The 226,641-nt window shown below is 71.9% G+C and carries 212 protein-coding genes and 2 tRNA genes (2 of these 214 only partly in view); 109 read left to right on the top strand and 105 right to left on the bottom strand.

The window, feature by feature from the left end:
- Window positions 1-769, bottom strand: partial view of an ABC transporter permease gene (locus tag J2X46_RS06795; RefSeq protein WP_310248426.1) — the 5' portion only. 107 nt of this gene lie to the left of the window's left edge; 769 of the gene's 876 nt are visible here — the first part of the coding sequence; it begins with the start codon at window positions 767-769; its stop codon lies beyond the left edge, outside the window.
- Entirely contained in the window at window positions 762-1,733 is a 972-nt protein-coding gene (locus J2X46_RS06800; protein WP_310248428.1) for an ABC transporter ATP-binding protein, read from the bottom strand. The genes J2X46_RS06795 and J2X46_RS06800 overlap by 8 nt, the downstream gene beginning before the upstream one ends.
- A gap of 103 nt (window positions 1,734-1,836) precedes the next feature.
- Between J2X46_RS06800 and J2X46_RS06805 the strand changes: the two genes are divergently transcribed.
- A tRNA-Gln gene (locus J2X46_RS06805) sits at window positions 1,837-1,915 on the top strand.
- On the opposite strand, the gene J2X46_RS06810 is transcribed toward J2X46_RS06805, so the two are convergent.
- From J2X46_RS06810 to J2X46_RS06825, 4 genes are all read right to left on the bottom strand, one after another.
- Window positions 1,904-2,704 (bottom strand): hypothetical protein, encoded by an 801-nt coding sequence (locus J2X46_RS06810; RefSeq protein WP_310248431.1) that lies wholly within the window; start codon window positions 2,702-2,704, stop codon window positions 1,904-1,906. The genes J2X46_RS06805 and J2X46_RS06810 overlap by 12 nt on opposite strands.
- Before the next feature lie 45 nt (window positions 2,705-2,749).
- On the bottom strand, window positions 2,750-3,757 hold the full coding sequence (locus tag J2X46_RS06815; RefSeq protein WP_310248433.1) for a zinc-dependent alcohol dehydrogenase: 1,008 nt from the start codon (window positions 3,755-3,757) through the stop codon (window positions 2,750-2,752).
- Window positions 3,754-5,157: a DUF4389 domain-containing protein gene (locus J2X46_RS06820; RefSeq protein WP_310248434.1), complete on the bottom strand. Its 1,404-nt coding sequence runs from the start codon at window positions 5,155-5,157 to the stop codon at window positions 3,754-3,756. Before J2X46_RS06820 ends, J2X46_RS06815 begins: the two co-directional genes overlap by 4 nt.
- Before the next feature lie 92 nt (window positions 5,158-5,249).
- Window positions 5,250-6,935, bottom strand: coding sequence for a SulP family inorganic anion transporter (locus tag J2X46_RS06825; RefSeq protein ID WP_310248435.1), 1,686 nt, complete (start codon window positions 6,933-6,935; stop codon window positions 5,250-5,252).
- Between the two features lie 91 nt (window positions 6,936-7,026).
- On the opposite strand from J2X46_RS06825, the gene glmU reads away from it, so the two are divergent.
- The 3 genes from glmU (at window position 7,027) to J2X46_RS06845 (ending at window position 10,552) form a co-directional block, all read left to right on the top strand.
- On the top strand, window positions 7,027-8,463 hold the full coding sequence (gene glmU / locus J2X46_RS06830; RefSeq protein ID WP_310248437.1) for a bifunctional UDP-N-acetylglucosamine diphosphorylase/glucosamine-1-phosphate N-acetyltransferase GlmU: 1,437 nt from the start codon (window positions 7,027-7,029) through the stop codon (window positions 8,461-8,463).
- Window positions 8,464-8,567: 104 nt separating this feature from the next.
- The gene (locus tag J2X46_RS06835) at window positions 8,568-9,539 is read left to right on the top strand and encodes a ribose-phosphate diphosphokinase (RefSeq protein WP_310249177.1); all 972 of its coding nucleotides are present in this window, start codon (window positions 8,568-8,570) and stop codon (window positions 9,537-9,539) included.
- 218 nt (window positions 9,540-9,757) lie between these two features.
- Entirely contained in the window at window positions 9,758-10,552 is a 795-nt protein-coding gene (locus J2X46_RS06845) for an SDR family oxidoreductase (RefSeq protein WP_310248440.1), read from the top strand.
- An 81-nt stretch (window positions 10,553-10,633) separates the two neighbouring features.
- Here J2X46_RS06845 and J2X46_RS06850 read toward each other — a convergent pair whose 3' ends face one another.
- Window positions 10,634-11,908, bottom strand: coding sequence for a helix-turn-helix domain-containing protein (locus J2X46_RS06850; RefSeq protein ID WP_310248443.1), 1,275 nt, complete (start codon window positions 11,906-11,908; stop codon window positions 10,634-10,636).
- Between the two features lie 227 nt (window positions 11,909-12,135).
- Between J2X46_RS06850 and J2X46_RS06855 the strand changes: the two genes are divergently transcribed.
- From J2X46_RS06855 to J2X46_RS06865, 3 genes are read left to right on the top strand one after another with little or no spacing between them, the layout of a single operon-like run.
- A complete protein-coding gene (locus J2X46_RS06855) occupies window positions 12,136-13,638 on the top strand; it encodes an AMP-binding protein (RefSeq protein WP_310248445.1) in 1,503 nt (500 codons plus the stop codon).
- Between the two features lie 2 nt (window positions 13,639-13,640).
- Complete coding sequence (locus J2X46_RS06860; protein ID WP_310248448.1) at window positions 13,641-15,572, top strand: DUF3556 domain-containing protein; 1,932 nt, start codon at window positions 13,641-13,643, stop codon at window positions 15,570-15,572.
- Window positions 15,569-16,996 (top strand): NAD(P)/FAD-dependent oxidoreductase, encoded by a 1,428-nt coding sequence (locus tag J2X46_RS06865; RefSeq protein WP_310248451.1) that lies wholly within the window; start codon window positions 15,569-15,571, stop codon window positions 16,994-16,996. Before J2X46_RS06860 ends, J2X46_RS06865 begins: the two co-directional genes overlap by 4 nt.
- A gap of 36 nt (window positions 16,997-17,032) precedes the next feature.
- Here J2X46_RS06865 and J2X46_RS06870 read toward each other — a convergent pair whose 3' ends face one another.
- Window positions 17,033-17,860, bottom strand: a complete 828-nt coding sequence (locus J2X46_RS06870; protein ID WP_310248455.1) for an alpha/beta fold hydrolase — start codon at window positions 17,858-17,860, stop codon at window positions 17,033-17,035.
- Window positions 17,857-19,542, bottom strand: coding sequence for an alpha/beta fold hydrolase (locus J2X46_RS06875; RefSeq protein WP_310248458.1), 1,686 nt, complete (start codon window positions 19,540-19,542; stop codon window positions 17,857-17,859). The genes J2X46_RS06870 and J2X46_RS06875 overlap by 4 nt, the downstream gene beginning before the upstream one ends.
- Before the next feature lie 241 nt (window positions 19,543-19,783).
- Here J2X46_RS06875 and J2X46_RS06880 point away from each other — a divergent pair, with 241 nt between their 5' ends.
- Window positions 19,784-20,980 (top strand): lipid-transfer protein, encoded by a 1,197-nt coding sequence (locus J2X46_RS06880; RefSeq protein ID WP_310248461.1) that lies wholly within the window; start codon window positions 19,784-19,786, stop codon window positions 20,978-20,980.
- Window positions 20,981-21,116: 136 nt separating this feature from the next.
- On the opposite strand, the gene pepN is transcribed toward J2X46_RS06880, so the two are convergent.
- On the bottom strand, window positions 21,117-23,528 hold the full coding sequence (gene pepN, locus J2X46_RS06885; protein WP_310248463.1) for an aminopeptidase N: 2,412 nt from the start codon (window positions 23,526-23,528) through the stop codon (window positions 21,117-21,119).
- Between the two features lie 224 nt (window positions 23,529-23,752).
- On the opposite strand from pepN, the gene J2X46_RS06890 reads away from it, so the two are divergent.
- From J2X46_RS06890 to J2X46_RS06960, 15 genes are all read left to right on the top strand, one after another.
- Complete coding sequence (locus J2X46_RS06890; protein WP_310248465.1) at window positions 23,753-24,442, top strand: 50S ribosomal protein L25/general stress protein Ctc; 690 nt, start codon at window positions 23,753-23,755, stop codon at window positions 24,440-24,442.
- Between the two features lie 120 nt (window positions 24,443-24,562).
- Window positions 24,563-25,180, top strand: a complete 618-nt coding sequence (pth, locus tag J2X46_RS06895) for an aminoacyl-tRNA hydrolase (protein ID WP_310248467.1) — start codon at window positions 24,563-24,565, stop codon at window positions 25,178-25,180.
- A gap of 105 nt (window positions 25,181-25,285) precedes the next feature.
- Window positions 25,286-26,101: a hypothetical protein gene (locus J2X46_RS06900; RefSeq protein WP_310248469.1), complete on the top strand. Its 816-nt coding sequence runs from the start codon at window positions 25,286-25,288 to the stop codon at window positions 26,099-26,101.
- A gap of 124 nt (window positions 26,102-26,225) precedes the next feature.
- Complete coding sequence (locus J2X46_RS06905) at window positions 26,226-27,068, top strand: glycosyltransferase family 2 protein (protein WP_310248471.1); 843 nt, start codon at window positions 26,226-26,228, stop codon at window positions 27,066-27,068.
- Window positions 27,065-27,781: a DapH/DapD/GlmU-related protein gene (locus J2X46_RS06910; protein ID WP_310248474.1), complete on the top strand. Its 717-nt coding sequence runs from the start codon at window positions 27,065-27,067 to the stop codon at window positions 27,779-27,781. Before J2X46_RS06905 ends, J2X46_RS06910 begins: the two co-directional genes overlap by 4 nt.
- Complete coding sequence (locus J2X46_RS06915; RefSeq protein WP_310248477.1) at window positions 27,781-28,854, top strand: Gfo/Idh/MocA family oxidoreductase; 1,074 nt, start codon at window positions 27,781-27,783, stop codon at window positions 28,852-28,854. The genes J2X46_RS06910 and J2X46_RS06915 overlap by 1 nt, the downstream gene beginning before the upstream one ends.
- Complete coding sequence (locus tag J2X46_RS06920) at window positions 28,851-29,852, top strand: NAD-dependent epimerase/dehydratase family protein (RefSeq protein ID WP_310248480.1); 1,002 nt, start codon at window positions 28,851-28,853, stop codon at window positions 29,850-29,852. Before J2X46_RS06915 ends, J2X46_RS06920 begins: the two co-directional genes overlap by 4 nt.
- Window positions 29,849-31,024, top strand: a complete 1,176-nt coding sequence (locus J2X46_RS06925) for a DegT/DnrJ/EryC1/StrS family aminotransferase (RefSeq protein WP_310248483.1) — start codon at window positions 29,849-29,851, stop codon at window positions 31,022-31,024. The genes J2X46_RS06920 and J2X46_RS06925 overlap by 4 nt, the downstream gene beginning before the upstream one ends.
- 18 nt (window positions 31,025-31,042) lie before the next feature.
- On the top strand, window positions 31,043-32,455 hold the full coding sequence (locus J2X46_RS06930; RefSeq protein WP_310248485.1) for a flavin reductase: 1,413 nt from the start codon (window positions 31,043-31,045) through the stop codon (window positions 32,453-32,455).
- A gap of 2 nt (window positions 32,456-32,457) precedes the next feature.
- Window positions 32,458-33,102 (top strand): NeuD/PglB/VioB family sugar acetyltransferase, encoded by a 645-nt coding sequence (locus J2X46_RS06935; RefSeq protein WP_310248488.1) that lies wholly within the window; start codon window positions 32,458-32,460, stop codon window positions 33,100-33,102.
- The gene (locus J2X46_RS06940) at window positions 33,099-34,256 is read left to right on the top strand and encodes a DegT/DnrJ/EryC1/StrS family aminotransferase (RefSeq protein ID WP_310248490.1); all 1,158 of its coding nucleotides are present in this window, start codon (window positions 33,099-33,101) and stop codon (window positions 34,254-34,256) included. Before J2X46_RS06935 ends, J2X46_RS06940 begins: the two co-directional genes overlap by 4 nt.
- Entirely contained in the window at window positions 34,253-35,284 is a 1,032-nt protein-coding gene (locus J2X46_RS06945; protein WP_310248493.1) for a glycosyltransferase, read from the top strand. Before J2X46_RS06940 ends, J2X46_RS06945 begins: the two co-directional genes overlap by 4 nt.
- Window positions 35,285-35,394: 110 nt before the next feature.
- Window positions 35,395-40,152, top strand: coding sequence for a DUF4082 domain-containing protein (locus J2X46_RS06950; RefSeq protein WP_310248495.1), 4,758 nt, complete (start codon window positions 35,395-35,397; stop codon window positions 40,150-40,152).
- Between the two features lie 27 nt (window positions 40,153-40,179).
- A complete protein-coding gene (locus J2X46_RS06955; protein ID WP_310248498.1) occupies window positions 40,180-41,694 on the top strand; it encodes an oligosaccharide flippase family protein in 1,515 nt (504 codons plus the stop codon).
- Window positions 41,691-43,262: a glycosyltransferase gene (locus J2X46_RS06960; protein WP_310248500.1), complete on the top strand. Its 1,572-nt coding sequence runs from the start codon at window positions 41,691-41,693 to the stop codon at window positions 43,260-43,262. The genes J2X46_RS06955 and J2X46_RS06960 overlap by 4 nt, the downstream gene beginning before the upstream one ends.
- Window positions 43,263-43,303: 41 nt before the next feature.
- Here the strand turns inward: J2X46_RS06960 and J2X46_RS06965 are convergent, their stop codons facing one another.
- The 11 genes from J2X46_RS06965 to J2X46_RS07015 all read right to left on the bottom strand — a co-directional run bounded on the left by J2X46_RS06965 (window position 43,304) and on the right by J2X46_RS07015 (window position 54,592).
- Window positions 43,304-44,644: an O-antigen ligase family protein gene (locus J2X46_RS06965; RefSeq protein WP_310248503.1), complete on the bottom strand. Its 1,341-nt coding sequence runs from the start codon at window positions 44,642-44,644 to the stop codon at window positions 43,304-43,306.
- Entirely contained in the window at window positions 44,641-45,489 is an 849-nt protein-coding gene (locus tag J2X46_RS06970) for a hypothetical protein (RefSeq protein ID WP_310248506.1), read from the bottom strand. The genes J2X46_RS06965 and J2X46_RS06970 overlap by 4 nt, the downstream gene beginning before the upstream one ends.
- Window positions 45,490-45,504: 15 nt before the next feature.
- Window positions 45,505-45,792 carry a phosphopantetheine-binding protein gene (locus J2X46_RS06975; RefSeq protein WP_310248509.1) on the bottom strand — a complete coding sequence of 96 codons (288 nt, stop codon included), beginning with the start codon at window positions 45,790-45,792 and terminating at the stop codon, window positions 45,505-45,507.
- A 59-nt stretch (window positions 45,793-45,851) separates the two neighbouring features.
- Entirely contained in the window at window positions 45,852-47,078 is a 1,227-nt protein-coding gene (locus J2X46_RS06980; protein WP_310248512.1) for a pyridoxal-dependent decarboxylase, exosortase A system-associated, read from the bottom strand.
- The gene (locus tag J2X46_RS06985) at window positions 47,075-48,646 is read right to left on the bottom strand and encodes an acyl-CoA ligase (AMP-forming), exosortase A system-associated (protein WP_310248516.1); all 1,572 of its coding nucleotides are present in this window, start codon (window positions 48,644-48,646) and stop codon (window positions 47,075-47,077) included. Before J2X46_RS06985 ends, J2X46_RS06980 begins: the two co-directional genes overlap by 4 nt.
- A 91-nt stretch (window positions 48,647-48,737) precedes the next feature.
- Entirely contained in the window at window positions 48,738-49,730 is a 993-nt protein-coding gene (locus tag J2X46_RS06990) for a glycosyltransferase family 2 protein (protein ID WP_310248519.1), read from the bottom strand.
- Window positions 49,727-50,431 carry a hypothetical protein gene (locus J2X46_RS06995; protein ID WP_310248521.1) on the bottom strand — a complete coding sequence of 235 codons (705 nt, stop codon included), beginning with the start codon at window positions 50,429-50,431 and terminating at the stop codon, window positions 49,727-49,729. The genes J2X46_RS06990 and J2X46_RS06995 overlap by 4 nt, the downstream gene beginning before the upstream one ends.
- The gene (gene nadE, locus J2X46_RS07000; protein WP_310248524.1) at window positions 50,428-51,429 is read right to left on the bottom strand and encodes an NAD(+) synthase; all 1,002 of its coding nucleotides are present in this window, start codon (window positions 51,427-51,429) and stop codon (window positions 50,428-50,430) included. The genes J2X46_RS06995 and nadE overlap by 4 nt, the downstream gene beginning before the upstream one ends.
- Window positions 51,426-53,423 (bottom strand): asparagine synthase (glutamine-hydrolyzing), encoded by a 1,998-nt coding sequence (asnB, locus tag J2X46_RS07005; protein WP_310248526.1) that lies wholly within the window; start codon window positions 53,421-53,423, stop codon window positions 51,426-51,428. The genes nadE and asnB overlap by 4 nt, the downstream gene beginning before the upstream one ends.
- A complete protein-coding gene (locus J2X46_RS07010) occupies window positions 53,423-54,283 on the bottom strand; it encodes a serine acetyltransferase (RefSeq protein WP_310248528.1) in 861 nt (286 codons plus the stop codon). The genes asnB and J2X46_RS07010 overlap by 1 nt, the downstream gene beginning before the upstream one ends.
- Window positions 54,284-54,307: 24 nt before the next feature.
- Window positions 54,308-54,592, bottom strand: a complete 285-nt coding sequence (locus J2X46_RS07015; RefSeq protein WP_310248529.1) for an acyl carrier protein — start codon at window positions 54,590-54,592, stop codon at window positions 54,308-54,310.
- Between the two features lie 186 nt (window positions 54,593-54,778).
- On the opposite strand from J2X46_RS07015, the gene acpS reads away from it, so the two are divergent.
- A complete protein-coding gene (gene acpS / locus J2X46_RS07020; protein ID WP_310248531.1) occupies window positions 54,779-55,183 on the top strand; it encodes a holo-ACP synthase in 405 nt (134 codons plus the stop codon).
- A gap of 6 nt (window positions 55,184-55,189) precedes the next feature.
- Here acpS and J2X46_RS07025 read toward each other — a convergent pair whose 3' ends face one another.
- Window positions 55,190-56,350 carry a hypothetical protein gene (locus J2X46_RS07025; RefSeq protein WP_310248533.1) on the bottom strand — a complete coding sequence of 387 codons (1,161 nt, stop codon included), beginning with the start codon at window positions 56,348-56,350 and terminating at the stop codon, window positions 55,190-55,192.
- A gap of 116 nt (window positions 56,351-56,466) precedes the next feature.
- Here J2X46_RS07025 and J2X46_RS07030 point away from each other — a divergent pair, with 116 nt between their 5' ends.
- Entirely contained in the window at window positions 56,467-57,426 is a 960-nt protein-coding gene (locus tag J2X46_RS07030) for a hypothetical protein (RefSeq protein ID WP_310248535.1), read from the top strand.
- Window positions 57,427-57,683: 257 nt separating this feature from the next.
- Window positions 57,684-59,129 (top strand): HNH endonuclease signature motif containing protein, encoded by a 1,446-nt coding sequence (locus J2X46_RS07035; RefSeq protein WP_310248537.1) that lies wholly within the window; start codon window positions 57,684-57,686, stop codon window positions 59,127-59,129.
- 93 nt (window positions 59,130-59,222) lie between these two features.
- Here J2X46_RS07035 and J2X46_RS07040 read toward each other — a convergent pair whose 3' ends face one another.
- Both J2X46_RS07040 and J2X46_RS07045 read right to left on the bottom strand, forming a co-directional pair.
- Window positions 59,223-59,579 (bottom strand): hypothetical protein, encoded by a 357-nt coding sequence (locus J2X46_RS07040; protein WP_310248539.1) that lies wholly within the window; start codon window positions 59,577-59,579, stop codon window positions 59,223-59,225.
- Between the two features lie 94 nt (window positions 59,580-59,673).
- On the bottom strand, window positions 59,674-60,024 hold the full coding sequence (locus J2X46_RS07045; RefSeq protein ID WP_310248541.1) for a VOC family protein: 351 nt from the start codon (window positions 60,022-60,024) through the stop codon (window positions 59,674-59,676).
- A 252-nt stretch (window positions 60,025-60,276) separates the two neighbouring features.
- Between J2X46_RS07045 and J2X46_RS07050 the strand changes: the two genes are divergently transcribed.
- Window positions 60,277-61,350 (top strand): PP2C family protein-serine/threonine phosphatase, encoded by a 1,074-nt coding sequence (locus J2X46_RS07050; RefSeq protein ID WP_310248544.1) that lies wholly within the window; start codon window positions 60,277-60,279, stop codon window positions 61,348-61,350.
- A gap of 86 nt (window positions 61,351-61,436) precedes the next feature.
- Here J2X46_RS07050 and J2X46_RS07055 read toward each other — a convergent pair whose 3' ends face one another.
- Entirely contained in the window at window positions 61,437-61,712 is a 276-nt protein-coding gene (locus tag J2X46_RS07055; RefSeq protein ID WP_310248547.1) for an HU family DNA-binding protein, read from the bottom strand.
- Between the two features lie 154 nt (window positions 61,713-61,866).
- Here J2X46_RS07055 and J2X46_RS07060 point away from each other — a divergent pair, with 154 nt between their 5' ends.
- A complete protein-coding gene (locus J2X46_RS07060) occupies window positions 61,867-62,337 on the top strand; it encodes a GNAT family N-acetyltransferase (protein WP_310248550.1) in 471 nt (156 codons plus the stop codon).
- 9 nt (window positions 62,338-62,346) lie between these two features.
- Here J2X46_RS07060 and J2X46_RS07065 read toward each other — a convergent pair whose 3' ends face one another.
- Entirely contained in the window at window positions 62,347-63,006 is a 660-nt protein-coding gene (locus J2X46_RS07065; RefSeq protein ID WP_310248553.1) for a polysaccharide deacetylase family protein, read from the bottom strand.
- A 121-nt stretch (window positions 63,007-63,127) separates the two neighbouring features.
- Here J2X46_RS07065 and J2X46_RS07070 point away from each other — a divergent pair, with 121 nt between their 5' ends.
- A complete protein-coding gene (locus J2X46_RS07070) occupies window positions 63,128-64,006 on the top strand; it encodes a hypothetical protein (protein WP_310248556.1) in 879 nt (292 codons plus the stop codon).
- Window positions 64,007-64,046: 40 nt separating this feature from the next.
- Window positions 64,047-64,736 carry a hypothetical protein gene (locus tag J2X46_RS07075; RefSeq protein ID WP_310248559.1) on the top strand — a complete coding sequence of 230 codons (690 nt, stop codon included), beginning with the start codon at window positions 64,047-64,049 and terminating at the stop codon, window positions 64,734-64,736.
- Between the two features lie 17 nt (window positions 64,737-64,753).
- Here J2X46_RS07075 and J2X46_RS07080 read toward each other — a convergent pair whose 3' ends face one another.
- The 7 genes from J2X46_RS07080 to J2X46_RS07110 form a co-directional block, all read right to left on the bottom strand.
- Window positions 64,754-66,217, bottom strand: coding sequence for a DUF4082 domain-containing protein (locus tag J2X46_RS07080; protein ID WP_310248562.1), 1,464 nt, complete (start codon window positions 66,215-66,217; stop codon window positions 64,754-64,756).
- Between the two features lie 150 nt (window positions 66,218-66,367).
- Window positions 66,368-67,390: a hypothetical protein gene (locus J2X46_RS07085; protein ID WP_310248564.1), complete on the bottom strand. Its 1,023-nt coding sequence runs from the start codon at window positions 67,388-67,390 to the stop codon at window positions 66,368-66,370.
- Between the two features lie 3 nt (window positions 67,391-67,393).
- Entirely contained in the window at window positions 67,394-68,656 is a 1,263-nt protein-coding gene (locus J2X46_RS07090) for an MFS transporter (RefSeq protein WP_310248567.1), read from the bottom strand.
- Window positions 68,657-68,661: 5 nt separating this feature from the next.
- On the bottom strand, window positions 68,662-69,384 hold the full coding sequence (locus J2X46_RS07095; protein ID WP_310248570.1) for a hypothetical protein: 723 nt from the start codon (window positions 69,382-69,384) through the stop codon (window positions 68,662-68,664).
- Between the two features lie 13 nt (window positions 69,385-69,397).
- Entirely contained in the window at window positions 69,398-70,861 is a 1,464-nt protein-coding gene (locus tag J2X46_RS07100) for an exopolysaccharide biosynthesis polyprenyl glycosylphosphotransferase (protein ID WP_310248573.1), read from the bottom strand.
- A gap of 136 nt (window positions 70,862-70,997) precedes the next feature.
- Window positions 70,998-71,681, bottom strand: coding sequence for a response regulator transcription factor (locus J2X46_RS07105; RefSeq protein WP_310248576.1), 684 nt, complete (start codon window positions 71,679-71,681; stop codon window positions 70,998-71,000).
- Window positions 71,659-72,666 carry a HAMP domain-containing sensor histidine kinase gene (locus tag J2X46_RS07110; RefSeq protein WP_310248579.1) on the bottom strand — a complete coding sequence of 336 codons (1,008 nt, stop codon included), beginning with the start codon at window positions 72,664-72,666 and terminating at the stop codon, window positions 71,659-71,661. The genes J2X46_RS07105 and J2X46_RS07110 overlap by 23 nt, the downstream gene beginning before the upstream one ends.
- 377 nt (window positions 72,667-73,043) lie before the next feature.
- Here J2X46_RS07110 and J2X46_RS07115 point away from each other — a divergent pair, with 377 nt between their 5' ends.
- The 3 genes from J2X46_RS07115 to J2X46_RS07125 are packed head-to-tail and all read left to right on the top strand — an operon-like array spanning window position 73,044 to window position 75,015.
- Window positions 73,044-73,814, top strand: a complete 771-nt coding sequence (locus tag J2X46_RS07115) for a LuxR C-terminal-related transcriptional regulator (RefSeq protein ID WP_310248581.1) — start codon at window positions 73,044-73,046, stop codon at window positions 73,812-73,814.
- A gap of 9 nt (window positions 73,815-73,823) precedes the next feature.
- A complete protein-coding gene (locus tag J2X46_RS07120) occupies window positions 73,824-74,594 on the top strand; it encodes a 3'(2'),5'-bisphosphate nucleotidase CysQ (protein WP_310248582.1) in 771 nt (256 codons plus the stop codon).
- A gap of 4 nt (window positions 74,595-74,598) precedes the next feature.
- Window positions 74,599-75,015: a VOC family protein gene (locus J2X46_RS07125; protein WP_310248584.1), complete on the top strand. Its 417-nt coding sequence runs from the start codon at window positions 74,599-74,601 to the stop codon at window positions 75,013-75,015.
- 4 nt (window positions 75,016-75,019) lie between these two features.
- Here the strand turns inward: J2X46_RS07125 and J2X46_RS07130 are convergent, their stop codons facing one another.
- Entirely contained in the window at window positions 75,020-75,994 is a 975-nt protein-coding gene (locus J2X46_RS07130; RefSeq protein ID WP_310248586.1) for a hypothetical protein, read from the bottom strand.
- 76 nt (window positions 75,995-76,070) lie between these two features.
- Window positions 76,071-76,757: a hypothetical protein gene (locus J2X46_RS07135; RefSeq protein WP_310248588.1), complete on the bottom strand. Its 687-nt coding sequence runs from the start codon at window positions 76,755-76,757 to the stop codon at window positions 76,071-76,073.
- Window positions 76,758-76,982: 225 nt separating this feature from the next.
- On the opposite strand from J2X46_RS07135, the gene mfd reads away from it, so the two are divergent.
- The 3 genes from mfd to J2X46_RS07150 are packed head-to-tail and all read left to right on the top strand — an operon-like array spanning window position 76,983 to window position 81,663.
- A complete protein-coding gene (mfd, locus tag J2X46_RS07140) occupies window positions 76,983-80,588 on the top strand; it encodes a transcription-repair coupling factor (protein ID WP_397213265.1) in 3,606 nt (1,201 codons plus the stop codon).
- Between the two features lie 3 nt (window positions 80,589-80,591).
- Window positions 80,592-81,272, top strand: coding sequence for a hypothetical protein (locus J2X46_RS07145; RefSeq protein ID WP_310248590.1), 681 nt, complete (start codon window positions 80,592-80,594; stop codon window positions 81,270-81,272).
- 4 nt (window positions 81,273-81,276) lie between these two features.
- Entirely contained in the window at window positions 81,277-81,663 is a 387-nt protein-coding gene (locus J2X46_RS07150) for a MazG nucleotide pyrophosphohydrolase domain-containing protein (protein ID WP_310248592.1), read from the top strand.
- A 94-nt stretch (window positions 81,664-81,757) separates the two neighbouring features.
- On the opposite strand, the gene J2X46_RS07155 is transcribed toward J2X46_RS07150, so the two are convergent.
- The 4 genes from J2X46_RS07155 to J2X46_RS07170 all read right to left on the bottom strand — a co-directional run bounded on the left by J2X46_RS07155 (window position 81,758) and on the right by J2X46_RS07170 (window position 86,739).
- The gene (locus J2X46_RS07155; RefSeq protein ID WP_310248595.1) at window positions 81,758-84,427 is read right to left on the bottom strand and encodes an esterase-like activity of phytase family protein; all 2,670 of its coding nucleotides are present in this window, start codon (window positions 84,425-84,427) and stop codon (window positions 81,758-81,760) included.
- A gap of 94 nt (window positions 84,428-84,521) precedes the next feature.
- Window positions 84,522-85,766: an APC family permease gene (locus J2X46_RS07160; RefSeq protein WP_310248597.1), complete on the bottom strand. Its 1,245-nt coding sequence runs from the start codon at window positions 85,764-85,766 to the stop codon at window positions 84,522-84,524.
- Between the two features lies 1 nt (window position 85,767).
- Window positions 85,768-86,271: a hypothetical protein gene (locus tag J2X46_RS07165; RefSeq protein ID WP_310248599.1), complete on the bottom strand. Its 504-nt coding sequence runs from the start codon at window positions 86,269-86,271 to the stop codon at window positions 85,768-85,770.
- Window positions 86,272-86,352: 81 nt separating this feature from the next.
- Window positions 86,353-86,739, bottom strand: a complete 387-nt coding sequence (locus J2X46_RS07170; protein ID WP_310248601.1) for a helix-turn-helix domain-containing protein — start codon at window positions 86,737-86,739, stop codon at window positions 86,353-86,355.
- 190 nt (window positions 86,740-86,929) lie between these two features.
- Here J2X46_RS07170 and eno point away from each other — a divergent pair, with 190 nt between their 5' ends.
- From eno to J2X46_RS07215, 9 genes are all read left to right on the top strand, one after another.
- On the top strand, window positions 86,930-88,207 hold the full coding sequence (gene eno, locus J2X46_RS07175) for a phosphopyruvate hydratase (RefSeq protein ID WP_310248604.1): 1,278 nt from the start codon (window positions 86,930-86,932) through the stop codon (window positions 88,205-88,207).
- 253 nt (window positions 88,208-88,460) lie between these two features.
- Entirely contained in the window at window positions 88,461-88,883 is a 423-nt protein-coding gene (locus J2X46_RS07180) for a septum formation initiator family protein (protein WP_310248607.1), read from the top strand.
- Window positions 88,880-89,407, top strand: a complete 528-nt coding sequence (locus tag J2X46_RS07185) for a DUF501 domain-containing protein (protein WP_310248609.1) — start codon at window positions 88,880-88,882, stop codon at window positions 89,405-89,407. Before J2X46_RS07180 ends, J2X46_RS07185 begins: the two co-directional genes overlap by 4 nt.
- Before the next feature lie 4 nt (window positions 89,408-89,411).
- The gene (locus J2X46_RS07190; RefSeq protein WP_310248610.1) at window positions 89,412-90,341 is read left to right on the top strand and encodes a Ppx/GppA phosphatase family protein; all 930 of its coding nucleotides are present in this window, start codon (window positions 89,412-89,414) and stop codon (window positions 90,339-90,341) included.
- Window positions 90,338-91,153, top strand: coding sequence for a uracil-DNA glycosylase (locus tag J2X46_RS07195; RefSeq protein WP_310248613.1), 816 nt, complete (start codon window positions 90,338-90,340; stop codon window positions 91,151-91,153). The genes J2X46_RS07190 and J2X46_RS07195 overlap by 4 nt, the downstream gene beginning before the upstream one ends.
- A gap of 10 nt (window positions 91,154-91,163) precedes the next feature.
- Window positions 91,164-91,237: transfer RNA gene (locus J2X46_RS07200), tRNA-Leu, on the top strand.
- A gap of 71 nt (window positions 91,238-91,308) precedes the next feature.
- Entirely contained in the window at window positions 91,309-91,434 is a 126-nt protein-coding gene (locus tag J2X46_RS07205) for a hypothetical protein (protein ID WP_310248615.1), read from the top strand.
- A gap of 226 nt (window positions 91,435-91,660) precedes the next feature.
- Window positions 91,661-92,188, top strand: coding sequence for a hypothetical protein (locus J2X46_RS07210; protein WP_310248618.1), 528 nt, complete (start codon window positions 91,661-91,663; stop codon window positions 92,186-92,188).
- Window positions 92,166-92,936, top strand: a complete 771-nt coding sequence (locus tag J2X46_RS07215) for a hypothetical protein (protein WP_310248623.1) — start codon at window positions 92,166-92,168, stop codon at window positions 92,934-92,936. Before J2X46_RS07210 ends, J2X46_RS07215 begins: the two co-directional genes overlap by 23 nt.
- Here J2X46_RS07215 and J2X46_RS07220 read toward each other — a convergent pair.
- Window positions 92,933-94,882, bottom strand: coding sequence for a TetM/TetW/TetO/TetS family tetracycline resistance ribosomal protection protein (locus tag J2X46_RS07220; RefSeq protein ID WP_310248626.1), 1,950 nt, complete (start codon window positions 94,880-94,882; stop codon window positions 92,933-92,935). The genes J2X46_RS07215 and J2X46_RS07220 overlap by 4 nt on opposite strands.
- Before the next feature lie 133 nt (window positions 94,883-95,015).
- Window positions 95,016-95,483: a GNAT family protein gene (locus J2X46_RS07225; protein ID WP_310248627.1), complete on the bottom strand. Its 468-nt coding sequence runs from the start codon at window positions 95,481-95,483 to the stop codon at window positions 95,016-95,018.
- Window positions 95,484-95,537: 54 nt separating this feature from the next.
- On the opposite strand from J2X46_RS07225, the gene J2X46_RS07230 reads away from it, so the two are divergent.
- Window positions 95,538-96,803: a calcium-binding protein gene (locus J2X46_RS07230; protein ID WP_310248629.1), complete on the top strand. Its 1,266-nt coding sequence runs from the start codon at window positions 95,538-95,540 to the stop codon at window positions 96,801-96,803.
- A 146-nt stretch (window positions 96,804-96,949) separates the two neighbouring features.
- Window positions 96,950-97,831: a Bax inhibitor-1/YccA family protein gene (locus tag J2X46_RS07235; RefSeq protein ID WP_310248631.1), complete on the top strand. Its 882-nt coding sequence runs from the start codon at window positions 96,950-96,952 to the stop codon at window positions 97,829-97,831.
- A 264-nt stretch (window positions 97,832-98,095) separates the two neighbouring features.
- Here the strand turns inward: J2X46_RS07235 and J2X46_RS07240 are convergent, their stop codons facing one another.
- Window positions 98,096-99,121, bottom strand: coding sequence for an SGNH/GDSL hydrolase family protein (locus J2X46_RS07240; protein WP_310248632.1), 1,026 nt, complete (start codon window positions 99,119-99,121; stop codon window positions 98,096-98,098).
- A gap of 40 nt (window positions 99,122-99,161) precedes the next feature.
- Here J2X46_RS07240 and J2X46_RS07245 point away from each other — a divergent pair, with 40 nt between their 5' ends.
- The 6 genes from J2X46_RS07245 to J2X46_RS07270 are packed head-to-tail and all read left to right on the top strand — an operon-like array spanning window position 99,162 to window position 104,480.
- Window positions 99,162-100,556, top strand: a complete 1,395-nt coding sequence (locus J2X46_RS07245; RefSeq protein WP_310248634.1) for a cystathionine beta-synthase — start codon at window positions 99,162-99,164, stop codon at window positions 100,554-100,556.
- A complete protein-coding gene (locus J2X46_RS07250; RefSeq protein ID WP_310248635.1) occupies window positions 100,553-100,993 on the top strand; it encodes a hypothetical protein in 441 nt (146 codons plus the stop codon). The genes J2X46_RS07245 and J2X46_RS07250 overlap by 4 nt, the downstream gene beginning before the upstream one ends.
- Window position 100,994: 1 nt before the next feature.
- Window positions 100,995-101,774, top strand: a complete 780-nt coding sequence (locus tag J2X46_RS07255) for a TSUP family transporter (protein WP_310248636.1) — start codon at window positions 100,995-100,997, stop codon at window positions 101,772-101,774.
- Window positions 101,775-101,811: 37 nt separating this feature from the next.
- A complete protein-coding gene (locus tag J2X46_RS07260; RefSeq protein ID WP_310248639.1) occupies window positions 101,812-102,885 on the top strand; it encodes a YihY/virulence factor BrkB family protein in 1,074 nt (357 codons plus the stop codon).
- Entirely contained in the window at window positions 102,882-103,511 is a 630-nt protein-coding gene (locus tag J2X46_RS07265; RefSeq protein WP_310248642.1) for a YigZ family protein, read from the top strand. The genes J2X46_RS07260 and J2X46_RS07265 overlap by 4 nt, the downstream gene beginning before the upstream one ends.
- Window positions 103,512-103,559: 48 nt before the next feature.
- Window positions 103,560-104,480: a methylenetetrahydrofolate reductase gene (locus J2X46_RS07270; protein ID WP_310248645.1), complete on the top strand. Its 921-nt coding sequence runs from the start codon at window positions 103,560-103,562 to the stop codon at window positions 104,478-104,480.
- Between the two features lie 3 nt (window positions 104,481-104,483).
- Here J2X46_RS07270 and J2X46_RS07275 read toward each other — a convergent pair whose 3' ends face one another.
- Entirely contained in the window at window positions 104,484-104,834 is a 351-nt protein-coding gene (locus J2X46_RS07275; RefSeq protein WP_310249183.1) for a YchJ family metal-binding protein, read from the bottom strand.
- A 98-nt stretch (window positions 104,835-104,932) separates the two neighbouring features.
- Between J2X46_RS07275 and J2X46_RS07280 the strand changes: the two genes are divergently transcribed.
- Both J2X46_RS07280 and J2X46_RS07285 read left to right on the top strand, forming a co-directional pair.
- Window positions 104,933-105,541 (top strand): hypothetical protein, encoded by a 609-nt coding sequence (locus J2X46_RS07280; protein ID WP_310248647.1) that lies wholly within the window; start codon window positions 104,933-104,935, stop codon window positions 105,539-105,541.
- A gap of 172 nt (window positions 105,542-105,713) precedes the next feature.
- Window positions 105,714-106,250, top strand: a complete 537-nt coding sequence (locus J2X46_RS07285; protein ID WP_310248649.1) for a DinB family protein — start codon at window positions 105,714-105,716, stop codon at window positions 106,248-106,250.
- An 11-nt stretch (window positions 106,251-106,261) separates the two neighbouring features.
- On the opposite strand, the gene J2X46_RS07290 is transcribed toward J2X46_RS07285, so the two are convergent.
- Entirely contained in the window at window positions 106,262-106,645 is a 384-nt protein-coding gene (locus J2X46_RS07290) for a VOC family protein (protein WP_310248650.1), read from the bottom strand.
- Between the two features lie 83 nt (window positions 106,646-106,728).
- Between J2X46_RS07290 and J2X46_RS07295 the strand changes: the two genes are divergently transcribed.
- The 3 genes from J2X46_RS07295 (at window position 106,729) to J2X46_RS07305 (ending at window position 108,625) form a co-directional block, all read left to right on the top strand.
- On the top strand, window positions 106,729-107,214 hold the full coding sequence (locus tag J2X46_RS07295) for a GNAT family N-acetyltransferase (protein WP_310248653.1): 486 nt from the start codon (window positions 106,729-106,731) through the stop codon (window positions 107,212-107,214).
- Between the two features lie 38 nt (window positions 107,215-107,252).
- Window positions 107,253-107,900, top strand: coding sequence for a response regulator transcription factor (locus J2X46_RS07300; protein ID WP_310248656.1), 648 nt, complete (start codon window positions 107,253-107,255; stop codon window positions 107,898-107,900).
- A gap of 119 nt (window positions 107,901-108,019) precedes the next feature.
- A complete protein-coding gene (locus tag J2X46_RS07305; protein WP_310248658.1) occupies window positions 108,020-108,625 on the top strand; it encodes a hypothetical protein in 606 nt (201 codons plus the stop codon).
- Between the two features lie 69 nt (window positions 108,626-108,694).
- Here the strand turns inward: J2X46_RS07305 and J2X46_RS07310 are convergent, their stop codons facing one another.
- The 4 genes from J2X46_RS07310 to J2X46_RS07325 form a co-directional block, all read right to left on the bottom strand.
- Complete coding sequence (locus J2X46_RS07310) at window positions 108,695-110,263, bottom strand: GAF domain-containing protein (RefSeq protein ID WP_310248660.1); 1,569 nt, start codon at window positions 110,261-110,263, stop codon at window positions 108,695-108,697.
- A 15-nt stretch (window positions 110,264-110,278) separates the two neighbouring features.
- A complete protein-coding gene (locus J2X46_RS07315) occupies window positions 110,279-110,719 on the bottom strand; it encodes a pyridoxamine 5'-phosphate oxidase family protein (RefSeq protein ID WP_310248662.1) in 441 nt (146 codons plus the stop codon).
- Window positions 110,720-110,800: 81 nt separating this feature from the next.
- Entirely contained in the window at window positions 110,801-111,724 is a 924-nt protein-coding gene (locus tag J2X46_RS07320) for an SPFH domain-containing protein (protein WP_310248664.1), read from the bottom strand.
- An 8-nt stretch (window positions 111,725-111,732) separates the two neighbouring features.
- Entirely contained in the window at window positions 111,733-111,984 is a 252-nt protein-coding gene (locus J2X46_RS07325; protein ID WP_310248666.1) for a hypothetical protein, read from the bottom strand.
- A gap of 106 nt (window positions 111,985-112,090) precedes the next feature.
- Between J2X46_RS07325 and J2X46_RS07330 the strand changes: the two genes are divergently transcribed.
- The 4 genes from J2X46_RS07330 (at window position 112,091) to J2X46_RS07345 (ending at window position 116,541) form a co-directional block, all read left to right on the top strand.
- Window positions 112,091-113,491 (top strand): sigma 54-interacting transcriptional regulator, encoded by a 1,401-nt coding sequence (locus J2X46_RS07330; protein WP_310248668.1) that lies wholly within the window; start codon window positions 112,091-112,093, stop codon window positions 113,489-113,491.
- 9 nt (window positions 113,492-113,500) lie between these two features.
- The gene (locus J2X46_RS07335) at window positions 113,501-115,543 is read left to right on the top strand and encodes a VWA domain-containing protein (RefSeq protein WP_310248671.1); all 2,043 of its coding nucleotides are present in this window, start codon (window positions 113,501-113,503) and stop codon (window positions 115,541-115,543) included.
- Window positions 115,544-115,669: 126 nt separating this feature from the next.
- Window positions 115,670-116,041, top strand: a complete 372-nt coding sequence (locus tag J2X46_RS07340; RefSeq protein WP_310248673.1) for a VOC family protein — start codon at window positions 115,670-115,672, stop codon at window positions 116,039-116,041.
- A gap of 17 nt (window positions 116,042-116,058) precedes the next feature.
- Complete coding sequence (locus J2X46_RS07345; RefSeq protein WP_310248675.1) at window positions 116,059-116,541, top strand: polyketide cyclase; 483 nt, start codon at window positions 116,059-116,061, stop codon at window positions 116,539-116,541.
- On the opposite strand, the gene J2X46_RS07350 is transcribed toward J2X46_RS07345, so the two are convergent.
- Window positions 116,530-116,949, bottom strand: a complete 420-nt coding sequence (locus tag J2X46_RS07350; protein ID WP_310248678.1) for a nuclear transport factor 2 family protein — start codon at window positions 116,947-116,949, stop codon at window positions 116,530-116,532. The two genes, J2X46_RS07345 and J2X46_RS07350, sit on opposite strands and share 12 nt — an antisense overlap.
- 112 nt (window positions 116,950-117,061) lie before the next feature.
- Window positions 117,062-118,405: an AarF/UbiB family protein gene (locus tag J2X46_RS07355; RefSeq protein WP_310248680.1), complete on the bottom strand. Its 1,344-nt coding sequence runs from the start codon at window positions 118,403-118,405 to the stop codon at window positions 117,062-117,064.
- A 154-nt stretch (window positions 118,406-118,559) separates the two neighbouring features.
- Between J2X46_RS07355 and J2X46_RS07360 the strand changes: the two genes are divergently transcribed.
- The 9 genes from J2X46_RS07360 to J2X46_RS07400 all read left to right on the top strand — a co-directional run bounded on the left by J2X46_RS07360 (window position 118,560) and on the right by J2X46_RS07400 (window position 129,145).
- Window positions 118,560-120,026: a S8 family serine peptidase gene (locus J2X46_RS07360; RefSeq protein WP_310248681.1), complete on the top strand. Its 1,467-nt coding sequence runs from the start codon at window positions 118,560-118,562 to the stop codon at window positions 120,024-120,026.
- Window positions 120,027-120,155: 129 nt separating this feature from the next.
- Window positions 120,156-120,443, top strand: coding sequence for a DUF1905 domain-containing protein (locus J2X46_RS07365; protein ID WP_310248682.1), 288 nt, complete (start codon window positions 120,156-120,158; stop codon window positions 120,441-120,443).
- A gap of 107 nt (window positions 120,444-120,550) precedes the next feature.
- Window positions 120,551-120,976 (top strand): DUF6916 family protein, encoded by a 426-nt coding sequence (locus J2X46_RS07370; protein ID WP_310248685.1) that lies wholly within the window; start codon window positions 120,551-120,553, stop codon window positions 120,974-120,976.
- A complete protein-coding gene (locus J2X46_RS07375; RefSeq protein WP_310248688.1) occupies window positions 120,964-121,473 on the top strand; it encodes a tail fiber protein in 510 nt (169 codons plus the stop codon). The genes J2X46_RS07370 and J2X46_RS07375 overlap by 13 nt, the downstream gene beginning before the upstream one ends.
- Window positions 121,474-121,487: 14 nt before the next feature.
- Window positions 121,488-121,994 (top strand): tail fiber protein, encoded by a 507-nt coding sequence (locus J2X46_RS07380; RefSeq protein ID WP_310248691.1) that lies wholly within the window; start codon window positions 121,488-121,490, stop codon window positions 121,992-121,994.
- Between the two features lie 9 nt (window positions 121,995-122,003).
- Window positions 122,004-122,516 carry a tail fiber protein gene (locus tag J2X46_RS07385; protein WP_310248693.1) on the top strand — a complete coding sequence of 171 codons (513 nt, stop codon included), beginning with the start codon at window positions 122,004-122,006 and terminating at the stop codon, window positions 122,514-122,516.
- A gap of 51 nt (window positions 122,517-122,567) precedes the next feature.
- Window positions 122,568-128,108 carry an Ig-like domain-containing protein gene (locus J2X46_RS07390; RefSeq protein WP_310248696.1) on the top strand — a complete coding sequence of 1,847 codons (5,541 nt, stop codon included), beginning with the start codon at window positions 122,568-122,570 and terminating at the stop codon, window positions 128,106-128,108.
- A gap of 111 nt (window positions 128,109-128,219) precedes the next feature.
- A complete protein-coding gene (locus tag J2X46_RS07395) occupies window positions 128,220-128,765 on the top strand; it encodes a hypothetical protein (RefSeq protein ID WP_310248699.1) in 546 nt (181 codons plus the stop codon).
- Between the two features lie 41 nt (window positions 128,766-128,806).
- Entirely contained in the window at window positions 128,807-129,145 is a 339-nt protein-coding gene (locus tag J2X46_RS07400) for a VOC family protein (RefSeq protein ID WP_310248702.1), read from the top strand.
- Between the two features lie 3 nt (window positions 129,146-129,148).
- On the opposite strand, the gene J2X46_RS07405 is transcribed toward J2X46_RS07400, so the two are convergent.
- Window positions 129,149-129,490 carry a YciI family protein gene (locus tag J2X46_RS07405; protein WP_310248704.1) on the bottom strand — a complete coding sequence of 114 codons (342 nt, stop codon included), beginning with the start codon at window positions 129,488-129,490 and terminating at the stop codon, window positions 129,149-129,151.
- 97 nt (window positions 129,491-129,587) lie between these two features.
- On the opposite strand from J2X46_RS07405, the gene J2X46_RS07410 reads away from it, so the two are divergent.
- Window positions 129,588-129,995 (top strand): pilus assembly protein CpaE, encoded by a 408-nt coding sequence (locus J2X46_RS07410; RefSeq protein WP_310248707.1) that lies wholly within the window; start codon window positions 129,588-129,590, stop codon window positions 129,993-129,995.
- Window positions 129,996-130,278: 283 nt separating this feature from the next.
- On the opposite strand, the gene msrA is transcribed toward J2X46_RS07410, so the two are convergent.
- Entirely contained in the window at window positions 130,279-130,929 is a 651-nt protein-coding gene (msrA, locus tag J2X46_RS07415; protein WP_310248710.1) for a peptide-methionine (S)-S-oxide reductase MsrA, read from the bottom strand.
- A gap of 155 nt (window positions 130,930-131,084) precedes the next feature.
- Between msrA and J2X46_RS07420 the strand changes: the two genes are divergently transcribed.
- The 5 genes from J2X46_RS07420 (at window position 131,085) to ilvA (ending at window position 137,145) form a co-directional block, all read left to right on the top strand.
- Window positions 131,085-131,819 (top strand): hypothetical protein, encoded by a 735-nt coding sequence (locus J2X46_RS07420; RefSeq protein WP_310248713.1) that lies wholly within the window; start codon window positions 131,085-131,087, stop codon window positions 131,817-131,819.
- Window positions 131,820-131,921: 102 nt separating this feature from the next.
- Complete coding sequence (locus J2X46_RS07425; protein ID WP_310248715.1) at window positions 131,922-133,091, top strand: cystathionine gamma-synthase; 1,170 nt, start codon at window positions 131,922-131,924, stop codon at window positions 133,089-133,091.
- Window positions 133,084-134,556: a glutamate mutase L gene (locus J2X46_RS07430; protein ID WP_310248717.1), complete on the top strand. Its 1,473-nt coding sequence runs from the start codon at window positions 133,084-133,086 to the stop codon at window positions 134,554-134,556. Before J2X46_RS07425 ends, J2X46_RS07430 begins: the two co-directional genes overlap by 8 nt.
- 10 nt (window positions 134,557-134,566) lie before the next feature.
- Window positions 134,567-135,940 carry an AI-2E family transporter gene (locus J2X46_RS07435; RefSeq protein WP_310248719.1) on the top strand — a complete coding sequence of 458 codons (1,374 nt, stop codon included), beginning with the start codon at window positions 134,567-134,569 and terminating at the stop codon, window positions 135,938-135,940.
- Complete coding sequence (gene ilvA / locus J2X46_RS07440) at window positions 135,937-137,145, top strand: threonine ammonia-lyase (protein WP_310248722.1); 1,209 nt, start codon at window positions 135,937-135,939, stop codon at window positions 137,143-137,145. The genes J2X46_RS07435 and ilvA overlap by 4 nt, the downstream gene beginning before the upstream one ends.
- A gap of 166 nt (window positions 137,146-137,311) precedes the next feature.
- Here ilvA and greA read toward each other — a convergent pair whose 3' ends face one another.
- Window positions 137,312-137,803, bottom strand: a complete 492-nt coding sequence (greA, locus tag J2X46_RS07445; protein WP_310248723.1) for a transcription elongation factor GreA — start codon at window positions 137,801-137,803, stop codon at window positions 137,312-137,314.
- Window positions 137,804-137,986: 183 nt separating this feature from the next.
- Window positions 137,987-138,376: a DUF4307 domain-containing protein gene (locus J2X46_RS07450; RefSeq protein ID WP_310248725.1), complete on the bottom strand. Its 390-nt coding sequence runs from the start codon at window positions 138,374-138,376 to the stop codon at window positions 137,987-137,989.
- Window positions 138,377-138,414: 38 nt separating this feature from the next.
- Here J2X46_RS07450 and mca point away from each other — a divergent pair, with 38 nt between their 5' ends.
- Together mca and J2X46_RS07460 are read left to right on the top strand one after the other, a co-directional pair.
- Window positions 138,415-139,314, top strand: a complete 900-nt coding sequence (gene mca / locus J2X46_RS07455) for a mycothiol conjugate amidase Mca (protein ID WP_310248728.1) — start codon at window positions 138,415-138,417, stop codon at window positions 139,312-139,314.
- A gap of 23 nt (window positions 139,315-139,337) precedes the next feature.
- Window positions 139,338-139,562 (top strand): hypothetical protein, encoded by a 225-nt coding sequence (locus J2X46_RS07460; protein WP_310248729.1) that lies wholly within the window; start codon window positions 139,338-139,340, stop codon window positions 139,560-139,562.
- Here J2X46_RS07460 and J2X46_RS07465 read toward each other — a convergent pair whose 3' ends face one another.
- Both J2X46_RS07465 and J2X46_RS07470 read right to left on the bottom strand, forming a co-directional pair.
- Window positions 139,563-140,183, bottom strand: coding sequence for a class I SAM-dependent methyltransferase (locus tag J2X46_RS07465; protein WP_310248731.1), 621 nt, complete (start codon window positions 140,181-140,183; stop codon window positions 139,563-139,565). It abuts the gene before it with no gap.
- Window positions 140,183-140,896 (bottom strand): TetR/AcrR family transcriptional regulator, encoded by a 714-nt coding sequence (locus tag J2X46_RS07470; protein ID WP_310248733.1) that lies wholly within the window; start codon window positions 140,894-140,896, stop codon window positions 140,183-140,185. The genes J2X46_RS07465 and J2X46_RS07470 overlap by 1 nt, the downstream gene beginning before the upstream one ends.
- 97 nt (window positions 140,897-140,993) lie before the next feature.
- On the opposite strand from J2X46_RS07470, the gene J2X46_RS07475 reads away from it, so the two are divergent.
- A complete protein-coding gene (locus J2X46_RS07475; RefSeq protein ID WP_310248737.1) occupies window positions 140,994-142,451 on the top strand; it encodes an MFS transporter in 1,458 nt (485 codons plus the stop codon).
- A 6-nt stretch (window positions 142,452-142,457) separates the two neighbouring features.
- Here J2X46_RS07475 and nagA read toward each other — a convergent pair whose 3' ends face one another.
- The 3 genes from nagA to J2X46_RS07490 are packed head-to-tail and all read right to left on the bottom strand — an operon-like array spanning window position 142,458 to window position 145,647.
- On the bottom strand, window positions 142,458-143,594 hold the full coding sequence (nagA, locus tag J2X46_RS07480) for an N-acetylglucosamine-6-phosphate deacetylase (protein WP_310248740.1): 1,137 nt from the start codon (window positions 143,592-143,594) through the stop codon (window positions 142,458-142,460).
- Window positions 143,591-144,859 (bottom strand): PTS transporter subunit EIIC, encoded by a 1,269-nt coding sequence (locus J2X46_RS07485; protein WP_310248743.1) that lies wholly within the window; start codon window positions 144,857-144,859, stop codon window positions 143,591-143,593. The genes nagA and J2X46_RS07485 overlap by 4 nt, the downstream gene beginning before the upstream one ends.
- The gene (locus J2X46_RS07490) at window positions 144,856-145,647 is read right to left on the bottom strand and encodes a GntR family transcriptional regulator (protein ID WP_310248745.1); all 792 of its coding nucleotides are present in this window, start codon (window positions 145,645-145,647) and stop codon (window positions 144,856-144,858) included. Before J2X46_RS07490 ends, J2X46_RS07485 begins: the two co-directional genes overlap by 4 nt.
- 97 nt (window positions 145,648-145,744) lie before the next feature.
- Between J2X46_RS07490 and J2X46_RS07495 the strand changes: the two genes are divergently transcribed.
- From J2X46_RS07495 to J2X46_RS07510, 4 genes are read left to right on the top strand one after another with little or no spacing between them, the layout of a single operon-like run.
- A complete protein-coding gene (locus tag J2X46_RS07495; RefSeq protein ID WP_310248748.1) occupies window positions 145,745-146,815 on the top strand; it encodes an SIS domain-containing protein in 1,071 nt (356 codons plus the stop codon).
- A gap of 35 nt (window positions 146,816-146,850) precedes the next feature.
- Complete coding sequence (locus J2X46_RS07500; protein ID WP_056908300.1) at window positions 146,851-147,084, top strand: glucose PTS transporter subunit EIIB; 234 nt, start codon at window positions 146,851-146,853, stop codon at window positions 147,082-147,084.
- Window positions 147,081-147,539: a PTS glucose transporter subunit IIA gene (locus J2X46_RS07505; protein ID WP_310248752.1), complete on the top strand. Its 459-nt coding sequence runs from the start codon at window positions 147,081-147,083 to the stop codon at window positions 147,537-147,539. Before J2X46_RS07500 ends, J2X46_RS07505 begins: the two co-directional genes overlap by 4 nt.
- Window positions 147,536-148,171 (top strand): HAD family phosphatase, encoded by a 636-nt coding sequence (locus tag J2X46_RS07510; RefSeq protein WP_310248754.1) that lies wholly within the window; start codon window positions 147,536-147,538, stop codon window positions 148,169-148,171. The genes J2X46_RS07505 and J2X46_RS07510 overlap by 4 nt, the downstream gene beginning before the upstream one ends.
- On the opposite strand, the gene J2X46_RS07515 is transcribed toward J2X46_RS07510, so the two are convergent.
- From J2X46_RS07515 to J2X46_RS07525, 3 genes are all read right to left on the bottom strand, one after another.
- Window positions 148,168-149,328: a phospholipase D-like domain-containing protein gene (locus tag J2X46_RS07515; RefSeq protein WP_310248757.1), complete on the bottom strand. Its 1,161-nt coding sequence runs from the start codon at window positions 149,326-149,328 to the stop codon at window positions 148,168-148,170. The genes J2X46_RS07510 and J2X46_RS07515 overlap by 4 nt on opposite strands.
- Window positions 149,325-150,329, bottom strand: a complete 1,005-nt coding sequence (locus J2X46_RS07520) for a YihY/virulence factor BrkB family protein (protein ID WP_310248759.1) — start codon at window positions 150,327-150,329, stop codon at window positions 149,325-149,327. Before J2X46_RS07520 ends, J2X46_RS07515 begins: the two co-directional genes overlap by 4 nt.
- 225 nt (window positions 150,330-150,554) lie before the next feature.
- Window positions 150,555-151,484 (bottom strand): glycosyltransferase, encoded by a 930-nt coding sequence (locus J2X46_RS07525; protein WP_310248761.1) that lies wholly within the window; start codon window positions 151,482-151,484, stop codon window positions 150,555-150,557.
- Window positions 151,485-151,651: 167 nt separating this feature from the next.
- On the opposite strand from J2X46_RS07525, the gene J2X46_RS07530 reads away from it, so the two are divergent.
- Complete coding sequence (locus J2X46_RS07530) at window positions 151,652-152,077, top strand: hypothetical protein (protein WP_310248764.1); 426 nt, start codon at window positions 151,652-151,654, stop codon at window positions 152,075-152,077.
- A 48-nt stretch (window positions 152,078-152,125) separates the two neighbouring features.
- Here the strand turns inward: J2X46_RS07530 and J2X46_RS07535 are convergent, their stop codons facing one another.
- Together J2X46_RS07535 and J2X46_RS07540 are read right to left on the bottom strand one after the other, a co-directional pair.
- Window positions 152,126-152,503, bottom strand: a complete 378-nt coding sequence (locus J2X46_RS07535) for a hypothetical protein (protein WP_310248766.1) — start codon at window positions 152,501-152,503, stop codon at window positions 152,126-152,128.
- Between the two features lie 177 nt (window positions 152,504-152,680).
- Window positions 152,681-153,406: a hemolysin III family protein gene (locus J2X46_RS07540; protein WP_310248767.1), complete on the bottom strand. Its 726-nt coding sequence runs from the start codon at window positions 153,404-153,406 to the stop codon at window positions 152,681-152,683.
- Between the two features lie 106 nt (window positions 153,407-153,512).
- Here J2X46_RS07540 and J2X46_RS07545 point away from each other — a divergent pair, with 106 nt between their 5' ends.
- From J2X46_RS07545 to J2X46_RS07555, 3 genes are all read left to right on the top strand, one after another.
- Window positions 153,513-154,292 (top strand): isoprenyl transferase, encoded by a 780-nt coding sequence (locus tag J2X46_RS07545; protein ID WP_310248770.1) that lies wholly within the window; start codon window positions 153,513-153,515, stop codon window positions 154,290-154,292.
- A 207-nt stretch (window positions 154,293-154,499) separates the two neighbouring features.
- Entirely contained in the window at window positions 154,500-155,843 is a 1,344-nt protein-coding gene (locus tag J2X46_RS07550; protein ID WP_310248773.1) for a PhoH family protein, read from the top strand.
- A gap of 346 nt (window positions 155,844-156,189) precedes the next feature.
- A complete protein-coding gene (locus J2X46_RS07555; protein ID WP_310248776.1) occupies window positions 156,190-156,855 on the top strand; it encodes a lytic transglycosylase domain-containing protein in 666 nt (221 codons plus the stop codon).
- A 201-nt stretch (window positions 156,856-157,056) separates the two neighbouring features.
- Here J2X46_RS07555 and J2X46_RS07560 read toward each other — a convergent pair whose 3' ends face one another.
- Genes J2X46_RS07560 through J2X46_RS07605 form a run of 10 tightly spaced genes read right to left on the bottom strand, consistent with a single transcriptional unit; the run spans window position 157,057 to window position 166,991 of the window.
- Window positions 157,057-157,647 carry a DUF4396 domain-containing protein gene (locus J2X46_RS07560; protein ID WP_310248779.1) on the bottom strand — a complete coding sequence of 197 codons (591 nt, stop codon included), beginning with the start codon at window positions 157,645-157,647 and terminating at the stop codon, window positions 157,057-157,059.
- Window positions 157,648-157,689: 42 nt separating this feature from the next.
- Window positions 157,690-159,093, bottom strand: a complete 1,404-nt coding sequence (locus J2X46_RS07565) for a class II fumarate hydratase (RefSeq protein WP_310248782.1) — start codon at window positions 159,091-159,093, stop codon at window positions 157,690-157,692.
- Between the two features lie 22 nt (window positions 159,094-159,115).
- Window positions 159,116-159,901, bottom strand: coding sequence for a carnitinyl-CoA dehydratase (locus tag J2X46_RS07570; protein WP_310248785.1), 786 nt, complete (start codon window positions 159,899-159,901; stop codon window positions 159,116-159,118).
- A 13-nt stretch (window positions 159,902-159,914) separates the two neighbouring features.
- Window positions 159,915-161,069 (bottom strand): acyl-CoA dehydrogenase family protein, encoded by a 1,155-nt coding sequence (locus tag J2X46_RS07575; protein WP_310248786.1) that lies wholly within the window; start codon window positions 161,067-161,069, stop codon window positions 159,915-159,917.
- Window positions 161,054-162,400 carry an NAD(P)/FAD-dependent oxidoreductase gene (locus J2X46_RS07580; protein WP_310248789.1) on the bottom strand — a complete coding sequence of 449 codons (1,347 nt, stop codon included), beginning with the start codon at window positions 162,398-162,400 and terminating at the stop codon, window positions 161,054-161,056. The genes J2X46_RS07575 and J2X46_RS07580 overlap by 16 nt, the downstream gene beginning before the upstream one ends.
- Complete coding sequence (locus tag J2X46_RS07585; protein ID WP_310248791.1) at window positions 162,397-163,476, bottom strand: ABC transporter ATP-binding protein; 1,080 nt, start codon at window positions 163,474-163,476, stop codon at window positions 162,397-162,399. Before J2X46_RS07585 ends, J2X46_RS07580 begins: the two co-directional genes overlap by 4 nt.
- A complete protein-coding gene (locus J2X46_RS07590) occupies window positions 163,473-164,306 on the bottom strand; it encodes an ABC transporter permease (RefSeq protein ID WP_310248793.1) in 834 nt (277 codons plus the stop codon). Before J2X46_RS07590 ends, J2X46_RS07585 begins: the two co-directional genes overlap by 4 nt.
- On the bottom strand, window positions 164,306-165,184 hold the full coding sequence (locus tag J2X46_RS07595) for an ABC transporter permease (protein WP_310248796.1): 879 nt from the start codon (window positions 165,182-165,184) through the stop codon (window positions 164,306-164,308). The genes J2X46_RS07590 and J2X46_RS07595 overlap by 1 nt, the downstream gene beginning before the upstream one ends.
- Before the next feature lie 2 nt (window positions 165,185-165,186).
- Complete coding sequence (locus tag J2X46_RS07600) at window positions 165,187-166,299, bottom strand: spermidine/putrescine ABC transporter substrate-binding protein (protein WP_310248798.1); 1,113 nt, start codon at window positions 166,297-166,299, stop codon at window positions 165,187-165,189.
- Window positions 166,299-166,991: a TetR/AcrR family transcriptional regulator gene (locus tag J2X46_RS07605; protein ID WP_310248801.1), complete on the bottom strand. Its 693-nt coding sequence runs from the start codon at window positions 166,989-166,991 to the stop codon at window positions 166,299-166,301. The genes J2X46_RS07600 and J2X46_RS07605 overlap by 1 nt, the downstream gene beginning before the upstream one ends.
- Window positions 166,992-167,059: 68 nt before the next feature.
- On the opposite strand from J2X46_RS07605, the gene J2X46_RS07610 reads away from it, so the two are divergent.
- The gene (locus J2X46_RS07610; RefSeq protein ID WP_310248803.1) at window positions 167,060-169,156 is read left to right on the top strand and encodes an acetate--CoA ligase family protein; all 2,097 of its coding nucleotides are present in this window, start codon (window positions 167,060-167,062) and stop codon (window positions 169,154-169,156) included.
- Here the strand turns inward: J2X46_RS07610 and J2X46_RS07615 are convergent.
- Window positions 169,129-170,235, bottom strand: a complete 1,107-nt coding sequence (locus J2X46_RS07615) for an aromatic ring-hydroxylating dioxygenase subunit alpha (RefSeq protein WP_310248805.1) — start codon at window positions 170,233-170,235, stop codon at window positions 169,129-169,131. The genes J2X46_RS07610 and J2X46_RS07615 overlap by 28 nt on opposite strands.
- Before the next feature lie 64 nt (window positions 170,236-170,299).
- On the opposite strand from J2X46_RS07615, the gene J2X46_RS07620 reads away from it, so the two are divergent.
- Entirely contained in the window at window positions 170,300-172,192 is a 1,893-nt protein-coding gene (locus J2X46_RS07620) for a penicillin-binding transpeptidase domain-containing protein (RefSeq protein ID WP_310248807.1), read from the top strand.
- Between the two features lie 7 nt (window positions 172,193-172,199).
- Here the strand turns inward: J2X46_RS07620 and J2X46_RS07625 are convergent, their stop codons facing one another.
- Entirely contained in the window at window positions 172,200-172,877 is a 678-nt protein-coding gene (locus tag J2X46_RS07625; protein ID WP_310248810.1) for a hypothetical protein, read from the bottom strand.
- A 36-nt stretch (window positions 172,878-172,913) separates the two neighbouring features.
- Here J2X46_RS07625 and J2X46_RS07630 point away from each other — a divergent pair, with 36 nt between their 5' ends.
- Entirely contained in the window at window positions 172,914-173,717 is an 804-nt protein-coding gene (locus tag J2X46_RS07630; protein ID WP_310248812.1) for an alpha/beta hydrolase, read from the top strand.
- Here the strand turns inward: J2X46_RS07630 and J2X46_RS07635 are convergent.
- Window positions 173,714-174,379 carry an HNH endonuclease family protein gene (locus J2X46_RS07635; RefSeq protein ID WP_310248815.1) on the bottom strand — a complete coding sequence of 222 codons (666 nt, stop codon included), beginning with the start codon at window positions 174,377-174,379 and terminating at the stop codon, window positions 173,714-173,716. The two genes, J2X46_RS07630 and J2X46_RS07635, sit on opposite strands and share 4 nt — an antisense overlap.
- 83 nt (window positions 174,380-174,462) lie before the next feature.
- Here J2X46_RS07635 and J2X46_RS07640 point away from each other — a divergent pair, with 83 nt between their 5' ends.
- Entirely contained in the window at window positions 174,463-175,332 is an 870-nt protein-coding gene (locus tag J2X46_RS07640) for a MerR family transcriptional regulator (protein WP_310248818.1), read from the top strand.
- A 126-nt stretch (window positions 175,333-175,458) separates the two neighbouring features.
- Window positions 175,459-176,442: a hypothetical protein gene (locus tag J2X46_RS07645; RefSeq protein ID WP_310248820.1), complete on the top strand. Its 984-nt coding sequence runs from the start codon at window positions 175,459-175,461 to the stop codon at window positions 176,440-176,442.
- A gap of 16 nt (window positions 176,443-176,458) precedes the next feature.
- Here the strand turns inward: J2X46_RS07645 and J2X46_RS07650 are convergent, their stop codons facing one another.
- Complete coding sequence (locus tag J2X46_RS07650; RefSeq protein ID WP_310248823.1) at window positions 176,459-178,168, bottom strand: fumarate hydratase; 1,710 nt, start codon at window positions 178,166-178,168, stop codon at window positions 176,459-176,461.
- Window positions 178,169-178,179: 11 nt separating this feature from the next.
- The gene (locus J2X46_RS07655) at window positions 178,180-178,575 is read right to left on the bottom strand and encodes a PLD nuclease N-terminal domain-containing protein (RefSeq protein WP_310248826.1); all 396 of its coding nucleotides are present in this window, start codon (window positions 178,573-178,575) and stop codon (window positions 178,180-178,182) included.
- Window positions 178,576-178,715: 140 nt separating this feature from the next.
- Here J2X46_RS07655 and J2X46_RS07660 point away from each other — a divergent pair, with 140 nt between their 5' ends.
- Entirely contained in the window at window positions 178,716-179,303 is a 588-nt protein-coding gene (locus tag J2X46_RS07660) for a helix-turn-helix domain-containing protein (RefSeq protein WP_310248829.1), read from the top strand.
- 53 nt (window positions 179,304-179,356) lie between these two features.
- Window positions 179,357-181,663: an MMPL family transporter gene (locus tag J2X46_RS07665; RefSeq protein WP_310248832.1), complete on the top strand. Its 2,307-nt coding sequence runs from the start codon at window positions 179,357-179,359 to the stop codon at window positions 181,661-181,663.
- Between the two features lie 101 nt (window positions 181,664-181,764).
- Here J2X46_RS07665 and J2X46_RS07670 read toward each other — a convergent pair whose 3' ends face one another.
- A complete protein-coding gene (locus J2X46_RS07670) occupies window positions 181,765-182,529 on the bottom strand; it encodes an isocitrate lyase/phosphoenolpyruvate mutase family protein (protein WP_310248835.1) in 765 nt (254 codons plus the stop codon).
- A gap of 63 nt (window positions 182,530-182,592) precedes the next feature.
- On the opposite strand from J2X46_RS07670, the gene J2X46_RS07675 reads away from it, so the two are divergent.
- Together J2X46_RS07675 and J2X46_RS07680 are read left to right on the top strand one after the other, a co-directional pair.
- Window positions 182,593-183,663, top strand: a complete 1,071-nt coding sequence (locus tag J2X46_RS07675) for an NAD(P)/FAD-dependent oxidoreductase (protein WP_310248837.1) — start codon at window positions 182,593-182,595, stop codon at window positions 183,661-183,663.
- Between the two features lie 103 nt (window positions 183,664-183,766).
- Entirely contained in the window at window positions 183,767-184,042 is a 276-nt protein-coding gene (locus tag J2X46_RS07680; protein ID WP_310248839.1) for a hypothetical protein, read from the top strand.
- 191 nt (window positions 184,043-184,233) lie between these two features.
- Here J2X46_RS07680 and J2X46_RS07685 read toward each other — a convergent pair whose 3' ends face one another.
- Both J2X46_RS07685 and J2X46_RS07690 read right to left on the bottom strand, forming a co-directional pair.
- A complete protein-coding gene (locus J2X46_RS07685; protein ID WP_310248841.1) occupies window positions 184,234-187,146 on the bottom strand; it encodes an ATP-binding protein in 2,913 nt (970 codons plus the stop codon).
- Window positions 187,143-190,043 (bottom strand): AAA family ATPase, encoded by a 2,901-nt coding sequence (locus J2X46_RS07690; RefSeq protein ID WP_310248842.1) that lies wholly within the window; start codon window positions 190,041-190,043, stop codon window positions 187,143-187,145. Before J2X46_RS07690 ends, J2X46_RS07685 begins: the two co-directional genes overlap by 4 nt.
- A gap of 174 nt (window positions 190,044-190,217) precedes the next feature.
- On the opposite strand from J2X46_RS07690, the gene J2X46_RS07695 reads away from it, so the two are divergent.
- Entirely contained in the window at window positions 190,218-190,508 is a 291-nt protein-coding gene (locus tag J2X46_RS07695) for a hypothetical protein (protein ID WP_310248843.1), read from the top strand.
- A gap of 102 nt (window positions 190,509-190,610) precedes the next feature.
- Window positions 190,611-191,255, top strand: coding sequence for a DUF1707 domain-containing protein (locus tag J2X46_RS07700; RefSeq protein WP_310248845.1), 645 nt, complete (start codon window positions 190,611-190,613; stop codon window positions 191,253-191,255).
- Window positions 191,256-191,259: 4 nt separating this feature from the next.
- On the opposite strand, the gene J2X46_RS07705 is transcribed toward J2X46_RS07700, so the two are convergent.
- The 6 genes from J2X46_RS07705 to J2X46_RS07730 all read right to left on the bottom strand — a co-directional run bounded on the left by J2X46_RS07705 (window position 191,260) and on the right by J2X46_RS07730 (window position 200,149).
- Complete coding sequence (locus J2X46_RS07705; RefSeq protein WP_310248847.1) at window positions 191,260-192,969, bottom strand: alpha-glucosidase; 1,710 nt, start codon at window positions 192,967-192,969, stop codon at window positions 191,260-191,262.
- Window positions 192,966-195,098, bottom strand: a complete 2,133-nt coding sequence (locus J2X46_RS07710; RefSeq protein WP_310248848.1) for an alpha-galactosidase — start codon at window positions 195,096-195,098, stop codon at window positions 192,966-192,968. The genes J2X46_RS07705 and J2X46_RS07710 overlap by 4 nt, the downstream gene beginning before the upstream one ends.
- Before the next feature lie 14 nt (window positions 195,099-195,112).
- The gene (locus J2X46_RS07715) at window positions 195,113-196,768 is read right to left on the bottom strand and encodes a glycoside hydrolase family 13 protein (RefSeq protein WP_310248850.1); all 1,656 of its coding nucleotides are present in this window, start codon (window positions 196,766-196,768) and stop codon (window positions 195,113-195,115) included.
- Window positions 196,769-196,852: 84 nt separating this feature from the next.
- Window positions 196,853-197,782 carry a carbohydrate ABC transporter permease gene (locus J2X46_RS07720; protein ID WP_310248852.1) on the bottom strand — a complete coding sequence of 310 codons (930 nt, stop codon included), beginning with the start codon at window positions 197,780-197,782 and terminating at the stop codon, window positions 196,853-196,855.
- Window positions 197,779-198,750, bottom strand: coding sequence for a sugar ABC transporter permease (locus J2X46_RS07725; RefSeq protein WP_310248854.1), 972 nt, complete (start codon window positions 198,748-198,750; stop codon window positions 197,779-197,781). The genes J2X46_RS07720 and J2X46_RS07725 overlap by 4 nt, the downstream gene beginning before the upstream one ends.
- Before the next feature lie 94 nt (window positions 198,751-198,844).
- Window positions 198,845-200,149 carry an ABC transporter substrate-binding protein gene (locus tag J2X46_RS07730; protein WP_310248855.1) on the bottom strand — a complete coding sequence of 435 codons (1,305 nt, stop codon included), beginning with the start codon at window positions 200,147-200,149 and terminating at the stop codon, window positions 198,845-198,847.
- 201 nt (window positions 200,150-200,350) lie between these two features.
- Between J2X46_RS07730 and J2X46_RS07735 the strand changes: the two genes are divergently transcribed.
- A complete protein-coding gene (locus J2X46_RS07735; RefSeq protein WP_310248856.1) occupies window positions 200,351-201,361 on the top strand; it encodes a LacI family DNA-binding transcriptional regulator in 1,011 nt (336 codons plus the stop codon).
- Between the two features lie 107 nt (window positions 201,362-201,468).
- The gene (locus J2X46_RS07740) at window positions 201,469-202,554 is read left to right on the top strand and encodes a sn-glycerol-3-phosphate ABC transporter ATP-binding protein UgpC (protein WP_310248858.1); all 1,086 of its coding nucleotides are present in this window, start codon (window positions 201,469-201,471) and stop codon (window positions 202,552-202,554) included.
- A 64-nt stretch (window positions 202,555-202,618) separates the two neighbouring features.
- Here the strand turns inward: J2X46_RS07740 and J2X46_RS07745 are convergent, their stop codons facing one another.
- On the bottom strand, window positions 202,619-203,575 hold the full coding sequence (locus J2X46_RS07745; RefSeq protein WP_310248860.1) for a hypothetical protein: 957 nt from the start codon (window positions 203,573-203,575) through the stop codon (window positions 202,619-202,621).
- A 55-nt stretch (window positions 203,576-203,630) separates the two neighbouring features.
- Window positions 203,631-205,028, bottom strand: coding sequence for a glycoside hydrolase family 32 protein (locus J2X46_RS07750; RefSeq protein ID WP_310248862.1), 1,398 nt, complete (start codon window positions 205,026-205,028; stop codon window positions 203,631-203,633).
- A gap of 290 nt (window positions 205,029-205,318) precedes the next feature.
- Between J2X46_RS07750 and J2X46_RS07755 the strand changes: the two genes are divergently transcribed.
- Entirely contained in the window at window positions 205,319-206,950 is a 1,632-nt protein-coding gene (locus J2X46_RS07755; protein WP_397213506.1) for an alpha-amylase family protein, read from the top strand.
- Window positions 206,951-206,957: 7 nt separating this feature from the next.
- Here the strand turns inward: J2X46_RS07755 and J2X46_RS07760 are convergent, their stop codons facing one another.
- From J2X46_RS07760 to J2X46_RS07775, 4 genes are read right to left on the bottom strand one after another with little or no spacing between them, the layout of a single operon-like run.
- The gene (locus tag J2X46_RS07760; RefSeq protein WP_310248865.1) at window positions 206,958-208,223 is read right to left on the bottom strand and encodes a sn-glycerol-3-phosphate ABC transporter ATP-binding protein UgpC; all 1,266 of its coding nucleotides are present in this window, start codon (window positions 208,221-208,223) and stop codon (window positions 206,958-206,960) included.
- A 7-nt stretch (window positions 208,224-208,230) separates the two neighbouring features.
- Window positions 208,231-209,061, bottom strand: a complete 831-nt coding sequence (locus tag J2X46_RS07765) for a carbohydrate ABC transporter permease (protein ID WP_310248867.1) — start codon at window positions 209,059-209,061, stop codon at window positions 208,231-208,233.
- Window positions 209,061-210,011, bottom strand: coding sequence for a sugar ABC transporter permease (locus tag J2X46_RS07770; RefSeq protein WP_310248869.1), 951 nt, complete (start codon window positions 210,009-210,011; stop codon window positions 209,061-209,063). Before J2X46_RS07770 ends, J2X46_RS07765 begins: the two co-directional genes overlap by 1 nt.
- Window positions 210,008-211,255, bottom strand: a complete 1,248-nt coding sequence (locus J2X46_RS07775; protein WP_310248871.1) for an extracellular solute-binding protein — start codon at window positions 211,253-211,255, stop codon at window positions 210,008-210,010. The genes J2X46_RS07770 and J2X46_RS07775 overlap by 4 nt, the downstream gene beginning before the upstream one ends.
- A gap of 160 nt (window positions 211,256-211,415) precedes the next feature.
- Between J2X46_RS07775 and galK the strand changes: the two genes are divergently transcribed.
- Window positions 211,416-212,501, top strand: a complete 1,086-nt coding sequence (gene galK, locus J2X46_RS07780) for a galactokinase (protein WP_310248874.1) — start codon at window positions 211,416-211,418, stop codon at window positions 212,499-212,501.
- Here the strand turns inward: galK and J2X46_RS07785 are convergent.
- Window positions 212,498-213,427, bottom strand: coding sequence for an alpha/beta fold hydrolase (locus J2X46_RS07785; RefSeq protein ID WP_310248875.1), 930 nt, complete (start codon window positions 213,425-213,427; stop codon window positions 212,498-212,500). The two genes, galK and J2X46_RS07785, sit on opposite strands and share 4 nt — an antisense overlap.
- A gap of 106 nt (window positions 213,428-213,533) precedes the next feature.
- Between J2X46_RS07785 and J2X46_RS07790 the strand changes: the two genes are divergently transcribed.
- Window positions 213,534-214,352 (top strand): alpha/beta fold hydrolase, encoded by an 819-nt coding sequence (locus tag J2X46_RS07790; protein WP_310248877.1) that lies wholly within the window; start codon window positions 213,534-213,536, stop codon window positions 214,350-214,352.
- Here the strand turns inward: J2X46_RS07790 and glpX are convergent.
- The 5 genes from glpX to J2X46_RS07815 are packed head-to-tail and all read right to left on the bottom strand — an operon-like array spanning window position 214,317 to window position 218,240.
- Entirely contained in the window at window positions 214,317-215,315 is a 999-nt protein-coding gene (glpX, locus tag J2X46_RS07795; RefSeq protein WP_310248879.1) for a class II fructose-bisphosphatase, read from the bottom strand. The two genes, J2X46_RS07790 and glpX, sit on opposite strands and share 36 nt — an antisense overlap.
- Window positions 215,316-215,324: 9 nt before the next feature.
- A complete protein-coding gene (locus J2X46_RS07800; RefSeq protein WP_310248881.1) occupies window positions 215,325-216,302 on the bottom strand; it encodes an ABC transporter ATP-binding protein in 978 nt (325 codons plus the stop codon).
- Complete coding sequence (gene modB / locus J2X46_RS07805; protein WP_310248883.1) at window positions 216,299-217,090, bottom strand: molybdate ABC transporter permease subunit; 792 nt, start codon at window positions 217,088-217,090, stop codon at window positions 216,299-216,301. Before modB ends, J2X46_RS07800 begins: the two co-directional genes overlap by 4 nt.
- On the bottom strand, window positions 217,087-217,839 hold the full coding sequence (gene modA / locus J2X46_RS07810; RefSeq protein WP_310248885.1) for a molybdate ABC transporter substrate-binding protein: 753 nt from the start codon (window positions 217,837-217,839) through the stop codon (window positions 217,087-217,089). The genes modB and modA overlap by 4 nt, the downstream gene beginning before the upstream one ends.
- Window positions 217,836-218,240, bottom strand: coding sequence for a molybdopterin-binding protein (locus tag J2X46_RS07815; RefSeq protein ID WP_397213509.1), 405 nt, complete (start codon window positions 218,238-218,240; stop codon window positions 217,836-217,838). Before J2X46_RS07815 ends, modA begins: the two co-directional genes overlap by 4 nt.
- A 110-nt stretch (window positions 218,241-218,350) precedes the next feature.
- Between J2X46_RS07815 and J2X46_RS07820 the strand changes: the two genes are divergently transcribed.
- The gene (locus J2X46_RS07820) at window positions 218,351-218,887 is read left to right on the top strand and encodes a DUF4245 domain-containing protein (RefSeq protein WP_310248890.1); all 537 of its coding nucleotides are present in this window, start codon (window positions 218,351-218,353) and stop codon (window positions 218,885-218,887) included.
- Between the two features lie 207 nt (window positions 218,888-219,094).
- On the opposite strand, the gene J2X46_RS07825 is transcribed toward J2X46_RS07820, so the two are convergent.
- Window positions 219,095-219,304 carry an exodeoxyribonuclease VII small subunit gene (locus tag J2X46_RS07825; RefSeq protein ID WP_310248891.1) on the bottom strand — a complete coding sequence of 70 codons (210 nt, stop codon included), beginning with the start codon at window positions 219,302-219,304 and terminating at the stop codon, window positions 219,095-219,097.
- Window positions 219,297-220,550 (bottom strand): exodeoxyribonuclease VII large subunit, encoded by a 1,254-nt coding sequence (gene xseA / locus J2X46_RS07830; RefSeq protein WP_310248893.1) that lies wholly within the window; start codon window positions 220,548-220,550, stop codon window positions 219,297-219,299. The genes J2X46_RS07825 and xseA overlap by 8 nt, the downstream gene beginning before the upstream one ends.
- A gap of 47 nt (window positions 220,551-220,597) precedes the next feature.
- Here xseA and J2X46_RS07835 point away from each other — a divergent pair, with 47 nt between their 5' ends.
- Complete coding sequence (locus tag J2X46_RS07835; RefSeq protein WP_310248894.1) at window positions 220,598-221,596, top strand: 4-hydroxy-3-methylbut-2-enyl diphosphate reductase; 999 nt, start codon at window positions 220,598-220,600, stop codon at window positions 221,594-221,596.
- Between the two features lie 3 nt (window positions 221,597-221,599).
- A complete protein-coding gene (locus J2X46_RS07840; protein WP_310248895.1) occupies window positions 221,600-222,223 on the top strand; it encodes an L-threonylcarbamoyladenylate synthase in 624 nt (207 codons plus the stop codon).
- Window positions 222,224-222,265: 42 nt separating this feature from the next.
- Here J2X46_RS07840 and J2X46_RS07845 read toward each other — a convergent pair whose 3' ends face one another.
- From J2X46_RS07845 to J2X46_RS07855, 3 genes are all read right to left on the bottom strand, one after another.
- A complete protein-coding gene (locus tag J2X46_RS07845) occupies window positions 222,266-222,712 on the bottom strand; it encodes a DUF6542 domain-containing protein (protein ID WP_310248897.1) in 447 nt (148 codons plus the stop codon).
- A 21-nt stretch (window positions 222,713-222,733) separates the two neighbouring features.
- Window positions 222,734-223,888, bottom strand: coding sequence for a DNA recombination protein RmuC (locus J2X46_RS07850; protein ID WP_310248899.1), 1,155 nt, complete (start codon window positions 223,886-223,888; stop codon window positions 222,734-222,736).
- Between the two features lie 89 nt (window positions 223,889-223,977).
- Window positions 223,978-224,955 carry a helix-turn-helix domain-containing protein gene (locus J2X46_RS07855; protein ID WP_310248900.1) on the bottom strand — a complete coding sequence of 326 codons (978 nt, stop codon included), beginning with the start codon at window positions 224,953-224,955 and terminating at the stop codon, window positions 223,978-223,980.
- Between the two features lie 71 nt (window positions 224,956-225,026).
- Between J2X46_RS07855 and J2X46_RS07860 the strand changes: the two genes are divergently transcribed.
- Both J2X46_RS07860 and J2X46_RS07865 read left to right on the top strand, forming a co-directional pair.
- Window positions 225,027-226,334 (top strand): MFS transporter, encoded by a 1,308-nt coding sequence (locus J2X46_RS07860; RefSeq protein WP_310248902.1) that lies wholly within the window; start codon window positions 225,027-225,029, stop codon window positions 226,332-226,334.
- Between the two features lie 53 nt (window positions 226,335-226,387).
- On the top strand, window positions 226,388-226,641 hold the 5' portion of the coding sequence (locus tag J2X46_RS07865) for a cupin domain-containing protein (protein WP_310248904.1). 121 nt of this gene lie beyond the right edge of the window; only the first 254 of its 375 coding nucleotides appear in the window; it begins with the start codon at window positions 226,388-226,390; its stop codon lies off the right edge, out of view.

Below are 226,641 nucleotides of genomic sequence, written 5' to 3' on the forward strand. Positions count from 1 at the left end.
GTGTGAACGTGACGACCCCGGCGTGCCAGGCGTCGCCCAGACCGCCGTAGATCGACCACGGCGAGAGGAGCCCGGCGGCGACCCCGATGGAGTCGGCGTCCTGCGAGTCCGAGATCGCCTGGACCGAGGTGACCACGCCGGAGAGCACGATGAGGGCCACGACCGAGCCGACGACCGCGAAGCCGCGGCGCAGCGAGACCGAGGAGATGAGCCCGGTGAGGCCGGCGACGAGGGCGGCCAGCAGCAGCTGGAGGGCGGCGGCCTTGAGCAGCCCCTCGAGCTGGTCGCTCTTGTCGAGGCCGGCCAGCATCGCGCCGGCGAAGAGCAGCAGCGTCGGCACCCACATGAAGATCAGCAGCGAGGTGGTCAGCGAGAGCCACCTCGTGACCGCGAAGACCGAGGACGACAGCGGCCGGGCCAGGTAGAGCACGATGGACCGGTGCCGCAGGTCGCGGGAGAAGAGCACGGGCGCCTGCGCAGCGGCGTACAGGCTGGTGAGCAGCTGCACCTGGTGGGTGTAGTCGGCGTACGACACCGGGAGCCGGTCGAGGCCGGTGAGCACCACGACTCCGACGATGATCGCGGCCGGCAGCGTGGCCATCGCCAGCAGGATGAAGGGCAGGATCTTCGACTTGCCCGAGCGGCCGAGGCCGTAGGTGTGGCGCAGCCCGGTGACGAAGAGGGTGCGCGCGATCGTGGCGGTGCCGTCGCGCATCCCGTCGTAGTGGCGGTAGCCGAGGTCGTGGATGACCCCTGAACGCTCAGACATGGGCACTTCCCTCGAGGAAGACGTCCTCCAGGTGGCCGCGGTCGGGTTCGAGCCGCATCAGGCCGAGGCCCAGGTCGGCGGCGACGTCGCGGATCAGGTCGTGGGTGGCGCCGCCCTCGGCCAGCTCGGGCGGCGGCGGGTCGATGGCGACCATCGTGCCGCGGGGGCGGCAGGTGAGGCCGCGCTTGGCGAGCGCCTCGCCGAGCAGGTCGCGCTCGGCCTCGGTGCCGACGACCTCGACGAGCAGGTTGCCGGTCTGGCGCGTGAAGTCGGTCGTCGCGCTGGAGCGGAGCAGGTGGCCGCCGTCGAGCACGATGACGTGGTCGCTGACCTGCTCGAGCTCGCCGAGGAGGTGAGACGTGACCAGCACGGCGATGCCGAACTCGCTGCCGATGCGCTGCACGAGCCGGAGCATGTCGGTGCGGGCGGCCGGGTCGAGGCCGTTGGTCGGCTCGTCGAGGAACACCAGGCGGGGGTCGTGCACGAGGGCCTGCGCCAGCTTGGCCCGCTGCTTCATGCCGGTGGAGTAGCCGCCCATCGGCCGGTAGCGCTCCTCGTCGAGGCCCACGTGGCGCAGCACGTCGGCCGCGCGCTCACGGGCCGGCGAGGCGCCGAGCCCCGACATCCGCGCCATGTGTACGACGAAGTCACTGGCGCTCACGTCGGGCGGCAGGCAGTCGTGCTCGGGCATGTAGCCCACCAGCCGGCGGATCTCCTGGCTGGCGTGCTCGATGTCGTGGCCGAGCACGCTCGCCCGCCCGCTCGTCGGCTCGAGCAGGCCGAGCAGGATCTTGATGAGCGTCGACTTGCCGGCACCGTTGGCGCCGACCAGTCCCGTCACGCCCGGGCCGACGTCGACGGTCAGGTCGGTGAGAGCGTGGACCGTGCCGTAGTGCTTGGTGAGGCCCGCGGTCGAGACGACCGACTGGTTGGTGGGCGGCCGCCCGGTGAGTTCCCCCGTCACGCCCGCCACGCTAGCGGCCCCCACCGTCACGGTGCATCAGGGATCGCCCGGATCGGTGTGAAGGTGTCGTGAAGATCGGCGCACCCTAGGCTTGGCCGCACATTCCCCGGTTGGTCTGCCGGTAGGGCCCGCCTGACTTTGAATCAGGACTAGCGACGTAGGTTCGACTCCTACCCGGGGAGCTCGTCATCCGTGCGGGGTGTGAAGGCGAACCATCCGTACGGCCTGCCGCTCGCCTCCGCCTCGGCGATGCGCCGCCTGATCTCCCGCAAGGGCGGACGCGGGCTCGCGACCGGAGGCAGCTCCTCGCGCACGGAGCGTGCGAAGTCGCCCTCCCAGACGACGAGGAACCGTTCGTCGTCAGCCCCGGTCTCGACGAGCGCCTCCTCGTAGTAATCGAAGGTGTGGTCACGTGGCGGACCGTGGCGGCGGAGCACCTGCTCCCACTGGTCGGGCGTGATGAGGACCGTGACCTCGAAGCCCTCCTCGAGGCGTACGACGTAGCGGTCGTCCGCTGGCTGCTCGACCTCGCCCCAGCGTCGCAGGACGTGCATCAGCAGGGCCCGCTGCGCGTCCGCGTCAGGGGCCTCGTAGTCCGGGCGCGGGCCTTCGGTGTGGAGCACGACGTGGTCGCGAGCGCCTCGCTGCACCTGCCCGGCGACGACCGGCGCGTAGTCCTCGGGCTCGGCGTACCCGCCCAGCTCGCGCCACTCGCGCTCGACCAGGAGCCGGATCGATCCGCTGTCCGGGATGTCGAGTCCCGGCGGCAGGTCGAGCACGAAGCCGACCTCGAGCTGGGCGCCGTACGGTCCCGGCACCACGTCGATCGAGGTGACCCGCACCTCCGTGCCGAAGCCGCCGTAGCGGTCGATCCGGTCCGAGCCGGTGCCGTAGCTGTCCACCGGCTCGTCCGGGTCGAGCGGGCGCGTCAGGATCTCGAACAGCTCCCGGGCGTACTCCTCGTCGTCCACCTCCACATCGTCGCCGGGCGCGGACCCCGGTCGCCAGCCAATTGCCTACATCTCGAACACCAGGCGGGCCGGGACCTCGCCGGCGAGCACCTCGTCGAAGCAGGCGTTGACGTCCTCGAGGCGACGGCCCTCGGTCACGACGCGGGTCAGGCCGCGGGCGTGGAGGTCGAAGCACTCGGCGAGGTCGTTGCGGGTGCCGACGAGCGAGCCGATCACGGAGATGCCCTTGAGCACGGTCTCGAAGACCGGGATCTCGAGCCGGTTGTCCGCCGGGAGGCCGACGAGGACGAGGCGTCCGTTGGGGTTGAGCGCGGCGTGCGCGGCGCGCATCGCGGCCGGCGAGGGCACGGTCACCAGCGCCACGTCGACGCCGCCGATCGCCTCGAGCTCGGCCTGCTGGTCACCGCGGGCGTCGACGACGTGGTCCGCGCCGAGCTCCTTGGCGAGCTGGAGCTTCTCGTCGTGCACGTCGACGGCGACGGTGCGCGAGCCGAAGACGCGGGCGTACTGCAGCCCGAGGTGCCCCAGACCGCCGATGCCGACGACCATCGCGGTCTCGCCGGGCTGCGGCTTCGCCACCTTGAGCCCCTTGTACGTCGTCACGCCGGCGCACGTGAGGGGCGAGGCGTCGCGCGAGGTCACCGCGTCGGGCACGGGCACGACGTGGCTCGCGTACGCGACGGCGTACTCCGCGTAGCCGCCATCCATCGTGTAGCCCATGTAGGACGGGCTGGTGCAGTAGGTCTCCCAGCCGGCCACGCAGTAGCGGCAGTGGCCGCAGGCGTGCCCGAGCCAGGGCAGCGCGACGCGCTGGCCGACCGCGACCGGGAGGTCACCCTCGCCGACCGCCTCGACCACGCCGACGCCCTCGTGACCGGGGATGAGCAGGTCCTTGGGCTTGACCGGCCACTCGCCGCGAGCGGCGTGGATGTCGGTGTGGCACAACCCGCAGGTCTCGATGCGCACCAGCACCTGGCCGGGGCCGGGCTCGGGGACCGGGACGTCGCGGATCTCCAGCGGCGCTCCGAGCGTGGGGACGACTGCTGCCTTCATTGTTCTCTCCTTGCAACTGTGCGGATGGGTACGGCGATGAGCAGGGCGCCGGCGAGCAGGGTCAGGCCGGCGAGGACGAGCAGGGCGGCGACGACCGCGTCGAGGACGGGGACCTCGGCACCTGTGGCCACGTCGGCTGTCACGCCCTCGGTGCCGTCGGCGCGCATCAGGACGAAGGTCCAGCTGCCGTCCTCCGGCGCCCAGTCGAGCGTCGCGTCGGAGCCGGTCGCGCTGGCCACCCAGAACGACTGGTCGGCGGGCGGCGCGCTCGGCGCACCGCCGGTCACCGGGTCGAGCACGGCCGCGCCGTCGCGGACCTCGCGGAAGGTGTCGCGGGCGACGCCGACGAGGTACGTCTCGACGTCGGCCGTCGGGGCGAGGCCGATGAAGACGTCTCCCGAGCCGGACGAGGCGGTCACCCGGACGTCGCCGAGCACCTTCTCGGGCAGCCAGTCGGGGGCGCCCTCGGTGTTGATCCGTGCGTCCTCGGACGTGATCGCGTAGGCGCTGCTGTCCATGCTGATGCTCGGGCTCATCAGGAACCCGTCGTCGCGGTCGGTGGCACCGACGAGCGCCAGGGTGGCGCCGGCGCCCGCGAACCCGAGGCCGGTCAGGACGAGGACCGAGCCGGCCACGACCGAGACGATGCGACCGGTGGTCCAGCCGCGCGGGCGCGCGGGCGGAGCGGTGAGAGGAGCGGGCGGCGGGGCGTCGGGTTCACGGGTGGCCGTGGGGGTCTCGTGACCGCCCATGTCCAGGCGGAACGGCGGGTACTGGTCCGTCATCAGCGCGACGTAGCCGGCGACGCGCAGCACCCACCGGTTCAGGCCGAGCACGAGGTCGAAGATCTGCTGGGGGTAGCGGCCGGTGAAGAGCAGCATGACCGCCGCGACCAGGACGAGGACGCCGATCACGCTGATGCTGATCCAGGTCTCGTCGTCCGCGCCCTGCACGCCGTACGCCACTCCGCCGGCGAAGAGGGCCACGATCAGGTAGTGGGGGATGGCCAGCAGCCACCACTTCACCAGCACCAGCCCGCGGGAGAGGTGGTCGGGGCGGTCGACCTCGAGGTGCGCGGGGTAGTCGGGCACGTCGGCCAGGGTGAAGGGCGGGTACCGGTCGGTGCCGAGCGCGGCGTAGGCGTAGTAGGCGACGCGCCAGCTCCAGCGCATCACGCCGACGTTGAAGTCGAAGATCGCCCGTGGGTAGCGGCCGGTGAAGAGGATGGCGAAGAAGGCCACCACGCTGAGCACCGCGAAGGCGGTCCACAGGAACGCCAGCACCACGTAGTGGGGGATGGCCAGGATCCACTTGACCAGCCAGAGGCCCCGGCTCAGGCCGGGGTCGAGGTCGGCGTCGACGTGCACGGGATAGCTGCGGGGAGCGGTCGAGGTGGCCATGGGGAACGTCCTTCCGTTCCCTTCGATCGTGGCGCCACCACGCGGAGCCCGGCAGGGCCGAACGACACGCGTTCGGGCCCCGATCGCGGGACCTAGGACCCTGTCGCCCCGTCGGCGCGGCCGGTGGCCGCCCGGAAGCCCTCGAGGGCCGTCGGCAGGGTCGGGAAGACGTGCTCCGCGCCGATCCGCTCGAGCACGCCGCTGGGCTGGAGCACCTCGCGCGGCTCCTGCTTGAGCCGCGCCAGCGCCAGCACGATTCCCTGCTCCTCGAGCTCGGCGCGCAACGTCTCGAGCGCGTCGGCGCCTGTCAGGTCGACCTCCCCGATCGCCTCGGCGTTGAGCAGCACCCACTCGGGGTCGTACGCCACCACCGACTCGCGCACGCGGGCGAGGAAGTTCTCCGCGTTGGCGAAGAACAACGGGGCGTCGTAGCGGTAGACCAGCAGGCCGGGAACCGGCAGCGCGTCGGGATAGTCGTCGACGTCGTGCATGCCGGCGAGGTCCGGGACGAGGCCCTCGACCGCGTCGTGGGGTCGCGCCACCCGGCGGATCACGTCGACCAGGGAGAGGCTGACCGCCACCAGCACGCCCTGGAGCACGCCCAGCACGAGCACGCCGAACGTCGTGGCGAGGGCGATGAGCAGCTCGGTGCGTCGGTAGCGGGCGATGCGGACGAACTCCCGGACGTCGACCAGCCGCAGGCCGGCGTAGACCACGACCGCCGCGAGGGCGGCCTCGGGGAAGCGGGCGAGCAGGGGCCGCAGCGCGACGACGAGGACCAGTGCCGCGCCGAGGGTGGAGAGCCCGGCCCACCGGGACCGCCCGCCGACGGCGTCGACGATCGCCGTACGGCTGCCGGAGCTGCTCACCGGGAAGCCGTGCACCACGCCCGCCGCGACGTTGGCGGCGCCCAGCGCCAGCAGCTCGCGGCGGGCGTCGACCCGGTCGCCGTGGCGGGCCGCGAAGGCGCGCGCGGTGAGCACGTTGTCGGTGAAGCCGACCACCGCGATCGCAAGCGCCGTCGTCAGCAGCGCCCACGAGCCCAGCGACGCCACCGACGGCAGGCCGACCTCGGGCAGCGCGAAGGGCAGCGGACCGACGACCGCGACGCCGTCGCGCGACAGCCCCGCGAGCGAGACGACCAGGGTCGCGACGAGCATGCCCGCCAGCGGCACCGGCCCGGTCGGCCACGCCCGGGCGCCGAGCAGCAGCACCACGAGCGTGGCGAGGCAGACCGCGAGCGTCGGTCCGTGGACCGCCGACGGGTGCTGCACCAGCCACCAGGCCTCGGCCAGCGGGTCGCCCTCCGGGATGGTCGCGGCGGTGGCGCGCCCGGCCTGCGAGAGCACCATGAGACCGGCGATGCCGGCCATGTAGCCCACCAGCACCGGCTTGGAGAGCAGGTCGGAGAGGAACGCGAGGCCGCCTGCCCAAGCCACCAGGCACACCGCGCCGACCGCGAGGGCCAGCAGCGCAGCGGTGTCGCGCGCGGACTCGCCGGGCACGGTGATCGCGGCCAGCGCGGCGCCGGTCATCAGCGCCGTCGTCGACTCCGGACCGACCGAGAGCTGGGGCGACGAGCCCAGCAGGAAGTACGCCGCCAGCGCGACGAAGGCCGCCCACAGCCCCGCGGCCGGGGGCACCCGCGCAAGTCCGGCGTACGCCAGGACCTGCGGCACGAGGTAGGCCGCGACGGTGACGCCCGCGAGGACGTCGGTGCGCAGGGCCGGGTCGACGCTTCCGCGGGCGGCGACCCTCGGGGGCGGGGCATCCTTCATCGGGCCAGTCGACCGCCGGTGCGGGCGGCGGGGGTAGGGCCCAACGTCCCGCGCTTTCCGGGGCCTGCGCGACCGATGTAAGACTGCGGCCATGGACAACCTCACCGTCATCGTCCTCGCCGCAGGCGGCGGCACCCGCATGAAGTCGAAGACCATGAAGGTGCTGCACCCCATTGCCGGGCGCTCCATGATCGGCCACGTGCTCCGCGCCGTGCAGGCCGTCGAGCCCACCCGGGTCGTCGCGGTCGTCGGCCACCAGCGCGAGCAGGTCGGCCCGCACATCACCGACCTGCTGCCGGGCGCCGTCCTCGCCGTCCAGGAGACGCAGGAGGGCACGGGGCACGCCGTACGCATCGCGATGGAGGCGGCGGGCACGACCACCGGCACCGTGATCGTCGCGGCCGGCGACACCCCGCTGCTGGAGGGGGAGTCGCTGCGCGCCTTCGCCGCCGAGCACGAGGCCGCGCAGCGGGCGGTGAGCATCCTCAGCGGCCGGGTGCCGGACCCGTTCGGCTACGGACGGATCCTGCGCAACCACGAGGGCGACGTCGAGGCCATCGTGGAGGAGAAGGACGCCACGCCCGAGCAGCGCGAGATCGACGAGATCAGCTCCGGGATCCTGGCCTTCGACGCCGAGTTCCTCGTCTCGGCGCTGCCGCGGATCAGCAACGACAACGCCAAGGGCGAGTACTACCTCACCGACACCGTCCACCTCGCCCGCGAGGACGGTCTCACCGTCGGCGCGCACCTCATCGATGACGTCGACCAGACCGAGGGCGCCAACGACCGCGCCCAGCTCGCCGAGCTCGGCCGCCGGCTCAACAGCCGCATCGTGACCCGCTGGATGAAGGAGGGCGTCACGGTCATGGACCCGGCGACCACCTGGATCGAGGCCGACGTGGTCATCGAGCCCGACGCCACGATCCTGCCCGGCACCCAGCTCCTCGGCGCGACCGTCGTGCGCGAGGACGCCGTCGTCGGGCCCGACACCACGCTGAAGGACTGCGAGATCGGCGCCGGCGCGCGCGTCGTACGGACGCACGGGGAGCTCGCGGTCGTCGGCGACCGCGCGACCGTGGGCCCGTTCGCCTACCTCCGCCCCGGCACCCAGCTCGGCATCGACGGCAAGATCGGTGCCTTCGTGGAGACCAAGAACGCGCAGATCGGCGACGGCGCGAAGGTGCCGCACCTGTCCTACGTCGGCGACGCCGAGATCGGCGAGGGCACCAACATCGGCGCCGGCACGATCTTTGCGAACTACGACGGGGTCGACAAACACCGCACGGTCATCGGCAAGCAGGCCCGCACGGGGTCGAACAACACGTTCGTCGCCCCGGTGTCGGTCGGGGACGGCGCGGGCACCGCCGGCGGCACCGTCGTACGCCGCAACGTGCCCGCGGGCGCGCTCGCGGTCAGCTCCTCGCCGCAGCGCAACCTCGAGGGCTGGACCGAGTCGAAGCGGGCCGGTACGGCGCAGGCCGAGGCCGCGCGAACGGCTCGTGAACAGCAGGAGACCACCACCCCCTGACTCACAGGGTGACCCGGGGTTGGGGATCGCCCGGTCGGTGGGTGAGAATCAGCGCAGACCTCCGAACGAGCCCCCCGAGCGAGGAGTCGCGTGGCGTGACCGGAATGAAGCGGACCACCGAGAAGAACCTGATGGTCTTCAGCGGACGGGCCTATCCAGAGCTCGCCGGGGAGGTCGCCGACCTCCTGGAGTGCGGACTCGTCCCCCAGGACGCGCGGGCCTTCGCCAACGGCGAGCTCTACGTCCGCTACGAGGAGTCCGTGCGCGGGTGCGACGCCTTCGTGATCCAGAGCCACACCGCTCCGATCAACGAGTGGGTGATGGAGCACCTGATCATGGTCGACGCCCTCAAGCGCGCCTCGGCCAAGCGGATCACCGTGGTCATGCCGTTCTACGGCTACGCCCGCCAGGACAAGAAGCACCGCGGCCGCGAGCCGATCTCGGCGCGCCTGATGGCCGACCTGTTCAAGACCGCCGGCGCCGACCGGCTGATCACCGTCGACCTCCACGCCGACCAGATCCAGGGCTTCTTCGACGGCCCCGTCGACCACCTGATGGCGCTGCCGATCCTCACCGACTACGTCAAGCAGAAGTACGGCGACCAGCAGCTCGCCGTCGTCTCGCCCGACGCCGGCCGGATCAAGGTCGCCGAGCGCTGGTCGGCCCGCCTCGGCGGCGTGCCGCTGGCCTTCATCCACAAGACCCGCCGCATCGACGTCGCCAACGAGGTCGTCGCCAACCGGGTGGTCGGTGACGTGCGCGGCAAGATCTGCATCCTGACCGACGACATGATCGACACCGGTGGCACGATCGTGAAGGCCGCGGAGGCCTGCATGGCCGACGGCGCCGCGGGCGTGATCATCGCCGCGACCCACCCGATCCTGTCCGACCCCGCGGTCGACCGGCTCAAGAACTCCTCCGCCATGGAGGTCGTGGTCACCAACACGCTGCCCGTCCCCCAGGACAAGCAGTTCGACAAGCTGACCACGCTCTCCATCGCCCCTCTCATCGCCCGCGCCATCCGCGAGGTCTTCGAGGACGGGTCGGTCACGTCGATGTTCGACGGGCACGCCTGAGCCGCACCACTTCCCGTGGGTCGCGCTCCAGCAGGTCGGGGTGCTTCCGCCCCGACGGGCTCGGGGTCGTGGTCCGCACGCGACGCTTCACACCGCATCACCCTGGCCACGCGCTTGCGGCTCACGGCGTGTGGGGTGTGATCGGAGGACGACGTCGGCGCCCGGGACTGGTCCCACCGCACGAGCGCGAGGTCACACCGGTTCCCTAGCGTCGAGGCATGACCCAGACCATCGCCGTCGTCACCGGTGCCGCCCAGGGCATCGGGCTGGCCATCGCCCACCGTCTCGCCGACCAGGGCCACCGTGTGGTCCTCACCGATGTCGACGGCGAGGGCGCCGAGCGCTCGGCCGCCGCGGTCGGCCGCGGGGCCGTCGGCCTCGCGCACGACGTGCGCGACGTCGCCTCGCACCGCGAGGTGGCCGCCGAGGCCGAGAAGCTGGGCCCGGTCAAGGTGTGGGTGAACAACGCCGGCATCCTGCACACCGGGTCGTGCTGGGAGCACACCGACGAGCAGCTCACCGCCATCCTCGACATCAACGTCCGCGGGGTGATGGCCGGTTCGGCCGCCGCGGTCGAGGTGATGAAGCTCAGCGGCGGCGGCATCCTCAACCTCGCGTCGATCTCCGCGCTGACCCCCGTTCCGGGACTGGCGCTCTACGCCGCAACCAAGGCCGCGGTGCTCTCCTACACGACCTCGCTGCAGGGCGACCTGAGCGCGGCCAGGGTCCCGGTCCGGGCCCGCGCCCTGTGCCCAGATGTCGTGGCCACGAAGATGGTCACCGAGCAGGAGAAGCAGTCCGGCGCGGCGGTGCTGTTCTCCGGACCCAAGCCGCTGGACGCCGACGGCGTCGCAAGGGCCGGCCTCGTGCTGCTGGAGAGCCGACAGATCTTCCGGGTCGTCCCGCGCTGGCGCGGCACGCTCGTGCGCACCCTCGACGCCGCACCCTCGGTCGGCGTCCCCACGCTCAACCTGATGGCGAAGTACGGCGCCTGGCGCCAGAAGCGGCTCTGACCTGTCCGCCCTGATCCGCCCCGGTGGGGCGTCTCGTGCCGGGCGGGCCCACGGAGCGTTCGTCTGCGCTCGCCGGATGGATCAGCTGGTGAGGACCCCCGGGCCGAGGTAGCGACAGGCCAGCAGCGCGAGCTCGAGGTCGAGGCGGTCCTCGTCCAGGCTCCGGCCGCGGGCCTCGACGGCCTTGTCGACGCGGTACTTCACGGTGTTCTTGTGCAGGTGCACCTTCTCGGCGGTCGCGAGGTAGGAGCGCCGCTCGTCGAGGAAGATCCGCAACGTCTCACGGAGCCGCTCCATGCCATCGTCATCGGCGCCCAGCGGCCCGAGCGCGGCAGCAACGAGCTCGCGGGTCATGCCGAGGTCCTTGGCCAGCACCGCCGCCGAGCGGACGCCGGGGTCGCTCCACGCCGTGACGACCTCGGCGCTGGCCGCCGCTGTGGTGGCGACCAGGTGCGCGCGCATCGCCTCGCGGTGCGTCGCCACGAACCCAGGGACGGCGGCGCCGGTCGAGCCCAGCGCCAGGCGGACCTGCGGACTGTGCTCGCGCACCACCGCAGCGACCCGGTCGGCGTCGACCCTGTCGCTCTGGCGCCCGAGCGGGATCCAGGCCCACGCGACCGACCCGTCCTGGGGCATGAACAGCGGCGTGCCTGCTCCGAGTGCCTGGGCGACCGCACCCACCAGGCTCTCGAGGTCTCGGACCTGCGCGACCCCGGAGGCCTTCTCCAGTGACCAGGCGACGACGCCGAGGTGGTGCTGACGCAGCCGGTATCCCAGCGCCTGCTCCGCCCCGGCGAGGTCCGGCTCCTCCCCCGTCAGCAGGGTGCGCAGGGCGGTGGCCCGCACGGTGGTGCGGTTGGTGAGCCAGCGCTCGCGCTCCTCCTCGTACTCGGTGACGACCTTCTCCGAGATCAGGTCGACGTAGGCGAAGGCCCGCTCGAGCAGCGCGACACCGGCGGCGAGCGCCACCTCGCGGTCGGGCTCGGTGCGCGCGATCTCGGCCTGCGCCATGCGCATCACGTGACGCTGCCCGAGCCGGTAGGCCCGCTGGAGGGCGTTGGAGGAGATGCCTCGCTGGGCCAGCCGGCGGCCGTACTCCAGCGCCGCCGGCGGGGCCGCGATCTCCTCCAGGGGGATGTCGTAGCGCGCGTAGTGGAGGAAGGTCTCGACGTTGCTCTCACTGCTGGCCCGCAGCAGGTCGAGCATCAGGTGGTCGCCGTCGAGCTCGGTGATCTCCGATGCGAGCTCCTCGTGCATGGCCCTTGACAGGGAGGGGAGGTCGTCGCCCAGGGCTTCGGTGACCTCGGCCAGGCGGGCCTGGACCCGGGTGGCGAGCTCCTGGGTGTCCATCGGCATCGTCGTCCTCCTCTTGTGCTGGGCGCCCAACGTCACGCGAGCACTCCGTGAGCATGGTCACAGGGGTCCCACCGGTCAAGCGTCGTGTCCGGACACCGAGGCGACGCCAAGGCCCCCCGGTTCTTCGTGCCCGCAGCACAGTGTCCCGCGTCACGTTCCTTCCTAGGTTCGGTCCACCGGCCCTGAGAGCCAGGACCCGACGGACCCACCCGAGGACGACGATGACCGTGACCGACCCCGCCCCCGCGGAGCTCGCTTCGCTGACCTACCTGCCGTGGTGCCGGCCCTCGGAGTGGGACGAGCGCCCCTGCGTGGCCGACGAGCGCCTCCAGCTCACCTACGCCGAGTTCGGCGAGCGCGTCGACGCCGCCGCCGAGCAGTTCGCCGATCACGGCGTCGGCGCCGGCGACGTCGTGGCCGTCATGCTCCCCAACCGGGTCGAGCTGCTGATCAGCCTGGTCGCGGCCTGGCGCCTGGGCGCGGGCGCGACCCCCGTGAACCCGGCCTTCACCGCCGACGAGGCCGACCACCAGATCCTCGACGCGGGGTCGGTGCTGGTCGTCAACGCAGGCGACGGTGCGCCTGACGGTGGCCGCCCCTCGATCGGTGTCGAGGAGCTGCGCTCCGTGAGCCGTGGCCGCGAGCTGCCCGAGCCGCCCACCGACGTGAACGCGCTCGCCCTGCTCATCTACACCAGCGGCTCGACCGGCCGCCCCAAGGGCGTGATGCTCGACCACGCGCACATCAGCTCGATGGCCGAGATGATCGCCGATGCGGGTGCCCTCACCGGCGACGACCACTGCCTGCTGGTGCTGCCGCTGTTCCACTCCAACGCGATCAACGCCAGCTTCCTGGCGATGGCGCGGGCCGGCGGCCGGCTCACGATCCTGGCGAAGTTCCACCCGGTCTCGTTCCTCGAGGCGATCGCCCAGTTCCGCCCGTCGTACTTCTCGGCGGTCCCGACGATCTACTCCCACATGGTCTCGCTGCCCGAGGAGATGCAGTTCGACACCTCCTCGGTCCGCTTCGCGTTCTGCGGGGCGGCCCCGGCCTCCGTGCAGCTGCTCGAGGGCGCAGAGAAGCGATTCGGCTTCCCGCTGGTGGAGGGCTACGGCCTCACCGAGGGCACCTGCGTCTCCACGCTCAACCCCGTCGACGGACCCCGCAAGATCGGCACCGTCGGCGTACCTCTCCCCGGCCAGCGGGTCGAGATCATGGCGCCCGACGGGACGATCATGCCCCGGGGCGAGCGCGGCGAGGTCGTCATCCAGGGCCCCAACGTGATGCGCGGCTACCTCAACCGCCCCGACGCCACGGCCGAGAGCCTCGGCGACGGCTGGCTCCACACCGGCGACGTGGGCATCCTCGACGAGGACGGCTACCTCCGGCTGGTCGACCGGATCAAGGACATGATCATCCGGGGCGGCGAGAACCTGTACCCCAAGGAGATCGAGGCCGAGCTGCACGCGCACCCGGCTGTGCTCGAGGCCGCCGTCGTCGGCGCGCCCCACGACGTGCTCGGTGAGGTGCCGGTGGCCTACGTGTCCACGCGGCCCGGCACGAGCGTCACCGAGGAGGAGCTCAAGGAGCTCTGCGCCGCGCACCTCACCCGGGTGAAGGTCCCGGTGGCCATCACCGTGCTCGACGCCCTGCCGAAGAACCCCGTCGGCAAGATCGACAAGCCCACCCTGCGCCAGCGCACGGCGCCCATCTCCGTGAAGGGATCCTGACCATGGGTTTCCTGACCCCCTCGCGGCAGCCGGTCCCGCCCGCTGAGTTCGTCCAGCTCCCGTTCCGTGACCGGATCAAGATCCTGACCACCAACTGGGTCGACGACGGCTTCGGGACGCCCCGAGCGCTGACGCTGATCTACGTCCTCAAGATGCTCGGCCTCTACTTCGCGCTCGGCCTGTTCATCACCTCCCAGACCACCGAGTTCGTGGAGCTCACCTCCCCGAGCACCTGGTTCGACAACATCGTCGTCTACCAGAAGCTCGCGATCTGGCTGATGCTCCTCGAGGTGATCGGCCTCGGCGGCGCCTTCGGGCCGTTGTGCGGTCACTTCATGCCGTTCCTCGGCAACATCCGCTACTGGCTGCGGCCCGGCACCATCCGGATGGCGCCGTGGGCCGACAAGGTGCCCGGCACCGGCGGGGACGAGCGCACCCCGCTCGACGTGCTGTTGTACGTCGGCGTGCTCGCCGCCCTGGTGTACCCGCTCCTGTCCTCGGCGGAGCTGGTCCACAACCTCCCGGCGGGCACCGGTCCGCAGGAGCTGGTCCCGGCCGCGGCCTTCCTCCCGATCCTCGTCCTCATGCCGCTGATGGGCCTGCGCGACAAGGTGATCTTCCTGGCCGCCCGGTCCGAGCAGTACCTCCCGATCATGCTGTTCTCCGCGATCTTCGGCGGTCTCGTGCTCGCCCGAGGCGCCACCAGCGCGGACTTCGTCAACATGGTCGTCGTCTTCAAGATCGTCATCTGCATCGTGTGGATCGGCGCGGGCGTCTCCAAGCTGGGCCTGCACTTCGAGAGCGTCGTGCCGCCGATGGTCTCCAACAGCCCCGGCGTGCCCAACATCGTCAAGCGGGCCCACTACCGCGACGTGGCCAACGACGACGTGCGGCCGAGCAAGCTGGCCTGGTTCATGGCCCACGTCAACGGCACCACCGTCGAGGTCGGCATCCCGCTGGTCCTGCTGTTCACCGCCAACGACACCGTCGCGACGGTCGCGGCCGTGGCGATGCTGATCTTCCACATCTACATCACCTCCACCTTCCCGATGGCGGTCCCCCTGGAGTGGAACGTCTACTTCGGCTACATCGCGATCGTGCTGTGGGCCGGGTTCGGTGACGGCTTCGACGCCTCGGTCTACAACATCTTCGAGTTCTCCGAGCCGCTCGTCCTCATCCCGGTCTTCGCGATGCTCCTGATCTGGCCGATCTGGGGCACCCTGCGACCCGACCAGGTGTCCTTCCTGCCCGGCATGCGGCAGTACGCCGGCAACTGGGCGTCCGGTGTCTGGGCGATGAGGCCCGGGGTCGAGGAACGGCTCAACGAGATCAAGTGCTGCGAGACCCAGCTCTCCCAGCTGAAGCGGATGATCGGCATGCCCTACGAGGCCGACGACGCCGAGATGACCCTGCAGAAGGTCAACGGCTGGCGGGCCATGCACAGCCAGGGTCGTGGCCTGCACTCGGTGCTCTACAACCACCTCGACGACATCGAGTCCCGCGACATCCGCGACGGCGAGTTCGTCGCCAACACGGTGGTCGGGTGGAACTTCGGCGAGGGCCACATCCATGATGAGCGCATGGTCGCGGCGATCCAGAAGAGGCTGGACCTGCAGCCCGGCGACCTCGTGGTGGCTTACTGCGAGTCGCAGCCCACCCCCTTCATCAGGTCGACGCCACAGGAGTACCGCGTCATCGACGCCGCCCTCGGCATCGTGGAGCGCGGCACGTGGGACGTCCGCGACTGCGTCAAGGAGCAGCCGTGGCTGCCCAACGGGCCGGTGCCGCTCGACGTGACGTGGACCGCCCCGGGCTTCGTGCGCCAGGAGACGCTGACCGGCGCCGTCGGCAAGCGTCGCGCGGACGTCGCGGTCGACGCGCCCGCGGACGTCGAGGTCCCGCAGCCCGCCTCCGACCAGGGGTGGCCGGCGTGACCAGCGCCGTGGTGGTCGGCAGCGGGCCCAACGGGCTCGCTGCCGCCATCCGGCTCGCCCAGGCGGGGCTCGAGGTCACGGTCCTGGAGGCCCACTCGCGAGCCGGTGGCGGAACCCGCACCGACGACCAGCTGACCGTGCCCGGGGTGGTGCACGACGTGTGCGCTGCCTTCCACCCGACCGGGGTCGCGTCGCCGTACTTCGCCTCGCTCGACCTCGAGCGCCACGGCCTGCGCTGGAAGTGGCCCGACGTCGACCTGGCCCACCCGCTCGACGACGGCCGGGTCGCCCTGGCCGCGCGGGACATGGACGTCACCGTCGCGAGCCTGGGCCGGGACGGCGCCCGCTGGCGCCGGATATTCGACCCGATCGTGCGGAACTTCGACGACCTGATCGGCGAGGTCTTCCAGCCACTCGCGCACGTGCCGAGGCACCCGCTCACCCTCGGCCGTTTCGGGGCCAAGGCGATCACGCCGGCCACCTGGCAGGCCGCCCGGTTCCGCGACGAGCCGGCCAAGGCGCTGCTCACCGGCGTGGCGGCCCACAAGTTCGGGACGCTGACCGGCCCCTTGGGCTCGTCGGTGGGGCTGATGCTCACCGGTGCGGCGCACGCGGTGGGCTGGCCGGTCGCCGAGGGCGGCACCGAGGAGATCACCCGGGCGCTGCTGGCCGAGCTGGCCGCGCACGGTGGGACGGTGCGGACCGGTGTCCGCGTCCGGTCGCTGTCCTCGCTGGTCGAGCTCGTCGGCTCGGCACCGGACGTCGTGCTCCTCGACACGGCACCTGCCGGCGTGCTCGAGATCGTCGGGGACCGACTGCCCACGCGGGTGCGGAGGGCACTCACGGAGTACTCCTACGGCCCGGCCGCCTACAAGGTCGACTTCGCCATCGAGGGCGACATCCCGTGGACCAACGCCGACTGCCTGCGCGCCGGCACCCTGCACCTCGGCGGGTCGGCGAAGGAGATGGTCGCCACCGAGGCCGCGACGGCACGCGGCGAGATGCCCGAGCGGCCGTTCGTGCTGATGGGCCAGCAGTACGTCATCGACTCCCAGCGCTCGCAGGGCACGGTCAACCCGATCTATGCCTACGCCCACGTCCCGCAGGGGTACGCCGGCGACGCCACCGAGGCGGTGATCGGTCAGGTCGAGCGCTTCGCCCCCGGCTTCCGTGACCGGATCGTCGCGATGAACACCAGGTCGCCGAAGGACTGGGAGGAGTACAACCCCAACTACGTCGGCGGCGACATCTCCGCCGGGGCGAACACCTGGCAGCAGATCGCGATGCGACCGCGCCTTGCGCTCAACCCCTACGCCCTCGGCGTGAAGGGCGTCTACCTCTGCTCCTCGGCCACCCCTCCCGGCGCCGGCGTGCACGGCATGGGCGGGTTCCACGCGGCCGAGACCGCGCTCGCCCGCCTCTGACCGACAGCCCTGACCGGATCGGCGCGTGCCGCCAGCTCAGTCGCGGGCGAGCAGGAAGTCCGAGACCAGCGGACCCAGGACCTCGGGGCGCAGCACTCCCTCGACGTGGCCGCCGCGGAAGACGTGCAGCCGCCCCCGGGGCAGCAGCCGCGCGATCACGTGCCCGTTGACCTCGGGGATGATCGGGTCGTCGTCGCCGGTCATCACCAGCACCGGCTGCCGGACCAACGGCAGGAACGGCAGGCTCGTCCAGACCGACCCTGCCAGCAGCTGGTAGACGTAGCCGCGACGGGAACCGCCCAGGTGCGAGCCGCGGAACAGCTCGAGCACGTCGTCGGCGCGGGTCCGGGCGGTGCCGCCGTAGAGCAGGGCGGACACCGACGCGGCGTACTCCGGGTCGCGGAAGCGGCGGGGAGACAGCATCCGCGACAGCGCTGAGGGGTGACCGGGCACCATCAGGGCTCCGGTGCCGGTGCTGAGCAGCACGACGCGGCGTACGCGCCGGGGCGCCTGGAAAGCCAGCTGTTGCGCCAGCGCGCCACCCCACGAGAACCCGAGCACGTCGACCCGGTCGTGGCCCAGCCGGCGGACCAGCCGCAGCACGAGGGTGGCGAGCTGGGGGAAGGCGTAGGGCAGCAGCGGGGCGGGCGAGTCGCCGACCCCGGGCACGTCGAAGCGGATCACCGTGAGGGTCGGGTCGAGCTCGGCGACCAGCGGGTCGAGCACGTCGAGCCCGGCACCGATGCCACAGCACATGAGCAGCGGCGGGCCGCTCCCGGTCCCGGCACGGACCGAGACCCGGATCCGGTGGCCCCAGACCTGGAGGTCGCGGGGGTGCTCAGGGCCGCCGGGACCGTGACTCATGCGTCGAACACGTAGGTGCCCGGGGCGGGCTCCATCGGCCGCAGGCCGGCACCGCCCAGCTCGGCGGGTGCCTCGACCAGCTCGCCACTGCGTTCGGCGAGCCAGGCGATGAGGTCGGGCCACCACGAGCCCTGGCGGGTGTCGGCGCCGCGGAGCCACGCCTCGGGATCGGCGCCGTGGTCGTCGTTGACCTGGAAGGTCGCCTTCGGGTTGCCCGGCGGGTTGACGATCGAGGCGATGTGGCCGCTGGTCGACAGGACGAATCGGCTCTCACCGCCGAGCAGCTGAGTGCTCTGGTAGCACGCCTGCCAGGGGCAGATGTGGTCGGCGATGCCTGCGACGACGTACGACGGCAGGTCGACCTTCGCGAGGTCGATCGGCGAGCCCAGCACGCTCGCCCCACCCGGCGTGGTCAGCGCGTTGGACATCGCCAGGTTGAGGAAGTCGCGGTGCATCGCCGCCGCCATTCGCGTGGTGTCGGCGTTCCACGACAGCACGTCGAAGGGGGGCGGGGTGCGGCCGAGCAGGTAGTTGTTGACCCAGTAGGACCAGATCAGGTCACCGGGCCGCAGCCACGCGAACACCTCGGCGAGTGCCCGACCGTCGAGGTAGCCCTTCTCTCCCGAGCGCGCGATGGCCGTCGCAGCCGTCCGCTCGCTCACCATCGCCGAGACCAGGCCGGCGTCGCTGTTGTCGAGCACGGTGACGGCCAGGCTGAGGCCGGCGAGCCGGTGCAGCCGGCCGGTGTCGGCGAGGTGGGCTGCCGTCATCGAGGCGAGCATGCCGCCCGAGCAGGTGCCCAGGACGTGGGCGCGCTCGGTGCCGGTGATCCGCTCGACGGCGTCCATCGCGTCGAGGATGGCCTGGCAGTAGGTGTCGGCGCCCCACGCCCGATGCCGGGTGTCGGGGTTGCGCCAGGAGATCATGAAGACCTGCTGGCCGTGGTCGACCAGGTGCTCGACGAGGCTGCGGCCGGGGGCGAGGTCGGTGACGTAGTACTTGTTGATCACCGGCGGGACCACGAGCAGCGGGACGTCGCGGACCTGCTCGGTGCGCGGGCGGTACTGGATGAGCTCGAGCACCTCGCTGCGGAACACCACCGCGCCCTCGGTGCAGGCGAGGTCCTCGCCGACCGTGAACGCGTCGGGGTCGACCATGCTGGGGATCCGGGGCGCCTGCGCGAGGTCGGCGGCCAGAGCCCTGGCGCCGCGCACGAGGTTGCCGCCGCCGCTGTCGATGGCGGCCTTCCAGGTCTCGGGGCTGAGCAGCGGGCTGTTGCTGGGCGAGAGCGCCTCGATCAGGTTGTCGACGACGAAGATCATCCGCTCGCGGTCCCGGCGCCCGAGGTCGGCGTCGTGCACCAGCCCACGGGCGGTGTCGGCCGAGGCGAGGTAGGCCTGGAGGAGCCGGCGCAGCAGCGGGTTGCCGGTCCACGCCGGGTCGGCGAACCTCTTGTCCCGGTTGGCGGGGGCCCGGGTCGAGACCCCGCCGGCGATCGCGGCCAGCTCGCTCCCGAGGCTGCCGAGCCGGCGGGCGCTCGGACCGGGGTGACGGACCACGCCCTTCGCCAGCTCCCACCAGGAGCTCGAGGGAGCGAGTCGGCGCCACGGGCCGATCGCGCCCGAGGTGAGCAGCAGGTCGAGCGGAGCGGCCATCTGGTCGCTCTCGCGCGTGGTGGTCATGGCCATGGGAGTCCTTCGGTCGGCGGCGTCCACATCGTCGCGGGCGGGTCGGTCGTCGCTCTGCGGGTCGGACGATGAAATGACCCGAGCCGGTTGTGGCCCGGCCACAACAGGCGCCCACGCGGCACACGCGGTCCACGGTGAGCAGGCTCGGATCTTGGTTCCCCAGGACGACGTGAGCCCGCGGTGTCGTGCTCTGGGCAGGTCGCCAGGAGCGCGGCGCGGGGTGACGATGGGCGGCATGACCCAGCGCACGTACGTCATCGGTGTCGGCATGACCAAGTTCGAGAAGCCCGGCAGCAGGGAGTGGGACTACCCCGACATGGCTCGTGAGTCGGGCACGCTCGCGCTCGAGGACGCCGGGGTCGGCTACGAGCAGGTCGAGCAGGCCCACGTCGGCTTCGTGTACGGCGACTCGACGGCGGGCCAGCGGGCGGTCTACGAGCTCGGCCACACCGGGATCCCGATCACCAACGTCAACAACAACTGCTCGACAGGGTCGACCGCGCTCTACCTCGCGGCGCAGGCCGTGCGCTTCGGCCAGGCCGACTGTGCGCTGGCACTGGGCTTCGAGAAGATGCTGGCCGGGTCACTGGCGGCCGGGTTCGCCGACCGGGAGCAGCCGCTGATGAAGCACATGGTCGCGCTCGGTGAGCTCTACCCGATGGCGATGCCGCCCGCGCCGTACATGTTCGGCGCCGCCGGCCTGGAGCACCAGGAGAAGTACGGCACGACCGACGAGCAGTTCGCCCGGATCGCGGAGAAGAACCACCGGCACTCCGCCAACAACCCCTACGCGCAGTTCCAGGACGTGCACACGCTGGAGGAGATCCTCGCCTCGCGCCCGATCTACGGCCCGCTCACCAAGCTCCAGTGCTCCCCGACCTCGGAGGGCTCGGCCGCGGCCGTCATCGCCAGCGAGCGGTTCGTCGACGAGCACGGCCTGGGTGACCGCGCGGTCGAGATCCTCGGTCAGGCGATGGTCACCGACACCCCGGCGACCTTCACCGACCCGACGGCGGCCAACCTGGTCGGCTACGACATGACCGCCACCGCCGCGCGGAAGGTCTACGAGCAGGCCGACCTCGGACCCGACGACTTCTCGGTGATCGAGCTGCACGACTGCTTCTCCACCAACGAGCTGCTCACCTACGAGGCGCTCGGGCTGTGCGCACCGGGCGAGGGCGGGAAGCTGATCGACAGCGGTGAGACGACGTACGGCGGACGCTGGGTGGTGAACCCGGCCGGCGGTCTGATCTCGAAGGGCCACCCGCTCGGCGCCACTGGCCTCGCGCAGTGCGCCGAGCTCACCTGGCAGCTGCGAGGCACCGCGGACGCCCGCCAGGTCGACCGGGCCGCCGCCCCCGGCGGGGCGGCACTGCAGCACAACATCGGGCTGGGCGGCGCGGCCGTCGTGACGGCGTACCGGAAGGCCTGAGCGGGCCTCGTAGGAGGACGGGACAGCCAGCCGCACGAGGTGTGACGGCGGCGGTCTCGAGCCGGGCGAACCACGTGAGGACCTGCCGGCGGCGGGTCGGCTCGTCCTGGGGTGAAATCGCCACCCGCGGCCCGGATCAGAGGGTCCGGTCGAGGTCGTCCATCGCGTCGTTCCAGGCGCGGGCGAGGACCGTCGGCACGTCGCCCGAGTCCAGGGCGGCGGCGACCGTTGCGCGGAGCTCACGGCGTACGTCGAGGGGGAGCGGCAGGCGCGGGAAGGCGTCGCCGATGACGTCGCCCATGGCCTGGCCGGAGCGGCGGGCGAGGTCGAGGCCCTCGGTGACGTAGCGGTCGAGGTAGGGGCGGACCAGGTCGGCCTGCTCCCAGCCCCAGAAGCCGACGGCGACCGCGTCGAACTCGTGGCTGCCCAGCTCGCCGCTCATCAGCCGCGCCCAGGCCGCGTCCTTGGCCTCGGCGGTGGGCACCGCGGCGCGCGCGGTCAGCGAGGCGTGGTGGCCGGAGACCGACGTGTCGCGCGCCTCCTCCGGCTCGATGTGGGACGGGTCGCCGAGCTCGGCGAGGCGGTGCACGGCGTTCCAGCGCACGGTCGGGTCGACGTCGTCCTGCCCGAGCCAGTCGACGAGGAAGGCGGTGTCCGCACTGAGCCGCGCCAGCACCCGCGAGGCGCCTGGGGCCAGGGCCGGGTCACCACCCTCGACCGCGCCGCGCGCGATGTCGGCGATCGCGGCGAGGTGGCCGGCGACGTCGCCGGGCTCGGCGTAGCGCCGGGTCACCAGCTGGAGCGCGCGCATCACCCCCTCGAACACGAGCGGGTGGGTCTCGGGGCGCAGGTGGGTGTCGGCCAGCGCGATGAGGTCGGCGACCGGGATCACCCGCGACTCGGTCAGGTCGACCGCGGTCCACCACAGCATCGCGCGGGTCAGGTGCGACTCCACCGACGACAGCCCGGCGGTGATCGCCGCCCACGACTGCTCGTCGGGGCGGACCACGGCGAAGGTCTCGTCGCCGGAGTTGGGCACCACGACCCTGCCGGCGAACTCCTCCAGCCGCACGGGCTCGTCGCCGAGCAGCACGTCACGGGAGTCCAGCAGCGTCATCGCGTCGTCGTACGCAGACACGGTGAGGCGGTGCGACCGGGTGCCCTCGCGGGTCAGGACCGGCACGCCGGAGGAGTCCCGGGTGACGACCAGGGTGTCGAAGCCGGTGGACCGCAGCCACGCCTCCGCCCAGGCCCGCACGTCGAGGTCGGTGGCCGCGTCGAGGGAGTCGAGGAAGTCGGCGAGGTCGGCGTTGCCGAACGCGTGGGCGTTGAGGTGCTTGTTCACCCCGGCGAGGAAGGCCTCCTCGCCCAGCCAGTGGCCGAGCTGCGCGAGCGCGGCGTTGCCCTTGGCGTAGGTGATCATGTCGAAGTTCGCGAACGCGGTGTCGACGTCGACGATCTTCTCGGTGTCCTCGGCGATGGGGTGCGTCGAGCGGCGGCGGTCGGCGCGGTAGCCCGTCGGCTTGCGGGTGATGGCGGCCGAGGTCCAGGCATCGGTGTAGCCGGCCGCGATGCCGGCGACGTCGTACCCCATGAAGTCGGCGAAGGACTCGTTGAGCCAGGAGTCCTCCCACCACTTCATCGTGACCAGGTCGCCGAACCACATGTGCGCCATCTCGTGCGCGATGGTCGAGGCGACCCACTCCTTCTCGAGCTCGGTCGGCGCGCCCTGGGTGAGGTAGGAGTCGCGGAAGACGACGCAGCCGGGGAACTCCATCGCGCCCCAGTTGAGGCCGGGCGCGAAGACCTGCTGGTAGTCGGCGTAGGGGTAGTCCGGCTCGAAGACGGTCGTGTAGTGCTGGAAGCACGCGCTGGTGATGCGCCGGAGCTCGTCGGCGTCGCGCTGCAGCTCACGCTCCTGCGAGGCGCGCGCGTGCCAGCCGAAGGGCAGCGTGCCGCCGGGCGCGGGGGCGTAGGGCTCGTCCCACGTCACCGACACCCACGGCCCGCCGACCAGCGTGAAGAGGTACGACGAGAAGGGCGGCGTCGACTCGAAGGTCCAGGTGTCGCCGTCACGGTCCCGCAGTGCGCCGTTGGCCAGCACGGTCCAGTGCGAGGGCGCCGTCACGCTGACGTCGAAGGTGGACTTGATGTCGGGCTGGTCGAAGCAGGGGATCACCTTCTGGGTGATGTCCATCGAGGTGTGCGCGCAGACGTAGCGCTCGCCGTCGGCCGGGTCGATCGTCACGGTCATGCCGTCGCCGTCGGTGACGTAGGGCATCCGGGCGGTGACCCGCACCTGGTTGGTCTCGCCGAGGTCGGTCAGCGCGATCCGCCCGTCGGCGTACGACGCCGGCTGCCCGTCGAGCGTCACGTCCGTGCCGCCGTTGAGCTCGAGGAACGTCGAGGCCCCCGGTTGCGTGCACCGGAACGAGATCGTCGCCTCCACGCCGAAGGACTCGGTCGAGGTGAGGTCGAGGTGGAGCTCGGTGTGGACGTCGGTCAGCAGGACGGCGCGCTCACGCGCCTCGGGGAGCTTCAAGGGCACCCGGCCCACCCTAGTGACGGCGTCCACCAGGATTCGACCGGGCCGGGGGACCGGGTCTAGAGTTCTCGGGTTGCCTCGGCGAGGGAGCTCGAACGACTGGGACTCCGTGATCGACTGGGCCGGACCGCATCACTGCGCCGCGCTCACGATCCGGAGCGCGGCGTTCGTCGTCTCCGGCCCGCCGGGCCCCACGAACCCGACACACCCGACGTATGGAGAACACCATGTCTGCCCCCGAGAAGATCGCCGCCGAGGCCCGCACCGAGTTCGGCAAGGGTGCCGCCCGCCGCATCCGTCGCGACGACAAGATCCCCGCCGTCATCTACGGCCACGGCAACGAGCCGGTTCACGTGATCCTGCCGGGTCACCAGACGATGATGGCCCTCAAGCACGGTGGCGCCAACGCCCTCCTCGCCCTCGACATCGACGGCAAGGAGCAGCTCGCGCTCACCAAGGACATCCAGATCGACCCGATCCGCCGCCTCATCGAGCACCTCGACTTCGTCGCGGTCAAGCGCGGCGAGAAGGTCACCGTCGACGTCCCGATCCACGTCACGGGCGACGCCGCTCCCGAGACGCTGGTCGTCACCGAGAACGCGGTCGTCTCCGTCGAGGCTGAGGCCACCCACATCCCCGAGTTCTTCGAGGTCTCCGTGGAGGGCGCCGAGATCGGCACCCAGATCCACGCCAAGGACCTGACCCTCCCGTCGGGCACCACGCTGCTCGCCGACGAGGAGCTGCTCATCATCAACGTGACGCAGCAGATCTCCGCCGAGGCCCTCGAGGCCGAGCTGGAGGAGGCCGAGGCCGAGGCCGGCATCGAGCACGACGCGCCGGAGGCCGAGACCGAGGCCGCGGCCGAGGGCGACGAGGCCCCCGCCGAGGACGCTGCCGAGGCCACCGACTCCGAGTGACCCACCGGGCACTTCGTGCCCGTCAGCACCGCCGACCGGGCGGTTCGTGCCCGACACGGGCACGAACCGCCCGGTCGCTGCTTGTGACGGGCACGAAGTGCCCGGTCACCTGATGGAAGGATGTACGCCGTGAGTGACGCCCCCGCCGCCGACGTGTGGCTCGTGGTGGGCCTCGGCAACCCCGGGCCGGCCTACGCCGGGCACCGGCACAACATCGGCTACATGGTCGCCGACGAGCTGGCCTCGCGGATGGGATCTGCCCCCGGAAATGTGCACTGGCGGAGCCACAAGTCCGGTCGCGCCGACGTCGTCGAGGGCCGGCTCGCGATCGGCGGCCCGCGCGTGGTGCTGGCTCGGCCCCGGTCGTACATGAACGAGCTCGGCGGCCCGGTGAAGGCGCTCGCGACGTTCTACAAGGTCGCGCCCGACCACGTCATCGCGATCCACGACGAGCTCGACATCGCCTTCGGCACGCTGCGGACCAAGCTCGGCGGCGGCGACAACGGCCACAACGGCCTGAAGTCGATGCGCTCCTCCCTGGGCACGGGCGACTTCTACCGGGTGCGGGCCGGCATCGGTCGGCCGCCCGGGCGCCAGGACGTCGCGGACTTCGTGCTGACCAACTACTCCACGGTCGAGCGCAAGGAGCTCCCGTTCCAGGTCTCCGACGCCGCCGACGCGGTCGAGTCGCTGATCACCGACGGCCTCGAGAAGACCCAGCAGCGCTTCAACTCCTGATCCCCTCCCTGGGGGTGGGACCGGCCACGCGTCTTCCCCTGTTTGGGCCATGAGGACCGCGCGGTTCCCGCCTAGCGTCGACAGCCCGACGGCGAGGAGGAGCCGATGGCGAGAGCGCAGGCGTCCGGGTCGACGACGCGCGCGTCGAGCGGCGTACGCGTCCCGGCGCCGCGCCACAGCTGGGACCCGCCGGCGGCGCCGCCGCCCCTCGTGCCGACGAAGCGCAGGCGCATCCGTGAGGTGCTCGGGACGCTGATGGTGCTCTCGCTCGTCCCGCTCGTGGCGCTCGTGGGCACCAACCTCTACCTCGTCAACCGGCTCGACCGCATCGACGGCGCCTTCGACGGCCTCCGCGACCGGCCGGCCGCGGCACCGGGCGAGACCATCCTCATGGTCGGCACCCGCCCCGGTGGGCGGGCCGACGTGGGGTGGCTCGACGGCGTGCAGTCGATCGAGTCGGTGATGCTCGTGGAGGTCGACGCGGACGGCACCAGCGTCGACGTACGCTCCCTCCCGGTGCTCGACGGCATCGCGGGCTCGGCCCGCACCGGCCGGCCCAGCCAGGCGGTCGCCGCCACCGAGGCGTGGTCGGGGCGCCGGGTCGACCACGTGCTCGCGCTGGACTGGCGCACCTTCGCCCAGCTCGCCGCGGACAACGGGATCCCGGACACCTATCGCTACGGCTCGCCGCTGGCCGCCCAGCACGACTACCTGCGCGCGGTGCTCGAGGGCACCCTCCACGCCGAGCTGCGCAAGCAGCCGCTGAACCTCTACCGCGCGCTCAGCACCGTGGCCGGCGGAGCGGCCGTCGACGACGAGTGGTCGCTGCTCGAGCTGGACCGCTTCGTGGTGCACCTGCGCGACCTCCGCTCGGCCCAGATCGCGTTCTCGACGGCCGACTCGGCGGCCCGCTCCAGGTAGCCCGAACGGGCCACTCCCCAAAATGGGCGAAAGCCCCCGTGCGAGGCCCGCGACAGGCGTGCGGATCCACAAGATCTGACAGTGCCAGCCGAATGGCCGGCACTCGAACTTGGGGGAGTTGGAGATGGCCGTTGCCAGCGTCATCATTCCGGCGCACAACGAAGCGGCCACGATCGGTCGCAACCTGCTCGCCCTCCGCGAGGGCACGCAGGGCGGCGACCTGGACGTCGTGGTGGTGTGCAACGGGTGCACCGACCAGACCGCCGAGGTCGCGCGCCGCGCCGACCCGCTGGCCCGGGTGATCGAGATCCAGCAGCCGTCCAAGGCCGAGGCCGTCCGGGTCGGCAACACCGCCACCGACGTCTTCCCGCGGGTGCACCTCGACGCCGACATCGAGCTCTCCGGCGTCGCGGTGATGCAGCTCCTCGAGCCGATCACCCGCGGCAGCGCCCTGGCAACGGCGCCGCGGCGCGACGTCCCCAAGGCCTCCTGCTCACGCTGGGTCCGCTGGTACTACGACGTCTGGGAGTCGCTGCCCCAGGTCGAGTCCGGCCTCTTCGGCCGTGGCGTGGTCGTCCTCTCCGAGCAGGCGCAGGCGCGGGTCACCGCACTGCCCCGGATGATGAGCGACGACCTCGGCATGTCCGACTCGTTCAGCGGCGACGAGCGTCGGGTCGTGCCCGACGCCGTCGCCGTGATCCACCCTCCGCGGACCGTGCGCGACCTGGTCCGCCGCCGGATCCGCATCGCGACCGGCAACACCCAGGCCGCCCAGCTCGGCGTACGCCGACCGGCCTCGCGCACCAGCCCGCGCACGCTCCTGGGGCTCGCCGTCAGCCGTCCGGGGCTCGCCCTCCGGCTGCCGGTCTTCCTCGGCGTGCACGTCGCCGCCCAGCTGGGCGCCCGGCGTGCGGTGCGCTCCGGCGACTTCACCACCTGGCAACGAGACGAAAGCTCACGCTCATGACGACGCTGTCCGACTCCCAGATCCAGCAGGCCCAGGCGACCGTGCCGGGGCCGCGCACCGAGGCGCTGCCCGACGTGCCGGAGGCCGAGGCGCACGTCGCGCCGAGCGCCACCGTCGAGGACGGGGCCCGCGTGGGCGCCGGCGCCCAGGTGTGGGACCAGTCCGTGGTCCGCTCCGGTGCCGACGTCGGTGCCGGCACGATCCTGGGGCGCGGGGTCTACATCGGCCCCGGCGCCCGGCTCGGTGAGCGCTGCAAGGTGCAGAACCAGGCGCTGGTCTACGAGCCGGCGGTCCTCGGAGACGGCGTCTTCATCGGCCCGGCCGTGGTGCTCACCAACGACACCTTCCCGCGGGCCGTGACGCCTGACGGGCGCCTCAAGAACGCCGACGACTGGGTGGCCGTGGGCGTCACCATCGACGAGGGCGCCGCCGTCGGGGCGCGCGCCGTCTGCGTCGCACCGGTGCACATCGGCAAGTGGGCCTCCGTGGCCGCCGGCGCCGTGGTGACCCGCGACGTCCCCGACCACGCGCTCGTGGTCGGCGTACCGGCCCGCCAGGTCGGCTGGGTCGGCCGGGCAGGCGTGCCGCTGGTCGAGACCGCACCCGACACCTACAGCTGCCCGCGCACCGGGACGACGTACGTCGTCACCGACGGTGCGCTGGTCGAGATCACCGAACACGACAACCAGAACGACAACGAGGGGAAGAACTGATGACCGAGCGCCTGGGGGTCGCCGTCATCGGCGCGGGCTACTGGGGACCGAACCTGGTCCGCAACTTCGGCTCGTCGCCGCACTGGGACGTGAAGGTCGTCTGCGACCTCGACCTGGACCGGGCCCGTGCCGTGGCCGGGCCGCACATCGAGGTCACCGACCAGCTGCAGCGCGTGCTCGACGACCCGTCCATCGACGCGGTCGCGATCGCGACGCCCGCCCGCACGCACCAGGGCCTGGCCCTCGACGCGCTGCTGGCCGGCAAGCACGTCTTGGTCGAGAAGCCGCTCGCCGACAGCGTGGCCGGCGGCCGCGCGATGGTCGAGCTGGCCGAGCAGCGCGGCCTGGTCCTGATGACCGACCACACCTACTGCTACACGCCGGCCGTGCAGAAGATGCGCGAGCTGGTGGTCAGCGGCGAGCTCGGCGACATCCACTTCGTCGACTCGGTCCGGATCAACCTCGGCCTCGTGCAGCCCGACATCGACGTGCTCTGGGACCTCGCGCCCCACGACCTGTCGATCCTCGACTTCATCCTGCCGGGCGGCCTGCCGACCTCCGGCGTCAGCGCCACCGGCGCCGACCCGATCGGCGCGGGTCGGGCGTGCGTGGGCCACCTGACCCTGCCGCTGGCCGGCGACGGGCTCGCCCACGTGCACGTCAACTGGCTCAGCCCGACGAAGATCCGCCAGATGGTCATCGGCGGCTCGCGCCGCACGCTGGTCTGGGACGACCTCAACCCGCAGCAGCGCCTCAGCGTGTACGACCGGGGTGTCGACCTCGCTCGTACGTCCGTAGCCGGGGCGGACCGGGCCGCCTCGTCGATCTCCTACCGGCTCGGCGACACCTGGTCGCCGGCCCTGCCCGAGCGCGAGGCGCTGGGCCAGATGGTCGGCGAGTTCGCGACCGCGATCCGCGAGGACCGTCCGGCCCTCACCGACGGCCACGCCGGCCTGCGGGTGCTGACCGTCCTCGAGGCGGCCTCCGCCACGCTCTACGGCGAGCCCTCCGTGCCGGTCCCGCCGGGACCGCGTCCCGCGTCGACCGAGCCGGCCCTGGAGGCGGTCCGATGACGGCGCTCGCCGGAGCCCGCGCGCTCGTCACCGGCGGCGCCGGCACCATAGGCTCGACGCTCGTCGACCAGTTGCTCGACGCCGGCGCCTCGCAGGTGCGCGTGCTCGACAACCTGGTCCGCGGCCGCGAGGCCAACCTCGAGGCCGCACTGGCCCGCGGTGGCGTCGAGCTGGTCCGCGGCGACATCCGCGACCGCGACCTCGTCAACGACCTGACGCGCGGCTGCGACGTGGTCTTCCACCAGGCCGCCATCCGGATCACCCAGTGCGCCGAGGAGCCCCGGCTCGCGCTCGAGGTGCTGGTCGACGGCACGTTCAACGTCATCGAGGCGGCCGCCGCCGCCAAGGTGGACAAGGTCGTCGCGGCCTCCTCGGCGTCGGTCTACGGCCTCGCCGAGCAGTTCCCGACCACCGAGTCGCAGCACCCCTACGACAACGACACGTTCTACGGCGCGGCCAAGACCTTCAACGAGGGCATGCTGCGCAGCTTCCGGGCGATGAGCGGCATCGACTACGTCGCGCTGCGCTACTTCAACGTGTACGGCCCGCGGATGGACGTCCACGGCCTCTACACCGAGGTGCTGGTGCGGTGGATGGAGCGGATCGACGATGGGATGCCCCCGCTGATCTTCGGTGACGGCAGCCAGACCATGGACTTCGTCTTCACCACCGACATCGCCCGCGCCAACGTGCTGGCCGCCGAGTCGTCGATCGTGGAGGGCGTGTACAACGTGGCCCGCGGCGAGGAGACCAGCCTCCTCGGCCTGGCCGAGGCCCTGCTGCGGGTGATGGGCTCGGATCTGCCGGTCGAGCACGGTCCAGAGCGCGGCGTCAATGGTGTCGTACGACGTCTCGCCGACACGTCGGCCGCGGAGCGCGACCTCGGGTTCGTCGCCCACACGGCGCTGGAGGAGGGCCTGCGCCAGCTCGTCGAGTGGTGGCGCCCGCAGCGCGAGGAGATCGCCGCCGGCCGACTCGTGCAGGCGGTGGCACGATGACCGGAACCATCGAGGAGCCGGCCACTCGACTGGCAGACGTCCCCATGGCTCGCCCTTGGTTCGGGCCGGAGGAGGTGCAGGCCGTCAGCGACGTGGTCGCCTCGGGATGGGTCTCCCAAGGTGCGCGGGTGGTCGAGTTCGAGGCCGAGATCGCCGCCGCCGTCGATGCCCGGCATGCCGTCGCCGTGTCGAACTGCACGACGGCGCTGCACCTGGGCATGGTGGTTGCCAGCCTCGGAGTCGGCGACGAGGTCATCGTGCCCTCGCTGTCGTTCGTCGCCTCGGCCAACGTGATCCGATATGTGGGCGCCACCCCGGTGTTCGCCGACGTCAGTCCGCTGACGCACAACATCACTCCAGAATCCGTCCTCGCGGCCATCACACCTCGCACCCGGGCGGTCATGGTCGTCCACCAGTGTGGGGTGCCGGCAGATCTCGGAACCCTGCGTGCGCTGTGCGACGAGCACGGGCTCGAACTGCTCGAGGACGCCGCATGTGCGATCGGCTCGACCTATCTCGGCCGCCCGATCGGCTCGGATTCGAGGTTCGCCGCGTTCTCCTTCCACCCTCGGAAGGTGCTCGTCACTGGTGAGGGAGGGATGATCACCACCGACGACGCCGAGCTCGCGGCGCGCCTGGGACGGTTGCGCCAGCATGCGATGAGCGTCAGTTCGTTCGACCGCGACCGCGCAGGAGAGGTGGTGGTCGAGCAGTACCTGGAGACTGGCTTCAACTTCAGGATGACAGACATGCAGGCGGCGCTGGGGATCGTCCAGTGTCGACGCTTGGCGGAGATGATCGCGACACGCCGGCGGCTCGGTCAGCGCTATCGGGCAGTGCTGGGCGACGTCCCCGGTCTCGAGATCGTTGGGGACCCTGACTATGGGCAGACCAACTACCAGTCCTTCTGGGTCGTCCTGCCCGACGACGCCGCGGTGTCGAGGGACGAGCTCCTGCGCCGCCTCCTCGAGGCCGGTGTCCACGCCCGTCACGGAGTGACGGCCTCCCATCTGGAGCCGGCCTTCGCAGACGTGCGACACCCGCCCCTGCCGGTCACCGAGCGGGTGGCACGGCAGTCGGTGCTTCTTCCGATCTACCACGAAATGCCCGACTCCGCGCAGGACCGGGTCGCCGCTGTTTTCGCCGAGGCCCTCTCCGGGCGACACCACTGACACGAAGGATCTGTCGAGATGCTGACCACTGCCCAGCGGGTCTCCGCCTACACCTGGCCCACGGAGCCCCTGACATCGTCGTCCGGCTGGACGCGGGACGACCAGCACGCGCTGTGGCGCCCGATGCCGGAGGACCCGGCCGACGTGGCGCTCGACAGCCGATGGCCGGCGTTCTTCCCTTCGCCCATCTGCCTGGTGACCACCGGCGACGGGTCGCTGTCGGCGATGGAGAAAGTGGTGGGTGCCTCGATCGTCAACAGGTTCCCCTACCTGGTGGCGCTCAGCTTCTGCCGCGAGACGCTGTCGGACCGTCATTACGCCCGGTCAGGGTTCTGCAAGATCCTTGAGTCGTCGGGCAAGGCTGCGGTCCAATTTATTGCCCCCGGGGCTGAGCTCGATGCCGCGATGGCGACGATCGCCAACACGCCCGACTCCGCCACGGCTGAGCGGGTCGAGCGGACTGGACTGCGCGTGCGTGACGCCATCGACTCCGACACGCCAGTCTTCGATGACTCCTATCTCGTCTACGAGGCCGAACTCGTCTCTCCGACTGTGGACAACGAGGGCCGTCCGCTATTCCAACAGCCTTGGGTCGACGTCGGCAGCCACCGGATCTACTTCCTGCGTATCGGCACGATACAGATGCGCGAGAGCATTGCCCGCGGAGAGGAGCAAGTGAAGTGGCGCAGCCTGCCGGAGTTCCAGACCGAGCTCGCGCTCACCGGCCCGAAGCCGGACGCGATGGCCAACCACACCGGCTACACCAAGGGCTACGAGCCCAACTATCGATTCCCCGCAGCCGGCACGATCGGGTTCCGCGGGGACTACGTGCGGGACGGGATGTCGGTCCTGCACGTGCCTGACGACCTGATCACGGACAACGACGACGCGCGGTGGCCGTGTTTCTTCCCGCAGTCCGCCGGGATCATCACCAGCCGCGGCGCCGACGGCACCGCCAACGTGATGCCGTGTGGCTCCACAACGGTGGTGAGCAGGCAGCCACTCGTGATCGCGCCGTGCGTGTCGTACGCCGCCGTAAACGAGCGGTACGCCCCGCGCGCCTCACTCGACATGATCGTGCAGAGTGGCTGGTTCGGCTGTGGCGTGCCTTTCATCAACGACGCCGTCCTCGACTCGTTGCGCTATGCCGGGAACACCTCGCTGCGAGCCGACGTCGACAAGCTTGTCAACTCGGGATTCCTCCACCAGGAGGGGGAGCGGGTTCCCACCCTGACAGGGCTCCCGCTGTTCTACGAGTGCGAGGTCATCGGCACCGAGCACCTTGGCACCCACGTCATGATCTTCGGAAAGGTCACTCGGATCCGCGTCGGCGCCGACGTCTCACCCGAGAATCCGCTCGAGTGGTGCCCGTGGCCCGACGTCATCCCTGCCGGCCTCGAGCTCGGGCCCGCCGTGACCGAGGCATCGTGACGATGAGCGGCTTGCTCATGGTCGGAGCGGGCGGCCTCACTCGCGAGGCCACTGCGGTGGCCGTCATGCTCCAGCACGACGGCCCGATCACCATCGTCGACGACAACCCTGCCCTGTGGGGCACCCTTCACGGGCTGACGCCGGTGCTTGGCTCGGTAGACCTCGTCGCGGAGGTGGTCGAACCCCAGGTCGTCCTCGCGCTCGGCCATGGCCGGCACCGCCGCCGCGTCGCCGTACGCCTCGACATGCTCGGTGTCGACCCGGCCCGCTACACCTCGCTCATCCACCCGCGGGTCGTGCTCCCCGGCAGCTGCCACATCGGCACCGGCTCGATCGTGCTCGACGGCGTGGTGCTCACCGCCGACGTCGAGGTCGGGGACCACGTGGTGCTGATGCCGCACGTCACGCTGACCCACGGCTGCACGGTCAGCGACTTCGCCACCATCTGCGCCGGGGTGTCGCTGGGCGGCGACGTCCAGGTCGGCGAGGCCGCCTACATCGGCATGAACGCCTCGGTCCGCCAGGGCGTGCACATCGGCCCCGGGGCCACCGTCGGCATGGGCGCCGCGGTCCTCGACGACGTACCAGCAGGAGAGACGTGGGTGGGAGTCCCCGCCCGACCGATCCGGACAGGAGTCCCCGCATGACCGCCAGCACGACCACCCAGGTCCCCTTCGTCGACCTCGCGTCGCAGCACGCCGAGGTCGCCGCGGAGGTGGAGGCGGGCATCGCGTCCGTCTTCGCCAGGACCGCCTTCGTGGACGGGCCCGCCGTGGCCGACTTCGAGCAGCAGTACGCCGAGTTCGTCGGCGTCGACCACTGCATCGGCGTCGGCAACGGCACCGACGCCCTGGAGCTGGCCCTGCGGGCGGCGGGCGTCACCGCCGGCGGTGAGGTCGTCATTCCGGCCAACACCTTCGTCGCGACCGCCGAGGCGGCCTCGCGCATCGGCGCCGTGCCGGTGCCGGTGGACGTCGACGACCGGCGGCTGCTGGTCGACCCCGACGCCGTCGAGAGGGCGATCACGCCGCGCACCCAGGCCGTGGCCGCGGTCCACCTCTTCGGTCAGCTCGCCCCGATGGCCCGCCTCGCCGAGATCTGCGACGCGCACGGCATCGCGCTCGTCGAGGACGCCGCCCAGTCGCAGGGCGCCCGGCTCGACGGCCGCGGGTCCGGCGGCCTCGCCCGGGTCGGCGCGACCAGCTTCTACCCCGGCAAGAACCTCGGTGCCGCCGGCGACGCCGGTGCGGTGACCACCGACGACACCACGATCGCCGCGGAGGTCCGGCGGCTGCGCAACCACGGCTCCTCGACCCGCTACGTCCACGACGTGATCGGGATGAACTCCCGACTCGACACGATCCAGGCGGTCTACCTGCGGGCCAAGCTCGACCGGCTCGAGAAGTGGAACGAGCTGCGCGTGCGGGCCGCCGCCCGCTACGACGCGCTGCTCGCCGACGTCGACAACGTGCGCCGCCCGATGCTGGGTGCCGAGGGCACCCACGTCTGGCACCTGTACGTCGTCCGCGTCTCCGACCGCGACGCCGTGCTGGCCGAGCTCAACCGGGCCGGCGTCGGTGCCGGCATCCACTACCCCTACCCCGTGCACCTGACGGGGGCCTACCGGCATCTGGGCCTCGGCCCGGGCACCGCCCCGGTGGCAGAGAAGGCTGCGCAGGAGATCCTCTCCCTGCCGATGCACCCGCACCTGACCGAGGCCATGCAGGACCGTGTCGTGGAGGTGCTCGCGGCGGCCGTCGAGGGCCATGTCGACGAGCACCTCGAGAGGGGCGACTCGTGACCACCCTGCTCGTGGCCAACGACGGCGGCCACCTGATGCAGCTGCACACCCTGCGCCCGCGACTCGGCGTCGGGGACGACGTGGTGTGGGTGACGCCCCGCACACCGCAGACCGAGTCGCTGCTCGCGGGGGAGCGGGTCCACTGGGCCTTCCCCTGCCCACCGCGCGACACCAGGGCGCTGGCGCGCAACACGATCGCCTGCCGGCGGCTGTTCCGCGAGCACGACGTCTCTCTGGTCGTCAGCACGGGCGCCGCGCTCGCCCTCGCGGTGCTGCCGCAGGCCCGCGTGCGCGGCATCGAGACCGTCTACATCGAGAGCGCCACCCGCCTCGACGCGCCGTCCCTGTCGGGCCGTGCGCTGGCGATGGTCCCCGGCATCACGACCTACAGCCAGTCGAGCGCGCTGACCCGCGGCCACTGGCAGTACCTCGCCTCGCCCTGGGAGCTGTACGACACCACGCCGACCGCGCCGCGCCCGGTGCGGCGGATGGTGGTGAGCCTCGGCACGCAGGAGGGCTACGGCTTCCGGCGCCTGCTCGAGCGGCTGGTGCCGCTGGTGCCGGCCGGCACCGAGGTGCTCTGGCAGACCGGGTGCACCGACACGACCGGCCTCGGCATCGAGGGACGGGAGCGGGTGCCGTCGGAGGAGATGTCCACGGCTGTCCGCGCGTCAGACGTCGTCGTCGCCCACGCCGGCACCGGCATCGCGCTGATGGCACTGGAGAACGGCAAGTGCCCGATCCTGGTGCCGCGCCGCTCGATGCACGGCGAGCACGTCGACGACCACCAGCTCACCATCGCCCTCGAGCTCGCGCTGCGCGACCTGTGCATCTCGCGCGACGCCGACAGCCTCAAGGAGCGCGACCTCGTCGCCGCGGCGAGCCGCACGGTCACCAAGGTGACCGACCCGCCGCAGCTGCGGATCACGTCCGTGCCGCTGCCGCGACAGCGCACCGCGGGCTCGATGGCGGCCACCACGACGGCCGCTGCGACGGCCGCCGCAGCGGCCACCGCCGCCCGCGTCTGAGCACGCACCGAAATGTGGGGATATCCGCCGGCGAGCGGTCGACGGACCCCGTGACGACAGCAGGATCGGGGACGGTGGCGCACAGGCGCGCCGTGAAGGGTGGGGTAGGCATGGCCAGCACGACGAAGTCACAGGTGGGGTCCGGGCGCTCGTGGGGGATCAAGGCGTCAGCCCTGGTGCTCGTCGCGGCCCTCAACGCGCTCGTGGGGCCTGCGCTCCTCGGCGGACCCTCCTCGGCCAACGCGGCGGACCCGTGCGGCCCGACCGGCAACAAGATCGCCTGCGAGAACTCCAAGCCCGGCACCGATCCGGACATCTGGGACATCTGGGGAGCGGGTGATGCCTCGATCCAGGGCTTCGCCACTGAGATCTCAGTCAACGTGGGCGAGCGGATCGACTTCAAGATCGACACCAACGCATCGTCCTACACCATCGACATCTACCGGACCGGCTGGTACCAGGGCCTCGGCGCCCGCAAGATCACCTCGGTCACGCCGAGCGCATCGCTGCCGCAGACCCAGCCCAACTGCATCACCGACGTCACCACAGAGCTCTACGACTGCGGCAACTGGGCTGTCTCCGCCTCCTGGAACGTGCCGTCCACTGCAGTCTCGGGCGTCTACCTCGCCAAGCTCACTCGTAGCAACGGCGAATCGAGCCACATCACCTTCATCGTCCGGGACGACTCCAGCCACTCCGACGTGGTCTTCCAGACCTCGGACACCACCTGGCACGCCTACAACACCTACGGCGGATCGAGCTTCTATGCGGGCGGCGCCAACGGTCGCGCCTACAAGCTGAGCTACAACCGGCCGTTCCTCACTCGCGGCACGGCCTCAGGGCGTGACTTCTACTTCAGCCACGAGTACGCGCTCGTGCGCTTCCTCGAGCGCAACGGCTACGACGTCTCCTACATCGCCGGCGTGGACACCGATCGCCGAGGCCACCTGCTGACCAACCACAAGGTCTTCCTGTCCGTCGGTCACGACGAGTACTGGAGCGGCGCCCAGCGCGCCAACATCACTGCCGCACGGGACGCAGGCGTGAACCTCCAGTTCCTGGCCGGCAACGAGGGTTACTGGCGCACCAGGTACGAGCAGTCGGCGGACGCTTCGCACACGGCCTACCGGACACTGGTGACCTACAAGGAGACCTGGGCCAACGCCAAGATCGACCCCAACGCGCAGTGGACCGGCACCTGGCGCGACCCCCGTCTCGCGTCGCGGGCCAATGGCGGTGGACTGCCGGAGAACGCCTTGATCGGCACGGCCTACATGGTGAACTTCGATGACATGCCGCTGACCGTGCGACAGGAGGAGGGCAGGCTACGGCTGTGGCGCAACACCTCACTCGCGACCACCAGTGCCACCCAGACAGCCTTGGCACCGCACACCGTGGGCTACGAGTCCAACGAGGTGCTGGACAACGGCTTCAGCCCGCCCGGGCTGATCAAGCTGTCGACCACCACGGGGCCAGTGCCTGAGTACCTCCGCGACTTCGGAAACACCGTGAGTGCGGGCACCACTAAGCACAACATGACGCTCTACAAGGCAGCGAGCGGTGCCCTGGTCTTCAGCGCCGGCACGATCCAGTGGACATGGGGCCTCGACGCGGAGCACGATTCCCCGTTCTCCGACGACGTGGCGGACGTGCGCATGCAGCAGGCGCAGGTCAACCTCCTCGCCGACATGGGCGCGCAGCCCACCACCCTGATGACCGGCCTTGTCGCGGCCACCAAGTCGACTGACACCGCCGGTCCCACGGTCACGATCAACACCCCGGCCGCAGGCCAGGCGCAGAAGAACGGCGACCTTGTCACCCTCACTGGCACAGCAGTTGACGCCGCGGGTCGCGTCGCTGCGGTGGAGGTCTCCAACGACAACGGCGCGACGTGGCAGTCCGCCACCGGCACCACGTCGTGGACGGCTACGGTCATCCAGAAGGGGCGTGGCACCACGCCCATCCTGGTCCGCGGCGTCGACGACAGCGCCAACATCGGAACCGCCGCCAGCCGGAGCTTCTCCGTCAGTTGCCCCTGCAGCATCTTCGGAAGTACGACACCTTCGACACCGGACACCGACGACGGAGTGGGAGTGGAGCTCGGCCTGCGCTTCACCCCCGTGGTCGACAGCTTCGTCACCGGGGTCAGGTTCTACAAGGGCGCCGGCAACACCGGCACGCACGTCGGTTCGCTGTGGAGCCCGACCGGTCAGCGACTGGGACAGGTCACCTTCGCCAACGAGACCGCGACCGGCTGGCAGGCAGCCAACTTCGGAGAGGCGGTACCGGTGGTCGCCGGTCAGACCTACACGGTGTCGTACACGGCACCGCGCGGTCACTACGCGTCCCAGCAGTGGGCCTTCGCCTACCGCGGCATCGATGGAGGCGCGATGGAGGTGGCCGGTGGCTTCGGGGCGCAGCCGCCCGGGGTGTACGGGGTCGCCGGCACCCTGCCGTCCTCGAGCTACCAGAACAACAACTACTTCGTGGACGTGATCTACTCCGCCACTGACGACTCGCCGCTCATCGCGATGAGCCAGGCACCGGCTCCCGGTTCCTCGGCGATTCCGGCGACGACCACGGTCTCGGCCCGCTTCTCCAAGCCGATGAGCGGCACGCCAGGCCTGGTGCTGCGCGACGCGAACAACCAAGCTGTCGCAGGCACGACGATGTACGACGCCGCGAACCGGACGATCACGTTCACGCCGACCGCTCAGCTGGCGTCGTTCGTCCGCTACACCGCCACGTTGAGCGGCACCGACGCCCAGGGCAATCCCATCACCTCCGGCGCCACATGGTCCTTCACGACCGCGAAGCCGCCGAACGCGCCAGGTGTCTGTCCCTGCTCGCTCTTCAGCGACGAGGTGACGCCAACAGTCATGGAGTTCGTCGACGCGCCGGTGAGCCTGGGCACGCGGTTCACGTCCGATGTCAAGGGCGTGGTCACCGGCGTCCGGTTCTACAAGTCTTCCGGCAACACCGGGGCACACGTCGGCTCGCTGTGGAACGCCAACGGCGTGGAGCTGGCCTCGGGCACGTTCACCAACGAGTCGGCGAGCGGCTGGCAGCAGCTGAACTTCGCGACGCCGGTGGCGATCGCGAAGAACACCCAGTACGTCGTCTCCTACCGCTCGACCTCTGGCCGCTACTCTGCGACGCTCAACGCGTTCTCCGAGCGTGACCTCTCCTGGGCGCCGCTCCGGGTGTCCTCCACCGCGGGCGCCTACAGCTACCCGGCCGGCTTCCCGGGTGGCACGTCGAGCACGAGCTATCTCGTCGACGTGGTCTTTGAGAAGACCCCGCCGAGCATCGCGATGACCTCGCAGTCGCCCGCGCCGGGCGCGCTCGACGTCGCCCGCAGCAGCAAGGTCGTGGTCGACTTCTCCGACCTCGTCGAGCCCGGGTGGGCGATCTCGGTCAACGGTGGTGGGGCGATCGCGGGCAATGCGGTGCTCTCGACCGACCGGACGCGGATCACCTGGACGCCGTCCGCGCCGATGCCTGCCGGCACCGATGTCACGGTCACCCTGACCGGGGTCACGACCGCAGACGGCGCGAGCCTCGGCACGAGGACCTGGACGTTCCGCACGAGGGACGCCGAGACGCTGTCGAATCAGACGCTGCTCGGTGACGTCGTGCCCGACACGGCGGCCGCCGACGACGGTGCGCCGATCGAACTCGGCATGGCCTTCACCCCGTCGCGCAACGGCACGGTCAAGCAGATCCGGTTCTTCAAGGGCGCCGGCAACAACGGCACCCACACCGGGTCGATCTGGTCCGCGGCCGGCAGCCGGCTGGCCCAGGTGACCTTCACCAACGAGACCGCCAGTGGCTGGCAGACCGCGACCCTGGCGACCCCGCTGCAGGTCACGGCCGGCACGACGTATGTCGTCTCGTACTTCGCGCCGCAGGGCCACTACTCCGTGACGTCCGGCTTCTTCAGCAGTGCGCTCACCAAGGGCGACCTGTCGGCCCCGGCGTCCAACAACGGCCGCTACCTCTACGCCTCGGCCGGTGGCTATCCCGGCTACACCTACGGCGCCGCGAACTACTTCGTGGACGTGGTCTTCGAGCGGGCAGCCGCGTCGCTGACCGTCGACAGCCGCACACCGGCGTCGGGTGCCACCGAGGTGTCGCTGGCCGCCAAGCCGTCGATCACGGTGTCCGCGCCGCTCGCCTCGGGCTGGGCGATATCGGTGACCCGCAGCGGCGTGCCTGTGGCGGGCACCTCCGCGCTCTCGAGCGACGGCCGGACGATCACGTTCACGCCGTCGGGGACGCTGGTGGCCACGAGCGCCTACTCGGTGAGCGTGACCGGCCTGGTCTCGACCGAGGGCGCCACCCTCGGCACGCAGACGTGGTCCTTCACCACGGGCATCGACGACGTCGGCACCACATCCCTCTTCGCCGACCAAACGCCCGCGGCGCCCGCCGAGAACGATCCGTCGGCGATCGAGGTCGGCACGAGGTTCACCGCCTCGCAGGCTGGGTCGGTGACGGCGGTGAAGTTCTACAAGGGCACCGGCAACACCGGCACCCACGTGGGCTCGCTGTGGGACGCCGCCGGCAACCGGCTGGCCCAGGTGACCTTCACCAACGAGACCGCGACCGGCTGGCAGACCGCGGCGCTCGCCACCCCGGTGGCGCTCACGCCGGGGGCGACGTACACCGTCTCCTACTACGCGCCGGTCGGTCGCTACGCCTCCTCGCCGGGCTACTTCGCCACGGCCGCGCGGACAGTGGGACCGCTGACGGCACCGTCCGGCAGCAACGGCGTCTATCGCTACGGCGCCGGCGGCGGCTTCCCTGCCGGGTCCTACAACTCGACCAACTACTTCGTCGACGTGGTCTTCAAGGCCTCGCCGTGAGTCGGGCCTAGGGGACTGTGGGGGCAGATGGACGACGCAGGGGGCAGCGTGGGAACCGGCACTACTGGAGCAGACGGAGGACAGGGCGCCGGCTTGGCGCGCGCGGCCGCAGGTGCATTCGGGTGGAGCTTCCTCAACACGGCACTGTCGAGGTTCGGCACGCTGCTGGTGGGGGTGCTGCTCGCCCGCATACTCGGGCCCAGCGAGTTCGGGACCTTCGCGGTTGCCCTGGTCGCGCTGCTCGCCGTGCTGAGCTTCAACGAGCTCGGCGTGAGCCTCGCCGTGGTGCGGTGGGAGCGCGATCCCCGAACGATGCTCGGTAGCGTCAACGTCATCTCCACGGCTGGCAGCGTGATGCTCTTCGCCGGGCTGTGCGCCACCGCCGGGCCGATCGCGCGGGTGCTCGGCGCGCCCGATGCCGCCGGGATCATCCGGCTGATGTCGGTCTCCGTGGTCTTCAGCGGCATGGTGGCCGGGCCGGCCGCCCTGCTGCAGCGCCAGTTCCGCCAGCGCCGCCGCTTCGTGATCGACCAGTTCGTGACCTGGTCGGGCACCGCCCTCTCGCTCGGCCTCGCGCTCGGCGGCTTCGGCGCGTGGAGCCTCGCGTGGGGGCGCGTCCTCGCGACGCTGGTTGGGGTCGTGCTCTTCGTCCACGCCACCCGGCCCTACCGCTGGCAGGTCGACCGCACGCTCGTGCGACCGCTGCTGCGCTTCGGCCTCCCGCTCGCCGGCGCGAGCATCGTCGTCTTCGCGGTCGGCTACGTCGAGCAGGTCGCCGTCGCGGCCACGCTCGGGGCCACCTCGCTGGGCTTCTTCGTGCTGGCCTTCAACCTCGCGTCGTGGCCGCTCAACATGTTCTCCCAGCCGCTGCGCAGCGTCGCACCCGCGGTCTTCTCCCGGATGCAGGACGACCCGCGCCGGGTGGCCGACGCGTTCACCCTGCTGCTGCGGGTTCTGGCCGCGGTCACCCTGCCGGTGTGCCTCGTCGGCGCGGCCGTCTCTGACGACGTGGTCCGCTTCGTGTACGGCGACGAGTGGGCGCGCGCGGCCGACGTGTTCGCCATCCTCGTCCTGGCCACCTCCGTGCGGATCTTCCTCGAGCTCTCCTACGACCTGCTCGTCGTGATGCGTCGCACCGGCGGACTGCTCACCGTGCAGCTGCTGTGGCTGGCCGTGCTGGGACCGGCGGTCTGGTTCGCGGCCCGCCAGCAGGGCCTGGTCGGCGTCGCCGTCGCCGAGCTGGCCGTCGTGCTCGTGGTCGTGCTGCCCTGCTACCTCGCGATGCTGCGCGGCACGGGCATCCCGCTCGCGCCGCTCGGCGCCGCGGTCGTGCTGCCCCTGCTGGTGGCGGCTGCCGCTGCCGGCCTGACGTGGCTCGTGACTGCCGAGCTGGCCTCGCCGTTCATGACGTCGCTCGCGGCCGGGATCATCTGCCTGGCGGCGATCGCGTGCGTGCTGCTCCTCCGCCCCGACCTGCTGCGGCAGGCGAAGGCGCTGAGGTCCGGCCCGGCACCGGCCCCGTTGGAAGAGGTCGACGCATGAGGGCCGTCGAGCGGCTCGACCGCAACTGGCACGTCTTCCAGGGTCTGGTGCACCGCGCCGAGCGACTGGCCCGACGCGGCCGCGACGAGCGCGCCGCGGTCGCGGCGATGACCGCGGCGACGTACGCCTGGTGCAACCCGACCGGCACCTTCGCCAGCGGATCCCTCGAGCAGGTGCTCGCCGACCTCGGCGCGCGGTTGACGGCGCCCGCGCCCGTGGCGGAGCGGCCCGCCGGGAGTCGGCCGCGGGTCCTGCACGTGGTCTCGCAGGTCTACGGCACCGGCGGCCACACCCAGATGCTGGCCAACTGGATCCGCCTCGACACCGCCCGCGACCACAGCGTGGCCCTCACCGGGCAGGGCGACCGCGAGGTCCCCGACAAGCTCACCGCGGTGCTGTCGGGCGACGCCCTCGTCCGGCTCGACGCCCAGCACCGACGTCTCGTCGATCGCGCGGCCGCGCTGCGCGACCTGGCCAGCGCCCACGACTACGTGGTGCTGCACGTCCACCCCAACGACGCCGTCGCGACCATCGCGCTCTCGCAGCACACCGAGGGCCGCCCCGAGGTGCTGCTGGTCAACCACGCCGACCATGTTTTCTGGATCGGCGTCACGGCGGCCGACCGGGTCGTCAACCTCCGCCAGAGCGGGGCCCGGCTCAACGTGGAGCGCCGCGGTGTGCCCGAGGCGCGCAACGCGTTCGTCGTACGACCCCTGCAGCTGCGCGAGCGCGAGCGCGCACGCGCCGAGGCGCGAGCCACGCTCGGGATCCCCGCGGACGCGCGGGTCGTGGCCAGCGCGGCCGACACCTACAAGTACGCCGCGGCGGGCGGCGAGACCCTCCTCGACATCCTCCTGCCCGTGCTGCGTGACGTCCCCGGCACCCAGCTGCACGTCGCCGGGCCGACGCCCGACAGCGAGTGGTCAGTGCTCGCCGACCAGGGACTCGGCCGGGCGTGGGGGTTGCTGCCCGACGTCCACACGCTTCTGGAAGCGGCCGACGTCTACGTCGACTCCTACCCGTTCTCCTCGCTGACGTCGGTGCTGGAGGCGGGCGCGATGGGCACTCCGGTGCTGACGCTGCGCCCCGGTGGTGACGCCCTCGGCGTCCTCGGGGCCGACACCCCGGAGCTCGACGACGACCTCGTCGTCGCCGGATCGGGCCAGGAGCTGGCAGCCGAGGTCACCCGGCTGCTCCAGGACGACGCGGCCCGCGACGAGCTCGGCGCGAGCACCGGGGCCGCCGTCCACCGCAGCCACGGCGACGGTGCCTGGGCCGAAGCCGTGGGCAAGGTCCTCGACGCACCCCCGGCCGCCGGGCCCGCGTCGGCTCCCGGCCGCGCCGTACGCCACACCGACGAGCTCGACCGCAAGCTGCTGCTGATGATGGCCAACGGCGTCGGGCAAGGCCTTGCCGGAACGCTCGAGACGATGGCGCCCCAGCTGCCCTGGGGCCGCCGTCTGGAGACGGCCGCGCGCCTCGCCCGCACCGGGACGCTTCGCCCAGCCCTGTTGCTCCCCGCCAGCGCGGCCAGCCGGATCCGGCGGCTGCGCTCCCGATCCGCCTGAGCCGGCGCGTCGTACGACCAGAAGTGGTCCGCGTCGCGGAACTACCCGCGTGACGCAGCGGTGGCGACCGACTTCTGGTCGTCCGACGCTCCGGGCGGGGTGTCCGTCCCGCGGGTGAGCCGGCGGCTGGCGCCGGCGAGGCCGATCAGCAGCAGGAAGCACCCGGCGGTCTGGGGGAAGGCGAAGGCGTCGAAGAAGGCCAGGCCGCAGGCGCCGGCCGCGACCGAGGCGAGAAGTGCGTGGGCGTAGAGGGCGCCCTCGGCGGCGGGGTCGTCGGTGCGCTTCTCGAGGGTCACCCGGGCCTGACGTGCGCTGACCAGCCCGGAGACGATGAGGGTGAGCAGGGCCAGGAGCCCCACGGCGCCTGCCTCGATCATCAGGCCGAGGTAGGCGTTGTCGAGGATCCAGTACTTCGGCAGGAAGGTGCCGAAGCCGCGGCCGATGATCGGCGAGCTGGAGATGAACTGGCCGGCGATGTCGTAGCTGCCGGTGCGCGAGGCGATGCTCGGGTCCTCGCCGGCGTTGGAGAACAAGCCCTGGATCGAGCCCAGCAGGCCCGGCACCGAGACGTACATGACCGCGGTGACCGTCACGACGAAGGCGAGCGCCGTGAGCCGGCGCCGGTTGTCCCACTTGAGGGCGAGGACGGCCACGCCCGCGATCGCGCAGAGGTACGCCGACCGCGACAGGGAGAAGTAGATCGAGGCCATCATCGCCACGAGCATCGCCCGGTAGAGCCAGCGGTAGCGCGAGCGCACCGAGGCGCACACGATGAGGATCGGCAGGGTCATGCCCAGCACGACGCCGTACTCGATCGGGCTCGTGGACGTGCCGCTCGGCCGGGTGAACCCGGAGCGGGAGCCCAGCGTCCAGTCCGAGGTGCCGGCCACCAGGCCGGGGATCCGGATGCGATCGATGTAGAGCTCGCTCGTGGCGTACTGGAGCAGGCCGAGCAGGGCGACGACGCCGGCGGCGAAGGCCAACCGGCGCAGCAGCACGACATGGCGGTCGAAGGTGGTGATGCCGTCGACGGCCATCAGGGCGACGCCGGCCATGCCGATCAGCCGCAGCAGGCCGGAGTCGGCGACGCTGATCTCGTCGCCGGGAAGCGGGCCGGCCATGGCGTGGGCGTAGACGATGAGCATCACGACGAGCAGCCCGAGCAGCGCGGCCCGCACCGGCTGGAAGCCGACGCTCGTCGGCTCGTTGCGTCGCACGGTGAACCAGGCCCAGCCCATGAAGATCACCACGCCGAGCATGTTGGCCGGACTGCCGGCGCTGCCCAGCGCCTGCACGACCATCGGCGAGGGGATGAACCAGAGGAGTGCGAGGTAGGCCGTCAGGATCGCGGTCGCGTCCAGGCCACCTCGCCGCTCGGTCACGACGCCTCGTCGCGCTCGGTGCCCCGTCGGCGCCTCTTGACCATCCGCGTCGTGACCGACCGCTCGGCCGGGCGGCCCGCGCCCGCGACCGGGCGCAGCGGCACGAACACCGGCGCCTCGTCGTCCTCGTCGTCACCGGCCAGGTGGCCGTCGTCACCGTCATCGTCGTCGGGGTCCGGGCCACTGGCCGTGGGCTCGTCCCCGTCGGCCCCGGCGGCCGGGTCGGGGCTGCGGCGGCTCAGGACCAGGCCGTCGATCAGCGCGATCAGCATGAGGCCGGCGCCGCCGACGCCCGCGCCGGCCAGGATGGCCGAGCGGATCATCGCCTTGCTGGTCGCCTGCGGCTTCTCGTCCTGGGTGAGGACCGTGGAGGCCACGCGCTCGGCCTCGGGCAGGTCGAGGTTGGCCTGGAGGTTGCTCAGCTCGACCGGCACCAGGCTCACCAGCGACTCCAGCGCGGCGGTGGCGACCTTCGGGCTGCTCGCCTCCACGGTGAAGAGGATGATCGGCGCGCTGTTGGTGTAGTCGGGGACGATCTCGAAGGACGTGCCGACCGGGTAGGTCTCGCCGAACTCGTCGCTGACCTTCTTCGAAGTCAGGGCGCGCACCACGACGTCACGCGCCTGGTTGACGCCGCCCAGTGAGAGGTACGGGTTCTCCTGCGAGCTCGAGCCGTCGGGCGCCGAGCTCTGCGAGGGCGGGTAGACCAGCACGGTGCCGGTCGCCTCGTAGGTCGCGCCGACCTTCTGCGTGACGGCGTACATCGCACCGAGCGTCAGCACCGCCAGCGCCAGCACGAGGTACCAGCGGCGTCGCAGCGAGCCCCACAGGACGCTCATCTCCATGGTCGGTCCTCCTGCTCAGCTCGCGCGACGGTCGTCGATGAAGTCGGTCAGCGTGCCGACCGACTCGAACACCTCACCGGTGAAGTCGTCGTCGTCGATCACGATGTCGAAGCGGTCCTCCAGCGCGGCGGCGAGCTCGACCACGCCGAGCGAGTCGAGCTCCGGGAGCTCGCCGAAGAGGCCGGTGTCGCGGGTGATCGACCCGGCCCGGTCCTCGATGCCGAGCGTGCGGGTCAGGACCTCCACGACTCCCTCGAGGCTGCCCACGAGGCTGTCGGAGCGCTGACTGGTGACGGTGTCCATGGTGCTGGTTCCCCCTGCGATGTCTGACGGATCGGATGCCACGGTTGGGTCGGGCGTGCTCACACCAGCACCTCCGCGGGTGCCGGGTGCCCGAGGAAGGCGGTGGGGCTGGCGGTCAGCCCGTAGGCGCCGGCCTGGAAGACCGCGACGAGGTCGCCGACCTCGACCTGCGGGAGGTCGACCTCCTCGCCCAGCACGTCGAGCGGCGTGCACAGGCAGCCGACGACCGTGACCGGGCCGGTGGGCTCGTCGCTCGCCCGGGTGGCCACGGCCACCGGGTAGTTGCGTCGGATGACCTGACCGAAGTTGCCCGAGGCGGCGAGCTGGTGGTGCATCCCGCCGTCGACGACGGCGTAGCTGCGGCCGCGCGACTCCTTCACGTCGACGACCCGGGTGACGTACACCCCGGCCTCGCCGACGAGGTGGCGGCCGAGCTCGATGACGACGGTCGCGTCGGGCAGGGCCGGACGCAGCCGGCCGTCGACGAGCTCGGTGAGCCGGGCGCCGACCGCAGCCACGTCGAGCCGCTCGTCCTTCTCGAAGTAGGGGATGCCCCAGCCGCCGCCGAGGTTGACGTACTCCACCGTGCCGGGCACGTGCGGTGCGAGCTCGAGGACGAGGTCGACCGTCTTCTCGAGGGCCTCGACGAGGATGGCGGCGCTGAGGTTCTGCGAGCCGGCGAAGACGTGGAAGCCGCGCACGTCGACGTCGTGCTCCGACACCTCGCCGAGCAGCGACGGGATCGCCTCGGCATCCACGCCGAACTGCTGCGGGCCACCGCCCATCCGCATGCCCGAGCCCTTCACCGCGAACGGCGGGTTGACGCGTACGGCGGCACGCGGGCGCAGCCCCAGCTCCTTGCCCGTGCGCACCAGGCGCTGCAGCTCGGTGCGCGACTCGACCTCGACGGTCACCCCGGCAGCCACCGCGCGGCGCAGCTCGGCGTCGGTCTTGCCGGGCCCGGCGAAGCTGATCGCGGCCGGGTCGCAGCCGGTGTCGAGCGCGACTGCCAGCTCGCCGGCGGAGGCCACGTCGAGGTGGTCGACCAGGCCGGCGAGGTGCTGCACGACGGCGGGCATCGGGTTGGCCTTCACGGCGTAGCCCAGGCGCAGGGAGGCGGGCACCACGGCCCGGACCTCGGCGACGCGGGAGGTGATGAGCGCCCGGTCGTAGGCGAAGAACGGGGTCGCGCCCACACGCTCGGCGAGCCGGTCGGCGGGGATCCCGCCGACGAGCAGTCGGCCCTCGTCGGTGCCGTGGGCGGCGACGTGGTCGCTGGTCCTCACGTGGTCAGCTCCTCGCGCAGCAGCACCCGGTCGAACTTGCCGTTGGGGGAGCGCGGCAGCTCGCTGCGCACCACCACCTCGGCCGGCACCATGTAGCGCGGCAGCTGGCGGCGGAACACCTCGATCAGGTCCTTCGGCTCCAGGCTCTCGCCGGCCGGGCTCACCACGACCACCACGCGGTGCCCGAGGGCCTCGTCGGGCAGGCCGAGCGCCGCGGCGTCGCGGACCAGGCCGCTGTCGTAGGCGACCTCCTCGATCTCCGTCGGGCTGATCCGGTAGCCGGAGGTCTTGATCATGTCGTCGGTGCGCCCGACGAAGTAGAGGAAGCCCTCCTCGTCGGCCTTCACCCGGTCGCCGGACCAGACGGCCAGCTCAGGAGTACGCCAGTCGGCTGCGTCGCCGGGCACGGGCCGGAACCGCGCAGCGGTCTTCTCCGGCGCACCCCAGTAGCCCTGGGCGACGAGCGCGCCGCGGTGCACCAGCTCGCCCTCCTCGCCGGGAGCACAGCGGGTCCCGTCGGGCCGGACCACGAGGATCTCGGCGTTCGGGATCGCCTTGCCGATCGAGTCGGGCCGGCGGTCGACCTCCGACGGGTCGAGGTAGGTCGAGCGGAACGCCTCGGTGAGGCCGTACATCAGGAACGGGCTGGCCTGCGGGAAGATCTCGCGCAGCTTGCCGAGCGTGGACTGCGGCATCCGGCCGCCGGTGTTGGCGAAGTAGCGCAGCGAGGCAGTCGCCTCGGCGGGCCACTCGGCCGCGGTGAGCTGGATCCACAGCGGCGGCACGCAGGTCAGCCCGGTGACGCCGTGCCGCGCGCAGAGCCGTACGACGTCGCGGGCGAGGAGGTAGTTGACCAGCACGACGTGCGCGCCGGAGGCGAACGCCGTGGTGACCTGGCTCAGGCCGGCGTCGAAGCTCAGGGGCAGGGCCGCGAGGATCACGTCGTCCTCGTGGTTGCCGAGGTAGGTCGAGACGCTCTCGGCGCCCACGATGAGGTTGCGGTGGGAGAGCACGACGCCCTTCGGACGACCGGTGCTGCCGGAGGTGTAGAGGATCGCCGCGGTGTCGGCGTCGATCGCGGCGGAGCGGGCCGGCGGGGCCTCGACCGCGGCGACGAGGGCCGCCAGGTCCTGCAGCTCCACCTCGCCCGCGGTGGCGATGTCGTCGGCCTCGGCGTCGACGAGCAGGACGTGCGCGAGCCCCGCACAGCCCTTGGCGTCGTCGCTGATGGATTCCCAGCGCTGGCGCGAGGTGATCAGCACCCGCACGTCGCAGTCGCCGAGGATGTAGGCGACCTGCGCGCCCTTGAGGGCCGGGTTGACGGGCACGAACACCGCTCCGGCCACCGAGGCGCCGAAGATGCCGGCCACGGTCTCCGGGCGCTTGTCGAGGTAGACCGCGACGCGGTCGCCGCGCTCCACGCCGAGGCCGGCCAGCACCGCGCCGGTGCGCCACGCCTGCTCCCAGGCGGCCGAGTAGTCGAGCGTGACGTCCTGGTGGCTGAGTGCGGGTCGGTCGCCCGATCGGCCTGCTCGTTCCTCGAGCAGGTGGTGCAGGTTCGTCCGCATCTGGTCAGGCCCCCCATTCGTCCTCACGCCGGCCACCGCCCCCCGGCGACCCACGGCACGTCGAGTGGCCGACTCGACGTCCACTTCGACGCTACGGTCCGGTTGCCCCCGCAGGGGCGTCTCCGGCGGGTAGTACCGGATTTGGGGTAGCGGACCGGACGGTGGCGTCGTAGCGGTCGAGCCACTCGGGTCCGCGGGGTGCCCGGAGCAGGGCCGGACGGGTCAGCGTGCGCACTGCCGCGCGGGCGATCGCGTCGCCGCGCAGGGCGCGCGTGGACTCCCGCAGCATCAGCGCGACCCAGTAGAGCGCGGTGCTCGGACGGGAGAAGAGGCTCGAGAAGAGCCGCAGCCGGTTGGCGGTGAGCAGTGCCCACAGCCGCGGTGACGTGCCCGACCCGCCCTCCAGGTGCACCGCGCCGGCCCCGGCGACGTACTGCACGCCGAAGCCGTGCCGTCCGGCCCGGAGGTGGAACTCGGTCTCCTCGGAGTAGAGGAAGTACGACTCGTCCCACGGCCCGCAGGCGTCGAGGCAGGCGCGGCTGACCAGCTGCGTGGAGCCCTCCGCCCAGTCGGGCCTCGCGTCGGCGTCGTACGGCTGCGGGGTGCTGACGACCTCGCCCAGCGCGGGCCAGCGACCGGCCACCGTCGCGCCGAGGACCGCGTCGGCGTAGGCGCGCAGCAGCGTCGGGCTGCGCCGCATCGAGTGGATCAGCTCGCCGTCGCCGTCGCTGAGGCGCGGCACGGCGATGCCCGTGTGCGGCTGCTCGAGGGCGGCCAGCAGCGCGGGCAGGCAGCCCGGGCTGAGCCGGACGTCGGGGTTGAGCACGAGCACTGCAGGTGCGTCGGGCGTCGCGGCGATGGCGGCGTTGACGCCCGCGGCATAGCCGGCGTTGCGCCCGGTCTGGAGCACGGTCGCCTCGGGGCACAGCCGTCGCGCGACCGCCACGGTGTCGTCGCTCGAGGCGTTGTCGACCACCACCAGCTCGTACGGCACGTCGCCGGCGCCGGCGGGCAGCGAGGCGACCAGCCCGGGCAGCACGTCGGCGCTGTTCCAGGTCACCACCGCGATCGCAACAGGCCTCACGCCGTCACCGCCGAGCGCGTACGACGTCGCAGCAGCGCGGTGACGAGCCGGGCCCGGGCCGGGGCCGGCCGGTTGCGGGGCCAGCGGCGCTCCAGCAGCAGGAGGACCGCCAGCGTCACCGACATCCCGGACAGGCCGGTCGCCAGGAGCGCACGGGAGCGGCTGCCCGAGATCGGGATGACGGTCGGGTTCTTCGACGAGGGCACCGCGCGGGCGCGCAGGTTGAGCGGGGCGCCCATCTCGTCCTGGAGCTCCTCGAGCTGCACCGAGATGCGCAACGACGTGGCGCGGGCCGTGGCCAGCACCTCCTCCGGGCTGGAGGCGGCGACCTGCACGTCGAGGTAGTTGGCCGGGAAGAGCGGCCGCCACTGGGTGCCGAGGTTGGGCACGCGCACCTGCACGCCCTCGCGCCGGCCCTCGCCGACGATCGTCGCGGCCACGTCGCCGGTCAGCAGCGGCGGGGCGCCGTCGTTGAAGTCGGTGGCGATCACCCCGACCAGCGGTTGCAGGCCGTAGACGGGGTCGTCGAGGATCGTGGTCTTCTGCACGCCGGCGGGCCCCACCAGCAGGACGTTGTACTGGGTCCAGTAGACCGGCACCTGCTGGGTGACCATGAAGAGCGCACCCAGCGTCAGGACGCCGCCGAGCAGCACGACGTACCACCGCCGCAGGGCGGCGGCGATGAGGTCGCGAACGGTCATCCGATCTCCTGCACGGGTTCGACGAGCTGCGGCGGGAGGTGGAGGTAGGCGGTCGTGGTGCGCTTCTGGTCGATGTCGCCCCACACCCGCTCGACCTGGGCCGTCGTCAGCCCGGCGGCAGCGGCGACCTCTGCGATGGGCGTGCCGTTGTTCTTGCCGTGGAGGCACACGTCCATCAGGTTCCAGGGCAGTGAGAAGTAGAACTCCTCCTGCGACTGCGGCAGCGAGTAGGTGTCGGTCGTCGACGGCCGGGTGCGGATCGCCTCGGGCACGCCGAGGTACTCGGCCAGTGCGTAGACCTGGGTCTTGTAGAGGTGCGCGATCGGCTTCACGTCGGCCGCGCCGTCGCCGAGCTTCACGAAGAAGCCCTGGTCGTACTCCAGGCGGTTGGGCGTGCCGGTGACGACGTAGTTGAGCCGGTCGGCGTGGAAGTACTCCATCATCCGGCGCGTGCGCTGCTTGAAGTTCGTCGCCGCCACGATGCCGAGGTAGGACTCGGTGGTGAGGCGGTGGCGGGTGGTCGTGCCGTCGGGGGCCTGCACCACCACGGAGTAGAGGCGCAGGCTCTCCGAGTCCACCACGCTCGGCAGCACGATCTTGGACAGGTGGTCCGGACCGTAGTCCGGGCACACCATCCGGATGGCCGCGTCGCGCCGCTCGTAGCACCCCGCCGCTTCGAGGACGGGGGTGATGTCCTCGACCACGGAGTCGATGCCGAGGGCGTCGCTCACCATCGTGCTGAAGCCGAGGGTGTCCTCGGAGGAGTCGCGCTCCGGCATGTGGATGCCGAAGACGCGCGTGGGGCCGAGGGCGGCGACGCACAGCGCCGCCACCACGCTCGAGTCGATGCCGCCGGAGAGCGCCACCGTGGCGCCCTTGCGCCGGGAGCGGCCGAGGTAGTCGCGCAGCATCGTCGTGATCCGGGCGACCTCGGCCTCGGCGTCGATGGCGAATGGGTCGCCCAGCGCCATGTCCGACGAGTTCTCCAACGCGGTCATGCGGTGCTCCTCACGGGCTGGACCCGGTCGATGACGGTCATCGGCTGGGGTGGTGCGGTGTCGCAGGCGCTGCCGCCGTCGACGATGAGCTGCTGGTGCAGCAGCTGCGTCGAGATCACGGCCAGCAGGCGCATGTTGTCGGTGTTGCCGGTGCGGCGGCCGCGGGTGCGGGTCGCCTTGGCCATCAGGCCCTGCACGAGCTTCGGCGCGAAGACCCCCGCGTCCGCCAGGGCGGCGGGCGAGGTGACGTCGCCCAGCCAGTCGGGCGGTGCATCGCTGAAGAAGCTGGCCGTGTCGGGGGCGCGGTAGGGCTGCTTGGGCCGGCGCCGGATCGACTCGGGGACGAGGTCCTCGAAGGCGAGCTTGAGCAGGTGCTTCTCGTCGAGGCCGCACAGCTTGTGGCGGGCCGGCAGCTGGTTGGCGAAGGCGATGACGTCCTTGTCGAGGAACGGGAAGCGCCCCTCCACGGAGTTGGCCATCAGCATCCGGTCGCCCTGGCTGGACAGGATGTAGCCGGGCAGCAGGGTGGTCATCTCCAGCCACTGCGCGCGGGACAGCGGGTCCCACGACGCGCTCTGCGGCGGCAGCATGGCCAGTACGTCGTCGCCCGCACCGCGCACGACCTCGTCGAGCAGCCCGGGCGCGAGCATCCCCTTGACCGCGCTCGTCGACGCCCACCGCGGGCGGTGCGAGATCGCCGGGTCGTGCGGGTCGAGGTCCTGGCCGAAGAAGCTCCGCGCGAAGGCCGGCGCCTGGCCGGGGTTGTTGGCCATCCACGGGTAGAGCAGCTCGACGGCGCGGTCGCGGGTCTTCGAGCCGGGGTCGCGCGCCCAAAACGCCCGGACGCGGCCCTCGCGGAAGATGTCGTAGCCGGCGAGCACCTCGTCGGCACCCTCGCCGGTGACCACGACCTTGTAGCCGTTCTGCCGGACCAGCTTCGACAGCAGGAACAGCGGCGCCGGCGCGGTGCGCAGGATCGGCGTCTCGGTGTGGAGCACCACGTCGGGGAAGACCTCGGCGACGTCGGCGGGCGAGACGGTGATGTCCTCGTGCTGGGCGCCGAGCTCGGCCACCATCTTCTGCTGGTGCACCCCCTCGTCGTACTCCGCATCGGCGAAGCGCAGCGAGAAGGTGTGCAGCGGTGCGTCGGTGTAGCGGGCGATCACCGCGGCCGTGATGGAGGAGTCGATGCCGCCGGAGAGGTAGGCCCCGACCGGCACGTCGCTGCGCAGGAACCGCAGCCGTGCGGCCTCGACGATCCGCTCGCGCAGCTCGCGGGCGTTCTCCTCGATGTCCTGGCCCGGCTCGGCGCCCCGGGCGGGGAAGTCGGCGCTCCAGTAGGGCCGGCGCCGGAAGCCGTCGCGGTCGAGCACGGCGACGTGGCCCGGCTCGAGCTGCTCGATGCCCTTGAAGACCGTCCGTGGCGCGACCGTGGACCAGTAGGTGAGGACCTGGTCGAGGCCGACCGGGTCGAGCTCGCGCGGCAGCTCGGGGTCAGCCATCAGCGCCTTGACCTCGGAGGCGAAGGCGAGCCGGTGCTCGTCGCGCGTGAAGAACAACGGCCGGACGCCGAGCCGGTCGCGCGACAGCACGAGCCGCTGCTCGCGCGAGTCCCACAGCGCCAGCGCCCACTGGCCGTTGAAGCGGTCGAAGCAGCCCTCGCCCCACTCCTCCCACGCGTGCACGATCACCTCGGTGTCGCTGTGCGTGCGGAACCGGTGGCCACGCCGGCGCAGCTCGTCGCCGAGCTCGACGTAGTTGAAGATCTCGCCGTTGAAGGTGATCCAGACGGTCTGGTCCTCGTTGCACAGCGGCTGGGCGCCGCCCTCGGTGTCGATGATCGCGAGCCGGGTGTGGCCGAGCGCGGCGCGATCGTCGACGTAGAGGCCGCTGCCGTCAGGGCCGCGGTGGTGCAGGCGCCCGATCATGCGGGTGACGAGGTCGCGGTCCGGGGGAGGTCCGTCGATCGCGACGACCCCGCAGATGCCGCACATCAGGCGGTCTTTCCGGCGCGCTCGAGCACGGCACGCATGCCCTCGGCCGTGCCGAGCTGGTCGGGGTCGATCTCGTCCTCGCGCAGCACGACGTCGAAGACGTCCTCGAGGAAGATCGCAGCCTTCACGGCCTCGAGGTGGCGGTCGCCGGCGGGGTCGCGGAGCCGGGCGTACTCGGCGAGCGCGCGGTCGAACCGTGCAGCCTTCTCGTCGGCCACCGGGTCGGCTGCGACCGGGCGGCGGACCTTGTAGTTGAGCATCGCGGAGTTGTCGTAGTCGGCGTTGACGACGCGGCCCGGGTTGCCGGCCACGAGCGCCCGCGGGGGTACGTCGCGCGCGATCACGGTGCCGGCCGAGATGGTCGCGCCGTCGCCGATCGTCACGTCTCCGGTGATCGTGGCGCCCGGCCCGATCCACACGTCGTTTCCCAGGCGCGGCACGCCCTGGTCGCCGGCGGCGACCCGCTGGCCGATGGTCACGTTGTGGTGGAGCACGCAGTTGTCCCCGATGGACACCGGGCCGACGAAGACGCCGGTGTGGTGCATCAGGTAGAGGCCCGGCCCGATGCGGGCGCGGTGATCGATCTCGGCATGGTGGATCGTCGACGTACGACGCCGCCACACGGCGCTCACGATGCGCGGTGCGAGGCCGAGCACGCGGTGCTGCCGGTGGTAGCGGCGCACGGCCTGGTCGAAGCGGTAGCACGCGACGACGCGGAAGTCGGCGTTGAGCACCCACAGCCGCAGCCGCTGGCGCAGGCCGCGCTGTCCCTCGGCAGAGATCGTGTAGTACTTGTCCAGGTCCGTCTGGAACGGACGCAGGTCCGGGTCGTCGACGACCCGGGTCTGGATTGCCCCCATTGGCTGGTCCCCCGAGTCGTGCGGTCAGCCCACGGGCTGGGTGGCCCCGGTCTTGGCGAGCACGAAGCGGGTGAGCCCGCCGATGCTGCCGAGGTTCTCGAACACGGTCTCGTTCTCGGCCACCTCGATGCCGAAGCGGTCCTCGAGGAACTCGATCAGCTCGAGGATGCCCGTGGAGTCCACGACGCCCTTCTCGAGCAGCGACTCCTCGTCGCCGGGGAGGCGGTCGATGTCGCCGAAGAGGTAGTTGTCCCCCATGAACTCGCGCAACGTCTCCCTGATCTCGTCGCGCTGCATCTGGTCCTGCACGTCGGTCTCCCTTGTTCGTCAGGTCCGCCCCCTGTGGACCCGTCGATCAGTTGAACAGGTGCCGGGGTCGCCGCCGAGCCCGAACGAGGATGCTCCCCAATAGTGGTGACGGGCGTCTCAGGCGTCCGTCCCGGGCGTCACAGGAGCCCTAGCGTTCCCCTCGGTGGCCCGCTCGTGAGGCGGGCCGTGGAACGGGGGATCGTGATGCTGGGTGCGGGGACCGACATCGTCTCGGTAGCGCGGATGGCCGGCCTGGTGCGCAGCGGCGGCGACCGCTTCCTGCAGCGGTGGTTCACCGGTGCGGAGATCGCCTACTGCACGTCGATGGCGCGTCCCGAGCTGCACCTCGCGGCGCGGATGGCCGCCAAGGAGGCGGTGGTGAAGGCGCTGCACGGACCGGCCGACGGCCCGGTGCCCTACGGCTCGATCGAGATCACCCGCGGCGACGACGGCGTGCCCGGTGTCGTGCTCAGCGGCGACGTCCTGGAGTTCGCGCGCGGCCGTGGCGTCGGGCCGATCCACGTGTCGATGTCGCACTGCGACGAGTACGCCGTCGCGGTGGCGCACGCCGAGGCCGCTCCGGCGGTCTGAGACCGCTCAGCGACGGGCGCGGCCGGCTCCGAGCGGTACCGCCTGCGGACGGCTCCACTCCTCGGGAGGGCGCACCGCTGCCGGGCCGCCCACCAGCCACACCTCGCCCCACTGCACGCCGGCGAGCCAGTTGCCGTCGGCCAGCAGCGGACGCAGGCGGGCGAGGTCGCCGACCTCCAGGCCGGTCACCAGCACCCGGTCGGCCGGGTCGAGCGAGGCCATCGCCACCGGCAGCTCGGGCAGCTGCAGTGCGGTCATCGAGACCGGACGGCCGTCGCGCTCGATCACGACGGGACGCCCGGCCCTGGCCGCGAAGCTGCCGGCCCGGTCGACGTTGACCAGGTGGAGCGGGTTGCTGGGCGACCAGTCGACGAGGTCCACCTCGTGCGCGATGTCGGCTAGCACGACCGGCACGTCGATCTCGGCGCGCACCCGCGCGGCCAGCCGCGACTGCTTCAGCCACGTGCGGCGCCAGCCCTGGCTGCGCACCACCGGCAGCTGCTTCCAGTCGGGCCGGCGGGCGCCGACGGTGCCGCAGCTGGTGTGGATCGGCTGGAGCGCGGGATAGCTGTCGCCGACGTGGCGGTGGGCCTCGTCGAGCCGCGCGAGGTTGGTGGTCATGCTGTTGTGCGTGATCGCCGTGTCGACGGCGCCGGCGAGCCGGCCGCGGGCGCGCACGCGCAGGGCGTACTCGACGGCGTAGGCGTGCCACGCCAGCTCGGGGTCCTCGCTGAGCGGCTCGGCGAGCAGGTCGTCGCGGCGCGCGATCACCAGCACCTCGTCGAGGGTGTCGACCGGGATCGGGCTGGGCGCGGCCTCGCCGATCAGGATCACCCGGTCGCGCAGCCGCCCGGCGGACGTGTTCGCGGCGGTGACGCCGTTGGCGCCGAGGATGCCCCAGCGCTCGTCCTCCAGCCACGCCGCACACGCGGCCAGCTGGTCGATGTCGTGCAGGTAGACGTCCTGGTGGACCAGCACGACCACGTCGTGGTGGGCCATCCGCACGGCGTGGTTGAGCGCCCCGCCCGCGGTGGAGAAGGCGTGCGTCGTGTTGTCGATGGGGAGGTACTCCACCTCGACGGAGCCGTCGTACGCCTCGAGCGAGCGGTCCAGGCAGTGTCGTCGCACGACAGGGTCGTTGAAGACGCACGCGATCGTCAGTCCCACGGCGCGAGTCGACCACGGGCCAGCCGTCCGCTCGATGCTCGATGCCTCGACATCCCCCGAGTGGGGTACGCGCATGCGCGGCTTTCGGGTGATGCTGGATGCCAGGGGGTACGTCGATGGCACGGAGACGACGGACGGCCGCGCTGGCCGTCGCGGCGCTGGTCGCCGCCGGCATGGGCGTGGTCGGCTGGCGGGCGCTCGCGCAGCCGGAGGCTTCGGACCCACCGTCTTCCGGCTCGTCGTCGTCTCCTTCGCCCTCCAAGGCGGAGGCGGGCTACGACACCTCGGTCTTCCCCGGCAAGGACAACACCGGCGTACCGCCCGACGTCGAGCTCACGCCGTACGCCGGACCCTGCACTCTCCTCGAGACCACCGTCCTCTCGGGTGTCGACGCCACGGGCGTGTGCCCCGCGATCGTCGTGCAGGCGCCCGACGTGGTGATCGAGGACTCCCGGGTGCCGCGGGTGGAGAACACCGCGACCCAGGTCGACGCGTCGTTCTCGGTGGAGGTGATCGACTCGGAGGTGGTCGCGGGTGGGTGGATCGGCGGGGCGGTGTGGGGGAGCAACCTCACCGTGCGCCGGACCGAGATCACCGGCGGGCAGCACAGCGTGCACTGCGGCAGCCACTGCGTCGTCGAGGACTCCTGGCTGCACGACCAGTTCAACCCCGACGGCGAGGCCGCCCACAACAACGCCTTCATCACCAACGGCGGCACCGACATGGTCGTGCGTCACAACACCCTCCACTGCACGCCGAAGCTCAACGCCACCGGCGGCGGCTGCACGGCCGACCTCTCCCTCTTCGGCGACTTCGAGCCGGTGAAGGACGTGCTCGTGGAGGGCAACCTGCTCAAGGCCAACGACGTCTCGATCTCCTTCTGCGCGTACGGCGGCGACGCCCCCGGCAAGCCCTTCCCGGAGGCCACCGGCATCGTCTTCCGCGACAACGTCTTCGAGCGCGGCGAGAACGGGAACTGCGGCGTCTACGGCCCGGTGACCTCCTTCAACGCCTCCTCCGCCGGCAACGTCTGGAAGGACAACACCTGGGACGACGGCAGCGAGCTCACCCCCTAGCTGCGTGCACATCTTCATGGGTGGTGGTCGAGTAGCTCGGCGAGGAACGAGCCGGCGTATCGAGACCCGACCATCTCGCCGCTGGTTGAGCAGCGAGCGCCAGCCCTCTCCGCCGGTTGAGCAGCGAGCGCCAGCGAGCGTGTCGAAACCAAGGAGCACTCGGTGGTTGAGGTGCGAGCGGAGCGAGCCTCGAAGCCACTCTCCACAATTGCGCTCAGCCATGGCGACTGTCGGTGCCATCGACTAGAATCGAACACATGATCGAGACGCTGGAGCAGGACGCCGAGAGGGTTGCAGACGACCTCTCGGCCGCCGACGTGCTCGCCTCGATCCGCCAGCGGAAGGCCGCCGAGGACCGCGCGGCCGCTGACCAGCTCATCCTGGCAGCGCGGTGGGCCGACCTCCACCCACCCGAGTCGATCCACCATGCCGCCACCTTCACGATCCCGGGCTGCGAGCACGAGGAGCCGATCGCCGGCGAAGGCACTCCGCGGGTCGCAGAGTTCTGCATCGCCGAGCTCGGCGCCGTCCTGGGCATCTCGACCACCTCGGCGAAGAAGCTCATCGGTCACGCCCTCGAGCTCCGCCACCGCCTCCCGCGCCTGTGGGCACAGGTCCAGGCCGGCGTCGTGCCCGCGTGGCGCGCCCGGTCGGTCGCCGAGACCACGATCCACAGCAGCCCGGCCCTCACCGTCGAGGCCGCTGCCCACGTCGACGCGCAGGTCGCAGCGGTCGCCGGCCGGATCGGTCCCGCCCAGCTCGACCGGCTCGTCGCGGACACCATCAAGCGCTACGACCTCGGCCAGGCTGACCCGGCCGCGGATCCGGAGGACGGTTACCTGCACGTCGATCCCCGCCACGCCACCGTCCATGGCGAGGACGTCCACTTCGCCGGCACGATGAGGTTCGAGGCCGAGCTCGACATCGCCGACGCCCTCGACCTCGACCACGCGCTCGCCCACGGCGCCGCGACCCTGAAGGCCCTCGGCTCCGAGGCCTCGCTCGACTCGCGTCGCTCCGCGGCCCTGGGCGACCTCGCCCGCACCCAGACGGCGTTGGACCTCACTCTTCTCATGGGTGGTCGAGTAGCCGGCGAGGAACCTCCTCCAGGTGGTCGAGTAGCCGGTGAGGAACGAGCCGGCGCATCGAGACCCGACCTACCCAGTGCTCGCGAGGTCGTGATCCACGCCCACTTCGACGCCAGCCTCGACGGCGCCCGGACGGTCTTCGGCCCGACAGGTCGGATGGAGGAGGGCCAGCGCCTGATCCTGCTCGACCAGGTCAAGGACTGGTGCGGCGACTCCCGCACCAAGGTGACCATCAAACCCGTCATCGACCTCACCGCCGAGCTGAGCGCACCCGGCTACGACATCCCCGACCGGATCCGCGAACAGGTCATCCTCCGCGACCGCACGTGCGTCTTCCCGCACTGCACGAGACCAGCCCGCAAGGCCGACGTCGACCACATCATCGAGTACGACCACACCGCCGAAGCCGAAGGCCGACCACAACTCGGCCCCACGACCAGCAGCAACCTCGCGGCACTGTGTCGTACGCACCACCGCCTGAAGACCCACTCCGCCTGGACCTACCGGATGCTCGAACCCGGAGTCTTCGAGTGGACCAGCCCCCACGGACATCACTTCCGCCGCGACCGCTACGGCACGACCCCGATCGACCCGGATCCACCCGACCGATCATGACCCCGCCCCACGCCCCGCCAGTCCCCACGATGGCGGGGTCACAGCCACGTCCAACGGACCTCTCCCGCACCAACAGCGGCACATGAGTGCGTTTCAGACGCGCAAGAAGTTGTCCTCGATGACGACCTCAGGAGAGACCTGAATGCGAGCACGGCCCGCGCCGTCAGGGCCCCCGTACTCCAGGACCAGCGCCGTGCCGTGCTCGTCCCTTTCGATCGTCAGGCGGGTCGCCTGCTCGCGGAACAGGTCGACCAAGATCCTTTCGTTGCCCCGGTGTCGTACGCGCACGCTGTCATCCGCAACGTCCCAGGTGATGTGGAGTTCCTCCGCAACGCCAGTCGAGACTCGAATCTCCCGCACGTAGGCGTCGCCCGAGATCTCCTCGGTCTGGGGGACGAAGCCGAAGGCATCGAGCCAGGAGGCGTCATCGGCGGCTTCAAGTCGAGGCACCCTCGCAACGTATAGGCGCACAGGCAGCAGTGTCCGCTCATCGGCAGGTTCGAATGTTCCTCCAAGCGAGGATGGTCGCACCCGGCGGGTCGGTCTACGTCGCGCCACCCGCGGTGTCGCCGCCGATGCCGATCTCGTTGCCGTCGACGTCGTGGAAGACGTACTTCCAGACCGTGTCGTGCTTCTCGATGTCGACCGGGTCCAGCCCGCGCTCGGCGATCGCGGCTGCCGTGGCGACGGGATCGTCGAACCAGATCATGAGCACGGCGCCGCCCGCGCGTTCGCGGTCCTCGATGACGTAGACGAACCGGTCTTCTGCGAGCTGCCAGACCGCCTCGACGTCGTTCGGGAAGAACGAGGGCGGCACGCCCAGCAGGCGTTCGTACCACGCGACGGCTGTCGCGTAGTCCTTCACCGGGATGCCTGCGAAGACGCCGACGGCCACACCTGCTCCTTTGTCTCTGACCTGGGGCCGCCCCGCCGCTTCCGGCCGCTGAGCCCCCTGGTGGACAACAGTTCACCCCTTCGCGCCCGAGGTCCAGAGCCCGTCGAGGAGCTCGCGTCGTGTCAAGGGTCAATTGACGCGATGTGCCCACGGCTCACGTCCTGATGGGGGAAGGTATGGCTCCGCGCAGTGATGGGGACCACGGCCGGGGTGGACGAGAGGCAGACGCCGGTGAACGCCGACCTTCGCAGAGTGGATGCCGTGCTGGCCGGCACCACGTTGCTGGTGCTGGTCGTGCTCGACCTGCTGTTCCCGAGCGTGTCCTTGGCGGTCCTGTTCGCCCTGTCGCCCATGGTCGCGTGCGCGGTCCTCACGCCGAGGGCCACCGCAGGCTTCGGCGTCGCGGCGCTCGCGGCCGCGTCGACGTCGTACTGGTGGAACCACGACGAGGGCCTGGCCCAGCACGGCGTGCGGGTCTTCGCCGTCCTCACCTTCTCCGCGACCGCGGCGGTCGTGGCCCACATCCGGGTCCGCCGCGAGCACGAGCTCCAGCACGTGAGCCGGCTCGCCGAGGTCGCCCAGCGGGCCGTCCTGCCGGTGCTGCCCGCGCACGCCCGCCGCGTCAACATCGCTGTGCGCTACCGCTCGGCCACCGCGGACGCGGTCATCGGCGGTGACCTCTACGACTGCTACCACTCGCGCACCCACACCCGCTTCCTCGTCGGCGACGTGCGTGGCAAGGGGCTCGGTGCCATGGAGCAGGCGGCGCGCGTCATCCGGTCATTCCGCCAGGCCGCCGCGTTCCAGCAGGACCTCGACGACGTCGCCGACGACATGAACGCCTACCTGCTGCCGTTCTTCGACCCCGAGGAGTTCGTCACCGCGATCCTCCTCGACGTCACCGACTCCCGCCGCCCGCAGATCGTCGCCGCCGGTCACCCGCCGCCGCTGCTCATCCACCCGGACGGTTCGAGCGAGCTCGTCGAGCTCGCCAACGACCTCCCCCTCGGCCTCGGGTTCGCCTACGAGCGGCACGACTTCACCTGGGAGCCCGGTGACCGGCTCCTGCTCTACACCGACGGGCTGAGCGAGGCGCGCGACGCAGATGGCGAGTTCCTCCACCTCCTCGAGCTCGCACCGCACCTGGTCGGGGTAGACGTCGACGCCGCGGTGGACCGTCTCCTCGAGCTGACGCGCGACCACTCCAGGGGCAGCACGGACGCCGCCGACGACCTCGCCGTGCTGCTGCTCGAGCACGCCGTCGACGAGCAGGACTACCGCCCCGAGGACGCTGAGCACGACTGGGGCAGCTCGCTTCCCCGCTGAGCGTGGTCGGCAAAGAGACAGCGAGGCCGCCGGCAGGGCACGTGGTCGTGCGTCCCGCCGGCGGCCTCGCCGCGCGTCGTGCTGCGTCAGCCGTTGACGGCGCTCTTGAACGCAGCGGCCGGCTTGAAGGCCGGGGCCTTGCTCGCGGCGATCTCCATGGTCTCGCCGGTCTGCGGGTTGCGGCCGGTGCGGGCCGAGCGCTCGCGGGACTCGAACGTCCCGAAGCCCGGGACGGTGACCTTGTCGCCGCCGGCGACGGCGTTGGTGATCGAGGTGATGACGGCCTCGAGGGCCTTGTCGGCCTGGGCGTTGCTCAGCTCGGCGTGCGAGGCGATGGCGTCGCGCAGTTCGGTCTTGTTCACGTGAAGCTCCTGCTAGTAGGTGTGGAACGGCTGCCAGTCAACAACGTCACCCCGATCGACGCGCGACCGCCCACGCCCAGAGGGGTGTACGGCGTGTCGCGCGGCTGTCGGTGGGTGGTGGCACAGTCGCGGCACCGAGCAAGGGAGCTGGCAGATGGACGACGTGCAGGACGTAGGCCTCAGGAGGGTCGAGGACGCCGACATCGAGGTCATCTTCGAGCACCAGGCGGATCCCGTCGCGGTGCAGATCGCGGCGTTCCCGTCCCGCGACCGGGAGCAGCACGAGGCGCACTGGGCGCGGATCCGCAGCAACGACGCAGTGGTCACCCGCACGATCACCGTCGACGGCGAGGTGGCGGGCTACATCGGCAGCTGGGCCGAGGAGGGTGAGCAGTTCCTCGGCTACTGGATCGGGCAGGAGTGGTGGGGGCGCGGCGTCGCGACGCGGGCGCTCGCACTGATGGTGGCCGAGGTGCCGGTCCGCCCGCTGCACGCCCACGTGGTCGCGCACAACGTCGGCTCCATCCGGGTGCTGGAGAAGTGCGGCTTCCGCCGCCAGCAGGAGCAGGAGGAGGCGCCGTCCGACGACGGGATCGTCGAGCTCCACTTCGTGCTCGACGACTGACGCCCGGGCTCAGCGCAGCCGCTTGACCGTCCCGACGAGCGCGGCCTTGGTTCGGTAGGGCAGGGCCGGGCGCTGGAGCACCTCGCGCTGGACCGAGGCGGGCGTGTCGCCGTGGCGGATGGAGTAGCGCGGCTGGAGCCAGCGGTCGGTGCGCGCCCAGCGGCGGTCGCTGGTCTGCACCGAGCGGTAGCGCAGCGGCTTCAGCGCCTCGAGCACGGCGCGGTCGTAGCGCCCGAGCGGCAGCGCGGCGTCCTGCACGCGGCTGCCGGTCACGTCCTCGAGCACCTCGCGCGAGGTGACCAGCTCCTCGTGGCGACGGGCCGCGTCGAGCCCGCGCCAGGGCCGGTGCGTCATGCCGTGGTTGCCGATCGTCATGCCCGCGTCGCGCAGGTGTCGTACGTCGTCACTGCTCAGGCTGCCCGGCTGGTCGAGCCGCCCGGCGACCACGAAGAAGGTCGCGGTGAGCCCGCGCTCGAGGAGCGCCGGAAGCCCGATCGCCACGTCGGAGTCGTTGCCGTCGTCGAAGCTCAGCCGGACGTCGTCGCGGCCCACCACCTGGTCGAGGACGCCGAGGAAGGTGTCCCGACTGATCCAGTAGGACTCCTCGCCCGGCTCGAGCCCGCGTCGTGGCGTGCCGATGCCGTGGAAGCAGACATTCACCACACGCATGCCGGAAAGGTAGGCGACCGGGTGGCGCCGCGAGCCGGTCTCCCGGCCGAGGCTCCCCAATTGGAGGTATGTGCCCGGTCGACGCCCGGTTCGCGGCCGGGTGCTTCCTACGGTGAGGACCATGGGGGAGTCCGTGGGGGTGGACGCGAAGGTCGAGCTTGCGCCGATCACCGACGCCGACGTCGTGTCGGTGGGCGCGTTCCTGCACCAGCACCTCAACAGCAGGCTCAGCGCCGAGCAGTGGGCGCGCAGCGCGCTGCCGCCGTGGAGCGTCGACGCACCCAACCACGGATTCATGCTGCGCCAGGGCGACGACGTCGTCGGCGCCTACCTCGCCTTCTACTCCGAGCGTGAGGTCGACGGCGAGCCGCGCCGGATCTGCAACCTGGCCGCGTGGTGCGTGCTCGACGAGCACCGCGCGCACGGCGTACGGCTCGCGCGGGCGATGCTGCGCCAGCGCGGCTACGACTTCGTCGACCTCTCGCCCAGCGGCAACGTCGTGGCGCTCAACGAGCGGCTCGGGTTCAGCCGGCTCGACACCGCCACGGCCCTCGTGCCCAACCTGCCGCTGCCGTCGCGCCGCGGCGTGCGGGTGCTGACGGCGCCCGACCAGATCGAGGCGGCGCTGTCCGAGCGCGACCTGCGCGTCTACCGCGACCACCGCTCGGCGGCGGCCGCGCTGCACTTCGTGGTGCGGGTCGGCGACGACTCCTGCTACGTCATCGCGCGGCGCGAGCGGCGCAAGGGCCTGCCGCTCTTCGCCTCGTTGCTGCACGTCTCCGACCCGGCCGTGCTGGCGCGCGCCGGGCACGCGCCGTACCGCCACCTGCTGCTGCGCCACCGCGCGCTCGTCACCCTCGCCGAGGGTCGGGTCGCGGGCCGGCCGCCGCGGCTCTCCCGCCAGCAGGCCGTACCGCGGCCCCGGATGTTCCGCGGCGACGGCTTGTCGCCGCGGTCGGTCGACTACCTGTACAGCGAGCTCATGTGCGTGCCGTGGTGAGCGGCCCGGACGAGTTGAACACGACGACGAGGGGAACACGATGACGGAGAACCGTGGTGTCGCAGCACGGCTGAGGCACGTCCTGGTGGACGCGCCGGGATCGGCCGGCGCACGCACGCGCGCGGCCCGCTGGGAGCTGGTGAAGCAGGCCTTCCCCGACCTGGCGAACATGTCCGTGCTCGACCTCGGCGGCACCGTCGAGTGGTGGCGACGCGCGCCCGTGCAGCCGAAGGACGTCACCGTGCTCAACCTCTTCGAGCCCGGCGACTCCGACGACCCGGCCATGGTGCCGGTCACCGGAGACGCCTGCCGCGCCCGCGAGGCGCTGGAGGCCGCCGGCGCCCCGTCGTCGTACGACGTCGTCTTCTCGAACTCGCTGCTCGAGCACGTCGGCGGCCACGCCCAGCGGGCGGCCCTGGCGCGCGAGGTGCACGCGCTGGCGCCGCGGCACTGGGTGCAGACGCCCTACCGCTACTTCCCGCTGGAGCCGCACTGGCTCTTCCCGGGCCTGCAGTTCATGCCGATGGCCGCTCGCGCACGGCTGGCCGCGAAGTGGCCGCTGGCCCACAGCAGCCCGGACTCGCGCGAGGACGCGATGTCCGAGGTGCAGTGGACCGAGCTGGTCGGCGTCGCCGAGCTGAAGTCGTACTTCCCGGGCTCCACCATCCACCACGAGCGCGTGGCCGGTCTGACCAAGTCGCTCGTGGCGGTGGGTGGAGGAGCCCTCTAGCCCGACCAGGGCAGTGACTACGGGTTGACGGCCTCGCCGCTGTCCCAGACGTTGCCGGACCACTGGTTGCCGGCGGCGCCCTTCTCGAACGACGTCACCGGGCCGTAGACGCCGCACTTGCGGTTGGCGCCACGCTCGAACACGTTGTTGATGAACCGGACGTTGGTCGCGCCGTAGGGCTTCGATCCCTTCGCGCCGCCGTAGGCGCAGTAGGAGATCGAGGAGTTGTTGGCGCGCAGGAAGTTGTTCTCGATCAGCACGTCGTCGATCGGGTCGAAGTCACCGAAGAGGGAGACGTCGGCCGTGCAGCCACCATCGGTGCTGTTGAGCAGCGGGGTGCAGTGCAGCGTGTTGTGGCGCACCACCATGGTGTGCCCGCCGTTGGAGATGAAGGCGTTGTTGTGGGTGCTGCCGCCGTTGGGGTTGTACTGGTCGTGCAGCCAGGAGTCGGTCAGCTCGCAGTTGTTGTTGCACTGGAAGCTGTGCTGGCCACCGGTGATGTCGACCCGGGCGGCCTTGATGTTGTAGCCCCAGATGCCCGCGGTGGAGACGGAGCCGGCGCGCACGTCGGAGTCACTGATGGTGACCGAGCTGTCGCCGTCGCCGTAGATCGACCACACGCCCGGGACCAGGGACTTCTCGATCACGACGCCCATGGTGTTGATGACCAGCGCGTCGCCGCACTTGGAGAGCACGTCGACGCCGGAGATGGTGCGGGCCGAGGTGATGGTGCAGGGGCCGGTGTAGGGCGCGAGCACCGTGCCGGCCGGCACGCCGGTGTTGTCCGGGCCGGGCCAGCCGCCGGGAGTCGGCGTCGGGGTCGGCGTCGGGTCCTGGGTGGTGGAGCCCGGCTTGAACCGGACGTCGACCCAGTAGTTGGCGTCGCCGCGGGCCTGCTTGCTCGGGTAGGTCGGCTTGTCGGAGACGCTCGTCCAGCCGTTGCGGTCACCGGGCACGCGCAGCTGCGCGGTGGAATGGCCCTTGTCGAAGCCGCCGGGCGTGACCGCGTGGATGCCCTTGTTGCGGGTGTGCACGGACACGACGTAGCGGGTGCCCTTGGTCAGCTTGACCTTGGAGCTGAACTTCACCGACTGCCAGCCGGTGCCGGCGACGGGAGCGATCGAGGTGCGCGCGAGCTTCTTGCCGCTGCGCGACCACAGCGTGGCCGAGCGCGGCGTCGCGGCCTTCCAGGCGAGCGCCTTGTAGTAGCGCACGCCGACGGCCCTGCCGTCGACCTTCGGGGAGAAGCGCATGCCGACCTCGCGGGAGGCGCCGCGGCGTACGACGACGCCGGAGGGCTGGCCCTTGCCGAAGGCGCCGACCGTGGCGGCGGCGCGCTGGGAGTCGGCCGTGGGGGCGGCGGGCGCGGGGCCGGTCAGCGTGATCGCGACCAGGCCGGCGGCCAGGAGCGCCAGGGGCGCGAGCCGCGTGAGGCGGGGGGATGTGGGGGTGGTGCCGCGTGTGGGCACGGGGGAGTGCATGCAGAGACCTCGCTGTCACCCGGGGAGTCGGGAACGGGGTAGGGGGAAACGATACTGCGCGGGGGTCGCAGTCCCGGTGATCCTCCACAAGCCCGCATCACGATCTCAACTCGGTGCAGGAACTTCCCCAAACGGTGGCAACGCCCCCAGTCAGCGCACGACGGTGGCCGACCAGGCCTGCTCGATGAGCAGCTGAGGCTGCGCGGCGGGGGTCGTCTCGAGCGACCAGACGTCGGTCACGCCGGGCTCGTCCTGCCGCGGCATCCCGTAGATCAGGGTGTCGTCGTCGAGCCACTCCACCTGGTCGTCGACGCCCCGCGGGCCCTGCTCGAGCAGGGTGCGATAACCCGTGGCGAGGTCCTGCACGGCGAGCTGCCACACGATCTTGCGACCGGGGTCGACGTCGACCTTGAAGGCCACCTGCGACCCGTCGGGCGAGATCGCCGGGCACTCGGCGTCGGGGGAGACCGAGGTGAGCGTGCGGGCATCGAGGTCGCCCTCGACCAGCCAGGTGCGCCCGCCGGTGGCGACGGTGGCGTAGAAGGTCTGGTCGTCGGCGAAGGTCACGCCCCAGATGTTGCGGTCGGTCGGGCGGACCTGCTTGCCCTCGATGACGAGGTCGAACTTCTCCAGGTTGCCCCACGACGTGCTGCCGTCGAAGGAGTGGACCTCCGTCGCGGTCGAGAAGCCGGCCGTCATGTAGGAGTGGCCGGACACGAACGACGTGGTGCCGACGAGCGTGCCGTCGGGGGAGAGCCGGGTGCGGCTCGGGATGCCGGGCAGCGGGGAGGAGTCGACCTCGTCCCAGTCGGCGTCGTAGGAGTGCGACTCGTACGTCGTCACGACGCCGCGGTCGATGGTGAGGCACGAGGCACCGTCGGCCCGGGCCGCGACGCGGTCGCACGAGACGCCGGTGAAGGCTCGGGGGCCGCCCGGGTCGTCGAGCGGCACCATCGCGACCACACCCAGCTCGTTGTCGAGCCCGGTGTGCCGGAAGACGATGCGCGGGTCGTCGACGACCTCGGTGACCGGGGTCTGGACCGCCTCGGGATCGGCCCCGCGCTGGGCCCGGACCTCGCGGCCCTGCGTCAGGACGTACACCCCCGCCGCCACGACCAGGGCGACCACGATGCCGACGAACGCGAGCACCCGGGCGCGTGGACTCAGGTTCATGGGTCAGGCGGCGGTGGTCACGGCGCCGTCGAGGCGGCCCACCCGGGTCGCCGCGACGAGGATCGCCAGCACCAGCAGCGCTGCCACCGACACCATCGCCGTCGCGGGGCCCAGCAGCAGCCACAGCAGGCCGAAGCCGGCCGAGGCGAGCATCCGGGCCAGGGCCACCACGGTCTGGGCGGCGGCGATGCCGCTCGAGCGTGCCTGCACGGGCACGAGCCTACCGGCGACGGCGGCGATCACGCCGTCGGTCGCGGCGTAGAAGCAGCCGAGCAGGACGAGGGTGCCGACGGTGGCCGCGACGGTCGAGGTGGGCAGCACCGAGCAGAGGTAGGCGCCGACCAGCGCGAGGTGGCCCAGCACCAGGACCCGCGCCCGCCCGACGCGGTCGGCCAGTCGTCCGGCCGGCACCGCGAGCAGGAGGTACGCCACGTTGGTGCCGACGTAGAAGAGGGGGAACCACGTGACGGTGACGTCGGCGTGGTCGAGGAGCGCGAGGTAGACGAAGCCGTCGCCCACCGTCAGCAGGCCGAGCCCGCCGGCGACGGCCAGCAGCGGGCGCAGCCGTCGGTCGGTCAGGTCACGCCAGCGGAACGGCGGTGGGGTGGGGCCGGTGTGCTCCCGCTTCGCCCGGACGTCGGGGCCGAGCAGGCCGAGGAGGGCCACGCCCATCAGGGCGAAGGCGAGCGAGACGACCATGACCACCGTGTAGTCGTCGGGCACCGCCCACAGCAGCCCGAAGGCGATCAGCGGGCCCAGCGCCGCGCCGATCGTGTCGAGCATGCGGTGCACGCCGAAGGCCCGGCCGAGGTGCTCGGTCGGGGTCGAGGTGCTGATCATCGAGTCGCGCGGGGCGGTGCGGATGCCCTTGCCGATCCGGTCGGCGGTCACGACCGCGGCGATGCCGGCGGCGCCGGTGGCGAAGAGCAGGAAGACACGGGCGATCGCCGAGACGCCGTAGCCGAGGAACGCCACCCACTTCGGGCGGTCGGCGGCGTCGGCGAGCCAGCCACCGCCGAGGCGCACCAGCGCGCTCACGCCCTGGTAGAGGCCGTCGATGAAGCCGTACGCCACCGGGGTGAGGCCGACGACGACCGTCAGGTAGAGCGGAAGGATGGCGGCGACCGACTCCGAGGAGATGTCGGTCAGCATCGAGACCACGCCGAGGATGATGACGACGCGGCCGACGGGCGGCCTCGCCGCGGTGCCGGTGGAGGTCGCCTTGTTCTTCTCGGTGGTGGGTCGGTCGCGAACGGAGATGTACATCCGTCTCACTCTTGTCCGGTGTGGAGCGAGGCCATCACGGAGTAGCTGGTCCGCGAGCCCTGCCGGGTGGCGGTGATGGTGACCACGCTACGCCCACGACGCAGTGCCGCGGCCTGCGATCCGGCGGCAGTCTGCGGCGTCGCCTGCTCGAGCATGCCGCGCCGCCCGAGGCGCGTGCGGAAGGCCAGCAGCACCTTCGCCGGCGCGAGGGCGGTGGAGCCGACCAGCGCGACCTGGAGCCGGTCGTCCTGGGGCGAGACGCTGCTCGTCTCGACCAGCGTGCCGGATGCGGGCCGCAGGAACGACGGGAAGCCGCCGACCAGCCGACCCCGAGCGGTGGCCGCCCGCGGGAGCGGGGCGGTCACCAGGGGCCGGTCGGCGTCGCCCAGCATCTCGCCGAGGCTGTCGACCGTGGGCTCGGGCGCGACCGGCACCTCCAGGGCGACCGACGGGTCGGTGCCGCCGCCGTTGGCGGGCGGCTCCTCCGTCGGACTGCTGGACGGGTCCGTCGACGGGCTGGCGGAAGGATCGGACGAGCCCTTCGACGCCTTCTTGTCCTTGCCGCCGGACGGCGCGGAGCCCTTCTGGGCGGCACCCGCGGCGTCGCTGGTCGGGGTGGACGCGGCCGAGGAGCCGTCAGGCGTCGACCCGTCACCGGCGCAGCCGCCGAGCAGCAGGACTGTTGCCAGGCAGGCAGCGACCAGGCCGCCCCCGTGTCGTGCCGTCATGTGATCGCCTCGGTCAGTAGGCACCGCGGTGCCCCAGCACGGCCCGGACGGTGCGGACCAGGATGGAGGCGTCGAGGCTCAGCGACCAGTTGTCGACGTACTTCAGGTCCAGGCGCACCGACTCGGTCCACGTCAGGTCGGAGCGGCCGGAGACCTGCCACAGCCCGGTGAGGCCGGGCTTCACCGCCAGCCGGCGGCGCGGGTCGACGTCGTAGTTCTCGACCTCGCCGGGCAGCGCCGGTCGCGGTCCGACCAGCGACATGTCGCCGCGGACGACGTTCCAGAGCTGGGGCACCTCGTCGAGGGAGTAGCGGCGCAGCTGGCGACCGAGCGGCGTGACGCGCGGGTCGCACTTGATCTTGAACATCACGCCGTCGAGCTCGTTGGAGAGCGTCAGGGTGTTGCGCTCCTCCTCGGCGGCGGTGCCCATCGTGCGGAGCTTGATCATGGTGAACAGCTCGCCGTTGCGGCCGACGCGCTCCTGGCGGAAGAACGCCGGACCGGGGCTGCCGCGACGGATCATCACGCACAGCACGCCGAGCACGGGCAGGAAGGCCATCAGGGCGAGCAGGGCCAGCGTGCGCTCGACGACGTCCTTGACGATGCGGCGCGGGCTGTCGAGCGCGGCCGGCGCGACGTGGAGCACGTCGAGCCCTGCGGTCGACACGACCCGGGCCCGCTGCGGCTCGACGTCGAGCAGGCCGGTGCCGAGGTAGATCTCGCCGCCGACCGAGGCGACGTCCCACTGCAGGCGGCGCAGCGCCACGGGGGCGGTGTGCCGGCCTGGCAGCACGACGAGGGCGTCGGCGCCCTCGTCGACGAGGGCGGGCACGGCCTTGGTCAGGCCGTAGTAGGTCGGGATGTCGAGGAACGGCAGGTTGCTGCGGCGCGTGAGGCAGACCGCGACGACGTCGTCCTTGTTGACGGTCCGCAGCTCCACCAGGGCGTCGCGGATGTCACGCGGGTGGCCCGCCAGGACGATGCGGGCGCGGGGCCGGCCGGCGACCAGGACGATCAGGGCGTGGGTGAGGACGAGAGCGATGACGAGCACCGACAGGGCGGCGGGGGCGGCCGCTCCTGTCGACAGGGGGGTGCCCGCCACCGCGACCAGGAGGGCGATCGCGCCTGTCTTCGCGATGCGCAGCAACGCTGCGGCCCGAGTGCCACCCAGCGTCGTACGCCGGTAGTGGCCCACAGCGGCCAACGCCAGCACCCAGCTGGTGGCCGCGAGAGGTGCGACCCAGATCGGGAGCCGGACCTGGAGGACGAGGGTGACCGCGACGGCGGTCAGCGCGGCCCACTCGCTCGCCACCCGGAGGTGGGCGGAGCGGTTGGCCCGGCGTCGTACGGGCGGTGCGTCGACCACGGGCACGCGCTCCACGCGCGGCCGTGGCACGGTGATGATGCGACTGCGACGCGTCGGCGAGTCCGCCAACGCGTCGGTGATCGACGTCTGCACCGTGACTGCTTCGGTCATGTGATGCCACCCCCATCTGGCACGTGCCTCCCCAGGCACCGCATGCAACGACCCTAGGAATTCGATCGCCCCGCGGCATGCCGTAAATGCGGCAAAGCCACGCAGGGGCGAGACGTTCCGGGGCAGGGCAGGGCGCTCAGGCGCCCTGCCGCCACCCGATCTGGTTGGCCATCCCGACGGCGGCCAGCTGCGAGGAGACCTCGAGCTTGTTGAGGATCGACTTCACCTGGGTGCGCACCGTCGCCTCGGACACGACGCTGTCCTGGGAGATGGTGCGCACGGTGCGCCCGTCGATCAGCGCGCCGAGGACCTGGCGCTCGCGCGGGGTCAGCAGATCGAGCCGGCGACGGATGTCGTCGTGGGCCTGGCGGTCGCGTGCCCAGGCGTCCAGCAGCCCCTCCAGCTCCTCGCGCGCGATGACCGGGAGCCCCTGGTGGAGCCGGCGCACGGTGGCGAGGGCGGACTGGAGCGCGCCGCTCTTGGGCAGCACCTTGCGGGCACCCAGGCGCATGCAGCCACCCCACCGGCCGACGTCCTCCGAGGCCGTCAGCACGACGACGTTGACGTGGGCCCGGGCCAGCGGCGCGATGAGGTTCATCCCGTCGCCGAACCTGCCGAGGTCGAGGTCGAGCATCACCGTGCGGGGGTTGGCCCGCAGGGCGAGGGAGCGCAGCGTCGCCATCGACCCGCCCTCGGCGGGCAGCTCCAGGCGGCGTACGTCGTAGCCCTCCAGGGACAGCGCCAGCTCGAGGGACTCGGCGAAGAGGACGTGGTCGTCGATGATCAGGACACGGTGGTCAGCCCGAGCGGAGCCATGCATGGCTGTCCTCCAGGATCCCGGTGCCGATCTCGTCCTGGATGCCGTTCTCGATGGAGCGTCGCGCTGCCGGCAGCGAGATGACGAAGGACGAGCCGACGCCCTGGTCCTCGGCCAGCGACAGAGACCCGCCGTCCTCGGTCATCAGGCGCTGCGCCAGGTGCAGGCCGATGCCCTCGCCGGGCGACGCGGTGCCCTTGTGGCCCCACTCGAAGATCTCGGTGCGCCGGGCCTCGGGGATGCCGCACCCGAAGTCGGTCACCCGGATGTCGACCGTCTCCTCGTCGCGCTGGACGACCTCGACCACGCTGTTGTCGGACCCGCCGTGGGTCACCGCGTTGTCCATCAGGATGTTGACCACCTCGGCCAGCGCGTCGTAGCGCGCCCGGACCTTGGTGCCGCTGGTCTGGAGCTCGACGCGGCGGCCCTTGAGCTGCTGCAGGTCGAGCATGTGGCCGAGGGCCTCGTCGAGGTCGATCTCGGCGGCCGGCTCCTCGCGCTTGCTGAGCAGGCGCTCCATCCGGTCGAGCTCCCGGCGCACGGACGCCCACAGGTGCTCGCGGGTCTCGGCCGGGATGTCCGGGTTGTCAAGCAGCGCGGAGCCGCTCACCAGGCCGGCCACCGTGCTGCGCAGCTCGTGGAGCTGCTCGCGCTGGTCGCGCGAGGCGGCCGTCAGGACGTCGTCGACCTCCTCGGACCGCCGGCGCTCGAGGACCGTGGCGCGCTGCATGCCGACCAGTGCCCCCAGCACCAGTGCGACGCCGAGCACGGCGACGGCGAGCTGGCCGGCGAGGCCGGCCACGTCACGCGACGACGCGGTGGCGAAGGTGACCAAGGACAGGAGCAACGCCTGTCCGGCGACGAGGGCCGCTGCTGCGACCACCCAGCGGGTCAGGACCTCCGACGACCGCGGCCGCAGGGCTCCCCCGCGCCCCGCGACCAGCACCCCCACCCGGCGGTGCAGTCCCCAACTGCTTTCCCCATGCATGTGCTTCCCCCCATGAATGACACTGACTCTTCACGAAACTGTGGAGCTGGTCCCGGCTCGTCTGCGACCTGACCTGGTCGGCAGTGGATGCCGGTGTGTGGGGGTGTTCATGGATTCTGGGCGGCTACCGAAAACGAGGCAAAAGCGGTCTGGTCCGCCGTCTTCAGGACTCCCCAAGTCTTCGTCAAGTCTTCCTTGAGGCAGGGCCAAGCGGTTCGTCAGGAGACTTCAAGACTGTGACAGGCGCCGGCCGCCGTGCCTCCGACCGTGCCCGCGGCACCCGCCTCCCCAAAACGGTGCAGATTGCTCGGCTGCGACGCCGGGGTGGGAGTCATACCCTTCAGGGTGGTGACGTTGGCTTGCGCGAGGGAGAAGTGATGGGCGTATCGGGGCGCGACCGCGACGACGCGCCGACGCCGCTGGGCGTCGGGGCGCCTCCCTGGGTCGTGTCCCCGCACCTGCTGGTGGCCCAAGCCGTGGGGGCCGCGCTCACCGCGGAGGGCCTCCCGGTGGCGGTCCACGCGTGGGAGACCATGGTCCACGAGGCCGAGCTCAGCATGGACCAGGGCGCCGCGCCGCACGTCGTGGTCATCCTCGACGCCCTCGACAGCCGGGGGGTGCGCGACAAGATCACCCGCCTCCTCAGTCTGGGGGAGGTCCGGGTCGCGGTCATCACCTCCGGTCCGCCGGCCGCCTGGTGGGGCGGCCTGCTGGAGAGCGAGGCCGTCGACGTGGTCTCGCTGGCGACCTCGGTCCAGCAGCTCGTCCGGGTCGTGCAGAGGTTCGCGGCAGGCGATCCCTTGATGGATCTTGAGAAACGAGCAGAAATGAGGGACGCGTGGTCGAAGGCGCTTGACAGGCGCCAGCACCTCGTGCAACTCGTCCGCACGCTCACGCCACAGCAGCTGCGGGTGCTCGAGCTCCTGTCCTCGGGCCGCCGGGTCCGGGAGGTGGCCGAGCTGCTCGGCGTCACCAGCGGCACCGTGCGCAGCCACGTGAAGACCCTGCGCGGCAAGCTCGGCGCGAAGACCCAGCTCGAGGCGGTGGCCATGCTGCGGCAGGTCCACGAGGTGGGCGACGGCGCCGACCTCGTGCCCCGTCCGCGGGCCGCCACTGCCGGCACCGGGGAGCCGTCGGTACGTCGATAGGCTGCGGCCATGATCGATCCCACCACTCTCGACGACCACGCCTTCGCCGTCTGGGCGGCCGAGCGCGCCGGCACGGTGCTGCTCGACGTACGCGCCGGGGCGGAGGCCGAGGGCCTCGAGGGCAAGGCCCTCAAGGACGCCGGCGACGCCGCCGCGCAGGCCGAGCTCGACCGCATCCTGACCGAGCACCGGCCCGACGACAGCGTGCTCTCGGAGGAGGCGGCCGACGACAAGTCGCGGCTCACCGCTCGCCGGGTGTGGATCATCGACCCGCTCGACGGCACCCGGGAGTTCTCCGAGCCGCCGCGCGACGACTGGGCCGTCCACGTCGCGCTGTGGGAGGACGGCGACCTGGTCGCCGGCGCCGTCGCCCAGCCGGCGCTGGGGGAGACCTTCAACACCGGACGGCCCAGCGTCGTACCTCCCCGCACGTCGCAGCGGCCCCGCATCGCCGTCTCGCGCAGCCGCCCGCCCGCATTCGTCGAGGCGCTCGCCGCCGAGATGGACGCCGAGCTGGTGCCGATGGGCAGCGCGGGCGTGAAGGTGATGAGCGTGGTCCGCGACATCGCCGACGCCTACGTCCACGCCGGCGGGCAGTACCAGTGGGACAACGCCGCCCCCGTCGCCGTCGCCCGCGCCGCCGGCCTGCACTGCAGCCGCGTCGACGGCTCGCCGCTGGTCTACAACGAGGACGACACCTCGCTGCCCGACCTCATCGTCTGCCGCCCCGAGCTCGCCGAGCAGATCGTCGACTTCGTCCGCCGCCACGGCACGGAGTGAGGCCATGACCTCCTTCGTCTCGCACACGACCGTCGACTGCCACGACGCCTACGCGCTCTCCGAGTGGTGGAAGGGTCTCCTCGGCTACGTCGACGTCGAGGGCGACCCCAACGAGCCGGGCCACGAGGAGTGCATGATCCACGACCCCGACACCGGCCACGCGATCCTCTTCATCGAGGTGCCCGACGCCGAGCTGCCGGCCAAGCGGATCCACTTCGACCTGCGCCCGCGCGAGGGCAGCCGCGACGCCGAGATCAAGCGAGTGCGCGGGATGGGCGCCGTGGAGATCGCCGACCAGCGTGGGCAGTACGGCCCCGGCACCGGTTGGGTGGTGTTCGCCGACCCCGAGGGCAACCAGTTCTGCATCCTGCGCTCGCAGGCGGAGGTCGACGCCGGGCCGCCGCCCCCGCCGCGCGACTGATCCGTCAGGGCAGCCGCTCCGGGTGCCGGTCGACGTACGACGTCACGGGCACCGGGCGCTGGTGGGCGTAGCCCTCGGGCAGCCACACGCTGCCGACGCGGGTCAGGTAGTAGACCTGCCAGGCGAGGTAGCCGCGGAGCTGGCGCGGGTCGCGCTTCATCACCTCGGCGTGGTGGGTCACGCCGCGCACGTAGGCCCACGAGTTGTTGTAGCGCCACAGCGCGGCGCCCTTGTCGCGCGCGAAGCCGTTGGCGCGCAGCAGCCGCCCTGCGGCCAGGATCGCGTCGTGCGCGTCGTTGATGTCGCCGCCGGCGCCGTAGATGTCCCACGTCGTCGGGATGAACTGCATGGGTCCCTGCGCGCCCGCGACCGACGTGCCGCGGATCCGCCCGAAGGCGGTCTCCACCATGTTGATGGCCGCGAGGTACTCCCAGTCCACGCCGAAGCGGCGCTCGGCCTCGCGGTAGCTGCGCATCAGGGTGCGCTCGGGCGCCGGCGGCACGATCCGCCAGGCCGGCAGCTCGTCGGCGAGGTCCTTCGTGGCGCTCGGGTGCATCGAGCGGAACTCGCGCCGCGCGGCGACGTTGGCGCGCACCCACCGCCGGTTGCCGGGCTGCAGCGCGTCGAGCACGTCGGGCAGCCAGGACCGCCTCACGGCGACCTCGCGGATCGCGAGCTGGGCGGTGTGCCCGGCCGCGGCGAGCAGGTCGGGGTCGGGGTCCGCTGACCGGATCACCCGCTGGGCGACCGTGACCATCGCCGCTGCCTCCCGGGCGTCCGCCGGTCGGTGGGGAGTCCCGGCCAGCGCCGGCGCCAGCTCGGGAGGTACGTCGCCGGCCTCGCGCCGGTCGGAGACCACCGCGTCGGCCGGGCGCAGGTCGTCGGAGCCCGGGGAGGACGTCGTACCGCCTCCGCCGCAGGCGGTCACCGCGAGCAGCGCCGCGGCGAGCACGGCAGCGGGCAGCGGCGCACGGGTCATGGAGCCACTCTCACACAGGCCGAAATGGCACCGACCCGGCAGAGCGGGGCTCTGCCGGGTCGGTGATGGGTGCGGATCAGTAGACGGTGGTCCGCCACACGAAGCCGTTGGCCTTGTAGCGGGAGTCGCCCTTGACGACGAAGCTCCAGTACCAGGTGCCGCCGCGCTTGGGCAGCGTGACCTTGTACTTGCCGTTGGCCTTGGTCTTGATCGTCTTGAACTTCTTGAAGCCCTTGTTCTGCTTCTTGGAGGCCTGGATGACGATCTTCTTCTTGCCGTAGTCGGGCGTGACCTTGCCCTTGATCACGAAGCCCGACTTCGGGTAGGTGATCTTGCGCGCGACGGTGACGCCCAGGGGAGCGGACTCGCTCGCGGCGTAGTTGTCGGCAGAGGTGTTGGCCGCGGTGCCGCCGCTGTAGGTGGCCTTGTAGGCGGTGTTCATCTGCGGCTTGAAGTCGGTCCACGAGATGTAGCCGGTGCCCGGCTGGGTCTCGATCGGCGTCCACGTGGTGGTGCCGGCGGGCATCGCCCACAGGGTGACGGTGTCGGCGTCGTTGTAGGGCGACAGGCCGTCGGAGGCGTCCACCTGGGAGGTGAGGGACAGGTCCTCGCCGTAGGTCACGGACGGCTCGCCGTAGCTGATCTCGAGCGTGATGGTGGTGGTCAGGTTGTCGGTGGCGTGGCTGGGCGCCGCGACCGCGATGGGCGCGAGGCCGAGCAGACCGGCGGTGACGGTGCCGGCGATGAGACGAGTGGTGCGCATGTTCCCCGTGTTTCCTCTCGGAGTTTGTCCGTGTCGACCAGCGCTCGGGCGCCGGTCGCTGAAGGTGGTGCTACCCCCGTGACGCCTGGGACAAACCCCGGAGAGCTGACCGGACCTCGCCCCTCATCCCGCTCGCGCCGCTGTCGGACACCACCCGTAGACTTTCACGATCCCCCCTTCGTCCGCCGATCGGGGGTCGTTCGCGTGCTCTCGAAGGGATCTCCGGTGCCGTCCACGCCACTCGTCGCCCTCGCCCACCGCCTCGTCTCCGCGCCCACCCTCGGTGGCGCGCTGGCCGACGCGGCTGTGCAGTCCAGCCTCGACCTCACCGGTCCTGCGGCGGTCCGGCCGGTCGTGGTGCACGGGCTGGTCGAGCGCGGTCGCACGGTGCTGGCGGTGACCGCCACGTCGCGCGAGGCGGAGGACCTCGTCGAGGAGCTCGCCGACCTCGTCGACCCCGACCACGTGGCCTACTACCCGAGCTGGGAGACGCTCCCGCACGAGCGGCTGAGCCCCCGCAGCGACACCGTCGGCCGCCGCCTCGCGGTGCTGCGCCGGTTGCGCCACCCCGGCACCGAAGCCGCCAACGGCCCGCTGAAGGTCGTCGTCGCCCCGATCCGCAGCCTGCTCCAGCCGCAGGTGCCCGGGCTCGCCGACATCGAGCCCGTCGAGCTGGCGCCCGGTGACTCGCGGCCGATGGAGGACGTCGTGCGCGGCCTCGCCGAGGCGGCGTACTCCCGCGTCGACATGGTCGAGCGCCGCGGCGAGTTCGCTGTCCGCGGCGGCATCGTCGACGTCTTCCCGCCCACCGAGGAGCACCCGCTCCGCGTGGAGTTCTGGGGCGACGACGTCGAGGAGATCCGCGCCTTCGCCGTCGCCGACCAGCGCACGCTCGAGAAGGTGGAGCGGCTGTGGGCGCCGCCGTGCCGCGAGCTGCTGCTCACCGACGACGTACGACGTCGCGCGGCCGAGCTCGGCCAGGCCCACCCGCAGCTGCTCGAGCTCACCGACAAGATGGCCGCCGGCATCGCGGTCGAGGGCATGGAGTCGCTCGCCCCCGTCCTCATCGACGGGATGGAGCTGCTCGTCGACCTGATGCCCGCCGCCACGACGATCCTGGTGCTCGACCCCGAGCGCGCCCGCACCCGGGCCCACGACCTGGTCGCGACGAGCGAGGAGTTCCTGGGTGCCTCGTGGGCCGCGGCCGCCGGTGGTGGGACCGCGCCGATCGACCTCGGCGCCGCGTCCTACCGCGAGATCGCCGACGTCAGGCTGCACGCGCTCGGCCTGGGCCACGCGTGGTGGTCGGTGAGTCCCTTCGGCATCGACACCTCCGACGAGCTGGGTCTCGATACGTCCTCGCTCGTCCCTCGCGAGGACTACTCGACCACCGATGGGGGTGGCGTGCCCGGCAGGACGCTGCCGACGCACCCCGCCGAGGCCTACCGTGGCGACCTCCAGAAGGCGGTCGACGACATCCGCGGGTGGGTCACCGACGGGCTCGACGTGGCCGTCGTGCACGCCGGCCACGGCCCGGCCGAGCGCTTCGTCGAGCTCCTGGGCGAGAACGACATCGCGGCCCGCCTCGTCGAGGAGGGCGAGCCCGCCGGCGACAACGTCGTCACCGTGACCTGCGGCCACCTCGTGCACGGCCTGGTCGACGACGAGGCGAAGGTCGCCATCGTCACCGGTGACGACCTGTCGGGCCAGAAGGCCTCCACCCGCGACATGCGCCGGATGCCCACGCGACGCAAGCGCCAGATCGACCCGCTCGAGCTCAAGGCCGGCGACTACGTCGTGCACGAGCAGCACGGCGTCGGCCGCTTCGTGGAGATGAAGCAGCGCGAGATCGGCGGCGCGGTGCGCGAGTACCTCGTCCTGGAGTACGGCGCCAGCAAGCGCGGCGGCCCCAACGACATGCTCTACGTCCCGGCCGACACCCTCGACCAGGTCACCCGCTACGTCGGCGGTGAGAACCCGAGCCTCGACCGCCTCGGCGGCGGCGACTGGACCAAGCGCAAGAACAAGGCCAAGCGCGCGGTCCGCGAGATCGCGGCCGAGCTGATCAAGCTCTACGCCGCCCGGCAGGCCACGAAGGGCCACGCCTACGGCCCTGACACCCCGTGGCAGCGCGAGCTCGAGGACGCCTTCCCCTTCACCGAGACCGTCGACCAGCTCACCACGGTCGACGAGGTGAAGGCCGACATGCGCCAGGTCGTGCCGATGGACCGCCTCGTGTGCGGCGACGTCGGCTACGGCAAGACCGAGATCGCGGTGCGCGCGGCGTTCAAGGCCGTGCAGGACGGCAAGCAGGTCGCCGTGCTCGTGCCGACCACGCTGCTCGTCACCCAGCACATGTCGACCTTCTCCGAGCGGATGTCGGGCTTCCCGGTCGTGATCAAGGGGCTCTCGCGCTTCCAGACCGACAAGGAGGCCAAGGAGGTCATCGCCGGCCTCACCGATGGCTCGGTCGACATCGTGGTGGGCACCCACCGGCTGCTCAACCCCGACATCAAGATGAAGGACCTCGGCCTGATCATCGTCGACGAGGAGCAGCGCTTCGGTGTCGAGCACAAGGAGCAGATGAAGCGGATGCGCACCTCCGTCGACGTGCTGTCGATGAGTGCCACGCCGATCCCGCGCACCCTGGAGATGGCGGTCACCGGCATCCGCGAGATGTCCACGATCACCACCCCGCCGGAGGAGCGGCACCCGGTGCTGACCTACGTCGGCGCCTACGAGGACCGCCAGGTCGTCGCCGCCGTGCGCCGCGAGCTGCTCCGCGAGGGCCAGGTCTTCTACATCCACAACCGGGTGCAGTCGATCGAGAAGGCGGCCGCGCGGATCCGCGAGCTGGTGCCCGAGGCGCGGGTCGCCACGGCCCACGGCCAGATGGGCGAGCACGCCCTCGAGCAGGTCATGCTCGACTTCTGGGAGAAGCGCTTCGACGTGCTGGTCTGCACGACCATCGTCGAGAGCGGCCTCGACGTGTCCAACGCCAACACGATGATCATCGAGCGCTCCGACACCCTCGGCCTCTCCCAGCTCCACCAGCTGCGCGGTCGGGTCGGCCGCTCGCGCGAGCGCGCCTACGCCTACTTCCTCTACCCGGCCGAGAAGCCGCTGACCGAGACCGCCCACGAGCGCCTCGCGACGCTGGCCCAGCACTCCGACCTCGGCGGCGGCATGGCGATCGCGATGAAGGACCTCGAGATCCGCGGCGCCGGCAACCTGCTCGGCGGCGAGCAGTCCGGCCACATCGCCGACGTCGGCTTCGACCTCTACGTCCGGCTCGTCGGCGAGGCCGTCGCCGACTTCAAGGGCGGCACCGAGGACGAGCTCGCCGAGGTCCGGATCGAGCTGCCGGTCGACGCCCACCTGCCGCATGACTACATCCCCAGCGAGCGGCTGCGCCTCGAGATCTACAAGCGCCTCGCCGAGGTGCGCGTCGACTCCGACGTCGACGAGGTCCGTGAGGAGCTCGTCGACCGCTATGGCCCGCCGCCGGAGGTCGTGGAGTCGCTGCTCTACGTCGCCCGCTTCCGCGCCCGGTGCCGCCAGGCGGGGGTGAAGGAGGTGACGGTGGCCGGCAAGTACGTCAGGTTCGCGCCGGTCGAGCTGCCCGACTCCCGCGTCGTACGGCTCCAGCGGCTGCATCCGAAGAGCATCGTCAAGGCACCGGTCAGTACGATCCTCGTGCCGCGGCCGCAGAGCAGCGGCTTCCCCGTGCAGCCCGTGGGCGGGGTGGCTTTGCTTGAATGGGCGCGGCGCGTGATCGACGAGGTCGTCGACCCGTCTGCGCCGGCACCCGCCGCACCGACCAAGGAGTAGCTCGTGAGCAAGACCCGCCTGATGACGGCCGCGACGATGGGTGTCGCCGGTCTCCTGCTCACCGGGTGCGGCAGCGCTGCGCCGGGCGTGGCGGTCAAGGTCGGCGACGAGGAGCTGACGGTGCGCCAGGTCGACAAGGCGGCCGGCCAGATGTGCACCGCGCTCGGCGACCAGTTCGAGTCGCAGAGCACCACGCTCCCGATGAGCTTCATCCGCCAGGGCACCGTCCAGCTGCTGACGCTGCGCGCGCAGGCGATGCAGGTCGCCAAGGACTACGACGTCGAGCCCGGCTCGAGCTACTACAACGACGTCGCCCAGCGTCGTCGTACTGCTGCGTCGATGCCCGAGGCGGTGCGCGACACCTACGTCGAGCTCACCTCCGCCAACGCGCTCGCCAGCGACATCGTGAACCAGGTCGGCGCGATCGTGCTCGACGACGGCGGGGTCAGCGACCCGACGACCGAGCAGATCACCCAGGCCGGCGTCGACGTGTTCAACCAGTGGCCCGACGCCAACGGCATCGAGATCGACCCGCGCTACGGCCTCGAGAGCAAGGACGGCGTGCTCACGCCCATCGACACCAACACCTCGGTGGCCGTCGGGACGACCGCGAAGAACGGTCTGAAGACCGAGCCCGACGCCGCGTTCGCCAAGACGCTGCCGCTGACCCACCGCTGCGGCTGAGCCCGTGCCGGAGAGTGGCTCGCCGCTGGAGGCGTTCGCCGACCAGATGCGCGTGCTGCAGCGCGAGTGCGCGTGGAAGCGCGAGCAGACCCACACCTCGCTCATCCCCTATGTGCGGGAGGAGGCCGAGGAGGTCGTCGAGGCGATCGAGTCCGGTGACCCGGCCGCGCTGTGCGACGAGCTGGGCGACCTGCTGCTCCAGGTGGTGATCCACGCCGTGATCGCCGAGGAGGCCGGCGAGTTCACGCTCGACGACGTCGCGCGCGGGGTGATGGCGAAGATGGAGCGCCGCAACCCGCACGTGTTCGGCGACGCCGTCGCGACCACCGTCGACGAGGTGATGGCGCTCTACAACGCGGCGAAGGCCGCGGAGAAGTCCGAGAAGGGCTGACCCACCCTAGAGCTGTAACGCCGGGTTACTGCATGTACCCACCCCCATGCATGGGGGTGGGTACAGCAGCTAACCCGGCGTTACAGGGGGTCGGTCAGCGCAGGGTGACGCGCTCGACGCTCGTCGAGCGCCGGTGCCCGTCGTCACCGAGGTAGGTGACGACCACCTTGTAGCGGTCGGCACGGACGCGCAGGGTGAGGGCCGTGCGGCCGTCCTCGAGCCGGGCCGTGCGCTCGGCGACGGCCTTCCCGGCCTTCTTCAGCACGACGCGGACCTTGCCGGTGGCGGTGCCCGGTCGCACCTTCGCGACCACGCGGACCTTGGCGCCCGCCAGGTCCTTCACCGTCGCCGAGACCTTCGACTCGGCCTTGGTGACGGGGGCGGGAGTGGGCGTCGGGGTCGGCGTGGGCGACGTGGTGGGCGGGGTGGTCGGAGGCGTGGTCGGGGCCGGGTCGAAGGCGGCGGCGGCCGAGCCGAGGCGCAGGAGCTGCGTCTCGCCGGTGGCGTCCTTGAGGCCGTCGTTGTCCGTCACCGCGTAGACCTGGCCGTCGGCGCCGATGGTGAGGCCCTCGAGCTTCTCCTGGGTCCAGCCCTTGAGCGCCCTGAGGTGCGGCAGCACGTCGATGGCCAGCTTCTTGGTGAGCGCCACCGGGGTGGTGGTGCCGCCGGTCGCGGGTACGTCGACGGTGTAGACGCGCTTGACCGCGGCGGTCGTGCCGTTGAGCTTGTCGCGCTCGATCACCGCGAGGGTGTCGGCGTCGACCGCCGTGATCTCCGACAGGCCGATCCAGTCGCCGGCCGTGGTCGTCGTCTGCAGCGGGTAGGAGAACCACGACCACGTGCCGGCAGCGACGTCGTACCGGCCGATGCGGGCGTTGTTGCCCTCGGCGGGCGTGGTGGTGGCGATGTCGTTGAAGAGCGGGCGCTGGAGAACGGCGTAGACGACCTCCGAGGAGCCGCTGCCGGTGGCGGTGACGCCCTCGAAGCCCCACTTGCCGACCTTGGCGGCGACGTCGGCCGGGAGGGGGACCTCCTGCTGGACGACGCCGCGGGAGTCGGTGCGGACCAGCTTGTCCTGCGCGCCGGTGGCGCCCTCGCTGGCCAGCCAGAAGCCGCCACCGCTGCGGGCGTGCAGGCCCTCGACGTCCAGGCCGGTGGCGAGCGTGCCGTCGGCGTTCTTGACCTCGACCACCCGGTCGATCACGGCCGGCGCGCTGCTGGTGTCGATCTTGTAGAGCCGCGCGAACTTGTACGCCGAGTCGCTCGCGCTCCAGAGGGCCTCGGAGTTGCCCGGAGCCGCCGACAGCGCACCGAGGGCGCCCCAGCCGATCGGGAAGCCGGAGGACTCCTCCGCCGAGACGATGCTCGGGAAGGCGGGGGCCGTGTCGCCGAAGGCGTAGACGCCGACCGAGGCGCGGACCAGGACGCTGGCGTCGTCGGTCTCGGAGGACACCACGAGCAGGTTGCGCGCCGGGATCGCGAGCAGGCCCTCCGGGCCGTTGGTGGCGGGGAGCGCCTGCTCGAAGACCGGCTTGGCCGGGTTGGTCAGGTCGTAGACGGCGACGAAGTTGCTGCGCTCGGAGCCGACGAAGGCGCGCTTCCTGCCACCGATGGTGGAGATCAGCAGGCCTTCGGGCTCGGCGCCCTTCTTGGCGGCGCGGTCGTTGTTGTGCAGCCCGAGGGAGGTGGCGAGGTTCTCGTAGGAGTTCTTCGCGTCCCACACCGGGGCGCCGGTGGTGGTGTCGAAGATCGTCCAGCCGCGGGTGCCGCCCTTCCAGTCGCCCTCGTTGGCGGTGGCGACGTGGGTGGCGTCGACCCAGCCGATCGAGTCGGGCTCGCGGGGAGCCGTCACGGTGCCGGTGGGGTTGAAGACGCCGTCCTTGGTGACGTCGACGCCGGTGACCGTGGCGGTGCCCGCGGAGAAGACGGTGTCGATGTCGCCGGTCGGCACGTCGATGACGACGATGCCGTTGTTCTCCTGGAGCGTCAGCGCGAGCTTGTTGTCGGCGTTGATCGTGACGTACTCGGGCTCGGGGTCCGACGGGGTGTCGAGGCCCGCGGCCGCCAGGGTCGGCTCGTCGAGGACCACCGCGCGGGTCGACCACGCGGCGGGGTCCGTCGTCGACGGCAGGTCGAGGAGCTGGACGAACCCGGCAGGCGCCTGCGGCAGGGCGCCCTTCGCGCCGCCGGCCGGGGTGGCCTCCTCGTCGCGCTGGTTCTCCATCGCGATCGCGGCGTAGGCCTTGTCGGGGCTGATCGCGATCGAGTCGGGCTGGCCGCCCAGGTCGATGGTGCGGACCTTCTCGCGGGTGGAGATCCGCACGATGACGAGGCTGCCCTTCGGGTTCGGGAAGTCCCCGCCGGTCTCGTCGATGGCGATCAGCGCGAAGTCGCCGACCACGGCGACCGAGGTCGGCTGGTCGTCGGCGTGGCCGAGGGTGGCCAGCTCGATCGTGCCGAGGCCCCGCGGCGCGGCCGGGTCGGTGATGTCGAGGAAGCCGACGCGCTTGCCGAGCGCGTCGGTGTAGATGACGGTCTTTCCGTCCTCGCTGACCGCGGAGATCTCGGCGACCGTCGCCGCGGCGGGGTCCACGCCGGCCGGCACGTTCTGGAAGACCGGGTAGGTCGCCACCCGGTCGAACGCGCCGGTGCCGGGCTCCACGGCGCCCGACGTCGTACCCGTGAGGGCGACGAGGGAGATCGGGAGCAGGGACAGGGGGAGCGCGGCGGTGGCGAGGATCGCCAGCCCACGTCGTCGTTGCATGCTGAGTGCCTTTCGCGCACAGGATGGCCCGAGATGTCGGGCGCATGCTTGCGAGGGCGCATGGCGCGTCGGTGACGACGACGTGAACGCCGGGTCAGCGCGAGGTGGCGACCAACCGCCCGCCGATGCCGACGGCGAAGACCGCGAGCCCGGCGAGCACCGACCCGAGCGGCAGTGCGGCCGCCATCACCACGCACCCCACCAGTCCGAGCACCTGGAGCGCGCGCGGCCAGCGGCGCTGCTCCGGGGGTTGGCGCAGGGCGGAGAGGTTGGCGACGGCGTAGTAGACGAGGACGCCGAAGGACGAGAAGCCGATCGCGCCGCGCAGGTCGGCGGCCAGCACCAGCGCCACGACCGCGACGCCGATGACGACCTGCGCCCGGTCGGGAACCTGGTGGCGGGGGTCGACGGACGCCAGCGGTGTGGGCAGGTCACGCTCGCGCGCCATCGCAAGCGTCGTACGACCCACGCCGGCGAGGAGGGCGAGCAGTGCCCCAAGGGCGGCAGCGGCAGCGCCGATGCGCACGAGCGGCACGGCCCAGTCGGCGCCGAGCGCCTCGGTGGCGGCGGCGATCGGCGTGGGCGATCCGGGCAGGTCGGCGCCGAGGATCCGCACGAGGGCGAGGCCGACGAGCAGGTAGACCACGACGGCGGTGCCGAGCGCGACGAGGATCGCGCGGCCGAGCAGCTCGGGCCGGCGCACCTCCTCGGCGAGCGTCGCGATCCGGGCGTAGCCGGCGAAGGCGAAGAACAGCAACCCGGCGGCCTGCAGGACGCCCCACACCCCACCGGTCGCCTCGAGCGGCGCGACCGTCCCGGCGTCACCAGTCGCGGCGACCGCCAGGAAGCCGACCAGCACCAGGAGCGTGGCGCCCAGCAGCACCTTGGCGGCGGTCGCGGTGCGGGTGACGCCGCACAGGTTGAGCACGGTGAACGCGACGACCGCGAGCGCGGCGAGCCCGCGCTGCCACCAGCCGCCGTCGGGAAGGGCGTACGCCGCGAAGGTCATCGCCATCGCCGCGCACGACGCCGTCTTGCCGACGACGAAGCCCCAGCCGGCCAGGAAGCCCCACCACGGCCCGAGCACCTCGCGGCCGAAGAGGTACGTCCCGCCCGACGAGGGGTACGACGACGCCAGCTGCGCCGAGGCGACCGCGTTGCAGAAGGCGATGACCGCAGCGATGCCCAGCCCGGCGAGCAGCCCGCTCCCGGCGGCCGCGGCGGCCGGGGTGAAGGCGACGAACACGCCCGCGCCCAGCATCGCGCTGAGGCCGACGACGACGGCGTCGCTGGTGCCGAGGCGGCGGGCGAGCCCCGGCTGGACGGCGGGCGAGCTCATCTCAGACCTCCAGTCGCGCAGCGACCTTCTCGGCCGCGGCGCGGCACTCGTCGTCGGGCACGTTGGGCAGGACGTCCTCCCACAACGGCAGCATCATGCCGCTCGCCTCGACCATCCCGAGCGGACGGGGCATCAGCCAGGCGTGGAAGTGCGCGCCGCCGTCGCCCCAGCGGTAGAGGTGCACGCGGGCGACGTCGGGGTCGGCCAGCATCGCGTCCTCGAGCCGCGCGACCAGCGGGCCGAAGGCGGCCTGCGCCTCGGGCGACAGGTCGCGGAAGGAGTCGACGTGCTCGCGGCTGGCGATCCAGACCGTGCCCGGCAGGCTGCACGTGCGTGGCGGGTGGAGGCTGAAGTGCTCGTCGCTCCAGACGGCGTCAGCGGCGAAGCCGGTGCAGACGCCGCACTCGCCGCCGCCGTCCTCACCCCGCCTCCGGGGCTCGGGCACGACGCGCGGGCCGGGCTCGACGGGCACGAGGGGCTCTCGGTAGGGGGCCTTCATGGACATGGTGTCTCCTCTCGACACCGACCACGCTGCTCGCTCCGGCGATCGCTCGCTTGATCGAGAGCCGCATCTCCGCCAGACCCGTCATGCCTCGTCGAGCGGCACGACCGTCGGGTCGGGCGAGAACGCGTCGACGTAGGCCGCGCCGAGAGCGTCCCCCTCGTCGTCGGAGGCGTACGCCGGCAGCCGGATCCCGTCGGGCGGGTGGAAGTGCACCTCGCCCGGTGCGTCGACCTCCCAGGTCGTCGGATCTGCCCGCCACTGCGACGGTGACGCTCCGAGCTCGCGGCGGAACGCGCGGACGAAGACGTCGTAGCCGCGGAAGCCGCCGTCGGCCGCGATGTCCTGGAGGCGGAGGTCGGTCTCCCTCGCCTGCCATGCCGCCCGCTCGAGGACGAGCCGGTCGCGGAACCTCGCCGCCGACTCGCCCGCCATCGCGAGCCGCAGCCGCGTCGCGTCCGGATCGCTCACCGGATCGTCGACGCTGGCCGTCGCGCGAGCGACGAGCGCGCTGAGGTGATCCGCCGGACCTGGCTCGCGTGACGACACCGGGCTAACGCTAGTCGGGCCCGCGGACACCCCGGCGACGTACCAGCGGCACGTGGCTAGGCTGGCGGCTGACCCCAGGACGTACAGGACTTTCCCCACCAGGAGCTCTCCCATGTCGATCATCGCTGCAGTCGGCGCCCGCGAAATCCTCGATTCGCGCGGCAACCCCACCGTCGAGGTGGAGGTACTTCTCGAGGACGGCGCGTTCGGTCGCGCGGCAGTGCCCAGCGGCGCCTCGACCGGCGCCTTCGAGGCCGTCGAGCTGCGCGACGGCGGCAAGCGCTACCTCGGCAAGGGCGTGCAGAAGGCCGTCACCGGGGTCGTCGACAGCATCGCCGGCGCGGTCGTCGGTCTCGACGCCGACGACCAGCGCCTCGTCGACCAGGTGATGCTCGACCTCGACGGCACGCCCAACAAGGCCAAGCTCGGCGCCAACGCGATCCTCGGCGTCTCCCTCGCCACCGCCAAGGCCGCCGCGGAGTCGGCCGGGCTCCCGCTCTTCCGCTACGTCGGTGGCCCCAACGCCCACCTGCTGCCGGTCCCGATGATGAACATCGTCAACGGTGGATCGCACGCCGACTCCAACGTCGACGTCCAGGAGTTCATGATCGCCCCGATCGGTGCCGCGACGTTCCGCGAGGCACTCCAGCAGGGCGCCGAGGTCTACCACGCGCTGAAGTCGGTGCTGAAGAAGAAGGGCCTCTCGACCGGTCTCGGCGACGAGGGCGGCTTCGCGCCCAACCTCGACAGCAACCGCGCGGCGCTCGACCTGATCGCCGAGGCAGTGAAGTCGGCGGGCTTCAAGCTGGGCAAGGACATCGCGCTCGCGATGGACGTCGCGGCGAGCGAGTTCCACGACAAGGGCAAGTACACGTTCGAGGGAAAGAAGCTCAAGACCGACGAGATGGTCGACTACTACGCCGATCTCGTCGCGTCCTACCCGATCGTCTCGATCGAGGACCCGCTCGACGAGGAGGACTGGGCCGGCTGGAAGGCGATCACCGACAGCCTCGGCGACAAGATCCAGCTCGTGGGCGACGACCTCTTCGTGACCAACGTCGAGCGCCTCCAGCGCGGAATCGACGGGGGTCAGGCCAACGCGATGCTCGTCAAGGTCAACCAGATCGGCTCGCTCACCGAGACCCTCGACGCCGTCGAGCTCGCCCACCGCGCCGGCTTCCGCAACATGATGAGCCACCGCTCCGGCGAGACCGAGGACACCACGATCGCCGACCTCGCCGTCGCCACCAACTGCGGCCAGATCAAGACCGGCGCCCCGGCCCGCTCCGACCGCGTCGCGAAGTACAACCAGCTGCTCCGCATCGAGGACGAGCTCGGTGACGCAGCTCGCTACGCCGGTGCGGGCGCGTTCCCGCGATTCAAGGGCTGAAGCAGGCACACTAAGCCGCATGCCTTCCCAGCGTCGTACTCCTCGGGGTGGGCCCGGCGGGAACGGTTCACGTGGACCGAGGCAGAGCAGCTCGACGCATCCCGGCACCCGCGGCTCACGGCCGCGGGCAGCCGGGACGCGTACGCCGCTCGCCTCGCCGGCCGACACCGGCACCACGGGGCCGATCCCGGGGGCACGTCCTGCCTCCCCGAGGAGTGCTGCGCGCCGTCCCCGGTTCACCGGGCGCGCGGCCGTGCTGGTGCTCGTGCTCGCGGTGCTGACCGTGTCCTACGCGTCGTCGCTGCGCGCCTACCTCCAGCAGCGCTCGCACATCGGTGAGCTCAAGTCGACGATCGCCGAGCGCGAAGCGAGCATCAACGACCTCGAGCGCGAGAAGAAGCGCTGGGACGACCCGGCCTACGTCAAGGCGCAGGCCCGGGCCCGCTTCGGCTACCTGATGCCCGGCGAGTCCGGCTTCGAGGTGATCGGCCCCGACGGCCAGCCGCTCGAGGCCCAGGCCTCGCTCAACGACCCCTCCGACGTGATCAAGACCGTGCCGAAGGCGTGGTGGAGCGCAGCGTGGGAGTCGATGGAGCTGGCCGGCAACCCGCCCCCGGCCGAGCAGCAGCCCGCAGACCTGATCGACGGCTCTGTCGTCGACGGGGGGAAGCAGTGACTGAACCCGCACAGAAGATCGACCCGGCCGACGAGGCCGCGATCCGCGCCCAGCTCGGCCGCAAGCCGCGGGGCATCGACTCGGTCGGCCACCGGTGCCCCTGCGGCAACCCCGACGTGGTCACGACGGAGCCGCGCCTGCCCAACGGCACGCCGTTCCCGACGACGTTCTACCTGACGTGCCCGCGCGCGGCCTCGCGCATCGGCACCCTCGAGGGCTCGGGCCTGATGAAGGAGATGCAGGCCCGGCTCGGCGAGGACGAGGAGCTGGCCGCCGCCTACCGCGACGCCCACGAGGCCTACCTCGCCTTCCGTGCTGAGGTCGGTGCCCGCGCCGGGCTCGACGTGCCGGAGATCGAGGGGATCACCGCCGGCGGCATGCCCGACCGCGTGAAGTGCCTGCACGTCCTCGCCGGCCAGTCCCTGGCGATGGGCCGCGGCGTGAACCCGCTCGGCGACGAGGTCCTCGACGCGCTCGGCGAGTGGTGGTCCTCGGGCCCCTGCGTCGAGCGCCCCGCAGAATGACCCCATGACCTCCTCGACCGCCGTTGCGGCCATCGACTGCGGGACCAACTCGATCAAGGTGCTCATCGGCGAGGTCCGCCCCGACGGCACCCTCGACGTCCACGTGCGCGACTCGCGCGTCGTACGCCTCGGGCAGGGTGTCGACCAGACCGGCGTGCTCGCCGAGGAGGCGCTCGAGCGCACGTTCGCGGCGATCGACGAGTTCGCGGCCGTCGTCCGCGACCACGGCGTGCCGCCCGAGCGGCTGCGCTTCTGCGCGACCTCGGCCACGCGCGACTCCAGCAACGCGTCCGCCTTCGCGGAGGGCGTACGACGTCGCCTCGGCGTCGAGCCGGAGGTGCTGTCCGGCGAGGAGGAGGCGGCGCTGGTCTTCGCCGGCGCCATCGCCGCGCAGGACCCGAAGCCCGCCGAGCCCGTGCTGGTCGTCGACATTGGCGGCGGGTCCACCGAGCTGGTGCTCGGCGAGGGCGGCGAGCGCCGGGCCGTCTCGATGGACATCGGCTCGGTCCGGCTCCACGAGCGGCACCTGCACAGCGACCCGCCGACCGCCGACGAGCTCGCCGCCTGCCTGGCCGACATCGAGCAGCACCTCGACGCCTCCGGCGTGCCGCTCGAGCAGACGCGCACCGCCATCGGCACGTCCGGCACCATCAAGACCCTCGCGTGCGGCGTGATGGGCCTCGACACCTACGACCGGGGGGCCTTTGACGGCGCGGTGCTCTCCAACGCCGACACCGCCGACTACGTCGACCGGCTGGTCGCGATGACCGTCGAGGAGCGCCGTGCGCTGCCCTACATGCACCCCGGCCGCGCCGACGTGATCGGGGCGGGAGCCCTGATCTGGACGCGGATCCTGGCGCGGGTGCCGGTCTCCGACCATGTGGTCTCGGAGGCCGACATCCTCCACGGCATCGCTGCGGCGATCGCCCGATGACCCTCCTGCCGCACCCGGTCGTCGGCGGGGCGTTCGGCAGCCCGGTCGCCCCCGGCACTGGGTGGCCCGACGACCCGGCTGCCCCTGACACCCCCGTCGCGCGCGACCCCGACGACGTACGACGTCTCGCGCAGGCCGGCGACCTCGCCGAGCTGGACGCCCGGGTGAGCGTCTGCTCGGCCTGCCCCCGGCTGGTGGCGTGGCGCGAGGAGGTCGCGGAGGAGAAGCGCGCGTCGTTCGCCGACCAGCCCTACTGGGGCCGCCCGATCGCGGGGTGGGGCGACCCGTCGCCCTCGTTGCTCATCGTGGGCCTGGCTCCCGCGGCCAACGGCGGCAACCGGACGGGCCGGATCTTCACCGGCGACCCGAGCGCCGACTGGCTCTTCGCCAGCCTGCACCGCACCGGCTGGGCGGTGCAGGAGACCAGCCACCACGCCGGCGACGGCCAGCGCCTGGTCGACGCCCGCATGGTCGCGACGGTCCGCTGCGCGCCGCCGGAGAACAAGCCCACCGCGGTCGAGCGCGACACCTGCGCGCCGTGGATCGCGGCCGAGCTCGCCCTCCTGCCGACGGTGCAGGTCGTCGTCGCGCTCGGCTCCTTCGGCTGGGACGGCGCGATCCGCTCGCTCGTCGCGGCCGGCGCTCCCGCGCCGGCGCGGAAGCCGAAGTTCGGCCACGGCGTCGAGGTGTCGCTCGGGCCGGTGACGCTCGTCGGCTGCTTCCACCCCTCGCCGCACAACACCTACACCGGGCGCCTCACGCGCGAGATGACCGATGCGGTCTTCGAGCGGGCCCGGGCGCTGACAGACTGACCCGGTCGACGCCCCGGTATCCCAACCGGTAGAGGAAGCCGCCTTAAAAGCGGTCAAGTCTGGGTTCGAACCCCAGCCGGGGCACCTCATCTGGGCGATGGTGCCCAGGCGGGTCCGCGCGTAGCGTGGTGTGCCCGACTGCTCAGGAGTGCGCCATGTCGAGCTGGCTCATCATCGGCATCATCATTCTCGTGATCCTTGTCCTCATGTCGTTGGGGAACGTCGGCGGGCGCGGCGACCACACCGTCAACGCGCAGCGGTGGTGGCACAAGCACGAGTGAGTGGAACGCACGGTGGTCAGGCGGGCGGGGGGCTGAGGCGGTGCTTCTCCTCTCCGAGGTCGGGGCGGCAGTGAACGGCCGAGCTCGGTGCTGTGCGGAGCTGCTTGACGGCGAGAACATCTTCGACAATAATCGAACATACGAGCGAATGCGAGAGGTGGCGAGATGACTGACGTGCGAGAGGTGTGGCAGCCCGGCGACCTCCACGCGCTGGCTGACCTCCTCGGTGACGTACGCCCGGTCGACGACACCCCTGGGCCTTCTCGGGCAGCTCGAGGCCCTCGAGCGGATCAAGTCCGCAGCCGCTGCGGCGCAGGTCGCTGTGGCCACGACCTTCGCCGACGCCGCCGACAACGAGCGCGTACCGCCTCCGTGCCACCGCACGCCGCCGCGTGCGATGTCGATCGGCGCCGAGGTCGCGCTCGCGACCCTGGCCAGCCCCCACGCGGGGGAGCAGCGCGTGCTGTTGTCCCGGCGCCTGCGCGACGACCTCCCCCTCACCCTCGCTGCGCTACGACGTGGTGAGCTGACCGAACCCCGGGCCTTCGCCGTCGCCCGTGAGGTCGCCCACCTGGATCCAGCCCAGCGGCGGCAGGTCGACGACGACGTCGCACCCCGGCTGGCCGGACTCGGTGACGTACGACTGCGGCGGGTCGTGCGGCGCTCGTGCCTCACGGTCGCTGCCGAGGCCGAGGCCCCGGCGCTACACACGTGCCCGCGCCGATCGCCGGGTGACCACGCGTCGTCTCGATGACGGCACCGGCGAGCTCGTGGCCGTCCTGCCACTGGAGGTGCTGGCGACGGTCCGCGCGGCGCTGGACGCTGCTGCCGCGACCGCCCGCGCCGACGGTGACGCGCGCACCGGCGGTCAGGTGCGCGCCGACACGCTCGCCGCGCGCATCACCGGGATCGACCCCGCCACCGACGTCGTTCCCGTGCAGGTCAACCTGGTCGTCGGGGTGGAGTCCCTGTTCGGTGACGGCGCCGAGCCGGGTCTCGTCGCGGGCGACGGGTTCCTGCCCGCCGCGCTCTGCACCGAGCTGGTCCGGCGCGCCAGCTCCGCCGCGAAGGCGAGGCTGCGACGCCTGTTCACCAGCCCGGACGAGCGGGCGCTGGTCGCGATGGAGTCGACCAGCAGGCGCTTCGGCAGTGGGCTCGCCGAGCTCCTCGAGCTGCGCGACGGCGGAACCTGCCGGACGCCGGGATGCAACGCGACCGTGCGGCACCACGACCACGTCACCCGCGCTGCCGACGGAGGCCGCACCTCGGCCGCCAACGGCCAGGGGCTGTGCGAGCGCTGCAACTACGTCACGGAATCGCCGGGCTGGGTGTCGTGGGTGCCCGACCACCCGCCCGGCGAGCTCCACGAGGTCCACGGCGTCACCGAGCACCTCCGGATCACGAGGTCGACGGCGCCGCCACTCCCCGGAGGCCCCGCCGGCGGCATGACGTACTCGCCGTACGAGCTGCGGCTCGCGAACAGCTTCACCCTGGCGTCCTAGCCGCGCCGCACCGGCGCCTCCCCGCGCACAGGCTGGTAGCCGTCGAACCGCGCGTCCAGCACACCCTCGCCTCCGGTGAGGTCGGGCAGCTGGTGCTGGAGGTCGTGGAGTCGGGCTGCCACGAGCCGGGCGTCGATCCGGGTGAGGTCGGCCGTCGCGGTCTGGCCGGTGACCTCGCTGCCCCAGCGGCCGAGCAGGCGCAGCAGCTGCGGGGCGTCGTCCGTGGGCACTTCGAGGCTCACGTGCAGCACCGGCTCGCACACCTCCGTCGAGGCACGGACCAGCGCCTGTCGTACGACGACCGGGGTGAGGCTGCGGTAGTCCAGTGCGGTCGGCAACGGGCCGCGCTGCGCGGGCGGACCGTCCCCGGACCGGTAGCCGGCCTCGGTGAGGGTCACCCGGCAGTCGGTCACCTCCCAGCCGCGGAGCCCGCAGGACAGCGCCTGCGCGACGTGCTCGGACATCACCGAGGTGAAGTGCTCGACGGACTTGAAGAGGTAGAGCGGGAGGTCGCGCATCGGGACGCCGACGTCGAAGACGAGGCCGGAGCCCGGGGCCGCCGGGGTGAGCCGCAGCCCGATCGTGGCCCCCCATGGGTTGGTCGGGGTGTTGAACCGCTCCACCGCCGTCCCGGCCCGGCGCAGCCGCTCGACGTGCAGCACGCTCGCCTCGGAGAACGCGACCTCGATGCCGTGGTCCTCGGCCAGCGTCGAGGCGATGACCTCCTGCTGGACCCGGCCGTAGAGCGACACGGTGGGCCGCCCGTCCTCACCGCTGCGCGCCGCGATCAGGGGGTCCTGGTCGGCGAGCTGCGCCAGCGCCACGCGGAGCGCCGGCCCCTGCGCGGGGTCGCACGCCTCGAGCGAGGCCTCCAGGGTCGGGGGCGGGAAGTGGTGCGCCTCCGCCCGGATCGAGCTGCCGAAGCCGTCGCCGACGCGGACCGCGCCCAGCCCGAGCAGCCGCGCGACCTGGCCGGCGTGCGCCTCGTCTGCGCGCACCCACCGCCCGTCCCTGAAGACCTCGATGCCCGCGACCTTGCCGGACCGGCCGTCGGGGAGGTCGAGCCGCTGCCGTGCTTCCACGGTCCCGGAGAACAGCCGGACGTAGGCGACCTTCTCGCCCGCGTCGCCCCGCTCGACCTTGAACACCCGCCCCGAGGGCTCGCCACCGGTGTCGGGCGGGGCGCCGGGGAGGAAGGTGGCGATGGCCTCCATCAGGTCGGGGACGCCGGCTCCGGTGGCGGCCGACCCGGCGAAGACGGGGTGCAGCTCGGCCGCCCGGGTCTGCGCGGCGGCCAGTGCCCGGAGCTCCTCAGGCGTGCGGTCGCGCCCGTCGACGTACGCCGCCAGCAGTACGTCGTCGTGCTCGGCGAGCGCCACGGTCTCGCGCTCGCGGAAGGCGCGGTCGTCCGGGGAGTAGGCGGCGAACGTCGCGGCGCGGGAGCCGAGCCCGGCCGCCGTACCCATGGGCAGGACGTCGGGCGTCAACCGGCTGCGGATCGCGTCGAGGACCGCGTCGACGTCGGCGCCGGCGCGGTCGATCTTGTTGACGAACAGCAGCGTCGGAACGCGCAGCCGCTGCAGCGCCCGCATCAGGATGCGGGTCTGCGGCTGCACGCCCTCGACGGCGGAGAGGACGAGCACGGCGCCGTCGAGCACACCGAGGACGCGCTCGACCTCGGCGATGAAGTCCGGGTGGCCGGGGGTGTCGATGACGTTGACGACGGCGTCGCCGAGCGGGAAGCCGACGACGGCTGCCTTGATGGTGATCCCGCGCCGGCGCTCGAGCGCGAGGCTGTCGGTGCGGGTGGTGCCGGCGTCGACCGAGCCGGGCTCGTCGATCACGCCTGCGAGGTGTAGCAGGCGCTCGGTGAGGGTGGTCTTACCGGCGTCGACGTGGGCGAGGATGCCCAGGTTGAGCGAGCGCGGCGATGGGCGTGGTGGCACGCGAGGTCCCTTCGAGGAGGTGGATGCGGACGGGGGCGTGCGTTGCTCGCATCTCGATGCCTCCTCAGGACGTCACGGAGCGGTTTCTCCGGCACGCCCACGGTAGGCAGGGCCGGGACGGGGCCGCAACGGGTTATGCGCGCTCCGGCCGCACCAGCACCTCGAAGCTCCGCCCGTCGGTCGCCGCGTCGAAGCGGCCGAATCGCTCGAAGCCCAGTGACTCCACGACCCGCAGGGCGCGGGCGTTGAAGCTCGCCACCGTCACGCGGAAGGCCGTCGGGGTGAAGTGCTCGCGGCCGAACGCCAGCCCGGTCGCGATGGCGTCGCGCCCGAGCCCCGTCCCGGTCAGTCGGGGTCGAAGCCCGCCGCCGGTGTCGAGCGCCCGGTCGTCGTACGCCCATCCCGGCACCTGGCCGTCGGCGCCGTAGGAGCGGAAGCCGACGAGCTCGTCGTGGTCGTCGAGCACGGCGTGGAAGCCGGACTCGGGCTGCACCAGCCAGTCGGGGTCGGCGCCGGTCATGTCGTAGCAGGCGTACGGCGCGGGGTAGCGCCACGTGCAGATGTCGGCCGCGTGCTCGGGCGTGAGGGGCGCGATCCGCATGACGGTCAGCCTAGGGTCGAGGGGACAGGGGGAACTCCAATGCCGTCTCGGACCATGACACTGCTCGTCTGCCTCGCGATCGCCACTGTCGCGCCCGGAGCCGCATCGGCCCGTACGGCGCCGGCGCGGGGCGCGCCGGCCACCTGCGCCGGCGTGCCCGCGACGATCGTCGGCACGTCCGGCGACGACGAGCTCACCGGCACGTCCGGCGACGACGTGATCGCCGGCCTCGACGGGGTCGACACGATCGACGCGGGTGCGGGCAACGACCTCGTCTGCGGCGACGCCGGGCCCGACACCCTGGTCGGCGGACCGGGTGACGATCGGCTCTACGCGGGCACCAACGGGTTGGTGCCGGTCTTCGAGGGCGAGCCCGAGCCGGCCGGCGACACGATCGCGCCCGGCCCGGGCGACGACCTCGTCGACATCGGCGTCAACACGGTCCTGCGCGGCGACGGCTGGAACCCGCCCGACACCATCGACTACTCCACGTCCGCGACCGGCGTCACCGTCGACCTGGTGAGCGGCGTGGCGACCGGCGAGGGCACCGACACCGTCGTGGTCGCCCAGCCCCAGCCCGCGACCGGCTACGTCGTCGAGCTGCTCGGCTCGACCCACGCCGACCACCTCCTCGGCACCGAGTACGCCGACCAGATCCTCGGCAAGGGCGGTGGCGACCACATCGAGGCACGCGGCGGCGACGACCTCGTGATGAACGACTGGGACGAGTACTTCCTGGCACCCGGCGACCCCGCGGACGACGTGTTCGACGGTGGAGCCGGCGCGGACTACCTCGACTCCACCGGCGGCGCCGACATCCTCCTCGGCGGCGCGGGTGCCGACCACCTGCGCAAGGAGCGCGGACCGGCGACCCTCGACGGGGGCGCGGGTCGCGACGAGCTCGAGGTCTACCTCTCCGCCGGGCGGCACCGCCTGGTCGGCGGCGCGGGTCGCGACGAGGTCTCGCTCGGAGTGCTCAACAGCGGCCGGCGGACCACCGGCGTGCTCGACCACCAGCGCGGCCGGTTCGTCGTACGCCTCTGGCACCGGCCGCCGATCCGGGCCTCGGTCGAGGACGTCGAGCGGGTGCGGATGCCGCACAACCGCGGGCGCTGGACCTACCTCGGCACGTCCGGTGACGACCGCGTCACCGGCGGGGCGTCGTACACCGCTCGGGGTCGTGGTGGCGACGACGTCCTCATCGGCTCGTACGACGACGACGTGCTGCTCGGCGGTCCCGGGCGCGACCGCATCGTCGGCGGGCGCGGCGACGACCGGTGCCGGGGCGAGGACCTCACCGGCTGCGAGTCGCCATCCTGAGAAGTTGCTGTGAGGGGAACAGCGGACGCTCCGCACACGTTTGATCAGGTGTCACCCCGGCTAGAGTGGTGTGACGTGACAGGCGCCGTCACCGCGACGGCGTCGAGACCTCCGGAACCTCCGGGGGAGGCCTCCAAGGAGAGACCATGAAGAGCAACAACCCCGTGTTCGCCCGTTCCGAGGAGTTCAACCGCGCCTCGACGAACGCCTACGGCAACCAGACCTATTCCGGTGGCGGCGCCGCCTACCCCGGCTACGGCAACACCACGAGCGACCCCTCCACCTGGGGCACCGGCACGCCCGGCCAGGTCGACCAGGGCCGGATGACGATCGACTCGGTCGTCCAGAAGACTGCCATCTCCGTCGCCGTGATCTTCGCGACCGCCATCGTCACCTGGTGGTGGATCGGTGACATGGGCACCTCCAACGCCTTCGGCCAGACGGTCGTCGACTCCGACGCCATGGCCCGTGCGTCGATGGGCGCCATGCTCGGCGCCGGCGGTGCCTTCCTGCTGTCCCTGGTCAACTCGTTCAAGCGGGTGATCAGCCCGGCCCTCGTGCTCGCCTTCGCCGCCCTCGAGGGCGTGGCGCTCGGTGCCGTCAGCAAGCTCTTCGAGGTGCAGTTCGACGGCGTCGTGATGAGCGCGGTCATCGGCACCTTCGGTGCGCTCGCCGGCACGCTCGCCGCCTACAAGTTTCTCGACATCAAGGTCGGCGACAAGTTCCGCCGCGGTGTCGTGGCCGGCATGTTCGGCATGGTGGGCCTCGGCCTGCTGTCGCTGGTGCTGAGCTTCTTCGGCATCGACACCGGCCTCTACGGCTTCGGTGGCCTCGGCTTCGTCTTCGCCGTCGCCGGCCTGGTGCTCGGCATCTTCATGCTGATCCTCGACTTCGACTACGTCGAGCAGGGCGTGGCCGCCGGTCTCCCGGACCGCGAGTCGTGGCGGGCCGCCTTCGGCCTGACCGTCAGCCTGGTCTGGATCTACACCAACCTGCTGCGCATCCTCGCCATCCTGCGTGGCGACTGATCTGCTGCTGATCAGCTGAGCTCCGCTGGCCCGTCCGAGTCGCTCTCGGGCGGGCCGGCGTCATTTCCTGTCCCTCTTGAGCGGTGGCCCACCTACATTCGGCGACCCAGGAATGTAGGTGGATCACCGCCGCCGGCGTACGACACGCGCCTGCTCGCGTGAGCGGTGGCCCACCTCCATTCGGCGGCCTCGGAATGTAGGTGGATCACCGCTGAGCGGCGGCCGGCGGTGAGTGACGCAGGTATCCGGCGGTCGGAAGGTGTCTCACTCACCGCTCGAGGCGGCCTCGTGCTCCTCGTGCTCGGGGGACTCGGCGTCGGTGGAGGGACGGCGGCGGCGATGGCGGAGCTCGACCCAGCGGCCGCGGAGGCCGCGCTGGGTGCCGCCGACCTCGGTGCCGTCGACCTCGGTGCCGGGCGTACGTGCCGCGCGCACCGCGGCCGCGGCGACCGGGAGGATGCCCTCGCGGCGCAGCGGCTCGGGCAGGCTCTCGTCGTCGGGCAGCAGGTCGAGGGCGGCCAGGCAGGACGGGATCAGCACCGACGCGAGCTGCTGGTAGCCGTCGGCCGAGGGGTGGAAGCGGTCCGGCCCGAACAGCACGGCCGGGGCCGCCTCGAACTCCGGGCCGAGGATGTCGCCGAGCGAGACCGAGCGGCCGCCGTTCTCCACGACGGTGATCGTCTGGGCAGCGGCGAGACGACGCGACCACTCGCGCGCGACCTGCTTCAGCGGCGGCGGGATCGGGCGGATGGTGCCGAGGTCGGGACACGTCCCGACGACGACGGCGACGCCCTCCTCGCGCAGGCGTCGTACGCCCTCGGCGAGGTGCCGCACCGACGCGGACGGCAGCACGGAGTGGGTGACGTCGTTCGCCCCGATGAGTACGACGGCGAGGTCGGGGTGGGTGCCGATGGCAGCGTCCACCTGGTCGGCCAGCGCGCTCGACTGCGCCCCGACCTTGGCGAAGGACCGCAGGTGGACGCGTCGGTCGGCCTGCGCGGCCATGCCGGTGGCGAGGTGGGCGCCCGTGGTTTCCTCGACGCGGTCGACGCCGTAGCCGGCGGCGCTGGAGTCACCGAGCAGCGCGATCCGGATCGCCGGCGCGGGGCGGCCGCGGCCGTACCACCCGGTGGCGTCCGGCGGGACGGAGGTGGCGTTGCCGATCACCCGGCGCGCGAACTTCGCCTCCGCGACCAGGACGCCGTAGAGGCCGGCGCCGAGCACGGAGACCCCGCCGCCGCCCAAGGCCGCGGCCGATGCCAGCTTGCGTGCTGCTCCTGTAGCCCCCACGACTTCATGTTACGGAGTGGTAGACAGCTAGATTGACCGGGTGCAGTACGTGAACTCGCTCCTCGACCTGATCGGCAACACTCCGCTCGTCCGGCTCGGCCGGACCCTGGACCTCCCGGACGGCCCCGACAGCGGCCCGCTGGTCCTCGCCAAGGTGGAGTACCTCAACCCCGGCGGCTCCGTGAAGGACCGCATCGCCAGCCGGATGATCGAGGCGGCCGAGGCCTCGGGCGCCCTGCAGCCCGGCGGCACGATCGTGGAGCCGACCTCCGGCAACACCGGCGTCGGCCTGGCGATGGTGGCCCAGCAGAAGGGCTACAAGTGCGTCTTCGTGTGCCCCGACAAGGTCAGCGAGGACAAGCGCAACGTGCTCAAGGCCTACGGTGCCGAGGTCGTGGTGTGCCCGACCGCGGTCGCGCCGGAGCACCCGGACTCCTACTACAACGTCAGCGACCGGCTCTCCAAGGAGCCCGGCGCCTGGAAGCCCGACCAGTACTCCAACCCGCACAACCCGCGGTCCCACTACGAGACCACCGGCCCGGAGATCTGGGAGCAGACGGAGGGGAAGATCACCCACTTCGTCACCGGCATGGGCACCGGCGGCACGATCAGCGGCGTCGGTCGCTACCTCAAGGACCAGAACCCCGACGTCCAGGTCATCGGCGCCGACCCGGCCGGCTCGGTCTACTCCGGCGGCACCGGCAGGCCGTACCTCGTCGAGGGCGTCGGTGAGGACTTCTGGCCCGAGACCTACGACCGCACGGTCGCCGACCGCGTCATCGAGGTCTCCGACGCCGACTCCTTCGCCTTCACCCGCCGCCTCGCCCGCGAGGAGGCGATGCTCGTCGGCGGCTCCGCCGGCATGGCCGCCTACGCCGCGCGCCAGCTCGCCCACGAGCTCGCCGCCGAGGGCCGCACCGACGCGATCATCGTGGTGCTGCTGCCCGACTCCGGCCGCGGCTACCTCACCAAGGTCTTCAACGACGACTGGCTCGGCCAGTACGGCTTCGCGACCGGCGCGCAGGCCGACCACCGCACCGTCGGCGAGGTGCTGCGCGGCAAGTCCGGCCAGCTCCCCGACCTGGTGCACACCCACCCCGGCGAGACCATCGCCGAGGCCGTCCACATCCTCCAGGAGTACGGCGTCAGCCAGATGCCCGTCGTCCGCGCCGAGCCGCCCATCGTGGCTGCCGAGGTCGCGGGGTCGGTGTCGGAGCGCACCCTCCTCGACGCGCTGTTCACCGGCCACGCCAAGCTGACCGATCAGGTGGAGGACCACATGTCCGCCGCCCTCCCGACGATCGGCTCGACCGAGCCGGCGACCGACGCGGTCACCCTGCTCGAGAAGGCCGACGCGGTGCTGGTCCACGAGGACGGCAAGCCGATCGGCGTGCTGACCCGTCAGGACCTGCTCGCCTTCGTGGCCGCCTCGTGACGCGTCGTACGCGCCTGGCCGGCGCGCTCGTCGCCCTCGCCTGCCTCGGCTCGCTGACCGCCTGCGGTGGCGACGACGTCACCACCAGCACCGACCCCGTCGAGGTCGAGGTCGGCAAGGCCTTCACCTGGGGCGGCTTCGCCGTCGACGACGGGTGGACGCTCAAGGGCGTCGAGCGGTCCGTGAACGCCGAGACGGTGACCACCCCGCAGGTGAAGGGCACGATCACCAACAAGAGCGACGAGACGCGGGCGGCCATCTTCGAGATGGTGTTCTCCACCGATGGCGACCCGGTCGCGACCGTCAACTGCTCGGCCGGGAAGATGGAGCAGGACCAGTCGATGGCCTTCGAGTGCCCCGGCCTGAACGCCATCATGCCGAAGGACTACGACGCCGTCGTCGTGCAGGAGTTCAGCCGAGACTCCAGCTCCTCCTGACGTGGGCGACCTTTCTCTGGAGGTCATCGCCTTCCTGGTCCTCGCGGCCCTGGTGGCGGGCTTCGTCGACGCCGTCGTCGGCGGCGGGGGACTGGTCCAGCTGCCCGCGCTGCTCGTCGGGCTGCCCGGCGCCTCGGTGGTGCAGATCGCCGCGACCAACAAGCTCGCGTCCTTCTGCGGTACGTCGATCAGCGCGGCGACCTACGTCCGGCGGATCCGCCCCGACCCGCGCACGTTCCTGCCGCTGATGCTCGCCGCGTTCCTGGGCTCGGCGGGCGGCGCGCTGGTCGCCTCGCTGCTGCCGCGCAGCGCCTTCGACCCGATCATCCTGGTCGTGCTCGTGCTGGTGGGCGGCTACGTCTGGTTCAAGCCGAGCGTCGGCGAGCTGACCAGCCTCCGGTTCCAGGGCGGCCAGCACCTGACTGCAGTGGCGATGACCGGCCTGACCATCGGCTTCTACGACGGCGCGATCGGCCCGGGCACCGGGTCGTTCTTGGTCTTCGCCCTCGTCGGGCTGCTCGGCTACAACTTCCTCGAGGCCTCGGCCAAGGCCAAGCTGGCCAACTGGGCCACCAACCTGGCCGCGCTCATCGTCTTCGTCCCGCAGGGCGCGGTGATCTGGCAGCTCGCGCTGCCGATGGCCGCGGCCAACATCACCGGGGGCTACCTCGGCGCCCGGCTGGCGATGGCCAAGGGCGCCCGGTTCGTCCGCGCGTTCTTCCTCGTCGTGGTCTGCGGCTTCGTCGTACGCCTCGGCGGCGGGCTGCTCGGCTGGTGGTGACCGGGATCCCGGGGTCCCGGACGGTAACCTCCACCCCGTGGGAGCGGTCTCGGCAGTCGACGGGTTCCAGCGCCGCCATCCCGTGCTCGGTTTCCCGCTCGCGGTCGTCTACAAGTACTTCGACGACCAGGGCCCCTACCTCGCCTCGGCGCTGACCTACTACGCCTTCATCGCGATCTTCCCGCTGATGCTGCTCGGCACCTCGATCCTCGGCCTGATCCTGCGCGGCGAGCCGCAGTGGCAGGAGCAGATCCTCAACTCCGCGCTCTCGCAGTTCCCGATCATCGGCGACGAGCTCGGCCGGCCCGAGGGGCTCCAGGGGTCGGTGGCCGGTGTCGCGGTCGGTGCGATCGCCGCGCTCTACGGCGCGATGGGGCTGGGCCAGGCGTTGCAGAACACCCAGCACGTCGCCTGGTCGGTGCCGCGCAACAGCCGCCCCAACCCGTTCTACGCGCGGGTGAAGACGCTGGTCCTGCTGCTCACCGCCGGGCTGTCGCTGATGGCGGTCACGATCGTCTCGACCGTCGCGAGCACGACCGACGTCTTCACCGAGGTGCTCGGGTCGGGCATCAAGATCCTGCTGCCGCTCCTCACCGTCGCCGTGGTGGGCACGTTCCTCACCCTGCTCTTCCGGTTCGCCGCGACCGGCCAGCACTCGTTCTGGCGGGCGGCACCGGGTGGATACTCCCTGGCGATCATGTGGCAGGTGCTCCAGCTCGGCGGTGCGGCCTACGTCGACAAGGTGCTGGTCGACACCTCGTCGATGACGAAGACCTTCGGCCTGGTCCTCGGACTCATCGGCTTCCTCTGGATCGGCGCCGTGATGGCGGTGCTGGCGATGGAGATCAACGTCGTGTGGGCGCGCCGGCTCTGGCCGCGCGCGCTGCTCACGCCGTTCACCGACAACGTCGAGCTCACCGACGCCGACCGCAGGGCCTACGCCGCCTATGCCCGCATGCAGCGCCACAAGGGCTTCGAGAAGGTCTCCGTCACGTGGACGCCGGGACCGGTCGAGCGGCGCCAGCGGGCCGAGGAGGACGAGGAGCGGGCGGCCGAGGAGCGGGCCGAGGAGCGGGTCGAGGAGCGGGCGCCCGGGAACGACCCGGCGTGACGTCGTACCTCACGATCGCCCGACCGGCCGTCGCCGAGGTCGAGGACCGTGGCTCGCGCTTCCTCTGCACGCTGCGCCGGGTCGCGGACGAGGACGAGGCGCGCGCCCTGGTCGCGACGCTGCGGCGCGAGCACTGGGACGCGCGGCACCACTGCTCGGCCTTCGTGCTCGGACCCGGTGGTGAGGTGCAGCGTTCCTCCGACGACGGCGAGCCCGCCGGGACGGCCGGTGCGCCGATGCTCGACGTGCTGCGCGGCGCCGGCGTCAGCGACGTCGCAGCCGTGGTCACGCGCTGGTTCGGCGGCACGCTGCTCGGGGCCGGTGGACTCGTCCGCGCCTACGGCGACGCCGTCCGGGGGGCCCTCGGCGAGGCGGGCACGCTGCGGCGCTCGCTCCTCACCGAGCTCGCGCTCGAGCTCGACCACGCGGACGCAGGGCGGGTCGAGGGAGAGCTGAGGTCGCGGGGAGTCACGGTCCTCGAGGTGTCGTACGACGCCCGGGTGCGGCTGCTGCTGGCCGCCGCACCGGCCGAGGTCGACCGGGTGGCGGAGGCGGTGGCGGCCGCGACCGGCGGCCGGGTCGAGCTGGTGCGCGTCGGTGAGCGCTGGGTCGACGTCCCCGGCTGAGGGCGCGCGGATGTCGGGCAGGGACCGGTCCACGGCTAACCTCGCGGCGTGGACGTCGCAGCGCGGATCAGGGCCGGCCAGGGTGACTTCGTCCTCTTCGCGCTCACGCCACCCCGGCAGTCGACGCCGGCCGAGCGACTGCCGGAGATCGCCCGTGCCACCACCGAGCGGCTCGCGCACCTCGACCTCGACGGGCTGGTGCTCTACGACATCGACGACGAGAGCGCCCGCAACCCGGCCGAGCGCCCGTTCCCGTTCAGCGCGACGGTCGACCCGTCCGACTACCGCTCCGAGCACCTCCGGGCCTGGGCGAGCCCGGTCGTCGTCTACCGCGCGGTGGCCAAGTACGGGCGCGAGGACCTGCGCACCTGGCTCGCCACGCAGGACGCCGACCAGACCCTGACCGTCATGGTCGGCGCCTCCTCGAGCGACACCACGATGCCCGTCTCGCTCGTCGAGGCGCAGGCGCTGCGCGCCGAGGTGAACCCCGAGCTGCTCCTCGGAGGAGTGGCGATCCCCGAGCGGCACAGCCGCAGCCACGACGAGCACCTGCGCCTGATCGCCAAGCAGCAGGCGGGCTGCGCGTTCTTCGTGACCCAGGTCGTCTACGACCTCAACGCCGCCAAGAACCTCGTCTCCGACTACCGCTATGCCTGCGACGAGCGGGGCCTGACCCCGGTGCCGATCGTGTTCACCTTCTCCGTCTGCGGCTCGCTGAAGACGCTGGAGTTCCTGCGGTGGCTCGGCGTCGACGTCCCCCGGTGGATTGAGAACGACCTGCGCCACACCGGCAACCCGCTGCGGGCGTCGATGGAGCAGGCAGCGGCGACCGCCCGCGACCTCGCCGACTTCTGCCGGCGGCTCGAGGTGCCCTTCGGCCTCAACGTCGAGAGCGTCTCGATCCGGCGCGAGGAGATCGAGGCGTCGGTGGAGCTGGCCTCGCAGCTGGCCTCCCAGCTGCGTCGCTGAGACCTACTGGTCGACGTCGCCGTCGACGTAGACCCACCGGCCGGCGCGCTGCTCGAAGCGGCTGACCTCGTGCATCCGCCCGCCCTCCCACGACGCGACGAACTCGACGGTGTCGCCCTCGGCTGCGAGGACCTCGAGCCCGGTCCACCGGGTGCGTGGGTCGGGCGTGGTGTCGTCCGGGCGCGTGCGCGGGTGCCAGGTGCGGAAGAGGTGGTCGGCGTCGCCCCTGACGTAGGCCGTGTAGCGCGAGCGCATCAGCTGCTCCGGCGTCGCGGCCTGCTCGCGGTTGGCCAGCAGCGGCCCGCAGCAGGCGTTGTACGACGCCCCGGATCCGCAGGGGCAGGGCGAGGTCAGCACGTCGGCGAGGGTAGCCGTCGGGCCCGGGAACAAACTCCTTGGCGTTTGACTTGTAAGGGTGTAATCATGTAAGCACTGCAAGAAGGAGAACGCACATGATGACCCGAGACGACTATGAAGAGGGCCGCGGCCGACGCGGCCGAGGAGAACGCGGCGAACGTGGCCGCGGTGAGCGCGGCGGCCGACGCGGGGGCTGGCAGGTCGCCGACCTCCCGTCCGCCGACGACGCGACCGACTGGTTCCGCGGGCGGCTGCCCGACGACTGGTTCAGCGAGATCGAGGTGCGCACCGACCGTGAGGAGATCACGGTGCTGGGCACCTTGAGCCAGAGCCAGGCGGCCGGCGCCGACGGTGCCGAGGCGGAGGGCCGGATCAGCCGGTTCCGTGCCGACACCAAGGCCGAGCGCATCGAGATCGCCCTCGAGGCGCAGGGCCGCTACCAGCGCAAGGTCTCGTGGGGGGTGCGGCTCGGTGACACCGAGGCGCTGTTCACCCACGTGGCCGCGCCGGTGATGACCCGCCTGCGGCAGCCCGAGCGCCAGGTGCTCGACACCCTCGTCGACGCCGGCGTGGCCCGCTCCCGCTCCGACGCGCTCGCCTGGTCGGTCCGGCTCGTCGGCGAGCACGCCGAGGAGTGGCTGGGCCAGCTGCGCGACGCGATGGCCGAGGTCGACAAGCTGCGCGGCGAGGGCCCTGCCCTCTGACCCCCTGGCTGGTCGAGTAGCCCGCGAGCGCCAGCGAGCGGGCGTATCGAGCCCCCGATGATGGGTCTCGATACGCCTCGCTCGTTCCTCGCTCGGCTACTCGACCAGCGAACAAGGAGCCGCGCGGCTACTCGACCAGCGAACGGGGAACTGCTCCACTACGGTGCCAGGCATGACGATCCAGCGGCCCGAGCCGTCCTTCCGCAACGACGAGGTCGGGATGCTGCGCGCGTTCATCGACCACTACCGCGCGACCATCCGGCTCCAGGCCAGCGGGCTCACCGACGCGCAGCTCGACCAGCCGCTCGCGCCGAGCGACCTGACGCTCGGCGGGATGCTCAAGCACCTCGCGTTCGTGGAGGACTACTGGTTCTCCTACAACCTCGCCGCCCACGAGCCCGCGCCGCCGTGGGACACCGCGCCGTGGGACGACGACCCGGACTGGGACTGGCACAGCGCGGCCGGCACCTCGCACGCCGAGCTCGATGCACTGTTGGTCGAGGCGATCGCGCGGGCGGACCGCTGCCTCGACGAGGCGCTCGCCGCCGACCCCGACCTCGACCGCCACGTCGCCCGCCCGCGCCCGCCCGAGAAGGGCGAGACCGCGACGATCCGGTGGGTGCTGGTGCACATGGTCGAGGAGTACGCCCGGCACGCCGGGCACGCCGACCTGATCCGCCAGTCGATCGACGGCGCGACGGACGTGTGAGCGGTGTGGTGTCAGGTGTCCTGGTGCAGGCAGAGCACGTTGCCGTCCGGGTCCTTGAACCACGCGGCCATCTCGGCGCCGAGCACGCACACGTGGTCGACGGTCGAGAAGTCGGGCAGGTCGTAGTCCTCGAACACGACCCCGCGGCCCTTCAGGTCGCGGATCTCGGAGTGGATGTCGTCCACCTCGAAGCTCAGCGCCGTGCTCTCGGACGGCGTGCTGTCGGGCCGGGGCAGCAGGACGAGCGTGGATCCGCCCTCCAGCGCGTAGATCGCGCTGCCCTCGTCGTTGGTGCCGGTGTAGTCGAGCCCCAGGGACTCGGAGTAGAACGTGCGCGACCGGTCGATGTCGGTGACCGGCATCATCATCGCGACGGAGCGTTTGGTGAGCGACATGGAGCGCCTCCTTCCACCTCAGTGTGCGCGCCGCGACGGGTGGCCGGGAGAGTGCTCCAGACCGGAGAAACGAAGGAGATCTCGTGACGATCAGGCCCGCGACCGAGGCCGACTGGCCGGCGATCTGGCCGTTCTGGCAGGAGATCGTCGAGGCCGGCGAGACGTACGCCTATCCGCTGGGCGCGACGTCCGACCAGGCCAGCGGCTGGTGGTTCGACGGCAGCCACGTGGTCGTCCTGACCGACGCGGACGGCGCGGTGCTGGGCTCGGCCAAGATGGGCGCCAACCGTCCCGGCCGTGGCGCCCACGTCGGCACCGCGTCGTTCATGGTGGACGCGGCAGCCCGAGGCCGGGGTGTCGGGCGCCGCATGGGCGAGTACGCCGTGCAGTGGCACCGCGACCAGGGGTTCGCCGGCATCCAGTTCAACGCGGTCGTCGAGACCAACACCGCCGCCGTCGCACTCTGGCAGGACCTGGGCTTCGAGATCATCGGGACCGTGCCGCGGTCCTTCGACAGCACCACCCACGGCCGGGTGGGTCTGCACGTGATGTACCTCGACCTCTCCTGATCCGGCCCGCCGGGCCGCCGATCTGGTGGAATGTGCCCATGGGAGAGCCGATCCGCGTCTACCTCCTCGACGACCACGACGTCGTGCGGGAGGGCCTGAAGTTCCTGCTCGAGCAGCAGGAGGACATCGAGGTGGTCGGCGAGTCCGCCACCGCCACTGAGGCCGCCGCGCGCATCCCTGCACTGCGCCCCGACGTCGCGGTGCTCGACGCCCGCCTCCCCGACGGCTCGGGCATCGAGGTGTGCCGGACGGTCCGCGCGATCGACCCGACGATCAACGCCCTCATCCTGACGTCGTACGACGACGACGAGGCGCTGTTCGCCGCGATCATGGCCGGCGCGGCGGGCTACGTCCTCAAGGAGATCAAGAGCTCCGACCTGGTCGGTGCGATCCGCCACGTCGCGGCCGGCAAGTCGCTGATCGACCCGGCGATGACCGCGACCGTGCTGGAGCGGATCCGCAACGGCCCCAGCACCCCCGACGAGCTGGCCTCGCTGACCGACCAGGAGCGGATCCTGCTCGGCCACATCGCCGAGGGCCTGACCAACCGGCAGATCGCCGAGCAGATGTTCCTCGCCGAGAAGACCGTGAAGAACTACGTCTCCAGCATCCTGGCCAAGCTCGGGCTCGAGCGGCGCACGCAGGCCGCGGTGCTGGCCTCCAAGCTGCTCGGCGACCAGCACTGACAGGGACCGACTGGGACCTTGGTCCCTCGAGCCGGTGACGGCAGGCCCTGATGCGCGGAGCGTGGCTTCGCGACTCTGGTGGTGACCCAGAAAACACACCACCGAAGGAGGGGATGACGATGAGCGTCATCCATCGCCACCGCCACGAGGTCGAGGCGTTTGAAGCCCCGGTCGGCGTGCACGGCAACGAAGAGAACGACCGCGGCCCCTGGTTCCACCGGGCCCTGGCCACCCTGCGGATCGCCTACGGAGTCACCTTCCTGTGGGCCTTCCTCGACAAGACCTTCGCGCTCGGCTTCCACACCAGCTATGCCCAGGACGGCACCCTGGACCGGTTCGGCCCCGCCGCGTGGATCAACGGCGGCAGCCCCACCGAGGGCTTCCTCAGCTTCGGTGTCCCTGCTGACAACCCCTTCCACGGGTTCTTCACCGGCCTCGCCGGGCACGCGTGGGTCGACTGGCTGTTCATGCTCGGCCTCCTCGGCATCGGCGTGACCCTGCTCCTCGGGGCGGGCATGAGGATCGGTGCCGCGGCCGGCGCGCTGATGTACGCCTTCATGTACGCCGCCTCGCTGCCCCTGGAGAACAACCCGGTCGTCGACGACCACCTCGTCGGCGTGATCGTGATGGCGGTCCTCGCCCTGGGCGCGGCCGGCACCACCTGGGGGCTGGGTCGCTGGTGGAACCGCACGGATGTGGTGAAGGAACACCCCGTCCTGCGGTGATCACCAGGCCCCCTCTGGACCCGGCGCCTCTGGCGCCGGGTCCTCTGGTGTGTGCGGCGGTCAGCCTCGTCAGGACGGGAGCGGCACGCGCCAGACCAGCACGGTGCCGCGCGCGCCGACCGGGGTGAGCTCGAGGGTGCCGCCGAGGTCGTCGGCGCGACGACGGGCGTTGCGCAGCCCGCTCTCGGAGACCTCGGCCGGCAGACCCACGCCGTCATCGGCGACGCGGAGCTCGAGCAGGTCGGACCCGACCACGACGTCGACCTCGGCAGAGTCGGCGAGCGCGTGGCGGGCGACGTTGGAGACCGCCTCGCGGAGCACGGCCAGCAGCTGCGACCCCAGCGCCGGCGGGACGGCGCTGTCGATCGGGCCGGAGGTGCGCACGACGGGCGTGAAGCCCAGCACCGGGACGTACTCCTTGACAAGGCTGCGGATCGCCGCGCGCAGCGAGTCGCCGCGGCGGTCCTGGAGCTCGAAGATGGTGCCGCGGATCGCCTTGATCGTGTCGTCGAGCTCGGTGACCGACTTGTCGAGGCGCTCGGTCACCGCGCCGTCGCCGGCCATCGCGGCGACGCCCTGGAGCTGGAGGCCGGTCGCGAAGAGCCGCTGGATGACGATGTCGTGGAGGTCGCGGGCGATCCGCTCACGGTCGGAGAGCAGCGCCATCTCCTGGCGGTCGGCGAGCGCTTGGGTGCGGTCGAGCGAGAGCGCGACCTGGTCGCCGAAACCGGCGAAGAGGTCGCGGTCCTGCACGTCGAGCAGCCCGGACCCCGGCTGCGAGACCGCCACCAGGGCAGTGACCGGCGCGAGGTGCGAGCGCAGCGGCACCACCACGAGGGGTACGCCGTCGACCTGCGTCGTGACCACGGGGCTGCCCGGCCCGACCCCGGCTGCGTCGCGCGCCGAGGTGAGCAGCTGCTCGACCTCGTCGGCGTCGACGTCGGGCGCGACGCTGAGGGTGTCGTGCTCCGGCCCGAGCGACGACCACAGCGCGACCGCGCGGGCGCCCGAGACCTGGCGGGCGGTGGAGACGATCTGGTGCAGCGCGGTCGGCAGGTCGACCGGCGGCTGGAGCAGCTCGGAGAGGTCGGCGGAGGCCTCCAGCCACTGCCGTCGGCGCTCGCTCAGCGCGAACGAGCGGGCGTTGCTGATGACGTAGCCCGCGGTGCGCGCGAGCTCCTCGACCAGGCTCTCGTCGTCCTCGGTGAAGGGCCCGCCGCCGGACTTCTCGGTGAGGTAGAGGTTGCCGAAGACCGTGCCCCGGATCCGCACCGGCATGCCGAGGAACGACGTCATCGGCGGGTGGTTGGGCGGGAAGCCGACCGACGACGGGTGGGCCGACAGGTCGACGAGGCGCAGGCCCGACGGGTCCTCGATGATCACGCCGAGGATGCCCCGCCCGTGAGGCAGGTCGCCGATCGCGGCACGGGTCTTGTCGTCGATGCCGGTGGTGACGAACTCGACGAGCTGGCCGTCGCGGCCGAGCACGCCGAGGGCGCCGTAGCGGGCGCCGGTCAGCGCGGTCGCCGCCTCAACGATCCGGGTCAGCGCGAGGTCGAGGTCGAGGTCGCTGGAGATGGCGGTGACGGCCTCCAGCAGGGAGCGGGCGTCGGCGCCGAGGTCCGGTGTGTGGGTCACACGGAGAATTGTGCTCTAGGCGAGGCGCCTCACCGGCAGGTGCGCCCACGGGTCCCAGCCGCCGCCGAGCTGGCGGCCGGTGAGCTCGCTCCAGGGGATGCGGACGACGAGGTTGCGCTGGCCCTCGGCCCAGGGCCGTGGCTCCCAGTGCCGCGCGATCTCGGCGAGCTCCTGCTGGTCGTCGACGAAGGAGGCACGACCACGCACCGAGACGCTCCACCCACGCTGGTTCTCGTAGTCGAACTGGTCGACCTCGAAGCAGAGCTGGGCGTCGCGACCGTAGGTCCCGAGCAGGCTGTACGCCGTCGTGCGCACCAGGATCGACTCACCGTCGACGGCGTAGTTGACCGGCACGATGTGGGGACCGGTCGGCGTGGCGACGGCCACCCGACCGGCGATGCCGGCGCCGAGCAGGCGTACGCAGTCCTCTCGTGAGAGGTCGAGCATGGGTCGCATGGGAGTCTCCTTCGTCGTCGGCTCCCAGCCTCCCCCGGCAGGAGGCGGCGAGGCAGGGCCGAAGGTCCCGCGCGCTGGCCCTCAGGGCCCGTCGTTGGTGATCAGTCCGCCGGCCGTCGGCTGGTAGGGGTTGAGGCCGTGGTCGATGGCGTACTGCTTGAGGTAGCCGTCGCGGCCCAGCACCTTGATCCGCTCGGCGATCTTCGCCGCCTCGGCCTTCTCGACCTCGATCTGCGCCTGCGCGGCCTTCACCTGGGCGGCGGCCTCGGCCTCCTTGGCCTTCGCCCGGGCGACGGCCTCCTGCTGGGCGACCAGCGCGGCCTTCACGGCGTCCGGCGGCACCGGCTTCTGCAGGGTGATCGCGAAGTCGGTGAAGAACTCCTCCTCGCCGTCGATCTGCCGGCCGACCAGGTCGGGCATCTGGGCGAGCACGTCGCGCTCCCACTGGGCCTTGACGTTGGGGTCGGTGTAGAGCTCGGTGTAGGTGTAGTTCTGGCCGGCGCGGTCGATGGCGGTCTCGAGCGGACGGCTGATGTAGACGCTGAGCATCTGGAGCCAGCCGGCGGACCCGTTGCCGTCGGCGGAGTCCATGTAGGCGGCGTACCGGTTGCCGATGAGGTCGTGGAACTTCTGGAGGGTCGGGCAGTCGGTGTTGAGGAGGAAGGCGGCCACGCCGTCGACGCTCATCTCGATGCCGTCCTTGGTCACGAAGGTGACCGGGCTGCGGTCGCCGCCGTCGCCGAAGACGTAGTTCCGCTGGGAGGTCGGGTAGAGGTAGTGCTTGTCTCCCGGGCCGTCCCACGCGCGCGTCGAGCGCTGCACGCAGTCCTCGTAGCGCCGCGGGGTGAAGGCGCCGTCGCTGTAGTGGAGCGCCACCTGGTCGGGGCCGGTGGAGACGGTCGTCGGCCGCACGAAGAGCAGCACGGCGAGTGCCAGCGCGACGACCAGGCCGAAGCCGAGCACGACCCTGCTGGCGCGCTTCACAGCGGTGGGAGCGGTGGGCATCTGGGTCCTCAGTCGTTCGGGCCGGAGAGGCGGCGGTGGTGGGTGGCGATCTCGTCGATGACGATCGTGGAGAGCTCGGGGGAGACGTCACGGTGCTGCCACGCGAGCTCACGCAGCTGCTCGATGAAGGCGTCGCGCTCGGCGATCGCCGTACTGTCCTCCGGGCCCAGGGGCACGGACGAGCGGCCGAGCACGTAGCCGACGCCACCCGCCACGAGGGCGACCAGCACCGCCACGAACAGCATGAACATCGAGGCCATGGCGTCATCCTGCCCTGCGACGGGCCGTCCAACCCCGCATTCGGGGCAGTCCGGGGAGCAACTTCGAGCGCACTCGACGTTGACGGCCGGGTCTAGCGTGGAAGGCGTGAGCGAGAACCAGAGCCAGCACCCCGATGCCAGCACCCTCGGCCAGCTCCGCGAGAGCGGCCACCAGCTCAAGACCCTCCGCGAGGAGATCCGTGACAACCTGCTCGACCGCCTGGCCCGCGGCGAGGACCCCTGGCCGGGCCTGCACGGCTTCGCCGACACCGTCATCCCGCAGGTCGAGCGCGCCCTGCTCGCCGGCCACGACATCGTGCTGCTGGGCGAGCGCGGTCAGGGCAAGACCCGCCTGCTGCGCTCGCTGGTCGGCCTGCTCGACGAGTGGACGCCGGTCATCTCCGGCTCCGAGCTCGGCGAGCACCCCTACGACCCGATCACCGTCTCGTCGCGCCAGGCGGCCGCGACCTACGGCGACGACCTGCGCATCTCCTGGCGCCACCGCGACGAGAGGTACGCCGAGAAGCTGGCGACGCCGGACACCTCGGTCGCCGACCTGATCGGCGACGTCGACCCGATGAAGGTGGCCGAGGGCCGCCACCTCGGCGACCCCGAGACCATCCACTTCGGCCTGATCCCGCGCAGCCACCGCGGCATCGTCGCGATCAACGAGCTGCCCGACCTCGCCGAGCGGATCCAGGTCGCGATGCTCAACGTGATGGAGGAGCGCGACATCCAGATCCGCGGCTACGTCCTGCGGCTGCCGCTCGACGTGCTCGTGGTGGCCAGCGCCAACCCCGAGGACTACACCAACCGCGGCCGGATCATCACGCCGCTCAAGGACCGCTTCGGCGCCGAGATCCGCACCCACTACCCGCGCGAGGTCGAGGAGGAGATCGCCGTCATCGCGCAGGAGGCCGAGCTGGTCGCCGAGGTGCCGTCGTACCTCCTCGAGGTGCTCGCGCGCTTTACGGCCAACCTGCGGGAGTCGCAGTCGGTCGACCAGCGCTCGGGCGTCAGTGCGCGCTTCGCGATCGCCGGCGCGGAGACGATCGCCGCCGCCGCGCTGCACCGCGCGACCACCCAGGGCGAGGACGCGGCCGTCGCCCGCGTCGTCGACCTCGAGACCGCCGTCGACGTGCTCGGCGGCAAGATCGAGTTCGAGACCGGTGAGGAGGGTCGCGAGGCCGAGATCCTCACCCACCTGCTGCGCACCTCGATCGCCGAGACCGTGCGCGCGCACCTCGCGGGCATCGACCTGCGGCTCCTCGTCGACGCGATCGAGGAGGGCGCGATGGTGACGACCGGTGCCCGCGTGGGCGCCCGCGACTTCCTCGCCGGGCTGCCGGTGCTGGGGGAGTCCGACCTCTACGACCAGGTCTGCGACCGCCTCGACGCGACCAACGACGGCGAGCGTGCCGGTGCCCTCGAGCTGGCGCTCGAGGGGCTCTACCTCGCCCGCAAGATCGGCAAGGACGCGGATGCCGGGGAGACCGTCTATGGCTGAGAGCCACCGATGAGCCGCCGCACCGACCGCTCGCGGTTCCACCGCTACGACGGCGGCGACCCACTCGCCCCGCCCGTCGACCTGGCCGAGGCGCTCGACCAGATCGGCCAGGACGTGATGGCCGGCTACACGCCCGAGCACGCGATGCGCGAGTTCCTGCGGCGCGGCGGCAACGACCAGGCCGGGCTCGACGAGCTCGCCCGGCGCGTCGCCGAGCGTCGCCGGGAGATCCTCCAGCGCCACGACCTCGACGGCACGCTGCGCGAGGTGCGCGAGCTGCTCGACAAGGCCGTCCTTGCCGAGCGTGGCCAGCTCGCCCGCGACATCACGATGGACGACTCCGACCGCACGCTGCGGGAGATGACGCTCGACAACCTGCCGAGCTCGACCGCGGCCGCGGTGAGCGAGCTGTCGTCGTACGACTGGCAGTCGAGCGAGGCGCGCGAGGCCTACGAGCAGATCAAGGACCTGCTCGGCCGCGAGCTGCTCGACCAGCGCTTCGCCGGCATGAAGCAGGCGCTGGAAGGCGCCACCGACGAGGACCGCGAGGCCATCTCGGAGATGCTGTCCGACCTCAACGACCTGCTCGAGAAGCACGCCGCCGGTGGTGTCACGGACGAGGAGTTCCGTGACTTCATGGACAAGCACGGCGACTTCTTCCCCGAGGACCCGCAGGACATGGACGAGCTGCTCGACTCGCTCGCCCAGCGGGCCGCGGCTGCCCAGCGGATGCTGAACTCGATGACGCCGGAGCAGCGCCAGGAGCTGATGGAGCTCTCGCAGCAGGCCTTCGGCTCGCCGCAGCTGATGGAGCAGCTGGCCCGGATGGACGCCAACCTCCAGGCCCTGCGACCCGGCGAGGACTGGTCGGGGTCGGAGTCGTTCGACGGCGACCAGGGGCTCGGGCTCGGCGACGGCACGGGCGCCCTGCAGGACCTCGCGCAGCTCGACGCGCTCGCCGACCAGCTCGCCCAGTCGCACCACGGGGCGCGCCTCGACGACGTCGACCTCGACGCGCTGGCCCGCCAGCTCGGCGACGAGTCCGCCGTGGCGGCGAAGACCCTCCAGCAGCTCGAGCGCGCGCTGCGCGACAGCGGCTACCTCAAGCGCGGCTCCGACGGCGAGCTGCGGCTCTCACCCAAGGCGATGCGCCAGCTCGGCAAGGCGCTGCTGCGCGACGTCGCCGAGCGGATGAGCGGCCGCTCCGGCGCCCGCGAGACGCGTACGACGGGACTCGCGGGCGAGCCGAGCGGCTCCACCCGGCGGTGGGAGTTCGGCGACACCGAGCCGTGGGACGTGCCCCGCACGATCGGCAACGCGGTGCTCCGCGGCACCCCGCCGGTTGAGCAGCGAGGCACGAGCGTGTCGAAACCAAGGATCCGCATCCAGGTCGACGACATCGAGGTCGTCGAGACCGAGGCACGCACCCGGGCGGCGGTGGCGCTGCTGGTCGACACGTCGTTCTCGATGGCGATGGACGGCCGGTGGGTGCCGATGAAGCGCACCGCGCTCGCGCTGCACCAGCTGGTGCGCTCGCGCTTCCGCGGCGACGACCTCCAGCTGATCGCCTTCGGCCGCCACGCCCAGGTGATGGAGATCGAGGAGCTGACGGCCCTCGACGCCCGCTGGGCCAAGGGCACCAACCTCCACCACGGCCTGCTGCTGGCCAACCGGTTCTTCCGCAAGCACCCCAACGCCCAGCCGGTGCTGCTGGTCGTCACCGACGGGGAGCCGACCGCCCACCTCGAGGCCGACGGCGAGGTGTGGTTCTCCTACCCGCCGCACCCGCTGACCATCGCCCACTCCGTGCGCGAGCTCGACGCCGCCGCGCGACTGGGGGCGCAGGTCACCTTCTTCCGGCTCGGCGAGGACCCGGGCCTGGCCCGCTTCATCGACTCGATGGCCCGGCGGGTCGACGGCCGGATGGTGAGCCCCGAGCTCGACGACCTCGGCGCCGCGGTGGTGGGGTCCTACCTCGGCTCGCGCGGCCCGGCGTCGTCGTACCGAGAGCACTTCGGTGACTGGTACGGAGGCCGTGGCTTCTGGGTCTGACCTGCCGTCGCTCCCGAGGGTGGCGGCGGACGACATCGGATCGGGCTCTGGGGATGTCGTGTGCCGCCACCCTCGGTGCCGGCGGGAGCTCTGGCGCGGGCCGCCCGGCGGCAGGACACTGACGGGATGCCTCGACTCGTGCAGGTCGCCCAGCGGGCGACGGACTTCGCCGGCACCACCGCGTTCTACGCCGAGCTGCTCGGCGTCGAGCCCGTCGCGACCTTCGACCCGCCGGGGCTGGCGTTCTTCGACCTCGACGGCGTCCGGCTGCTGATGGACCGTGGCGCGTCGGGGGCGCTGATCTACCTGGCGGTCGACGACATCGACGCGGCCGTCGCCGGCCTGCGCGACAAGGGCGTGGAGATAGCGGCGGAACCGCACGTGATCTTCGGCCACGAGGACGACACCCTCGGCCCGGCCGGCACCGACGAGTGGATGGCCTTCTTCGTCGACCCCGAGGGCACCACGGTCGGCCTGGTGGAGCAGCGACCGCGCTGACCTGCTTGGCTGGTCGCGTGACCGACCAGCTGACCGCACGCCGCTTCATCGAGGCCGAGCCCGCCGCCATCTTCGACGTCCTGCGCAACCCGGAGGGTCACGTGGACATCGACGCGTCCGGGATGCTGCAGTCCGCGGAGGGCGACCGGGTGGGGGCGGTGGGCGATCGCTTCACCGTGCACATGGACCGGGAGGCCAAGGGCGACTACCCGATGGGTCGCTACGACGTCGAGGTCGTCATCGACCGCTACGAGCCCGACCGCGAGATCACGTGGTGGATCGACGGCACGATCAAGCCGCCGATCGGCCACACCTACGGCTACCTGCTCGAGCCGGGCGAGGTCGAGGGCAGCCCCGGCACGTGGGTCACCTCGGTCTACGACTGGTCCGCGGTCAGCGACCAGTGGCGGCCGATCTTCCCGGTCAACGACGAGAGCGCCCTGCGGGCCACCCTCGGCATCCTCGACCGGGTCGTACGACGACGCGCCTCAGGCGCCTGACGCCTCCAGCATCCGCATCAGCTCCGCGCCCATGTGCTGGATGACGGCCTCGAGGGCCCTCATGGGGCGGACCATGACGGTGAAGTCGACGATCTGGCCGTCGGCGTCCCACGTGATCATGTCGATCCCGGACACGTCGAAGCCGCCGACGACGGTGCGGAACTGGAGCACGGCCGAGTCCTCGCCGAGCCACTCGCGCTCGTAGGTCAGCTCCGGACCGAGGACGGTGAACGCGGCGGTGAGGTAGCCGACGACCGTGTCGCGGCCCTCCTGCGGCGCGTGCACCGCGGGGCTGCGGAAGACGGCGTCCTCCGCGATGAGCGCGGGGAGGCCGGCGGCGTCGCGGCTCTCGACGACAGCGTGCCAGCGGGCGAGGGCCTCGGCAGACGTGGGGGTGGCGGCGTTCATGGGCCGCATCGTGTCACGTCGTCAGCGCGGTGCTGGTGACGTACGGACCGCGTCACCACGACCGCACTGTGCAGCGAGTCACCGGAACACGGCTCGCGCGGGCGGCGCGTGGTCAGTCGGCGAAGCCGGGGAGCGACTCCTCGAGGATCTCCCGGAACGGCGCGGTGGCGCCTAGCTGGCTGAGCAGGCCGATGCCGCCGAGCCAGGTGCGGTGGATGAGGAGGTACGACGTCGGCAGGTTGAGCTTGGTGGCGAGGGTGAAGGTCTCCGACTTCGGGTCGTTGATCCGCTCGAACTGCTCGCGCATCCAGTCGCGGGTGAAGGTGAAGCGCTCCTCGGCGGCCGGCTCGACGAACGGCGCGAGGTAGGCCAGCACCAGCGCCGGGTCGACGGCGATCCGGTCCTTGATGAAGCCCTCCTCGCGGAGCCCGGCCACGAGGGAGTCCTCGTCGGAGTCGAGCGCGATCCGCATCAGGCGCCCCATGGCCGTGGGGAGCCGTCCGTCGGGCAGCCGGGCGACCGCACCGAAGTCGAGGACCCCGAGGCGACCCGGCGAGCCGTCGGGCTCGGGGAGGATGCGGAAGTTGCCGGGGTGGGGGTCGGCGTGGAGCATCCCGGTGCGCGCGGGTCCTTCGAAGAGGAAGCGCACGAACAGCTCGCCGTAGTGGTCGCGCTCGGCAGGCGTGCCCTCGCGGATCACGTGCGCGAGCGAGTGCGGCGACTCCATCCACTCCGTCACGAGCACCTCGCCGCCGACGTCGACCACCGGCGGCACCACGATGTGCGGGTCGTCGGCGAAGGCCTCGGCGTACGCCGCCTGCGCCTCCGCCTCGAGGTGGTAGTCGAGCTCGTCGGCCGCGCGGGCCTGCAGCTCGGAGACCAGTGGCTTGACGTCGATGCCGGGGAAGGCGGGCGCCACTCCACGGGCCACGCGGGCGATCTGGCGGAGGTCGCCCATCAGTGCCTCGCCGGCGCCGGGGTACTGCACCTTCACCGCGACCTCGCGCTCGCCGCCGTCGGCGTCGCGCCAGCGGCCGCGGTGCACCTGACCGATCGAGGCGGCGGCCGTCGGGGCGCCGTCGAGCCAGACCAGCCGCTCGGGCCAGTCGGCGCCGAGGTGGGTGGTGAGCTGCTCGCGCACCGTCGCGGTCGGCATCGGGGGAGCGGAGTCCTGGAGCGCGGTGAGGTGCTCGCGGTAGGGAGCGGTGAGGTCCTCGGGGAGGGCCGCCTCGAGCACGCTGAGCGCCTGGCCGAACTTCATCGCGCCGCCCTTGAGCTCGCCGAGGGTGCGGAACAGCTGCTCGGCGGTGCGCTGCTGCACCTCGGTCAGCACGGCGTCCGCGGGCTTGCCGCCGAGGCGCTTGCCGAGGCCGACGGCCTGGCGTCCGGCGTACCCCAGGGGGAGCGCCGCCAGCCGTGCCGTGCGTGCCGCGGCCTTGCGGGGCAACTCGGTCATGCCCCCATTGTCCCCATCGTGGCAATTCGAATGCCCGGGCCCCATGGACCAATCCGCCTGAGGCGGCGCTCCGAAGACATGCGTGCCGGGCCGTGACCCGGCCCACGTTGCCTCGTTGGACCGGCAACGACCCCTCACCCTCGGGAGGACCCCCGTGCGTCTCAAGCCCCTACTCGCCGTCGCGGCGACCGCTCTCGCCGTCACGACGACGCTGACCGCCGCCGGCGGCTCGCCCGCAGCCGGTCAGGCACCCGCCCCGCGGGCCAACGTCTCGGACTTCCTCGCCGGCCAGCTGTCCAGCCTCACCGGTCGCACGACGGTGCTCGTCCACGGCACGTCGATCAGCGCAGCGCGGCAGGCGGTGACGGCCACCGGGATGGCCAAGAAGGGCGAGTACCGCACGATCGGCGTCGTCATCGCCAACGCGACGAAGAGCCAGATCGAGGCGGTGCGCAGCCAGGCCGGAGTGACGTACGTCGAGGGCGGCGCGCAGCCGATCGAGTTCTTCCAGGAGACGTCCAACACCGCGACGCGCGGCGCCGAGGCGGCCGCGACCCTGACCGGTGCCGACGGCAACCCGCTCACCGGCAAGGGCGTCAGCGTCGCGGTCATCGACTCCGGCGTCGACCCGACCCACCCCTACCTCAAGGAGGCCGACGGCTCGTCGGCCGTGGTGGCCAACCTCAAGGCGCTCTGCGAGCCGCTGACCGAGACCTGCTCGGTCCAGAAGCTGCCGAACAGCGTCGACACCGACACGCTCTCCGTCGGCGGCCACGGCACCCACGTCAACGGCATCGTCGCCGGTCGTCCCACCACGCTGAGCGACGGAGGCAAGGTCCAGGGCGCCGCGCCGGGCGCCAAGCTGGTCTCGATCTCCACCGGTGCCGGAATCGTGATCCTCGGTGCCGACTCGGCGCTCAACTGGGTGCTGGAGAACCACGCTGCCCCGTGCGGCGCCGGTGTGCCGGCCTCGACGTGCCCGCCGATCAAGGTCACCAACAACTCCTACGGCCCCACCGGCGGCGGCGCGTTCGACCCCGAGTCCGCCACCGTGAAGCTCCAGCGGGCGCTGGCCGCCCAGGGCGTCGTGACCGTCTGGGCCGCCGGCAACGACGGCGGCGACGGCTCGGAGAGCCTCACCAACCCGCCCGGCCAGGACCCGACCGGTGGCATCCTGTCGGTCGCGTCCTACAACGACCAGGACACCGGCACCCGTGAGGGCACCGTGTCGGACTACAGCTCGCGCGGCCTGACGTCCGACGCCTCGACCTGGCCCGACATCTCCGCGCCCGGCGAGAACATCACCTCCTCGTGCCGCCCGTACCTCGTCATCTGCTCGACCGGGCTGGACTTCCGCAACGGCCCCGGCCCGCTCGACATCGGCACCTTCAACACCATCAGCGGCACCTCGATGGCCGCTCCGCACATCGCGGGTATCGTCGCCCAGCTGTTCCAGGCGAAGCCCACCGCGACGCCGGCCGACATCGAGCGGGCGCTGAAGGTCTCGGCGCACAAGTACACCGACGGTGCGGCCTACCAGGCCGGACCGCTGGGCACGACGTCGTACGACAAGGGCTACGGCCTGGTCGACGTGGTCGCGGCGGTCGCGGCGCTGGGCTGACCCACACAGGGGAAGCCCCCACAGACCCCTCTCCAGGGGGATCACCGTGCACACAGGGGCGCGGTGCGAGGGCGGACGGGAACCAGGGACTCCCGTCCGCCCTCACTGGTCTGCTGACACAGTGACCGCATGGAGTTCGAGTTCAGCGGCGAGCTGGTCGAGTGGCGCGGTCCGGCGCCCTACCACTTCGTCCCGCTGCCGCCCGACGAGGCCGACCTGGTCGACGAGGTCAAGGCCGAGGTCGTCTACTGGGGCGTCGTGCCGGTGCGCGCGCGGATCGGCCGCACGGACTTCACCACCTCGATGTTCCCGCGCGAGGGCACGTGGTTCCTGCCCGTGAAGGACGCCGTCCGCCGGGCCGAGGAGCTCGAGCTCGGGGAGGTCGTGGACGTCCGGCTGCAGGTGGGTCGCGACTGAGGTCCAGTCCACATCCACAGTTTGGCAAAAAGGCCACCCGGCCGAGTGAGGCTGTGGGACGTTCCTCCCGTCAGTGACGGGGGTTACGACGGATCGGGTTCTCACAGGTGGACACACACGCACCGCTGGTCTCGACCGCGGCCACCCGCAGGACGGTGATCGCGGCCGGCGCCGCCACCGTCGCGACGGTCGCCGCGCCGGACGTCGCCGAGGCCGCCGTGCCGACGCGCACGCGCTTCGAGAAGCTCGTCGGGGAGACCTTCGAGGCCACCCGCGGCGGTCGGCGCCTGAAGCTTCGCCTCGACGCGGTCGACGACGCGGCCTACCGCCCGCGGCACCTGCGCGGGAGGAAGCTGGCGAGGTGGCGTCGTGAGTCGTACGTCCTCGTCTTCAGCACCCGCGCCACGCTCGAGCAGGGCACGTGGAGCCTGCGTGCGCGTCGCTCGGGCCGGTTCCGGCTCTTCGTCGTGCCTGGTGCCGACATCGGCAAGCGCACCGTCGTGACCGCGACCTTCAACGGATGGAGGGGCTGATGGGCCAGCCGTACGTCGGCGAGATCCGGATGTTCGGGGGCAACTTCGCTCCCGCGGGCTGGGCGTTCTGCAACGGCCAGCTGCTCCCGATCTCCGAGAACGAGACCCTCTTCAACCTCATCGGCACCACCTACGGCGGTGACGGGCAGTCGACCTTCGCCCTGCCCGACCTGCAGTCGCGGGTCCCGGTCCACCAGGGCAACGGCTACGTCCTCGCCGAGACCGGTGGCGTCGAGGAGGTCACGCTGACCACCGCGCAGGTCCCCGCTCACTCCCACCCGCTCGTGGTGTCGACGACCGCGGCGAGCAGCCGGTCGGCCGTCGGCGGCATCCCGGCGGCGGCGCCGTCCGACGTCGCCTGGACCTCGGCCGCGGCGGACGAGGGGATGAGCCAGACCAGCGCTGCCGGCGGCTCGCAGCCCCACACGAACATGCAGCCCTACCTGGGCATCTCGTTCATCATCTCGCTCTTCGGCGTCTTCCCGTCGCAGACCTGAGCCAGGAGTCCTTCGTGTCCGACACCCCCTTCGTGGCGGAGATCGCCCTCTTCCCGTTCACCTTCTGTCCTCGCGGCTGGGCCTGGTGTGACGGGCAGCTGCTGCCCATCAGCCAGAACACCGCGCTCTTCTCCCTGCTGGGGACGCAGTACGGCGGCAACGGCGTCAGCAACTTCGCGCTGCCCAACCTCAACGGCCGGGTGCCGCTCGGACACGGCCAGGGGCCAGGCCTGTCGCTGTACGACATCGGGCAGGAGGGCGGAACCGAGACGGTGACCCTGCTCCAGTCCGAGATGCCGGCCCACGCGCACACGCTCAGCGCGTCGTCGGGCGCGGCCACCACGGCCAACCCGGCGGCCGCCTCGCCGGCGACGGCGGAGGCAGCGCTCTACCACTCCAGCGGCCAGACCACCGGCCCCCTGCAGGTCGCGGGCGGCTCGGCGCCGCACAACAACATGCAGCCCTACCTGACGCTCTACTACGCCATCGCCCTCCAGGGCGTCTTCCCGCCCCGCGGCTGAGAGGCCACCATGCTCGAGCCATTCCTCGGCGAGATCCAGTGGGTCTCCTTCAACTTCGCCCCCAAGGGCTGGGCGCTCTGCAACGGCCAGCTGTTGCCGATCAACCAGAACCAGGCGCTCTTCTCCCTGCTGGGCACGACCTATGGTGGTGACGGCCGGGTGAACTTCGCCCTGCCCGACCTCCGTGGCCGCCTGCCCATCGGCGTCGGCCAGGGCCACAGCCTCGGCGAGCGGGGCGGCGAGGCCGCGCACACGCTGAGCCCCAACGAGATGCCGGCGCACACCCACTCCTACGCGGTGACCGACCACCGCGGCTCGACGGGCGATCCCGGGGCGCCGACCGGCACGGCCTTCGCCAGTGGTGAGCGCGCCCACACGGCCGCGGCGGTGGGAAACGCGACCTTCCACCCGTCGGCGGTGAGCAACGTGGGTGGGAGCCAGGCGCACCTCAACCTGCAGCCGTTCCTGACCCTCAACGCCATCATCGCGATCACCAACGGCATCTTCCCCTCGCAGACGTGATCCCTCCGTCGGCAGACCCGTCCGCCCGCTCCTGACCACCCAAGGACTCCCGTGCCTCTCCGTCACCGCCTCGCCGGGGCCACCGCGCTGACCCTGGCTGCGACCATGCCGACCCTGGTCCAGGCCCCTGCCCACGCCGGCGGCCTCGGGTCCGGCGAGACCGTCATCTCCGGTGCCACCACACCGATCGGTGCCGGCGAGTCCGTCGTCGCGCCGCTGCCGGACGGCCGCTCGCTCGTGGTGTGGGAGGGCGTCCGCACCGTCTCCACCGGCACCGCGCAGGGTCAGAAGAGCGAGATCTTCGGCCGCGTGCTCGACGCGTCCGGTGCCGCCACCGGCTCGCCGGTGCTGCTGGCGCGGATGGGTGCGGCCGACGACGCGACCCAGGACGCGTCCGACCCGGCTCTCGCGACCCGGCCCGACGGCAAGGTCGTCCTCGTGTTCTCCGGTGACTCCCTCGCCGACACCGTCGGCGCCCCGACCCCGACCGACACCACGAGCTGGCAGGTCCAGCTCGGGGTGGTCGACCCCGACGCCCTCGGCCTCGTCTCGGCGACCGCCCTCACGGCGGTGGCGCCCGGCGATCCGGCGTACGACCAGCAGCACCCCGACGTCGCGCTCGACCACGGCGTGGTGCGGATCGTGTGGGACGGCGACACCCCGGCGACCGGCGAGGGCCAGACCCACGTCTGGACCGCCCAGCGCGCGCTGAACCTGTCGGCGGTCTCCGGTCCCACGCAGGTCAGCCCCGCGGCCCCAGCGGGGACGGCGTACGACCACACGCGTCCGCGCGTCGCGGCGACCACCGACGCGGGCTCGCCCAACGTCCTCGTGGTCTGGGAGGGCGTCGGTTCGGTCGACGCGGGCGGTGCCCTGCGCCGCGTCCAGGCCGCCCGGCTGAGCGGCGCCACCACCACGCCTGTCGCGACGCTCGGCGTCGGTGCCACCGGCGGCTCGGCCGTCGAGGAGCTCGCGCCCGACGTCGCCGGCAACGACACCGGTTTCCGGGTCGTCTGGTCGACCAACGCCTCGAACGGCTACCGGCTGAACTCCGCGGCTCTGGGGGCCAGCGGCACCGTCACGCAGTCCGCCACCGAGATCTCCGGCGGACACGACACCTGGCCGTCGATCGCCTTCGACGAGAGCCAGCCCGGCCAGTACGTCGTCGACTTCGCGCGGCGCACCTCGACGGCGGGCACCGGCCACTACGAGGTCATGTCCGGTCGCTTCAGCGGCGGCACCCGCCTCGAGCCGTTCACCCAGCTCAGCACCACCGACAACAACACGTCCTACGACAACGCCGAGTCGATGCGTCCCGCGATCGCCACCCGCGCGAGCGGCGCGGTCGACCACGTGTGGTCGCGCGTGCGGCAGAACACCGGCCCCGGCGTGGCCGTCCGCCGGTCCGCAGCGCTCGTCGACCTGTCGACCTCGCTCACCGTCACCCCTGCCCGGCCCACGCCCGCGCGCGCCGGCGTGAACCCGGCCGACACGGTGACCGTGACGCTGACCTACGGCAACGCCAACCTCAGCAGCGGCTCCGCGGCCTCCCGGATCACCCTCGGGTTCCCGGGCTTCGTCGCCTCCGGCACGTCGATCACCGGTCCGGCGACCGAGGAGTCGCCGCTCGTGTGGACGACCCCGCGGCTGGCGCCGGGCACGACCGGGACCATCACGGTGACCGGCACCATGGGCGCCGACACCGAGGGCGCCATCCGGACCGCCACCGCGACGATCGCCGCCACCGGGCTCGTCGTCGACGACCCGGCCACCGACAACACCGCGACCGGCTCGGTCACCATCGACCACCCCCTCGCGGTCACCGGGATCACCCGCCTCGACGCCACGCCGAGCAACGGCGCCGTCCGCTGGCGCGTGGACTTCGACCAGGCCGTCAGCGGCTTCGCCGCCGGCGACGTCGCGCTGGTCGCGACCGGGGTCACCGCGCCGTCCGTCACCGGCGTCGCATGCGCGACGACCAGCTGCACGGTCACGGCGACCGCGACGGGCGTCGGCCAGCTGGCGCTGCGCGTCCCCGCCTCGGCCACCGCGACCGACCCCACCGGCAAGTCCCTCGCGACCGGCAACCTGCCGTTCGACGGCGCGGCCTACGACATCGACACCGTGGCGCCGACCGTCACCACCACGGCCCTCGGCCCCGACCCGAGCAACGCCTCGCTGCTGGACTTCCGCCTCGACTTCTCCGAGCCCGTGACCCAGCCCCAGGCCGCGCAGCTGACCGTCATCAACGGCACCGTCGCCTCCGTCGTGCGCACCAACGGCGGGACCGGCCCCGTCGACTCCTGGACCGTGCGGGTCACCCCGGCCGGCGACGGCGTCGTCCGGCTGACGCCGGGTGCCGGCGCAGCCAGCGACGCCGCCGGCAACGCCAGCGTGGCCGGCAACGCTGACTCCACCACCTCCGACCGCACCGTCCCGGTCGTCACGCTCACCGGGCCGACCGGCCCGCAGCGGACGGCGTACGACGTCACGGTGACCGCGACCGAGACGGTCACCGGCCTGGCTGCGGACGACTTCACCGTCACCGGTGGCACGGTCGACCAGCTCACCGGCACCGGCCCGTGGACCGTCCGCGTGCAGCCCGACACCGAGGGCCCGGTCGCGCTGCGGCTGCCCGCCGGGAGCGTCGTCGACGCCGCCGGCAACGCCAACGCCGCGGCCTCGAGCACGACGACGTACGACGTCACGCGTCCGGGCGTCACCGTCTCCTCGACGGCGGGCGACCCGACCGGCGACAACCCGATCGCCTTCACCCTCACCTTCACCGAGCCCGTCACCGGGCTGACCGCGGGCGAGCTCACGGTCACTGGCGGCTCCGCGACCATCTCCGGCTCCGGCGCGACCCGCACCGTGCAGGTCACCCCGGCCGGCGACGGCCCGGTGTCCGTGGCAGTCCCGGCCGATGTCGCGGTCGACGACGCGGGCAACGGCAACACCGCCGGCCCCGCCGTCTCCCGCACCTACGACGTGACCGGCCCGACGCCGCAGATCACCAGCAGCGTCACCTCGCCGAGCAACGCCTCGGCGTTCACCGTCGACGTGGACTGGCCCGAGGACGTCGCCGGCTTCGACGTCGGCGACGTGGTGGTCACCGGCGGCGCGGCCTCGTCCTTCACGACCTCCGCCGACCACTGGTCGTTCCTGGTCACCCCGTCCGGCGACGGCACGGTGCGCATCTCGGTGCCCGCCGGCGCGGTCGACGACCTCGCGGGCAACCCCTCGCTGGCCGGCACGCCGCTCGACGTCGACATCGACACCGCAGCGCCGACAGTCGTGCTGACCTCCGCCGCGGGCGACCCGACGCGCAGCTCGTCGATCACCGTCGACGTGACCTTCTCCGAGCCGGTCACCGGCCTCTCGGCGAACGACTTCGTGGGCACCAACGCCAGCATCGGCACCCTGACCGCCAGCGGGCTCTCCTACGCGCTGACCGTCTCGCCCGTCGCCGAGGGCGTCTTCGGCGTCCGGCTCCCGGCCGGCGCCGCGACCGACGCTGCCGGCAACGCCAGCACTGCCGGCGTGCAGGTGCAGCGCACCTACGACGCGACCGCGACGGCCCTGCTCGCCTACTCCGGCCCGACCCGGGTCAACGCGCCGGTCCAGCTGACGCTGACGCTGAGCGACCCGGCCACGATCGTCGCCGGTGACTTCGACACCACCAACGGCACCGTCACCTCGGTGAGCGGCGGCCCGCAGGTGTACGACGTCCTGCTCACGCCGACCGCCGATGGCCCCGCCTCCGTGCAGCTGCCGGCGGGCGCCTTCACCGACGCCGCCGGCAACACCAGCAGCGCCTCGGCCGAGGTCGGCGTCACCTACGACGCCACCCGGCCGACCGTGACCGGACTCGACGCGCCGGTCTGGGCGAGCGCGCCCTACACCGTCTCGGTCGAGTTCTCCGAGGCCGTGCAGTCGCTGTCGGCTGCGCAGCTCGCGGTCACCAACGGCTCCGCCGGCTCCGTGTCGGGCTCCGGGCGCGACTGGACCTTCGTGGTCACGCCGGCCGCCGATGGCCCGGTCACCGTCTCGCTGCTCGACGACGCCGCCCGCGACGCCGCCGGCAACGCGAGCGTGGCCAGCGGCACCGCGTCGACGACGTACGACACCACGGCGCCGACGGTCACCGTCACCTCGCCCACGGCTGCCGTGGTCACCACGTCGCCCATCCCGGTGGTGATCGACTTCTCCGAGGCGGTCACCGGCCTGGACGACACCGACGTCGTGGTCACCAACGGCACGCTGACCAACCTCGTCGGCGGCGGCACCCGCTGGACTGCCGACCTCGTCCCTGCGGCCGAGGGCACCGTGACCGCCCGCGTCGTCGCGGGTGCGGCGAGCGACCAGAGCGGCCACCCGTCGCAGGCGAGCGGCACCTTCTCGCGCGAGTTCGACTCGACGCGGCCGACGCTGGCGCTGACGTCGCCCCTGTCGGGCGCGACCACGGCCTCGACGATTGCGGTGACGGCGACCTTCAGCAAGGCCGTGCTCGGCTTCGAGCAGACCGACCTGCAGACCACCAACGCGACCGTCGCCGGCTTCACGCAGGTCGACAGCCGCACCTGGCGCTTCGACCTCGTCGCCGCTGCGGACGGCCGGGTCGGCGTGCGCGTGGCGGACAACGCGGCTGCGTCGGCCGGTGGCAACCTCGCCTTCGGCGCATCGCTCGACCTCACCGTCGACCGGACCGCTCCGGTGCTGCGCGTCACCGGCCCCGGCTCGGTCACCGAGGACGGCCCGGTCACCTTCGCGGTGACCGCGAACGAGGCCGTCACCGGCCTCGACGCGGCCGACCTCTCGGTGTCCGGCTCCGCCGGTCCCGGCGCGGTCGTGCTGACGCCCGGCGCTGCCGGCACGTGGCAGGTCGCGGTCAGCGGCATGACCGCCGCCGGCGACGTCTCCCTCGCGGTCCGTGACGGCGCGGTGTCCGACTCAGCCGGCAACACCTCGGCCCGTACGACGGCGACCGCGACCTGGCGGCCGGCCGGACGGCTGCGGAGCTTCGCCCTCGTCCAGCGCCCGGGCAGCCGTGAGCTCAACCGGGTGACCCTGCCGGTCGCCGTGCAGGGCGACGGGGTGACCTTCACCGCCACCTCGTCGAACCATCGGCTGCTGCCGACCTCGGCGATCACCGTCACCGGCACCGGTGAGCTGCGCCAGCTGACGCTGGCCGCGCGCAACGGCCGTTCGGGCTCGAGCAAGGTCGTCGTGACCGCCCACGCGGGCTCGGTCACGAAGACCCTCTCGCTGCGGCTCCTGGTCGGCGGCAAGGGGGACGAGCGCCTCGTGGGCGGTCGTGGCACCGACGTCATCCTCGCCCGCACGGGCGTCGACGCGATGATCGGCGGGGGCGGCGACGACCACCTCTACGGCGGCTACGGACGCGACCACCTGGTCGGCGGCGCGGGCGACGACCTGCTCGTCGGCGGTCCGGGTCGCGACGAGCTCGTCGGCGGTGGTGGAGCTGACCTCTTCGTGACGTGGGGCAAGGACGACCTGGTCGACGTGCGCAAGGCCCAGGGCGACACGGTCCTGCGCGCCTCGCGCGGCCAGCGTCGCCTGCTCGGCCCCTGACCGGAACGCCCTGGTCCAGACGGCCGGCGCCCCGGATGCAACCATCCGGGGCGCGACCGCGTCTCCTCACTGTCCCCGCTCGGGGGCACCACACGAGGGAACGGAAACACCATGCGCAGCACCATCCTGAGCGCGGCGGCCCTGTCGGTTGCTGCGCTGACCCTGACCCAGCTCGCTCCGGCGACCGCCGACGGCATCGGCGTCTCCGACCCGCAGGACCTCGCCCACGGCGTCGACCTGCGCGCGGTGGAGGTCGAGCACAAGGCCGCCAACGTCGTGGTGACCACGACGCACGCCGACCTCCAGCAGTCCTTCCGCAGCGGCTCGTCGGGCTCGGTCTTCATCGACACCGACCCGTCCGACCCGGGCCCCGAGTACGTCTTCCGCGGCGGCTTCTTCGTCGGAACGGACTACATGCTCCTGACCACCGACGGCTTTCCGGACTCGAAGACCGGTGAGCCCGTCGAGGGGTCCTACCGGATGAAGGTCGACTACGACGCGGAGACCGTGCGCTTCCGGATCTCCCGCGAGGCCCTCGGCTCGCCCGACGAGGTGCGGGTCGCCGTACGTGTCGCCGGCACGAAGCCCAGTGGCGCGAACACGAAGACCGACTGGCTCGGCGCCCCGCGCTCCTTCACCGACTGGGTGGCCCAGTAATCCACGGGCGCTCGCGGTAGTCGCAGGTCTAGCGTGACCGGATGGTGTCCTTCATCAAGTCGGTGACCTTCGACTGCCACGACGCCGTGGTGCTCGCGACCTTCTGGGCCGCGGCCCTCGGCTCCGACGTCGACGAGGACAGCACGCCGGAGAAGGCGTTCGTCGAGCCGACCGGCTGGGGCGGCCCGACGATCTGGTTCCAGCAGGTGCCGGAGGGCAAGACGGCCAAGAACCGCCAGCACTTCGACCTGCGCGCGCTCGACGGCGACATCCCCGCAGAGGTACGACGCCTCGCGGCCCTCGGTGCCACCGTGCTGCGCGACGACGGCGGCCTGGTCGTGATGGCCGACCCCGAGGGCAACGAGTTCTGCGTCGAGTAGCCCCTACTTGACGACCCGGACCTCCTGCGGCCAGCCACAGCCCTCGGCAATCCTGGCGGCCCACTCGCGGGCCTCCTCGATCGTCTCGACCTCGATGATGGTGATGCCGCCGAGATACTCCGTCACCTCGGTGTAGGGGCCGTCGGTGACGAGCATCTCGCCGCTCGTGCCGTCGGCGCTGAAGGCCTGGTCCATCTCCTCGACGAGGCCGCCGGCGAAGACCAGCACCCCGGCCGCCCGCATGTCGTTCACGACAGCGGTCGACGGCTCGACCCGGGTCTCGTACCACTCCGCGGGGTGGTCGCCGACCCACTGCTGCATGAAGTAGATGGCGTACTGCGTCATGTCGCTCCTCCGTCCGGGCCGCTCCGTGCGGCCCCGTCATCATGTCGACGGGCGAGCAGGTCGTAAATCGACAGCACCGCTGGGAGACACTGTCGGAGTGATCTCCCGCGACCTCGCCCTCCGCCTGCACGATGCCGGGCTCGCCTGGTCGCCGGCCAACGGCGACCGGTTCTGGCTGCCCGACCGCGAGCTCGACGAGGCGGTCTTCATCGTCAGCGACATGGTGGTCGAGGTGCGGGAGCGGCCCAGCGGCCGTGTGCTCGCCTTCAACGGCACCACCGAGTGGGCGCTCGACGACGTGGAGGACCGCGAGGCGGTGTGGCTGCCGCGCCTCGACCAGCTGCTCGACGTCCTGGGCGGGCGCTTCGTCAGCCTCATCGCGCGATCCGGCGGGCACGTCGTACGCATCGAGGCCCGGCAGGGCGAGGAGGAGCACGTCGACGTCGAGGCCGCCGACGCGGCCGCGCGCGCCGTGCTGAGCGTGCTGGCGGGGCTGGGGTCGTAGGCCCGACCGGAAAGGACGGGGCAGACCGTGTCGAGCTCGCGCCGGGACACCCACTCCACCCCCGGGCTCTGCCGGGAACGGCATCGCGGCGACCCGATCCTGAAGCTGCTCCACACCTCGCACGTGTCCGAGTTCTTGGCCTTCGTGCAACGGATCGAGGGCAACTTCTCGGACACGTGTACGACATGGGCAGGCCGAGCCGCGCGATTCGGCCCGCTGGTCGGCAGATCCACCTGCTTCGCGCAGTCCGGTCGGGCCGCATCCCGACGGCGTGCAGGAGAGCTCAGGCGGTCGCGGGGAACGCCACTCCGGTGTTCGCGTGGCAGCGGTAGCCGAAGGGGTTCTTGGCGAGGTACTGCTGGTGCGCGTCCTCGGCGTAGAAGTACGGCGTCTCGCTGGCGGGGCGGATCTCGGTGGTGATGTCGCCGAGGCCGCGGCGGGCGAGCTCGTCGCCGTACACCTTGGTCAGCTCGCGAGCGGTCTGCTCCTGCTCGGGCGTGGTCCAGTAGATCGCGGAGCGGTACTGGGTGCCGACGTCGTTGCCCTGGCGCATGCCCTGGGTCGGGTCGTGGATCTCGAAGAACTTCTTCACCAGGTCGGCGTAGGAGATGACCGAGGGGTCGAAGACGACGCGGATGGCCTCGGTGTGGCCGGTGCGGCCGCTGCAGACCTCCTCGTAGGTCGGGTTCGGCGTGCTGCCGCCGGCATAGCCGACCGAGGTGGACCACACCCCGGGGAGCTGCCAGTAGATCTCCTCGGCACCCCAGAAGCAGCCGAGGCCGAGGACCGCGACCTCGTGGCCGGCGGGCACGTCGTCGGTGACGACGGGCGTGTGGAGCACCACGTGCTCGCCGAGCTGCCACATGGGCTCCGCCCGGCCGCGCAGGGCCTCGTCGGGCGTGGGCAGGGTGGTGGGCTTGCCGAATCCGAACATGCCCCCATTCTCCCCGGTCGGGCAAGGACGCGGGAGGGACGACCGGAATGGACCGAAATGACTGGTCTAGTCGTCGTAGTACCACCGATGTGCAGCGCGGTGGATGCGGAGCACTGTGTGCTCACTCAGCATCACCATCGAAAGGAAACTGCACCATGTCTTCACGTCGTTCGGTACGGCAGCTCATCGTCGCCGTCCTTCTCGGAGTGATGGTCGGGGGCGGCCTCATGGCCATCACGCCTGCCGGCGCCGAGGTCTCCCAGTCCCTCGCCACGAGCTGGAAGAAGATCTGGAAGAAGGAGCTCAAGCCGCTCGCGGACAAGCGCTACTACAAGAAGTCGCAGAGCGACTCGAAGTACGCCACCAAGACCGAGTCGGCAGCATCCGCGGCCGCCGCGCAGTCCGCGGCCAACGCCGCCACCGACGGCAAGCTCGGCAGCTACTACAAGAAGACCGAGTCGGACGCGAAGTACGCGCCGTACCCGTCGATGACGCGCGGCACCTTCTGGGGCCTCGGCACCTTCGGGATCGCGGTGCCGATCAACTGGGGACCGGCCTACTCGGCAGCGCCGACGAGCCACGTGATCCTCCCCGCCACGACCCCGCCGACGGGCTGCTCGGGGACGGCCGCGGCCCCTGTCGCGGCCCCAGGGAACCTCTGCATCTTCGTGACGGGCACCTCGGCCAGCGGCACCGTCGGCGTCTACAAGAGCGACGGCAACCCGGGCACCGACCCGTTCGGCGCCAACCTCGTGGTCAGCGCCTCGGCCAACAGCTACCTGCGCGGTTCGTGGGCGGCTGCGCCACTCGCGCTCGCCCCGGCAGGCGGCGGTCGCGTCGTGCCCTCGCCCGCCGGCGGCACGACCGACGCGTTCGGCATCGTGCGCTGACACACCAGCTCCAGGGAGGAACGGCCGCCACTTCGGGGGAGTGGCGGCCGTTCCGCGTCCTCCAGTGACCGGCGTACGGACGGCGAGGTCTACGCTCGCCGTGTGACCCAGGAACGTGCCAACAAGGCCGGGTTCGAGACGCGTGCGATCCACGCCGGCTACGAGCCCGACGCGATGACCGGGGCGGTCAACCCGCCCATCTACGCCAGCAGCACCTACAAGCAGGACGGCGTCGGCGGGCTGCGTGGCGGCTACGAGTACAGCCGCTCCGGCAACCCCACGCGTACGGCGCTGGAGGGGGCGCTCGCGGCCGTCGAGGACGGCGAGCGGGGCTTCGCCTTCGCCTCCGGCCTGGCTGCCGAGGACACGATCATCCGGGCGCTGACCCGCCCCGGCGACCACGTCGTGATCCCCGACGACGCCTACGGCGGCACCTTCCGCCTCTTCGACAAGGTCGCCAGGCTCTGGGGCACCGACCACAGCCCCGCGCCCGTCGCCGACACGCAGGCCGTGGCCGCCGCGATCGAGCCGGGCCGCACCAAGCTGGTCTGGGTCGAGACGCCCACCAACCCGATGCTCACCATCGGCGACATCGAGGCCCTCGCGACCGTCGCCCACGACGCCGGCGCGCTGCTCGTCGTCGACAACACCTTCGCCTCGCCCTACCTCCAGCAGCCGCTCACCCTCGGCGCCGACGTGGTCGTCCACTCGACCACGAAGTACGTCGGCGGGCACAGCGACGTCGTCGGCGGTGCCGTGGTCGTGCGCGACCTCGACCTCGCCGAGAAGATCGGCTTCCACCAGAACGCGATGGGCGCGGTCGCCGGGCCGTTCGACGCGTTCCTCACCCACCGCGGCCTCAAGACCCTCGGCGTACGGATGGACCGCCACTGCGACAACGCCGAGGCGATCGTGGAGTTCCTCGACGGCGACCCGCGCGTCACCGAGGTCATCTACCCCGGCCTCGCCGCGCACCCCGGCCACGAGGTCGCCGCGAAGCAGATGAAGCGCTTCGGCGGGATGATCTCCTTCCGCGTCGCCGGCGGGCTCGAGCAGGCCCTCGCGGTCTGCGACCGCGCCGAGGTCTTCACCCTGGGTGAGTCGCTCGGCGGCGTCGAGTCGCTGATCGAGCACCCCGGCAAGATGACCCACGCCAGCGTGGCCGGCACCGACCTCGAGGTCCCCGCCGACCTGATCCGCCTCAGCGTCGGGATCGAGACCGTGGAGGACCTCGTCGCGGACCTCGACCGAGCCCTCGGCGCCGTTGGTTGAGGAGGGCGCGGCCGTCGTCTGCGTCGACTTCGGGTCGACGTTCACCAAGGCCGCGCTGGTCGACCTCGCGACCGGCGACCTGCTCGCGACCGCGTCGCACCCCACCACGCTGCCCGACGGGGCGGGGCATGGTGACGTCCTCGACGGGTACGACGCCTGCGTGGCCGCACTCGCCGAGCAGGACTCCCGCGCCGTCGACGCCGACGTGCTCGCCTGCTCCAGCGCTGGCGGCGGGCTGCGCATCGCGGTGGTCGGCAACGAGGAGCTGGTCACCGCCGAGGCCGGCCGCCGGGTCGCCCTGTCGAGTGGCGGCAAGGTGGTGCTGGTCCTGTCCGGCGGGCTCGACACCACCAAGCTGGCGGAGCTCCGTGCGGCCGAGCCCGACGTGGTGCTGCTGGTCGGCGGCACTGACGGCGGCAACGCCGAGGTGCTCGAGGGCGACGCGGACTTCCTGGCCCGCACGCCCTGGCCCGGACCGGCCGTGGTCGCGGGCAATGTCGAGTCGCAGCCGCTGGTCGCCGACCTCCTGACGGGCTCGGGCACGCCGTTCGTGCTGGCGGACAACGTCGTGCCCAAGATCGGCGTGCTCGCGCCTGACAGCGCCCGCCGCGCGATCCGGGAGATCTTCCTGACCCACGTCATCGGCGGAAAGCACCTCAGCAGCCGCACCGACGCCCGCGGGAGGAGCTTCACCGGGATGGTCCGCGGCGCCACCCCCGACGTGGTCCTGACCGGCGTCGAGCTGCTCGCGCGCGGGCTCGACGAGGAGCACCGCGGAGCCGGCGACGTGGTCGTCGTCGACGTCGGCGGCGCGACCACCGACGTGCACAGCGTCGTCGAGCTCGACCCCGAGGACAGCGGTCTCGCCCGCGAGGTCGTCGCGACCACCCCCGTGACCCGCACCGTCGAGGGCGACCTCGGCATGCGGTGGTCGGCGATCTCCACGGTGGAGGCTGCGGGTCGCGACGACCTGCACGCGGCCGCCGTACGACGTCGGGAGCGGCCCGACCTCCTCCCCGACTCCGACGAGGAGCAGGACGCCGACCTCGAGATCGCCGCCGCGGCCGTGCGCATCGCGCTCGAGCGCCACGCCGGCCGCAGCAAGGTCGTGTACACCCCACGAAGTCCTGATGAGGCGCTGCGCGCGGGAGCAGGACTGCGCGGGGACCCCGAAAAGCTCGTCAGCCCCGAGGGCCGCGTCGTGGAGCGCAGCGGCAAGGACCTCCGCGAGGTCGACCTGCTGGTCGGCTCGGGTGGCGTGCTGCGCCACGGCGGCCCCGATGCCGTACGACGCGTGCTGCTGCCCGCGACCGGCGATGCCTTCGAGGGTGGCTGGCAGCTGCCCCGCGACCCGGTCGTGGTCGTGGACCACGACTACGTCCTCGCCGCCGCCGGGCTGCTCGCCGAGGAGCACCCCGTCGCGGCACACCGGCTGCTGCGCCGCCTCGACGCGGGCACCCGTTAGCGTGGCCGACGTGAGCGAGCAGCACGCCCCTGAGCCTGACGAGACCGACGAGGAGTCGGGCCGCCGGCGACTCTTCGCGGCGCTGTCGCGCGGGGAGGACGTGGACGGCCTGACCGAGCGCCTCGCCGCACAGTGGGCGCAGCTGCGCGCCGAGCGGCGCGTCGAGGAGCCGGCCTTCACCACCGGCCCGTCGAACTTCAGCCGCGCCCAGGTGCCCTGGGGCCTCGACCTCGCCGCGGCCTGGTCGTGGCGGCTCATCACCATCGCCGCCGCCGGCTACGGCGTGCTGTGGCTGCTCGGCTACTTCGCGGTGATCACCCTGCCGCTCGCGGTCGCGCTGCTGATCGCGGCGCTCTGCACGCCGGTCGTCAACGCCCTGCGGCGCATCGGCCTGCCCCGTGGGCCCGCCACCGGCCTCGTGATGATCGTCGGCATCGCGAGTGTCGCGCTGTTGCTCACGTTCGTCGGCCAGCAGGTCGCGCAGGGCGCCAACGACCTCGCCGACTCGGTGGTCGAAGGGCTCGGGCAGGTGCGCGACTGGCTGCGCTCGGGCCCGCTCAACGTCTCCGACTCCCAGCTCGACAGCTACATCAAGCAGATGCAGGGAGCCATCACCGACAGCACCGGCACCAACGGCGTGGTCACCCGCGTCACCGAGGTCGGCACGGCGCTCGGCCACGTGGTCGCCGGCTTCTTCATCGTGCTCTTCTCGACCTACTTCTTCCTCTCGGACGGCGCGCGGATCTGGTCGTGGATCGTGCGGATCGCCCCCCGCGCGGCGCGCGAGCGCGTCGACGCCTCGGGTCGCGTGGCCTGGCGCTCGCTGACCCAGTTCGTCCGTGCCACCGTCCTGGTGGCGCTGGCCGACGCGCTCGGCATCATGATCGTCGCCGCGGTGCTCGGCGTGCCGTTCGTGGTCGCCATCGGCGTGCTGGTCTTCCTCGGCGCCTTCGTGCCGATGATCGGAGCGACGGTGGCCGGCACGGTCGCGATCCTGGTGGCCCTGGTCGACCAGGGTCCGGTGACGGCGCTGCTGATGTTCGGCGGCGTGATCCTGGTGCAGCAGATCGAGGGGCACATCCTCCAGCCGTTCCTCATGGGCCGCTTCGTCTCCCTGCACCCGCTCGGGGTGATCGTGGCGATCGGCTGCGGCGTGCTCGTCGCCGGGGTCGCCGGCGCACTCGTCGCCGTACCTCTTGCGGCGGCCGGCAACGCGGTCGCCCAGCACCTGGCGAGCTACACCGACATCGGGGACGACGACCACGACGAGCTCCTCGACGAGGACATCGCGCCACCGCCGACCGAGGGCGACCTGATCCCGGAGGACGACAGCCCCCTGGCCGGACCCGACGCGCCGGACGACGACTCGAAGGACCCCGCATGACCGACCAGGTGAGCCTCGACGACATCCTCGCCGCGCGCGAGATGCTCCGCGAGGTCACGCTCGCGACGCCGATGGAGGGGGCGCGCTGGCTCTCGCAGATGGCGGGCGGTCCCGTGCGCCTGAAGTGCGAGAACCTCCAGCGCACCGGGTCGTTCAAGTCGCGCGGTGCCTACGTCCGCATCGCCCGGCTCTCCGAGGCCGAGCGCGCCCACGGCGTCGTCGCCGCCTCGGCCGGCAACCACGCCCAGGGCGTCGCGCTCGCTGCCACCACCCTCGGCATCACGTCGACGGTCTTCATGCCCGAGGGGGCGCCGATCCCCAAGGAGAAGGCGACCCGGGGCTACGGCGCCGACGTGGTCTTCCACGGCCGCTACCTCGAGGACTCCCTCGCCGCGGCCCGCGAGTTCGCCGAGCGGACCGGCGCGGTGCTGATCCACCCCTTCGACCACGTCGACATCGTCGCCGGGCAGGGCACGCTCGGTCTCGAGATCCTCGAGCAGGCACCTGACGTACGCACCGTGCTGGTGCCGACCGGTGGCGGCGGGCTGCTGGCTGGCGTGGCGGTCGCGATCAAGGCGATGCGCCCCGACGTGCGCGTGGTCGGGGTGCAGGCCGATGGCGCCGCCGCCTACCCGGGATCGCTCGCCGCGGGACACCCGGTGCCGCTGGAGTCGATGAGCACGATGGCCGACGGCATCGCGGTCGGCCGGCCCGGCGACATCACCTTCGCGGCCGTGCGCGACCACGTCGACGAGATCCTGACCGTGTCGGAGGAGTCGCTCTCCCGCGCGCTGCTGTCGTTGGTCGAGCGGGCCAAGCAGGTCGTCGAGCCGGCCGGCGCGGCCGCCGTCGCGGCGATGCTCGACAACCCGACCGGCTTCGAGACCCCGGCCGTGGCCGTGCTCTCGGGCGGCAACATCGACCCGCTCCTGCTGAGCAAGGTGATCCGGCACGGGCTCGCCGCCGCCGGCCGCTACCTCTACCTCCGCGTCCTGATCCCCGACCTGCCCGGCGGCCTGGCCTCGCTCCTCGCCGAGATCAGCGAGGAGGGCGCCAACGTGCTCGAGGTCGCCCACGAGCGGATCTCGCCGTTGCTGACCCTCAACGAGGTCGAGGTGCGGATCCAGCTCGAGACCCGCGGCGAGACCCACGCCGAGCACCTGATGTCCCGCCTCCGCGAGCGGGGCTACCGCCTCGCCGACTGAGCGTCGTACTGCTGCGGGCGGTGCGTGAGGGGGATTCCGGAGGCTCGGAATCCCCCTCAGCCACCGCCCAGACGGTGACTCGCCCGGAAATGCCGAGGAGCGGTGCGTGAGGGGGATTCCCCGCGCGGGAAATCCTCGTCACGCACCGCTCCTGCGGTGAGGCAGATCAGGCCTTGTAGGGCTCCGCGTCGACGATCGTGACGGAGAGGTCCTTGCCGTTGGGGGCGGTGTAGGTGACCTTGTCGCCCTTGGACTTGCCGTTGATCGCAGCGCCCATCGCCGACTGGGGCGAGTAGACGTCGAGGGTGTCGCCGTCGGAGAGGTTCTCACGGGCGCCGAGGAGGAACTTCTCGGTGTCGCCGCCGCCGAAGTCGACGGTGACGACCATGCCGGGCTCGACGACGCCGTCGTTGGCGGGCGTCTCGCCCACCTCGGCGCGACGGAGCATGTCCTCGAGCTGACGGATCCGGGCCTCCTGCTTGCCCTGGTCGTCCTTGGCGGCGTGGTAGCCGCTGTTCTCCTTGAGGTCGCCCTCGTCGCGAGCCGCGGCGATCTTCTCGATGATCTCCTGGCGCTTGGGGCCCCGGAGGTCGTCGAGCTCGGCCTGCAGCTTGTCGTAGGCCTCCTGGGTCAGCCAGATGGTGCCCTGGTCGGTCATGTCACTACTCCTGCTTCAACGTGTGGTGCTCTGGATGCGGGTGTGCCTCAGCGCGACCGCATCTGGTCGGTGGATCTTCTTCCGTCCGATCGAGGTCAGCGCGGCCGCAGACGTGGGCCAGCGCTGCCGGACGGGCAGACCAACAGGCTAGCAAGCAACGGACAAAAGCGCAGGTCGTACGTCTCAGCGCGGGCGCGGCTGCCCGGGGGCGGTGCAGCCGAGCTTCTCGACCGTGGTGGCGCGCCGCTCGGTGCGGATGACCACGTCGTTGGCGCCGTCGACCGGCGTGAAGGCCAGCTCGCCGACGGTCGTGTGGTCCTCGGCGTAGGCCCTCAGCCGGCAGCTCGCGTCGACCCCGTCGCCGAGGTCGACCTGGAGCCGGGCGGTGGTCCCGTGGTCGCTGGTCACCTCGAAGCGCACCAGCTCCGACTGCACGTCGGGAGTGGCGTGGAACCACGCCACCCACGCCAGCCAGGTCAGGCCCACCGCCGCCAGCGCCGCCGCGATCGCGATGGTCACCGGCCGCCGCCACGGGGACGGGGCGCCGTAGCGGTCGGTGAGGTCAGTGGTCACGACGAAGAGGGTAAGTGGCACCTCCTAGACTCGCGCCCATGCCCCAGCCCACCGCTGACCGGACCCGCACCGGGCTCCGACTCATGCACGTCCACGCCCACCCCGACGACGAGTCGAGCAAGGGCGCCGCGTCGACCGCGAAGTACGTCGCCGAAGGCGTCGACGTCCACGTCGTCACCTGCACCGGCGGCGAGCGGGGGTCGGTCCTCAACGCCAAGATGGACCGCCCCGAGGTCTGGGAGAACATCACCGAGATCCGCCGCGAGGAGATGCACCGCGCCCGCGACATCCTCGGCATCCGGCAGGACTGGCTCGGCTTCATCGACTCCGGCTGGCCCGAGGGCGACCCCAAGCCGCCGCTGCCCGAGGGCTGCTTCGCGCTCGTCCCGCTGGAGGAGTCGACCGAGCGCCTGGTGCGGCTGATCCGCGAGTTCCGCCCGCACGTGATGACGACGTACGACGAGCGGGGTGGCTACCCGCACCCCGACCACATCCGCTGCCACGAGGTCTCCGTCGCCGCCTACCAGGCCGCCGGCGACCCCGAGCGGTTCCCCGACGCGGGGGAGCCCTGGCAGCCGATGAAGCTCTACTACCACCACGGCTGGAGCTGGGCGAAGACCAACGCCCTCCACGAGGCGATGCTCGCCCACGGCCTCGAGTCGCCCTATGCCGAGCGCCTCGCCACCTGGGAGCGGGAGCCCGACTGGGACGACCGGATCACCACCCGGGTGCCGTGCGGGGAGTACTTCGGCGTCCGTGACCAGGCCCTGCTGGCCCACGCGACGCAGATCGATCCCGACGGCATGTGGTTCGCGATCCCGCGCGAGATCCAGCAGAAGACCTGGCCGACCGAGGACTACGAGCTGGTCGAGAGCACGGTCGAGAGCACCCGTCCGGAGGACGACCTCTTCGCCGGCATCCCGACGCCCGCTCCCTGACGTCCGAGTGGGATGATGGGGACATGCTCGCGCTGCTGATCACCCTCGCCGACGACCCGACGCCGACGGACAACGAGGTCGTCGCGGGTCCGCTGGGATTCGCGATCTGGATCTTCCTGATCCTCGCCGTCGTCGTGCTCGGCTTCAGCCTGGTCAAGCAGCTGCGCAAGGCGCAGGCCGCCAAGGACGCCGGGCTCTACGGCGACGAGCCGGTCAAGCCGGAGGAGAAGGCCGACAGCGAGGGCTGATCAGTGGCGCACGACCCGCACCACGCAGTCCCAGGCCGTACGACGTACGTCCCCGCCGTGCTCGTGGTGCGACGGATCGGCTGACCTGACCTCCCGCGCCACGCGCTCGGCGCGCACCACCTCGACCTCGAGCCCGGCGAGGTCTGCGAGCACGTCGTCGGCGGTCATCAGGACCGCGGGGTCCTGGGGCCCGCCCGTGCCCTCGGTGAGGTTGGTCGAGTCGTGGGCCACCAGCAGCAGCGTGCCGCCCGGCCGCAGCATCGTGAACGCGCCCCGCACGGAGCGACGGCGCTCCTCCGCGGGGAGCTGGAGGTAGGCGATCACCACCAGGTCGACGGGACCGGGCGGCGTCCAGGCAGTGGCGTCGGCGCAGACCCACGTGACGTCCAGGTCGCCCGCGAGGCGTGAGCCCTTGTCGAGCGCGACCTGCGAGAAGTCGACCGCCGTCGCCGACCAGCCGCGGGCGGCGAGCCAGATCGCGTTGCGTCCCTCGCCGGCGGCGAGGTCCACGGCCGTGCCGGGGGAGAGGTCGGCCAGCTCGGCGGCGACGAGCTGGTTGGGCTCGCGAGACCACACCAGCTCGCTGGCGGCGTACTTCGCGTCCCACGCCCGCGCGTCCATCAGCCGTCCGCCTGCAGGCGCAGCCCGGCGAGTGCGAGGTCGAGGGCCGCGAGGAACTGGTCCTTGTCGTCGTGCCCGGCGAACTCGTCGGCGATCTGGTGCACGAACGGGAAGTCCGCGGGGTCGAGGCGACGCCAGGTGGCGGCAAAGCGGCCGAGGAACTCCTCCCGGTCCACGGCGCCGTCCAGCACCTCCTGCGGCGGGTCCTGGCCGATGTCCGCCGCCGTGCCCACCACGATCCCGACGACCGCCGACACCGCGTGGAACCGCTGCCGGGTGGTGAGGTCGAGCCGCAGGGTCTGCTGCCCGAGCAGCTCGTAGAGCCGCAGCGAGTTGTCCTGCACGTCGGTGTTGCGCATGAAGTACGACGCCAGCCAGGGGCGGTCGACGATCGCGTCGAAGAGGGTCACCGCCATCGCGCGCAGGTCGTCGATCGGGTCGTCGCTGACCGGCAGGTCCTCGAGGGAGGCGAGGACCGGCCCGAGCGCGTGATCGGTCGCCCGGTCGAGCAGCTCCTCCTTGCCGGCGACGTACCAGTAGATGCTGCCGACGCCGGTGCCGAGGCGCCCGGCCAGCGCCCGGAAGGTCAGCGCGCCCTCGCCGGACTCGTCGAGCAGCGCGACCGCGCCGTCGAGCACCGTCTCCATCGAGTGCGACGCGCGCCGGCGCCCGCCGGCGGGCGGCCCGGCGGCACGGGTGCGGGGAGGCGTCATGGGGTCGATCCAACCACAGCTTGCGTTTCTATCGAACATCGTTCTATCTTATAGAACGTCGTTCGATATTCGACGACCACTCGAGAGGAGGCCCTCCATGAGCACCACAGTCCCCGCCCCCAGTCCGGCCCGCACCTATCCGTCGCTGCGCGCCGCGTGGATCCCGATGGCCGCGCTCTGCCTGGCCTTCTTCGTCGAGATGGTCGACAACACGCTGCTCTCCATCGCGCTCCCCACCATCGGCCGCGACCTCGGCAGCGGCACGACCGCGCTGCAGTGGGTCACCGGCGCCTACTCGCTCACCTTCGGCGGCCTGCTGCTGACCGCCGGTTCGCTGGCCGACCGGCTCGGCCGCCGTCGCGTGCTGCTCGTCGGCCTCACCGTCTTCGGGCTGCTCAGCCTCTGCGTCGTCGCGGTCTCGACCGCCGGCGAGCTGATCGCGCTGCGGGCCGGCCTCGGCATCGCGGCCGCGGCCATGGCGCCGATCACCAACTCGCTGGTCTTTCGCCTCTTCGAGGACCAGGCGCTGCGGATGCGCGCGATGACCGTGATGATCGTGGTCGGCATGTCCGGCTTCATCCTCGGCCCGCTGCTCGGCGGCACCGCGCTGGCCCACGTGCGCTGGGAGTGGCTGCTCGTCGTCAACGCCCCGATCGCGCTCGTCGCCTGCATCGGCGTACGCCTCGGGGTGCCGGCCGACCGGCCCGAGGACCTCACCGACGACTCGCTCGACCTCCCGGGCGCGGTGCTCAGCGTCGCCACCATCGGCCTGGCGTGCTTCTCCCTGACCAGCGGCGTCGAGCACGGCTGGACCTCGCCGCTGACCCTCGCGTCGATCGTCGGTGCGTTGCTCGCGGGCATCGGCTTCGTGCGGCGCGAGCGGACGGCGGCGGAGCCGATGCTCGACCTGCGGTCCTTCGCCGACGGCACCGTGCGCGGCGCCGCGATCGCCCAGATCGGCACCTCGATCGCCATGGCGAGCGTGATGTTCGGGCTGATCCTGCACTTCCAGTACGCCTGGGGCTGGAGCGCGGTGCGTGCCGGCCTGGCCAACCTGCCGCTCATCGTGACGATGATCCTGGCGACCCCGCTCTCGGAGTGGCTCGCCGCCCGCTTCGGCCACCGCGTCGCGTGCCTGGTCGGCGCCGGCCTGCTGGCCGGGTCCCTCGCCGGCCTCTCCTGGAGCGTCAGCCACGGCTACCTCGCCATCGCCGCCTGCATGGTCGTGATGACGATCGGGCTGCGCACGGTGATGACCATCTGTGCGATCGCGCTGGTCGACGCGATGCCCGAGAACCGTACGTCGATGGCCGCGGCACTCAACGACACCGCCCAGGAGGTCGGCACCACGATCGGCACCGCCGTCGTCGGCACCCTGATCGCGGTGCTCGTGACCACGACGCTGCCGGCCGGGACGTGGAGCCACGCCCTCGTGACGTCGTTCTTCCACGGGGAGCGGATCACCTACGCCGTGCTGGCAGTGGTGGTCGGCGTGGTCGCCGCCGCGGGCGCGCTGACGCTCACCGACTCGCACTCCACCGAGGAGCACCACTGACGTCCGTCAGGCGGTGACCCAGGTCCCCGCGCGCATCACCCGCACGACCTCGAGCCGGTCGTCGAGCACGACCAGGTCTGCCCGGCGGCCGGCCTCGAGTGCGCCAACATCCTCGAGGCCCCACGCGGCGGCAGGTGCGGTGCTGGCCGCGTGCACGACGTCGAGCAGCGGCAGCCCAGCCTCGCGCGCTGCGAAGCGGACGGCGGCGGCCATGGTGAGGGTCGAGCCGGCGATCGCGCCGGTGCCGGTGCCGTCGGCGAGCCTGGCCACGCCCTCGCGCACCTCGATCGCCATCGGGCCGAGCTCGTAGTCGCCGTCGGGCGCACCGGCGGCGGCCATCGCGTCGGTGACGAGGATGCACCGGCCCGGCTTCGCGGCGAAGACGGTGCGCAGCACCGCGGGGTGCAGGTGGACGCCGTCGGCGATCAGCTCGACGTCGACGGGGGAGTCGAGCAGCGCGCCGACCGGGCCGGGGTCGCGGTGGTGCAGCGGGCGCATCGCGTTGAAGAGGTGGGTGCCGAGCCGGGCGCCGGAGTCGATCGCCGCGCAGGCCTCGTCGTACGTCGCGTCGGTGTGGCCGATCGCCGCGACGACGCCACGCTCGGCGAGGAGGCGTACGGCGTCTGTGCCCCCGGCCAGCTCGGGCGCGAGGGTGACCATCCGGACCGCGCCGTCGCCGGCGTCGAGGAGCGCCTCGACCGAGGCGGGGTCGGGGTCGCTCAGCGACCCGGGCTGGTGGGCGCCGGAGCGGCGCGGGCTCAGCCACGGCCCCTCGAGGTGTACGCCGGCGAGCCGGCCGTCCTGCACGAGCAGGGCGAGCTCGCGGACCGCGGCCGCCATCCGCTCGCGGGTGTCGGTGACCAGGCTGGCCGCCATCGACGTGGTGCCGTGGGAGAGATGGGTGTCGGCCACGACCCCGGCGGCGTCCGCCGTACCGGTGTCGAAGGAGGCGCCGCCGCCGCCGTGGACGTGGAGGTCGACGAACCCCGGCGAGACGGTGACGTCGCCGAGGTCGAGGTCGGCCGCGCGAGGCGGTGCGCCCTCGCCGACCTCGGTGATGCGGTCGCCGTCCAGGAGCAGCCACCCCGGCGCGAGGATCCGCGCCGGGGTGACCACCTGGGCAGCCGTGAGGAGGACGCTCACGCGGTGGTGTCCGCCTCGACGAGGGACTCCTCGCCCTCCTCCTCGCGACCGGGCGTCTTGAGGTTCCACTTCCTGATCACGAACCGGAAGAGGAAGTAGTAGAGCGCCGCGTAGGCCAGGCCGATCGGGATGATCAGCAACGGCTTCGTCGCGATGTTGAAGTTGAGGGCGTAGTCGAACAGGCCGGCGGAGAAGCCGAAGCCGTCCTTGATGCCGAGCGCGTTGACCAGGGCCAGCGACGTGCCGGTGAGCACGGCGTGGATGACGTAGAGCGGCCACGCCACGAACATGAACGCGAACTCGAGCGGCTCGGTGACGCCGGTGAGGAACGAGGTCAGCGCGGCGGACAGCATGATGCCGCCGACGGCCTTCTTGGTGGCGGGCTTGGCCTCGTGCCAGATCGCGAGCGCCGCAGCCGGCAGCGCGAACATCATGATCGGGAAGAAGCCGGTCATGAACGCGCCCGCCGTGGGGTCGCCGTGCAGGAAGCGGGCGATGTCGCCCGTCCACACCGCGCCCGACGCGTCCTCGTAGGAGCCGATGAGGAACCACGGCCCGGAGTTGAGGATGTGGTGCAGGCCGAGCGGGATCAGCAGGCGGTTGAGGGTGCCGTAGACGAAGCCGCCGGTCACGTCGTTGGAGGTGACCCAGTCGCCGAGCGAGGTGAGGCCGGCGTCGAAGCCCTTGTAGAGGAAGCTGGTGGCGACGGCGATGAGCATCATCGTGATGGCGGTGATGATCGGGACGAAGCGGCGGCCGCCGAAGAAGGCGAGGTAGGGCGGCAGGGAGATCCGGTGGTAGCGCTGCCAGAGCCAGGCTGCGACGAGGCCGGACACGATGCCACCGAGGACGCCGTAGTTGATCAGCTGCTGCTCGGCATCGCCCTCGGGGAGGCCGAGGATGGTCGGCGACATGGCCTCGCCCACGCCCTTGAAGACGAGGTAGCCGACAACGGCGGCCAGTGCGGTCGAGCCGTCGGCCTTCTTGGCCATGCCGATCGCCACGCCCAGCGCGAACAGCAGGGGCAGGTTGTCGAAGATCGCACCGCCGGCCGCGCCGATGACGGCCGCGACGTCGGTCCAACCGAGACCGTCGGCGCCGAGCAGGTCGGGCTGGCCGAGGCGCAGCAGGAGCGCTGCGACGGGGAGGGCGGCGATCGGGAGCATGAGGCTGCGCCCGAACTTCTGGACGGGCGCGAGGTTGAACCTGCGCTTCTCCGTGCCAGTGGAGGTGGTACCGCCCGAGGCGGCGTCCTGGGTCGTCACGATGGATCCCTTCTGGTGGAGCTGGTTGTGCGGGTGGGGGTTGAGGTGGTGGTGGTGGTGGGTGTTGCGGTGGGGCCGAGAGTCATCTGGACCTGGTAGCGGTCGCCGCGGTAGCGCGAGACGACGTACTCCAGGGGGCGTCCGGCGGCGCTGGAGACGCGGCGGAAAACGAGGAGCGGGGTGTGGACGGGGGCCTCGAGCCGGCGGGCGGTCGCGCCCTCGGCGGCCTCGCCCCACAGCGTCTGCTCGGCTGCGTCGATGACGAGGTCGTAGCGCACGTCGAAGAGCGTGTAGAGCGAGCCGGAGAGGTCCTCGGCGTCGAGGTCGGGGAGCAGCGACTTCGGGTACCAGCCCTGCTCGATGGCCATCGGCTGGTTGTCGGCGAGCCGGATCCGGTCGATGCGCCAGGCGGTGCCGCGCGCACCGAGGCGCAGCGCCTTGGCGACCTCGGCGGGCGGGCGCTCCTCGTCGACGCGCAGCAGCCGGGTGGAGGGGGTGAGTCCGCGGCGCAGCATGTCCTGGGAGAACGACGCCAGGTGCAGGCGGCTCTCGACGCGGGGCCGGGCGACGAAGGTGCCCTTGCCCTGGATGCGGTGCAGCAGGCCGCCGGCGACGAGGTTGTCGATGGCCTTGCGGACCGTGGCGCGCGAGACGTCGTACGTCGTCATCAGCTCGCGCTCGGAGGGGATCGCGACGTCGGGACCGAGCTCGCGCACGGCCAGCTCGGCCAGCACGTCGCTGAGCTGCGCGTGCTTGGGCCGGGGGCCGTCGTCGATCCTGCGGGTCATCTCGTCCTCTCGACGTCTGCAGGTTTGATTGGTACGGTCTGGTACGTACCAGTTGGGAGAGCATGACCCCAGCGCCCCGACCCTGTCAAGGACCGCGATGAGCACCACCCCCACCACCCCCACCGGGCACCACACCCGGATGGCCTCCGAGATCGCCGAGCAGCCCGAGGCCGCGCGCCGCACCCTCGACCACCTGCTGCCCGAGCGCGACCGCCTCCGCGGCCTCTTCGCCGACCGCCGCCGCGTGCTGCTGGTGGCCCGCGGGTCGAGCGACAACGCCGCGATCTACGGCCGCTACCTGCTCGAGGTCGCCGCCGGCGTCCCGGCCTCGCTGGCTGCGCCCAGCGTCGCCACCCACTACCGCGCCCGGCTCGACCTCTCCGACACCGTCGTCGTCTCGGTCTCGCAGTCCGGGTCGACGACCGAGATCGTCGAGACCCAGGAGTGGGCGCGCTCCTGCGGCGCCGCGACCGTCGGCGTGACCAACGTCGAAGGATCGCCGCTGGCGGAGTCGGCCGACGTCCCACTCGTCACGCAGGCCGGTCCGGAGGTCGCCGTACCTGCCACCAAGACCTACCTCACCCAGCTGGTCGCGCTGGGCGTGCTGGCCGACGCGCTCGGCGCGGACGTCGCCGGCGACCTCGCCCGGGTGCCCGACGCGGTCACCGGGCTGCTCGGCCATGACGTCTCCGTGGCGTCGGAGGCGCTCGCCGCCGCCGACCGCGTCGTCGTCTCGGGCCGCGGGCTGCTCCTCGGCACCGCACTGGAGACGGCGCTGAAGATGGAGGAGACCTGCCTGCGCCCGGTGCGCGGCTACTCGTACGCCGACCTGCGCCACGGCCCGATCTCGGTGGTCAGCGAGGGCCTGCTCGCCGTGCTGGTCGGCTCCGCGCACGGCCCGCTGGCCGAGCCGATGGCCGACCTCGTCCGCGACCTCCAGGGCCGCGGCGCCCGCGTGCTCGGCCTCGGCGGCACGCCCGAGTTCGCCGGCCTGTGCGACGTGCACCTGGCCGGCCCGGACCTCCCCGAGACGGTCGAGCCTGTTGCCAGCATCGTCCCGGCGCAGATGATGATCGAGCAGATGGCGCTCCGCATGGGGCTCGACCCCGACAACCCGCGCGGGCTCAACAAGGTCACCGCGACCGAGTTCGCCGGCACCGACTCCTGAACCAGACCCAGATCCACTGAACGAGAGGAACACCCATGAGCAGCAAGGCAGAGCAGATCCTGGCCGGCCTCGGCGGCGCGGACAACGTCGTCGAGATCGAGGCCTGCATCACCCGTCTGCGCACCGAGGTCAAGGACGGCTCCCTCGTGGACCAGGCCGCCCTCAAGGCCGCCGGCGCGCACGGCGTGATGGCCAGCGGCACCGTCGTCCAGGTCGTCGTCGGCCCCGAGGCCGACAACCTGGCCGACGACATCGAGGACCTGATGTGACCGACGTCCTCTCTCCCTGCCCTGGGCGCGTCATCGCGATGACCGACGTGCCCGACCCGGTCTTCGCCGAGGAGATGGTCGGCCCCGGCGTGGCCATCGAGCCCGACGCCGGACCGACCACCGTCGTCTCGCCGATCGCGGGCACCGTCGTGAAGGTGATGCCCCATGCCTTCGTGGTGCTCGGCGACGGCGTGGGCGTGCTGGTGCACCTCGGCATCAACACCGTCCGCCTCGGCGGCGCGGGCTTCGAGGTGCTCGCGACCCAGGGATCGCAGGTCGCGGCCGGCGACGAGATGGTCCGGTGGGACCCGGCGAGCATCCCGACCTCCCACGAGGGTCACGAGCTCTCGACCGTGGTGCCGATCGTGGTGATGGACGCCCCGAAGGGCTCCGTCGCCAGCGATGCGATCGGCGCCCATGTCGACGCCGGCGACGTCCTGTTCGCCACCGCATGACGGGCATCTCCGCACTCCTGCTCGACCTCGACGGCACGCTGGTCGACTCCGAGCCGCTGCACCGGGCGTCGTACGTCGCCTGGTTCGCGCACCGCGGCTGGGAGCTGCCCGACCTCGGGATCTTCACCGGTCGGCGGGCCCAGGACGTCTTCGCCACCGAGCCCGGCCCGTGGTCGGGGGAGGACCCCGACGCGCTGGCCCGCGAGGTGATCCCGTTCATCCCCGAGGGTGCGCCCGAGCCGATCGCCGGGGCCCGCGAGCTCGTCGAGGCGGCCCGCGCGGCCGCCGTACCGGTCGCGATCGTCACCTCGGCCGGCCCGGCGTGGGTCGAGCTCTCCGTCGTCGACGCCCTCGGGCTGCCGCTGGAGGCGATCGACGTCGTGGTCACCGCCCGCGACGTCACGGCCGGCAAGCCCGACCCGGCTGGCTACGCGCTCGCCTGCGAGCGCCTCGGCGTCACCGCCGCCGATGCGCTGGCGGCCGAGGACTCCCCGGCCGGGGTGCTGGCCGCCCTCGGAGCGGGCGTGGGCGACGTACGCGGTGTCGCCAGCACCCACGCGCGCGAGGCCCTGCTCGAAGCCGGTGCCACCGACGTGCACGACGACCTGCGCCCGCTGCTCGGCCTGGTCTAGGGGCCCGGCGTCCAGACGTCGCTGTTGTCGATGATCCGCTCGATCTCGGCCTTCAGGTGGCGAGCGATGACCCCACCCGGGTCGTGGTCGACCTCGATGCCCTCCACCTCGTCGTGGACCGAGCCGACCACGAAGATGTTCTCGTCGTTGTACTCGTTGGCGGGCGCGGTGTAGTTGAAGGAGCCGGCCACCACGACCTGCTCGTCGATGACCATCAGCTTGTGGTGCAGCTTGCGCAGGTGCTCGAAGGGCCCGTCCTTGCGCGGCACGAAGAGCTCGATGTTGGGGTGCACCAGCCAGGGCGGCGCGGCCCAGTCGTGAGCGGCCTGGCCGCGATCCAGGACGCCGCGGATCTTCATCCCGCCGCGCGCGAGCGCGAGCATCGCGTCGTCGATGCCCGAGGAGCCGGCGAAGGTGAAGATCGCGAAGGTGATCTCCTTCGTGCCCTTGAGCATCTGCTTCATGATCTCGAGCTCGGGCGTGTGGTCGGGCCCGAAGAGCACCTTCACCGGCACCCCGGCGAGGTCGTAGGTCTTCGGCACGTCGCCGTGCATGCCGCGGCCGAAGGAGCCGCGTCGCAGCTGCTCGACCTCGGTGGCGTACTGCCGGCACACGAAGGCGTTGCGGAAGACGAAGACGTGGTTGAGGTTGTGGTGGCAGTCGGTGACGGTGAAGTTGGCCGATCCCGAGAGCAGTGCGGAGGTCGGCACGGCGGTGCCCTCGTAGTCCCGCAGCGCGAACTTCTGGTGGAAGATCTTCGGGTTGTAGTCACCGCGCACCTGCACGTCGGAGCGCAGCAGCGCGGCCAGGATGCGGCGGTTCTCGGCGAGCTCGGTCTCGTCGGTGCCCCACTGCACCCGCAGCAGCGCGTCCTCGGGCGTCTCGCCGGCCTTCGGGACCGGGAGGGTCGGTGGCGTGCCGGCCAGCGGCGAGCGGAGGTAGTCCTGCTCGAGGAAAAGCTCGACGCGTACGCCGCGCCAGCTGGCGTCGAGGAGCGCCTGCGCGATCACCGCGTTGTCCAGCTCCTGCACCGCGACTGCGAGCGACGTGCGAGCGCCGGCGATGAAGTCGGAGATGACCGTCTCGAGGTCGTCGGCGGCGCCGAGCTCCGTCGGCCCGACGTAGGCCTCGATCTTGCCGCTCGCGAAGATGGTCATGACACCGCATTGTCCTCCGACGGGCGGTCGCCGACAGTCCTCGCGTGCGGGCGGCCCGGGTCGTCGTACGCCGGTGTCGGCTCGCCGGCGCGCAGGGCCTCGAGCTGCGCACACACCGCGGTGCCGTAGAAGAACGCGATCGACGAGAGCAGGGCCCAGAGGAGCAGCGCGAAGACGCCGGCCAGCGGGCCGTAGACGCTGCCGAACGACCCGCTGAGCGAGACGTAGGCCGCCAGCCCGACGGTGGCGAGCGCACTGAGGAGCACCGCGATCCCCGACCCGAGCGCGAGCCAGGACAGCGCCGGCTGGCGTCGCCGCGGGGCGTGGTCGAGGAGGACGGCGATGGTGAGCACGAGCAGGGTGAGGCCGGCGGGCCAGCGCAGCACGTTCCACGTGTCGAGCGCCCCGTCGGACCAGCCGTAGCTCTCGACCATCGCGTCGCCGAAGGCGCCGCCGCCGACGATCATCAGGAAGCCGACACCGACGGGGACCGCGAGGATCGCGGTGAGGACCGCCGCTCGCCCGTACTTCGCCACCGCCTTCCGGTCGCGCCGGATGCCGTAGATCCGGTTCGCGCCGCGCTCGACCTGCGCCATCGCGGTCGTCATCGAGACCAGCGCGAAGCCCAGGCCGAGCACCAGCGCCACCTCGCCGGCGCGCTCGGACTCGTCGGACTTCTCCACCGCCGAGGTGAGCGCGTCGCTGTCGCCGGCGCCGGGGGACAGGGAGTCGACGACGTGCGCGACCACCGCCGCCGGTCGCTCCTCGTCGATGTCCGAGGCCAGTCCGGTCAGGGCGAGCAGGAACGGCACCACCGCCAGGCAGGCCTGCAGCGCGAGCGCGCGGGAGTTGGTGAAGCCGTCGCCGTAGCGGAAGCGCACGAACGACTCGACCGCGATCGCCCGCAGGCCGTGCTGCCACGCGAGGTGCCACGCGTCGAGCGCGTCGAGCTCGTCACCGTCCATCTCCGTGGTCACGGGCACGGTCCGGGCAGTGGTCATGGCGGCACCCTAGGCTGCCTGGCGAGCGGCCTCCTCCAGTGCGGCGACCGCGGCGGTGGCGTCGGGTAGGACGCGCATCTCCTCGGCGACGGCCCGGCACCGCCGGCGCATCGCGGCGTCGGCCAGGACGTCCTGTGCTGCCTGGGTGATCGCACCGGGTCGGCAGGTCGCGGCGTCGAGGGCCGCCGCCAGGCCGAGCTCGGCTGCCCGGACCGCGTTGTGCGGCTAGTCGGCGCCGAGCGGGAGCAGCAGCGAGGGGAGTCCGTGGGCCAGCGCTGCCATCAGGCTGCCCGACCCGGCGTGCGAGACGACCAGGTCGACCGTGGGCAGGACGTCTCCCTGCGGCACGAAGCGCTCCACGCGCACGTGCGGCGGCTGGGCCCCGAGGTCGGCGGGGTCGAGCTCACGCCCGATCGTCAGCAGGACGTCGGCGTCGAGGTCGCGCAACCCGGTCAGGAGCCGATCGAAGAGGTCGCCCGACCCCTTGTTGAAGATGGTGCCGAGCGTGACGTAGATGCTGGGACGGCCCTCGTGCTGCCGTGCGTCGGAGACGGCGGCGGACCGGTAGTGCAGCGGCTCCACCTGCAGCGGCGCGTCGGGGCTGCGGAAGCCGGGCGCGACGTCGGACAGCACGAGCCCCGACGTCAGGCGGGTCAGGCCGGGGTCGGCAGGCAGCCCGTGCTCAGCACGTACGACGTCGAGCCGGGGCGCCACCAGCTCGGGCCGGACGAGCAGGCCGGAGGCGAGGACCACGTGGGTGGCGACCGGCACGTCGGCCCGCTCGGCGGCGATCGTCGTGCCGAGGTCGGTCTCGTCGCGCAGGACCAGGTCGGGGTGGAAGCCCGCGATCACGTCGGGCACGGCGCCCGCCATCCGCCGGGCACCGCGGTCGGCGAAGTTCTCGGCGAACTCGACCTCCGTCGACCGGGCGTCCATCACCTCCAGCGGGTCGCGCGCCCGGCTCGTCGGGGTCTGGTCGTGGTGGGGCCGCGGGCTCGTGGCGAAGGCGGCGAACCCCGCCTCCTCGATCCGCGGGACCAGTCCGCCCGAACCCGCGATCGCGACCTCGTGCCCGGCATCGCGGGCGGCACGCGCGACGGGGAGGAGCGGGGCGAGGTGGCCGAGACCGCCGACGAAGGTGATGAGGAGGCGCATGGTGGGACCCACCCTAGAAGTCCCCTCGGGCCGAGCAGCGGGTGCCGCGTTCGCCCGGAACAGGTGATCCGCGACGGTGGACAACGGATCTAGCGTCGTGTCGCACGGCCCGACCGGTCGGGCGTGCCGACGACCGCGCGGGCCGCCGCGCGGGGGAGGAGATCGCGATGTCACACACGACCACCTCGGCGGACCAGTCCGACCGATCTTTCGCATGGGCGTTCGGGATCAGCGTCTTCGCCGCAGCCATGCTCGTCATGTCCGGTGTGCTGCAGGCCCTGGAGGGCCTCTCCGCCATCCTCGCCGACGAGATCTACGTCGGGGGGCCCTCCTACTTCCTCACCCTCGACCTCACCGCCTGGGGCTGGTTCCACCTGGTCCTCGGCATCGTCGCAGCCGGAATCGGGGCAGCCATCCTGGCTGGCCGCACGTGGGCGGTGGCGGGCGGGATCGTGATCGGGTGCCTCGCCGTGATGGCGCACTTCCTCTTCATCCCGCAGTACCCGTGGTGGTCGATCGTGGCCATCGCCTTCAACCTGCTGATCATCTGGTCGCTGTGCACGCGCGTGGACCGCGACCACACCCTCACCTGAGACGACCGGGAAGCACGGCGGGCCCCGCAGCCGCCGCTGCCCCCGAGGTCAGCCTCGGCTGACGCCGATCTGCGCCAGCCACCGGCTGGCGAACGTGTCCGGCGGCAGGCCCTGGGTCACCAGGTGGATGCCGGCCTGGAACGCGAACACCACGAGCCCGAGCGCCGCGGCGGTGATGACCATGCCGTTGACGTTGCGCGGGAACCGGCTCGGCACGGTGCGGACGCGGTGCCACCCGCCCACCAGGCCGGAGGTCACCACGGCGGACACGATGCTGGCCAAGGCCGCGCCGAGCACGGTGCCGAGCATGCCCATGCGTCCGATCAGGATCGCCGACGTCGCAGCGGCGGTGGCGCCGGCGACGAGCTGGGGAAGGCTGAGGTCGAGGAGGGGCTGGCGGTCGGGGGTCTCGTCAGGTGCAGGCATCTCGCGAAGGGGGTGGGGTACAGGGGGCTTCCCCAGTACGACGACCGGCCGCGGCGGATCGTTGCGTGACTCCGCTCACCACGCAGACATCTGAGGACGGCATGGACGTCCGTGGCCCCCGATCACGTTCACCACGTCCTCAGATACCCGAGCACGCGCGAGCGGAGCGAGCGCCAATCAGCGCAGGGAGTACGTCGCCAGGGAGACGCCGACGTAGTGCGCGGCGAAGGCGAGGACCGTGAAGGAGTGGAAGACCTCGTGGAAGCCGAACCAGCGGGGTGAGGGGTTGGGGCGCTTGAGGCCGTAGACCAGGCCGCCGACCGTGTAGAGGATGCCTCCGGTCGCGACGAGCACGAGCGTGGCGATGGCGATGCCGGAGCTGAACCGGTCGGCCCCGTCGACGAACTGCGGGATGAAGAACACCGCCGCCCAGCCGAGTGCGAGGTACATCGGGAGGTAGAGCCAGCGGGGCGCGTCGATCCAGAACACCCGGAACAGCACGCCCGCGATCGCCGCGCCCCACACCACGGCGAGCAGCGTCGTACGTGCGGTGCCGTGCAGGAAGAGCAGGGCGTAGGGCGTGTAGGTGCCGGCGATCAGCACGAAGATGTTGGCGTGGTCGAAGCGCCGCAGGAACGCCCACGTGCGGGGCGACCAGGTGCCGCGGTGGTAGATCGCGGAGACGGTGAAGACGAGCAGCGCAGACAGCGCGAACGCGGCGGAGCCGATGCGCGTGGAGGCGGTGGGGGAGAGCGCGACGAGCACGATCCCCGCGGCCAGGGCCAGCGGTGCGGTGCCGGCGTGCAGCCAGCCGCGCAGCTTGGGCTTGACCTCGGCCATCTTGTCGGCCATGAGCTCGCCGGCACGCTCGACGGCGTTCTCGACGCGGTCGCGCGGCGTCACGAGCGGCTCTCCACGGGATGGACCATGGTCCAAAAGTACCGGTCTCTCGGTGACGCGCGCAGCCGTTGGCGACGAGTGCCCGATCACACGGCGTTACCATCGGCGGGTGGTCAACGTGAAGGACGCCGTGCGACGGGTGCTCTACCCGGCGTACGAGTCCCGGGTCGTGAAGTTCCTCCCCCAGGACCGCATCCCGCAGCACGTCGGCGTGATGCTCGACGGCAACCGCAGGTGGGCCAAGGCCGTCGGCCTCAACACCGCCGAGGGCTACCAGGCCGGCGCCGACAACATCCGCCCGCTCCTCGGCTGGTGCGAGGAGGTCGGGGTCAAGGTCGTCACCCTGTGGCTGCTCTCCAGCGACAACCTCACCAACCGGCCGCCCGAGCAGATGACCGGTCTGCTGAAGATCATCGAGGGCGCCGTCGAGTCGCTCGCCGAGGCCGGACGCTGGCGCATCCACCCGGTCGGCGCGCTCGACCTGCTGCCGACCGAGACCGCCGAGCGGCTCAAGGCCGCCGAGGAGGCCACCCGCGACATCGACGGCATCCTGGTCAACGTGGCCGTCGGCTACGGCGGGCGCCGCGAGATCGCCGACGCCGTACGCGCCCTGCTCGCCGACCACGCCACCAAGGGCACCTCGCTGGAGGAGCTCGCCGACCTGATCGACGTCGAGCACATCGCCGAGCACCTCTACACCAAGGGCCAGCCCGACCCCGACCTGGTGATCCGGACGTCCGGCGAGCAGCGCCTCGGCGGCTTCCTGCTGTGGCAGTCGGCGAACTCGGAGTTCTACTTCTGCGAGGCGCTGTGGCCCGACTTCCGCCGGGTCGACTTCCTGCGTGCGATCCGTGCGTACGCCGCCCGCGAGCGCCGCTTCGGCGGTTGACGAATCGTTACCGTCTGCTCACCCCACGTTCGGGCGTGTCGACCAATTCCGTGGCAAGTCCGGGCGTACGTTCGCGACATCGGCAGGTGGGGAAGCTTGCCGTACCGGGAGGCAGCCTTGAGCACTCTGATGGGAGCTCTCCGGTCCGTTGAATGACATCGGGCCGGGCGAGGAGTGCGCGCGCCGACCCAAAGCAAGGGGTTAGTCGTGGCCAGCAGCAAGACCTCATCGCCCAGCTCCGCATCGCCCAGCGCCGACCGTCGCACGTACGTCCTGGACACCAGCGTCCTCCTCGCCGATCCGGGGGCGCTCAGGCGCTTCGCGGAGCACGAGGTCGTGCTGCCGGTGGTCGTGATCACCGAGCTGGAGGGCAAGCGGCACCACCCGGAGCTCGGCTTCTTCGCCCGCTCGGCACTGCGGTCCCTCGACGAGCTGCGGATCCTGCACGGTCGCCTCGACGAGCCCGTGCCGATCGGCACCGAGGGCGGCACGGTCCGGGTCGAGCTCAACCACACCGACCCCGAGTCGCTGCCGTCGGGCTTCCGCCTCGGCGACAACGACACCCGGATCCTCGCTGTCGCCCGCAACCTCGCCAACGAGGGCCACACGGTCACCCTGGTCTCCAAGGACCTCCCGCTACGGATCAAGGCGTCGGCGGTGGGACTCGACGCCCAGGAGTACCGCGCCGAGGCCATCAGCGACTCCGACACCGGCTACACCGGCATGACCGAGCTCGAGGTGCCGGCCGCCGACCTCGACGAGCTCTACGAGGACGGCGTGATCGACCTCGCCGACGCCCGCGACCTGCCCTGCCACAACGGCCTGGTCCTGCTCTCCGAGCGGGGTACGGCGCTGGGCCGGGTGGGTGCCGACAAGCGGGTCCACCTCGTGCGCGGCGACCGCGATGCCTTCGGCATCCACGGTCGCTCCGCCGAGCAGCGGGTCGCCCTGGAGATGCTGCTCGACCCCGAGGTCGGCATCGTCTCCCTCGGCGGTCGCGCCGGCACCGGCAAGTCGGCGATGGCGCTGTGCGCCGGGCTCGAGGCCGTGATGGAGCGCCGTCAGCACAAGAAGGTCGTCGTCTTCCGGCCGCTGTTCGCCGTCGGCGGCCAGGAGCTCGGCTACTTGCCGGGCTCGGAGAACGAGAAGATGTCGCCCTGGGCGCAGGCCGTCTTCGACACCCTCGGTGCGCTGACCGGCAAGGACGTCATCGACGAGGTGATGGACCGCGGCATGCTCGAGGTGCTGCCGCTGACCCACATCCGCGGCCGCTCCCTGCACGACTCCTTCGTGATCGTCGACGAGGCCCAGTCGCTGGAGCGCAACGTGCTCCTGACGGTGCTCTCCCGGATCGGGGCGAACTCCAAGGTGGTGCTGACCCACGACGTCGCCCAGCGCGACAACCTCCGGGTCGGTCGCCACGACGGCATCGTCGCGGTCGTGGAGAAGCTCAAGGGCCACCCGCTCTTCGCCCACGTGACCCTGACCCGCTCCGAGCGCTCGCCGATCGCCGCGCTCGTCACGGAGATGCTGGAGAACGTCGTCCTCTGACCGTCTCCTGTAACGCCGGGTTAGTGCGACTACCCACCCCCGTGCATCACGGTGGGTACAAGCAGTAACCCGGCGTTACAGCGCGATGTGGCCGACGGCACGCGCGGCTCGCGAGGCTGATGGGGTTGATGTGTCTCACGGGTCGGTTGTGACGCAAGGGACATGGTCAATTCGGGCGTTCGGTTTGCACGCCCTCGGAGCCTCATGCATGGTGGCTCGTGACCGTTTCGTGATCTTGGTCGTGAGCTGGGTCGGGGGACCCGGCTCCGTCGCCCCGAAATCGGCCGGTCGTCCGTGCGTCCCCCGCGTCGTGCACACCCCTGTCGTCAACCCCCCGTGAGCTCCTGTGTCGAAGTCTGACAAGTACGTCCCCACCCACCGCGCCCCCGGCAAGCACAAGGCCAAGCGGGCTCCCCGTCGAGCCCTGCGCTCGGGCATCGCCCTGACCGGTCTGGCTGCTGCCGTGACCGGGATCAGCATCTCCGGCGGCCTGCTCTCCCAGGCCCCCGACCTGACGCCGGCGTCCGCCGACGTGGCGGAGACCAGCTCCGGCGCCCCGACGAGCGATGTCACGATGAGCGCCGCCGAGCTCGAGCAGCGCGAGGCCAGCACCCCGGTGTCCCGCTCCGCGCGCCGGGTGCGCCAGGCCGCTGAGAAGCAGGCCGCGCTGTCGGTCTCCTCCGGCGCCGCCGTCACGAAGTCCGAGAAGCTCTCCGAGGGCGACCCGCGCGACATCGCCCGCGCGCTCCTGCCGGCCTACGGCTTCTCGTCCGACCAGTTCTCCTGCCTCGACTCCCTCTACATGAGCGAGTCGGGCTGGCGCATCGACGCCGACAACCCGACCTCGTCGGCGTACGGCATCCCGCAGGCGCTGACGTCGATGCACGACCTCCCCGCCGACTACATGACCTCGGCCGAGTCGCAGATCCGCTGGGGCCTGGAGTACATCCAGGGCTCCTACGGCACCCCTTGCAGCGCCTGGAGCTTCAAGTCCAGCCACGGCTGGTACTGAGCGGCTGAGCCGCCGAGGCCCCCAGAGGGCCATCAAGTGGACCACCCGATGGACCATTGGTCCAGCCCGATCTAGTCAGATCCGACCGAACCCTCGCGCCGAGGCCCCGCGCGGATGCACGCTGTCGCCCTCAGGGTTGGGTGATGCGGTCCGCTCGTCCGCAGGGGGGACGGGCGTACTGCCTCCCCCTGTCAACTGCTGTCACTGCAGGAGCGCGTCGGCCGCCGACACCAGCAGCCCGCCCAGCATGAACGCGGTGATCGCCGCCACGAGCGTGGGCGTCGCGAGGTCGGGGATGAAACGCCTCGCGCCCACGGGAGTCGCGCCGTGGAACTCGTGGGTCAGGGCGTGGCCCTTGCCGCGGGCGAGCAGGTAGCGGTTGACCGGCCAGGCGGCGAAGAACGCCACCGTGAGCGCCAGCATCATCGAGAGCCAGAACGTCGGGTTCACCAGGCCGGCGTCCATCGCACCCGGCACGACCGCCACCACGAGGTTGTCGACCGCCTCCATCGTCGCGATCGAGAGCGTGTCGGCAGCCAGTACGACGGTGAGCGCTGCGCCGACGCTGAGCCCGGCCCGCAGCAGCGGCAGGGTCGAGAGCGTGTAGCCGAAGACGAACGACAGTGCGATCGCGATCGCGATGGTGGCGAGGTTGCCCAGGCCCAGCGCCGTCCCGACGACCAGGCCGAGGATCTCGCCGATCGCGCAGCCGGTGAGGCAGTGCAGCGTGGCCGCGACGGCCATCGCGTTGGTGCTGCCCATCTGGTGGTGCTCGTGACTGCCGTGGTCCATGCCCGCCAATATACCCCTAGGGGGTATATGTGTCGACCGGGGTCAGTCGGCTGAGGGCTTCGTCATCGACGTCACGTCGAGGGCGGAATCGAGCTGCTCCTCGGTGAGGTCGCCGCGCTCCACGAAGCCCATCGCGATGACGGTCTCCCGGATGGTCGCCCCGTCCGCGAGCGCCTTCTTGGCGACCTTGGCTGCCTGCTCGTAGCCGATGTGGCCGTTGAGCGGCGTGACCACCGAGGGTGAGGACTCGGCGTAGCGCCGCATCCGGTCGGCGTCGGCGGTGATGCCGTCCACGCACCGCTCGGCGAGCAGGACCGTCGAGGTCGACAGCACGTGGATCGACTCGAGGAGCGCGTGCGCCATCACCGGCATCTGTACGTTGAGCTCGAACGATCCGGACGCACCGGCCCAGGCGATCGTCGCGTCGTTGCCGACGACCCGCGCACAGACCATCAGCGTGGCCTCGGGGAGCACCGGGTTCACCTTGCCGGGCATGATGCTCGACCCCGGCTGGAGGTCGGGGAGGTGGATCTCGGCGAGGCCGGTCGTCGGGCCGGACGACATCCAGCGCAGGTCGTTGCAGATCTTCGTCAGGCCGACCGCGAGGGTGCGGAGCACGCCCGACAGCTCCACCAGCGAGTCGCGGGTGCCCTGCGCCTCGAAGTGGTCGCGCGCCTCGGTGAAGGGCTGGCCGGTCCGCTCCGACAGCGCGGCGATCGCGCGCTGGGCGAAGGCCGCCGGCGTGTTGATGCCGGTGCCCACGGCCGTGCCGCCGAGAGGGAGCTCGCGGACCCGGGGGAGGACCGCCTCGAGCCGCTCGACGGCGAGGCGGAGGGTGGCGGCGTACGCCCCCATCTCCTGGCCCAGCGTGACCGGCGTGGCGTCCATCAGGTGGGTGCGCCCCGACTTCACGGTGTGGGCGAACTCGGTCGCCTTGCCCTCGAACGACGTCGCGAGCCGGTCGAGCGCCGGGAGCAGGTCGTCGACCACCGCGAGCGTCGCGGCGACGTGGATGCTCGTCGGGAACGTGTCGTTGCTGCTCTGCGAAGCGTTGACGTGGTCGTTGGGGTGGACCTCGACGCCGGCCTTCGCGGCCAGGGTCGCGATGACCTCGTTGGCGTTCATGTTCGAGCTGGTGCCCGAGCCGGTCTGGAAGACGTCGAGCGGGAACTCGCCGTCGTGGTCGCCGGCGACGACGGCATCGGCGGCGTCGACGATCGCCTGCGCCTGCTCGTGGGTGAGCACGCCGAGCCCGGCGTTGGCCGTCGCAGCGGCCGCCTTCACGTGCCCGAGCGCCTGGACGTGGCGTGGCTGCAGGGTCAGCCCGCTGATCGGGAAGTTCTCGACCGCGCGCTGCGTCTGCGCCCGCCAGAGGGCGTCGCGAGGCACCTCGACCTCGCCCATCGAGTCGTGCTCGGTCCGTGTCCCTGCAGCCTCGGAGGTCATGCCTCGAACCTAGCGCGAGCGTTCAGCGGCCCTTCCAGACCGGCTTCCGCTTCTCGGCGAAGGCCTTGAAGCCCTCCAGCCCGTCCTCGGAGGAGTAGAGCGTCTCGACGGTCGGCAGGCTGCTCGTGGTGACGAGGTCCATCGCCTCCTGGAAGCGCAGCGACTCCGCGACCCGGGCGGTCTCCTTGATCGCGGCGAACACGAGCGGCGGGCCGGATGCGAGCAGCCGGGCGGTCTCCCACGCTCGCGCCCGGACGGCCTCGTCGTCGGCCAGCACCTCGTTGACCACCCCCCAGCGCGCCGCCTCGGCCGCACCCATCCAGCGTCCGGTCAGGAGCAGCTCCATCGCGACGTGGTACGGCATCCGCTTCGGCAGCTTGATCGTCGCGGCGTCGGCGAGGGTGCCGGCGTTGATCTCGGGGAGGCCGAACTGGGTCGACTCCGAGGCGTAGACCAGGTCGCACGAGAGCGCGAGCTCGAAGCCACCGCCCATGGCCAGGCCGTGCACGGCGGCGATCACCGGCTTGTTGAGGTCGGGCAGCTCCTGCAGCCCGCCGAAGCCACCCACGCCGTAGTCGCCGTCGACGGCGTCCCCGTCGGCCGCGGCCTTGAGGTCCCAGCCGGCGCAGAAGAACTTCTCGCCCGCCGTGCGCACGATGGCCACCCGCAGGTCGGGGTCGTCGCGGAAGTCGGCGAAGACCTGCCCCATCGCCCGGCTCGTGGCCAGGTCGATGGCGTTGGCCTTGGGGCGGTCGAGGGTGACCTCCAGGACGCCGTCCTCGCGGACCAGGTGCAGGACGTCGGTCATCTCAGGCTCCATCTCAGGCTCCCAGGGGTCGCAGCATCGAACGGCTGATGATGTGGCGCTGGATCTCCGACGTGCCGTCCCAGATCCGCTCGATGCGGGCGTCGCGCCAGATCCGCTCGAGGGGCAGCTCGTCCATCAGGCCCATGCCGCCGTGGATCTGGATGGCCTCGTCGGCCACCATCTGCAGCATCTCGGTGGCCTTGAGCTTGGCCATCGCGATGTCGGCGTCGGTGGCGGTGCCCTGGTCGTACTTCCACGCGGTGAAGAGGGTCAGCTGCTCGGCCGCGCGCAGCTCGGTCGCCATGTCGGCGAGCTTGAACCCGACGCCCTGGAAGCGGCCGATGGGCTGGCCGAACTGGTGGCGGCTCGCGGCGTGGGCCGTCGAGAGCTCCAGCGCGCGCTCGGCGCGGCCGAGGCACGCGGCCGCGACCTGGAGCCGGGTCGAGCCCAGCCACGTCCCGGCGAGCTCGAAGCCCTTGCCCTCCTCGCCGAGGAGCGCGTTGGCGGGCACCCACGCGCCGTCGAAGTCGAGGATCGAGTTGTGGTAGCCGCGGTGCGAGACGTTGCGGTAGCCGTCGTGCACCGCGACGCCGGGGGTGTCGAGGTCGACCAGGAACGTCGACATCTCGTGGCGACCGCGGTCGTCGGTGCCGGTGACGGCCACCAGGATCACGAAGTCGGCCTCGTCGGCGTGGCTGATGAAGTGCTTGGTGCCGTTGATGCGCCAGCCCTCGCCGTCGCGGGTCGCGCGGCACCGCATGCCTCGCATGTCGGAGCCCGCCTCGGGCTCCGTCATCGCCAGGCAGTCGACGCGCTCGCCGCGCACGCAGGGCAGGAGGTAGCGCTCCTTCTGGGCCTCGGTGCCGGCGAGCAGGATGTTCGACGGCCGGGCGACCCCGGTGTAGTGCAGGGCGTAGCTCGCCTTGCCGAGCTCCTTCTCGTAGAGCACCCACGTGACGGTGTCGAGGCCGGCGCCGCCGACCTCCTCGGGCATGTTGGCGGCATAGAGCCCCGCGGCGATCGCCTTCGCCCGGATCTGCGCGACGAGCTCGGGTCGTACGACGCCGGTGCGCTCGACCTCCTCCTCGTGCGGATACAGCTCGCGCTCGACGAAGGCGCGGGTCACCTCGACGATGCTGCGCTGCTCGTCGGTCAGGCCGAAGTCCATGTCTGCTCCTCCTTCGTCGAGCGCGTGCCGGCGAGCACTGCCGTCGCCGTCGAGCGGCCGGTGCGGACGGCGCCCTCCATGTAGCCCGCGACCCACTGGTCGGAGCCGCAGACGTAGAACGGCGGCTCGTGGGTGCCGTGCAGGGGACCGACCGCGACCACGTCGCCGGGACGCCAGTTGGTGACGTAGCCCTGGGTCCAGGGGTCGGTGCCCCACAGCCGTGTCCACGTCTGCTGCGGCGTCGTCGCCTCGGGCCCGAAGAGCTCGGCGACCTGGGCGAGCGCCTCGCGCGTGCGGGTGTCGGGGTCGGAGGCCGCGAACGCGGCGTAGCGCTCCGGTGGCACGAGGGCCGACAGGACGCCGTGCTGCTGCGGCCAGGTCGACCCGAGCACGCCCTCGCTCTCCGACAGGCCGTTCTGGCCGCGCTCGCGCCAGAACGGCTCGTCGTAGGCCGCGACGAACTTGGCCGCCAGTGCGTGCCGCTGCCGGCGCAGCGACGTCAGGCGGGCATCGCTCACGCCGTCGATCTCGAGGTCGCGCGCCGGGCCCGCGGGGACGGCGAGGACCACGGCGTCCGCGCGCAGCACCTCGTCGTCGTACGTCGTCAGGGTGGCGCCGCGCGTGCTGACGCTGATCCGGCGGACGGGGGTCGACAGCCGCAGGTCGCGCAGGCCGGCGGCCATGGTGAGCGCGACGGTGGCCGAGCCCTCGGCGACGCGCAGGTTCTCCCACTGCTCGACGTCGTAGCTGCCGGTCGTGCCGCCGACGACGGTCTTGCGCGCATAGGCGAACAGGCTCTGCCGCTCGATCGACCCGTCGGCGAGGCTCAGGTGGACGAGCTCGAAGAGGCGGAGCACGTTCGGCGTCGCGCCGACCTCACGCAGCCAGTCGCCCAGGCTGAGCCGGTCGAGCCGCGCCAGGTCCGGGCACGCCCACGGATCGGCCGGATCGATGGTGGCCAGGACGCGGGCGAGCGCCGCCTCCACCGCGTCGTACGACGCCCTGTCCGCGTCGGTGCACCACGACGGCCACGCTCCGACGTCCACCGACCCGGGCACCTGGCGGGTGATCTCGCCGGGCTCCGCGACGTAGGACGCCGTGAGCGTCAGCCCGAGCTCGTCGACGAGCCCGAGGTAGCTGGTGTGGGCGTTGCCGACCACCTCGCCGCCGAGCTGGACGCGGCGGCCGTCGGGCAGCTCGACCTGCTCCACGCGACCGCCCGCGCGCGGCCGGGCCTCCAGGACGGTCACCGTCGCGCCGCCCGCCTCGAGGTCGCGGGCACACGACAACCCGGCCAGGCCGGCGCCGACGACGACCACGTCGGGGCTCACCTGAGCACCACCGTGTGCTCGGGCAGCCAGCCCACCTCGACCCGGTCGCCGGCGGCCCACCGGTCCTCGGCGCGCATCCGGGGGAGGTTCTGCTCGAGCACGGTGAGGGTGAGGTCGGGCGCGATCGAGACCGTGTAGTGCGTGGTGGCGCCGTGGTAGCTGGTCGCCACGATCGTGCCGGGCACGCGGTACATCTCGGGGCCGAGGTCGGTGAGCCAGATCTTCTCGGGTCGCACGGTCACGCTGACGGCGTCGCCCTGGGCGGAGCCCTGGTGGCCGGGGGCCGGGACCGCGATGGTCGGGCAGACCTGGACGCATCCATCGGACCAGGTGCCGCTCATCAGGTTGCTGGTGCCGATGAAGCCGGCGGCGAAGACCGACGTCGGGTGCTCGTAGACGTCCTCGGGTGTGCCGCACTGCTCGATGACGCCGTTGTTCATGATGGCCACGCGGTCGCTCATGCTGAGCGCCTCGTCCTGGTCGTGGGTGACGAAGAGGAAGGTGATGCCGACCTCGCGCTGGATCGCCTTCAGCTCGGCCTGCATCGCGTGACGCAGCTTGAGGTCGAGCGCGGCCAGTGGCTCGTCGAGCAGCAGCACCTTGGGCTCGTTGATCAGCGCCCGCGCCAGCGCGACGCGCTGCCGCTGACCGCCGGAGAGCCGGCTGGGTCGCTCCGCGGCCCGGTCCCCGAGCTCGACCAGCTCGAGCATCCGGGCCACGCGCGCATCGATCGTGCGGCGGTCGATGCCCTTGCGACGCAGGCCGAAGCCGACGTTGCGGCGCACGTCGAGGTGCTCGAAGAGCGCATAGCTCTGGAACACCGTGTTGACGTCGCGCTGGTGCGGGGGAGTGGCGGTGACGTCGTCGCCGCCGACCAGGATGGTGCCCGACGTGGGGTCGCTGAAGCCGGCGATCATCCGCAGGGTGGTGGTCTTGCCGCAGCCCGACGGCCCGAGCAGGGAGAAGAACTCGCCGCTCGCGATGTCGAGGTCGAGGTGGTCCACGACGGTCGAGCCGCCGAAGACCTTGGTGAGGCCGCGGAGCGAGACCGACGGCGTCGCGGGAGGTGTGGTCATCGGTGGCCTCCGGTGATCAGGTCCAGGCTGGACGAGCCGCGGCCGAAGAGCCGCGGGAGGGTCAGGGCGGCCACGATCAGGAGCGCCGACGCGAGCAGCATCAGCGTGCCGATGGCGTTGATCGCGGGGGAGACGCCGAAGCGGATCGAGGAGTAGACGCGGACCGGCAGCGGCTGCGGGTCGACCCCGGTCGTGAAGAACGCGAGCACGAAGTCGTCGAAGACCAGGGCGAAGACGAGGAGGGCCGCGCCGAGCAGGGCGGGGACCAGCATCGGGAGGATGACCAGGCGCACGGCCTGGGCGGGCGTGCAGCCGAGGTCGCGGGCGGCCTCCTCGACCTCCAGTGCGATGCCGGCCAGGCGGCCCCGCACGATCACCGTGACGTAGGCGATGGAGAACGTGATCTCGGCCAGGACCACCGTGGTCATCGACAGCTTCATGCCGATGCCGGTGAAGAGCAGCAGCGCGGCGACGCCGGTGACGATCTCGGGCGTGACGAGCGGGAGCAGGGTGATCGCCCCGATGACCCTGCCGCGGCGCGAGCGGACCCGCTCGAGGCCGAGCGCGAGCATCGTCCCGAGCACCACCGAGCCGACCGTCGCGATGCTGGCGATCGTGAGGCTGGCGACGAGGGAGTCGAGCAGCGCGGCGTTGTGGGCCAGGTCGTCGTACCAGCGCAGGCTGAAGCCGGAGAACGACGAGAGCGACTTCTTGTCGTTGAGGCTGAACAGCGCGACCGCGAGGATCGGCAGGTAGAGCCAGGCGAAGAAGACGGCCGTGATCACCACTGCCAGCAGCGGCTTCCGCTCGAGCCGGCGACGGCGGGCCATCAGCGCTCACCGCCCCGGGTCGAGGTGGCGCGGAGATAGGCGACCATCAGGACCGTCAGCGCGACCATCATGCCGACGGTCAGCGCAGAGCCCAGCGGCCAGTTCTGGCCCTCGGCGAACTGCTGCTGCACGAGGTTGCCCATCATGTACGTGTTGGCGCCGCCCAGCAGCTGCGCGCTGACGAAGTCGCCGAGCGCGGGCAGGAACACCAGCAGCGCGCCGCCGTACAACCCGGCCCGCGTCGCGGGCAGCGTCACGCCGACGAACGTGCGGAACGGGCCGTGGTAGAGGTCCCGGCCGGCCTCGATGAGCGAGGTGTCGAGCCGCTCGAGCGAGGCGTAGACCGGCAGGATCATGAAGACCACGAAGCCGTAGACGAGCCCGCCGATGACGGCCCACGGGGTGTTGAGGAAGGTCACTCCGTCGCTGAGCCCGCTCGCCCGCAGGCCGCTGTTGACGAGGCCGTCGTCGGACAGCAGCGCCTTCCAGGCGTACATCCGCACGAGGTAGCTGGCGAAGAACGGCACGACGATCGCCGCGATCAGCGCGTTCTTGTAGCGGCCGCCGTGGAGGGCGATGGCGTACGCCACGGGGTAGGCGATCAGCGCCGAGATCACGACCGTTGCGAGGGCGTAGAGCAGCGAGCGGACGAGGAGCTCGAGGTAGACCTCGTTCCAGATCGCGCGGTAGTTCGCCGTGCTCAGGGCGAAGGCCGGGTAGCCGTCGTTGGTGGTGCGGCCGAAGGACAGCAGCACGATGATCGCCATGCTGGAGACGAAGAACGTCACCATCCACGCGGTGGGCAGGGCGAGGAGCCAGCCCCACAGCGACGTGCGCTGGGCGGACCGTCGGGTCCCGGTGTCCTCGACGGTCGTCATGATCAGCTCGCCTTGACCGCGGTCCACACCGCGGCGCGGCGCTGGACCTCGTCGGTGCCGAGGAGGCGGAAGACGTTCTCGTTCTCCAGGTCGGAGATCTCGACGTTGCAGGCCGGCACGTCTGCGGCCAGGTCGGCGAACGCCGGGAGCGCGTCCTTCACGGGGAACGGGTAGTAGAGGTACTTCATGTTCTTGATCGCGTTCTCGGGCCGCAGCAGCCAGTCGATGAAGAGCATCGCCGTGCCCGGGTGCCGGGCGTTGGTGGGGATCACGTAGGCGTCGGAATTGATCGGCACGCCCTCGCTCGGCGACTCGAAGTCGAACATCGTCGGGTCGTCGGCCAGGCCCTGCCGGAGGTAGAGGAAGTCGCCGCTCCACATGTGGTGGACCCACGCGTCGCCGGCCATCATGTTGTTGATGTCGTCGGAGGAGTACGCCCGGAGGTACTCCTTCTGGCTGACCAGCAGGTCCTTCATGTCCGCGAGCTCCGACGGCTCGGCGGTGTTCACGTCGTAACCCAGGCTCAGCGCGGCCATCGCGAGCGCCTCGTCCTGGTCGTCGAGGGTGAAGATGCGTCCGCGCGCCTGGTCGTTCCAGAGGTCCTGCCAGCTGTTCGTCATCGTCGACACCTTGTCGGTGCGCCAGCCGACGCCGGTCTTGTAGACCGTGAACGGGACCGAGGCCTGCGAGCCGGGGTCGTACCACGGGTCGTTGAAGTAGGAGCCCGACCAGAAGACCTGATCGGCGTTGGTCAGCTGGGCCGGGTCGATCGCGCGGAGCTTGCCCTCCTGGCGGAGCTTGACGACCCACTTCGCGATCGGGAAGACGATGTCGTACTGGTTGCCGGCGGCGAGCTTGGCGTACATCCCCTCCATCGAGTCGTAATTGGACTCGATCACCTTGACGCCGTACTCCTCCTGGAAGCCCTTGACCACGCTCGGCGCGAGGTAGTCGGCCCAGTTGAAGTAGACGAGGTCGCCGTCGACCTTCGCCTTGGCGGAGGTGGGCAGCTCGACCTTGGTGGGTACGTCGTCGCGGATGTAGGCGCAGCCGGGCAGCGTGGTGACCCCCAGGGCGAGGCCGCCCGCGAGGACGCCGCGCCGGCTGGCGCGCATCACTGCTCGTCCGTGGGCGGGGGAGCGAACGGGGCAGCCTCGGGCAGCGGCTCGTCGAGCCCGACGAGGATGCCCATCGTGGTGGTGAGCGCCGTGCGCGCCTCGGCCAGCCCCAGGTCGCCGGCCAGCACCCGCCCACCGAGGCCGTCGGTCAGCGCCACCGCGGTCTCGGCGAGCTCGCGGACGCCGGTGCGCACGGTGAAGTCGCCGCGCTCCACGCCCTCGCGGAGGATGTCCTCGACGGTGCCGTAGAGCAGCTCGTAGACGTCCTGCCCGACCTTCGCCAGGTGCGGGTCGCGGATGCAGAGCAGGGCGAGCTCCTGCCAGAGCATCCACTCGTGCCGCAGCCGTTCGTCGCTGGGCAGGCAGCGGTCGAGGAAGGACGAGAGCCGGGCCGCCGGGCCCGCGCCGGCACTCGCGACCGCGCGGTCGTTAAGCTCGGTGGACACCCGGTGGGAGTAGGCGAGCACCTCGCCGAACAGCAGCTCCTTGGTGTCGAAGTGGTAGTGGAGCAGGCCCGAGGAGACCCCGGCCTCGCGCGCGATCGCCGCCATCCGGACCTTGGCGAGGCCGTCGCGGACGATGCAGGTCGCTGCCGCGGCGAGGATGCGGGAGCGGGCGTCGGCAGCGGCCTGCTCGCGCTGGTTGAGGCCCTCCCCGGCGTCGGTGCCGGTCGTGGGTCCTGGCGGCATCGGGCTCCCCATTGCTCCGCGGAAAGATTTGACTGTTCAGTCAGTCAGCCGATGCTAGGGTCGCTCGGGTGAGGCGTCAAGGGGCACCGGCCGCGGCGCTCGACGCCCTGTTCTCCCCGCGCAGCGTGGCGATCGTGGGAGCCAGCGACGACACCGCGAAGTGGGGCAACGTGCTCGCGCGGCGCGCCCTCGCGGCCGGCGGCGACCGCGAGGTCCTGCTGGTCAACCGCCGCGGCGGGCAGGTGCTCGGCCGGCCCGCACACGTCTCGGCCGCCGTCGCGGCGAGGGACCACGGCGCCGCGCTCGACCTCGTCGTGCTGTCGGTGCCGGTCGCGGGGTTCGTGGCAGCGGTGCGCGACGCGGTCGACGCCGGTGCCCGCGCGATCGTGGCGATCACGGCCGGCCTGTCGGAGGCCGGGCCCGAGGGTGCCCTGGTCGAGCAGGAGGCGCTGGCGATCGCCCGGGCAGCGGGCGCGCTGCTGGTCGGGCCGAACTGCCTCGGCATCGCGGACACCACGACGTCCCTGCAGCTCGCCCATGCGGTGCTGCCCGACGGGGACGTGGCGGTGCTGAGCCAGAGCGGCAACCTCGTGCTCGACCTGGCCGGGCTGCTGGCCGACCGGGGGCTCGGGGTGTCCCGGTTCGTCTCGCTCGGCAACCAGGCCGACCTCGGGGTCGTGGACTTCATGCGCTCCTGCATCGGGCACGACGGCACCCGTGCGGTGGCGATCTACGCCGAGGACGTCGTGGACGGACCGGCGTTCCTGGCCGCGGCCCGGGCGCTGCGCGAGGCCGGCAAGCCGGTCGTGCTGCTCGCGCCCGGTCGCACCGACGCCGCGGTGCGCGGCGCCGCGTCGCACACCGGGTCGCTGACCACCTCCTCGGCCGTCGTCGACGCGGCCTGCGCCGCCGTCGGGGCGCACCGGGTCGAGCACCCGACGCAGATGGCCGACCTGCTGGCCGCCCTGCGGGCACCGCGTCGCTGCGCGGGGCGCCGGACGGCCATCGTGACCGACGGCGGCGGCCACGGAGCCGTCGCGGCCGACGCCCTCGAGGCAGTGGGTCTGGAGGTCCCCGTGCTGACCGAGCCCACGACCACCGCGCTCGCGGCCGACCTGTGGGATCACTCGACGGTCACCAACCCGGTCGACCTCGCGGGCGCCGGCGAGCAGGACGTCGCCAGCTATGCCCGCGCCGTAGCGGTGCTGCTCGAGTCCCCGGAGGTCGACGGCGTGCTGCTGACCGGCTACTTCGGCGGCTACTCCACCGAGGAGACCGACCTCGCCGGGCCGGAGGTCGCAGCGGCTGAGGCCATGGCGGCGGCCGTCGTGGCGCAGCACAAGCCACTGGTCGTGCAGACCATCTATCCCGACAGTCCCTCGATGCTGGTGCTGCGGGCCGCGGGGATCCCGGTGCACCGCGACGTCGACCGCGCCTGCGCGGTGCTCGCAGGCCTGCGCGAGACGACGGTCCGGCCGCTCGCAGTCCCTCCGGTCGCGGCTGCCGTGACCGAGACGTCGTACGACGCCGCGCGCGAGGTGGTGGCCGCAGCCGGCGTGGCGTTCCCGGTCTCGGTGTCGGTGATCGACCGCGCCGGCCTCGACGCCGCCCTCGCCGCGCCGGGGATGACGTACCCCGTCGTGCTCAAGGCCACCGGACGGCTGCACAAGTCCGACGGCGGGGGTGTCGTGCTGGGGCTGGAGTCGCGCGACGCCGCCCTCGAGTCGTACGACGACCTGGTCGCGCGGCTCGACCCGCCGGCCGTGTCGGTGGAGGCGATGGCCGACGTCGACGGGGGTGTCGAGCTGATCATCGGCAGCGTGCGCGACCCACGGTTCGGCCCCGTCGTGATGGTCGGCCTCGGCGGGGTGTTCACCGAGGTGCTGGACGACACCGCCTGCGCGCTCGCCCCGGCGGACGCGGACATCGCGCGCGAGCTGCTGCTGTCGCTGCGCGGGGCGCCGCTGCTGCGGGGCGCCCGGGGGCGCGCGCCGGTCGACCTCGACGCCCTCGCCGACGCTGTCGTCCGGGTCTCCGTGCTCGCGGCGTCCCACCCGGAGGTCGCCGAGCTCGAGCTCAACCCGGTGCTCGCCGGGCCGAGTGGTGTCCTCGCCCTCGATGCGCGCGTGGTGCTGGTTCAGTCGCCCTCGACGTCGCGCAGGTAGCGCTGGTCGAAGGCGTGGACCCAGCTGTCCTTGGCCGGGAAGACCCCGTGGTCGAAGGCGCGTGAGGTCACCCCGCGCTGCACCCGCTCGCAGGCCTCGTTGTCCTGGCGGGTGACCAGCTCGTTGAAGTCGATCACCGGCTGCGGGTCGAAGCCGGGGTCGTCGAAGGCCTCGGGGCTGAAGAGGTACTCAGTGACCAGGCGGCAGCTCTGCGGACCCGTCGGGAACACCGCCGTCGCCAGGGCCGTGGAGCCGTCGACGTCGAGGAACATCGTCGGGTAGACGGCGGCGCCGAAGTAGGCCGACGGGCCCTCCTGGCCCTTGAGCCCCGGGAGCAGGGGGAGCCGCAGCCGGGGGTCGGCGGCGACGCTGGTGCGGCCGTCGGCGAGGGTGACCCCGCCGTCGTCACGACCGGCCTCGAAGACGCTGCCCTTGCGATAGGCCGGCACGACCGCCATCAGCTCGGGGTGGATCGTGGGGCAGTGCAGGCACTCGTTGTAGTTCTCGAGCACGATCTTCCAGTTGGCCCGGACGTCGACGGTCGAGACGTGCCCGATCCGCAGCTCGGCGAGCCCGACCCGGGCCAGCGCGAGCGGCTCGTCCTGCTGGTCGGCGAGCGACTCGAGCAGCGTCGGCGGCTCCTCGCGCGACAGGTTGACGAAGACGAAGCCTTCCCAGACGTCCACGCGCACCGGCCACAGCGAGGTCGACGGCCGGTCGATCTCGTCCCTCTCGATCATCGGCGTGGTGACCAACGTGCCGTCCAGCGCGTAGCCCCAGGCGTGGTAGGGGCACCGCAGGTGGGTGCGGACCTCTCCCTGCTCGTCGTCGCACAGCTGCGACCCGCGGTGCCGGCAGACGTTGTAGAACCCGCGCAGCTGCTCGTCCTTGCCGCGCACGACGAGGATCGACTCGCCGGCGATCTCGAAGCGCATCCACGAGCCCGGCCGCGGCATCCGCTCGGCCCGTGCGACATAGATCCAGCTCCGGAAGAAGACCTTCTCGCGGTCCCGCTCGTAGTCCTCCGCCGAGTGGTAGGCGGGTCCGGGCAGCGTCGAGCGGATCGGCTCAGGGGGCATACGCTGACTGTACAGTCAGTCAGTTGATCCCGTCGATGTTGGCGGGACAGTCCATGATGTGCGCATGCGACCCCTTCGTCTCGGGATCGCCGTCGTGCTCGTGGGGGTCGGTTCGGCCTGCTCGGTGCTCGGTGGCGACGAAGCCGACCCCGCCTCCGCCGTCGTCGACGACCTCGCCGCGGCCCTCTCGGGCCTCACGCTGGACGACGTACCCCTGACGGACGAGGCCGACCGCGACGCCTTCACCGAGCTGGTGTCGCCGCTCGACGAGGTGCCCGTCGCGGTCGAGGTCGCCGGCGTCGAGGAGCCCGAGGACGCCGACGCGACCGACGCCGAGGCAACCGCCACGCTGGCCTGGCGGTGGGACGTCACCGACACCACGCCGTGGGAGTACGACACCACCGTCGCGCTCACCCGTGCCGAGTCCGGCTGGCAGGTCGACTGGGCTCCCGACGCACTCGTCCCCGACCTCGCCGAGGGCGACACCCTCGGCCTGCGCACCCTCACCCCGATCCGCAGCGACATCTCCGGCGCTGACGGCGAGGTGCTCGTCACCCAGCGCCCGGTGCTGAGATACGGCCTCGACAAGACGAAGGTCGAGGGAGCACAGGTCGCCCGCAACGCCAGGAAGATCGCCCGGATCCTCGACATCGACGTGAAGGCGTACGTCGAGCGCGCGGAGGCGATGGGTCCGGACGCCTTCGTCGAGGCGGTCGTGCTCCGCGAGGACGACGCCCTGGAGGTGCTGCCGGCCTTCCGCAAGGTCCGCGGCGCGCTGGCCGTGCGCGACTCCCTCCCGCTGGCGCCGACGCGGGAGTTCGCCGCCGCCCTGCTCGGTCGCGTCGGCCCGGCCACAGCGGAGATCGTCGAGGGGTCGGAGGGGCGCATCGTCGCCGGCGACGAGGTCGGGCTGTCCGGCCTCCAGGCCCGCTACGACGAGCAGCTGTCCGGCACCCGCGGCACCGCCGTGGTCGCGCGCGACGACGAGGACGAGCTGCGCACCCTCTTCGAGGTGCCCGCCGTCGACGGCACCGACCTCGTCACGACCATCGACCCCGACCTGCAGCAGAAGGCCGAGGACGCGCTCGCCACGCTGGGTGACGACGCTCCCGCGGCCGCGCTCGTCGCGATCCGTCCGTCCGACGGCGCGGTCCTCGCGACCGCCAACGGCGTCGGCGCTGACGGTGCGGACCTCGCCTCGACCGGCCAGTACGCCCCCGGCTCGACCTTCAAGGTGGTCAGCTCGCTGGCCCTCCTGCGCAGCGGGCTCAAGGCCGACTCCCGGGTCTCGTGCCCGGCGACGACCGTCGTGGACGGGCGCTCGTTCAAGAACTACGACGACTACCCGTCCTCCTCGCTCGGCGACATCACCCTCGCCCAGGCCGTGGCCCAGTCCTGCAACACCGCCTTCATCGGCAACGCCGACCGGGTCCGGCCCGGCGACCTCACCGAGGCGGCGCAGGCGCTCGGGCTCGGCACCGACCACGACCTCGGCTTCCCCGTCTACTTCGGGCAGGTGCCGCCGGCCGAGACCGAGACCGGCGCCGCGGCCGACCTGATCGGCCAGGGCACCGTGCTCGCCAGCCCCTTCGCGATGGCGACCGTCGCCGCGTCCGTGTCCGCCGGGCACGCCGTGCTGCCGGTCCTGCTGCCCGCGCACGAGGTGGAGCAGACCCCGCCCGAGCAGCCGCTGACCGCGAAGGAGGCCGGCACGCTGCGCGGCTTCATGCGGGCCGTGGTGACCACCGGGCCGGGGCGCTTCCTCCTCGACGTACCCGGTGAGGTGGGTGCGAAGACGGGCACGGCGGAGTACGGCGAGCCCGACGCGGCCGGCGAGCTGCCCACCCACGCGTGGATGATCGCCACCCGCGGCGACCTCGCCGTCGCGGTGTTCGTGGAGACCGGGGCGTCGGGCTCGCAGACCGCCGGCCCGGTGCTGGAGGCGTTCCTGCGCTGAGCGCGTCTCAGCGGCGGGCGAGGTAGAGGTAGTACCCCTCCGGGCGGTCCTGGAGCAGCACGTCGTGCCGCTGCTCCTCCGCCGACCCGAAGACCTCGCGCATCGCCCAGAGCAGCTCGGGGGCCTCGTTGCCCGACCAGATCACCAGCACCCCGCCGGGGGAGAGCAGGTCGCGGCACCGGTGCAGGAACTGCTCCTCGTAGACCGCCTCGTTGGACTGGTGGACGAGGTAGCCCGGGCCGTTGTCGACGTCGAGCAGGACCAGGTCGTACGTCGAGCGCGCCTCCGCGATGGCCATCGCGATGTCGGCGTTGACGATCGTCGCGCGCTGGTCGGCGAGGATCGACGGGCCGTGCGGGACCGTGCCGCCACGCATCCAGTCGATGAGCGGCTGCTCGATCTCGACGACCACCGCCCGCTCGACCCGCGGGTCGGCGAGCACGCGCTGGAGGGTGAAGCCGAGGCCGAGGCCGCCGATCAGCACGGCGGTCGGCTCGTCGACGAGCTCGAGCGCCTGGGCGGCGAGCTCGATCTCGCTGGTGGTCTCGAGGGTGTCCATCACGAAGACGCCGTTGACCCGGAGCTCGAGGATGTCGGCTCCCGCGGGCGACGGGCGCCTGCGCAGCACGACGTCGCCGCGCTCGGTCTCGGCGCGGGCGATCTCGACGGTCTCGGGACTGTCCACGGCGCCCATCCTGCCAACGGCCACTAGGTTGCTGGCATGCGGTGGCGGGCGGCGGACGGCAGGGTGCTGCACGGCTGGCTCGGCGGCGACCCCGACGGCCCGCTGGTCGCCGTCCTCCACGGGTGCCCCGACACCCGGCACGTCGCGATGACCGGCGACGCGGCCGCGCGCGAGGTCGGCGTTCGGCTGCTGTGCGTCAGCCGGCCCGGCTACGGCGACTCGACGTCGTACCCCTCGACGCACGCGAGTGTCGCCGACGACCTGGCCGGCGTGGCGAGCGAGCTGGGCCACGACCGCTTCGCGGTGCTCGGCATGTCCGTCGGAGGTGGGTACGCCGTCGCCTGCGCGGCCCGGCACCCCGACCGCGTGACGGCTCTCGGCCTGGTGTCCACCCAGCCGCCGGGCACGCGCGAGGAGCCGGTCGAGGAGCTCGAGCGCGCGTTCGCGCCCGAGTTCCTGGCCTGGCGTGCGCAGGTCACGCCCGACGACCCGGACGACGACGCGCTCGCCGCGCGGTGGCTCACCATGCTGCCGACGGCCGATGCCGCGCTGGTGGCGACGCGGACGCCGGCCGAGGTCGCGGCCTCGGTGCGCGAGGCGCTCGCCGACCCGGCGGCGTACCTCCGCGACGCGGCGACCATGTCGCGCCCGTGGACCTACGGTCCGGAGCAGGTGCGCTGCCCCGTGCGGGTGTGGTTCGGTGAGCTCGACGACCGGGCCGGGGCGGACGACTTCGTCCGCGGCTTCGCCGACGTCGAGGTCACCGTCCGACCGGCGACGACGCACCTCGCGGCGCTGGTGGCGTACTGGCCCGAGGTGCTCGCGACGCTGTCCCGCTAGGACACGACGGTGACCGTGATCGCTGAGTCGGTGCAGCCGCCGGCGACCTGCTGCAGCGCACCGATCTCCCCGGAGTCGGCGGTCAGGCTCCAGCGGATCTTCGCGGCCACCCACTCCTTGACGTAGCGGCACTGGTTGATCGGCGGGAGCCACTCCGCGACGTCCTGGTCGCCCTTGGAGCGGTTGAGCGACGCGGTGACCCCGACCAGCGTGCGGGTGTCGCCGAGGTCGTTGGCGTAGGCCTCGCGGCGCGCGGCCGACCAGGTGCGCGCACCCGAGTCCCAGGCCTCCGCGAGCGGCACCATGTGGTCGATGTCGAGCGCCGAGGCCGAGGTCTGCGAGACGCCGTCGTAGTAGGAGTACCAGCGGCCGCCGGACAGGCTGCAGCCCGAGCCGACCGTCGGTGCGTCCTCGGCCTCGGCGATGAGCACCTCCTCGCGGGTGTCGCAGCCGTCGCCGTCGGCGTCGACCCAGTGGTTGAACAGGTCGCGCGAGTAGCCGGTGCGGTTCTCCGTGCCGACCGCGATCGAGGAGATGCCGGAGGAGAGGGTGCCGCTCCACGTGGAGTCGGCGTGCGCCGAGCCTCCGGTGAGGCCGACGAGGGTGCCGGAGAGGAGGAGTGTGCCTGCCGAGGTCGCGAGGACCCGCCCGAGAGAGATCATGGCGTTCATCCTGTGCTCGCAGGTTCGGCACGGGAACCCTCAAGTTCCTGCACTGCACGGTCCTGCGGGTCTACCGTCGTGGCGTGTACACGGTCGGCCGTGCCTCACAGCTCACCGGCGTGCCGCGGCAGACGCTGCGCAGCTGGGAGCAGCGCTACGCCCTCGTCGCGCCGCAGCGCACGCAGGGCAACTACCGGCTGTACGACGACGAGGCCGTCCGCCGCCTCAGCGTGATGCGCGAGCTGGTCGACGCCGGCTGGGCGCCCCACGAGGCCGCCCGGCGCATCGTCGACGACGTCGCCGCCGCGACCGCGCGCCTCGGTGACGACGAGGTCACCGTCGCCGCCCGCATCGACGACCTCGCCGCGTGCGCCGAGGACTTCGACGTGCCGCGGCTCGAGCACGCGCTCGCCGAGGCGTTCGCCCAGCCCGACCTGGCGTCGGTCGTCGACGACTGGCTGCTGCCGTCGATGGTGCGCCTCGGAGCGGCGTGGCAGCGCGGTCTGGTGACCGTCGCCGGCGAGCACTTCGTCACCGCCGCCGTGCACCGTCGGCTCGCGCACGTCTTCCAGACCCTGCCCGCCGGTCCCCGAGGCGGGCCGCGCGTGGTCGCCGGGCTGGCCCGCGGCTCGCGCCACGAGATCGGCGTGCTCGCGTTCGCCACGGTGCTGCGCTCGCGCGGGATCGCGGTGACGTACCTCGGCGGGGACCTGCCCCTCGACGCCTGGGTCGACACCGTGCGCCTGCTGGCACCGGCCGCGGTCGTGCTGGCGGCGCCCACCGCCGACGACCTGCCCGCCGTGCGCGAGGCCGTCCAGGCCCTCCTGCCGATGACCCCCGTCCTGCTCGGTGGCGCCCACCAGGCCGAGGTCGCCGGCCCCCGCCACCTCGGCCACCGCGCCGGCGCCGCCGCCGCGGCCCTCGCCGACGAGCTGACGTCGGTCCTTTCCTGACCCTCCCGGGACGTGTTGCGATGCGTACGTCGCAGCGAGCGCTTCGCAACACGTCCGACGGGCGGTCCTCCACAGATCGCACGCCCCCTCTGGTGAGCGGTCGGCTGGTGGGCCGACGCTCGGAGGATGGATGACCCCGCAGAGCTCCGGAGGCTGCGCGCCCAGCGGGTTGCGCGCGCCGTCGCGACCGCGGGCGAGCAGGGCGGGGTCGTCAGCCTGGCCCAGCTGCGGGCGTACGGCGTCACCCGTTCGCAGATCACGGCGCAGGTGTCCGCCCGTCGCTGGCGGCGCGTGCACACGCAGGTCGTCGCAGTGCACACCGGGCCGTTGTCCGATCTCGGGAGCCAGTGGGCAGCAGTCCTCGAGGGCGGCCCGCAGGCCTACCTCGACGGCGCGTCCGCGCTCATCGCAGAGGGCCTGACCGGATTCACGTGCGACGTGATGAGGGTGAGCGTCCCGATGGCAGCGCGGTCCAGGTCTGCGCCGGGGCTGCGCGTTGTCCGCACGCGGCGGTACGCACCCGGCGCCGTCGTACGGACAGGAGTTCCCCGGGCTCGGCCGGACGTCGCCGCGGTCCATGCGGCTCTGTGGGCGGCGTCCGACAAGCAGGCGGTCCTGCTCCTGACCATGCCCGTCCAGCAAGGGCTCACCACCGCCGAGCGGATCGGGACCTCGCTCCTTCGTGTGCACCGGCACCGTCGGCGTACGTTGCTCCACAACGCCGTCCTCGACCTCATCGACGGGGTGCGCTCCATCAGTGAGGCCGAGTTCGCCGCCGAGTGCCGCAGGCGGGGGTTGCCGAAGCCGAGCCGACAGGTCGTCCGCAAGGGCAAGGACGGCCGTTACTACCTCGACGTGTACTGGGAGGAGTGGGGCGTCGTCGTGGAGATCGACGGCATCCAGCACTCATGGGCGGCGAACGTCGTCAGCGACGCACTGCGCCAGAACGACATCAGCCTGGAGTCCGACGTCGTCCTCCGGATGCCGCTGCTCGGCCTGCGGGTGGCGGCAGACGACTTCTTCGCCCAGGTCATCCGTGCGCTCCGCGACCGTGGCTGCCCGCAGGCCGGGACGTGTGACGATCCGATCGCTGGGACGACCGCTTCGTAACACGTGCCGAAGAGGGCTACTCGGCGGAGCGCACCCGGATGCCGGCCGCCGTCAAAGAGCTCAGCGGGACGGTGACGGCGCCGGAGGGGTCGGTGAAGAAGTCGTTGCCCTTGTCGTCGACGACGATGAAGGCGGGGAAGTCCTCGACCTCGATCTTCCAGACCGCCTCCATGCCGAGCTCCTCGTACTCGATGACCTCGACGGACTTGATGCAGTCCTGCGCGAGGCGGGCGGCGGGGCCGCCGATGGAGCCGAGGTAGAAGCCGCCGTGGGTGCCGCACGCCTCGGTGACCTGCTTGGAGCGGTTGCCCTTGGCGAGCATGACCATCGAGCCGCCGGCGGCCTGGAACTGCTCGACGTACGAGTCCATCCGCCCGGCCGTCGTCGGGCCGAACGAGCCGGACGGCATGCCCTCGGGGGTCTTGGCCGGGCCGGCGTAGTAGACCGGGTGGTTCTTCAGGTACTCCGGCATCTCCTCGCCGGCGTCGAGGCGCTCCTTGATCTTCGCGTGCGCGATGTCGCGCGCCACGACGAGCGGGCCGGTGAGGGAGAGGCGCGTCTTGACCGGGTGCTGCGAGAGCTGGGCGAGGATGTCGGCCATCGGCTGGTTGAGGTCGACCTGCACGACCTCGCCGCCAGCGATGTCGTCGGCCATGCCGGCCTCGGGCATGTAGTGCGCCGGATCGGTCTCGAGCTGCTCGAGGAAGACACCGTCGGGCGTGATCTTGCCGAGCGCCTGCCGGTCGGCGGAGCAGGAGACCGCGATCGCGACGGGGCACGAGGCGCCGTGGCGGGGGAGCCGGACCACGCGCACGTCGTGGCAGAAGTACTTGCCGCCGAACTGCGCGCCGATGCCGAACGACTGGGTGAGCTCGAAGACCTTCTCCTCCAGCTCGACGTCGCGGATGCCGTGGGCGCTCATCGAGCCCTCGGTCGGCAGGTCGTCGAGGTAGTGGGCCGAGGCGTACTTCGCGGTCTTGAGCGCGAACTCCGCGCTCGTGCCGCCGATCACCACCGCGAGGTGGTACGGCGGACAGGCCGCGGTGCCGAGCGAGCGGATCTTCTCGTCGAGGAACTCCATCAGCCGCGTCGGGTTGAGGACGGCCTTGGTCTCCTGGAAGAGGAACGACTTGTTGGCCGAGCCGCCGCCCTTGGCCATGAAGAGGAACTTGTACTCCGGCACGTCCTTGGCCGGCGTCGAGTAGAGCTCGATCTGCGCCGGCAGGTTGGTTCCGGTGTTCTTCTCCTCGAACGTCGTCAGCGGCGCGAGCTGGGAGTAGCGCAGGTTGAGGCGGGTGTAGGCGTCGTACACGCCCTTGCTGATCGCCTCGCCGTCGTCGGAGCCGGTGAGGACGCCCTCGGACTTCTTGCCCATCACGATCGCGGTGCCGGTGTCCTGGCACATCGGCAGCACGCCGCCGGCGGAGATGTTGACGTTCTTGAGCAGGTCGAGCGCGACGAAGCGGTCGTTGCCGGAGGCCTCGGGGTCGTCGATGATCTTGCGCAGCTGGGCGAGGTGACCGGGGCGGAGGTAGTGGCTGATGTCGTGCATCGCCTCCTCGGTGAGCCGCCGGATCGCCTCCGGCTCGACCTTGAGGAAGGTGCGCCCGTCGACCTCGACGGTGGACACGCCCTCGGTCGTGAGGAGCCGGTAGGGGGTCTCCTCGGCACCGTTGGAGCCGGCGGTCGGGAGCAGGTCGGAGTAGCGGAACTCAGCGGTCGTCACGGCTGCCGATGCTACGCCGGGTCGACGGACTCCCCGGAGCCGGTCTCGTCGGCCTCGCGCCGCAGCTTCTCCTCGCGAGCCTTGCGACGCTGCTCCTCGGCGCGCTCGCGCACCTTCTTGAGGAATTCCTCGTCGGCGGCCGGGTCGGCGGCGGCGAAGCGGCCGGGGCGGTCGTACTCCGGGAACGCGCTCGCGCTTCGCTCGTGGGGGCCGAGGCGCCGGGGCGTGCGGACCGGTCGCCCGGCGGCGAGCCACGCGATCGAGCCGACGAACGGGAAGAACAGGATCAGCACGATCCACCACACGCGCGAGAGGTTGCGCACCTCGTCGTCGCGGGCGGAGATGGCCTCGACCAGGCAGAAGATCCCCAGCACGAGCGGCACCAGGAAGAACAGCAACCGAATCACGACGACCCCCGCAGGTCGGCCCTGCCGGGGCCGCGGACGACGGGCCCCACCCGTCGCGGCGGCAGCGTAGCGCGGTCACACGGTGTACGGCGCTCATCGCCGATTTGCACCATTGGGCCGAGAGTGCAAAACTGCACTATGTGACTGATAGTGCAATCCAGCGACGCGGCCGGCGCGGCACCGAGCTGCGGATCGTCGACGCCGCCCAGCGGCTCGCCGACGAGCGCGGCAGCATCGACGGCTTCACGATGGACGAGCTCGCCGAGGCGTGTGACGTCTCGCGCCGCACCCTGTTCAACTACTTCCCGAGCAAGGTCGACGCCGTGCTCGGCCCCGACGTCGTGCTGCCCGACGAGGCGATGGACGCGTTCCGCGCGGGCGGCCCGAGCGGCGACCTGATCGACGACCTCCAGGCGCTCGTGCTGGCCATCCTCGAGAACGAGGACGTCGACCTCGCCACGATCCAGCGCTTCGACCGCATCGTGCACGCCAACCCGGTCCTGCTCATCACGCTGAAGGAGCGGATGCGCCGGCTCGTCGAGCGCCTCGTCGAGGTCGCCGTGCAGCGCCCCGGCGGCGACCTCCCGGCCCGCGACGTCCAGGTCGCCATCGCCGTGCTCGGCGGCGTCTGCGAGGTCGCCGTCACCGCCTTCGCCGACGACCCCGAGCAGGACTTCGCCGAGCTCATCGTCACCGGCATCGCCACGGTCCGCCGCCTCTTCGGCTGACCCCCCCACGCCCAGCACCACCGACACCAACACCAACGAGGGACACACCACCCATGGCTCGACTCCTCCACCGCCTCGGCCGCACGGCCTACCGGCGCTGGTACGCCTTCATCGCCGCCTGGCTCGTCGCGCTGGTCGCGGTCGGCTTCACCGCCACCGCCATCAGCAAGCCGATGACCGACGCCTTCTCCATCCCGGGCATCCCGTCGGAGAAGGCCGCCGACCTCCAGGAAGAGCTCTTCCCCGACGCCGCGGACGCCATGGACCAGGCGGGCGTGACCGTCGTCGTCGCCGCGCCCGAGGGGCACACGCTGACGGAGGAGGAGTACGCCGACCGGGTGGACGCGCTCGTCGCCGACCTGGCCGAGCTCCCGCAGGCGCCCGCCGCGGAGACGATCGTCGACCCGGTGACCGCGGCCGCGGGCCAGGAGCAGCAGATGGTCGACGCCGTCGTCGAGGCCGGCGGTGACGAGGACCAGGCGCGGGCGAACTTCGACGCGCTGTCGCCGCTGTCGGACGACGAGCGGATCGGCACCATCAGCTACGTCCTCGACGTGGACACCGTCACCGACGTCGAGCCTGCGACCGTCGACGCGATCAAGGACGCGGTGGCCGAGGCCAACGCCGGCGGGCTCACCGCCGAGGTCAACGGCTCCGGCCTGGTCGCGATGCCGGAGGGCGGCTCGTCGGAGCTCATCGGCATCGCCGTCGCCGTCGTCGTGCTGCTGGTCGTCTTCGGCTCCGTCGTCGCGGCCGGCATCCCGATCATCACCGCGCTGATCGGCCTCGGCACCGGCCTGCTCGGCGTCGTGGGCGCCACCGCCTTCTTCGACATCGGGTCGAGCACGCCGATGCTCGCCAGCATGATCGGCCTCGCGGTCGGCATCGACTACGCCCTGTTCATCCTCGCCCGCTACCGCAGCGAGCTCGAGCACACCGACGACCGCGCCGAGGCGATGGGCATCGCGACCGGCACCGCCGGGTCCGCCGTGGTGTTCGCCGGCCTGACCGTCCTCATCGCGCTCTCCGCGCTGTCGGTCGTCGGCATCCCGTTCCTCACCACGATGGGCCTCGCGGCCGCCGGCACCGTGTTCGTCGCGGTGCTCGTCGCGCTGACGCTTCTGCCCGCCGTGCTGGGCATGCTGAAGTCGAAGGCCTTCGGCGGCCGGATCCGCCGCTACCGCCCGACGCGCGACGAGCGCGGCCGGGTGCTGAACAACGGCGTCCGTTGGGCCCGCCTGGTCGGTCGCGCACCCGTGGCCGCCATCCTGCTCGTCGTCGTCGGCCTCGGCGCGCTCGCCGTACCGGTCAAGGACCTGCACCTGGCCTTCCCGACCGACTCCACGTCCTCGCCCGAGACCACCCAGCGTCGCGCCGCCGACCTGGTCGCCGAGGGCTTCGGTCCCGGCCGGCAGGGTCCGCTGATGGTCGTCGTCGATGCCCGTGAGGTCGACGAGGCCGACCGCGGCGCCGCCTTCGGCGAGGTCGTCGACTGGGCAGCCGGACTCGACGGCGTGGTCAACGCCCAGGTCGTGATGACCAACGAGGACGGCACCGGCGCGCAGGTGCTCGTCACCCCGAGCACCGGGGCCGACGAGGTCGCCACCGAGGACCTGCTCCACCAGATGCGCGACGGCCAGGCCGGGATCGAGGCCAAGTCCGGCACGACCACCGGCGTCACCGGCATCACCGCGATCCAGGCCGACGTCTCCGAGAAGCTAGCTGACGCGCTGCCGATCTACCTGGCGGTGGTCATCGGCCTGGCGTTCCTGCTGCTGATGCTGGTCTTCCGCTCGATCCTGGTGCCGCTCACCGCGACCCTCGGCTTCCTGCTGTCGGTGCTGGCCACCCTCGGCGCGACGGTGCTGGTCTTCCAGGAGGGCATGTTCGGGATCGTCGAGGGTGCACCGCTCGTGTCGTTCATGCCGATCTTCCTGATCGGCGTGGTCTTCGGCCTCGCGATGGACTACCAGGTCTTCCTCGTCACCCGGATCCGCGAGGCACACGTCCACGGCGCGTCGATGCGCGAGGCGGTCGTCGACGGCTTCCGCAACTCCGCGCGGGTCGTCTCGGCCGCGGCGGTGATCATGACCTCGGTCTTCGCGGCGTTCATGCTCACCGACGAGCCGATCATCAAGTCGATGGGCTTCGCGCTCGCGGCGGCCGTGCTGTTCGACGCGTTCGTCGTGCGGATGGTGCTGGTCCCGGCGCTGCTCTACCTGCTCGGCGAGAAGGCCTGGTGGCTGCCCCGCTGGCTCGACCGGCTGCTCCCCGTCATCGACGTGGAGGGCGAGTCGCTCGAGCGCGGCCACGCCACCGCGCAGTGGCGCGAGGAGCGCGAGCCCGAGCTGGTCGGCTGAGGCCGTCCTGGGGAATCCCCGGATATCCGGGGACTCTGGCCGCAGTGTGGTTCTCGTGACGTGGATGGCACGTCACGAGAACCACACTGTCGTCTCTACGCTCACTTCTTCCAGGGCGCGACGAGGGCGGCGAGGTCGGGGGCCAGCTCCCGCTGGAGGAGCGGCCCGAAGGTCACCCGGTGCACGCCCATCGCCTGGAGGTCCTCCAGCGATCCGGCGGCTGAGCCCTGGCGCGGGTTGGCGATGACGTTGACCGGACCCGAGAGTGCCGCGAGCAGTGCCTCGAGCGACGCCGCATCCGGTACGCCGACGGGGTAGACGCATCGGGCACCCGCCTCCTCGCACGCGCGGAGGCGGGCGACGGCCTCGCCGACCGGGTCGTCGAACTGGCCCTTCTTGAGGAACACGTCGGTGCGGGCGTTGATCACGACGTCGACACCCGCGCTGTCGGCGGCCTGCCGGATCGCGCCGATGTAGTCGGCGTGCTCGGCCGACGAACGCATCCGCCCGCCCTCCGAGTGCACGGTGTCCTCGATGTTGAGGCCGACCGCGCCGGCGTCGAGCATTCGCTCGACCAGCTCGGCGGCCGGGGTGCCGTAGCCGGACTCCAGGTCGGCGGTGACCGGGGTGTCGGGCACGGCCCCACAGATCCGTCGTACGCCGTCGAGGGCGTCGTCGAGGGTCATGTCCTCGTTGTCGCCCTGGCCGCGCGAGTCGGCGAGCGGGTGGCTGCCGATGCTCAGGGCGGCGAAGCCCGCCTCGGCGACCGCGCGGGCCGACCAGGCGTCCCAGACGTTGGGCAGGACCAGCGTGGTGCCGGTGTGGTGGAGGTCGAGGAGGGTGCGGGCGCGCTCGGCGATGTCCATGGTCCGAGGCTGCCACGGCGGAGGTGGCGGGCATAGAGGGGCGGGCGTGCGCGTTCAGCCCACGTGGAGGTCCTCGAGTCGGTCGTCATCGGTGCCGGGCAGGCGGGTCTCGCGGCGTCGTACTTCCTGCGCCAGCGCGGCATCGACCACGTCGTCCTCGACGCCAACCCCGAGCCGGGCGGAGCCTGGCAGCACCGGCGGGCCTCGTTGAGCATGGACGACGTGCACGGTGTCGCCGACCTCCCCGGCTCCGACGCCCCCGGCGGTTCACGACGCGCGGCGAACCTCGTCGTGCCCGACTACTTCGGCGACTACGAGCGCAGCCAGGGGCTGCCCGTGATCCGTCCGGTGCGGGTGGAGCGCGTGGACAGCGAGGGCGACCTGCTCGTCGTGCACGCGGGCGAGCACGAGTGGCGCACGCGCACCCTCGTCAACGCCACCGGCACCTGGACGCGGCCGTTCGTGCCGTTCTACCCGGGGATCGAGACGTTCGCGGGGGAGCAGGTGCACACCGCGCACTACCCGGGCGCCGACCACTTCCGCGGCACGCGGGTCCTCGTCGTCGGTGGCGGTGCGTCGGCCGTGCAGTTCCTCGGCGAGCTCGCGCCGATCACCGAGACGCTCTGGGTCACCCGGCGCGCGCCGGTCTGGCGCGAGGAGTTCGACGCCTCCGCCGGGCTGGCGGCGGTCACCGCGGTCGAGGAGCGCGTACGCCGTGGGCTGCCGCCCGCGAGCGTGGTCAGCGTGACCGGGCTCAAGCTGCGGCCGCAGGAGCAGGAGGCCGCCCGGCTGGGCGCATACGAGCGGCTGCCGATGTTCTCGCGGATCGAGCCCGGCGGCGTCCGGTGGGACGACGGCCGGTTCGAGCGCGTCGACGCCATCCTCTGGGCCACCGGGTTCCGGCCGGCCGTCGACCACCTCGCGCCGCTCGGCCTGCGCAGCCCCGAGGGCGGGATCGCGCTGGTGCCGGTGCGCGGCAACGTGCAGGGCGCGACGACCGCCGAGCGTGATCCGCGCGTGCAGCTGGTGGGCTACGGGCCCTCCGCGAGCACCATCGGCGCGTCCCGTGCCGGGCGCCAGGCGGCGCTCGCGGTGTCCCGCGTCCTCGCCGCTGAGGAGGCCGTCGCCGGCTGAGGTGTCAACCTTCGTCAACCGCCGTCAACCCCCTTCCCGGCGGCCGCACGGTTGTCCCAACGCCGTACCCACCCAGGGTCGGCACCACACAAGGGACACCGTCATGAACACCAACGCACACACCGTTCGCCGCAGCTTCACCGCCTTCGCCGCTGCCACCGCCTTCTTCGCCGTCACCGCCTGCGGAGCCGAGGTCGCCCCGCCGTCGCAGGACATCGGCGGCACGCAGCAGAAGCAGGCCGAGGCCCCGGCGCAGCCCACGAAGACCACGACCCCCCGCGGCGACTTCGGGGACGAGTACGGGCAGCCGAACTCCAGGTCCCAGGTCCCCAGCGACGAGTGGGCGGGCCCCCGTCCAGGGATGGACTTCGGAGCCTGACAGACGGGGGAGCCGGGCGGCGGACGGGGGTACGTCGCCCGGTCCCGTCCCTGCCGGACGGCCACCCGTCGCCCCGACTCCTCACCTCGCCGCTGTCCCGGCAATCGCCCGGGACAGCGGCGCTCTCACCTGCCTCGGTGTCAGGTTGATCGCCCGGCGTCCGGGCCAGGACCCGGTGGACGGCGGGCTGCTCACCGGTGACCTGCCGCGGTGCGCGCGATGGCCCGGCTGAGCGGGACGTGCTCGCGGGCGTCGGCGGCGGCCTTCGTGAGCAGTCGCGCCGCGATCGTGCCCCGCCCCTCGCGAAGGGCGCACTCTGCGGCTCGCCACCGGCAGTACGCGGCGTCGTGCGGGCGTTCGAGCCGGTCCCACTCCTCGGCAGCGCGGACCCATGCCTGCGTGGACGCCCCGTCCTGGAGGCGCAGCAGCTCCGCCTCCCACGACCAGAGGTTGGCGATCCGCGCGACACCGACCGCCTCTGGGCCGAACGGATCGGACTCGGCGCCAGCGACGAGCTCGGTGATCCGCGCTGCGACCGGAGGTCCGTCCGAGCGTGCCTTCCTGCCGGCCACGAGTCGGTCCGCGTGTGCCCGCGCATGTGCCCACATCAAGGGTGCCGCCACGCGTGCGACCTGGGTCGAGAGCGCGACCGACACGGCTTCCTCGAGGAGCTCCAGGGCGGCGTCGACCTCCTCCGCCCACAGCTCGACCTCCGCATGCCACGGGACCCCCTCCGCCCAGTTGGAGTCGTGGGCGTGGATGAGGGAGTTGGCCGTCCGGGCGTCGGCGACAGCGGCGCTCACGTCTCCCTCGCGGAGCCGCGTCGCCGCGAGCATCAGGTGGGCGGCCGCTGAGTTGATCGTGGGTGCTGACGCCGTCACCGGAGCGATGATCTCCCGCGCCGCACCCACGTGCCCGGCACGGAGGAATCCGATGCACACGTTGCACCGCACCAGCGAGACGATGTACGACTGGTCCACCCGGCACTCGGCCGCGTGTTCCAACCCGGCCCGAGCACTCTCCTCGATCTCCCGAGGTGCAGCGTTCGCGTGGAGGAGGATGTCGGTCTCGTTCGCCGTGAGCATGAGCTCGGACAGGGGATCGGCCTCGGCCAGCTGGATGCTCCGGCCCTCCCGGATCTTGTCCAGGGCGGCGGAGTAGTCGCCGCTCTGGCGCGTCACCCATGCGGCCCCTGACAGGAGCCGACGACGAGCCCTCGGGTCGGTCAGGGCCTCGTCCGCGAGCGCCCGATCCAGGTCCTGCTGGGCCGCGGTCCAGCGACCCGCGAGCATCAGCAGCTCGAACCGGTCGCCGAGAAGCGCCCAGAGGTCGGGCGAGGCGGGGAGCTGCTCGAGGATGTGGACGGCTTCGTCGAGGACCTGGAGGCCACGCGCTGCTTCCCCGGTCGCGACCAGGAACGAACTCATCCAGTGCATGAGAAGGGCCCGCTCGCGGGGCGGCAGATCGGGCACCAGCGCCTCAGCGCGGACGAACAAGTCGCGTGCTGATGTCATGTCGCCGATGTCCAGGGCGGCTTCACCGCCGTGGACGACGACCTCCCACATGGCGACCTCGCCCGTGTCGACGCCGGCGTCGGCGAGGGCGAGCGTCCGCAGCCATCCGGCCAGTGCCTGGGGCCACGCGAAACGCCCGGCGGCCCGTCGCGCCGCAGCCACCCGTACGGGCGCCTCGAGATCGGGTCGACCCGCCTGCTGCCAGTGGTCGGCGATCTCTGCGGGTTCGGCGTCGGCCGCCCTGGCCAGCGCGCCGGCGAGCCTGGCGTGCACCTGGGCAGCCTCTCCCGGCACCATGCGGCGCTCGATCGCCTCGATGAAGAGGGGATGGGACAAGCCGGCGTCGTCGCCGCCCGACCGGACCAGGCCGCGCCCCGCCAGGATGCGCAGGCCCGCCTCGGTGCCGCCGCGGGTCAGCTCCGCGACATCCATCAGCGTCGAGCTCGTCAGCGGCCGCTGGGCCACGCCGAGGACTCGTGCCACGCTCCAGCCGTCGCCGCCGAGCGCCCCGATCCTGCGATCGATGAGGTCGACCAGGCGCGACGGGGTGTCGGAGTCCGGACCGCCGGCGGCCAGCTGCGCGGTGTAGAGCGGCAGTCCCTGGCTGCGTGAGTGGATCTTGTCGGCGTCGGTCGGGTCGACCTCGGCGCCGGTGATCAACCTCAGCTGCTCGGCTGTGTCGGCGCGGGTGAGGGGCGTGAGGTCCACGGAGTCCACACCCGTGGTCCAGCGGGTCCGTGCCAGCCACTCGGTCTGGTCGGCGTGCACGTCCTGATCCCCCGTGCGCCACGTGAGCACGAGCGGCACCCCGCCGTTCCCGTTCGCGAGGTGTGTCGTCAGGTCGAGGGTCATCTGATCGGCCAGATGTCCGTCCTCGAGGTGGACGGCGAGCGGACGAGCGTCCCGCAGTGCCCGCAGCAGGGTCGAGATCGAGGCGAAGAGCCGCTCCACCCCCCACGGATCATCAGCCGACCAGGCCTCGGCGGGCCGCGGCGCCAGCTCGGGGACCATCGTGACGAGGGACGTGCTCACGTAGGCGGGGCACGTGGCGAGCGCGTGCGTCATCCAGTCCCCGTCGTCGCACGCCAGCACCATCCGCAAGGCCTCGATCACGGGGTGCATCGGCACCACCTGCGACAGGTTCAGGCAACGGCCGACCGCGACGAAGGCCTCGCTCGATCCGGCGGCAGCGGTCACGAGCGTGGTCTTGCCGATGCCGGCCTCGCCGGTGACGAGGAGGAGCCCGGTGCCGGCCTCGAGGTGTCGTCGTACGACGTCGAGCTCGGCGCGGCGTCCGGCGATCTGCGGCCCGGCCTCGGGTGCGCCGTTGGTGGGTGCGGAGGCGGCGCGCCAGAGGTCGTGGAAGGTGGCGGTGTCACCGTCCATGGCGTCGACGAGGACCTCGACGGTTCCCCAGGTGGGGACCTTCGGCTGGGAGAAGGTCTTGGAGACGGTGGTGTGGGAGACGCCGGTCTCGGCGGCGAGGGTGCGCAGCGAGGGCCAGCCGGCGTGGTGGTGGAGGTCGTGTAGCGCGTCGTTGAGGGCGCGGGCCGGTCCGGGCGGGAGGTCGGGGCGGGGGAGCGCGCTCATCGGGCACCTGCGGCGGTGCGGGCGATGGCCTGGGTGAGCGGCACGTGCTCGCGGGCATCCGTCGCCGCGCGCTTCAGCAGCCGCGCCGCGACCGTCCCCTGCCCCTCGCGCAGGGCGCACTGGGCGCCCCGCCACCGGGCGTACGCCGCGTCGTGCGGGCGGTGCAGCCCGTCCCATCGTGCGGCGGCGTCGGACCAGAGGGCCGTGGTGCCGGCCCCGTCGTGGCGGGCGAGCTCGGCGCGGGCGGTGGTCCGGTTGGCCTCGACGTAGGCGTCGTCCGACGACCCCGTGCTGCCCAGGCCGCAGAGCTCCAGGAGCGACTGCACCTCCACTCGGCTGGAGGAGGGGCTGCCCGTCGCCTCCGCCTCGCTCGCGATGGCGCGGACCGCGCCGGCCATGCCGCGGAAGAGGATCCGCGGCGCCGCACCGCCGGCGAGGTTGACCTGGATGCAGTGCAGGACCTGGTCGAGGCTCCTGCTCGGCGTCCCGGTCCAGAAGTGCATGTCCGCCAGCTCGCCCACGAAGTCGGCCTGCGCGGAGTCCGGGGCGCCGACCACGAGGCGTACGTCCTCGAAGCGGGTCGCGCCCTCCTCCACCCGACCGCAGAGGACGTCGATCTCGGCGCGGAGGAAGTGCATCACCCAGTGGTCGTAGTCCGGCGGCTCGTCGGGGTCGACGTCGATCGTCTCCGCGGCGCGGGCGACCTGGCCGGCGCGCAGCATCGCCTCGGCCAGGTTGCCGCGGAGGAACATCACCATCTCGCTGTCCACGCCGAGGGCCGCCGCCGCTGCGAGGGAGGGACGTGCGACCGCCTCGACCTCGTCGAGGGAGGCGCCGGTCTTGAGGAGCACGTCGGTCACCATCACCGCCTGCCGGATGTCGCCCATCGGGTCCGCGCCGGGCGGGAGGAGCGCCTCGGCCTGCGCGAGCAGCGCGAGGCACCCGTCCACGTCGCCCTCGGATCCGCGGTGGCCCGCCAGGGTCGTGCGGTGGTACCTCTCGAGCCGGGCATCGCCGAGCCGGGCCGCCACGTCGGCCGCCTCGCGCACCTGGGCCAGCGCGTCGTCGAACTGTCCGACGTCCTCCAGCAGCAGTCGCTTGCGGTTGAGCGCGTAGACCAGTCCGGGCCCCTCGGGCAGGCGCCGGTAGAGCTCGAGCGCCTGCTCGACCAGCGCCAGGCCGACGGCCACGCCCTCCTGCTCGCCGCGGAACGCCGCGGCGCGGAGGAGGACCTCGGCCCGTACGGCATCACCGGCGTCGGCGAACCGGCGCTCCGCCTCGGCGTTCAGCGCGGCGCCGCGGTCCCACTGGAAGGAGGCGTCGAGGGCGTCCACCGCAGCGAGGTAGGCGTCCGACACCAGCGTCGGCGGGTCGCCCACGCCGTCCACCCCGTCGGGCCAGAGCTCGAGCACGCGCAACCACTGCTCGGCCTCCTGCGCCCAGTCGAACCGTGCGGCCGACTCCTGCGCGGCCGCGATCCGCCACGGCAGCTCCTCCGCGCCCTCGCCGGCACGCTGCCAGTGGAGCGCGATCTCGGCCGGCTCGGGCGTCTCGGAGCCCGCGAGCGCCCTCGCCAGCTGACGATGGACGTCGCGGCCCTCACCCGGGACCAGGCGACGCCTTGCTGCCTCGGCCAGCAGGGGGTGGTCGAGTGCGGCGCCGTCCGGGTCGTCGGCGCGGCCGAGCAGCCGCAGCTCGCGCAACGACCTCATCGCGTCCGTCAGCTCGTCCGGCGTCATCGCGGCGACCGCGCCGACCACGGTCGCGGGGAGCGGTCGGTCGGCGACACCCAGCGTGCGGACGACGCGCCACCCCGCGGGGTCGAGACCGTCGAGGCGCGCGTCGAGCAGGTCGGAGAGCGCGTGGGGCAGGCCGGACTCGGGCAGGTGGGCGGCGAGGTGGGTGGTGAACAACGGGTGCCCACGGCTCCGCGAGAAGACGGCCTCGGCGTCGGCCACCGTGCCGAGCCCGGCGAGCTGCGCCTGGGTCTCCGCACGGGTCAGCGGGCCGAGATGCACGGTCGAGCCGGCCGGCGACCGGTCGACCCGCGCCCGCCACTGGTTGCTGACGGCCGGGGTGTCGGGATCGCCCTCGCGCCAGGTCCCCACGAAGGCGAGGTCGCCGACCGTGGTCGACAGGGCCATGTGCTCGAGGAGGTCGAGCGTGGCGGTGTCCGCCCAGTGCAGGTCCTCCAGGACGAGGCCCACGCGGCCCTCGTCGGCCAGGGCCGCGAGGACGGCCGCCACGGCCGTGAAGAGGTGCTGGCGTCCGAGCGCGTCGTCGGTCGTGGTGGCCCTCCCGAGCTCCGGCACGAGGCGCGCCAGCTCGCCGGCGACGAACGGTGGGCAGGAGGCCAGTGCCGCGGTCAGCCGCCTTCCCCCGTCCAGCCCCAGGGCGGCGCGGAGCACGTCGCACAGCGGCATCAACGGCACGTCGATCGAGAGCGGCAGGCACCGGCCGAGCAGCACGAGTGCCTCCGGGGCCGCCGTCGCGGCATCCACCAGCGTCGTCTTGCCCATGCCGGCCTCGCCGGTGACGAGGAGCAGGCCGGAGCCGGCCTCCAGGTGGTGTCGTACGACGTCGAGCTCGGCGCGGCGGCCGGCGATCCTCGGGACCGTGGGTGCGGCGCCGTTGCCGCCGGCGGGGGTGGAGGCGGCGAGCCAGAGGTCGTGGAAGTGGTCGGTGTCGCCGTTCATCGCCTCGACGAGGAGCTCGAGGGTGCCCCAGCTGGGCAGGGGTGCGGTGGAGAAGGTCTTGGAGACGGTGGTGTGGGAGACGCCGGTCTCGCGGGCGAGGGTGCGCAGGGACGGCCAGCCGGCGCGGTGGTGGAGGGCGTGGAGGGCGTCGTTGAGCGTCCGAGCCGGACCCGTGACGTCGGGACGCGGAAGTGCGCTCATGGGGCCTCCCAACCACCCATTCCTGGGATCGAGGATCCTCCCGCGCGCGGTGGTCCGGCAACCCGATTCCGGCGGGCTGTCAACGTTCGTCAGAGATCGTCAACCCCGTCCGGGGCGGATCGATCGTGGTGGACATCGCCGGAACCGACCGGCCCCACCCGAAGGAGCACCGCCATGTCCACCACCTCACTCACCGTCGTACGCCGCAGCATCGCCGCCGCCACCGCGACCGTCGCCTTCGTCGCCCTGGCCGCCTGTGGCGCCGAGGTCGTGCCGCCGACGAACGACATCGGGGGCGCCGGCCCGCAGGAGCCGCTGCCGACCTTCACGATCGAGGACTGCCTGGACCCCGGGAAGCAGCCCCCGGTCACCACGTGCCCGTACCCGGTCAAGAGCGGTGACCAGTTCCCCGCGCACACGAACCGGATGCAGCAGCAGGACGAGTACTCGGTCCCCGGCCGCTGAGTCCTCCTCGGGGGTGGGCGCGGCGGACAGTGGACCGCCGCGCCCACCGGGGCCTGACGCCCGTCACGGGTCAGGCCGCCGCCGGCTCGCTAGGCTGGCGCCATGGGGGAGATCGAGAACCGCCCGCACGATCCGTCGCAGATGCGCATCTCCGACGCCGACCGCCAGCGCGTCGCCGACGTGCTGCGCGACGCCGCGGGTGAGGGCCGCCTCGACCTCGACGAGCTCGAGGAGCGGCTGGAGCTGACCTTCCAGGCCAAGACCTACGGCGAGCTGGTGCCGATCACGCTCGACCTCCAGGCCACCGGCCCGGTCACCCCGCCGGCCTCCGCGCCGGTGCGACGCCCGTCCCACCTGCCCGCCGTCGGCCACAACTCCTCGACCGCGATCATGAGCGAGTGCAAGCGCCAGGGCGTCTGGTCGGTGCCCGAGCACCACAGCGCCTTCGCCCTCATGGGCAGCGTGCTGATCGACCTGCGCCAGGCCCAGCTGTCAGGCCACGAGACCCAGATCAACGCCAGCGCGATCATGGGCGAGGTCAAGGTGCTCGTCCCGGCCGACATGCACGTCATCGTCGACGGGACCCCGATCATGGGCGAGTACAACCAGGCCAAGGACAAGGTGCCCGCCGACCTGCGCCCGGACTCCCCGACCGTGCGGATCCGCGGCATGGCCCTGATGGGCTCGGTGACCGTGCAGCGTCAGCCGCCTCCCGGCACGCCGAAGAAGATCATCGGCACCTACTGACGCCTCAGCGCGTACGCCGCAGCACCAGCGCCTGCCACGGCTCGAGCCGGCCGTCCCACGCAGCGGCCGCGTGCCCGACGTTGTCCAGCAGCACCTCGGCGTCGGCCCACGCGGCGACGTCGACGTCGGCACCGACCGGCTCCCCGCTGAAGTTCGCCACGACCAGCAGCTCCACGTCGTCGAGCGACCGGGTGAAGGCGTAGACCGCCTCGTCGTCGGGCAGCAGCATCGTGAAGTCGCCCAGTGCCACCACCGGCTCCTGGTGCCGGAGCTCGATCAGCCTGCGGTAGTGGTGGAACACCGAGCCCTCGTCGGCGGTCGCGGCCTCCGCGTTGACCTCGGTGTGGTTGGGGTTCACCGGGAGCCAGGGCTCGCCGGTCGTGAAGCCGGCATGCGGCGAGGCGTCCCACTGCATCGGAGTGCGCGCGTTGTCGCGACCGCGCGAGCGCAGCGACTCGAGCACCCGGTCGGGGTCGACGCCGAGGCCGACGGCCTGGGCGTGGTGGTTGAGCGACTCGATGTCGCGGAACTCGTCGATGGAGCCGAAGGGATGGTTCGTCATCCCGAGCTCCTCACCCTGGTAGACGTAGGGCGTCCCGCGGTGCAGGTGCAGCACGGTGCCGAGCAGCTTGGCCGACCGCTCCCGCCACGCGCCGTCGTCACCGAAGCGCGACACGGCCCGCGGCTGGTCGTGGTTGTTCCAGTAGAGCGAGTTCCACCCGACGTCGGCGAGGCCGACCTGCCAGCGCCCGAGGACGGCCTTCAGCGCCGTCAGCTGGAGCGGGATCAGGTCCCACTTGGTCTGCGCGTGGTCGACGCCGACGTGCTCGAAGGTGAAGACCATGTCCAGCTCGCGGCGGGCGGCGTCGGTGTAGAGCAACCCGTCCTCGACCGTCGCGCCCGGCGTCTCGCCGACGGTGAGGATCTTCCGGTCACGCCCTTGCATGACCTCGCGATGCATCTCGGCGAGGAACTCGTGGATGCGTGGCCCGTTGATGAGGTACGGCGAGCTGTCGCCGTAGGTCCCCGCGTGGACGATCCCGTCCGGCAGCGCCGGGTCTTTCGAGATCAGGTTGATGACGTCCATCCGGAAGCCGTCGACGCCCCGGTCGAGCCACCAGCGCATCATCGCGTAGACCGCCTCGCGGACCTCGGGGTTCTCCCAGTTGAGGTCGGGCTGCTTGCGGGAGAAGACGTGCAGGTAGTACTCGCCGCTCGCCTCGTCGTGCTCCCAGACGGTGCCGGAGAAGGCGCTCTCCCAGTTGTTCGGCTCGGCCCCCGGCGTGCCGCCGGCCATGCCCTCGCGGGGCGGGCGCCACCAGTACCAGTCGCGCTTCGGGTTGTCGGTCGAGGACCGTGACTCGACGAACCACGGGTGCTCGTCGCTGGTGTGGTTGACGACGAGGTCCATCATCAACCGCATCCCGCGCTCGTGCATCGCGGCGATGAGCTCGTCGACGTCGGCGAGCGTGCCGAACGTCGGGTCGATGTCCTGGTAGTCGCTGATGTCGTATCCGTTGTCGTCCTGCGGCGAGCGGTAGATCGGCGACAGCCACACGACGTCGACACCCAGTCGTTCGAGGTGGTCGAGCCGCTGGATCAGTCCGCGCAGGTCACCGATCCCGTCACCGTCCGAGTCGGCGAAGCTGCGGGGGTAGACCTGGTAGACGACAGCCGTGCGCCACCAGTCCCGGTCCGAGTCCTGGGAGGTCATCGGGCCATGCTCCCATCCGTCTGCGTGACGTGGACGAGCGTGACGGTCTCCGGACGCCGCCGCGGGATCCAGTAGCCGCGGGTGTCGAGCACCGCGCCCCGCACCGGCGCGCCGTCGGATGGCCCGTCCTTGGCGAGCTCGACCGACCGGCTCACCGCGCGGTGGTCGACAGGACCCGCCCAGCGCAGGTCGTACGACGCCTCGGGCCGCAGGCCGGGCACCCGCACCACCGTGCCGCGGTTGCTCGCCGACTCGTCGAGCTGGACGTGCGCGACGAGCGCCTCGCTGCCGTCGGCCGCGACGACGCCGTGCAGCAGCACGGCCGGGTCCGCGGACTCCGGCCGGACGGTGCGCCCGGAGTGCAGTAGCGGGCGGAAGCGCTTGTGCAGGTCGACCCACCCGGCCAGGGCCGTGAGCTCCTCCTCCGTCGCCGTGCTCAGGTCCCACTCCACGCCGAAGGCGCCGAAGAGCGCGGTCGCTGCACGGAAGTCGAGCAGCAGGGTGCGGCCGGTCTGGTGGGCGATGGGTGCGCTGACGTGGGCGCCGAGGTACTCGGGCGCCACCAGCTGGGCGGTCCAGCGCTGGATGTGCTGGCGGGCGAGGGCGTCGGTCATGTCGGAGGTCCAGACCCGCTGGGTGCGCTCCAGCACGCCGAGGTCGATGCGACCGCCACCGGAGGCGCAGGTCTCCCAGTCGATCGCCGGGTGCAGCAGGCGTAGCGAGTCGAGCAGCCGGTAGAAGGCGAGGGTGTGCTCCCGCACCGCCGACGAGCCACCCCGCGCGCCGGACCCGGCCTCGAGCAGCTCGCGGTTGTGGTCCCACTTGACGTAGTCGATCGGCGCCGAGGAGAGCACCGCGTCGACCCGGTCGTGCACGTGCTGCCACACCTCGGGCCGGGACAGGTCGAGCACCAGCTGGTTGCGGTGCAGCTGCGGCACCCGCGCGCCGGCGGAGAGGATCCAGTCGGGGTGCGCGCGGTAGAGCTCGGAGTCGGGGTTGACCATCTCCGGCTCGAACCAGAGGCCGAACTGCATGCCCAGCGAGCGGACGTGGTCGGCGATCGGGGCCAGCCCCTCCGGCCACACGTCGGGATCGACCCACCAGTCGCCGAGGCCGGCGGTGTCGTCGCGCCTGCCGTGGAACCAGCCGTCGTCGAGGACGAAGCGCTCGATGCCGATGCCGGCCGCGCGGTCGGCGATCTGGTGCAGGCGGGCGAGGTCGTGGTCGAACCACACGGCCTCCCACACGTTGAGCACCACGGGCTGACGGGCGGGGTGCGTGGCCAGCGACCGCTCGTAGGTGTGGAAGGCCTCGGCCAGGCCGTCGAGGCCACCGTCGGAGGCGCCGAACACGACCCATGGCGACGTGTACGCCTCGCCCTGCGCGAGGCGGACCTCGCCGGGCTGCAGCAGCTCGCCGCCGCCGAGCGTGGTGCCGAGGTCGGGGGAGCGCTCGGCCCGCAGCAGGCTGTTGCCGCTCCACGCGACGTGCACGCCGAGGACCGTGCCGGTGCGGGTGCCGAAGCCCCGCGTGCCGAGGACGACCATGGTCGCGCCGCCGAGCCCGGGCCGGCCCTCGCGGCCCTCACGCAGCCACATCCCGTCGGTCACCGAGTGGCGTTGCGGCGTGCGCTCGCCCTCGTGCCGGCCGGTGAAGTCGAGCAGCTCGGTGAGGTCGTCGGCCGCCGGGAGCACGACCTCGAGCCCGGTCAGGACGTAGGTGCCCGCGCCGGTGCTCCGCACCGTGTGGCGCCCGCGGAGCAGGCCCCCGGGCAGGGTCTGGAGCTCGGTGGTGAGCCGCAGCCCCGCCGCGTCGTCGTACGCCGACAGGGTGAGGGTGTCGTCGGTGGTCGACAGGTCCTCGACGAGGAAGCGCGTCGACCACGCCGCGTCGGAGTCGGGGGCGTCGACCCGGTGGCCGCGCAGGTGCGGGCGGGTGAAGAGCTCGTGGGCGTGCTCGCCCAGCAGCGGAAGCCCCGGGCCGCGGAAGGTCGACGGGTAGCCGGCCGCGTCGGCGGTCGCGGCGTCGGCCGCGCCCGCCCACAGGATCCGGGGGAGCAGGTCGCCGGTGGTGTCGAGCTCGACGGTGAGCCGGGCGGAGCCGGACGGGTGCGTGGGAGGGAAGAGCATCAGCGACTCGCTCGTCAGGGGATCTCGGGAGGCACGTCGTGGACGATCCACACGGCCGTGTCCGGACCCACGTTGCCAGACGGCGCGGAGTCGCTGGACAGCACGACCGGGCCGGTCGTCGGGACGTCGTCGGGGCCCAGGTTGACCACGCACTCGAACCGCGTGCCGCGGCGGAACCGCAGCACGTCGCCTGCCGAGGGCAGCCACTCGAACGAGGGGCCCAGCAGGTCGGCCGTCTCCTTCCGGACGGCCAGGGCGGTCCGGTAGAGCGAGAGCATCGAGTCGGGATCGCCCTGCTCGGCCTCGACGGTGAGGTCCCGCCAGTGCGCGGGCTGGGGGAGCCACGGGGCTGAGGCGCCCGTCGGCGAGAAGCCGAACGGCGCCTCGGTGCCGGACCACGGGAGCGGGACCCGGCAGCCGTCACGTCCGCGGATCCGCCCTCCGGTGCGGGTGAAGACGGGGTCCTGGAGCACGGCGTCGGGGAGGTCCTCCACCTCCTCCAGGCCGAGCTCCTCGCCCTGGTAGAGGTACGCACCGCCGGGCAGCGCGAGGGTCAGCATGATGGCGGCCCGCGCACGGCTCCGACCCAGCTCGAGGTCACTGGTCTGGCTCGGACCGCCCCACGTGGTCTCGCCGGCGCGGCCGAACCGGGTGGCGTGGCGCACCTCGTCGTGGCTCGACATCGCCCACGTGGCCGGCGCCCCGATGGGGGCCAGAGCCGTCATCGTGCGGTCGATGACCTCGCGCAGGGCGGCGGGGTCCCACGGCGCGTGGACGTAGTCGAAGTTGAAGGCGGTCTGGATCTCGTCGGGTCCGAGGTAGCGCGCGAGCCGCTCGGGCCCGTTGACCACCGCCTCTGCGACCAGCACCTGCTCACCGGGATGCGCGTCGACCACCCGTCGCCAGCGCCGGAAGATGTCGTGCACCGTGTCGACGTCCCAGTGGGGGTTGTCGGTCCAGGTCGCCGTCGCGAACTTCTGCGGGTCGGGATAGGCGAAGTCGGGGTAGTCGGGGTGCTTGGACATGCCGGGGGCCGCGTCGATCCGGAACCCGTCGACCCCTCGGTCGAGCCAGAACCGGAGCACGTCATCGAAGGTGTCGCGGTTGGTCGCGTCCTCCCAGTTGAGGTCGGGCTGCTCGGGGGCGAAGAGGTGGAGGTACCACTGCGCGGGCGTGCGACCGTCGTCGATGCGCGTCCACGCCGGACCGCCGAAGGCGCTGATCCAGTTGTTGGGCGGCTCGCCGCCGTCGAGGCCGGTGCCCTCGCGGAAGTGGTAGCGCGCTCGTTCGGGGGAGCCGGGCTCCGCCGCACGGGCGGCGAGGAACCACGGGTGCTGCGACGAGGTGTGGTTGGCCACCAGGTCGACGATCACCCGCAGGCCCAGGCGGTGGGCCTCGGCGAACATCGCGTCCGCGTCGTCGAGCGTGCCGAACCGCGGGTCGATGTCGCAGTAGTCGCTGACGTCGTACCCTCCGTCGGCCATCGGCGAGGGGTACCACGGGGCGATCCAGACGGCGTCCACGCCGAGGTCGGCCAGGTAGGGGAGCCGGGCGGTGATCCCGGCGATGTCGCCCTCGCCGTCACCGTCGTGGTCGGCGAAGCTGCGGGGGTAGATCTCGTAGATGACGGCGGTGCGCCACCACGGGTCGGGGGCATCGGGCAGGCTCACGGCGCTCCTTCCGGAGTCGGCAGACGGGCGGGGACGGGCGCGGCGAGGCGGTCCCGGAGCAGCACTCCGGGACCACCTGGAGGGTCAGCCCTTGACCGCTCCGGCCGTCATGCCGCGGATGAAGAACCGCTGCATGGTGATGAACACGAGCATCGGGATGATCATCGTGAGGAAGCCGCCGGCCGTGGTGAGGTTCCAGCCCTGCCCGAGCTGTCCCCTCAGGTGCGTGAGACCGACGGTGACGGGCTCGTTCTCTCCCGGCCCGATGAAGACCAGGGCCACGAGCAGGTCGTTCCAGACCCACAGGAACTGCAGGATGGCGAACGACGCCAGGGCAGGTGCGGACATCGGCAGCACCAGGCGCCAGAAGGTCTGGAAGTGGGACGCGCCGTCGATCTTGGCGGACTCGATGACCGTCATCGGCAAGGTCGCCATGTAGGTCCGCAGGATGTAGACGGCCAGGGACATGCCGAACCCGATGTGCGCCAGCCAGACCGACGGGAACGTGCCGTTGAGGCCGAGGTTGCCGTAGATCTTGAGCAACGGGACGAAGGCGACGAAGTTCGGGATCACCAGCAGGCTGACGATGATCAGGAACAGCGTGTCCCGACCCTTGAACTCCATGAAGGTGAACGCATAGGCGGCGAACGACGCCACCAGGATGGGGATGAAGACGGCAGGCAACGTGATGGCCAGGCTGTTGACGAACGCGTTGCCCATGTCGGCCCCCTCGAGGGCCTGCTTGTAGTTGGACAGGGTGAGGTTGCCCCACGTGTCCGGCGTGGTGAACACGGTCCACCAGCCGGTGTTCTCCGCGTCGCGCAGCGGCCGCAGCGAGGTGATGAAGGTGCCGATGACCGGGACCAGCCAGAGCAGGCAGATGATCGCCACGACAACCTTGACCAGCCAGCCGGCCTTGGCCGGGTTGGGGTCGAAGCTCGTGGCAGCCTTCTTCCGCGCACGCGATCCGGACTTGACCTCGGCAGTCGTCGTGGTGGGGACGATGGCAGTCATCGCGCAGCCTCCTCGGCCTTGAAGTGGCGGACCTGGTAGAAGAGGATCGGCATCACGGCGAGCATGAGCAGCACGACGATGGCCGAGGCCTTGCCGTTGTTGAAGTTCGTGCTCAGCTGGTTCCAGAACTCGTTGGCGAGCACGTTGGTCTTGAACCCGCCGTTGGTCATCACGTAGACGATGTCGAAGACCTTCATCACACCGATGGTGACCGTGATGAACACCGTGATGATGGTGCCCTTGATCTGGGGGACCACGACGCGGAAGAAGATGGCCCGCTCGTTGGCTCCGTCGATGCGGGCCGCCTCGAGTGTCTCCGCGGGCACTCCCTTGATCGCCGACGAGAGCAGCACCATCGAGAAGCCGACCTGCATCCACATCAGCACGATCATCAGCAGGATGCTGTTGAACCGGAGCTCGTTCTGCTCCAGCCACGCGATGGGGCCGGCGCCGAACAGCCCGATCACGGCGTTCTGGAGTCCGATCGTGGCGCGTGACTCGTAGACGAAGTTCCAGATCACCGATGCCCCGATGGCGCTGATCGCCATCGGGAGGAAGATGATCGACTTGCTGAGCTTCTCGCCCCTGGGGCTGAGCTTGTCGGCGAGGACGGCGACGAGCAGGCCGAGGATCACGGTTGCTGCCGGGACGATGATGACCCACAGCAACGAGTTGAACAGCGTGATGCTGAGGAAGCCGTTGTCGTCGAAGAGGTCGGTGAAGTTGGCGAACCCGACCCAGGCCTCTCCTCGCCTGTCCCGGAAGGCGGCGAGGACGGTCGCGACCGCCGGGTAGATGAGGTAGACGGTGATCGCGAGGTAGGCCGGCAGGATGTAGAGGTAGGGCTTGACCCGAGCCTCGAGCTTCTCGGGCAGCAGCTCGGCGATCTTGTTGAGGACGTAGTAGAGCAATACCGCAGCTCCGATGCCCGCCAGCACCGTGAGCAGCGCGTTGATCAGCTTGATCATGGACTGCCTTTCGTCTCAGGGTCGTGATGCCCGTCGGCAGGAAGCAGGAGCCGTGTGGGCGCGGGGAGGACCCGCGCCCACACGGCGTTCGAGGTCAGCTGGACGGCCAGCTGTCGTCGATGTTCTTCAAGGTGGTGTCGAGGTCCTGGTCGTCCGAGATCCAGGCGGTCATCTCCTTCCAGAACGTGCCCGCTCCGACCTCACCGGGCATCTGGTCAGAGCCGTCGAAGCGGAAGTCCGTCGCGTCGTAGGCGATCTGGGCCATCTGGGCCGTGAGCGCGTCGGGGTACAGGCTCGTGTCGAACGTGGTGTGCGGGGAGATGAAGCTGCTCTTGGGAGCGGCCTCGGTGCCCAGCTCCGGGTCCGACATCCACTTCATGACCTGCTTGGCCTGGTCGCTGTCGTTGAGCAGCACGGCCAGGTCGCCGCCACCGAGCAGCGGGTTGTCGCCACCGGCCTCGGCCGGCGGGAAGCCGAACAGGCCGATGTCGTCGAGCGTGACGCCGGCGCCCTCGGTGATGAAGCTGGGGATGAACGAGCCCTGCTTGAACAGCCAGCACTTCGGGCCGGACTTGTCGAACATCGGGTAGCCGGCGTCGGCGAAGCCGGTGCTCGAGATGGACTTGCGCCCACCCAGGACGTTGCCGTCGGTGAACATCAGCTTCTCGAACTCGGCCGCGGACTCGCGCACGACGTCGGAGTCGAACGGCACCTCGTGACTGACCCACTGGTCGTAGGTGTCGACACCGCCGTAGCGGAGGACGAGGTCCTCGAACCAGTCGGTGGCCGGCCAGCCGGTTGCGGTGTCGGACTCGATGCCCATGCACCACGGGGTGCCGCCGTCGGCCTTGATCTGCTCGGTCAGGGCGTTGAGCTCGTCGATCGACTCGGGAGCCTTGTAGCCCGCCTTGTCCCAGGCGGCCTTGTTGTAGAACACGAGGCTCTTGACGTTCATCTGGGCGAGCAGGCCGTAGAGCTTGCCGTCGAACGTGCCGGTGTCGAGCGTGCCGGGGATCATGCTCTGCTCCAGCGCCGGCACGTCGACCACGTCGTCGAGGGGGAACGCTGCACCCCGGTCGACGATGTCGCCCACGACGCCCGGCTGGGGGATCAGGGCGATGTCAGGCGTGTCGTTGGCCTGGATCTTGGTCATGATCAGCTGGTTGATGTTCTCGACCTTCTCCAGCTTGACCGTGAGGTCGGTGTCGGCCGCCAGCTTGTCGAGATGCTCCTGGAAGCCGTCGACGATGGGCTGGTCGACGCTCATCCAGACCGTGACGGTGTTGCTGTCGCCGCCTCCGCCACCGCCGCTGTCACCGAGGCAGCCGGTGGTGGTGAGGGCGAGGGCCGCCGCGGTCACGGCGAGTGCCGCCCGCCGCCGTGTCGAAGTCAGTCGCATGGGGGTGCCTCCTTGGCTCGGTCGGGGCCTACCCGACCGGTCCGGTTCGTCGTAGTGTGACGTACGCCACTGCTGAATCGAATCAGCCGCATCATGTTCGGCTCGCGGTCCGGGTGTCAAGCAACGGTTCGGACACAAAGGTCCCGCGACATCGCCGAGGGCTGCGGCAGGATCTGGCACGCCATGGACGAGGGGAGAAGCGTGGTGAAGACCCGACGCGTCGTGCTGTCCGACGTCGCTGCGGAGGCCGGTGTCTCGACGACGACGGCGTCCTACATCCTCAACGGCAGGGCCGACGAGATGAGGATCGCGACCGAGACCGAGGAGCGTGTCCGAGCGGCCGTGGCCCGCCTGGGATACCGCCCGAACCGGAGTGCGCGGAGCCTGCGCACGAGGCGTACGGCGACCGTCGGGCTGATCTCCGACCAGATCGCCGGGGAGCAGTACGGCAGCAGCATGCTGACCGGTGCGAGCCTGGCCGCGCGCGAGCTCGACCACGTCGTGGTCATGGGTGAGAGCGGCGGCGACCCGGAGCTCGAGCGGCTGCTGATCGACGAGATGGTCGAGCGCGAGGTCGACGGGGTGGTCTATGCCACCCGCACCGCCCGGACGGTCCACCTGCCCGACGGCCTGCGCGGGACCCGCGCGGTCCTGCTCAACTGCGAGGACCCCGACCGGACCCTGCCCGCGGTGGTGCCCGACGACGAGGGCGGTGGCCGGGCGGCCGCCTCCGTGCTGCTCGACGCCGGCGTCGAGGACGTGTGGGTGGTCGGCGAGGACCCGACCCCCGAGGCGACCGCCGGGCCACGCCGGATGTGGGGCGTGCGGGCCGCGCTCGCCGCGAGAGGCGTCGCACTGGCGGGCATCGTGCCGTGCGACTGGTCGGTCAACGAGGGCTTCGAGGCGACGAGCCGCTGGCTGTCCGACGGCAACCGTGCTGCGGGACTCGTCTGCATGAACGACCGCATCGCCATGGGGGCCTACCAGGCGCTCGCCGAGGCGGGCCTGCGCGTGCCCGACGACGTCAGCATCGTCTCGTTCGACGGCTCCTCGCTGGCCGGCTGGCTGCGCCCCGCGCTGACGTCGGTGGAGCTCCCGTTCACCGACCTCGGCGCGCATGCCGTACGACGTCTCCTGGACCCCACTGACGAGGGCGGCACGGTCTTCCTCCCGATGGTCGTGCGCCACGGCGGATCGGTCCGGTCCGGCTGAGCCTGCGGGCGTCCACGTTGCCAGCAACGGCAGCGCGGACCTACTGTGACCCGCGTCACTTCACTACGGATCGTCCGGCACGTACCTGCCGGTGAAGGAGAAAAGTCATGGCATCAGTGAGCTTCAAGAAGGCGCAGCGGTGGTATCCCGGCGCCGACGAGCCGGCCGTGCCCGGCATCGACCTGGAGATCAACGACGGCGAGTTCATGGTGCTCGTCGGACCCTCCGGGTGCGGCAAGTCCACCACGCTCCGCATGCTCGCGGGGCTGGAGGAGGTCAACGACGGGGCCATCTACATCGGTGACCGCGACGTGACCAACGTGCCGCCCAAGGACCGCGACATCGCGATGGTCTTCCAGAACTACGCGCTCTACCCGCACATGTCGGTCGAGGAGAACATGGCGTTCTCGCTCAAGATGGCCAAGGTCCCCGCCGCCGAGCGCAAGGAGCGCGTCGCCAAGGCGGCCGAGATCCTCCAGCTCACCGAGTACCTCCAGCGCAAGCCGAAGGCGCTCTCCGGTGGTCAGCGCCAGCGCGTGGCCATGGGCCGCGCGATCGTGCGTGCGCCGCAGGTCTTCTGCATGGACGAGCCGCTGTCGAACCTCGACGCCAAGATGCGCGTCGCCACCCGCACCGACATCGCCCGGCTCCAGCAGGACCTCGGGGTCACGACCGTCTACGTCACCCACGACCAGGTCGAGGCCATGACGATGGGCGACCGGGTCGCGGTGATGAAGTTGGGCGTCCTCCAGCAGGTCGACACCCCGCTGAAGCTCTACGACAAGCCCGCCAACCTCTTCGTCGCCGGCTTCATCGGCTCGCCGCAGATGAACCTCCTCGAGGGCGTCGCCGCCGAGGACGGCACCGTGAAGGTCGGCGGCTACAACGTGCCGGTCGACCCGACGGCCGAGAAGAAGATGAGTGGCCGCGTCACCGTCGGCGTACGTCCCGAGAACTGGCGGCTCGTCTCCGACGGCGAGGGTGGCCTCCCGGTCACCGTCACGGTGGTCGAGGAGCTCGGAGCGGACAGCTTCGTCTACGGCACCTGCGACGTGGAGGGCACGCCCTCCAACGTGATCGTCCGCGTCGCCGGCCGCACCCACCCGCAGAAGGGCGAGACGCTCTACGTCACCACGGACACGCAGCACGTCCACGTGTTCGACACCGAGTCCGGCGAGCGGCTGTCGGACTGATCGACGAAACGTTCGAGGCGCCCCGGGACCCAGTCCCGGGGCGCCTCGCTCGTCTGCGTGCGCGCTAGTCGTCCAGTGCGCGGAGCGTCCCGTGCTCGTCGAGGCCGACCCGGACCGGGTCGATGATCTCGAACGAGAGCACCCCGGTCGGCTCGGTGTTGCGGAACCCGACGAGGACCCACGAGCCGTCCCTGCGCTGCACGAGCGGCGCGGCGAAGAGGTCGGGCTCGGCCGTGAACGGGCGCGCGAGGCCGATGTCCCACGGGCCGAGGGCGCTCTCCCCGGGCACCGACCAGGTGCAGTAGTCACCGCTGAGGGCGCGGCGCTCGGCCGTCATCTCCTGGGGGTGGCAGGTGAACACCAGGACCCACCGGCCCTCGACCTGCTTGACCTGCGCCACCTCGAGCTGCCCGAACCCGAAGCCCGCCTCGCACACCGGCGGTCCGAGCTCCCAGGTACGCAGGTCAGCCGAGCGCGCGTGCGCCAGGACGCCGTCGTCGTGCTGGCCGTGCGTGAGGCCGCGGGCGGAGACGAGCATGTGCCAGCCGTCGCCGTCGGGGTCGCGGAAGACCTGCGGGTCGCGCCACGTCTCGCTGGCCGTCACGTCCTCGGGCAGCGTCTTGTACCAGGTGGGATCGGCGACCAGCAGGGGCCCGGTGCCGACCTTGCGCCACTCGATGAGGTCGTCGGACTCGGCCAGCCCGATGCGCTGGTCCCGTACGCCGTACCCGCGGGTGCTGGTCGCGGTGTAGAACATCCGCCACACGCCGTCGTCGCCCCGGACCGTCGACCCGGTCCAGATGGACAGGTCGTCCCACGACCCCTGGGTCGGGCCCAGCGCGTCGGGGAGCACCTCCCAGGTCACGAGGTCGCGCGAGCGGGCGTGGCCCACCGTCGCGGCCAGGTGGCGCCGTCCCGCGTCGCCGAGCGAGCGGGGCGCCTGGAGGTAGAACAGGTGGTAGTGGTCGCCGTCGTCGGCGACCCAGCTGTCCCAGATCCAGTTCGTCTCGGACACGAGCACGGGTGCCTCCTGGGAGTGCCGGATGACGCGTGGCACCGAGCGTAGAGGTGCCCGGCTACGCCGTCACGGAGATCGTCCGCAGGACGGCCGTGCCACCCTCGGCGAAGACCGAGACGCCGGCGCTGGCCGGGCTCGGGAAGACCTGGTCGGTCAGCGCCACGGCCCCCTCGTCGACGAACACCTCGACCGAGGACACGTCGACCAGCACCTCGATCCGGACCACGTCACCGACGGCCGGCAGCGGCGCCGTGTGCACCGCGGCGAAGGCCGGGTGGAAGCCGGTCTCCCCGGACGCGGTGCGGTCGAGGGACACCGTGCGCGCTCCGGTGTCGACCACGACGGTGGTCCGCTCTCCGGCACCCTCGCGCACGTGCAGCCCGAAGCGGGAGGCCGTGCCGGTCTCGACCTCCGCGACGACGCGGTACGACGTCGCGGTGACGGGCAGCGTGGTGCCGTCCAGCGGCTCGTCGTGGAGGGCGACCACCTCCGTGCCGTCCCGCACGACCGGGCGCTGCACGAGCCCCAGCTCGTCGTCGTACGGTCGCAGGGCGAGGCGGCGGGGCGCGGTCATCGCGCCGCGGAACTCGGTGGCGGGCACCGACTCGGCGTACTGCCAGTTGCTCATCCAGGCCTGCACGACCGGCTCCGCTCCAGGAGCGTCGGCGTAGGAGACGCCGGCGTAGAGGTCCGCGCCGTGGTCGAGCCACCGGGCGGGCTGCGTGGACCGGAAGCCCGCGTCGTCGAGCTCACCGACGAAGTACTGCATGCCGGAGCCGCCGGCCGGGGCGCCGTCGAAGACGCTCACGAGCAGGACCCACCGCACGTCGCCGGAGCCCTCGACGGGCACCCGGACGAGGTCGGGGCACTCCCACACGCCGTCGACCGAGCCCTCCGGCCCGAAGCTCGACCAGTGCTCCCACCGCAGCAGGTCGTCGGAGCGGTAGAGCTCGACCGTGCGCGCGTCGGCCAGCACCACGACCATCACCCAGGCGCCGTCGTGGCGCAGGACCTTCGGGTCGCGGAACGCGGTCGACCCGATGTCGAGGACGGGGTTGTCGGCGTACGGCGTCCAGGTCCGGCCGCGGTCGGTGCTGAACGACAGCGACTGGCTCTGCCTCTCGGTTGCCGTCACGCGGCCGGTCCACAGCGCGACCAGCGGCCCCGCGCCGGCGGTGCCGAGACCGGAGGTGTTGCCGGCGTCATGCACGACGCTGCCCGACCACACGTGCTGGTCCGCGGTCGCCGCGATGGCGGTCGGCAGCTCGGCCCAGGTGAGCAGGTCCGTGCTGACGGCGTGGCCCCACGAGATCGGACCGTGCACCAGGGCGTGCGTGTGGTGCTGGAAGAACAGGTGGAACTCGCCGTCGTGGTGGATGAGTCCGTTGGGGTCGTTCATCCAGCCGCGGCGGGGCGTGAAGTGGTCGCGCGGGCGCACAGAGGGGTCGAAGCTCACGGCCGGAGAGCGTAGTCGCGGACCCGGTGACCGGGACGCCGGATCTCGCCATACTGAGTGCCGTGCCCCCGTCACCAGCGCCGTCCGAGGACGCCTTCGAGGCCAGGCTCCGGGCCCTGGCGCCCGACCTCCACGAGACGCTGGAGCGCGTCTACGGGCCCGACGCGGCGCCGCAGGTGACGGACCGCCTGGTGGCCATCGCGCGCGCAGCCCACGACGCGCGCCCGGCCGACCTGCGCGACCTCGACGACGACCGGATGCGCACGCCGGACTGGTTCCAGAGGCCCGGGATGGTGGGCTACGCCGCGTATGCCGACCGCTTCGCCCAGACGCTGGCCGGGGTCGGCGAGCGGGCGTCGTACCTCCGCGACCTGGGGGTCGGCTACCTCCACCTGATGCCGCTGCTGACGCCGCGCCCGGCCCCGAACGACGGCGGCTACGCGGTGATGGACTACCGCTCCGTGCGGCCCGACCTCGGCACGGTGGACGACCTGCGCGAGCTGGCCTCGACGCTGCGCGGCGAGGGCATCAGCCTCTGCCTCGACCTCGTGCTCAACCACGTCGCGCGCGAGCACGAGTGGGCCGTGGCCGCGCGAGCCGGCGACGCGGACAAGCGCGCCTACTTCCACGTGTACGACGACCGCTCGGGGCCGGACGCCTTCGAGGCGACGCTGCCCGAGGTCTTCCCCGACTTCGCTCCGGGCAACTTCACGTGGGACGACGAGCTCGCCGGCTGGGTCTGGACGACCTTCAACGACTACCAGTGGGACGTCGACTGGTCGAACCCGTCGGTGCTCTGCGAGTACGCCGACATCATCCTCAGCCTCGCCAACGCCGGCGTGGAGGTCTTCCGGCTCGACGCGATCGCCTTCATCTGGAAGCGCCTCGGCACCGCCTGCCAGAACCAGCCCGAGGTCCACGAGCTGACCCGCGCGCTGCGCACGGTCGTCCGGATCGCCGCGCCCGCCGTGCTCTTCAAGGCCGAGGCCATCGTCGGTCCGGCCGACCTGCCGGCCTACCTCGGCACCGGGCGGCACCGCGGCCGGGTGAGCGACCTGGCCTACCACAACGGGCTGATGGTGCAGATCTGGTCGATGCTCGCCTCCGGCGACGTCCGGCTGACGGCGCACGCCCTGCAGCAGCTGCCCCAACCCCCGTCGACCACCGCGTGGGTCACCTACGCCCGCTGCCACGACGACATCGGCTGGGCCGTCTCCGACGAGGACGCCCGCGCTGTCGGCCTCGACCCGGTGGCCCACCGCCGGTTCCTGTCCGACTGGTACTCCGGGTCGTTCCCCGGCTCGTGGGCGCGCGGCCTGGTCTTCCAGCAGAACGAGGTCACCGGCGACCGCCGCATCTCCGGCTCGCTCGCCTCGCTGGCCGGGATCGAGGCCGGCGACCCCGGTGCGACCGCGCGCATCCTGCTGGCGCACGCGGTCGTGCTGTCCTTCGGCGGGCTCCCGGTGATCTGGATGGGCGACGAGCTCGGCCTGCTCAACGACGCGGGCTGGGCCGACGACCCGGCCCACGCCGCTGACAACCGGTGGGTGCACCGGCCGCGGATGCCCTGGCCGGTGGTCGACGCCGACGACGACCCGCACGGCATCACGGCCGGCCTGCGCCACCTGCTCGACGTACGGCGTTCGCTGCCGCACCTGCACGCGGCCTCGCCCACCGAGGTGTGGGACCCGCGCGACCCGCGGGTGCTGCTGGTGGTGCGCCGGCACCCCACCGGGCCGCTCCTGGCGGCGTTCAACGCGAGCGGCGAGGAGGCGTGGGTGGGCGCCGACGTGCTGCACTGGCTCGGTCTGCACCGCGACGGCCTCACCGACGCGCTCACCGGCACCGCCCCCGACCTGGAGGACGGTGCGGTCCGCCTCGGGCCCTACGCCGCCGCCTGGCTCCACGACGGCGGCGCGTAGCCCGTCGTCAGGTGGTGGCCTGGTCGCTCCCCGGCTGGACCTCGTCCTGCTCCTTGCCGACCTCCTCGGCCTTGGCCATGGCGTTGCCGCCGGGCACGATGCCCGCCCGGTCGGTGTCCATGGTGAGGTTCTCGCCGGTCGAGGGGTCGAACAGGTGGATCTTGCGGGCGTCGACCCAGATCTTCGCGTCGTCGCCCTCGCTGATCCGGCTGGCGCCGTCGAGCGAGATCACCAGCTGGGTGCGCAGCGACTCGCCGTCGAGGTCGCGCTCGAGCTGCTGGAGCTGCTTCTCCACCTCCGGCGGCGCTTCGAACGGGATGTAGGCGTAGGCCTCGTTGCCGAGCCACTCCACGACGTCGACCGTGGCGTTGAAGGTGGCCTCCTCGGTGACCTTGTCACTGTCCACGACGCTGGCGTCCTCGAAGTGCTCGGGCCGGATGCCCGCGATGAGGAGGTCCTTGCCCTGCGCCTTGGCCGCCTTCTCCTCCGGGAGGGTGACGGTGCCGAACGGCAGCTCGACCTGGTTGCCCTTGACGGTCGCCGGCAGGAAGTTCATCGGCGGCGAGCCGATGAAGCCGGCGACGAAGAGGTTGGCCGGGTTCTCGTAGAGCTCGCGCGGCGTGGCGTGCTGCTGCAGCACGCCCCGCTTCATCACCGCGACCCGGTCGCCGAGGGTCATCGCCTCGGTCTGGTCGTGGGTGACGTAGACGGTCGTGATGCCCAGCCGCTTCTGCAGGCGCGAGATCTCGGTGCGCATCTGCCCGCGCAGCTTGGCGTCGAGGTTCGACAGCGGCTCGTCGAAGAGGAACGCCTCGGCGTCGCGGACGATCGCGCGCCCCATTGCCACGCGCTGGCGCTGACCACCCGACAGGTTGCCGGGCTTGCGCTCGAGGTGCTCGTCGAGCTCGAGCGTCTTGGACGCCTCGCGCACCTTCTCGTCGACCTCGGAGTCCGGCTTGTTGGCCAGGCGCAACGGGAACGCGATGTTCTCGTAGACCGTGAGGTGCGGGTAGAGCGCGTAGTTCTGGAACACCATCGACAGGTTGCGGTCGCGCGGAGCGAGGTCGTTGACCCGCTTGCCGCCGATGAGCATGTCGCCGTCGGTGATGTCCTCGAGGCCGACGATCATCCGCAGCAGGGTGGACTTTCCGCAGCCGGAGGGCCCGACGAGGATCAGGAACTCGCCGTCCTCCACGTCGATGCTCACGTCGTTGACGGCGGGGAAGCCGTCGCCGTACTGCTTGACGATGTTCTTCATCTCAATGCCAGCCATGAGCTGATCACCCCTTCACTGCGCCGGAGGTCAGGCCGGCGACGATCTTGCGCTGGAACAGCAGGACGATGACGATCACCGGCAACGTGACGATGACCGACGCCGTCGCGAGCTGCGCGTACGGCGGGTTGAACGGGTCGGGTCCGACGAAGAACGACATCTGCGCCGGCACCGTCCGCGAGGACGTGGTGGAGGTCAGCGAGATCGCGAGCACGAACTCGTTCCACGCGAAGAAGAAGGTCAGGATCGCCGCGGTGAACACACCGGGTGCGGCGAGCGGGACGATGACCTTCCGGAAGGCCTGCCACGACGTGGCGCCGTCGACCTGCGCCGCCTGCTCCATCTCCCACGGGATCTCGCGGAAGAAGGCGGAGAGCGTCCAGATCGCCAGCGGCAGCGTGAACGACATGTAGGGGATGATCAGGCCCGGCCAGGTGTTGAACAGGCCGAACGTGGTCCACATGTCGAAGAGCGGGCCCACCAGCGAGACGACCGGGAACATCGCGATCGCCAGCGCCAGCGAGAGCACCAGGCGCTTGCCCTTGAACTCGAGCCGGGCGATGGCGTAGGCCGCCAGCGTGGCGAAGATGACCGACAGCACCGTCGCGATCAGCGAGATGCCGAACGAGTTGATCAGCGCCCGCGTGAAGTCCGGGTTGTCGAGGATGTCCTTGTAGTTCTGGAGCGTCGGCTCCTTGGGCAGGAACTGGGCGCTGCCGGCTCCGGTCTCGCCCACGGACTTGAACGACAGCGAGATGATCCACGCCACCGGGAACAGGCACCACAGCATGATCAGGACGAACCCGATCCAGGTGCCGACGGAGGTCTTGCCCTTCATCAGCCCTCACCCCTCGCCTGCGCCAGGTCGACGCGGAACAGCTTGACGATCAGCCACGCCAGCAGCAGCACGGACAGGAACAGCAGCACGGACATGGCCGAGCCGAGCCCGAGCTGCATCTGCTCGATCACCTGCCGGTAGGTCAGGAACGAGATCGACTGCGTCCCCTCCGCGCCCTTGGTCATCACGAAGATGTTGTCGAAGATGCGGTAGGCGTCGAGTGCGCGGAAGAGCACCGCCACCATGATCGCCGCGCGCATGTTGGGCAGGATCACCTTGGTCAGCCGCTGGGTCCACGTGGCCCCGTCGACCTTGGCGGCCTCGAGCATGTCCTCGCTCACCTGCGCCAGGCCCGCGAGCAGCAGCAGCGCCATGAACGGCGTGGTCTTCCAGATCTCCGAGACCATGATCGCGAACATCCCGTGCGGGTAGTCGCCGAACCAGTTGGTGTCGTCGGCGATGAACGGCAGCCAGTTGAACCACGAGTTCACGAAGCCGTTGTTGAGGGAGAACGCGAACTGCCACGCGAAGGCCGAGACCACGGTGATGATGCCGTAGGGGATCAGGATCGAGGTGCGCATCAGGCCCCGGGCGAAGACGATGCGGTGCATCACCATCGCGAACGCGAAGCCGATGACCAGCTCGACCGCCACGGTGACGACCATGATCAGCAGCGTGGTGCCGGTGCTCTTCCAGAACTGGTCGTCGCTGAGGATCGTCAGGTAGTTGTCGATGCCGACGAACGACCGGTCGTCCGGCGCGGTGAGCCGGTAGCGGAAGAGCGAGAGGTAGAGCGCCTGGATCATCGGCCACGCCGTGACCAGGAGCATCAGGATCACCGCGGGTGCGACGAGCTTGAGCCCGAGCCTGTTCTCCGCGACGCTGCGGTCGCTGGCCGCCTTCTTCGCGGAGCGACTGACGTCCTTCTCGGGTGCGACGGTCGCGGTCACAGCAGGTCACCACCCTTCAGTACGTCTTCGATGAACGTCGTCGAGCGACCCGGGGTGTCCTTGTCGACCGACCGCGGCGGGTGCCAGATGTTCTGGATGGAGCCGGACACGTCGCTCCAGTACGGCGTCACCGTGCGCGGTGCGGCCGCGTCGACGCTGTCCTGGAAGAGCTGCAACAGGTCGGCCGGGAAGCTCTTCTGCAGGGCGGGGTACTCGTAGCCCTGCGTGCTGGCCGGCATGTTGCCGGTCAGGTCGGCGTTGAGGCCCTGCATCTCCGGGCTGACGAGGCAGGCCGCCGCCTCGAGGGCGAAGTCCTTCTCGTCGGAGAAGGCGCTGACGCCGATCCCGATGCCGCCGTAGGGAGGCCGGGACTCCTCGCCCGCGACCGTCTGGGGGTAGCGGGTGTAGCCGATGTCCTTGGCGACGTCGGGCGCCGTGTCGTCGTAGTTGTGCCAGATGTAGGTCCAGTTGACGAGGAACGAGCCCTGGTCGGAGCCGAACGTCGAGCCGGCGGTGCCCTCGTTGGAGACGCTGAGGTCGGCGGGCGCCGCCTCGGAGGAGGCCAGCTTCTCGATGACGGCCGCGGCCTTCTCGCCGGCGTCGTCGCCGAGCGTGATCTTGGCGTCGACGCCCTCACCGGCGTCCTCGAGGATGTGGCCACCCGCGCCCTCGACGAGCGCGTTGATCCACACGACGTAGCCCTCGTACTTGTTGGCCTGGACGCCGATCTTGGCGTCGTTCTCGCTGGCCGCGTCGATGATCTGGTCCCACGTCACCGGCTGCGACATGTCGATGCCGGCCTTCTCCACGAAGGACTTGCGGTACCAGAGGACCTGCGTGTTGGACCAGAACGGGAAGACGACGAGCTTGTCCTTCCACGTGGCCGCGTCGAGCGCGCCCTGGAAGGTGCCCTGGTCCTCGAGCTGGGCCTTCGCGTCCTGCGGCACGTCGGCGAGGAAGCCGGCGTCGGCGAACTCGGCCGTGAACGGCGGGTCGAGGGACATCAGGTCGATGTCGGGGTCCTTCGCCGCGAGGCGGCGGGCCAGCTGGATGCGCTGCTGACCCGCGTCCTGGGGGAGGACCTGCGTGCTGATCGTGTAGTCGTCGGTGGAGCACTTCTCGGCGACGGCGTCCTGGCCGCCGGAGTCCGGATTGATGTACCAGACCAGCTCCGGCTTGCCCCCGGAGCTGCCGCACGCGGTCAGCAGACCACTGGCGAGAGCGAGGGCTGCGAGTGGTGCCACTGCCCGTCTTCCCCTCGGCCGGCCTCGTTGCCGGATCGACGGTTCCCGTGACATCCGCACCCTCCCTCGTCTCGACTTGTGACCTCTGGTCTAGTGGTCCTTGACACGTTTTGGCAACATGCATCCACACGTTCGGGTGCCTTCCCACGAGTGAGGTCTGATGGCGGTCTGGCATGCCCCGGGGCGCATCAACCTCATCGGTGAGCACACCGACTACAACGACGGGTTCGTGCTCCCGATGGCCCTTCCGATGGGCTGCACGGCCTCGGTCGAGGGGGCTCGCGACGGGTGGTCGGTGGTCTCCACCCAGACCTCCGGGACGGTCAGCGTCAGCCCCTCCGGGCTGACCGGACGGGATTCGGTGCCCGAGTGGGCGTCGTACGTCCTCGGGGCGCTGTGGCTGCTCCACGACGACGGCGTCGAGGTGCCGCCGGTGCGGATCTCCGTCGACTCCGACGTCCCCACCGGCGCGGGCCTGTCGTCGTCGGCTGCCCTGGTGTGCTCGGTGGTGTGCGCGCTCGACGAGCACCTCGGCCTCGGCCTCGACGCGGCCGGGCTGCTGGCCCTGAGCCGTCGGGTCGAGAACGACGCGGTCGGCGCGCCGACCGGCGGGATGGACCAGCTGATCAGCCTGCGCGGGGAGGAGGGGCACGCGCTCTTCTGCGACATGCGCGACCTCACCTCCGAGGCCGTGCCGTTCACGCCGGCCGACAGCGGGCTGGCCCTGCTCGTCGTCGACACGAGGGCACCGCACCGCCTCGTCGACGGGGAGTACGCCGCCCGCCGGCGCGGCTGCGAGGCCGCCGCGCGGCAGCTGGGGGTGTCGGCACTGCGCGACGTCACCGACGCCGAGGAGGCGGTCTCACGCCTCGACGACGAGGAGCTCCAGCGCTACGCCCGGCACGTCGTGACCGAGGACGCCCGCGTCCTCGACGCGGTCGAGGCCCTGCGCGCCGGGCGGCTCGACGAGCTCGGCCCGCTGTTCACCGCCTCGCACGCCTCGATGCGCGACGACTTCCGGATCACCGTGCCCGAGGTCGACACCGCGGCCGAGACCCTGCTGTCCGCCGGTGCGATCGGGTCGCGGATGACCGGCGGCGGCTTCGGCGGCTGCGTGATCGGGCTGGTGCCTGCGGCCGAGGTCGACGCGGCGGGCGACGCCGTACGCCGTGCCTTCGCCGACGCCGGCTTCGGGGAGCCGAGCCTCTTCACGGCCGAGGCGGCCGCGGGCGCTCGGTCGGTCTAGCCGGACGCGCGGTCGGCCGTGCGGGCGATCGCCTCGACGAAGGTCGGGAAGAGGGCCGGGGGCAGGTCGTGGCCCATGCCGTCGATGAGCACGAGCTCGGCGCCCGGGATGGCGGCTGCGGTCGAGCGGCCGCCGCTGACGTGCACCATCTTGTCGGCCAGGCCGTGCACGACGAGCGTCGGGACGCGGAGGCTGCGCAGCCGGTGGCTGCGGTCGGGCTGGGTGAGGATCGCCAGCATCTGCCGCGAGACGCCGCTGGCGCTGTAGCCGCGGTCGAAGGTCTCGCCGGCACGCTCGGCCAGGCGGTCGCGATCGCCCGGCCAGCCGGGTGAGCCGATGACGTCCCAGAACGCCACGCTGGTCTCGATGTAGGACTCCTTGCCGGGCTTGCGCGGCGCGATCAGGGCGGGGATCAGGCGCGGGTCCTGCCAGCCGACGGTGCGCTTGCCGGTCGTCGACATGATGCTCGTCAGCGAGCGCACCCGCTTGGGGTGCTCGACGGCGACGGTCTGCACGACCATGCCGCCCATCGAGATGCCGGCGAGGTGCGCCGACTCGATGCCGAGGTGGTCGAGCAGCGCGACCGCGTCAGCAGCCAGGTCGCCCATGGAGTAGGGCGTCTTCACCTTGCGGCCACTGAACGCACGGACCAGCTGGCCCCGGGTCACCCGCTCGCGGATCCGGGTGGACCGGCCGGTGTCGCGGTTGTCGTAGCGGACGACGTAGAAGCCCTCCGAGGCCAGCATCGAGCAGAGCTCGGGGTCCCACCACGTCATCGGTCCGCCGAGGCCCATCACCAGCAGCAGCGGCTCGCCGTCCGGGTCACCGAACGTCTGGTAGCAGAGCTCCACCCCGGTGCCGATCGGCGCGAGGAGCTCGTCTGAGACCACGGGGGCCGCGGAGGTGGCTCGGCGTGCGGGAGACATGTCCCCAGTGAACACGACGGCCGTCCCCACAAGAAGGCAAAGTGAGCGACATCCCCCATTCCGTCTGGGCCCTGCGCTACGTTCGATGATTGTGACGCATCGCACAGTGGCCGCATTCCTGACGCCGGACGGCTTCGTCCAGCCGTCGGTGTCGGCCGTGCTGCGCGAGGGCTCGGTGATCACCGAGGCCGGCCGCTACGCCGTGCACGCGTTCGCCTCGCGCGGCGCCCATCGTCGTACGCCACTCGGGTCGCACCCGGTCCGCGCGAGCGAGCCGGTGCTGCTCGTGCCCGGCTTCCTGGCCGGCGACTCCTCGCTCGGTCTGATGAGCCGGACGCTGCGCCACCAGGGCTTCCGCACCTACCGCGCCGACATCCGCGCCAACGTCGGCTGCACCCTTGCCGCCGCGGGGCAGCTGGAGGAGCGGCTCGAGGAGATCACCCAGCGGCGCGGCTCGAAGGTGCGCATCGTCGGCCACAGCCTCGGCGGGATGCTCGCCCGCGGCGTCGCCGCCCGTCGTCCCGACCTGGTGGCCGGGATCGTCACGATGGGCAGCCCGATGCTTGCTCCAGGCGCCCATCACGTCTCGCTCGCCCGCAGCGTCGACCTGCTGGTCCGGCTCAACCGGGCCGGCATGCGCAACCTGATGGCCGAGGACTGCGTCGCCGGCGCGTGCGCGCAGGAGAGCTTCGACCAGGCGCGGGCGCCGCTGCCCGAGGGCGTCGACTTCACCGCGATCTACTCCCGCCGCGACGGCATCGTCGACTGGCGGGCGTGCGTCGACCCGGTCGCCCGGCCGGTGGAGGTGCGGTCCTCGCACCTCGGCATGGCCTTCGACCCGGCCGTCATCGGCGCGGTGTCCGCGGCCCTGCGGCCGGACGACGTGGTGTCAGTTGTCGAAGTCGATCGAGGTGAGATCGCGTAGCTTCGACAGCGTGTGGTCGGCCGTGATCGACCGCACGGTGCCGCTGCGCGAGCGCATCACGAGGGAGTGCGTCGTGACGCCGTCGCCGCGGTAGCGCACGCCGCGCATCAGCTCGCCGTCGGTGATGCCGGTGGCGACGAAGAAGGCGTCGTCGCCGGTGACGAGGTCGTGGGTGCCGAGCACGACGTCGGGGTCGAGGTTGTGGCCGGCGTCGAGCGCGCGCTGCTTCTCCTCGTCGTCCTGGGGCCAGAGCCGTCCCTGGATCGTGCCGCCGAGGCACTTCATCGCGCAGGCGGTGATGATCCCCTCGGGGGTGCCGCCGACGCCGAGGAGCAGGTCGACGCCCGTGTCGGGCCGCGCGGCCATGATCGCGCCGGCGACGTCGCCGTCGGCGATGTACTTGATGCGCGCACCCGTGTCGCGGATCTCCTCCACCAGCTGCGCGTGGCGCGGGCGGTCGAGCAGCACGACGGTGACGTCGTGGACCGAGATGCCCTTGGCCTTGGCGACCCGGGCGATGTTCTCCTTCACCGGCAGTCGGATGTCGACGACGTCGGCGGCCTCCGGCCCGGTGGCGAGCTTCTCCATGTAGAACACCGCGCTCGGGTCGTACATCGAGCCGCGCGGCGAGACGGCCAGCACCGAGATGGCGTTGCTCATGCCCTTGGCGGTCAGGGTCGTGCCGTCGATCGGGTCGACCGCGACGTCGCACTCGGCGCCGGTGCCGTCGCCGACCTCCTCGCCGTTGAAGAGCATCGGGGCGTTGTCCTTCTCGCCCTCGCCGATCACGACCGTGCCGCGCATCTCGACCGTGGAGATCATGTAGCGCATCGCCTCGACGGCCACGCCGTCCGCGTCGTTCTTGTCGCCGCGGCCGACCCAGCGGCCGGCCGCCATGGCGGCGGCCTCGGTGACCCGGACGAGCTCGAGGGCGAGGTTGCGTTCGGGCTTCGGCGCAGTCATGGCGCGATGCTATCGGCCGCCCGGGCGCGCTCCGTACCGGCTCACGGCAGTGGCCTTGGCCGACAGCCAGACCTCGCGACCGGGGACCAGGCCCAGCTCGGTGGCGGCGGCGGGCGTGACGTCGGCGAGCAGGTCGGGGGAGGCGTGCACCAGCAGCCGTACGGCGTCGCCGTGCGGTGCCAGGGTGCCGATCTGGCCGTGCCAGCGCAGGCGCGTCGACCCCTCGGGCTCGGCCAGCGAGACGACGACGGCGTCGGGCGTGAAGGCCATCAGATCCTCGCCGTCGGCGACCAGGTTGAGCCCGACGAGCCTCGCGACGTGGGACGTGCGCGGCTCGGCGGCCACCTCCGCCGGGGGGCCGACCTGCGCCACCCGGCCCTCGTCGAGGACCAGGACCCGGTCGGCCAGCGTGAGCGCGTCGATGGCGTCGTGGGTGACCAGCAGCGCGATGCCCGGGAAGTCGCGCAGGTGGCGGCCGAGCTCGATCCGCAGCGCCATCTGGACCGACACGTCGAGGCCGGTGAACGGCTCGTCGAGGAGCAGCACGTCGGGGTCCGTGGCGAGCGCGCGGGCGATGGCGACGCGCTGGGCCTGCCCGCCGGAGAGCTCGCGCGGCTTGCGGCCCGCCAGGTCCGCGATGCCGAAGCGCTCCAGCCAGTCGCGGGCCACCGCTTCAGCCGCCGGCCGCGACTCGCCGCGCGAGCGCAGCCCGAACGCGACGTTGTCGAGCGCGGTCAGGTGCGGGAAGAGCAGCTGGCCCTGGAAGACCAGCCCGACGCGACGCTCGCGGACCGGCAGGCCGAGCAGGTCGGTGCCGCCGAGGAGAGCGTGCCCCTCGACGTCGACGAGCCCGGCCAGGGCGTGGAGCAGCGTGCTCTTGCCGGCCCCGTTCGGCCCGATCACCGCGAGGACCTCGCCGGGCTCGACGGTGAAGCCGGCGTCGACGCGGTCGGCGACCCGGAGGTCTGCCTCCAGCCGGGCCGTCACGGCGTGCCCAGCCAGTGGTCGCGCAGCGCGATCAGCACGCCGATCGAGACGAGGAGCATCACCAGGCTCAGCGACAGCGCGGCGTCCTGGTCGGCCTGCCGGGTGACGTAGATCAGCGTCGGCATCGTCTGGGTGCGCCCGGGGTAGTTGCCGTTGAAGGTGATCGTCGCGCCGAACTCGCCGAGCGAGCGCGCCCAGCCGAGCACCGTCCCGGCCACGACCCCGGGGAGCGCCAGCGGCACGGTGACCCTCCGGAACGTCGTCCACCGGGTCGCGCCGAGCGTGGCGGCAGCGTCGTCGTACCTCGGGTCGGCGGAGCGCAACGCGCCCTCGATGGCGATCACCACGAAGGGCATCGAGACGAACACGTGCGCCAGCACGACGCCGTACGCCGTGAAGGGGAAGGCGAAGCCGGTCCAGTCGAGCAGCGGTGCGCCGACCACGCCGGTGCGGCCGAACGCGCTGCGCAGCGCGACGCCGGCGACCACCGGCGGCAGCACCAGCGGGACCGTCACCAGGGCGCGGAGCGCACCGCGGCCGCGGAAGTCCACGCGGGCGAGCAGCCACGCGAGGGGGAGGCCGAGGAGCAGGCAGAACGCGATCGCGATGGTGGAGGTGACCAGCGACAGGCGCAGTGCGTCGAGCGCCGCGGTGGAGGTGAGGTGGCCGGGCAGTGCCTGCCAGTCGGTGCTCGCGACCATCGCCACCAGCGGGACGAGCAGGAGCAGCGTGGCGAGGGCTGCCGGCACCATCAGGAGCGCCGGCGGCCGGCCGAGCCGATCCCTCACGGGCTGCCGAAGCCGGCGTCGCGGAGGATGGACTGGCCCTCCTCCGACGTCACCCACGCGACCCAGTCTGCGGCAAGGTCGGCGTCCTCGGACTGATCCAGCGTCGTGGCGAAGTAGGAGGTGATCTCCTTCTCCGCGCCCGGGATCTCGATCGCGTCGACATCGTCGGCCGCGGCCACCGCGTCGGTGGCGTAGACCAGGCCGGCGTCGGCCTCGCCGGAGATCACCTTGTCGAGGGTGGCGCGCACGTCCTCCTCGAGGCTGGCCGGCTCGGCGGTGATCGTGTTGTCGTCCAACACCGCCAGCGCGACCTTGCCGCACGGCACCTCGTCGGCGCAGCGCACCCAGATCGCGTCGGCGAGGTCGTCGAGGCTCGTGATGCCGGCCGGATTGCCCTTCGGCACGACGATCGTGAGCACGTTGGTCGCGAAGGTCTCGACGTCGCCGGTGACCCCGGCGTCCTCGGCGATCCCCATCGACGTCTCGTCGGCGGTCGCGAGCACGTCGCCCGGCGCGCCGTCGGCGACCTGCTCGGCGAGGTCGGTGCTCGAGCCGAAGGAGAAGGTGACCGTCGCGTCGTGCTCCTCCTCGAACGGCGTGGCCAGCTGGTCGAAGACGTCGGTCAGGGATGCCGCCGCGAGCACGGTCAGCTCGGCCTTCCCGTCGGCGGTCGACCCGCCGTCGTCGTTGCCGCACGCCGCCAGTGGCAGGACGAGGGCGAGGGACAGGGCCGACAGGGCACGCTTCACTGGGGAACCTCCACGACGACGTTGGTTGACTTGACGCTGGCGATGGCACGCACGCCGGGCTCGAGGCCCAGCTCGTCGGCGGCATCGCTGCTCATGAGGGACACGACCCGGTAGGGGCCGCAGATCATCTCCACCTGGGCCATCACGTGGTCGCGCTTGACCCGCGTGACGATCCCGCTCATCCGGTTGCGCGCGCTGACCGAGCTGGCGCGGGTGCGGTCCCGTTCGGCGGACTCGGCCGACTCGGCGAGGTGCTCGGCGAACTCCGCCAGGTCGGGCCCCGTCACCGAGGCGCGACCGTCGGTGGTGTGGGACGGCAGGCGTCCCGCCTCCACCCAGCGGCGCAGGGTGTCGTCGCTGACGGCCAGGATCTCGGCTGCCTCCGCGATTCGGTAGATGATCACGCGTGAAGTATGCCGCAGGTGCGGCGCTCGTTGTCCATAGCATCCGCGTGTGCGGTACGACGTCCCCGCCCGCGGTGCGATGTGCCCCGACTGGGAGAATGAGGCACGTGAGTGAGCAGCCCAGCCGATACACCCGCTCGTTCAGCGGCATGACCGGCGCGCTGATCGTCACCGTCCTGTTCGTGCTCGCCTTCGTGATCTGGCGCGGCCTGTTCCGCGGCGATGCCGACGACACGCCCCGGGCGATCGACTGGCAGCAGAGCGTGCAGCTGGCCGAGCAGGCCGACCTGTCCGTCGTACACCCCCGGGAGCTGCCGGCCGGCTGGACCGCCACGAGCGTCGACCTGGTCGCCACCGGCGACCCGCGCTGGGGCCTCGGCGTGCTCACCGACGACGGGCACTTCATCGGCATCCGCCAGGAGGACGCCTCCGTCGACGAGCTCGTCGAGCTGTACGTCGACGAGAAGGCCGACGCCGGCGCCGATGCCACCGTGGCCTCCGACATCACCGACACGTGGCAGACCTGGTCCGACGACGGCGGCGACCACGGCTTCACCACCGAGCTCGGCGACGAGTCGCTCCTGGTCTATGGCTCCGCCCCGGTCGCGGACCTCGAGACCTACCTCGGGCTCCTCACCCGCTGACCTCGGGCTGGACGGCGGGCTCGCACCACCGTTGGTTGAGGAGGTCGCGCAGCGACCGTCTCGAAACTCCCTTCTGGCTGACGCAGCTCTTCGGCCGAAGGGATTTCGACGCGCTCGTGCGACTTCGTTCCTCAGTCGCGTCGCTTGCTCAATCTGGCCGCCCCCACGCCACGGACTCGTCCCTCGTCCGCGGCTGGGCGTCACAACTCAGTCGTCGGCGTCGGTGCCCATCGCGTCGTCGAGGCGCTTGCGGGCGCCGTCGAGCCAGTCCTGGCAGACCTTGGCGAGGGCCTCGCCGCGCTCCCAGAGGGCGAGCGACTCCTCGAGGGTCGTGCCGCCGGCCTCGAGGGTGCGGACAACCTCGACGAGCTCCGCCCGGGCCTCCTCGTAGCTGGGCTGAGGGGTGGCGTCACTCATCGGGGTCCTCCTCGATCAGGGTGGCTGCTTCGATGCGGTCGGTGGTGGCGTGGACGCGCCCGTCGGCCACGCGCACCGAGACGGCGGCGCCGACGGCGGCCTGGCTGACGGAGGTGACCACGTGGCCGTCGGCGTCCTGGAGCACGGCGTACCCGCGTCGGAGCGTCGCCAGCGGGGAGAGCGCCTGTGCCCGGGCGCGCTGGTGGCCGATGTCGTCGGCGGCGCGGTCGAGGCGGTGCGAGAGCGTACGACGAGCGCGCGCCAGGAGGTCGTCGAGCTCGTCGGAGCGGGCAGCGAGCAGGTTGCGCGGGTCGGCCATCGCCGGGCGGGAGCGCAGCTGCGCGAGCCACTCCTCCTCGCGGGCGATCCGCTGGGTGATGACCTGGCGCAGTCGGTCGCGCGCCCACGCGACGCCGTGGGCCTCCTCGGCCATGTCGGGGACGACCAGCTTGGCGGCGTCGGTCGGCGTCGAGGCGCGCACGTCGGCGACGAGGTCGAGCAGCGGCTGGTCGGGCTCGTGGCCGATCGCCGAGACGACCGGGGTGCGCATGCCGTGGACCGCGCGGATCAGCGCCTCGTCGGAGAAGGGGAGCAGGTCCTCGATCGAGCCGCCGCCACGCGCCACGACGATGACGTCGACGTCGACGTTGCGCTCGAGCTTGTCGAGCGCTTCCATCACCTCGGCGGCCGAGCGGGTGCCCTGCATGGCGGCGTAGGCCACCTCGAACTCCACCGCCGGCCAGCGGCGGCGGGCGTTCTCGAGGACATCGCGCTCGGCGGCGCTGTTGGGCGCGGTGACCAGCCCGACGCGGGTCGGCAGGAACGGCAGGTCGCGCTTGAGCTCGGCCGCGAACAGACCCTCTGCCGCGAGCAGCTGGCGTCGGCGCTCGAGGCGGGCGAGCAGCTCGCCGAGCCCGACCATCCGGATCTCGCGCGCGGCCAGGGAGAACGAGCCGCGGTTCGCGTAGAAGCTCGGGCGGGCGTGGACCACCACGCTGGCGCCCTCGACGAGGGGCGGGTTCATCGAGTCGAACGTCGAGCGCGCGCAGGTGAGCGTGACGGAGATGTCGGCGACGGTGTCGCGCAGCGTCATGAAGACCGTCTGCATGCCCGGGCGGCGGGTGACCTGCGCGATCTGCCCCTCGACCCACACGCCACCGAGCTTGTCGATCCACTGCGCGACGGCGTTCGCGACGGCCCGCACGGGGGCCGGGGACTCGGCCGTGGCGTCGCGGAGGGAGGGCACGCGGCGAGGATAGGGGAGCGCGGGGACAGGTCCGTAGACTTGCGCCCATGAGCACCGACCTCGGCCTGCCCCCGGTCCTGGACCCCGAGACCGCCAAGAACGTCCTGCTGGCGGCTCCCCGCGGCTACTGCGCCGGCGTGGACCGGGCCGTCATCACGGTGGAGAAGGCGCTCGACCTCTACGGCTCGCCGGTCTACGTCCGCAAGCAGATCGTGCACAACAAGCACGTCGTGGCCAACCTCGAGTCGCGCGGCGCGATCTTCGTCGAGGAGCTCGACGAGGTGCCCGAGGGCCAGACCGTCGTGTTCTCCGCGCACGGCGTGTCGCCGGCGGTGCACGCCCAGGCCGCCGACCGCGGCCTGAAGACCATCGACGCCACCTGCCCGCTCGTCACCAAGGTCCACCACGAGGCCAAGCGCTTCGCCAACGACGACTACGACATCCTGCTGATCGGCCACGAGGGCCACGAGGAGGTCGAGGGCACCGCAGGCGAGGCGCCCGAGCACATCCAGCTGGTGCAGAGCCCCGACGACGTCGCCGGCATCGTCGTACGCGACCCGGCGAAGGTCGCCTGGCTCTCGCAGACCACGCTGAGCGTCGACGAGACCCTCGAGACGGTCGCCGCGATCCGGGAGAAGTTCCCGCTGCTGCTCGACCCGCCCAGCGATGACATCTGCTACGCCACCCAGAACCGTCAGCTCGCGATCAAGGAGATCTCCGCCGACGCCGACCTGGTGATCGTGGTGGGCTCGCGCAACTCCTCGAACTCCGTGCGCCTGGTCGAGGTGGCTCTCGAGTCCGGCGCCAAGGCGTCGCACCTCGTCGACGACCACACCGAGATCGACGAGTCCTGGCTCGACGGCGTCGAGACCGTCTCGGTGACCTCGGGCGCGTCCGTGCCGGAGGACCTGGTCGAGGGCGTCCTGGCGTTCCTCTCGGAGCGGGGCTACCCCGACGCCCGCGCTGTCCACTCGGCCGAGGAGTCGCTGATCTTCGCGCTCCCGCCCGAGCTGCGGCGCGACCTGCGCGCCGCGCAGAAGGCCTGAGCAGTGGCCCGCTACCTCGACATCCACCCCGACAACCCCCAGCCCCGTCTGGTCACCCAGGTCGTCGAGGCGCTGCGCGACGACCAGCTGATCGCCTACCCGACCGACTCCGGCTACGCGCTCGGCGCCCAGCTCGGCAACCGCGAGGGCCGCGACCGGATCCTCAGGATCCGCGAGCTCGACGACCGCCACCACTTCACCCTGATGTGCAAGGACTTCTCCCAGCTCGGGCAGTTCGTGCACGTCGACAATGCGGCGTTCCGCGCGATCAAGGCCGCGACACCGGGTCCGTACACGTTCATCCTCCCAGCCACCGGCGAGGTGCCGAAGCGGCTGATGCACCCCAAGAAGCGCACGGTCGGCGTCCGGATCCCCGACCACACGCTCGTGTGCGCGCTGCTCGAGGAGCTCGGCGAGCCGATCCTGACCTGCACGCTGATCCTCCCCGGCGAGACCGAGGCCCGCACGATGGGCTGGGAGATCAAGGAGGACCTCGACCACGTCGTCGACATCGTCATCGAGTCGGGCGAGGTGACCGCCGAGCCGACGTCGGTGATCGACTGGTCCGACGCCGAGCCGGTCGTCGTACGTCACGGGGCGGGCGACGTCTCGCGCTTCGAGGCCTGACCCTTCGACCGGTCACCGGGCACGCCGTGCCCGTCCGGTCGGTCAGCCGGCGGGCTCGCTCAGCTCGCGGGTCAGCTCGTCGGCGATGTGGCCGTTGCTCTCGCGGTGCAGGCGCCAGCCGAGCCAGCCGAGGCAGAGGGCGTAGCCGACGGCCAGCGCGATGCCGTGCGTGGCGACACCCGACACGATCGCCTGCAGGAGGCTGTCGCTCGGATCGGCGACCGCGTCGCGCGCGACGAGGGCGACGAACCAGAACACCGCCGTCATCAGCACGGGCGGGAGCAGCGCCACCAGGAAGAAGTCCTGGCGGCGCACGAGGGCGGCGAGCGCGAGGCAGAGCACCATGAAGCAGAGGTCGAAGAACAGGGTCAGGTGACCGGCGAGCAGGACGTCGATGCTGACCGCGGTGAGCGTGACAGCGACGCCGAGCGACACCACCTGACGGCCCGGCTCACGCCCGACCTCCCAGAACACGTCGGCCTGGTTCACGGCCACAACCTAGGACCGAAGTCAGGCACCCTCGGCGCGGCGCGCCGGAGGAGCGGTCGGGGGCTGGTCGAGCAGGTCGTCGAACGTGGGCTCGTCACCGAGGGCAGGTACGTCGAGCGCGGCGAGCTCGGGCGCCGCCAGGGTGCGCGGCCGTGACTCGACCTGGCGGGGCTCCTCGAGCGGCTCGGAGGTGACGCCGAGGTCGGCGAAGCGCCGTGCGGAGACCAGCACCCGCCCCTCGAGCGAGCCCATCGCCTGGTTGTAGGCGACGACGCTGGCGTTGAGCGAGCGCCCGACGCGGTCGAGGTGGCCGGCCATCGAGCCGAGGCGGGCGTGCAGCTCCTGGCCGAGCCGCTGCACCTGCTGGGCCTGGGCGTTGAGCACCTCGTGCTGCCAGCCCTGGGCGACCGTGCGCAGCAGCGCGATCAGCGTGGACGGGGTGGCGAGCACGACGTTCTTCGCCGAGGCCTGCTCGACGAGGTCGGGCACGGCCTGGAGCGCGGCCTGGAGGATCGCCTCTCCGGGCAGGAAGAGCACCACGAACTCCGGCGTGCGCGCCTGGGCCTCCCAGTAACGGCGGGAGCCGAGGTCGCCGACGTGCTTGCGCACGTGCTCGCCGAGCCGGGCCAGAGCCCGGTCGTGCTCGTCGGGGTCGTCGCTGCCGGTGAGGTCGAGGAACGCCGCCAGCGGCGCCTTGGCGTCGACCGCGATCGTGCGGCCGCCGGCCAGCGACACCACGAGGTCGGGGCGCAGCCGGCCGTCGTCGTAGGTCACCTGCTCGGCGAAGTCGCAGTGGTCGACCAGGCCCGCCAGCTCGACCGTGCGGCGCAGGTGGAGCTCGCCCCACTGGCCGCGCACCTGCGGCTTGCGCAGCGCCGAGGCGAGCGTGGAGGTCTCGCGGCGCAGGGTGTCGGTGGAGTGGCGCATGTCGGCGACCTGCTGGTTGAGCTGGGCCTGCCAGGCGACCCGGTCGTGGGCGAGGTCGCTCAGCTGGTCCTGGAGGCGGTCGAGGCCGTCCTGCACGACGGCGTGGTCGGCGACGCGCTGCTCGAGGGCGGCCACGGCAGCGTCGTCAGCCGGGCGGCTGCGCGACCACAGCACGCCGATGACCGCGCCGAGCGCGAGGCCGACGGCGAGGACCAGCGCCAGGGCGAGGAGCAGGGGGAAGGTGTCCATGGATCCAGCATGGGGGTCACCACCGACATCACCGCGATATCTGAGGACGTGGTGGACGGAAAGTCACCGAGGATTCGTTCACCACGTCCTCAGATATCTGATGGCGCCCCGCGGAACGTACGACGATAGGCCGAGGGCGAGACGCCGACGCTCGCCCGCAGGTGCTGGCGCAGCGAGGCGGCGGTTCCCATCCCGGCCCGCGTCGCGACCTGGTCGACGGGCAGGTCGGTGGCCTCGAGGAGGTGCTGGGCGTGCCTGATCCGCTGCTGGGTCACCCACGCACCAGGGGACTGCCCGGTCTCCTCGCGGAAGCGCCGGGTGAAGGTGCGCACGCTCATCGACGCCTGGCGCGCGAGGGTCGCGACGTCGAGCTGGTGGTGCAGGTGCGCCTGCGCCCACTGGCGTACGTCTCCGGTGGTCTCGTCGGCCCGGCGCGGGACGTGGTGCTCGATGAACTGCGCCTGGCCGCCGTCGCGCCACGGCGGCACCACCATGTGGCGGGCGACCGCGTTGGCGACCGCCGTGCCGTGGTCGGAGCGCACGAGGTGGAGGCAGAGGTCGGTGCCGGCGCTCAGCCCGGCCGAGGTCAGCACCCGGCCGTCGTCGGTGAAGAGGACGTCCTCGTCGAGCGCCACGGAGGGGTGGAGCCGGCGGAGGTCGTCGGCGTACTTCCAGTGCGTGGTGGCGCGGTGGCCGTCGAGGATGCCGGCGGCGGCGAGCACGAAGGCACCGGTGCAGATCGAGACCCAGCGGGCGTCGGCGGGCACGGTCGCGAGGGCGGCGCGCAGGTCGTCGGGCAGCGTGCCGTCGCGGCGCGGGCCGGCGACCTGGGTGCCGGGCACGATGACGGTCTGGGCCGTCGCCAGGGCGGTCACGGGGGCCGAGGGTGCGATGGCATAGCCCTTGCTGGCCGCGACCGGCCGGTCGTCCGCCGACACGATCTGGACGTCGTAGAGCGGGTGCCCGTCGGCGTCGAAGGCCTCGCCGAGGACCTGCGGCGGGATGGTGAGGTCGTAGCCGATGACCGGCGGGATCGCGAGCACGACGACGCGGTGCGGGGACGTCATGGCCGGATTCTTTCACATGTTGGCATTCGTGCCACTTCTCGTGCGCGCCCGGACTCGGGGATGCTGGTCCGGTGACGACCACGACGCCTCCCTCAGTGCCCCGGACCGAGCCCGAGACCCGCCTCCACTGGGCGTGGATCGTCGCGGCCGTCACGTTCGTGACCCTGGTCGGCGCGGCCGCGTTCCGGTCGGTGCCGGGCGTCCTGATCGAGCCGCTGCACGACGAGTTCGGCTGGTCGCACGGCCTGATCGGCTCGGCGGTCTCGCTCAACCTGATGCTCTTCGGCCTGATCTCGCCCTTCGCGGCGGCGCTGATGGACCGCTTCGGCGTGCGCCCGGTGGTGACCTTCGCGCTCGTCATGGTCTCCATCGGCAGCGGGCTGACCGTGTTCATGACCCAGGCGTGGCAGCTGGTCCTGTGCTGGGGCCTGCTCGTCGGCATCGGCACCGGCTCGATGTCGATGGCCTTCGTCGCCACGATCACCAGCCGCTGGTTCGTCGCCCGCCGCGGGCTGGTCAGCGGCATTCTCACCGCGGGCAACGCGACCGGCCAGCTGATCTTCCTGCCCGTCGTCGCCTGGTTCGCCACGCACCACGGGTGGCGTACGGCGGCGCTGCTGGCGTCGGTGGCCGCGCTCGCCGTCGTGCCGCTGGTCCTGCTCTTCCTCCGCAACCACCCGGCCGACCTCGGGATCCGCGCCCTCGGCGCGACCGACGCCGACCCCGGGCCGCCGCCGCACCAGCACGTCGGGTCGAGCGCCGGCCGCGCGATCTCGGTGCTCGTCGACGCTGCCCGCAGCCGGACGTTCTGGCTGCTCGCCGGCGGCTTCGCGATCTGCGGGATGACCACCAACGGCCTGATCGCCACTCACTTCGTGCCCGCCGCCCACGACCACCAGATGCCCGCGACGACCGCGGCCTCGCTGCTCGCCGTGGTCGGCATCTTCGACGTCGTCGGCACCATCGCCTCCGGGTGGCTCACCGACCGCTGGGACCCGCGCTACCTGCTCGTCGGCTACTACGCGCTGCGCGGGGTGGGCCTGATGACGCTCCCGGCGCTGCTGTCACCGCACGTCGCGCCGAGCATGTGGGTCTTCATCATCGTCTACGGCCTGGACTGGGTCGCGACCGTTCCGCCCACCGTCGCGCTGTGCCGTGACCGGTTCGGCGCGGCGACCGGCCCGATCGTCTTCGGCTGGGTGTTCGCGAGCCACCAGGTGGGCGCGGCCCTCGCCGCCACCGGCGCCGGCATCGTGCGCGACATGACCGGCGGCTACGACCCCGCCTTCTACGCCGCGGCCGGGCTCTGCGCGCTCGCCGCGCTGATGTCGTACGCCATCCGGGCGACGCACGTGCCCGCACCGGCCGTCACGGTGTGACGTCGGAGGTCACGCCTCAGGGGTGACCCATCCGAACGACACAGGAGGCAGCGATGCCCAGCGCGAACAAGATGACGACCCCGGTGAGCGTGGACCTCCCGGTCCTGCAGGGGCGCTACGCGGAGCTCGACGACTACACCGTCGGCTTCGAGACCTTCCCGGAGGACGTCGACCCGTCGGCGTACTTCCGCGGCCTGCCCGACGACCGGTGCCAGTGCCCGCACTGGGGCGTCGTGCAGTCCGGCCAGATCACCTTCCGGTGGGCCGACCACGAGGAGACCTACGGCGCCGGCGACGTCTACTACGC

This window comes from Nocardioides sp. BE266, from assembly GCF_031457855.1.
GTDB lineage: Bacteria > Actinomycetota > Actinomycetes > Propionibacteriales > Nocardioidaceae > Nocardioides.

What these genes read in the sequence shown, in the direction of transcription:
- J2X46_RS06815 (WP_310248433.1), bottom strand. Translation starts at nt 3,757, where the DNA reads ATGAAGGCAGCAGTCGTCCCCACGCTCGGAGCGCCGCTGGAGATCCGC.
- J2X46_RS06820 (WP_310248434.1), bottom strand. Translation starts at nt 5,157, where the DNA reads ATGGCCACCTCGACCGCTCCCCGCAGCTATCCCGTGCACGTCGACGCC.
- J2X46_RS06825 (WP_310248435.1), bottom strand. Translation starts at nt 6,935, where the DNA reads ATGAAGGATGCCCCGCCCCCGAGGGTCGCCGCCCGCGGAAGCGTCGAC.
- glmU (WP_310248437.1), top strand. Translation starts at nt 7,027, where the DNA reads ATGGACAACCTCACCGTCATCGTCCTCGCCGCAGGCGGCGGCACCCGC.
- J2X46_RS06835 (WP_310249177.1), top strand. Translation starts at nt 8,568, where the DNA reads ATGAAGCGGACCACCGAGAAGAACCTGATGGTCTTCAGCGGACGGGCC.
- J2X46_RS06845 (WP_310248440.1), top strand. Translation starts at nt 9,758, where the DNA reads ATGACCCAGACCATCGCCGTCGTCACCGGTGCCGCCCAGGGCATCGGG.
- J2X46_RS06850 (WP_310248443.1), bottom strand. Translation starts at nt 11,908, where the DNA reads ATGCCGATGGACACCCAGGAGCTCGCCACCCGGGTCCAGGCCCGCCTG.
- J2X46_RS06860 (WP_310248448.1), top strand. Translation starts at nt 13,641, where the DNA reads ATGGGTTTCCTGACCCCCTCGCGGCAGCCGGTCCCGCCCGCTGAGTTC.
- J2X46_RS06870 (WP_310248455.1), bottom strand. Translation starts at nt 17,860, where the DNA reads ATGAGTCACGGTCCCGGCGGCCCTGAGCACCCCCGCGACCTCCAGGTC.
- J2X46_RS06875 (WP_310248458.1), bottom strand. Translation starts at nt 19,542, where the DNA reads ATGACCACCACGCGCGAGAGCGACCAGATGGCCGCTCCGCTCGACCTG.
- J2X46_RS06880 (WP_310248461.1), top strand. Translation starts at nt 19,784, where the DNA reads ATGACCCAGCGCACGTACGTCATCGGTGTCGGCATGACCAAGTTCGAG.
- J2X46_RS06890 (WP_310248465.1), top strand. Translation starts at nt 23,753, where the DNA reads ATGTCTGCCCCCGAGAAGATCGCCGCCGAGGCCCGCACCGAGTTCGGC.
- pth (WP_310248467.1), top strand. Translation starts at nt 24,563, where the DNA reads ATGTACGCCGTGAGTGACGCCCCCGCCGCCGACGTGTGGCTCGTGGTG.
- J2X46_RS06900 (WP_310248469.1), top strand. Translation starts at nt 25,286, where the DNA reads ATGGCGAGAGCGCAGGCGTCCGGGTCGACGACGCGCGCGTCGAGCGGC.
- J2X46_RS06905 (WP_310248471.1), top strand. Translation starts at nt 26,226, where the DNA reads ATGGCCGTTGCCAGCGTCATCATTCCGGCGCACAACGAAGCGGCCACG.
- J2X46_RS06910 (WP_310248474.1), top strand. Translation starts at nt 27,065, where the DNA reads ATGACGACGCTGTCCGACTCCCAGATCCAGCAGGCCCAGGCGACCGTG.
- J2X46_RS06915 (WP_310248477.1), top strand. Translation starts at nt 27,781, where the DNA reads ATGACCGAGCGCCTGGGGGTCGCCGTCATCGGCGCGGGCTACTGGGGA.
- J2X46_RS06920 (WP_310248480.1), top strand. Translation starts at nt 28,851, where the DNA reads ATGACGGCGCTCGCCGGAGCCCGCGCGCTCGTCACCGGCGGCGCCGGC.
- J2X46_RS06925 (WP_310248483.1), top strand. Translation starts at nt 29,849, where the DNA reads ATGACCGGAACCATCGAGGAGCCGGCCACTCGACTGGCAGACGTCCCC.
- J2X46_RS06930 (WP_310248485.1), top strand. Translation starts at nt 31,043, where the DNA reads ATGCTGACCACTGCCCAGCGGGTCTCCGCCTACACCTGGCCCACGGAG.
- J2X46_RS06935 (WP_310248488.1), top strand. Translation starts at nt 32,458, where the DNA reads ATGAGCGGCTTGCTCATGGTCGGAGCGGGCGGCCTCACTCGCGAGGCC.
- J2X46_RS06940 (WP_310248490.1), top strand. Translation starts at nt 33,099, where the DNA reads ATGACCGCCAGCACGACCACCCAGGTCCCCTTCGTCGACCTCGCGTCG.
- J2X46_RS06950 (WP_310248495.1), top strand. Translation starts at nt 35,395, where the DNA reads ATGGCCAGCACGACGAAGTCACAGGTGGGGTCCGGGCGCTCGTGGGGG.
- J2X46_RS06955 (WP_310248498.1), top strand. Translation starts at nt 40,180, where the DNA reads ATGGACGACGCAGGGGGCAGCGTGGGAACCGGCACTACTGGAGCAGAC.
- J2X46_RS06960 (WP_310248500.1), top strand. Translation starts at nt 41,691, where the DNA reads ATGAGGGCCGTCGAGCGGCTCGACCGCAACTGGCACGTCTTCCAGGGT.
- J2X46_RS06970 (WP_310248506.1), bottom strand. Translation starts at nt 45,489, where the DNA reads ATGGAGATGAGCGTCCTGTGGGGCTCGCTGCGACGCCGCTGGTACCTC.
- J2X46_RS06975 (WP_310248509.1), bottom strand. Translation starts at nt 45,792, where the DNA reads ATGGACACCGTCACCAGTCAGCGCTCCGACAGCCTCGTGGGCAGCCTC.
- J2X46_RS06985 (WP_310248516.1), bottom strand. Translation starts at nt 48,646, where the DNA reads ATGCGGACGAACCTGCACCACCTGCTCGAGGAACGAGCAGGCCGATCG.
- J2X46_RS06995 (WP_310248521.1), bottom strand. Translation starts at nt 50,431, where the DNA reads ATGACCGTTCGCGACCTCATCGCCGCCGCCCTGCGGCGGTGGTACGTC.
- nadE (WP_310248524.1), bottom strand. Translation starts at nt 51,429, where the DNA reads ATGACCGCGTTGGAGAACTCGTCGGACATGGCGCTGGGCGACCCATTC.
- asnB (WP_310248526.1), bottom strand. Translation starts at nt 53,423, where the DNA reads ATGTGCGGCATCTGCGGGGTCGTCGCGATCGACGGACCTCCCCCGGAC.
- J2X46_RS07010 (WP_310248528.1), bottom strand. Translation starts at nt 54,283, where the DNA reads ATGGGGGCAATCCAGACCCGGGTCGTCGACGACCCGGACCTGCGTCCG.
- J2X46_RS07030 (WP_310248535.1), top strand. Translation starts at nt 56,467, where the DNA reads ATGGCACGGAGACGACGGACGGCCGCGCTGGCCGTCGCGGCGCTGGTC.
- J2X46_RS07035 (WP_310248537.1), top strand. Translation starts at nt 57,684, where the DNA reads ATGATCGAGACGCTGGAGCAGGACGCCGAGAGGGTTGCAGACGACCTC.
- J2X46_RS07060 (WP_310248550.1), top strand. Translation starts at nt 61,867, where the DNA reads ATGGACGACGTGCAGGACGTAGGCCTCAGGAGGGTCGAGGACGCCGAC.
- J2X46_RS07065 (WP_310248553.1), bottom strand. Translation starts at nt 63,006, where the DNA reads ATGCGTGTGGTGAATGTCTGCTTCCACGGCATCGGCACGCCACGACGC.
- J2X46_RS07070 (WP_310248556.1), top strand. Translation starts at nt 63,128, where the DNA reads ATGGGGGAGTCCGTGGGGGTGGACGCGAAGGTCGAGCTTGCGCCGATC.
- J2X46_RS07075 (WP_310248559.1), top strand. Translation starts at nt 64,047, where the DNA reads ATGACGGAGAACCGTGGTGTCGCAGCACGGCTGAGGCACGTCCTGGTG.
- J2X46_RS07080 (WP_310248562.1), bottom strand. Translation starts at nt 66,217, where the DNA reads ATGCACTCCCCCGTGCCCACACGCGGCACCACCCCCACATCCCCCCGC.
- J2X46_RS07085 (WP_310248564.1), bottom strand. Translation starts at nt 67,390, where the DNA reads ATGAACCTGAGTCCACGCGCCCGGGTGCTCGCGTTCGTCGGCATCGTG.
- J2X46_RS07090 (WP_310248567.1), bottom strand. Translation starts at nt 68,656, where the DNA reads ATGTACATCTCCGTTCGCGACCGACCCACCACCGAGAAGAACAAGGCG.
- J2X46_RS07095 (WP_310248570.1), bottom strand. Translation starts at nt 69,384, where the DNA reads ATGACGGCACGACACGGGGGCGGCCTGGTCGCTGCCTGCCTGGCAACA.
- J2X46_RS07100 (WP_310248573.1), bottom strand. Translation starts at nt 70,861, where the DNA reads ATGACCGAAGCAGTCACGGTGCAGACGTCGATCACCGACGCGTTGGCG.
- J2X46_RS07105 (WP_310248576.1), bottom strand. Translation starts at nt 71,681, where the DNA reads ATGCATGGCTCCGCTCGGGCTGACCACCGTGTCCTGATCATCGACGAC.
- J2X46_RS07110 (WP_310248579.1), bottom strand. Translation starts at nt 72,666, where the DNA reads ATGCATGGGGAAAGCAGTTGGGGACTGCACCGCCGGGTGGGGGTGCTG.
- J2X46_RS07115 (WP_310248581.1), top strand. Translation starts at nt 73,044, where the DNA reads ATGGGCGTATCGGGGCGCGACCGCGACGACGCGCCGACGCCGCTGGGC.
- J2X46_RS07120 (WP_310248582.1), top strand. Translation starts at nt 73,824, where the DNA reads ATGATCGATCCCACCACTCTCGACGACCACGCCTTCGCCGTCTGGGCG.
- J2X46_RS07125 (WP_310248584.1), top strand. Translation starts at nt 74,599, where the DNA reads ATGACCTCCTTCGTCTCGCACACGACCGTCGACTGCCACGACGCCTAC.
- J2X46_RS07130 (WP_310248586.1), bottom strand. Translation starts at nt 75,994, where the DNA reads ATGACCCGTGCGCCGCTGCCCGCTGCCGTGCTCGCCGCGGCGCTGCTC.
- J2X46_RS07135 (WP_310248588.1), bottom strand. Translation starts at nt 76,757, where the DNA reads ATGCGCACCACTCGTCTCATCGCCGGCACCGTCACCGCCGGTCTGCTC.
- J2X46_RS07155 (WP_310248595.1), bottom strand. Translation starts at nt 84,427, where the DNA reads ATGCAACGACGACGTGGGCTGGCGATCCTCGCCACCGCCGCGCTCCCC.
- J2X46_RS07160 (WP_310248597.1), bottom strand. Translation starts at nt 85,766, where the DNA reads ATGAGCTCGCCCGCCGTCCAGCCGGGGCTCGCCCGCCGCCTCGGCACC.
- J2X46_RS07165 (WP_310248599.1), bottom strand. Translation starts at nt 86,271, where the DNA reads ATGTCCATGAAGGCCCCCTACCGAGAGCCCCTCGTGCCCGTCGAGCCC.
- eno (WP_310248604.1), top strand. Translation starts at nt 86,930, where the DNA reads ATGTCGATCATCGCTGCAGTCGGCGCCCGCGAAATCCTCGATTCGCGC.
- J2X46_RS07190 (WP_310248610.1), top strand. Translation starts at nt 89,412, where the DNA reads ATGACCTCCTCGACCGCCGTTGCGGCCATCGACTGCGGGACCAACTCG.
- J2X46_RS07195 (WP_310248613.1), top strand. Translation starts at nt 90,338, where the DNA reads ATGACCCTCCTGCCGCACCCGGTCGTCGGCGGGGCGTTCGGCAGCCCG.
- J2X46_RS07205 (WP_310248615.1), top strand. Translation starts at nt 91,309, where the DNA reads ATGTCGAGCTGGCTCATCATCGGCATCATCATTCTCGTGATCCTTGTC.
- J2X46_RS07225 (WP_310248627.1), bottom strand. Translation starts at nt 95,483, where the DNA reads ATGCGGATCGCGCCCCTCACGCCCGAGCACGCGGCCGACATCTGCACG.
- J2X46_RS07230 (WP_310248629.1), top strand. Translation starts at nt 95,538, where the DNA reads ATGACACTGCTCGTCTGCCTCGCGATCGCCACTGTCGCGCCCGGAGCC.
- J2X46_RS07235 (WP_310248631.1), top strand. Translation starts at nt 96,950, where the DNA reads ATGAAGAGCAACAACCCCGTGTTCGCCCGTTCCGAGGAGTTCAACCGC.
- J2X46_RS07280 (WP_310248647.1), top strand. Translation starts at nt 104,933, where the DNA reads ATGATGACCCGAGACGACTATGAAGAGGGCCGCGGCCGACGCGGCCGA.
- J2X46_RS07285 (WP_310248649.1), top strand. Translation starts at nt 105,714, where the DNA reads ATGACGATCCAGCGGCCCGAGCCGTCCTTCCGCAACGACGAGGTCGGG.
- J2X46_RS07290 (WP_310248650.1), bottom strand. Translation starts at nt 106,645, where the DNA reads ATGTCGCTCACCAAACGCTCCGTCGCGATGATGATGCCGGTCACCGAC.
- J2X46_RS07300 (WP_310248656.1), top strand. Translation starts at nt 107,253, where the DNA reads ATGGGAGAGCCGATCCGCGTCTACCTCCTCGACGACCACGACGTCGTG.
- J2X46_RS07305 (WP_310248658.1), top strand. Translation starts at nt 108,020, where the DNA reads ATGAGCGTCATCCATCGCCACCGCCACGAGGTCGAGGCGTTTGAAGCC.
- J2X46_RS07315 (WP_310248662.1), bottom strand. Translation starts at nt 110,719, where the DNA reads ATGCGACCCATGCTCGACCTCTCACGAGAGGACTGCGTACGCCTGCTC.
- J2X46_RS07320 (WP_310248664.1), bottom strand. Translation starts at nt 111,724, where the DNA reads ATGCCCACCGCTCCCACCGCTGTGAAGCGCGCCAGCAGGGTCGTGCTC.
- J2X46_RS07325 (WP_310248666.1), bottom strand. Translation starts at nt 111,984, where the DNA reads ATGGCCTCGATGTTCATGCTGTTCGTGGCGGTGCTGGTCGCCCTCGTG.
- J2X46_RS07335 (WP_310248671.1), top strand. Translation starts at nt 113,501, where the DNA reads ATGAGCCGCCGCACCGACCGCTCGCGGTTCCACCGCTACGACGGCGGC.
- J2X46_RS07340 (WP_310248673.1), top strand. Translation starts at nt 115,670, where the DNA reads ATGCCTCGACTCGTGCAGGTCGCCCAGCGGGCGACGGACTTCGCCGGC.
- J2X46_RS07350 (WP_310248678.1), bottom strand. Translation starts at nt 116,949, where the DNA reads ATGAACGCCGCCACCCCCACGTCTGCCGAGGCCCTCGCCCGCTGGCAC.
- J2X46_RS07355 (WP_310248680.1), bottom strand. Translation starts at nt 118,405, where the DNA reads ATGACCGAGTTGCCCCGCAAGGCCGCGGCACGCACGGCACGGCTGGCG.
- J2X46_RS07365 (WP_310248682.1), top strand. Translation starts at nt 120,156, where the DNA reads ATGGAGTTCGAGTTCAGCGGCGAGCTGGTCGAGTGGCGCGGTCCGGCG.
- J2X46_RS07375 (WP_310248688.1), top strand. Translation starts at nt 120,964, where the DNA reads ATGGAGGGGCTGATGGGCCAGCCGTACGTCGGCGAGATCCGGATGTTC.
- J2X46_RS07385 (WP_310248693.1), top strand. Translation starts at nt 122,004, where the DNA reads ATGCTCGAGCCATTCCTCGGCGAGATCCAGTGGGTCTCCTTCAACTTC.
- J2X46_RS07395 (WP_310248699.1), top strand. Translation starts at nt 128,220, where the DNA reads ATGCGCAGCACCATCCTGAGCGCGGCGGCCCTGTCGGTTGCTGCGCTG.
- J2X46_RS07400 (WP_310248702.1), top strand. Translation starts at nt 128,807, where the DNA reads ATGGTGTCCTTCATCAAGTCGGTGACCTTCGACTGCCACGACGCCGTG.
- J2X46_RS07405 (WP_310248704.1), bottom strand. Translation starts at nt 129,490, where the DNA reads ATGACGCAGTACGCCATCTACTTCATGCAGCAGTGGGTCGGCGACCAC.
- msrA (WP_310248710.1), bottom strand. Translation starts at nt 130,929, where the DNA reads ATGTTCGGATTCGGCAAGCCCACCACCCTGCCCACGCCCGACGAGGCC.
- J2X46_RS07420 (WP_310248713.1), top strand. Translation starts at nt 131,085, where the DNA reads ATGTCTTCACGTCGTTCGGTACGGCAGCTCATCGTCGCCGTCCTTCTC.
- ilvA (WP_310248722.1), top strand. Translation starts at nt 135,937, where the DNA reads ATGACCGACCAGGTGAGCCTCGACGACATCCTCGCCGCGCGCGAGATG.
- greA (WP_310248723.1), bottom strand. Translation starts at nt 137,803, where the DNA reads ATGACCGACCAGGGCACCATCTGGCTGACCCAGGAGGCCTACGACAAG.
- mca (WP_310248728.1), top strand. Translation starts at nt 138,415, where the DNA reads ATGCCCCAGCCCACCGCTGACCGGACCCGCACCGGGCTCCGACTCATG.
- J2X46_RS07460 (WP_310248729.1), top strand. Translation starts at nt 139,338, where the DNA reads ATGCTCGCGCTGCTGATCACCCTCGCCGACGACCCGACGCCGACGGAC.
- J2X46_RS07465 (WP_310248731.1), bottom strand. Translation starts at nt 140,183, where the DNA reads ATGGACGCGCGGGCGTGGGACGCGAAGTACGCCGCCAGCGAGCTGGTG.
- J2X46_RS07470 (WP_310248733.1), bottom strand. Translation starts at nt 140,896, where the DNA reads ATGACGCCTCCCCGCACCCGTGCCGCCGGGCCGCCCGCCGGCGGGCGC.
- J2X46_RS07475 (WP_310248737.1), top strand. Translation starts at nt 140,994, where the DNA reads ATGAGCACCACAGTCCCCGCCCCCAGTCCGGCCCGCACCTATCCGTCG.
- J2X46_RS07490 (WP_310248745.1), bottom strand. Translation starts at nt 145,647, where the DNA reads ATGACCCGCAGGATCGACGACGGCCCCCGGCCCAAGCACGCGCAGCTC.
- J2X46_RS07495 (WP_310248748.1), top strand. Translation starts at nt 145,745, where the DNA reads ATGAGCACCACCCCCACCACCCCCACCGGGCACCACACCCGGATGGCC.
- J2X46_RS07500 (WP_056908300.1), top strand. Translation starts at nt 146,851, where the DNA reads ATGAGCAGCAAGGCAGAGCAGATCCTGGCCGGCCTCGGCGGCGCGGAC.
- J2X46_RS07510 (WP_310248754.1), top strand. Translation starts at nt 147,536, where the DNA reads ATGACGGGCATCTCCGCACTCCTGCTCGACCTCGACGGCACGCTGGTC.
- J2X46_RS07515 (WP_310248757.1), bottom strand. Translation starts at nt 149,328, where the DNA reads ATGACCATCTTCGCGAGCGGCAAGATCGAGGCCTACGTCGGGCCGACG.
- J2X46_RS07520 (WP_310248759.1), bottom strand. Translation starts at nt 150,329, where the DNA reads ATGACCACTGCCCGGACCGTGCCCGTGACCACGGAGATGGACGGTGAC.
- J2X46_RS07525 (WP_310248761.1), bottom strand. Translation starts at nt 151,484, where the DNA reads ATGCGCCTCCTCATCACCTTCGTCGGCGGTCTCGGCCACCTCGCCCCG.
- J2X46_RS07530 (WP_310248764.1), top strand. Translation starts at nt 151,652, where the DNA reads ATGTCACACACGACCACCTCGGCGGACCAGTCCGACCGATCTTTCGCA.
- J2X46_RS07535 (WP_310248766.1), bottom strand. Translation starts at nt 152,503, where the DNA reads ATGCCTGCACCTGACGAGACCCCCGACCGCCAGCCCCTCCTCGACCTC.
- J2X46_RS07560 (WP_310248779.1), bottom strand. Translation starts at nt 157,647, where the DNA reads ATGGACCACGGCAGTCACGAGCACCACCAGATGGGCAGCACCAACGCG.
- J2X46_RS07565 (WP_310248782.1), bottom strand. Translation starts at nt 159,093, where the DNA reads ATGACCTCCGAGGCTGCAGGGACACGGACCGAGCACGACTCGATGGGC.
- J2X46_RS07570 (WP_310248785.1), bottom strand. Translation starts at nt 159,901, where the DNA reads ATGACCGACGTCCTGCACCTGGTCCGCGAGGACGGCGTCCTGGAGGTC.
- J2X46_RS07575 (WP_310248786.1), bottom strand. Translation starts at nt 161,069, where the DNA reads ATGGACTTCGGCCTGACCGACGAGCAGCGCAGCATCGTCGAGGTGACC.
- J2X46_RS07585 (WP_310248791.1), bottom strand. Translation starts at nt 163,476, where the DNA reads ATGACCACACCTCCCGCGACGCCGTCGGTCTCGCTCCGCGGCCTCACC.
- J2X46_RS07590 (WP_310248793.1), bottom strand. Translation starts at nt 164,306, where the DNA reads ATGGCCCGCCGTCGCCGGCTCGAGCGGAAGCCGCTGCTGGCAGTGGTG.
- J2X46_RS07595 (WP_310248796.1), bottom strand. Translation starts at nt 165,184, where the DNA reads ATGACGACCGTCGAGGACACCGGGACCCGACGGTCCGCCCAGCGCACG.
- J2X46_RS07600 (WP_310248798.1), bottom strand. Translation starts at nt 166,299, where the DNA reads ATGCGCGCCAGCCGGCGCGGCGTCCTCGCGGGCGGCCTCGCCCTGGGG.
- J2X46_RS07605 (WP_310248801.1), bottom strand. Translation starts at nt 166,991, where the DNA reads ATGCCGCCAGGACCCACGACCGGCACCGACGCCGGGGAGGGCCTCAAC.
- J2X46_RS07615 (WP_310248805.1), bottom strand. Translation starts at nt 170,235, where the DNA reads ATGCCCCCTGAGCCGATCCGCTCGACGCTGCCCGGACCCGCCTACCAC.
- J2X46_RS07620 (WP_310248807.1), top strand. Translation starts at nt 170,300, where the DNA reads ATGCGACCCCTTCGTCTCGGGATCGCCGTCGTGCTCGTGGGGGTCGGT.
- J2X46_RS07630 (WP_310248812.1), top strand. Translation starts at nt 172,914, where the DNA reads ATGCGGTGGCGGGCGGCGGACGGCAGGGTGCTGCACGGCTGGCTCGGC.
- J2X46_RS07635 (WP_310248815.1), bottom strand. Translation starts at nt 174,379, where the DNA reads ATGATCTCTCTCGGGCGGGTCCTCGCGACCTCGGCAGGCACACTCCTC.
- J2X46_RS07645 (WP_310248820.1), top strand. Translation starts at nt 175,459, where the DNA reads ATGGATGACCCCGCAGAGCTCCGGAGGCTGCGCGCCCAGCGGGTTGCG.
- J2X46_RS07665 (WP_310248832.1), top strand. Translation starts at nt 179,357, where the DNA reads ATGGCTCGACTCCTCCACCGCCTCGGCCGCACGGCCTACCGGCGCTGG.
- J2X46_RS07670 (WP_310248835.1), bottom strand. Translation starts at nt 182,529, where the DNA reads ATGGACATCGCCGAGCGCGCCCGCACCCTCCTCGACCTCCACCACACC.
- J2X46_RS07680 (WP_310248839.1), top strand. Translation starts at nt 183,767, where the DNA reads ATGAACACCAACGCACACACCGTTCGCCGCAGCTTCACCGCCTTCGCC.
- J2X46_RS07685 (WP_310248841.1), bottom strand. Translation starts at nt 187,146, where the DNA reads ATGAGCGCGCTCCCCCGCCCCGACCTCCCGCCCGGACCGGCCCGCGCC.
- J2X46_RS07690 (WP_310248842.1), bottom strand. Translation starts at nt 190,043, where the DNA reads ATGAGCGCACTTCCGCGTCCCGACGTCACGGGTCCGGCTCGGACGCTC.
- J2X46_RS07695 (WP_310248843.1), top strand. Translation starts at nt 190,218, where the DNA reads ATGTCCACCACCTCACTCACCGTCGTACGCCGCAGCATCGCCGCCGCC.
- J2X46_RS07700 (WP_310248845.1), top strand. Translation starts at nt 190,611, where the DNA reads ATGGGGGAGATCGAGAACCGCCCGCACGATCCGTCGCAGATGCGCATC.
- J2X46_RS07705 (WP_310248847.1), bottom strand. Translation starts at nt 192,969, where the DNA reads ATGACCTCCCAGGACTCGGACCGGGACTGGTGGCGCACGGCTGTCGTC.
- J2X46_RS07710 (WP_310248848.1), bottom strand. Translation starts at nt 195,098, where the DNA reads ATGCTCTTCCCTCCCACGCACCCGTCCGGCTCCGCCCGGCTCACCGTC.
- J2X46_RS07720 (WP_310248852.1), bottom strand. Translation starts at nt 197,782, where the DNA reads ATGACTGCCATCGTCCCCACCACGACGACTGCCGAGGTCAAGTCCGGA.
- J2X46_RS07725 (WP_310248854.1), bottom strand. Translation starts at nt 198,750, where the DNA reads ATGATCAAGCTGATCAACGCGCTGCTCACGGTGCTGGCGGGCATCGGA.
- J2X46_RS07730 (WP_310248855.1), bottom strand. Translation starts at nt 200,149, where the DNA reads ATGCGACTGACTTCGACACGGCGGCGGGCGGCACTCGCCGTGACCGCG.
- J2X46_RS07740 (WP_310248858.1), top strand. Translation starts at nt 201,469, where the DNA reads ATGGCATCAGTGAGCTTCAAGAAGGCGCAGCGGTGGTATCCCGGCGCC.
- J2X46_RS07755 (WP_397213506.1), top strand. Translation starts at nt 205,319, where the DNA reads ATGGTGGGCTACGCCGCGTATGCCGACCGCTTCGCCCAGACGCTGGCC.
- J2X46_RS07760 (WP_310248865.1), bottom strand. Translation starts at nt 208,223, where the DNA reads ATGGCTGGCATTGAGATGAAGAACATCGTCAAGCAGTACGGCGACGGC.
- J2X46_RS07765 (WP_310248867.1), bottom strand. Translation starts at nt 209,061, where the DNA reads ATGAAGGGCAAGACCTCCGTCGGCACCTGGATCGGGTTCGTCCTGATC.
- galK (WP_310248874.1), top strand. Translation starts at nt 211,416, where the DNA reads ATGGCGGTCTGGCATGCCCCGGGGCGCATCAACCTCATCGGTGAGCAC.
- J2X46_RS07785 (WP_310248875.1), bottom strand. Translation starts at nt 213,427, where the DNA reads ATGTCTCCCGCACGCCGAGCCACCTCCGCGGCCCCCGTGGTCTCAGAC.
- glpX (WP_310248879.1), bottom strand. Translation starts at nt 215,315, where the DNA reads ATGACTGCGCCGAAGCCCGAACGCAACCTCGCCCTCGAGCTCGTCCGG.
- J2X46_RS07825 (WP_310248891.1), bottom strand. Translation starts at nt 219,304, where the DNA reads ATGAGTGACGCCACCCCTCAGCCCAGCTACGAGGAGGCCCGGGCGGAG.
- J2X46_RS07835 (WP_310248894.1), top strand. Translation starts at nt 220,598, where the DNA reads ATGAGCACCGACCTCGGCCTGCCCCCGGTCCTGGACCCCGAGACCGCC.
- J2X46_RS07850 (WP_310248899.1), bottom strand. Translation starts at nt 223,888, where the DNA reads ATGGACACCTTCCCCCTGCTCCTCGCCCTGGCGCTGGTCCTCGCCGTC.
- J2X46_RS07855 (WP_310248900.1), bottom strand. Translation starts at nt 224,955, where the DNA reads ATGACGTCCCCGCACCGCGTCGTCGTGCTCGCGATCCCGCCGGTCATC.